216 protein-coding genes and 1 pseudogene (2 of these 217 running past the window's edge) are annotated in these 226,542 nt (G+C 69.7%); 76 read left to right on the plus strand and 141 right to left on the minus strand.

What is annotated here, in order from left to right:
- Positions 1–688, plus strand: partial view of a type I methionyl aminopeptidase gene (gene map, locus ABTW65_RS05905; protein ID WP_350659017.1) — the 3' portion only. 80 nt of this gene lie to the left of the window's left edge; only the last 688 of its 768 coding nucleotides appear in the window; its start codon lies off the left edge, out of view; it ends in the stop codon at positions 686–688.
- A gap of 73 nt (positions 689–761) precedes the next feature.
- Here the strand turns inward: map and ABTW65_RS05910 are convergent, their stop codons facing one another.
- The 3 genes from ABTW65_RS05910 to ABTW65_RS05920 form a co-directional block, all read right to left on the minus strand.
- On the minus strand, positions 762–3,098 hold the full coding sequence (locus ABTW65_RS05910; protein ID WP_350659018.1) for a M4 family metallopeptidase: 2,337 nt from the start codon (positions 3,096–3,098) through the stop codon (positions 762–764).
- Between the two features lie 373 nt (positions 3,099–3,471).
- Positions 3,472–3,756, minus strand: a complete 285-nt coding sequence (locus tag ABTW65_RS05915; RefSeq protein WP_350659019.1) for a DUF3263 domain-containing protein — start codon at positions 3,754–3,756, stop codon at positions 3,472–3,474.
- A gap of 205 nt (positions 3,757–3,961) precedes the next feature.
- Positions 3,962–5,056 carry a potassium channel family protein gene (locus ABTW65_RS05920; RefSeq protein ID WP_350659020.1) on the minus strand — a complete coding sequence of 365 codons (1,095 nt, stop codon included), beginning with the start codon at positions 5,054–5,056 and terminating at the stop codon, positions 3,962–3,964.
- A gap of 37 nt (positions 5,057–5,093) precedes the next feature.
- On the opposite strand from ABTW65_RS05920, the gene ABTW65_RS05925 reads away from it, so the two are divergent.
- Positions 5,094–6,743: an acyl-CoA dehydrogenase family protein gene (locus ABTW65_RS05925; protein WP_350659021.1), complete on the plus strand. Its 1,650-nt coding sequence runs from the start codon at positions 5,094–5,096 to the stop codon at positions 6,741–6,743.
- A 70-nt stretch (positions 6,744–6,813) separates the two neighbouring features.
- On the opposite strand, the gene ABTW65_RS05930 is transcribed toward ABTW65_RS05925, so the two are convergent.
- The 3 genes from ABTW65_RS05930 to ABTW65_RS05940 are packed head-to-tail and all read right to left on the minus strand — an operon-like array spanning position 6,814 to position 9,946.
- A complete protein-coding gene (locus ABTW65_RS05930; RefSeq protein WP_350659022.1) occupies positions 6,814–7,653 on the minus strand; it encodes a carbohydrate ABC transporter permease in 840 nt (279 codons plus the stop codon).
- Entirely contained in the window at positions 7,650–8,648 is a 999-nt protein-coding gene (locus ABTW65_RS05935; RefSeq protein ID WP_350659023.1) for a carbohydrate ABC transporter permease, read from the minus strand. Before ABTW65_RS05935 ends, ABTW65_RS05930 begins: the two co-directional genes overlap by 4 nt.
- Positions 8,645–9,946: an ABC transporter substrate-binding protein gene (locus tag ABTW65_RS05940; RefSeq protein WP_350659025.1), complete on the minus strand. Its 1,302-nt coding sequence runs from the start codon at positions 9,944–9,946 to the stop codon at positions 8,645–8,647. Before ABTW65_RS05940 ends, ABTW65_RS05935 begins: the two co-directional genes overlap by 4 nt.
- A 256-nt stretch (positions 9,947–10,202) precedes the next feature.
- Between ABTW65_RS05940 and ABTW65_RS05945 the strand changes: the two genes are divergently transcribed.
- Complete coding sequence (locus ABTW65_RS05945) at positions 10,203–10,550, plus strand: hypothetical protein (protein WP_350659026.1); 348 nt, start codon at positions 10,203–10,205, stop codon at positions 10,548–10,550.
- Between the two features lie 73 nt (positions 10,551–10,623).
- Here ABTW65_RS05945 and ABTW65_RS05950 read toward each other — a convergent pair whose 3' ends face one another.
- Positions 10,624–11,973 carry a cation:dicarboxylate symporter family transporter gene (locus tag ABTW65_RS05950; RefSeq protein WP_350659027.1) on the minus strand — a complete coding sequence of 450 codons (1,350 nt, stop codon included), beginning with the start codon at positions 11,971–11,973 and terminating at the stop codon, positions 10,624–10,626.
- 142 nt (positions 11,974–12,115) lie between these two features.
- Here ABTW65_RS05950 and ABTW65_RS05955 point away from each other — a divergent pair, with 142 nt between their 5' ends.
- The 3 genes from ABTW65_RS05955 to ABTW65_RS05965 all read left to right on the plus strand — a co-directional run bounded on the left by ABTW65_RS05955 (position 12,116) and on the right by ABTW65_RS05965 (position 15,306).
- Positions 12,116–13,720, plus strand: a complete 1,605-nt coding sequence (locus tag ABTW65_RS05955) for a sensor histidine kinase (RefSeq protein ID WP_350659028.1) — start codon at positions 12,116–12,118, stop codon at positions 13,718–13,720.
- A gap of 76 nt (positions 13,721–13,796) precedes the next feature.
- Complete coding sequence (locus ABTW65_RS05960; RefSeq protein WP_350659029.1) at positions 13,797–14,489, plus strand: response regulator; 693 nt, start codon at positions 13,797–13,799, stop codon at positions 14,487–14,489.
- 64 nt (positions 14,490–14,553) lie between these two features.
- Positions 14,554–15,306, plus strand: a complete 753-nt coding sequence (locus ABTW65_RS05965; RefSeq protein ID WP_350659030.1) for a class I SAM-dependent DNA methyltransferase — start codon at positions 14,554–14,556, stop codon at positions 15,304–15,306.
- Here ABTW65_RS05965 and ABTW65_RS05970 read toward each other — a convergent pair.
- A complete protein-coding gene (locus ABTW65_RS05970; RefSeq protein WP_350659031.1) occupies positions 15,297–16,013 on the minus strand; it encodes a hypothetical protein in 717 nt (238 codons plus the stop codon). The genes ABTW65_RS05965 and ABTW65_RS05970 overlap by 10 nt on opposite strands.
- A 198-nt stretch (positions 16,014–16,211) precedes the next feature.
- On the opposite strand from ABTW65_RS05970, the gene ABTW65_RS05975 reads away from it, so the two are divergent.
- A complete protein-coding gene (locus tag ABTW65_RS05975; RefSeq protein ID WP_350659032.1) occupies positions 16,212–18,269 on the plus strand; it encodes a sensor histidine kinase in 2,058 nt (685 codons plus the stop codon).
- On the plus strand, positions 18,266–18,934 hold the full coding sequence (locus ABTW65_RS05980) for a response regulator (protein WP_350659033.1): 669 nt from the start codon (positions 18,266–18,268) through the stop codon (positions 18,932–18,934). Before ABTW65_RS05975 ends, ABTW65_RS05980 begins: the two co-directional genes overlap by 4 nt.
- Before the next feature lie 12 nt (positions 18,935–18,946).
- Here ABTW65_RS05980 and ABTW65_RS05985 read toward each other — a convergent pair whose 3' ends face one another.
- From ABTW65_RS05985 to ABTW65_RS06005, 5 genes are read right to left on the minus strand one after another with little or no spacing between them, the layout of a single operon-like run.
- Positions 18,947–19,240 (minus strand): hypothetical protein, encoded by a 294-nt coding sequence (locus ABTW65_RS05985; RefSeq protein ID WP_350659034.1) that lies wholly within the window; start codon positions 19,238–19,240, stop codon positions 18,947–18,949.
- Positions 19,237–19,530 carry a hypothetical protein gene (locus ABTW65_RS05990; protein ID WP_350659035.1) on the minus strand — a complete coding sequence of 98 codons (294 nt, stop codon included), beginning with the start codon at positions 19,528–19,530 and terminating at the stop codon, positions 19,237–19,239. Before ABTW65_RS05990 ends, ABTW65_RS05985 begins: the two co-directional genes overlap by 4 nt.
- A gap of 9 nt (positions 19,531–19,539) precedes the next feature.
- Complete coding sequence (locus tag ABTW65_RS05995; protein ID WP_350659036.1) at positions 19,540–20,310, minus strand: nucleotidyltransferase domain-containing protein; 771 nt, start codon at positions 20,308–20,310, stop codon at positions 19,540–19,542.
- 5 nt (positions 20,311–20,315) lie between these two features.
- A complete protein-coding gene (locus ABTW65_RS06000) occupies positions 20,316–20,852 on the minus strand; it encodes a GNAT family N-acetyltransferase (RefSeq protein ID WP_350659037.1) in 537 nt (178 codons plus the stop codon).
- A 4-nt stretch (positions 20,853–20,856) separates the two neighbouring features.
- On the minus strand, positions 20,857–22,299 hold the full coding sequence (locus ABTW65_RS06005; protein ID WP_350659039.1) for a glycine hydroxymethyltransferase: 1,443 nt from the start codon (positions 22,297–22,299) through the stop codon (positions 20,857–20,859).
- 465 nt (positions 22,300–22,764) lie between these two features.
- On the opposite strand from ABTW65_RS06005, the gene ABTW65_RS06010 reads away from it, so the two are divergent.
- The 4 genes from ABTW65_RS06010 (at position 22,765) to ABTW65_RS06025 (ending at position 26,208) form a co-directional block, all read left to right on the plus strand.
- Positions 22,765–24,489 (plus strand): nitrite/sulfite reductase, encoded by a 1,725-nt coding sequence (locus tag ABTW65_RS06010; protein WP_350659040.1) that lies wholly within the window; start codon positions 22,765–22,767, stop codon positions 24,487–24,489.
- The gene (locus ABTW65_RS06015) at positions 24,486–24,656 is read left to right on the plus strand and encodes a hypothetical protein (protein WP_350659041.1); all 171 of its coding nucleotides are present in this window, start codon (positions 24,486–24,488) and stop codon (positions 24,654–24,656) included. Before ABTW65_RS06010 ends, ABTW65_RS06015 begins: the two co-directional genes overlap by 4 nt.
- Positions 24,653–25,396, plus strand: coding sequence for a phosphoadenylyl-sulfate reductase (locus ABTW65_RS06020; RefSeq protein ID WP_141792939.1), 744 nt, complete (start codon positions 24,653–24,655; stop codon positions 25,394–25,396). Before ABTW65_RS06015 ends, ABTW65_RS06020 begins: the two co-directional genes overlap by 4 nt.
- Before the next feature lie 68 nt (positions 25,397–25,464).
- Positions 25,465–26,208: a sirohydrochlorin chelatase gene (locus tag ABTW65_RS06025; RefSeq protein WP_350659042.1), complete on the plus strand. Its 744-nt coding sequence runs from the start codon at positions 25,465–25,467 to the stop codon at positions 26,206–26,208.
- An 87-nt stretch (positions 26,209–26,295) separates the two neighbouring features.
- On the opposite strand, the gene ABTW65_RS06030 is transcribed toward ABTW65_RS06025, so the two are convergent.
- The 8 genes from ABTW65_RS06030 to ABTW65_RS06065 all read right to left on the minus strand — a co-directional run bounded on the left by ABTW65_RS06030 (position 26,296) and on the right by ABTW65_RS06065 (position 32,409).
- Positions 26,296–26,706 (minus strand): DUF3037 domain-containing protein, encoded by a 411-nt coding sequence (locus tag ABTW65_RS06030; protein WP_350659043.1) that lies wholly within the window; start codon positions 26,704–26,706, stop codon positions 26,296–26,298.
- Positions 26,706–27,488, minus strand: coding sequence for a HipA family kinase (locus ABTW65_RS06035; RefSeq protein ID WP_350659044.1), 783 nt, complete (start codon positions 27,486–27,488; stop codon positions 26,706–26,708). The genes ABTW65_RS06030 and ABTW65_RS06035 overlap by 1 nt, the downstream gene beginning before the upstream one ends.
- A complete protein-coding gene (locus ABTW65_RS06040; RefSeq protein ID WP_350659045.1) occupies positions 27,485–28,327 on the minus strand; it encodes a PPK2 family polyphosphate kinase in 843 nt (280 codons plus the stop codon). The genes ABTW65_RS06035 and ABTW65_RS06040 overlap by 4 nt, the downstream gene beginning before the upstream one ends.
- 40 nt (positions 28,328–28,367) lie before the next feature.
- The gene (locus tag ABTW65_RS06045) at positions 28,368–29,063 is read right to left on the minus strand and encodes a GNAT family N-acetyltransferase (RefSeq protein WP_350659046.1); all 696 of its coding nucleotides are present in this window, start codon (positions 29,061–29,063) and stop codon (positions 28,368–28,370) included.
- A gap of 23 nt (positions 29,064–29,086) precedes the next feature.
- A complete protein-coding gene (locus ABTW65_RS06050; protein ID WP_350659047.1) occupies positions 29,087–29,587 on the minus strand; it encodes a phosphoribosyltransferase in 501 nt (166 codons plus the stop codon).
- The gene (locus tag ABTW65_RS06055; protein WP_350659048.1) at positions 29,584–30,306 is read right to left on the minus strand and encodes a regulatory protein RecX; all 723 of its coding nucleotides are present in this window, start codon (positions 30,304–30,306) and stop codon (positions 29,584–29,586) included. The genes ABTW65_RS06050 and ABTW65_RS06055 overlap by 4 nt, the downstream gene beginning before the upstream one ends.
- Positions 30,307–30,373: 67 nt before the next feature.
- Positions 30,374–31,432, minus strand: a complete 1,059-nt coding sequence (recA, locus tag ABTW65_RS06060; protein WP_350659050.1) for a recombinase RecA — start codon at positions 31,430–31,432, stop codon at positions 30,374–30,376.
- Between the two features lie 248 nt (positions 31,433–31,680).
- Complete coding sequence (locus tag ABTW65_RS06065; protein WP_350659051.1) at positions 31,681–32,409, minus strand: DUF4396 domain-containing protein; 729 nt, start codon at positions 32,407–32,409, stop codon at positions 31,681–31,683.
- A gap of 170 nt (positions 32,410–32,579) precedes the next feature.
- On the opposite strand from ABTW65_RS06065, the gene ABTW65_RS06070 reads away from it, so the two are divergent.
- Together ABTW65_RS06070 and ABTW65_RS06075 are read left to right on the plus strand one after the other, a co-directional pair.
- On the plus strand, positions 32,580–32,984 hold the full coding sequence (locus ABTW65_RS06070; protein ID WP_350659052.1) for a DUF6153 family protein: 405 nt from the start codon (positions 32,580–32,582) through the stop codon (positions 32,982–32,984).
- A 92-nt stretch (positions 32,985–33,076) separates the two neighbouring features.
- Entirely contained in the window at positions 33,077–33,718 is a 642-nt protein-coding gene (locus tag ABTW65_RS06075; protein ID WP_350659053.1) for a DUF305 domain-containing protein, read from the plus strand.
- Between the two features lie 40 nt (positions 33,719–33,758).
- Here the strand turns inward: ABTW65_RS06075 and ABTW65_RS06080 are convergent, their stop codons facing one another.
- The 7 genes from ABTW65_RS06080 to ABTW65_RS06110 form a co-directional block, all read right to left on the minus strand.
- Positions 33,759–35,009 carry an MFS transporter gene (locus ABTW65_RS06080; protein WP_350659054.1) on the minus strand — a complete coding sequence of 417 codons (1,251 nt, stop codon included), beginning with the start codon at positions 35,007–35,009 and terminating at the stop codon, positions 33,759–33,761.
- Positions 35,006–35,200 (minus strand): DUF3046 domain-containing protein, encoded by a 195-nt coding sequence (locus ABTW65_RS06085; RefSeq protein ID WP_350659055.1) that lies wholly within the window; start codon positions 35,198–35,200, stop codon positions 35,006–35,008. The genes ABTW65_RS06080 and ABTW65_RS06085 overlap by 4 nt, the downstream gene beginning before the upstream one ends.
- A 33-nt stretch (positions 35,201–35,233) precedes the next feature.
- Complete coding sequence (locus ABTW65_RS06090; RefSeq protein WP_350659056.1) at positions 35,234–36,376, minus strand: methyltransferase domain-containing protein; 1,143 nt, start codon at positions 36,374–36,376, stop codon at positions 35,234–35,236.
- 71 nt (positions 36,377–36,447) lie between these two features.
- Positions 36,448–37,260: an ABC transporter permease gene (locus tag ABTW65_RS06095; RefSeq protein WP_350659057.1), complete on the minus strand. Its 813-nt coding sequence runs from the start codon at positions 37,258–37,260 to the stop codon at positions 36,448–36,450.
- A 1-nt stretch (position 37,261) separates the two neighbouring features.
- Positions 37,262–38,092 carry an ABC transporter permease gene (locus tag ABTW65_RS06100; RefSeq protein WP_350659058.1) on the minus strand — a complete coding sequence of 277 codons (831 nt, stop codon included), beginning with the start codon at positions 38,090–38,092 and terminating at the stop codon, positions 37,262–37,264.
- Positions 38,092–39,021 carry an ABC transporter ATP-binding protein gene (locus ABTW65_RS06105; RefSeq protein WP_256328383.1) on the minus strand — a complete coding sequence of 310 codons (930 nt, stop codon included), beginning with the start codon at positions 39,019–39,021 and terminating at the stop codon, positions 38,092–38,094. Before ABTW65_RS06105 ends, ABTW65_RS06100 begins: the two co-directional genes overlap by 1 nt.
- A gap of 16 nt (positions 39,022–39,037) precedes the next feature.
- Positions 39,038–39,355 (minus strand): hypothetical protein, encoded by a 318-nt coding sequence (locus ABTW65_RS06110; RefSeq protein WP_350659059.1) that lies wholly within the window; start codon positions 39,353–39,355, stop codon positions 39,038–39,040.
- A 176-nt stretch (positions 39,356–39,531) separates the two neighbouring features.
- Here ABTW65_RS06110 and ABTW65_RS06115 point away from each other — a divergent pair, with 176 nt between their 5' ends.
- Both ABTW65_RS06115 and ABTW65_RS06120 read left to right on the plus strand, forming a co-directional pair.
- Positions 39,532–41,571 (plus strand): HelD family protein, encoded by a 2,040-nt coding sequence (locus ABTW65_RS06115; RefSeq protein ID WP_350659060.1) that lies wholly within the window; start codon positions 39,532–39,534, stop codon positions 41,569–41,571.
- Positions 41,568–42,152: a GNAT family N-acetyltransferase gene (locus tag ABTW65_RS06120; RefSeq protein ID WP_350659061.1), complete on the plus strand. Its 585-nt coding sequence runs from the start codon at positions 41,568–41,570 to the stop codon at positions 42,150–42,152. Before ABTW65_RS06115 ends, ABTW65_RS06120 begins: the two co-directional genes overlap by 4 nt.
- Here the strand turns inward: ABTW65_RS06120 and ABTW65_RS06125 are convergent.
- Both ABTW65_RS06125 and ABTW65_RS06130 read right to left on the minus strand, forming a co-directional pair.
- Positions 42,142–42,837 carry an aspartate/glutamate racemase family protein gene (locus ABTW65_RS06125; RefSeq protein ID WP_350659062.1) on the minus strand — a complete coding sequence of 232 codons (696 nt, stop codon included), beginning with the start codon at positions 42,835–42,837 and terminating at the stop codon, positions 42,142–42,144. The genes ABTW65_RS06120 and ABTW65_RS06125 overlap by 11 nt on opposite strands.
- Before the next feature lie 5 nt (positions 42,838–42,842).
- Entirely contained in the window at positions 42,843–43,175 is a 333-nt protein-coding gene (locus tag ABTW65_RS06130; protein WP_350659064.1) for a type II toxin-antitoxin system PemK/MazF family toxin, read from the minus strand.
- A gap of 91 nt (positions 43,176–43,266) precedes the next feature.
- Here ABTW65_RS06130 and ABTW65_RS06135 point away from each other — a divergent pair, with 91 nt between their 5' ends.
- Positions 43,267–43,686: a pyridoxamine 5'-phosphate oxidase family protein gene (locus tag ABTW65_RS06135; RefSeq protein ID WP_350659065.1), complete on the plus strand. Its 420-nt coding sequence runs from the start codon at positions 43,267–43,269 to the stop codon at positions 43,684–43,686.
- 7 nt (positions 43,687–43,693) lie between these two features.
- Here ABTW65_RS06135 and ABTW65_RS06140 read toward each other — a convergent pair whose 3' ends face one another.
- Positions 43,694–44,773, minus strand: coding sequence for an NAD(P)-binding domain-containing protein (locus ABTW65_RS06140; protein WP_350659066.1), 1,080 nt, complete (start codon positions 44,771–44,773; stop codon positions 43,694–43,696).
- A gap of 124 nt (positions 44,774–44,897) precedes the next feature.
- Here ABTW65_RS06140 and ABTW65_RS06145 point away from each other — a divergent pair, with 124 nt between their 5' ends.
- The 5 genes from ABTW65_RS06145 (at position 44,898) to ABTW65_RS06165 (ending at position 51,605) form a co-directional block, all read left to right on the plus strand.
- Complete coding sequence (locus ABTW65_RS06145) at positions 44,898–46,238, plus strand: cytochrome P450 (protein ID WP_350659067.1); 1,341 nt, start codon at positions 44,898–44,900, stop codon at positions 46,236–46,238.
- Between the two features lie 8 nt (positions 46,239–46,246).
- Entirely contained in the window at positions 46,247–47,836 is a 1,590-nt protein-coding gene (locus ABTW65_RS06150) for a succinic semialdehyde dehydrogenase (RefSeq protein ID WP_350659068.1), read from the plus strand.
- Positions 47,833–49,368: a class I adenylate-forming enzyme family protein gene (locus tag ABTW65_RS06155; RefSeq protein WP_350659069.1), complete on the plus strand. Its 1,536-nt coding sequence runs from the start codon at positions 47,833–47,835 to the stop codon at positions 49,366–49,368. The genes ABTW65_RS06150 and ABTW65_RS06155 overlap by 4 nt, the downstream gene beginning before the upstream one ends.
- On the plus strand, positions 49,365–50,195 hold the full coding sequence (locus ABTW65_RS06160; RefSeq protein ID WP_350659070.1) for an SDR family oxidoreductase: 831 nt from the start codon (positions 49,365–49,367) through the stop codon (positions 50,193–50,195). Before ABTW65_RS06155 ends, ABTW65_RS06160 begins: the two co-directional genes overlap by 4 nt.
- An 87-nt stretch (positions 50,196–50,282) precedes the next feature.
- Positions 50,283–51,605 (plus strand): APC family permease, encoded by a 1,323-nt coding sequence (locus ABTW65_RS06165; protein WP_350659071.1) that lies wholly within the window; start codon positions 50,283–50,285, stop codon positions 51,603–51,605.
- On the opposite strand, the gene pdxR is transcribed toward ABTW65_RS06165, so the two are convergent.
- Both pdxR and ABTW65_RS06175 read right to left on the minus strand, forming a co-directional pair.
- A complete protein-coding gene (gene pdxR, locus ABTW65_RS06170) occupies positions 51,528–52,919 on the minus strand; it encodes a MocR-like pyridoxine biosynthesis transcription factor PdxR (RefSeq protein WP_350659072.1) in 1,392 nt (463 codons plus the stop codon). The two genes, ABTW65_RS06165 and pdxR, sit on opposite strands and share 78 nt — an antisense overlap.
- A 61-nt stretch (positions 52,920–52,980) precedes the next feature.
- Positions 52,981–53,559 (minus strand): DEAD/DEAH box helicase family protein, encoded by a 579-nt coding sequence (locus ABTW65_RS06175; protein WP_350659073.1) that lies wholly within the window; start codon positions 53,557–53,559, stop codon positions 52,981–52,983.
- A 50-nt stretch (positions 53,560–53,609) separates the two neighbouring features.
- Between ABTW65_RS06175 and ABTW65_RS06180 the strand changes: the two genes are divergently transcribed.
- Positions 53,610–58,310 (plus strand): Lhr family helicase, encoded by a 4,701-nt coding sequence (locus tag ABTW65_RS06180; protein ID WP_350659074.1) that lies wholly within the window; start codon positions 53,610–53,612, stop codon positions 58,308–58,310.
- A gap of 4 nt (positions 58,311–58,314) precedes the next feature.
- Positions 58,315–59,067: a DNA-formamidopyrimidine glycosylase family protein gene (locus ABTW65_RS06185; RefSeq protein WP_350659075.1), complete on the plus strand. Its 753-nt coding sequence runs from the start codon at positions 58,315–58,317 to the stop codon at positions 59,065–59,067.
- Positions 59,068–59,070: 3 nt separating this feature from the next.
- Here the strand turns inward: ABTW65_RS06185 and ABTW65_RS06190 are convergent, their stop codons facing one another.
- From ABTW65_RS06190 to ABTW65_RS06235, 10 genes are all read right to left on the minus strand, one after another.
- Positions 59,071–59,307 carry a hypothetical protein gene (locus ABTW65_RS06190; protein ID WP_350659076.1) on the minus strand — a complete coding sequence of 79 codons (237 nt, stop codon included), beginning with the start codon at positions 59,305–59,307 and terminating at the stop codon, positions 59,071–59,073.
- Positions 59,308–59,426: 119 nt separating this feature from the next.
- Complete coding sequence (locus ABTW65_RS06195; protein ID WP_350659077.1) at positions 59,427–59,714, minus strand: helix-turn-helix domain-containing protein; 288 nt, start codon at positions 59,712–59,714, stop codon at positions 59,427–59,429.
- Positions 59,715–59,774: 60 nt separating this feature from the next.
- Positions 59,775–60,260: a CinA family protein gene (locus ABTW65_RS06200; RefSeq protein WP_350659078.1), complete on the minus strand. Its 486-nt coding sequence runs from the start codon at positions 60,258–60,260 to the stop codon at positions 59,775–59,777.
- 134 nt (positions 60,261–60,394) lie between these two features.
- Positions 60,395–62,368: an ExeM/NucH family extracellular endonuclease gene (locus ABTW65_RS06205; protein ID WP_350659079.1), complete on the minus strand. Its 1,974-nt coding sequence runs from the start codon at positions 62,366–62,368 to the stop codon at positions 60,395–60,397.
- Between the two features lie 154 nt (positions 62,369–62,522).
- Positions 62,523–63,161, minus strand: coding sequence for a CDP-diacylglycerol--glycerol-3-phosphate 3-phosphatidyltransferase (pgsA, locus tag ABTW65_RS06210; RefSeq protein WP_350659080.1), 639 nt, complete (start codon positions 63,159–63,161; stop codon positions 62,523–62,525).
- Between the two features lie 10 nt (positions 63,162–63,171).
- Entirely contained in the window at positions 63,172–64,575 is a 1,404-nt protein-coding gene (gene rimO / locus ABTW65_RS06215; RefSeq protein ID WP_350659273.1) for a 30S ribosomal protein S12 methylthiotransferase RimO, read from the minus strand.
- A 106-nt stretch (positions 64,576–64,681) separates the two neighbouring features.
- Positions 64,682–65,104, minus strand: a complete 423-nt coding sequence (locus tag ABTW65_RS06220; protein WP_350659081.1) for a universal stress protein — start codon at positions 65,102–65,104, stop codon at positions 64,682–64,684.
- A complete protein-coding gene (locus ABTW65_RS06225) occupies positions 65,104–66,627 on the minus strand; it encodes a tripartite tricarboxylate transporter permease (RefSeq protein ID WP_350659082.1) in 1,524 nt (507 codons plus the stop codon). The genes ABTW65_RS06220 and ABTW65_RS06225 overlap by 1 nt, the downstream gene beginning before the upstream one ends.
- 10 nt (positions 66,628–66,637) lie before the next feature.
- Complete coding sequence (locus ABTW65_RS06230; protein WP_350659083.1) at positions 66,638–67,168, minus strand: tripartite tricarboxylate transporter TctB family protein; 531 nt, start codon at positions 67,166–67,168, stop codon at positions 66,638–66,640.
- Positions 67,165–68,112, minus strand: coding sequence for a Bug family tripartite tricarboxylate transporter substrate binding protein (locus ABTW65_RS06235; protein ID WP_350659084.1), 948 nt, complete (start codon positions 68,110–68,112; stop codon positions 67,165–67,167). Before ABTW65_RS06235 ends, ABTW65_RS06230 begins: the two co-directional genes overlap by 4 nt.
- A 202-nt stretch (positions 68,113–68,314) precedes the next feature.
- On the opposite strand from ABTW65_RS06235, the gene ABTW65_RS06240 reads away from it, so the two are divergent.
- A complete protein-coding gene (locus ABTW65_RS06240) occupies positions 68,315–69,985 on the plus strand; it encodes a sensor histidine kinase (protein ID WP_350659085.1) in 1,671 nt (556 codons plus the stop codon).
- Entirely contained in the window at positions 69,982–70,707 is a 726-nt protein-coding gene (locus ABTW65_RS06245) for a response regulator (protein WP_350659086.1), read from the plus strand. The genes ABTW65_RS06240 and ABTW65_RS06245 overlap by 4 nt, the downstream gene beginning before the upstream one ends.
- 9 nt (positions 70,708–70,716) lie before the next feature.
- Here the strand turns inward: ABTW65_RS06245 and ABTW65_RS06250 are convergent, their stop codons facing one another.
- From ABTW65_RS06250 to ABTW65_RS06265, 4 genes are all read right to left on the minus strand, one after another.
- Positions 70,717–71,736, minus strand: coding sequence for a LacI family DNA-binding transcriptional regulator (locus ABTW65_RS06250; protein ID WP_350659087.1), 1,020 nt, complete (start codon positions 71,734–71,736; stop codon positions 70,717–70,719).
- 26 nt (positions 71,737–71,762) lie between these two features.
- Positions 71,763–73,133, minus strand: a complete 1,371-nt coding sequence (locus tag ABTW65_RS06255; protein ID WP_350659088.1) for a glycoside hydrolase family 16 protein — start codon at positions 73,131–73,133, stop codon at positions 71,763–71,765.
- Positions 73,134–73,403: 270 nt separating this feature from the next.
- Entirely contained in the window at positions 73,404–75,341 is a 1,938-nt protein-coding gene (locus ABTW65_RS06260) for a helix-turn-helix domain-containing protein (RefSeq protein WP_350659090.1), read from the minus strand.
- Entirely contained in the window at positions 75,338–78,010 is a 2,673-nt protein-coding gene (locus ABTW65_RS06265; protein ID WP_350659091.1) for an FtsK/SpoIIIE family DNA translocase, read from the minus strand. Before ABTW65_RS06265 ends, ABTW65_RS06260 begins: the two co-directional genes overlap by 4 nt.
- A gap of 77 nt (positions 78,011–78,087) precedes the next feature.
- Here ABTW65_RS06265 and ABTW65_RS06270 point away from each other — a divergent pair, with 77 nt between their 5' ends.
- On the plus strand, positions 78,088–78,753 hold the full coding sequence (locus ABTW65_RS06270) for a lysoplasmalogenase (RefSeq protein ID WP_350659092.1): 666 nt from the start codon (positions 78,088–78,090) through the stop codon (positions 78,751–78,753).
- Here ABTW65_RS06270 and ABTW65_RS06275 read toward each other — a convergent pair.
- From ABTW65_RS06275 to gcvT, 8 genes are read right to left on the minus strand one after another with little or no spacing between them, the layout of a single operon-like run.
- Positions 78,740–80,425: a ribonuclease J gene (locus ABTW65_RS06275; protein WP_350659093.1), complete on the minus strand. Its 1,686-nt coding sequence runs from the start codon at positions 80,423–80,425 to the stop codon at positions 78,740–78,742. The genes ABTW65_RS06270 and ABTW65_RS06275 overlap by 14 nt on opposite strands.
- An 11-nt stretch (positions 80,426–80,436) precedes the next feature.
- Complete coding sequence (gene dapA / locus ABTW65_RS06280; RefSeq protein WP_350659094.1) at positions 80,437–81,324, minus strand: 4-hydroxy-tetrahydrodipicolinate synthase; 888 nt, start codon at positions 81,322–81,324, stop codon at positions 80,437–80,439.
- Positions 81,325–81,340: 16 nt separating this feature from the next.
- Entirely contained in the window at positions 81,341–82,279 is a 939-nt protein-coding gene (locus ABTW65_RS06285) for an LLM class F420-dependent oxidoreductase (protein WP_350659095.1), read from the minus strand.
- A 38-nt stretch (positions 82,280–82,317) separates the two neighbouring features.
- The gene (locus ABTW65_RS06290; protein WP_350659096.1) at positions 82,318–82,809 is read right to left on the minus strand and encodes a dihydrofolate reductase; all 492 of its coding nucleotides are present in this window, start codon (positions 82,807–82,809) and stop codon (positions 82,318–82,320) included.
- Positions 82,799–83,593, minus strand: a complete 795-nt coding sequence (locus ABTW65_RS06295) for a thymidylate synthase (protein WP_350659097.1) — start codon at positions 83,591–83,593, stop codon at positions 82,799–82,801. Before ABTW65_RS06295 ends, ABTW65_RS06290 begins: the two co-directional genes overlap by 11 nt.
- 26 nt (positions 83,594–83,619) lie before the next feature.
- Positions 83,620–84,450: a PhzF family phenazine biosynthesis protein gene (locus tag ABTW65_RS06300; protein WP_350659098.1), complete on the minus strand. Its 831-nt coding sequence runs from the start codon at positions 84,448–84,450 to the stop codon at positions 83,620–83,622.
- A 33-nt stretch (positions 84,451–84,483) separates the two neighbouring features.
- Positions 84,484–84,741, minus strand: coding sequence for a hypothetical protein (locus ABTW65_RS06305; protein WP_350659099.1), 258 nt, complete (start codon positions 84,739–84,741; stop codon positions 84,484–84,486).
- Complete coding sequence (gene gcvT / locus ABTW65_RS06310; RefSeq protein WP_350659100.1) at positions 84,741–85,883, minus strand: glycine cleavage system aminomethyltransferase GcvT; 1,143 nt, start codon at positions 85,881–85,883, stop codon at positions 84,741–84,743. Before gcvT ends, ABTW65_RS06305 begins: the two co-directional genes overlap by 1 nt.
- Positions 85,884–85,960: 77 nt before the next feature.
- Between gcvT and ABTW65_RS06315 the strand changes: the two genes are divergently transcribed.
- The 5 genes from ABTW65_RS06315 (at position 85,961) to ABTW65_RS06335 (ending at position 92,279) form a co-directional block, all read left to right on the plus strand.
- Entirely contained in the window at positions 85,961–87,502 is a 1,542-nt protein-coding gene (locus tag ABTW65_RS06315) for a leucyl aminopeptidase (protein WP_350659101.1), read from the plus strand.
- A 216-nt stretch (positions 87,503–87,718) separates the two neighbouring features.
- Positions 87,719–89,533 carry a 2-oxoglutarate dehydrogenase, E2 component, dihydrolipoamide succinyltransferase gene (gene sucB / locus ABTW65_RS06320; RefSeq protein ID WP_350659102.1) on the plus strand — a complete coding sequence of 605 codons (1,815 nt, stop codon included), beginning with the start codon at positions 87,719–87,721 and terminating at the stop codon, positions 89,531–89,533.
- A gap of 241 nt (positions 89,534–89,774) precedes the next feature.
- The gene (gene lipB, locus ABTW65_RS06325) at positions 89,775–90,512 is read left to right on the plus strand and encodes a lipoyl(octanoyl) transferase LipB (protein ID WP_350659103.1); all 738 of its coding nucleotides are present in this window, start codon (positions 89,775–89,777) and stop codon (positions 90,510–90,512) included.
- A gap of 81 nt (positions 90,513–90,593) precedes the next feature.
- Positions 90,594–91,538, plus strand: coding sequence for a lipoyl synthase (gene lipA, locus ABTW65_RS06330; RefSeq protein WP_091040837.1), 945 nt, complete (start codon positions 90,594–90,596; stop codon positions 91,536–91,538).
- A gap of 30 nt (positions 91,539–91,568) precedes the next feature.
- On the plus strand, positions 91,569–92,279 hold the full coding sequence (locus ABTW65_RS06335) for a DUF4191 domain-containing protein (RefSeq protein ID WP_350659104.1): 711 nt from the start codon (positions 91,569–91,571) through the stop codon (positions 92,277–92,279).
- Between the two features lie 192 nt (positions 92,280–92,471).
- Here the strand turns inward: ABTW65_RS06335 and ABTW65_RS06340 are convergent, their stop codons facing one another.
- Together ABTW65_RS06340 and ABTW65_RS06345 are read right to left on the minus strand one after the other, a co-directional pair.
- Positions 92,472–93,254, minus strand: a complete 783-nt coding sequence (locus ABTW65_RS06340) for an SCO4651 family lipoprotein (protein ID WP_350659105.1) — start codon at positions 93,252–93,254, stop codon at positions 92,472–92,474.
- 64 nt (positions 93,255–93,318) lie between these two features.
- Positions 93,319–93,792, minus strand: coding sequence for an RDD family protein (locus tag ABTW65_RS06345; protein ID WP_350659106.1), 474 nt, complete (start codon positions 93,790–93,792; stop codon positions 93,319–93,321).
- A gap of 212 nt (positions 93,793–94,004) precedes the next feature.
- Here ABTW65_RS06345 and glnA (ABTW65_RS06350) point away from each other — a divergent pair, with 212 nt between their 5' ends.
- The 3 genes from glnA (ABTW65_RS06350) to ABTW65_RS06360 all read left to right on the plus strand — a co-directional run bounded on the left by glnA (ABTW65_RS06350) (position 94,005) and on the right by ABTW65_RS06360 (position 98,268).
- Positions 94,005–95,426: a type I glutamate--ammonia ligase gene (gene glnA / locus ABTW65_RS06350; protein WP_350659107.1), complete on the plus strand. Its 1,422-nt coding sequence runs from the start codon at positions 94,005–94,007 to the stop codon at positions 95,424–95,426.
- A gap of 220 nt (positions 95,427–95,646) precedes the next feature.
- Complete coding sequence (locus tag ABTW65_RS06355; RefSeq protein WP_350659109.1) at positions 95,647–96,249, plus strand: hypothetical protein; 603 nt, start codon at positions 95,647–95,649, stop codon at positions 96,247–96,249.
- Between the two features lie 180 nt (positions 96,250–96,429).
- Positions 96,430–98,268: a thiamine pyrophosphate-requiring protein gene (locus tag ABTW65_RS06360; RefSeq protein ID WP_350659110.1), complete on the plus strand. Its 1,839-nt coding sequence runs from the start codon at positions 96,430–96,432 to the stop codon at positions 98,266–98,268.
- A 19-nt stretch (positions 98,269–98,287) separates the two neighbouring features.
- On the opposite strand, the gene ABTW65_RS06365 is transcribed toward ABTW65_RS06360, so the two are convergent.
- From ABTW65_RS06365 to ABTW65_RS06380, 4 genes are all read right to left on the minus strand, one after another.
- Entirely contained in the window at positions 98,288–98,899 is a 612-nt protein-coding gene (locus ABTW65_RS06365; RefSeq protein ID WP_350659111.1) for a flavodoxin family protein, read from the minus strand.
- Positions 98,900–99,022: 123 nt separating this feature from the next.
- Positions 99,023–99,319, minus strand: coding sequence for a muconolactone Delta-isomerase family protein (locus tag ABTW65_RS06370; protein WP_350659112.1), 297 nt, complete (start codon positions 99,317–99,319; stop codon positions 99,023–99,025).
- A 15-nt stretch (positions 99,320–99,334) separates the two neighbouring features.
- The gene (gene wrbA, locus ABTW65_RS06375) at positions 99,335–99,952 is read right to left on the minus strand and encodes an NAD(P)H:quinone oxidoreductase (protein ID WP_350659113.1); all 618 of its coding nucleotides are present in this window, start codon (positions 99,950–99,952) and stop codon (positions 99,335–99,337) included.
- 154 nt (positions 99,953–100,106) lie between these two features.
- Positions 100,107–100,727, minus strand: coding sequence for a TetR/AcrR family transcriptional regulator (locus tag ABTW65_RS06380; protein ID WP_350659114.1), 621 nt, complete (start codon positions 100,725–100,727; stop codon positions 100,107–100,109).
- Positions 100,728–100,789: 62 nt separating this feature from the next.
- Between ABTW65_RS06380 and ABTW65_RS06385 the strand changes: the two genes are divergently transcribed.
- Both ABTW65_RS06385 and ABTW65_RS06390 read left to right on the plus strand, forming a co-directional pair.
- The gene (locus ABTW65_RS06385; protein WP_350659115.1) at positions 100,790–101,500 is read left to right on the plus strand and encodes an SDR family NAD(P)-dependent oxidoreductase; all 711 of its coding nucleotides are present in this window, start codon (positions 100,790–100,792) and stop codon (positions 101,498–101,500) included.
- A 31-nt stretch (positions 101,501–101,531) separates the two neighbouring features.
- Positions 101,532–101,909, plus strand: a complete 378-nt coding sequence (locus ABTW65_RS06390; protein WP_350659116.1) for a YybH family protein — start codon at positions 101,532–101,534, stop codon at positions 101,907–101,909.
- A gap of 10 nt (positions 101,910–101,919) precedes the next feature.
- Here ABTW65_RS06390 and ABTW65_RS06395 read toward each other — a convergent pair whose 3' ends face one another.
- Positions 101,920–102,402 carry a hypothetical protein gene (locus tag ABTW65_RS06395; RefSeq protein ID WP_350659118.1) on the minus strand — a complete coding sequence of 161 codons (483 nt, stop codon included), beginning with the start codon at positions 102,400–102,402 and terminating at the stop codon, positions 101,920–101,922.
- Between the two features lie 19 nt (positions 102,403–102,421).
- Positions 102,422–103,423 (minus strand): NAD-dependent epimerase/dehydratase family protein, encoded by a 1,002-nt coding sequence (locus tag ABTW65_RS06400; protein WP_350659119.1) that lies wholly within the window; start codon positions 103,421–103,423, stop codon positions 102,422–102,424.
- Positions 103,424–103,565: 142 nt separating this feature from the next.
- Between ABTW65_RS06400 and ABTW65_RS06405 the strand changes: the two genes are divergently transcribed.
- Positions 103,566–104,744: an alcohol dehydrogenase catalytic domain-containing protein gene (locus ABTW65_RS06405; protein ID WP_350659120.1), complete on the plus strand. Its 1,179-nt coding sequence runs from the start codon at positions 103,566–103,568 to the stop codon at positions 104,742–104,744.
- On the opposite strand, the gene ABTW65_RS06410 is transcribed toward ABTW65_RS06405, so the two are convergent.
- From ABTW65_RS06410 to ABTW65_RS06420, 3 genes are read right to left on the minus strand one after another with little or no spacing between them, the layout of a single operon-like run.
- Positions 104,734–106,068 carry an NAD(P)/FAD-dependent oxidoreductase gene (locus tag ABTW65_RS06410; protein ID WP_350659121.1) on the minus strand — a complete coding sequence of 445 codons (1,335 nt, stop codon included), beginning with the start codon at positions 106,066–106,068 and terminating at the stop codon, positions 104,734–104,736. The genes ABTW65_RS06405 and ABTW65_RS06410 overlap by 11 nt on opposite strands.
- On the minus strand, positions 106,065–106,757 hold the full coding sequence (locus ABTW65_RS06415) for a hypothetical protein (RefSeq protein ID WP_350659122.1): 693 nt from the start codon (positions 106,755–106,757) through the stop codon (positions 106,065–106,067). Before ABTW65_RS06415 ends, ABTW65_RS06410 begins: the two co-directional genes overlap by 4 nt.
- A 35-nt stretch (positions 106,758–106,792) precedes the next feature.
- Positions 106,793–108,262: an MFS transporter gene (locus ABTW65_RS06420; protein ID WP_350659123.1), complete on the minus strand. Its 1,470-nt coding sequence runs from the start codon at positions 108,260–108,262 to the stop codon at positions 106,793–106,795.
- A gap of 197 nt (positions 108,263–108,459) precedes the next feature.
- Here ABTW65_RS06420 and ABTW65_RS06425 point away from each other — a divergent pair, with 197 nt between their 5' ends.
- Positions 108,460–109,068, plus strand: coding sequence for a TetR/AcrR family transcriptional regulator (locus ABTW65_RS06425; protein ID WP_350659124.1), 609 nt, complete (start codon positions 108,460–108,462; stop codon positions 109,066–109,068).
- A 19-nt stretch (positions 109,069–109,087) separates the two neighbouring features.
- On the opposite strand, the gene ABTW65_RS06430 is transcribed toward ABTW65_RS06425, so the two are convergent.
- The 7 genes from ABTW65_RS06430 to ABTW65_RS06460 are packed head-to-tail and all read right to left on the minus strand — an operon-like array spanning position 109,088 to position 116,856.
- Complete coding sequence (locus ABTW65_RS06430) at positions 109,088–110,551, minus strand: aldehyde dehydrogenase family protein (protein ID WP_350659125.1); 1,464 nt, start codon at positions 110,549–110,551, stop codon at positions 109,088–109,090.
- Between the two features lie 26 nt (positions 110,552–110,577).
- Positions 110,578–111,675: a Zn-dependent alcohol dehydrogenase gene (locus ABTW65_RS06435; protein WP_350659126.1), complete on the minus strand. Its 1,098-nt coding sequence runs from the start codon at positions 111,673–111,675 to the stop codon at positions 110,578–110,580.
- Complete coding sequence (locus ABTW65_RS06440; RefSeq protein WP_350659127.1) at positions 111,672–112,445, minus strand: enoyl-CoA hydratase/isomerase family protein; 774 nt, start codon at positions 112,443–112,445, stop codon at positions 111,672–111,674. Before ABTW65_RS06440 ends, ABTW65_RS06435 begins: the two co-directional genes overlap by 4 nt.
- Positions 112,442–114,055: a class I adenylate-forming enzyme family protein gene (locus ABTW65_RS06445; RefSeq protein WP_350659128.1), complete on the minus strand. Its 1,614-nt coding sequence runs from the start codon at positions 114,053–114,055 to the stop codon at positions 112,442–112,444. The genes ABTW65_RS06440 and ABTW65_RS06445 overlap by 4 nt, the downstream gene beginning before the upstream one ends.
- The gene (locus ABTW65_RS06450) at positions 114,052–114,864 is read right to left on the minus strand and encodes a gamma-glutamyl-gamma-aminobutyrate hydrolase family protein (protein ID WP_350659129.1); all 813 of its coding nucleotides are present in this window, start codon (positions 114,862–114,864) and stop codon (positions 114,052–114,054) included. Before ABTW65_RS06450 ends, ABTW65_RS06445 begins: the two co-directional genes overlap by 4 nt.
- Entirely contained in the window at positions 114,861–116,204 is a 1,344-nt protein-coding gene (locus ABTW65_RS06455) for a glutamine synthetase family protein (protein ID WP_350659130.1), read from the minus strand. Before ABTW65_RS06455 ends, ABTW65_RS06450 begins: the two co-directional genes overlap by 4 nt.
- Positions 116,197–116,856, minus strand: a complete 660-nt coding sequence (locus tag ABTW65_RS06460) for a hypothetical protein (protein ID WP_350659131.1) — start codon at positions 116,854–116,856, stop codon at positions 116,197–116,199. The genes ABTW65_RS06455 and ABTW65_RS06460 overlap by 8 nt, the downstream gene beginning before the upstream one ends.
- Before the next feature lie 223 nt (positions 116,857–117,079).
- Between ABTW65_RS06460 and ABTW65_RS06465 the strand changes: the two genes are divergently transcribed.
- The 4 genes from ABTW65_RS06465 to ABTW65_RS06480 are packed head-to-tail and all read left to right on the plus strand — an operon-like array spanning position 117,080 to position 122,492.
- Entirely contained in the window at positions 117,080–118,522 is a 1,443-nt protein-coding gene (locus ABTW65_RS06465) for an APC family permease (RefSeq protein ID WP_350659132.1), read from the plus strand.
- Positions 118,523–118,537: 15 nt separating this feature from the next.
- Positions 118,538–120,058, plus strand: a complete 1,521-nt coding sequence (locus tag ABTW65_RS06470) for a flavin-containing monooxygenase (protein WP_350659133.1) — start codon at positions 118,538–118,540, stop codon at positions 120,056–120,058.
- Positions 120,055–121,122, plus strand: a complete 1,068-nt coding sequence (locus ABTW65_RS06475) for an alpha/beta hydrolase (protein WP_350659134.1) — start codon at positions 120,055–120,057, stop codon at positions 121,120–121,122. The genes ABTW65_RS06470 and ABTW65_RS06475 overlap by 4 nt, the downstream gene beginning before the upstream one ends.
- 5 nt (positions 121,123–121,127) lie before the next feature.
- Positions 121,128–122,492, plus strand: a complete 1,365-nt coding sequence (locus ABTW65_RS06480) for a flavin monoamine oxidase family protein (RefSeq protein ID WP_350659136.1) — start codon at positions 121,128–121,130, stop codon at positions 122,490–122,492.
- A gap of 30 nt (positions 122,493–122,522) precedes the next feature.
- Here ABTW65_RS06480 and ABTW65_RS06485 read toward each other — a convergent pair whose 3' ends face one another.
- The 3 genes from ABTW65_RS06485 to ABTW65_RS06495 form a co-directional block, all read right to left on the minus strand.
- Positions 122,523–123,515 (minus strand): TIGR03557 family F420-dependent LLM class oxidoreductase, encoded by a 993-nt coding sequence (locus ABTW65_RS06485; RefSeq protein WP_350659137.1) that lies wholly within the window; start codon positions 123,513–123,515, stop codon positions 122,523–122,525.
- A gap of 61 nt (positions 123,516–123,576) precedes the next feature.
- Positions 123,577–124,416, minus strand: coding sequence for an SDR family oxidoreductase (locus tag ABTW65_RS06490; protein ID WP_350659138.1), 840 nt, complete (start codon positions 124,414–124,416; stop codon positions 123,577–123,579).
- Positions 124,413–124,880, minus strand: a complete 468-nt coding sequence (locus tag ABTW65_RS06495; protein WP_350659139.1) for a peroxiredoxin — start codon at positions 124,878–124,880, stop codon at positions 124,413–124,415. Before ABTW65_RS06495 ends, ABTW65_RS06490 begins: the two co-directional genes overlap by 4 nt.
- Positions 124,881–125,001: 121 nt before the next feature.
- Here ABTW65_RS06495 and ABTW65_RS06500 point away from each other — a divergent pair, with 121 nt between their 5' ends.
- The 3 genes from ABTW65_RS06500 to ABTW65_RS06510 are packed head-to-tail and all read left to right on the plus strand — an operon-like array spanning position 125,002 to position 128,833.
- Positions 125,002–125,997, plus strand: coding sequence for a PGN_0703 family putative restriction endonuclease (locus ABTW65_RS06500; RefSeq protein ID WP_350659274.1), 996 nt, complete (start codon positions 125,002–125,004; stop codon positions 125,995–125,997).
- Between the two features lie 53 nt (positions 125,998–126,050).
- Positions 126,051–127,379: an MFS transporter gene (locus ABTW65_RS06505; RefSeq protein ID WP_350659140.1), complete on the plus strand. Its 1,329-nt coding sequence runs from the start codon at positions 126,051–126,053 to the stop codon at positions 127,377–127,379.
- Positions 127,376–128,833, plus strand: coding sequence for a pyridoxal phosphate-dependent decarboxylase family protein (locus tag ABTW65_RS06510; protein ID WP_350659141.1), 1,458 nt, complete (start codon positions 127,376–127,378; stop codon positions 128,831–128,833). The genes ABTW65_RS06505 and ABTW65_RS06510 overlap by 4 nt, the downstream gene beginning before the upstream one ends.
- Here the strand turns inward: ABTW65_RS06510 and ABTW65_RS06515 are convergent.
- The 5 genes from ABTW65_RS06515 to ABTW65_RS06535 all read right to left on the minus strand — a co-directional run bounded on the left by ABTW65_RS06515 (position 128,817) and on the right by ABTW65_RS06535 (position 131,426).
- Complete coding sequence (locus ABTW65_RS06515; protein ID WP_350659142.1) at positions 128,817–129,113, minus strand: DUF3618 domain-containing protein; 297 nt, start codon at positions 129,111–129,113, stop codon at positions 128,817–128,819. The genes ABTW65_RS06510 and ABTW65_RS06515 overlap by 17 nt on opposite strands.
- Positions 129,110–129,544, minus strand: a complete 435-nt coding sequence (locus ABTW65_RS06520; protein WP_350659143.1) for a phage holin family protein — start codon at positions 129,542–129,544, stop codon at positions 129,110–129,112. Before ABTW65_RS06520 ends, ABTW65_RS06515 begins: the two co-directional genes overlap by 4 nt.
- Positions 129,541–129,870, minus strand: coding sequence for a hypothetical protein (locus ABTW65_RS06525; RefSeq protein ID WP_350659144.1), 330 nt, complete (start codon positions 129,868–129,870; stop codon positions 129,541–129,543). The genes ABTW65_RS06520 and ABTW65_RS06525 overlap by 4 nt, the downstream gene beginning before the upstream one ends.
- 66 nt (positions 129,871–129,936) lie before the next feature.
- Positions 129,937–130,572 carry a TetR/AcrR family transcriptional regulator gene (locus ABTW65_RS06530; protein WP_350659145.1) on the minus strand — a complete coding sequence of 212 codons (636 nt, stop codon included), beginning with the start codon at positions 130,570–130,572 and terminating at the stop codon, positions 129,937–129,939.
- A complete protein-coding gene (locus ABTW65_RS06535) occupies positions 130,572–131,426 on the minus strand; it encodes an esterase/lipase family protein (RefSeq protein ID WP_350659146.1) in 855 nt (284 codons plus the stop codon). The genes ABTW65_RS06530 and ABTW65_RS06535 overlap by 1 nt, the downstream gene beginning before the upstream one ends.
- Before the next feature lie 107 nt (positions 131,427–131,533).
- On the opposite strand from ABTW65_RS06535, the gene ABTW65_RS06540 reads away from it, so the two are divergent.
- On the plus strand, positions 131,534–132,265 hold the full coding sequence (locus ABTW65_RS06540; RefSeq protein WP_350659148.1) for a succinate dehydrogenase cytochrome b subunit: 732 nt from the start codon (positions 131,534–131,536) through the stop codon (positions 132,263–132,265).
- Between the two features lie 26 nt (positions 132,266–132,291).
- Positions 132,292–133,074 carry an SDR family oxidoreductase gene (locus ABTW65_RS06545; protein ID WP_350659149.1) on the plus strand — a complete coding sequence of 261 codons (783 nt, stop codon included), beginning with the start codon at positions 132,292–132,294 and terminating at the stop codon, positions 133,072–133,074.
- On the opposite strand, the gene ABTW65_RS06550 is transcribed toward ABTW65_RS06545, so the two are convergent.
- The 5 genes from ABTW65_RS06550 to ABTW65_RS06570 form a co-directional block, all read right to left on the minus strand.
- A complete protein-coding gene (locus ABTW65_RS06550) occupies positions 133,049–133,957 on the minus strand; it encodes an RNA polymerase sigma-70 factor (RefSeq protein ID WP_350659150.1) in 909 nt (302 codons plus the stop codon). The genes ABTW65_RS06545 and ABTW65_RS06550 overlap by 26 nt on opposite strands.
- Positions 133,958–134,062: 105 nt before the next feature.
- Positions 134,063–135,553, minus strand: a complete 1,491-nt coding sequence (locus tag ABTW65_RS06555) for a sodium:solute symporter family protein (RefSeq protein ID WP_350659151.1) — start codon at positions 135,551–135,553, stop codon at positions 134,063–134,065.
- Between the two features lie 11 nt (positions 135,554–135,564).
- Positions 135,565–137,184, minus strand: coding sequence for a thiamine pyrophosphate-binding protein (locus ABTW65_RS06560; protein ID WP_350659152.1), 1,620 nt, complete (start codon positions 137,182–137,184; stop codon positions 135,565–135,567).
- A complete protein-coding gene (speB, locus tag ABTW65_RS06565; protein ID WP_350659153.1) occupies positions 137,184–138,131 on the minus strand; it encodes an agmatinase in 948 nt (315 codons plus the stop codon). Before speB (ABTW65_RS06565) ends, ABTW65_RS06560 begins: the two co-directional genes overlap by 1 nt.
- A gap of 56 nt (positions 138,132–138,187) precedes the next feature.
- The gene (locus ABTW65_RS06570) at positions 138,188–139,768 is read right to left on the minus strand and encodes a purine-cytosine permease family protein (protein WP_350659154.1); all 1,581 of its coding nucleotides are present in this window, start codon (positions 139,766–139,768) and stop codon (positions 138,188–138,190) included.
- A gap of 218 nt (positions 139,769–139,986) precedes the next feature.
- Here ABTW65_RS06570 and ABTW65_RS06575 point away from each other — a divergent pair, with 218 nt between their 5' ends.
- Positions 139,987–140,916: an Lrp/AsnC family transcriptional regulator gene (locus ABTW65_RS06575; RefSeq protein ID WP_350659155.1), complete on the plus strand. Its 930-nt coding sequence runs from the start codon at positions 139,987–139,989 to the stop codon at positions 140,914–140,916.
- 28 nt (positions 140,917–140,944) lie between these two features.
- On the opposite strand, the gene ABTW65_RS06580 is transcribed toward ABTW65_RS06575, so the two are convergent.
- Positions 140,945–141,304, minus strand: coding sequence for a YciI family protein (locus tag ABTW65_RS06580; RefSeq protein WP_350659156.1), 360 nt, complete (start codon positions 141,302–141,304; stop codon positions 140,945–140,947).
- A 202-nt stretch (positions 141,305–141,506) separates the two neighbouring features.
- Between ABTW65_RS06580 and ABTW65_RS06585 the strand changes: the two genes are divergently transcribed.
- Positions 141,507–143,219, plus strand: coding sequence for a glycoside hydrolase family 28 protein (locus ABTW65_RS06585; RefSeq protein ID WP_350659157.1), 1,713 nt, complete (start codon positions 141,507–141,509; stop codon positions 143,217–143,219).
- Between the two features lie 26 nt (positions 143,220–143,245).
- Here the strand turns inward: ABTW65_RS06585 and ABTW65_RS06590 are convergent, their stop codons facing one another.
- Positions 143,246–144,148: a sulfite exporter TauE/SafE family protein gene (locus ABTW65_RS06590; protein ID WP_350659159.1), complete on the minus strand. Its 903-nt coding sequence runs from the start codon at positions 144,146–144,148 to the stop codon at positions 143,246–143,248.
- Positions 144,149–144,502: 354 nt separating this feature from the next.
- Here ABTW65_RS06590 and ABTW65_RS06595 point away from each other — a divergent pair, with 354 nt between their 5' ends.
- Together ABTW65_RS06595 and ABTW65_RS06600 are read left to right on the plus strand one after the other, a co-directional pair.
- Positions 144,503–144,838 carry a DUF1048 domain-containing protein gene (locus ABTW65_RS06595; protein WP_350659160.1) on the plus strand — a complete coding sequence of 112 codons (336 nt, stop codon included), beginning with the start codon at positions 144,503–144,505 and terminating at the stop codon, positions 144,836–144,838.
- Between the two features lie 170 nt (positions 144,839–145,008).
- Complete coding sequence (locus ABTW65_RS06600) at positions 145,009–146,376, plus strand: hypothetical protein (RefSeq protein WP_350659161.1); 1,368 nt, start codon at positions 145,009–145,011, stop codon at positions 146,374–146,376.
- Between the two features lie 45 nt (positions 146,377–146,421).
- Here the strand turns inward: ABTW65_RS06600 and ABTW65_RS06605 are convergent, their stop codons facing one another.
- Positions 146,422–147,711, minus strand: a complete 1,290-nt coding sequence (locus tag ABTW65_RS06605) for a PucR family transcriptional regulator (protein ID WP_350659162.1) — start codon at positions 147,709–147,711, stop codon at positions 146,422–146,424.
- A gap of 147 nt (positions 147,712–147,858) precedes the next feature.
- Here ABTW65_RS06605 and ABTW65_RS06610 point away from each other — a divergent pair, with 147 nt between their 5' ends.
- Together ABTW65_RS06610 and ABTW65_RS06615 are read left to right on the plus strand one after the other, a co-directional pair.
- Positions 147,859–148,746, plus strand: a complete 888-nt coding sequence (locus tag ABTW65_RS06610) for a bile acid:sodium symporter family protein (RefSeq protein ID WP_350659163.1) — start codon at positions 147,859–147,861, stop codon at positions 148,744–148,746.
- Positions 148,747–148,767: 21 nt separating this feature from the next.
- Positions 148,768–149,628, plus strand: coding sequence for an SGNH/GDSL hydrolase family protein (locus ABTW65_RS06615; RefSeq protein ID WP_350659164.1), 861 nt, complete (start codon positions 148,768–148,770; stop codon positions 149,626–149,628).
- Here the strand turns inward: ABTW65_RS06615 and ABTW65_RS06620 are convergent.
- Complete coding sequence (locus tag ABTW65_RS06620; RefSeq protein WP_350659165.1) at positions 149,612–150,184, minus strand: TetR/AcrR family transcriptional regulator; 573 nt, start codon at positions 150,182–150,184, stop codon at positions 149,612–149,614. The two genes, ABTW65_RS06615 and ABTW65_RS06620, sit on opposite strands and share 17 nt — an antisense overlap.
- Positions 150,185–150,244: 60 nt before the next feature.
- Between ABTW65_RS06620 and ABTW65_RS06625 the strand changes: the two genes are divergently transcribed.
- Together ABTW65_RS06625 and ABTW65_RS06630 are read left to right on the plus strand one after the other, a co-directional pair.
- Positions 150,245–151,393 (plus strand): zinc-dependent alcohol dehydrogenase, encoded by a 1,149-nt coding sequence (locus ABTW65_RS06625; RefSeq protein WP_350659166.1) that lies wholly within the window; start codon positions 150,245–150,247, stop codon positions 151,391–151,393.
- A gap of 181 nt (positions 151,394–151,574) precedes the next feature.
- Positions 151,575–152,096, plus strand: a complete 522-nt coding sequence (locus tag ABTW65_RS06630) for a hypothetical protein (RefSeq protein ID WP_350659167.1) — start codon at positions 151,575–151,577, stop codon at positions 152,094–152,096.
- Here the strand turns inward: ABTW65_RS06630 and ABTW65_RS06635 are convergent.
- From ABTW65_RS06635 to gabT, 3 genes are all read right to left on the minus strand, one after another.
- Positions 152,093–155,545, minus strand: a complete 3,453-nt coding sequence (locus ABTW65_RS06635; protein ID WP_350659168.1) for an indolepyruvate ferredoxin oxidoreductase family protein — start codon at positions 155,543–155,545, stop codon at positions 152,093–152,095. The two genes, ABTW65_RS06630 and ABTW65_RS06635, sit on opposite strands and share 4 nt — an antisense overlap.
- Before the next feature lie 151 nt (positions 155,546–155,696).
- Complete coding sequence (locus tag ABTW65_RS06640) at positions 155,697–157,172, minus strand: NAD-dependent succinate-semialdehyde dehydrogenase (protein ID WP_350659169.1); 1,476 nt, start codon at positions 157,170–157,172, stop codon at positions 155,697–155,699.
- Positions 157,169–158,506 (minus strand): 4-aminobutyrate--2-oxoglutarate transaminase, encoded by a 1,338-nt coding sequence (gene gabT / locus ABTW65_RS06645; protein ID WP_350659170.1) that lies wholly within the window; start codon positions 158,504–158,506, stop codon positions 157,169–157,171. Before gabT ends, ABTW65_RS06640 begins: the two co-directional genes overlap by 4 nt.
- 71 nt (positions 158,507–158,577) lie before the next feature.
- On the opposite strand from gabT, the gene ABTW65_RS06650 reads away from it, so the two are divergent.
- Positions 158,578–159,468 (plus strand): LysR family transcriptional regulator, encoded by an 891-nt coding sequence (locus tag ABTW65_RS06650; protein WP_350659275.1) that lies wholly within the window; start codon positions 158,578–158,580, stop codon positions 159,466–159,468.
- Here ABTW65_RS06650 and ABTW65_RS06655 read toward each other — a convergent pair.
- The 4 genes from ABTW65_RS06655 to ABTW65_RS06670 all read right to left on the minus strand — a co-directional run bounded on the left by ABTW65_RS06655 (position 159,441) and on the right by ABTW65_RS06670 (position 163,989).
- Positions 159,441–160,037, minus strand: coding sequence for an adenylate kinase (locus ABTW65_RS06655; protein ID WP_350659171.1), 597 nt, complete (start codon positions 160,035–160,037; stop codon positions 159,441–159,443). The genes ABTW65_RS06650 and ABTW65_RS06655 overlap by 28 nt on opposite strands.
- A gap of 115 nt (positions 160,038–160,152) precedes the next feature.
- Positions 160,153–161,505, minus strand: a complete 1,353-nt coding sequence (locus tag ABTW65_RS06660; protein ID WP_350659172.1) for a flavin monoamine oxidase family protein — start codon at positions 161,503–161,505, stop codon at positions 160,153–160,155.
- Position 161,506: 1 nt separating this feature from the next.
- Positions 161,507–162,559, minus strand: a complete 1,053-nt coding sequence (gene speB / locus ABTW65_RS06665) for an agmatinase (protein WP_350659173.1) — start codon at positions 162,557–162,559, stop codon at positions 161,507–161,509.
- 41 nt (positions 162,560–162,600) lie between these two features.
- A complete protein-coding gene (locus ABTW65_RS06670; RefSeq protein ID WP_350659174.1) occupies positions 162,601–163,989 on the minus strand; it encodes an APC family permease in 1,389 nt (462 codons plus the stop codon).
- Positions 163,990–164,134: 145 nt separating this feature from the next.
- On the opposite strand from ABTW65_RS06670, the gene ABTW65_RS06675 reads away from it, so the two are divergent.
- Positions 164,135–164,731: a TetR/AcrR family transcriptional regulator gene (locus ABTW65_RS06675; protein WP_350659175.1), complete on the plus strand. Its 597-nt coding sequence runs from the start codon at positions 164,135–164,137 to the stop codon at positions 164,729–164,731.
- 6 nt (positions 164,732–164,737) lie between these two features.
- Positions 164,738–166,003, plus strand: coding sequence for an alpha-L-fucosidase (locus tag ABTW65_RS06680; protein WP_350659176.1), 1,266 nt, complete (start codon positions 164,738–164,740; stop codon positions 166,001–166,003).
- Positions 166,004–166,106: 103 nt separating this feature from the next.
- Here the strand turns inward: ABTW65_RS06680 and ABTW65_RS29400 are convergent.
- The 9 genes and pseudogenes from ABTW65_RS29400 to ABTW65_RS06720 form a co-directional block, all read right to left on the minus strand.
- Positions 166,107–166,315, minus strand: a pseudogene (locus tag ABTW65_RS29400) (Cmx/CmrA family chloramphenicol efflux MFS transporter); the annotation flags it as partial.
- 192 nt (positions 166,316–166,507) lie between these two features.
- The gene (locus ABTW65_RS06685) at positions 166,508–167,749 is read right to left on the minus strand and encodes an HNH endonuclease signature motif containing protein (protein WP_350659177.1); all 1,242 of its coding nucleotides are present in this window, start codon (positions 167,747–167,749) and stop codon (positions 166,508–166,510) included.
- A 419-nt stretch (positions 167,750–168,168) separates the two neighbouring features.
- Positions 168,169–168,909, minus strand: coding sequence for an AAA family ATPase (locus tag ABTW65_RS06690; protein WP_350659178.1), 741 nt, complete (start codon positions 168,907–168,909; stop codon positions 168,169–168,171).
- A 6-nt stretch (positions 168,910–168,915) separates the two neighbouring features.
- On the minus strand, positions 168,916–169,830 hold the full coding sequence (locus ABTW65_RS06695; protein ID WP_350659179.1) for an ABC transporter substrate-binding protein: 915 nt from the start codon (positions 169,828–169,830) through the stop codon (positions 168,916–168,918).
- A gap of 45 nt (positions 169,831–169,875) precedes the next feature.
- Positions 169,876–170,688, minus strand: a complete 813-nt coding sequence (locus tag ABTW65_RS06700; RefSeq protein WP_350659181.1) for an ABC transporter ATP-binding protein — start codon at positions 170,686–170,688, stop codon at positions 169,876–169,878.
- Positions 170,685–171,743 carry a FecCD family ABC transporter permease gene (locus tag ABTW65_RS06705; RefSeq protein ID WP_350659182.1) on the minus strand — a complete coding sequence of 353 codons (1,059 nt, stop codon included), beginning with the start codon at positions 171,741–171,743 and terminating at the stop codon, positions 170,685–170,687. Before ABTW65_RS06705 ends, ABTW65_RS06700 begins: the two co-directional genes overlap by 4 nt.
- A complete protein-coding gene (locus ABTW65_RS06710; protein WP_350659183.1) occupies positions 171,740–173,197 on the minus strand; it encodes a FecCD family ABC transporter permease in 1,458 nt (485 codons plus the stop codon). Before ABTW65_RS06710 ends, ABTW65_RS06705 begins: the two co-directional genes overlap by 4 nt.
- A gap of 10 nt (positions 173,198–173,207) precedes the next feature.
- Positions 173,208–174,191, minus strand: a complete 984-nt coding sequence (locus ABTW65_RS06715) for an ABC transporter substrate-binding protein (protein WP_350659184.1) — start codon at positions 174,189–174,191, stop codon at positions 173,208–173,210.
- Between the two features lie 58 nt (positions 174,192–174,249).
- Positions 174,250–174,741 carry a MarR family winged helix-turn-helix transcriptional regulator gene (locus tag ABTW65_RS06720; RefSeq protein ID WP_350659185.1) on the minus strand — a complete coding sequence of 164 codons (492 nt, stop codon included), beginning with the start codon at positions 174,739–174,741 and terminating at the stop codon, positions 174,250–174,252.
- A gap of 97 nt (positions 174,742–174,838) precedes the next feature.
- On the opposite strand from ABTW65_RS06720, the gene ABTW65_RS06725 reads away from it, so the two are divergent.
- Positions 174,839–175,750, plus strand: a complete 912-nt coding sequence (locus ABTW65_RS06725) for a dioxygenase family protein (protein ID WP_350659186.1) — start codon at positions 174,839–174,841, stop codon at positions 175,748–175,750.
- Here the strand turns inward: ABTW65_RS06725 and ABTW65_RS06730 are convergent.
- The 4 genes from ABTW65_RS06730 to ABTW65_RS06745 form a co-directional block, all read right to left on the minus strand.
- Positions 175,708–176,949, minus strand: coding sequence for an AGE family epimerase/isomerase (locus ABTW65_RS06730; protein WP_350659187.1), 1,242 nt, complete (start codon positions 176,947–176,949; stop codon positions 175,708–175,710). The two genes, ABTW65_RS06725 and ABTW65_RS06730, sit on opposite strands and share 43 nt — an antisense overlap.
- Positions 176,946–177,815 (minus strand): carbohydrate ABC transporter permease, encoded by an 870-nt coding sequence (locus ABTW65_RS06735; protein WP_350659189.1) that lies wholly within the window; start codon positions 177,813–177,815, stop codon positions 176,946–176,948. The genes ABTW65_RS06730 and ABTW65_RS06735 overlap by 4 nt, the downstream gene beginning before the upstream one ends.
- Entirely contained in the window at positions 177,812–178,750 is a 939-nt protein-coding gene (locus tag ABTW65_RS06740; protein ID WP_350659190.1) for a carbohydrate ABC transporter permease, read from the minus strand. Before ABTW65_RS06740 ends, ABTW65_RS06735 begins: the two co-directional genes overlap by 4 nt.
- Before the next feature lie 100 nt (positions 178,751–178,850).
- Positions 178,851–180,122 (minus strand): ABC transporter substrate-binding protein, encoded by a 1,272-nt coding sequence (locus ABTW65_RS06745; protein WP_350659191.1) that lies wholly within the window; start codon positions 180,120–180,122, stop codon positions 178,851–178,853.
- Between the two features lie 168 nt (positions 180,123–180,290).
- Between ABTW65_RS06745 and ABTW65_RS06750 the strand changes: the two genes are divergently transcribed.
- From ABTW65_RS06750 to ABTW65_RS06775, 6 genes are all read left to right on the plus strand, one after another.
- Positions 180,291–181,463: an ROK family transcriptional regulator gene (locus tag ABTW65_RS06750; RefSeq protein WP_350659192.1), complete on the plus strand. Its 1,173-nt coding sequence runs from the start codon at positions 180,291–180,293 to the stop codon at positions 181,461–181,463.
- 23 nt (positions 181,464–181,486) lie between these two features.
- Positions 181,487–182,578, plus strand: a complete 1,092-nt coding sequence (gene nemA, locus ABTW65_RS06755) for an N-ethylmaleimide reductase (RefSeq protein WP_350659193.1) — start codon at positions 181,487–181,489, stop codon at positions 182,576–182,578.
- A gap of 63 nt (positions 182,579–182,641) precedes the next feature.
- Complete coding sequence (locus ABTW65_RS06760; RefSeq protein ID WP_350659194.1) at positions 182,642–185,059, plus strand: GH92 family glycosyl hydrolase; 2,418 nt, start codon at positions 182,642–182,644, stop codon at positions 185,057–185,059.
- A gap of 43 nt (positions 185,060–185,102) precedes the next feature.
- Positions 185,103–185,351, plus strand: coding sequence for a FitA-like ribbon-helix-helix domain-containing protein (locus ABTW65_RS06765; protein WP_331907837.1), 249 nt, complete (start codon positions 185,103–185,105; stop codon positions 185,349–185,351).
- Positions 185,348–185,749 carry a type II toxin-antitoxin system VapC family toxin gene (locus ABTW65_RS06770; protein WP_350659195.1) on the plus strand — a complete coding sequence of 134 codons (402 nt, stop codon included), beginning with the start codon at positions 185,348–185,350 and terminating at the stop codon, positions 185,747–185,749. The genes ABTW65_RS06765 and ABTW65_RS06770 overlap by 4 nt, the downstream gene beginning before the upstream one ends.
- 11 nt (positions 185,750–185,760) lie before the next feature.
- On the plus strand, positions 185,761–185,928 hold the full coding sequence (locus ABTW65_RS06775) for a hypothetical protein (RefSeq protein WP_350659196.1): 168 nt from the start codon (positions 185,761–185,763) through the stop codon (positions 185,926–185,928).
- A gap of 172 nt (positions 185,929–186,100) precedes the next feature.
- On the opposite strand, the gene ABTW65_RS06780 is transcribed toward ABTW65_RS06775, so the two are convergent.
- Positions 186,101–187,303: a damage-control phosphatase ARMT1 family protein gene (locus ABTW65_RS06780; RefSeq protein ID WP_350659197.1), complete on the minus strand. Its 1,203-nt coding sequence runs from the start codon at positions 187,301–187,303 to the stop codon at positions 186,101–186,103.
- A gap of 75 nt (positions 187,304–187,378) precedes the next feature.
- Between ABTW65_RS06780 and ABTW65_RS06785 the strand changes: the two genes are divergently transcribed.
- Positions 187,379–188,848, plus strand: coding sequence for an NCS2 family permease (locus tag ABTW65_RS06785; RefSeq protein WP_350659276.1), 1,470 nt, complete (start codon positions 187,379–187,381; stop codon positions 188,846–188,848).
- Positions 188,849–188,884: 36 nt separating this feature from the next.
- Here the strand turns inward: ABTW65_RS06785 and ABTW65_RS06790 are convergent, their stop codons facing one another.
- The 13 genes from ABTW65_RS06790 to ABTW65_RS06850 all read right to left on the minus strand — a co-directional run bounded on the left by ABTW65_RS06790 (position 188,885) and on the right by ABTW65_RS06850 (position 199,596).
- A complete protein-coding gene (locus tag ABTW65_RS06790; protein WP_350659198.1) occupies positions 188,885–189,898 on the minus strand; it encodes an Atu2307/SP_0267 family LLM class monooxygenase in 1,014 nt (337 codons plus the stop codon).
- A 13-nt stretch (positions 189,899–189,911) separates the two neighbouring features.
- The gene (locus ABTW65_RS06795; protein ID WP_350659199.1) at positions 189,912–190,658 is read right to left on the minus strand and encodes an urease accessory protein UreD; all 747 of its coding nucleotides are present in this window, start codon (positions 190,656–190,658) and stop codon (positions 189,912–189,914) included.
- Positions 190,639–191,376, minus strand: coding sequence for an urease accessory protein UreG (gene ureG, locus ABTW65_RS06800; RefSeq protein ID WP_350659200.1), 738 nt, complete (start codon positions 191,374–191,376; stop codon positions 190,639–190,641). The genes ABTW65_RS06795 and ureG overlap by 20 nt, the downstream gene beginning before the upstream one ends.
- The gene (locus ABTW65_RS06805; RefSeq protein WP_350659202.1) at positions 191,369–192,031 is read right to left on the minus strand and encodes an urease accessory protein UreF; all 663 of its coding nucleotides are present in this window, start codon (positions 192,029–192,031) and stop codon (positions 191,369–191,371) included. Before ABTW65_RS06805 ends, ureG begins: the two co-directional genes overlap by 8 nt.
- A gap of 5 nt (positions 192,032–192,036) precedes the next feature.
- Positions 192,037–193,731 carry an urease subunit alpha gene (locus ABTW65_RS06810; protein WP_350659203.1) on the minus strand — a complete coding sequence of 565 codons (1,695 nt, stop codon included), beginning with the start codon at positions 193,729–193,731 and terminating at the stop codon, positions 192,037–192,039.
- On the minus strand, positions 193,731–194,045 hold the full coding sequence (ureB, locus tag ABTW65_RS06815) for an urease subunit beta (RefSeq protein ID WP_350659204.1): 315 nt from the start codon (positions 194,043–194,045) through the stop codon (positions 193,731–193,733). Before ureB ends, ABTW65_RS06810 begins: the two co-directional genes overlap by 1 nt.
- Before the next feature lie 13 nt (positions 194,046–194,058).
- Positions 194,059–194,361 (minus strand): urease subunit gamma, encoded by a 303-nt coding sequence (locus ABTW65_RS06820; protein WP_350659205.1) that lies wholly within the window; start codon positions 194,359–194,361, stop codon positions 194,059–194,061.
- Positions 194,362–194,386: 25 nt separating this feature from the next.
- Positions 194,387–195,064, minus strand: coding sequence for an ATP-binding cassette domain-containing protein (locus ABTW65_RS06825; protein ID WP_350659206.1), 678 nt, complete (start codon positions 195,062–195,064; stop codon positions 194,387–194,389).
- Entirely contained in the window at positions 195,064–195,822 is a 759-nt protein-coding gene (urtD, locus tag ABTW65_RS06830) for an urea ABC transporter ATP-binding protein UrtD (protein ID WP_350659208.1), read from the minus strand. The genes ABTW65_RS06825 and urtD overlap by 1 nt, the downstream gene beginning before the upstream one ends.
- On the minus strand, positions 195,819–196,955 hold the full coding sequence (gene urtC, locus ABTW65_RS06835; protein ID WP_350659209.1) for an urea ABC transporter permease subunit UrtC: 1,137 nt from the start codon (positions 196,953–196,955) through the stop codon (positions 195,819–195,821). Before urtC ends, urtD begins: the two co-directional genes overlap by 4 nt.
- Positions 196,952–197,836, minus strand: coding sequence for an urea ABC transporter permease subunit UrtB (urtB, locus tag ABTW65_RS06840; protein ID WP_350659210.1), 885 nt, complete (start codon positions 197,834–197,836; stop codon positions 196,952–196,954). The genes urtC and urtB overlap by 4 nt, the downstream gene beginning before the upstream one ends.
- Before the next feature lie 4 nt (positions 197,837–197,840).
- Complete coding sequence (gene urtA / locus ABTW65_RS06845) at positions 197,841–199,082, minus strand: urea ABC transporter substrate-binding protein (protein ID WP_350659211.1); 1,242 nt, start codon at positions 199,080–199,082, stop codon at positions 197,841–197,843.
- A 115-nt stretch (positions 199,083–199,197) separates the two neighbouring features.
- The gene (locus ABTW65_RS06850) at positions 199,198–199,596 is read right to left on the minus strand and encodes a MarR family winged helix-turn-helix transcriptional regulator (protein ID WP_350659212.1); all 399 of its coding nucleotides are present in this window, start codon (positions 199,594–199,596) and stop codon (positions 199,198–199,200) included.
- A 95-nt stretch (positions 199,597–199,691) separates the two neighbouring features.
- Here ABTW65_RS06850 and ABTW65_RS06855 point away from each other — a divergent pair, with 95 nt between their 5' ends.
- Entirely contained in the window at positions 199,692–200,810 is a 1,119-nt protein-coding gene (locus ABTW65_RS06855; RefSeq protein WP_350659213.1) for a substrate-binding domain-containing protein, read from the plus strand.
- A 54-nt stretch (positions 200,811–200,864) separates the two neighbouring features.
- Positions 200,865–201,287 (plus strand): carboxymuconolactone decarboxylase family protein, encoded by a 423-nt coding sequence (locus ABTW65_RS06860; RefSeq protein ID WP_350659214.1) that lies wholly within the window; start codon positions 200,865–200,867, stop codon positions 201,285–201,287.
- A gap of 12 nt (positions 201,288–201,299) precedes the next feature.
- On the opposite strand, the gene ABTW65_RS06865 is transcribed toward ABTW65_RS06860, so the two are convergent.
- Together ABTW65_RS06865 and ABTW65_RS06870 are read right to left on the minus strand one after the other, a co-directional pair.
- Positions 201,300–202,592 carry an HNH endonuclease gene (locus ABTW65_RS06865; protein ID WP_350659215.1) on the minus strand — a complete coding sequence of 431 codons (1,293 nt, stop codon included), beginning with the start codon at positions 202,590–202,592 and terminating at the stop codon, positions 201,300–201,302.
- 512 nt (positions 202,593–203,104) lie between these two features.
- Positions 203,105–204,997 carry an Asp23/Gls24 family envelope stress response protein gene (locus ABTW65_RS06870; RefSeq protein WP_350659216.1) on the minus strand — a complete coding sequence of 631 codons (1,893 nt, stop codon included), beginning with the start codon at positions 204,995–204,997 and terminating at the stop codon, positions 203,105–203,107.
- Positions 204,998–205,266: 269 nt separating this feature from the next.
- On the opposite strand from ABTW65_RS06870, the gene ABTW65_RS06875 reads away from it, so the two are divergent.
- A complete protein-coding gene (locus ABTW65_RS06875) occupies positions 205,267–205,971 on the plus strand; it encodes an SGNH/GDSL hydrolase family protein (protein ID WP_350659217.1) in 705 nt (234 codons plus the stop codon).
- On the opposite strand, the gene ABTW65_RS06880 is transcribed toward ABTW65_RS06875, so the two are convergent.
- Genes ABTW65_RS06880 through ABTW65_RS06895 form a run of 4 tightly spaced genes read right to left on the minus strand, consistent with a single transcriptional unit; the run spans position 205,968 to position 209,911 of the window.
- Positions 205,968–206,285: a DUF4387 domain-containing protein gene (locus ABTW65_RS06880; protein ID WP_350659218.1), complete on the minus strand. Its 318-nt coding sequence runs from the start codon at positions 206,283–206,285 to the stop codon at positions 205,968–205,970. The genes ABTW65_RS06875 and ABTW65_RS06880 overlap by 4 nt on opposite strands.
- A complete protein-coding gene (locus tag ABTW65_RS06885; RefSeq protein WP_350659219.1) occupies positions 206,278–207,672 on the minus strand; it encodes an acyclic terpene utilization AtuA family protein in 1,395 nt (464 codons plus the stop codon). Before ABTW65_RS06885 ends, ABTW65_RS06880 begins: the two co-directional genes overlap by 8 nt.
- On the minus strand, positions 207,669–208,631 hold the full coding sequence (locus ABTW65_RS06890; RefSeq protein ID WP_350659220.1) for a phosphoglycerate dehydrogenase: 963 nt from the start codon (positions 208,629–208,631) through the stop codon (positions 207,669–207,671). Before ABTW65_RS06890 ends, ABTW65_RS06885 begins: the two co-directional genes overlap by 4 nt.
- On the minus strand, positions 208,628–209,911 hold the full coding sequence (locus tag ABTW65_RS06895) for an MFS transporter (RefSeq protein ID WP_350659221.1): 1,284 nt from the start codon (positions 209,909–209,911) through the stop codon (positions 208,628–208,630). The genes ABTW65_RS06890 and ABTW65_RS06895 overlap by 4 nt, the downstream gene beginning before the upstream one ends.
- Before the next feature lie 132 nt (positions 209,912–210,043).
- Here ABTW65_RS06895 and ABTW65_RS06900 point away from each other — a divergent pair, with 132 nt between their 5' ends.
- The 4 genes from ABTW65_RS06900 to ABTW65_RS06915 all read left to right on the plus strand — a co-directional run bounded on the left by ABTW65_RS06900 (position 210,044) and on the right by ABTW65_RS06915 (position 213,270).
- Positions 210,044–210,757, plus strand: coding sequence for a GntR family transcriptional regulator (locus ABTW65_RS06900; RefSeq protein WP_350659222.1), 714 nt, complete (start codon positions 210,044–210,046; stop codon positions 210,755–210,757).
- Positions 210,758–210,760: 3 nt separating this feature from the next.
- Positions 210,761–211,681 (plus strand): AEC family transporter, encoded by a 921-nt coding sequence (locus ABTW65_RS06905; RefSeq protein ID WP_350659223.1) that lies wholly within the window; start codon positions 210,761–210,763, stop codon positions 211,679–211,681.
- A 131-nt stretch (positions 211,682–211,812) separates the two neighbouring features.
- Entirely contained in the window at positions 211,813–212,211 is a 399-nt protein-coding gene (locus ABTW65_RS06910; RefSeq protein WP_350659224.1) for a DUF1707 SHOCT-like domain-containing protein, read from the plus strand.
- Between the two features lie 81 nt (positions 212,212–212,292).
- Positions 212,293–213,270, plus strand: coding sequence for an ABC transporter substrate-binding protein (locus ABTW65_RS06915; protein ID WP_350659225.1), 978 nt, complete (start codon positions 212,293–212,295; stop codon positions 213,268–213,270).
- A 146-nt stretch (positions 213,271–213,416) separates the two neighbouring features.
- On the opposite strand, the gene ABTW65_RS06920 is transcribed toward ABTW65_RS06915, so the two are convergent.
- Complete coding sequence (locus tag ABTW65_RS06920) at positions 213,417–215,039, minus strand: glycoside hydrolase family 13 protein (protein ID WP_350659227.1); 1,623 nt, start codon at positions 215,037–215,039, stop codon at positions 213,417–213,419.
- A gap of 325 nt (positions 215,040–215,364) precedes the next feature.
- Here ABTW65_RS06920 and ABTW65_RS06925 point away from each other — a divergent pair, with 325 nt between their 5' ends.
- Positions 215,365–215,568, plus strand: coding sequence for a cold-shock protein (locus tag ABTW65_RS06925; RefSeq protein ID WP_091053181.1), 204 nt, complete (start codon positions 215,365–215,367; stop codon positions 215,566–215,568).
- Positions 215,569–215,651: 83 nt separating this feature from the next.
- On the opposite strand, the gene ABTW65_RS06930 is transcribed toward ABTW65_RS06925, so the two are convergent.
- Both ABTW65_RS06930 and ABTW65_RS06935 read right to left on the minus strand, forming a co-directional pair.
- On the minus strand, positions 215,652–216,128 hold the full coding sequence (locus ABTW65_RS06930; protein WP_350659228.1) for a YbaK/EbsC family protein: 477 nt from the start codon (positions 216,126–216,128) through the stop codon (positions 215,652–215,654).
- 10 nt (positions 216,129–216,138) lie between these two features.
- Entirely contained in the window at positions 216,139–216,837 is a 699-nt protein-coding gene (locus ABTW65_RS06935; RefSeq protein WP_350659229.1) for a spermidine synthase, read from the minus strand.
- Between the two features lie 191 nt (positions 216,838–217,028).
- Between ABTW65_RS06935 and ABTW65_RS06940 the strand changes: the two genes are divergently transcribed.
- Entirely contained in the window at positions 217,029–218,246 is a 1,218-nt protein-coding gene (locus ABTW65_RS06940) for an MHYT domain-containing protein (RefSeq protein ID WP_350659230.1), read from the plus strand.
- A gap of 3 nt (positions 218,247–218,249) precedes the next feature.
- Here ABTW65_RS06940 and ABTW65_RS06945 read toward each other — a convergent pair whose 3' ends face one another.
- The 8 genes from ABTW65_RS06945 to ABTW65_RS06980 all read right to left on the minus strand — a co-directional run.
- A complete protein-coding gene (locus ABTW65_RS06945; protein ID WP_350659231.1) occupies positions 218,250–221,222 on the minus strand; it encodes a bifunctional [glutamine synthetase] adenylyltransferase/[glutamine synthetase]-adenylyl-L-tyrosine phosphorylase in 2,973 nt (990 codons plus the stop codon).
- A 26-nt stretch (positions 221,223–221,248) separates the two neighbouring features.
- Positions 221,249–222,025, minus strand: coding sequence for a type 1 glutamine amidotransferase (locus ABTW65_RS06950; protein ID WP_350659232.1), 777 nt, complete (start codon positions 222,023–222,025; stop codon positions 221,249–221,251).
- Between the two features lie 109 nt (positions 222,026–222,134).
- Positions 222,135–223,472: a type I glutamate--ammonia ligase gene (gene glnA, locus ABTW65_RS06955; RefSeq protein WP_350659233.1), complete on the minus strand. Its 1,338-nt coding sequence runs from the start codon at positions 223,470–223,472 to the stop codon at positions 222,135–222,137.
- A gap of 49 nt (positions 223,473–223,521) precedes the next feature.
- Positions 223,522–223,713, minus strand: a complete 192-nt coding sequence (locus tag ABTW65_RS06960; RefSeq protein WP_183545993.1) for a hypothetical protein — start codon at positions 223,711–223,713, stop codon at positions 223,522–223,524.
- An 11-nt stretch (positions 223,714–223,724) separates the two neighbouring features.
- Positions 223,725–224,474, minus strand: coding sequence for a hypothetical protein (locus ABTW65_RS06965; protein ID WP_350659234.1), 750 nt, complete (start codon positions 224,472–224,474; stop codon positions 223,725–223,727).
- 79 nt (positions 224,475–224,553) lie between these two features.
- The gene (locus tag ABTW65_RS06970; protein WP_350659235.1) at positions 224,554–225,189 is read right to left on the minus strand and encodes a SatD family protein; all 636 of its coding nucleotides are present in this window, start codon (positions 225,187–225,189) and stop codon (positions 224,554–224,556) included.
- A 71-nt stretch (positions 225,190–225,260) separates the two neighbouring features.
- Complete coding sequence (locus ABTW65_RS06975) at positions 225,261–225,896, minus strand: maleylpyruvate isomerase family mycothiol-dependent enzyme (protein ID WP_350659236.1); 636 nt, start codon at positions 225,894–225,896, stop codon at positions 225,261–225,263.
- Between the two features lie 46 nt (positions 225,897–225,942).
- Positions 225,943–226,542 carry the 3' portion of an NAD(+) synthase gene (locus ABTW65_RS06980; protein ID WP_350659238.1) on the minus strand. The gene runs 1,425 nt beyond the window's last position, so only the last 600 of its 2,025 coding nucleotides appear in the window; the start codon falls outside the window, past its right edge; it ends in the stop codon at positions 225,943–225,945.

Genomic DNA, 226,542 nt, shown 5'->3' on the forward strand with positions numbered 1-226,542 from the left:
CCGCGAGCACGCTGCCGTGGGTGTGAACCTGCTCGAGCTCGACGAGCTGGCGCACAAGATGATCAAGGACCGCGGCGCGGAGTCCTGCTACATCGACTACCACCCGAGCTTCGGCGCGATGCCGTTCGGCAAGGTGCTCTGCACCTCGGTCAACGACGGCGTGCTGCACGGCTTGCCCTTCGACTACAAGCTCCAGGACGGCGACCTGCTCAGCGTCGACTTCGCCGCGAGCGTCGACGGCTGGGTCTCCGACTCGGCCCTCTCCGTCGTCGTCGGCACGCCCCGCCAGGAGGACCTCGACCTGATCGAGACCACCACGCAGGCGCTCGCCGCGGGCATCGACGCCGCGCGCGTCGGCAACAAGGTCGGCGACATCTCCCACGCGATCGCAGGCGTCGCCCGCGCGAAGGGCCTCAAGATCAACACCCAGTTCGGCGGCCATGGCGTCGGCCGCACCATGCACGGCGACCCGCACATCGCCAACGACGGCCGCCCCGGCCGCGGTTTCAAGCTGCAGCCCGGTCTCGTCATCGCGATCGAGCCGTGGTTCCTGCACACGACCGACGAGATCTTCACCGACCCCGACGGCTGGACCCTGCGCAGCGCCGACGGCTCCCGCGGCGCCCACATGGAGCACACCGTCGCGATCACCGAGGACGGCCCGCTCATCCTGACGGCGCGCGACTGACGTACGAACGTACGAAGAACGCGACGGCGCCCCGCTCCCGAGAGGGAGGCGGGGCGCCGCGCTTCTGTCTCTCCTACGACAGGTTCACTGCCGTGTCATCGATGAGGAAGCTCGTCCCGAGGGAGGAGTCCTCCGTACCGGTGAAGGTGAGGGTGACCGTCGAGCCCGCCTGCCCGTTGAGGCTGAGCGACTTCTGGACGTAGCCCGAACCCTTGTTGAGGTTCGAATAGGTCGCCAGGGTGGTGGACCCCGCCTTGACCGTCAGCTTGTCGTACGCCGAGCTCGTGGTCGTCTCATCGGAGTCGACGTACAGCCAGAAGGTGAGCGAGGCGGCACACCCGGCCGGGATCGTCACCGACTGCGACAGCGTGTCGGTGTGGGTGGAGCCGTAGCCGTTCATCCATGCCTTGTACGACCCGGAGTGCGCCGGCGCGCTGGTCGAGCCGTCGATCACACCCGAGGAGGCGGTCCAGCCGGTCGCGCCGGACTCGAAGCCCGGGTTGGTCAGCTTCTGGCCCGAGCAGGTGCCGCCACCCGTGCCGGAGACCGTGAACGTGAACTGCACGTTGCCGGTCACACCGGCGGCATCGGTCGCGGTGACCGTCGGCGTGTAGGTGCCGGCCGTGGTCGGCGTACCGGAGACCGTGCCCGAGGACGAGATCGAGACGCCCGCCGGCAGGCCGGTCGCGGTGTAGGTGTAGGGCGAGGTGCCGCCCGAGGCCGTGACCGTGAAGGACGAGATCGCGGTGCCGACGGTGCCGGTCTTCGAGCCCGGCGAGGCCACCGTGACGGGGCTGCTGCCGCCACCCGGGGTGCAGGTCGGGTCACCGGTCTGGGCCGGAACCGAGACGGCGTTCCAGGCGGCCTTGACCGCGTTGAACTCGGTGCAGGTGGTGGTGCCGTACAGGTTCTTGGCCGCGGTGAGCGTCCAGGTGCGGTACTTCAGGTACGACGACGAGGAGGTCTTCAGCAGCATCGCGTTGTACATGACCTTCATCGCCTTCTGGATCCCCACACCGGTGACGCTCGACCCGATGCAGGTCGGCGAGGTCGGCTGGCCGTTGGTCGGGTTGGACCCCTCGGCGAGCAGGTAGAACCAGTGGTTTCCCGGTCCGGCGGCGGCGTGAACCTCGTCGCCCGGCGTCGAGGACGAGTAGCAGTTGTCGTCGCCGACCAGCGACGGGTTGTACATGTTGCGGATCGGCCCGGCGCCGACCAGGTCGATCTCCTCACCCACGAGATAGTCCGGGGTGTCGTTGGCCGTCTGGTTGTCGTACCACTCGGTGGCCGCACCGAAGGTGTCCGCGACGAACTCCTGGGTGTTGCCACCCGAGATCCCGCCGGGGGTGTGGTCGTCGATGCCGTGGCCGAACTCGTGGGCGACGACGTCGAGCGAGCCGATCCAGCGCGAGCCGGACTGCGAGTGCCCGATCTGCACCTGCGTACCGTCGTAGTAGGCGTTCACGTCGGCCAGACCCACCCGGATCGGGAGCCAGCCGCCCGAGCCGTCCATGCCCGAGCGCCCCAGCCACGAGGTCAGCATGCCCTTCTCCTGCTGGGCGGCGTAGAACGCGTCGACGCAGCCGGTCTCCCGGTTGGTCGGGTCGCCGTTGCCCCAGGAGTCGTCGGTGCCGGTGTAGGTGACGTTGCCGCTCGAGTTCTGGCACTTGAGCGTCGTCGCGGACGGGTCGGTCATCGAGTACGTCGAGCCGGAGAGCTGCGTCGACATCGACACGGACCCGGAGTAGCCCGAGTTTCCGGTGCCCTCGACGACGTGCTCCTTGGTGGAGAGCACCTTGCCCGTGGCGGCGTCGACGAAGACGGAGAGCCGTGAGGGCTCGCCCGCGCGGGTGCCGGTCACGATCGTCTCGTACGCCAGGTCCGAGCCGGTCTCGCCCTGGACGATGACCAGCTCGCTGGACTCGACGACCGGCCTGGTCACCTTGCCCTTGGCGACCGTCCGTGCCTTCGCCTCGGTGATCGCGGGCTTCGTGGTGGAGACCTTGACCGGAGCGTCCTGGGCGACCGAGGTGCCCAGCAGGTTGCCCTCGGCGTCGGCGGCGACGACGAAGTCACCGCCGACGACGCGCAGGCCCTGGTGGGTGCGGTCGTAGGAGACGTACTGCAGCCCGGAGGACTGGTACGTCTTCAGCCTGACGGCCTCGTCCTTGGCGCCGAGGTTCAGCGCCGCGGGATCGGCGGCGACGAAGGCCGCAGCCGACCTCTCCGCCTCGGTCCTGGCCTCCTTGCCGGTGACGACGGCGCGGCCGTCGTCGGTCTCCTGGGATGCCACGGTGCCCTTGCCGGGCTTGGGGTCGGGGGCCGCCTGCACGCCTGTGGGCATGCTGATGGCGGCCACCGCCGAGATGAGGGCCATGGTCAGGCCCTGTGCTACGCGTCTGTTGTTCACGCAGACTCTCCTTGAGCCGGCCCCGCCGAGGCGGAGCAGCCGATACTGACCTGTGGACAGTGGCGATCGGCCGCGGAGCGGGTCAATGCGCGTCCAGCCTCACAATCGCGCACTGCACGGAGTCGCATTTACGCCAACATATGAATACCCACGGGCACATGTCGGATGCGTCAGTTTTCGCAAGAGTTGCCGGAGGCGCTCGCCTGCAACGGCAGCCCGGGAAGTGGGCCGAAATAGAAGTCAGCCGCTGGCGTCTCGGGTCACCAGCGGCTGACAAGAAGAACGTTAGCCGACGATCCTGAACACGTGCAAGCACCTGCAATGCAGAAGAGTGCAAATGATCCGACCGGGCTACTCGGACCACCCAAGAGGGCTATGAGCGGGGGTTCTTCGAGCGCTGCGTACGTCGCGCGTCGCGCTGCCGTCGCAGCCGGCGCACCAGGACTCCGTCGTAGGCGAGCGCCTCGGGCTTGTCGATCAGGTCGTTGACGGCGCGGTGGTAGTCGGCCGCGCTCATCCCCAGCTGCTCCCGGACCGCGTCGTCGCGACCGGTGCCGGCCGACCACCAGGAGCGCTCGAAGTCGAGCAGTCGCTTCTCGTTCTCGGAAAGACCCGGCTGCCCGTCGGCAGACCCGGGGCTGTGGGGCGCCTCGGTCATGCGTACATCATCCCAGGCGCGACGGACGCCTCCGAAACCGCCACGCGGCCACCGCCTCGAACTACCCGGCATAGCCCATCCGGGCCATCTTCATAAAAGTGCAGATCAACTCTTTGAAGGTCGCCGGAGGGTCGGCTAATCTCTTCCATGTCAGCCGCTGGTGACCCGAGACGCCAGCGGCTGACTTCTATTTCGGCGGGTGTTGCTACGCCTCTGCGGTGTCCTCGCCGTGCGTCCCCGGACGCGGCGCCCAGGGCAGCTCCCTCGCGGCCCGCACGACGACCAGCCGGTCCCCGCGCGACAGGGTGCCGACGACCGGGTCGAAGTAGCGGAAGACCTTCTCGTCGCGTACGACCGCGATCACCTGGTCGGCCAGCTGCTGCGGCTGCTTGCCGACCTCGTTGACCAGCAGGTCGCGCTCACCGACCTCCAGCCCGGTGCCGGAGTTGAGCAGGTCCTCCATGACCGAGCCCAGGGTCGGCGAGATCGTCGACAGACCCATCAGCCGGCCGACGGCGTCGGCGGAGGTGATCACCGAGTCGGCTCCGGACTGCTTCATCAACGGCGCGTTCTCGCGCTCTCGGGCCGCGGCGACGATCCACGCCTCGGGGTTGATCTGCCGCACCGTCAAGATCGTGAGCACGTTGGAGTCGTCACGGTTGGTGGTGATGATGACCTGCTGGGCGTCCTTGACGCCCGCCCGCATCAGCACCTCGCGTCGGGTCGCGTCCCCGGTGACCACCGCGATCCCGTCGGAGTGGGCATCGGAGCGCGCCACCGGGTCGGGGTCGACGACGACGAACTCCTCCGGATCCGCTCCGTTGGTGAGCAGCGTCTCCACGGCGCTGCGACCCTTGGTGCCGTACCCGACGACGACGATGTGCTGGGACATCCTTCTCCTCCAGCGAGCGACTCGGATGAGATCACGGCCCTGCTTGGTGAGGACCTCGAGAGTGGTGCCGATCAGCAGCACCAGGAAGGCGATGCGGGCCGGCGTGATGATGAACGCGTTGATCATCCGCGCATGCGCCTCGACCGGGGCGATGTCGCCGTAGCCGGTCGTGCTCAGCGTCACCGTCGTGTAGTAGATCGCGTCGATCAGGCTGATCTGGCCCGTGGGATCGTTGTTGTCGGCGTACGCGTCGCGGTCGAGGTAGACCAGCAGGACCGTCCCGACCAGGATCGCCAGCGCGGCCAGCAGTCGCCGTCCGAGCTGCCACCAGGGCGACCGCACCGTCTCGGGAAGAGCGACCTGCTCGACACCGGCCCACTTCGGGGCGTATGCAGATGTCTCGGACACATCACGACCCTATCCGCCGCGCTCTATCGTCTGTTGCATGAGTGCCTCCGACATCCGCCGTGTCACCAACCAGGCGCCGGAGCTCGCCGGTCACAACGTGGTCACCGGGGATGCCGCGCTGTCCGCGGCGGTCCTGCGCCATGCGGACGAGGAGACCCTCGACTCGCTCGTCTCCCTGGGCGCCCAGGCCGGCACCGCCGAGGCCCAGGAGCACGGCCGCCTCGCCAACCGCTTCCACCCCGAGCTGGTTCCCTACGACCGCTACGGCAACCGGATCGACGAGGTCGCCTTCCACCCGTCCTGGCACTGGCTGATGGAGAGGGCCGTCGGCCACGGCCTGGCCGCCGCGCCGTGGGCGCTGGCGGAGAAGGGCGACGAGCACGCCCACGTACGCCGCGCCGCCGGGTTCCTGGCCTGGTCCCAGACCGAGCCCGGCCACCTGTGCCCGATCTCCATGACGTACGCCGCAGTCCCCGCGCTGCGCGCCGACGAGTCCCTCGCCGCGGAGTGGGCGCCGAGGCTCGCCTCCACGACCTACGACTTCGGTCTCCGCGACCCCGCCGGAAAGCTCGGCACCCTGGCGGGCATGGGGATGACCGAGAAGCAGGGCGGCTCGGACGTACGCCAGAACATCACCGAGGCGCGTCCGGTCGGCGACGACGTCTACGAGCTGCACGGGCACAAGTGGTTCACCTCGGCCCCGATGAACGACGTCTTCCTGGTCCTGGCCCAAGCACCCGACGGCCTCACCTGCTTCCTCCTCCCCCGCGTCCTTCCCTCGGGAGAGCGGAACCGCCTTGACGTGGTGCGGCTCAAGGACAAGCTCGGCAACCGCTCCAACGCCAGCTCCGAGCTGGAGTTCCGCGGCACGATCGCCTACCGGCTGAGTGAGGAGGGGCGCGGCGTACGCACCATCATCGAGATGGTCGCCGCCACCCGCCTCGACTGCGTGCTGGGCTCGGCCGCCCTGATGCGCCGGGCGGTGGCCGAGGCGAGCTGGCACGTTGCCCACCGATCCGCGTTCGGCGGCGCGCTTTCCGACAAGCCGTTGATGCAGAACGTGGTCGCCGACCTGGTCGTCGAGTCCGAGGCGGCCACCATCCTGGCGATGCGGCTGGCCGCCGCCGTCGACCGGCCGGACGACGAACACGAGCGGGCCCTGCGCCGCATCGGCCTGCCGCTGGCGAAGTTCTGGGTCTGCAAGCGCACCCCGGCGATGGTCGCCGAGGCGCTGGAGTGCCTGGGCGGCAACGGCTACGTGGAGGAGTCGGTGATGCCGCTGCTCTTCCGCGAGTCCCCGCTCAACTCGGTCTGGGAGGGCTCCGGCAACGTCAACGCCCTCGACGTCCTACGCGCCATCCAGCGCGAACCCGGGGTTCTCGACGCGTGGATCACCGAGGTCGGCAGGGCCAAGGGCGCCGACAGACGCTACGACCGGGCCGTCGACGCCACCCTCTCCCTGCTAGGCGAGTCCATGACGAGTCCCGAGGAGCTGGAGCGCTCGGCCAGGCGACTGGCCGGCAGCATGGCCGCCCTCCTCCAGGGAAGTCTCCTGGTCCAGCACGGCCCGGACGAGGTGGCCGACATCTTCTGCGCCAGCCGCCTGGATGGTCACGGCGGGACGTACGGCATGCTCGCCGGCGGCGACCAGAGGGCCGTCATGCGGCGAGCGACGCCGACCCTGTAGCGGCCCGGGACGCGCAACGGGCGCCATGCCCCCGAAGGAGACATGACGCCCGCCGCTTGCGGACCGAACCTCAGCCCTTGACGGACCCGGCCGTGAGCCCACGGACGAAGTAACGCTGCAGCGAGAAGAACACCAGCAGCGGCACTGTCATCGTGATGAACGCACCAGCGGTGAGCAGGTGCCACTCCTGGCCACGGTCGCCGATCAGGTCGCGCAACGTGATCGTGACGACCTCGTTGTCACCTGCCCCGAGGAAGATGAGCGCGACGAGAAGGTCGTTCCAGACCCAGAGGAACTGGAAGATCGCGAACGCTGCCAGCGCGGGCACCGACATCGGCACGATCAGCCTCCAGAAGGTCTGGAAGTGGGAGGCCCCGTCGATCTCGGCCGACTCGATGATCTCTTGCGGCAGGGTCGCCATGTAGTTGCGCAGGATGAAGACCGCCAACGGCATCCCGAACGCGGTGTGGGCCAGCCACACCGCAAGGAAGGTGCCGTTGAGGTCATAGCTCCCGAACAGGTTGAGCAGCGGCACGAAGGCCACCTGCAGCGGGACCACCAGCAACCCGACGATCACCATGAACAGCACGTTGCGCCCCGGGAACCGCATGAACGTGAACGCGTACGCAGCGAATGCGGCGATCATGATCGGCAGCACCGTCGCGGGGACGGAGACGACGATCGAGTTCACGAAGGCGTTCGCCATCCCGCTCTCGAGGACCTGCGAGTAACTGTCGAGGGTCCACTGGGAGAACGGGTCGGTGATGACGGTCCACCAGCCCGACGACTTAACGTCGGCCTCGTTGCGGAACGACGAGATCAGCAGACCCAGCGTCGGGATGAACCAGAGCACGCACAGCAGGACGATGCCGACACGGACAGCGACGCTGCCGAGGGTGAAGCTCCTCATCGACCGGCCTCCTGCTTCTTGAACTGGCGCATCTGGTAGATCATCACCGGGATCACGGCGATCATCAGGACCACGACCACCGCGGCCGCGCGACCGGCGTCACCGAACTCGAAGAGCTCGAGGACGAAGGTGTTGGCCAGCACCGAGGTGCCGGACCGGCCACCGGTCATCACGTAGACGATGTCGAAGACCTTCATCACGAGGATGAGGATCGTCACGAAGACCACGATCACCGTCGGCCAGATCTGCGGCACGACGACCTTGAAGAAGATCTGGATCTCGGTGGCCCCGTCGATGCGCGCGGCCTCCACGGTGTCGTCGGGCACGCCCTTGATCGCCGAGGAGAGCAGCACCATCGCGAACCCCGCCTGCAACCAGATCATGATGACGATCAGGAGCAGGTCGTTGAGGTTGCCGGTCTGGATGCGAAGCCAGGCGACCGGCTCGAACCCGAGACTGGTCGAGATCGCCGAGAGGAGCCCGATCTGCTTGTCGCCCTGCGCGAACCTGGTCGCGTAGACGAAGCCCCAGATCGTGCTCGCCCCGACGAAGCTGATCGCCATCGGCATGAAGATGACCGACTTCGCGACCCGCTCCGGAAACGCCTTGAGCTGGTCGGCCAGCACCGCCACGAGCAGGCCGACGATGACACTGGCTGCCGGGACGATGAGGATCCAGAGCAGGTTGTTGACCAACGTGCCGATGAACTCGTCGTCGCGGAAGAGCGCCGTGTAGTTGTCGAACCCGACCCAGTTGATGCTGCTGTCATCGGCGAAGCTGTAGATCACCGTCATCAGGGCCGGGTAGACCAGGAAGACGGTGACCACCAAGATGGCCGGGCCGATGAAGACGTACGGCTTGATCCGCCTGTCCCACTTGCCGGGCAGGAGGCCTGAGAGGAAGTTGAGCACCCAGTAGAGAGCGGCGGTGCCGCCGACCCCCAGGACGATCGCGACCAGGCCGTTGAGGATCTTCAGGTACGGATCATCGCTCATCCTCGCCAGCTCTCCTCGATCGCGTCGGCAGCCTCCTGAGCGCTCTTCTCACCTCCGACGTAGGCGTTCATCTCGCTCCAGAACGTCCCGGCGCCCACCTGCGCGGGCATCAGGTCCGAACCGTCGAAGCGGAAGGTGTCGGCGTCCTGAAGCAGGGTCGCGATCTCGCCGAACATCGGGTCGGCGTACTGCGAGTTGTCGAACTCCGTGCTCGGGGAGAGCCAGCCACCGGACTTGGCCCACTCGGCACCGAAGTCGGGCGACGCGAAGAACTCCATCAGCTCGACCACGTCGGTGTCGTTGGTGAAGGCGGTCGCCATGTCACCGGCACCGAGCACCGGGTTGCCCTCGAAGCCACCCTCCATGCTGCCCGGCAGCGCGAAGACGCCGACGTTGCCGGCCAGGTCCTGCTGGACGTCCTTCGGGAAGAAGGTGGTGATGAAGTTGGCCTGGCGGTGCATCTGGCAGCCCGGCTTCGCGTCGAAGAGCGGGAGCGGGGAGTCGCCGAAGGGCTCGCTCAGGGTGCCGTCGGCCCCGCCGCGTACGTTCTTCGGCTTGTTGATGATGTCGCCCATGGTCTCGATCGCCTCGACGATCTTCGGGTCGTTGAAGGGGACCTCGTGGGAGACCCAGTCATCGTAGAACTCCGGGCCCTCCTGGCGCAGGACGATCTCCTCGACCCAGTCGGTGTAGACCCAGCCGGTGTCAGCACCGGCCTCGGCGCCGAGGCACCACGGGGTCTGGCCCTTGGAGATCATCTGGTCCTCGAGGCTCCTCAGCTCGTCCCAGGTCTCAGGCGCCTTGTAGCCGGACTGCTCGAAGTTCTTCGGGGTCCAGACCAGCGACTTCATCGAGACGCGGATCGGGACGCCGTAGGTCTTGTCGTCGATCTCGACGGAGTCCATCAGGCCCGGGATCATGGTGTCGTCGAGCGAGCCGACGTCGATGAGGTCGTCGAGCGGAAGCGTGTCACCCGACTCGGTCAGGTCGGCGACCAGACCGGGCTGCGGGAAGAGCGCGATGTCGGGCGCGTCGTTTCCGTTGACCTTGGTGCGGATCTCGGTGGTGAAGTCCGTGGAGGGGGTGTAGGTCACCTCGATCCCGGTCTCCTTGGTGAACGTGTCGAGGGCCGCGTTGAGCCCCACTGCCTCGCCCTCGGGGATCGCGCCGAGGATCTGGATGCTGCCGTCTCCGTCTTCGGTCTCGCCGGCATCGTTGCTGCCACCGCCGCCCGGCACCCCACACCCGGTCACGGCGAGCAGACCTGCGACTACTGCTCCGATTTGCCACTTTCGCACGTGCATCTGATTGCACCCTCCATCGTCGTTTGATCCACGGAGTCGTGCCACGCAGGCCGCGTCGGGTCCACGAGGCAGCGCCTCGTTATGTGATCTCCATAACATTAGTCGTTATGGTCCATCGATGTCCCGGGCAAATTGTCGAACACTCACCCGAGAACGCGCAGGAGGATACCTGTCACGCAGTCCGGGGCCATGAAGACCCGCCAGCCCGGTGTGGCTCCAGCGGCCGAGTTAGGCCAGAATCAGCGCCCAAATGAACTATCCGCATCCTCCCCATCAAGGGCCCGGTCAAGGGCCCCATCACCAGCCTCCTCGCGACCCGCTTGCCGTCGCCGGCCGGCTGGCGGCTGCCATCTGCTCGATCGTCTTCTGGCTGATCGGAGCGATCGCCGTGATCGCCGCCGTCATCGGCATCTTCCGTGCCTTCGGCGGCGACCTGGCCTGGCGCACTGTCGGGATCTGGGCCATCGCCGGGATCGGCTGCTTCGCGTTCTCGTGGATCGTCGCCGCGCTCGGCCGGATCGGGCTCGACGACGAGCCGATCGGGTCGTGGCGCGCCGCGCCGTTCGAGCTGGCCCGGATCCTCTACCGCAACAGATGACAGCTCGTGCACGAACGACATCAGGCCGTACGTCGCGCGTGTCGCGCGGCGTACGGCCTGGTGCCATGGGGGTCTAGACGAGAGCCTTGTCGGTCTCTGCCGCTGGCGGAGCGGCGTGGTCGTCGACCATGGTGGTCTCGTCGAACGGGTCCTGACCATCCAGGACACGGTCGAGCTGGCTGTGGTCGATCGTCTTGGTCCAGTGGCCGACCAGGACTGTGGCGACCGAGTTGCCGGCGAAGTTGGTCAGCGCACGGGCCTCGGACATGAACCGGTCGATGCCCACGATGAGCCCGACCCCGTCGACCATCTCCGGGCGGTGGGACTGGAGCCCGCCGGCCAGGGTCGCCAGGCCCGCACCAGTCACACCGGCGGCACCCTTGGAGGCGATCATCATGAACAGCAGCAGGCCGATCTGCTCACCGATGCTCAGCGGGTCACCCATGGCGTCCGCGATGAAGATCGAGGCCATCGTCAGGTAGATCGCGGTGCCGTCCAGGTTGAACGAGTAGCCCGTGGGGACCACGACACCGACGGTCGCCTTCTCGACACCGGCGTGCTCCATCTTCGCGATCAGGCGCGGGAGGGCCGACTCGGACGAGCTGGTGGAGAGGATGAGCAGGAACTCGCGGGCGAGGTACTTGAGCAGCTTGAAGAGGTTGACGCCGGTCGCCAGCTTGAGGAGCACGCCCAGGATGCCGAAGACGAAGATCGCGCAGGTGATGTAGAAGGCGATCATGATGACCGCGAGGCTCTTCAGCGCGTCGATGCCGGTCTCGCCCACGACACCGGCGATGGCACCGAAGGCGCCGACCGGGGCGGCCCACATGATCATCGCCAGCACGCGGAAGATCAGCCTCTGGAGCGAGGTGATCGCGTTGAGGATCGGCTTGCCCGACTCCCCCATCCGCTGCAGCGCGAAGCCGACCAGCAGGGCGACCAGCAGGGTCTGCAGCACCACACCGGAGGTCAGGGCCGAGAAGAGCGAGGTCGGGATGATGCTGAGGAGGAAGTCGGTCGTGCTCGCGTGACCTTCCGAGGCAGCCTCCTGGCCCGCGCTGGACGCGTCGGAGCTCAGCTGGAGGCCGTTGCCCGGGTCGATGATGTTGCCGACGATCATGCCGATCGCCAGGGCGACGGTGGACATCGCGATGAAGTAGACCAGCGCCAGGCCACCGACCTTGCCGACCTTGGCCGCGTTGGCGACCGAGCCGACGCCGATGACCAGGGTGCAGAAGATGATCGGCTGGATCATCATCTTGATCAGGTTCACGAACGCCGTGCCGATCGGCTTCAGCTCCACCGCGAACGATGGGGCGATCAACCCGACCAGGATGCCAAGTACCACCGCGGCGATCACCGCGATGTAGAGATAATGTGTCCGGTCCTTCTTGGGTCTTGTCTCAGTGGTGGTCGTACTCATCGTTCCTCCTGGTCCGGTGTGTCCTGCCCTCCGGGGCAACTCGGGCAACTCTCCGGGAGAACGTGACGACCGTCACTGTTGTGTTCGTTGTGTTCGTGGCCACGATCACATCCACGCAACGCAGGTGGTCCAGAATGAGGTGGTGCCCCGTGTCCACCCGTTCCGCCGCCGCGTTCTGCGCGATCGGCCGGTGGCCCAGCAGATCCTGCTCCTCCAGTTCGGCACGGTGCTGCTGCTCGTCGTCACCGGCATCCTGATGGCCTCCTACGACGCCCAGCGCGACTCCTACAGCCGCGCCACCCAGCGCGCGGTGGCGGTCGCCCAGACCGTCGCCGACTCCCCCACCGTCAGCACAGCACTGCGCGGCGAGGACCCGACGGCGACCCTCCAGCCCTGGACCGAGCAGGTACGCCGCGACACCGACACCGACTTCGTCGTCGTGATGGACCTGGACCGCACCCGCTACACCCATACCGATCCGCAGCAGATCGGCGGAAAGTTCGTCGGCGACCTCGGCAACGCGCCTGACGGCAAGGTCTTCACCCAGCAGTACACGGGCACGCTCGGCCCGTCGGTCCGCGCGGTGGTGCCGGTCGAGGAGGGCGACGAGGTCGTCGCGCTCGTGTCCGTCGGCATCACGGTCAGCGACATCAACCGCGGTCTCAAGCGCGACGTCACGATCGTGCTGCTGTGCGGCGTACTCGTGCTGGCCGCCGGGTTGACCGGTGCCTGGCTGCTGAGTCGTCGTCTGCACCGGCTGACCCACGGCATGGGTGAGCGCGAGCTGGCCCGGATGTACGAGTACTACTCCGCCGTCCTCCACTCGGTCCGCGAGGGTCTGCTCCTGCTCGACGGCGAGGGGCGCGTGCAGCTGGTCAACGACGAGGCGCGACGCCTGCTGGCGCTGCCGGACGACGTCATCGGCACCCGGATCGAGGACCTCGACCTGGCGCCCGGGCTGGTCGCCGCCGCCCGCGGCCGCACCGCCGAGTCCGACGATCTCTACCTCGCCGGCGAGCGGATCCTGGTGGTCTCCTCGGCCCCCGCGCTGTGGGACGGTCGCGAGGTCGGCGCCGTGGTGACGCTGCGCGACCACACCGAGCTGCGCTCGGTGACCGGCGAGCTCGAGGTCGTACGCCGCCTCACCGAGTCGCTCCGGTCGCAGAACCACGAGGCGGCCAACCGGCTCCACACAGTGGTGTCCCTCATCGAGATGGGCCGGGAGCAGGACGCGGTCGAGTTCGCCACCGAGGAGCTCCAGGTCGCCCAGCTCCTCACCGACCGGGTCGTGGGCGCGGTCGAGGACCCCGTCGTCGCCGCGCTGCTGCTCGGCAAGTCGGCCGAGGCGGCCGAGCAGGGCGTCGAGTTCCGCATCGTCGGCGAGGTGCCACCCGGAACGGGCATCCCACCCCGCGACCTGGTGACGGTGCTGGGCAACCTCGTCGACAACGCCTTCGACGCCGTCTCCGGCTTCGAGTCCCGCCAGGTCGAGGTCCACCTCACCGGTGACGACGACACCCTCACGGTCCGCGTGGGCGACAGCGGTCCCGGCCTGGACGACGCCGACTCGGCGCGCGTCCTCGACCGCGGCTGGACGACGAAGGCCGAGCCCGGCACGGGCCGCGGCCTGGGCCTGGCGCTGGTCGGCCAGATCGCCCGGCGCCATGGTGGCGAGGTCGTCATCGGCCGCTCCCACCTCGGCGGGGCCGAGTTCACGGTCACCCTCGGCACGGAGGTGGCGGAATGAGCGAGCGCCAGCGAGCGACCACAAGCCTCAGGCCGCCGCGTCCGTATTCTGGCGCTTGCGCTACGGAGGCGGCGGCGTGAGCGTCAAGGTGCTGGTCGTCGAGGATGAGGCGCTCGCCGCCGAGGCCCATGCGGCGTACGTCGGCCGGGTCTCGGGCTTCGCCCTGGCCGGGATCGCGCGTTCGGCGCGTGATGCGGTCCGCGCGCTCGACGCCGCCCGAGAGGCGGGCGCTCCGGTCGACCTGATCCTGCTCGACATGAACCTGCCCGACGGGCACGGGCTCGGCCTGCTCAGCAGGCTGCGCGCCGCCGGGCACTTGTGCGACGTGATCGCGGTGACGGCGGCGCGGGACACGAAGGTGGTGCGGCAGGCCGTCGTACAGGGGGTCGTGCTCTACCTGCTCAAGCCGTTCACCTTCGCGACCTTCCGAGACAAGCTCGAGCAGTACGCCGACTACCGCGCCCGGCTGGACGCGGCCCCCGAGGAGGTCGTCCAGGACGAGGTCGACCAGCTCCTGGGGTCGTTGCGGCCCACCGGGAGCACGCCGCTGCCCAAGGGCATGAGCCCGGAGACGCTGCGGGCCGTGACGGCCGCGCTGCGCGAGGCCGAGCGCGACCTGTCCGCAAGCGAGGTCGCTGCGGTGGTCGGCGCGTCACGGGTCACCGCTCGGCGCTACCTCGAGCACCTCGCCGACAAGGGCCTGGCCGCGCGCGGGGTCCGCTACGGGCCCAGCGGTGGGCGGCCCGAGGTCGGCTACTCCTGGCTCTGAGCCGACGAAGGCCCGCCTAAAATGGTTCGCGCCCGGGGTGCGCCGCCGGGCAGAGTCGATGCCCATGACCAGCAGCGACCTGTGGACCCGCGACGACGCCGAGCGCTACGACGACCCGGACGACTGGGTCAACTCACCCGAGGTGACCGGGCCGGTGGCCCGCTTCCTCGCCGAGGTCGCCGACGGCGGCCCCGCGCTCGAGCTCGCCATCGGGACGGGCCGGATCGGCGTACCGCTGCGGGAGCTGGGGGTGCCGGTCGCCGGCATCGAGCTGTCCCAGCCCATGGTCGAGGTCCTACGGCGCAAGGTCACCGAGGAGGAGATCCCGGTCGTCGTCGGCGACATGGCCTCCGCCGAGGCACCTGGGGTGGGGACGTACTCGTTGGTCTATCTGGTCTTCAACACGATCGGGAACCTGCGTACGCAGGAGGAGCAGGTCGCCTGCTTCGCCAATGCCGCTCGTCATCTGGCGCCGGGCGGGCGCTTCCTGGTCGAGGTCGGCGTGCCCGGCCTGCGGCGGCTTCCCCCGGGCAGCCCGGCGACCCCGTTCGACGTCTCCCCAGCGCACCTCGGGTTCGACACCTACGACCTGGTCACCCAGCAGGCGATCTCGCACCACTACACCCGCGAGGCCGACGGCCGCTTCCGGTACGGGCCACACAACTTCCGGTTCGTGTGGCCCTCCGAGCTCGACCTGATGGCGCGGTTGGCCGGGATGACGCTGGAGTCGAGGTACGCCGGCTGGGACCGCTCCGAGTTCACCAACGACTCCACGAGTCACGTGTCCGTCTGGCGCAAGCCGGACGATCACACCTGAGGTGGCAGGTCGAACTCGTCGTTGGTCATGCGCAGCAGGGCGACGCTGACACCGGCGCACCCGATCGCGGCGACGATGAGGCCGACGCCCTGACCGATGTTGTTCGGGATGAACGGGTGGGTGGCGGCTCCTACCATCACGGCGAGGCCGACCCAGACCGGCACGGCACGGCTGCGCATCAGCGCGCCGCCGAGCAGGCCGAGACCGAAGACGATGCCCACGATGAACAGGAGCGAGGCGATCCCGAGCAGCGGCTCCTGGTGGAGGGCGTCATCCAGGGCTGCCATCGACGTGGGGTCGAGGTCGTGCTGGACGGTGACCAGCGCCGGTGTCATCACACCGCCCATCAGGGGCATGCCGACGAGGAAGCCCGTCAGCGCGATGGCCCCGCCGGCCGTGGTCAGTCGTGGGGCGCCACGGCGGGCGACCCACGCCAGGGCGATGGTGGCGGGGATGAGCCCGACGACGAAGACCGCGTCCAGCCACTTCAGGGTCTCCAGCATGTCGGGATGGGCCTCGAGCGCTGTCACCGTTTCGGTGAAGGTGACGTCGCCTCCGGCCGGGCTCAGCATGTAGTGGATCCCCTTGGCGAGCATCGGCAGCGGCAGGATCACCGCGAGCAGGATGCGCCAGAAGGCGCGACGATCGCGTACTCGCTTCGTACGCCCCGTGCTGTCCGGGGGTGCGGGTTGGATGGTGGAGCTCATGCTGTCCTCCTGAGTTGATGTTCTCGGTAGGCGCCGGCGATGAGTGCAGACGCCACGGATCTGATCGTCTGCCCCGCCGATTCCCGCGGACAGAGGCGGGAATCACCGCGCCCTCCCGCGTTCTCGGGAGAACATCCCGATGGCCGGGAACGCCACCCCATTGCGCGCGCAGCGCCCCAGGGTCACTGTGGGGATATCGTGACGAGCACCGTGATCGCTGAGCGCTCCTGGTCACCCCGCACCCACCCGGTGCCGGCGGCCGGCGTACTGCTCGCTGTCGCCTTGGTCGGAGCCGGTGTCGCGCTGGCGGCCCTGATGACGCCGACAGATGCTCCTCGTGGGCAGGTCGCCGAATACGCGACGACGCTCGCGTACGTCGTGCCCTATGCGGTCGTCGGCGCCTTCCTCGTGGTCCGTCGCCCGGATCTCCCGTTCGGCTGGCTGCTGGCGGGCTGCGCCGCGGTCGTCGCCGTCGGGATCGCGATCGCCTCTCAGTCGTACGTCGCCCTCAGCGCGGGATCCGACAACGCTCTGCTGCGGTTCGGGTGCCTCCTCGCGACGGTGCAGTTCCTGCCGGTCGCGGTTCAGGGCCTGGTGAACGTCCGCTTCCCGAGCGGAAAGGTCACCTCGAGATTCGGGCGGGTGCTGAACCTGCTGCTCCTGATCGGCATCGCGCTCGGACTGATCGGCGGGCTCATCGGTGACTGGACCCTCGAGCTGGATCGAGCCGACGGGACGGTCGAGACACTCCGCAATCCCCTGACGAGCGGGACGCTCCTCGGAGAGGTCGGACTCGGACTCACGGCAGCCGTCCCGCTGGTGATCCTCCTGGGAATCATCGCCGGGCTCGAGGTCGTCCGGCGCGCATGGAAGGCCACCGGCATCGAGCGTGACCAGCTCAAGTGGCGGGCGTTCGGTGTCGTCCTCACGCTCGCGCTGTTCCCCTTCGCGATCACCGAATCGCTGCCGTTGGCGGTGTACGCGGCCGACGGACTGATCTTCACCAGCACCCTGGTGATCCCGATCGTCCGCTACCGGTTGTGGGCGATCGACACCATCATCCGGCGGTCCGCTGCGTACCTGATGGTGACCGTCCTGGTCGTGGGGGTCTTCGCGACGCTCACCTCGGTCGCCGCTGCGTTCCAGCGGGAGCGGGCCGGGCTGGTCACCGCGGCGGTGGTCGCCGCCCTGGTCCTCGGCCCGGCGCTGCGGCTCAGTCAGCACCTTGTCGACGAGCTGTTCTACGGCCATCGGGCGGATCCCTATCGTGCGCTGCGCGATCTCGGTCAACGTCTCGACGCCGCGGCCGCGCCAGGCGCGGCGTTGGAGGCAGTGGTCAGCACGGTCGCCGTCTCGCTCCGGCTGCCGTACGTCGCGATCGAGCGACCCGGTGACGGCAAGCTGCTGGCCAAGTACGGCGACCCACCGCCGACGGAGGCCGATCTCGGCCGCTGGCCGCTCGTGTCCCAGGGCATCCAGGTCGGAAGCCTCGTTGCCGCGCCGCGGCGAGGCGAGTCGGCGCTCGACACGCGGGATCAGGCGGTGCTCGCCGACCTGGCCCGACAAGCGAGTGCGGCCGTGCACGCCGAGGCGCTCACCACCGACCTCGCGATGTCGCGTCAGCGCATCGTCGAGGCGCGGGAGGAAGAACGGCGCCGACTGCGCCGCGATCTCCACGATGGCCTGGGCCCGCTGCTGACAAGTGTCGGACTCAACCTCGATGCCATGCGGAGCCGCCTGGCTGCCGGCAGCGGCGACCCACTCCCGCTCCTCGCCCGGGCGAAGGAGGCCTCGAGCCAGGCGATCGCGGATCTGCGTACCGTCGTCTACTCCCTCCGTCCGCCCGCCCTGGACGACCTCGGCGTCGTCGGGGCGATCACCGCCCAGGTGCGCCGGATGGGCGAGGTCGGCGGCCTCGACATCGCGGTCGAGGACGGTGACCTCCCGGCGTTGCCGGCTGCGGTCGAGGTCGCGCTGTACCGGATCAGCATCGAGGGTGTCACCAATGTGGTCCGGCATGCCGATGCCGGCAGTTGCCGAGTCCGCCTGGGCACGATCGACGGCAACGCCTTTCTCGAGATCGTGGACGACGGAGCATCCAGGCGAGTCTGGACGGCCGGAGTCGGCACCATCGGCATGCGTGAGCGCGTCTCCGAGCTCGGTGGAACCCTCGAGATCGGTCCGACGAGCGACGGCGGGCGCCTCCGGGCGTCGTTCCCGCTCGCGGATCCCGCAGCCGCCGAGGCACCGCGATGAGAGCCGACGGAGTCATCCGGGTGGTCATCGTCGACGACCACCAGCTCGTCCGGCAGGGGCTCGAGGCAGTGGTGGCTTCCGTCGACGACATCGCGGTTGTCGGTCAGGCCGCCGATGGTCGAAGCGCGGTCGAGGTCGTTGCCGAGACCGAGCCGGACGTCGTCCTGATGGACCTGCAGCTGCCAGGGCGCTCAGGTCTGGAGGCGACACACGAGATCCTCGAGGCTCGGCCCGACCTGGTCGTGCTGGTGTTGACGATGTTCGATGACGACGCCACCGTGCATGCGGCGATCGCCGCCGGCGCGGTCGGCTACCTGCTCAAGGGCGCCGACGGCGAGGACATCCTCGCCGCGGTGCGTTCGGCCGCGGCCGGCCAGGCCGTGTTCGGAGCCGCCCTCGCACATCGGATGCGTACGTTCTTCGCCGGCGGCCCCACCAGATCAGCCGAGTCGTTCCCGGAGCTCACCGATCGGGAGAGGGTGATCCTCGACAAGGTCGCAGCCGGCCTCTCCAACGTCGAGATCAGTCAGGCACTGTTCCTGTCCCCCAAGACGGTGGCCAACAACGTCTCGGTGATCCTGGCGAAGCTGAACCTGTCCGAGCGCGGCAAGGCGATCATCGTCGGCCGCGATGCCGGGCTAGGTCGAGGCGATCCGGGCCACTGACGCCGAGTCGGGTCACTCGCGGCGCTGGAACTCCCAAGCGAGGCGGATCGCCTCGCGGACGGCATCCGGAGCGGCGCGGTCGAGGTAGGCCTCGATCTTGTGGTGGGCCTCCATCCTGGGCGGGATGCCGAAGGCGTCCGGCCAGCGTTCGATCAGCGCCTCGCGGCGCTCGATCGGTACTCGGACGAGCAGGGTGTTCGCATCGACCTGCCTGGCGACCAGGCGGTCGTGGAGATACCAGCCGCGCGGTTTGTGGCGGCAGCCGTCCAGCGAGGAGACGAAGGCGTCGACCTCTTCCGGGGTCATGCCTCCGGAGCGTACGCCGTCCGCCACCGCTCGGCAGCCACCTGCGCGGCCTCGCCGATCAGCGCGCTCAGCTCGGGGCGGTCCGGGACCGGGAACGAGGTGTAGGCGCTGCGGCCGCCTTCGACCGGGCGGCCGTAGGCCTTGGCCGCGAGGCGCCCGTCGGGCAGGAGACGTACGTTGAGGGTGCTGAGCCGGAAGACCACGTCGCGGCGGGTGTCCGTCCACTGAAGTGATTCGGGAACGGCGACATTGATCGCCAGGGCGCTGACCTCGACCTCTTCACTTGTCACGGGCCGAGTCTAGGGCTGCCACAGCCCGATCTCCGCCGCGAAGCGGGCGACGATGGCCTCGACGACCCCGCCGGCGGCGAGCAGCGCCTCGGTCTCGTCGGCCGACGCGCCGCCGCCGTCGCACAGCGTCCGGAGCCTGGCCAGCTCGGGCGCCCGGGCCGGTTCGATCTCGCTCCAGCGGGCGACAGCGGCGAAGCGGTCGGTGGACCAGGTGCCGTCGTAGACGCTGACCAGGCCGGCCAGTGCAAGGAGGGACTTGCGCGCGATCCGGCGGGAGAGGTCGCTCGGGTCGTCGCGACCGAGGGCGGCGCGCCACCTGCGCAGGGCACGCTCGATGTCGCCGTTGAAGCCGCGGGCGGCACGAGCGTCCGCCGGGAACCCGGGCAGGGCTTCGCCCGGGTCGGGGCCGGCGAGATGGGCGCAGTAGTGGCGCAGGAAGACCCGGTTGCCGTACGCCTCGTCACCCTCGCCGAGATAGTCGTCCGCGGACGCCGCGGCGATCTCCACGCCACGGCAGAGCTCGGCGAAGGCAGCCGAAGCATCGGCTCCGAGCGCGGAGGCGTCCGCCGCCGGGAGTCCGATCGTCAGCAGGTCGACGTCGGAGGTGGGCACCGTGGCGGTGCCGTTGGCCACCGAGCCGTAGACCTGCACGGACACCTCCGGCGGGACCCGCCCGAGGACGTACGCAAGGACCGGCTCGTACGCCGACGGCACCCGGTCACGGCGCGCTCCCGTGACGATCAGACCGTCGGGGGTCACGCCCTCGCGTGGGTCGGCCATCGAGGTCAGGTGAGGCGGAGCGCCATCTTCGACTCGGTGCGCGGGTCACCCTCGGGGAAGGGCTGCGTCTCACCGGTGAGCTCGAAGCCGAGGCGTTCGTAGAGACGGCGCCCGGACTCGTTGCCATCGACGACCCACAGGGTCAGCACGGAGGCACCGTCACGACGAGCCCAGCCCGCGACTGCCAGGATGAGGCCCTCGGCGAGACCGTGACCACGCGCCTCGGGGGCGAGCCACATGTTGATCAGGTGGTGCTCACCGTCGTGGATGATCCCGGCAGCGAGCCCTGAGGGCTTCTCGCCGAGCCAGGCGATGTAGGCCGCACCGGACGCGGCCCACAGCCGCCAACGCTCGTCGGGCCAGGTGACGACCTCGTCGTAGGAGGCCCAGAACGCACGAGGAGTGTCCTGGAGAGCCGCGAGGCGCACCTTCTTGAGCGCCGGCCACTCGTCCTCGACGACGACACGCACCGCCGCCGTCGGGACCACCTTCTCAGGGGCCCCCACGCCGGGGATCGAGCTGGGTCGCTTCGGAGCAGGCACGGGATCAGGCGAGGTCGAGACCGGGGTACAGCGGGAACTTCGCGAGCAGCTCCGCCGCGGCGGCCTTCGTGTTGTCGGCGACGGAGTCCTCGATGGCGTAGGACGCCTTGGACGGGCCGCCGGCCTTGGTAGTGCCTGGCGTCGTCTTCGAGAGCACGTCGACGATGAGCTCGGCGACACGGTCGAACTCGTCGGCGCCGAAGCCGCGCGTGGTCAGCGCCGGGGTGCCGAGGCGGACGCCCGAGGTGTACCAGGCGCCGTTGGGGTCGGCCGGGACCGAGTTGCGGTTGGTGACCACGCCGGAGTCGAGCAGCGCCGACTCGGCCTGGCGACCGGTGAGGCCGAAGGAGGTCACGTCGAGGAGGACGAGGTGGTTGTCGGTGCCGCCGGTGACGAGCTTCGCGCCGCGCTTGAGGAAGCCCTCGGCGAGCGACTTGGCGTTGTCGGCGACCTCCTGGGCGTAGATCTGGAAGCTCTCCTGCTTCGCCTCGGCGAAGGCGACGGCCTTCGCGGCCATGACGTGGGAGAGCGGGCCGCCGAGGACCATCGGGCAGCCGCGGTCGACGCTCGGGGCGTACTCCTCGGTGGCCAGGATGAAGCCGCCGCGCGGGCCGCGGAGGGACTTGTGGGAGGTCGAGGTGACGACGTGGGCGTAGGGAACCGGGTTCTCCTCGCCCTGGAACACCTTGCCGGCGACGAGGCCGGCGAAGTGGGCCATGTCGACCATCAGGGTGGCGCCGACCTCGTCGGCGATCTCGCGCATCTTGGCGAAGTTCACCCGGCGCGGGTAGGCGGAGTAGCCGGCGACGATGATCAGCGGCTGGAACTCCTTGGCCTTGGCACGCAGCGAGTCGTAGTCGAGCAGCCCGGTCTCCGGGTCGGTGCCGTACTGGTTCTGGTGGAACATCTTGCCGGAGATGTTCGGGCGGAAACCGTGGGTGAGGTGGCCGCCGGCGTCCAGCGACATGCCCAGCAGGCGCTGGTTGCCGAGCTCGCCGCGCAGCGTCTCCCAGTCGGCCTCGGAGAGCTCGTTCATGTTCTTGACGGCCATCTTCTCCAGCCACGGGCCCTCGACCCGGTGGGCGAGGATGGCCCAGTACGCCGTCAGGTTGGCGTCGATGCCGGAGTGCGGCTGCACGTAGGCGTACTCAGCGCCGAAGAGCTCCTTGGCGTGCTCGGCGGCGATCTGCTCGACGGTGTCGACGTTCTGGCAGCCCGCGTAGAAGCGGTGACCGACGGTGCCCTCGGCGTACTTGTCGGAGAACCAGGTGCCCATCGTCATCAGCGTGGCGGGGCTCGCGTAGTTCTCGCTCGCGATCAGCTTGAGGCTGGCGCGCTGGTCAGCGAGCTCCTGCTTGGTCGCCTCGGCAATGCGGGGCTCCACGGAGGCGATGACCTCGAGGGCTTGGTTGTAGGCAGAACTCGTCAAGGCGGACAGATCGCTCATGGGTCACAGCGTAGTCAGCCGCGCGTACGAGAGCAGCATCGTGGTCCTCCGGTGCGTTGCGTACGTCCCCTATCACCGTCCGCGGGAATGACTGACGGCTCAGCCCGGTTGAGAGACCGTGACCAGATGGTGACCTCGGCCACACTGCCCGCGTGAACAAGCGGGAACGTCCCACATAACGGACCGATGTCTCATATATCGGGATTCCAGATTGCGTGAGACCCGTCCGCTACCTGAGACTCCTTGACATGGTCACTGCTGCAACACATGCGCACCTCGTGGTTCGACGCCACGTGGACTATTGCCGCATCCGCAGCTCGATCTGTTGGCGCCACTGACGCCCAGCGCTCCGCATTTCACCGCGTCGAGCCGCTGGCCCGCCGCCCGACAGACATCCCGGGCGCCCGCCGCGAGCACGTCCCTGCTCCGCCGTGCGTCCACGACCGACGCAAAGGTTTCTCTGACATGAGCGACAACCGGTTTCAGGCCAAGCGCGCCACCCGAACCGAGATCCCCCGGCCCAAGAAGGGCGAGGGTCAGTGGGCCCTCGGCTACACCGAGCCGCTGAACAAGAACGAGGAGTCGAAGAAGAACGACGACCCGCTCAACGTTCGCGACCGGATCCTCTACACCTACTCCAAGCGCGGGTTCGACTCGATCGATCCGGCCGACATGCGCGGCCGCTTCCGGTGGTTCGGTCTCTACACCCAGCGCAAGCCCGGGATCGACGGCGGCAAGACCGCCATCCTCGACGAGGAGGAGCTCGACGACCGCTACTTCATGATGCGCGTACGCTCCGACGGCAAGCTCCTCTCCCCCGCCGCGGTGCGCACCCTGGGTCAGATCGGCGTGGACTTCGGGCGGGACACCGCGGACATCACCGACCGCGAGAACATCCAGTACCACTGGATCGACATCGAGAACGTCCCGGAGATCTGGTCGCGCCTCGAGGAGGTCGGGCTGCACTCGACCGAGGCCTGCGGCGACTCGCCGCGTCCGTTCCTCGGCTCGCCGGTCGCCGGCGTCGCTGCCGACGAGATCATCGACGGCACCTCGGCGCTGCGCGAGATCGAGTCCCGCTACCTGGGTGACCCCGCCTTCTCGAACTTCCCGCGCAAGTTCAAGACCGCGCTGACCGGCCACCCTTCCCACGACGTGGCGCCTGAGATCAACGACATCGCCTTCGTCGGCACCGTCCACCCCGAGCACGGCCCTGGCTTCGACGTCTGGGTCGGCGGCGGGCTCTCCACCAACCCGCGCCTGGCCGAGAAGCTCGGTGTGTGGGTGCCGATCGATGAGGTCGCCGACGTGTGGGCCGGTGTCGCGGGCATCTTCCGCGACTACGGCTACCGCCGGCTCCGCTCGCGGGCCCGGCTGAAGTTCCTGGTCGCCGACTGGGGCAAGGAGAAGTTCCGCGAGGTCCTCGAGAACGAGTACCTCGACCGTCAGCTCGTCTCGAACCCCTCCCCCGAGTCGCCCCTGGGACACCGCGACCACGTCGGCATCCACGACCAGAAGGACGGCAAGAAGTACGTCGGCCTGGCACCGATCGCCGGCCGCATCTCCGGCACCCACCTGGTCGAGCTCGCCGGCGTCATGGAGAAGTTCGCCGTCGAGGGCGCCCGGCTCACGCCGTACCAGAAGATCGTGCTGATCGGTGTCGACCCCGCGGTCGTCGAGGACCTCGTCACCGCGCTGGACGCGATCGGCTTCTCGGCCCGGCCCTCCAACTGGCGCCAGAACACGATGGCCTGCACCGGGATCGAGTTCTGCAAGCTCGCGATCGTGGACACCAAGGACCGGGCCCGCGACCTGATCGCCTCGCTCGAGTCGCGGTTCCCGGAGCTGGACGCCTCGATCACCGTCAACGTCAACGGCTGCCCCAACGCCTGCGCGCGGACCCAGGTCGCCGACATCGGGCTCAAGGGCCAGCTGGTCCTCGACGACGAGGGCAACCAGGTCGAGGGCTTCCAGGTGCACCTCGGCGGCGCGACCGGGCTGACCGCCAACTTCGGGCGCAAGCTGCGCGCGCACAAGGTCACCTCCGCCGGGCTCGACGACTACATCTCCGCGCTGGTCGTCAACTACCTGGCCGACCGCGAGGAGGCCGAGACCTTCTCCGCCTGGACCGCGCGGGCCGACGAGGTACTGCTGCGCGGCGAGAAGACCTTGGACGAGGTGACCGCATGAGCGAGCGCGCAAGCACCCCGTTCCACTGCCCGTTCTGTGGCGAGACCGACCTGTGGCCGCACGAGGCCACGCACGGGTCCTGGGAATGCCGCGCCTGCCTGCGCGCCTTCCAGCTGAAGTCACTTGGACAGATCTCTCGGGCAACCACGAAGGAGGCGCACCGATGAGCGTCAGCACAGCAGCCGCAAGGGCCAACCGCGCGGTCGACACCGAGGGACGTACGCCCGAGGAGCTGCGCGAGATCGTCTCCCACTGGGGAGCCGAGCTCGAGCTCGCCCCGGCCGAGACGATCATCGAGTGGGCCGCCGCCACCTTCGGCGAGCGGTTCGCGATCACGTCCTCCATGGGTGACGCGGTCCTGGCTCATCTCGCCTCGAAGGTAGTGCCCGGGATCGACGTGGTCTTCCTCGACACCGGCTACCACTTCATCGAGACGATCGGCACCCGCGACGCCGTCGAGGCGACGATGCCGGTCAACCTCCTCACGATCACGCCCGTGCAGAGCGTGGCCGAGCAGGACGCCGAATACGGCAAGGACCTCTACCGGACCGACCCCGACCTGTGCTGCGCGCTGCGCAAGGTCAAGCCCCTGGCCGACTCGCTCGCCTCCTACGACGCCTGGGCCACCGGCCTGCGCCGCGCGGAGACGAAGAACCGGGTCATCGCCCCGGTCATCGGCTGGGACGCCAAGCGCCAGAAGGTCAAGGTCTCGCCGATGGCGCGATGGTCCGACGAGCAGGTCGAGCGATATATCGAGGACAACGGAGTACTCGTGAACCCGCTCGTCTATGACGGGTATCCCTCGATCGGCTGCGCGCCGTGCACCCGCCGGGTAGCCCCCGGCGAGGACCCGCGCAGCGGGCGATGGGCCGGCACCGGCAAGACCGAGTGCGGCATCCACGCCTGATCCCGGCCACAGCCCGCGCCCGGAGGGCGCAATACAACACAGACCTGCAACACCGAAGGATGAAGACAATGGCAGCTCCCGCTCTGGTAGCCCTGGCTCACGGCAGCCGCGACCCGCAGTCCGCCGCGACCATCAACGCCCTCATTGCCGAGGTGCGCGCCCTGCGCCCCGACCTCCGTATCGAAGCCGCCTTCCTCGACCACTCCCGGCCGCGTTTCCAGGCCGTCGTCGACAAGCTGGTCAAGGCCGGCCACGACGAGATCGTCGTCGTGCCTCTGCTCCTGACCGAGGCGTTCCACGCCCGCGTCGACGTACCCTCGGTCATCGCCGAGGCCACCGCGCGCCACTCCGGCCTGCGCATCCACACCAGCGAGATCCTCGGCCTCGAGAGCGTCTTCCTGCAGGTGCTCGACGAGCGCCTGCGGGCGTCGCTCAAGGACGCGCGGGTACGCGAGCTCGACGCGCTCGTCCTGGCCGCCGCCGGCTCCTCGGACTCGCTGGCCAACCAGTCGGTGGCCCGCCTGGCCCGCATCTGGGGTGCCCACCACAAGCTGCCGGTCGTGGCTGCGTACGCCTCGGCTGCTCCGCCGGCCACCGGCGAGGCCGTTCGTGCCTTCCGGGCCGAGGGTCGCCGCCACATCGCCGTCGGCATGCTCTTCCTGGCCCCCGGGCAGCTGCCCGACCGCGCCAAGGAGCTCGCCCTCGAGGCCGGCGCCGTCGCGGTCAGCGACCCGATGGGCGCCCACCCCGAGGTCGCCCGCACCATCCTGGCCCGCTACGCCGTCGGTGCCGTCGAGCTCGTCCCGGTCTGATCTGACCCGTCCCGCGCCGAGTCGGCGCATCCTGACAACAATCCCCGCCGAGTCGGCGCGTCATGACGCGCCGACTCGGCGGGGATTTCAGGTGATCTGGTGGGCGAAGACTCGGTCCAGCTCGGCGACGGCATCGGCCGTGACACCGCCGTGGACGGGGCCGGGCTGGAGGACCGTGCTCTTCGGGGCCTTGAGGAGGCCGAAGCGGGCGGACTCGTTGTCGGAGAGCGACCGGAGGCCGTACGCCGTGGCTCGGACGCCCGCGCCGAAGCCGGCGTGGGCGGCGCCGGCGCAGATCAGGTCCACCGACTCCAGGGCGGCCCGGACGAGGGAGAGGTCGAGGCCCGGGGCGAAGGCGGCGAGGCGCTGCTCGTCGAGCGTCCACCGGGCGGCGAGGAACTTCTGCTCGGGGCAGTGGAGGACGACGCCGACGTTGAGGAACTCCTCGCGCTCGGGTCGGGGTACGCAGCGGAGCACGACGTACTGGTAGGCGTCCATCACGCCTCCTGGGCGGGCTCGGCCGCGGGCAGCCACGGGCGCTCGCCGTCGAGGCGCGCCCGCAGGAACGCGACGTAGCGCTCGCGCAGCGACTCCGGGGTGTCGTAGCCGGGGACCGGCTCGAGCCACTCGTCGGGTACGTCGGCGAGCACCTTCTCCAGCACCGCGTCGTCGAGCCGCGCGGCGAGGTCGTCGTTCTGGGCGATCGCCTCGTCCGCGTAGGCCCGCAGGATGTGCTCGGAGGTGTCGTAGGGCTGCGCCGCGTAGCGCGCCGGGTCGCCGCCCCCGCCGGGCCAGACGTGGTGGAAGTAGAGCGAGGCGCCGTGGTCGATGACGTAGAGCGCGCCGTTCCACAGCAGCATGTTGGGGTTGCGCCAGGAGCGGTCGACGTTGGCGATCAGCGCATCCAGCCACAGGATCCGCCCGGCGAGCGACGGGTCCGGCGAGTAGGCGGCGTCGTAGCCGAACGCACCCGCCAGGAAGTCGATGCCGAGGTTGAGGCCGGCGCTCACGTTGAGGAGGTCCTGGACCTCCTCGTCGGCCTCGTAACGGGCGATCTCGGGGTCGAGGTCGAGCACGACCTGGTCGGGCGTGGGAATGTCGAGCGCCCGGCACAGGCCGGTGACGATCACCTCCGCGACCAGCACCCGCAGCCCCTGCCCGGCGCCACGGAACTTGCAGACATAGGTGCCGAGGTCATCGGCCTCCACGATCCCGGGCAGGCTGCCGCCCTCCCGGAGCGGGGTGACATACCGAGTCACCCGCACCGTCTCAAGACTCACGAGATGGTGTCCTCTTCCAATCGTCTCTTCTCCTCGGCGATGTCGAAGCGGGGCGCGGGCCAGTCCAGATCGAGCCGGTCCAGTGTCTCCAGGAGCAGCTCGCCGATGGCCAGGTTGCGGTACCACTTCTTGTCGCTCGGCACGAGGTACCACGGAGCGTACTCGGTGTTGGTGCGCTCCAGCGCAATCTCGTACGCCTCCCGGTAGCTGTCCCACAGCTGGCGCTCGTCGACGTCGCCGCGGTTGTACTTCCAGTGCTTCGTCGGGTCCTCGAGCCGGGCCATGAGCCGCTTCTTCTGCTCCTTGGGCGAGATGTGCAGCATGCACTTGAGGATGACGATGCGATCGTCGGCCAGCCTCTTCTCGAAGTCGTTGATCGCGCCGTAGCGCCGCTCGATCTCCTGGGGTGGGGCGAGCTCGCGGACGCGACCGATCAGCACGTCCTCGTACTGGGAGCGGTCGAAGACGCCGAGGTAGCCGGGCTCCGGCACCGCCTTCTCGATCCGCCACAGGAAGTCCTGGGCGCGCTCCTCGTCGGTCGGCGCCTTGAAGCTGGTGATCTTGACGCCGACAGGGTCGACCAGCCCGACGGTGTGCTTGAGCACACCGCCCTTGCCGGAGGTGTCCATCCCCTGCAGGACGAGCAGCACCCGCCGGGGGTCGTCGCTCTCCCTGGAGGCGAAGAGCTTGGTCTGCAGCTCGAGCAGCATCGGGCCGAGCTCGGCGAGCACCTGCTTGCCGGTCTCCTTGTCGACGCCGACGCCGGGCGCGGAGTTCGTGTCGTACTTCCGCAGGTCCACCGGTCCGGCCGGCAGCCGCAGCTCGTCAAGAAGGGTCATGGGTCGACGATAGGCCCGCGACCGGGGCCGCCGGGGCGGGTCAGCCGAGAACGCGTCGCAGATCCAGCGAGCAGCCGACCATCGTGGTCGTCGAGCCGTCGGGCTGGGGCTCGTCGAACCAGGTGCCCTGCTCGAAGCCGACCTTGGCGAGCATCCGCAGCGAGGCTGCGTTGCGGTGGTCGGGGGCCGCGAAGCAGGCCGTCGCTCCCGGATAGCGGCGCGGTATCGAGGTCAGCCAGACCCAGGCCATCCGCGGGCCGATCCCCCGGCCCACAAACGCCGGCTCCCCGATCGCATAGTCGAAGCCGATCGCCTCCGGGTCAGGGGTGAGCAACGCGTAGTCGGGCTGCTCGCTGATCCGGTAGTCCTGGCAGAAGCCGATCGACCGTCCGTTGACCTCGATCACCCAGAACGTCACCGGGGTCTTGCCGTCGATGTCCGGCCCGTAGTTCTCCTTCACCCAGTCGGGCGTCGGCTCACCGTCGACGGCATACCAGCGGTGCACGTGCTCCGCGTTGAGCCAGCGGATCAGGTGTGGCAGGTCGCCGCGGGTCATCGGCCGCAGCGCCACCACCGGCATCGGGTCGGAGGAGAACTCCTTCACCTCACCGGAGAGATCCACCGCGTACGCAGGCCGCCCGGCGATCCTCGCGGCCGCCGCTGCCCAGCTCTCCCCCGGGCGCGTCACGCCACCGAGACGGTGTGTCCCGGTGTGGACCGCAACCGGAGTGAACATGCACCCAGGTTAACCGTGTGGGGTCAGTGGGCCTGGCCGCCGCGGCGGTCGACGAGCGGCGGCTGGGAGGACCACGGGAAGTCGATCCAGCGGTCGGTCTTCTTGTAGACGTAGTCGGCGTTGATCACCGTCCACGGCTTCTCGAAGATCACCGCGGTGCGGGCCTCGGCCACGTGGCCCTCGCAGAAGTCGTGGACGATCTCCAGGGTCTTGCCGGTGTCGGCGACGTCGTCGGCGATGAGCACCTTCATCCCAGTCAGGTCGACGGCCGCGGGGGTCGGCGGGAGCATGATCGGGACGTCGAGACGCTCGTTGATGCCGGTGTAGAACTCCACGTTGATCGCGGACAGGTTCTTCACGTCGAGGGCGTAGCCCAGGCCCATCCCGAGGGCGAGACCGCCTCGGGCGATGGAGAGCACGATGTCGGGCTCGTAGCCGCTGTCGACGACCTTCTGGGCGATGTCGCGCACTGCGGTGCCGAAGAGGTCGTAGGTCAGGATCTCGCGCTCTTGCTGCTCACTCACAGGTCGGATTCTGACACGAGACCGTCGGCGCCATCGTCATCGGCCAGAGCGAGCTCCTCGCGAACGATGCTGAAGGCCACACCGGCGCCGTATCCCTTGCGGGCGAGCATCCCGACCAGACGCCGGGTCTTGGTCTGGTCGTCGAAGCGCTCCAGGGAGCGCAGCTTGCGCCGGACCATTCGCCGGCCGGCCTCGCGCTCGTCGTCGGGGTCGATCTCGTCGAGCGCGTCGCGGGCCACGTCGTCGTCGATGCCCTTGCGGCGCAGCTCCTGGGCCAGGGCTCGTCGCGCCAGGCCCTTTCCGGGCTGCCGGCTGGCGATCCATGCCTTGGCGAAGGCCTCGTCGTCGATCAGGCCGACCTCTTCGAAGCGGTCCAGCAGCCGTGTCGCCAGGGCTGCGGGGACCTCCTTCTTCTCCAACTTGTCGGCGAGCTCCTTGCGGCTGCGCGCCTGGCCGGTCAGGGCGTCGAGGAGGATCTTGCGGGCGATCGCCTCGTGGTCGGGCTCGGGGTCGTTCTTGGGATCCGCGGGGTCTGCGGGGCGAGGTTTGCTCCGACGGGAACGTGTTGGTTTCGACACGTCGTCGCTCCTTCGTCGCGACGACGGCTCAACCGACGGGAGCGACGGCTCGACCGACGGGGAGGACGGGTTCTTCCCGGCCCAGGCTTCTACGCCGAGGGAGACGTCGCCCAGCCAGTCGGGCGCGGGCCGTTCGTCCACCCAGGGATCCTGGGTGGACGAACGGTCAGGCCTTGACGAAGCCACGGGTCAGCCGGTGCCTTTGGACCTAGAAGTCCTCGACGCCGGCAGGCTCGGCAACGGGCGCCTCGCCGTCGGCCGGGGCGTCGACCGTCGGCACGACCCCGAGCTTCTCCAGGATCCGCTTCTCCAGCTCGTTGGCCAGGTCGGGGTTGTCCTTGAGGAAGTTGCGGGAGTTCTCTTTGCCCTGACCGAGCTGGTCGCCCTCGTAGGTGTACCAAGCACCGGCCTTGCGGACCAGGCCCGCCTCGACACCGACGTCGATCAGGCCGCCCTCGCGGGAGATGCCCTTCCCGTACATGATGTCGAACTCCGCCTGCTTGAACGGCGGGGCCACCTTGTTCTTCACGACCTTGACGCGGGTGCGGTTGCCGACCATGTCGGTGCCGTCCTTGAGCGTCTCGATCCGGCGCACGTCGAGTCGCACCGAGGAGTAGAACTTCAGCGCGCGACCACCGGTCGTGGTCTCGGGCGAACCGAACATCACGCCGATCTTCTCGCGCAGCTGGTTGATGAAGATCGCGGTCGTGCCCGAGTTGTTGAGCGCACCGGTCATCTTTCGCAGCGCCTGGCTCATCAGTCGAGCCTGCAGACCGACGTGGCTGTCGCCCATCTCGCCCTCGATCTCGGCCCGCGGCACCAGCGCCGCGACGGAGTCGATGACGATCAGGTCGAGCGCGCCCGAGCGGATCAGCATGTCGGCGATCTCCAGGGCCTGCTCACCCGAGTCGGGCTGGGAGACCAGCAGGGCGTCGGTGTCGACGCCGAGGTTCTTCGCGTATTCCGGGTCGAGCGCGTGCTCGGCGTCGATGAAGGCCACGATGCCGCCGGCGCGCTGCGCGCTGGCCACCGCGTGGAGGGCCACCGTCGTCTTACCCGAGGACTCCGGACCGTAGATCTCCACGACCCGCCCGCGGGGCAGACCGCCCAGACCCAGCGCCACGTCGAGCGCGATCGAGCCGGTCGGGATCACTTCCAGCGGAGCCCGGGTCTCATCGCCCAGCCGCATGACCGAGCCCTTGCCGAACTGCCTCTCGATGTTGGCGAGAGCGGCGTCCAATGCCTTCTCGCGATCACCTGCCGCCATGTTCTTTCCTTCCTGAGGGGCAGACTTCTTCCCCTTGCCTGCCGCTTGTCCACGTGTCTTCGTCGTCATCAAGGCAGACGCTAGACGGGACCACCGACAGTTTTGAACGGGACCCTCTGGCACGGTGTTTCACGACCCTGTTTTTGCCTGGCCGATAGCACGAACCACGCTCCACCTACTACCACACACTAGCCCGAACAAGCGTTCGATGTGAACACCTGTTCGGGCGTGTCGAGGTCGTCGAATTCTCAGTGGTTCTGCATCTCGACCTGCTCGGCGGGGGCCGGACCGCCGCCGATCTCGTCGGCGATGGCGACCGAGAGGCCACCGAGCATGAACGCGATGATCACCGCGGCCAGGGCGCCGCTGGAGAAGGACGGGATGAAGCGGCGTACGCCCTCCTGGACCGGCTCCGCACCGTGGTACTGGTGGGTGAGCGCATGCCCCTTGCCCCGCTGGAGCAGGTATCGGTTGACCGGGAAGGCCGCCACGAAGGCCACCGAGAGGGCGATCATCATCCCGATCCAGAACACGACGTTGACCAGCCCGGCCTCCATGGCTCCAGGGATGAGCGCCATGACCAGGTTGTCGACCAGCTCCATCGTCGCGATCGAGAGGGTGTCGGCGGCCAGCACGACGCTGAACGCCGCACCGACGGCCAGGCCCGACTTGAGCAGCGGCAGGGTCGAGAGGGCGTAGCCGAAGGCGAACGCCAGCGTGACGGCCAGGGCGATCGTCCACCCCGTGCTGAGCCCGATCGCGGTGCCGATCATCAGTCCGGCGATCTCGCCGATCGCGCATCCGGTGAGGCAGTGCAGCGTGGCGCTGGCCGCCATCGCGTTCACCCCGCCCCCACCGTGACCACCGTGCGCGTCGTGCCCGGAGTGGTCGCCGTGCCCCTCGTGGCCCTCGTGCATCGAGTGCTGATCTCCGGCGTGGTCGTGTCCGGCGTGCAGGTGCCCGTCATGCGACGTCATGTCGCTCCCTTGCTCGATCGTTCGTCGTGCTTACCCGACATTCATACCCCATGGGGGTATGCACATGCAAGCGGCATCCGGTTCGGGAGCCCACTTTGTCCAACCGCGAAGGACTCCTTAGGGTGTGCTGTGTGTGGACGGCAGCGCGACGACGGCAGCGGAGGACCCGCATGGTCGCGCGCGCCGGTCTGCTGGCAGCGGTCGTGGTCACGGTCGCCGGTCTGCTGGCCATGCATGCGCTGAGCCTCCACGGCACCGACACCGACGGTGAGCACGGCGCGCTGAGCCTGCCCGCCGCCCACGTCGAGCACACCCACGCTCTCGAGCACTCCGACCACGGAGCAGCCGACGACGCCGGACACCCGGGCGGCGAGGGGCACACGGCGATGATGCTCTGCGCGGCGTTCCTGCTCGCCGCCGGCGCGCTGCTGCTGAGCGGGCTGTGGCGGCGTACTCCTGCCTGGTGGTTCTCGCGGGCCCGCAACTGGTTCCGGACCGGCGGATCCGCGCCCCTGCTCACCTATCCCGCCACCGGCCCGCCGTCGGTCTGGGCCTACTCCGTCATCAGGTGCTGAGCGGCCTGACCACCCGCGACCCCGGCCACGCCCGAGGTCCGCAGGTGGTTCAGCGATGCCCGGAAACAGCACTTGACAAGGAGAAACAACAGATGCGTACGCAACGTCCCCTCTTCCGCGCGACCTGGGCGGCGGCCGGCCTGGCCGTGCTGCTCACCCTGTCTGCCTGCGGCGGCAGCGACGAGGCCGAGGCGCCTCAGAAGCTCTCGGAGACCGAGCACAACAAGGCCGATGTCACCTTCGCGACCGACATGATCCAGCACCACGCCCAGGCCCTGTCGATGGTCGACCTGACCATGGACCGCAAGCTCGAGCCCGAGGTCCAGGAGCTGGCGGACTCGATCCGGGCGGCCCAGAGCCCCGAGATCGAGACCATGTCCGGCTGGCTCCAGGAGTGGGGCGAGGAGGTGCCGTCGACGATGCGTGACCACGTCAACGGCGGCCACGAGGGCCACAGCGAGGAGGACAGCAGCATGTCCGACTCGATGGAGGGCATGGACGAGGACATGCCCGGGATGATGTCGGCCGAGGACATGGACTCCCTCGAGAACGCCTCCGACGCCGAGTTCAGCGACATGTGGCTGAAGATGATGATCGAGCACCACGAAGGCGCGATCGAGATGTCCGAGACCGAGCAGGACGAGGGCCAGTTCAAGCCCGCCGTCGACCTGGCCGGGACGATCATCGAGTCCCAGACGGCCGAGATCGACACCATGGAGAAGCTCATCGGCTGAGCACGCCGTCACGGGCAGGGCCGCCCAACGGCCCTGCCCGTCAGGCGGGCGCGTCGGCGGACCGACGAACCACGTACGCAGCTCCGAACAGCACCATGACCAGCAGGATCGTGGCGAGCGCGAGTGCCGGATATCCGGCCAGGTCGACGACGACGCCCGAGACCGCCCCGGCGGCGGCAGCGGAGACGCCCATGATCAGGTCGGCGGTGCCCTGGACGTCGGCGCGAACCTCGAGCGGGGTGTGGTCAGCGACCGAGGTGGCCGCCGCGATCGTGGCCAGCGACCAGCCGAGGCCGAGCAGGAAGAGCCCGACGAAGATCCGCCCCGAGCTGCCCTGCGGCGCCGCGGCACACAGGACCAGGGACACCAGGAGCACTCCGCCGCCGAGCGCCATCACGTCGGCCCGGCCGATGCGGTCGGCGAGCCAGCCGGCGATAGGCGCGAAGGCGAACATGCCCAGGACGTGCCCGCTGATCACCAGTCCGATGACCTCCAGGCCGGCGCCGCCGTGCTCCATGTGGAGCGGCGTCATCACCATCACCGCCACCATCGTGGCGTGGGCCGCCGCCTGCCCGACGACCGCCGCCGCCAGCGCGGGGCGCTCCCGGATCACCGCGATCGCCCGGCGCCAGCTCGTGCCCTTCGCCTTCTCCGTGACCGGAGCACCCTCCCGGGCGACCAGCAGCGGGTCAGGCCGCAGGAAGACCCCGACCACCAGCGCGGCGGCCAGCATCGCCATCGACCCGATCGCGAACGGCCCGGTCAGGACAGGGATCCCGACGGCTTCAGAGAAGATCTCGGCGACGCCGGTCAGGTTGGGGCCGATCACCGCACCGAACGTCGTCGCCCAGACCACGACCGACAGCGCTCGCGCACGGCTCCTGGCAGGGGCCAGGTCGGTGGCCGCGTAGCGCGCGCCGTTGTTCGCCGCGGTGGTCGCGCCCAGCAGCACCGCGCCGACCAGCAGCAGTGTCATCGAGCCGACCACGCCCGCCAGCACCGCCAGCAGCCCACCGGCCGCCCCGAGCAGGTAGCCGGCCAGCAGCCCGAATCGGCGCCCGCGCGCGTCCATGACCCGCCCCAGGACGTACGCAGCGACGGCGGCGCCGAGCACCTGGGTCGTCTGGGAGAGACCCGCCATCGACTCCGAGCCGGACAGGTCGCGTGCCAGCAGGGACGCGGTCGCGATGCCGATGGTGATGCCCATCGCCCCGACCGCCTGGGTGGCGACCAGGGTGAGGATGGTGCGCTTCTGGACCGCGGCCACCGAGCCCGGTGCGAGCACTGTCACCGCTCACGCGCCGGCAGCTCCAGGGCATTCCAGACCGCGGCCCAGACCTCTTTGGGCGGAACCCCGTCGTCGAGCGCCTCCTGGGCGGTGCGCCCGCCCAGCTCGCCCATGACGAACTGGCGGGCCCACGCTCGCGCGTAGCCCGCGCCGAGCGCCTCATCCATCCGGGACCAGAACTCCGTGTGTCTCATCGTCTCGAATGCTACTCAGGCCCAGTCTCTGGCTCAGGTGCGCCGGCGGGCGAGGACGTCGAGCCAGACCTCGCCGAGACGTCCGTCGGCGTGCCCCACCTCGAGCACCTCCCAGCCCGCCTCGTCCAGCGCCGCCCGGAGCGCGGGCTCGCGCCAGTAGACGAAGAGGCGGGGCGCCTCGACGCGACCGCGGTTGGTCCACTCCTCGCCGTCGCCCTCCTTCAGCGACACGTGCAGCGCACCGCCGGGGCGGGTCACCTCGGCAAGCCGGGCGAGCACCGTCCCGATGTCGTCACGCGCCACGTGCAGCAGCGTCGCCGAGGCCCAGACCGCGGCATAGGGAACGTCGGGGTGCACCGGGTCGCGGAGGTCGTCGGTCAGCGGGTCCAGGCAGGCAGCGGCGTACCCCTGCTTGCGCAGGTGCGCCACGAACCCCTCGCTGATGTCGGTGCGCCGGACCCGTACTCCCCCGGCCTCGAGGGCCTTCGCGTCGTGGCCGGGCCCGGTGCCGATCTCGAGCACGTGGTCGCCGGGCTCGAGCGCGGCCAGGAACCTGTCCAGGACCGAACGGTTCTCCTCGGAGAACGAGCTGCCCTGGACGTACGTCGCGACGCTGGCGTCGTAGGCGGCGACGGTCGCCTGCTTGGCGGCCGAGCGTACGTCCCACAGGTGGTGGACGACGTCGTGGAGGTGGTAGCGGCCCAGCGACTCGACGCTGAACACGTCGCCGTTGGACCGGGTCCCGCGACGACCCCACGCGTCCGGCGGCACCTTCTCGTAGATCGTGGCGATCTCGTCGGCGGCGTCCATCAACTGCTCGGCGACGACGACCGGGTCCTGGCTCGCATAGTCGCCCTCACTGGCGGCCACATCCTGGTCCCAGTTGGCGAATTGCGGCTCGTCCTCGGTCAGCATCTGCTGCAGCCGCTCGCCGAAGACGCGGTGGACGTCGCGTACGTGTGCTCCGTACTCCAGCACCGACCACACCCCCGGCTGAGGGCGGTCGCGGGCGTTGTCGGCGGCGAGGTAGATCTCCCAGTAGGTCGCGTTGTCCCGCACGATCTCGGGGAGCTGGTCCGCGGTCACGGCCCCGGCGACGAAGCCGCACTCCGGGCAGGGCCGGTCGAGGACCCAGGTCCAGTCCTTGGTGTCCGGCTGGATCGCGTCATAAGTCATGGATCAATCTTGACGGCCAGCCAGGGCCGCCACGAGGGAGATCCTGCCTTTGAGACGCGAGTTGCTGCCGCTCAGGTGAGGAGTAGGGAGTCGAGCCGGCGGCGCACGACGATGAGCCCGACCGCCCCGAAAGCGAGCAGGTAGACCACCGAGACCAGCGAGCCCCACGACGGCACCCCGAGCGTCAGCTCGCGACACAGCACGACGCCGCGGTAGAGCGGCGTGACCTCCACGATCCAGCGCAGCCACTCCGGATAGGCCGTCACCGGAAAGAACGTCGCGCTGAACAGGAACATCGGCATCATCGCGAGGGTGACCTTCTCGAAGTCCTGCCAGGAGGTCATGTACGTCGTCAGCGCCATGCCCACGGCCCCGAAGGCCGACCCGATGAGCAGCGCCGCCGGCACCACCAGCAGCGCCCACCAGGAGTGGACCAGGTCCATCGCGACCATGATCAGCAGGAACGCGGTCACGTAGATCCCGCTGCGAAGCTGGTTCCAGAGGATCTCGCCGACCGCGATGTCGGCCGTACGCAGCGGGGTGGCCAGCATCTGGTCGTAGAGCTTGTTGTACTTCAGCTTGAAGAAGAAGTTGAACGTCGCATCCAGCAGCGACCCGTTCATCGCCGAGGCCGCGATCATCCCGGGCGCGACGAACTCGCGGTAGTCGACCGGCTTGCCGGCGTACTCGAAGCCGACCACCATCGCGCCCACGCCGATGCCGATCGAGAACAGGTAGAAGACGGGCTCCAGGAAGCCGGTGATGAAGACCAGCCAGGCGCGCCGGTAGACCAGGATGTTGCGCCACAGCAGCAGCCGGGCGGCCTCGCCGCCCCGCAGCGGCCGGGCGACGGTGGCGCCCACGGCGGCAGTGAAGAGTGCCATGTCAGGAGACCAGCCTCTCGCCCAGCTTGCGCACCGCGAGCCACCAGCAGACGCCCGCGAGCAGCCCGAGATAGCCGACGTGGACGGCGGCCAGCGCCCAGTCGATCTCGCCCAGCGCGAGCATCCGGGTCAGGTTGACGCCCTGCCACAGCGGCGAGGCCATCGCGACCTTCTCCAGCACCGGCCCGAGGTTGGCGACCGGGAAGAACGTGCCGGAGAAGAGCGTCAGCGGGATCATCCCCAGCCGGAAGATCAGCGCGAAGGACTCCTCGCCCTTGATCGAGAGCGAGAACAGCAGCACCGGCGTCGCGAAGGCCAGCACGACCAGCCCCTGCACGAGCCACGCCGCCAGCACGCCCCACCACGTCTCGAAGACCCCGAAAGGGGCCAGGACCAGCAGGAAGACGCCGCAGGCGAACAACGTACGCAGCATCAGGAAGCCCAGCTGGGCCAGCACGATGTGGGAGGCGGTCAGCGGCGAGGCGATCATCGAGAAGTAGATCCGCTGCCACTTGACCATCCCGTAGACCGGGTAGGTCATCTCGGAGAAGGCGATCGTCATCGCGTGGGCCGCGACCATCCCCGGTGCGACGAACGCCAGATAGGAGTCGGCGCCCTCCAGGGTGGCCGGATCCGCCTTCACGAAGCCGCCGAGCAGCACGCCCAGCGCCAGCACGTAGAAGAACGGCGTCACGAAGGTCGTGATCACCCCGCCCTTCCAGGTGCGCGCCAGGACGGTGAGCCAGTAGTCGCCCATCCGCAGCGCCCCGGAGACCAGCCCCGCGGGCGCGGTCGGCGGGGTCGCCGGCCCCGAGTCGGCGTAGTCGGTCATCAGTCCACCAGGGTCCGGCCGGTCAGGTGCAGGAAGACGTCCTCGAGCGAGGAGCGCCGCACCAGGGTGGCCACCGGCGACAGGTCGCGGCTGTGGACGGCCTCGATGACCGCCTCGCCGTCGTCGCTGTAGAGCAGCAGCCGGTCGGGCAGCACCTCGACCCGCTCGGCGAGGTCCTCGACCTTGGCAGCCAGCGCCTCGTGCTCACCGACGCCGAAGCGCAGCTCGGCGACCTCACGGGTGGAGTGCTGCTGGATGAGTCCCAGCGGAGTCCCGTGGGCCACGATCCGGCCCTGGTCCATCACGACGAGCTCGTCGCACAGCTGCTCGGCTTCGTCCATGTAATGGGTGGTCAGCAGCAGCGTCACGCCCGCCTGCTTGAGCCGGAAGAGCCGGTCCCAGATGACGTGACGGGCCTGCGGGTCCAGGCCGGTGGTCGGCTCGTCGAGGACCAGGATCTCGGGTCGGTTGATCAGGCTCCGGGCGATCGTCAGTCGTCGTTTCATGCCGCCGGAGAGGTCGTCGACCTTCGCCTTGGCCTTGTCGGTGAGCTGGACGAAGTCGAGCAGCTCCTCGATCCGTCCCTTCACCTCGGCCCGCGGCAGCCCGAAGTAGCGGCCGTAGACGAAGAGGTTGTCGTAGACGTTGAGCTCGACGTCGAGGGTGTCCTCCTGCGGGCACACCCCGAGCCGCGCCTTGATCTTCGGCCCGTCCTTGGCCGGATCCATCCCGAAGACCCGCAGCTCTCCCCCGCTCGGCGGCGAGACGCAGCAGATCATCCGCATCGTCGAGGACTTGCCGGCGCCGTTGGGCCCCAGGAAACCGAAGGCCACACCGGGGCGTACCGACACGTCGATCCCGCGCACCGCCTCGAAGTCGCCGAAGGACTTGCGCAAGCCGCGCGCCGAGATCATCAGGTCCTCACCCACGTCGGCAAAGACTAGATCACGCCTGTCGGCGCTGGCGCCGGTTGTAGTCGCGCATCCGCTGCGGTACGCCGACCACGGCAGCGTCGTAGGACGGGACCTGGTGCTTGTTGGCGAACTTGTGCGCCCACTGCGCCGACGGCACCCGCCGCCGGGTCCACTCGCCGTCATGCGCGACCAGAAGCAGGGTCACCTCGCTGACGACCGTACGCGGCTCGACGAACCCCTCGACACCACGTCGGGTCTTCACGAACTGCTCGAGATGCTGTTGGTCGGTGGAGTCCGCGGCGCGCACCCTTGTGGATCCGGTGTAGCTCTCGCCTGTCGGACGGCTCATGCGCGTCCCGCGGCGTCGGAAACGATCGAACAGGCTCACGGAGCAATTGTGCATCCCAGTGCCCAACGCACGCCCCGATAAACCTGTTGGGCGCCCACTCCGTGGTCGCCTATGTTGGAGCCTTTGACCCCACGCCCCGTCGAACCCTGCCGCCACGGAGAAGCGATGAACCAGCCATGCCCATAGACGACCTCGACGCCGAGCGCGAGCATCTGGCCGCCTCCCGGCAGGATCTGGCTCGGATGCGGCGGAAGGTGGAGTCGCTGGACTCCTCGACGGCCGGCAACTGGGTCAGCGCCGAGATCCTCGACGCCACGCTCGCGCGCCGGCTGGAGCAGCTCGCCGACGATCCGGAGGTGCCGCTCTTCTTCGGGCGCATCGACCGGATCGCTGATGCTGGAGCGGAATCGTTCCACATCGGACGGCGCCACATCTCCGACGGCGCGGGCGACCCGATGGTGGTCGACTGGCGGGCTCCGGTCAGCGTCCCGTTCTACCGGGCGTCGCGGACCGAGCCGATGGGGCTGGCGCGGAGACGGCGCTACGGGTTCTCCCACGGGGAACTGACGGCGTTCGAGGACGAGTCGCTGACCGACGCCGGGCCCGGGCAGGAGCACTCGGCGATCCTGGAGGCCGAGATCGAGCGGCCGCGCGTGGGACCGATGCGCGACATCGTCGCGACCATCCAGCCCGAGCAGGACGTCCTGGTCCGCGCCGACCTGTCGCAGACGATCGTCGTGCAGGGTGCGCCAGGGACGGGGAAGACGGCCGTGGGGCTGCACCGGGCGGCGTACCTCCTCTACGCGCACCGCGACCAGCTGACCCGGCGCGGGGTTCTGATCATCGGCCCCAACGCCTCGTTCCTGCGTTACATCCGCGACGTGCTCCCCGCGTTGGGCGAGATCGAGGCCAAGCAGGCGACGATCGCGGAGCTGGTCGCCATCCATGGCGCCGTCCGCGCGGAGGAGGCCGCGCCGGTGGCGACGCTGAAGGGCGACGTACGCATGGCCGAGGTGCTCCGTCGGGCGGTCTGGTCCCACGTCGGCGAGCCGGAGGATGCCCTGGTCGTCCCGCGCGGCTCGCGACGCTGGCGGGTGCCGACCTACGAGGCGCGGGAGGCGCTGGAGGGGCTGCGCGCCAACGATCTCAGGTACGCCGCGGGCCGGGCGCTGCTCCCGCGCGCCCTGGCCCACCGGGTGCTGGTGCAGATGGAGCGCTCGGGCGACTCGCCCGACGACCGGGTGCACGACGCGGTCGCGCGGGCCAAGCCGGTCAAGGACTACGCCGCCGCGCTCTGGCCCGATCTCAAGCCCACCCGGGTCCTGTTTCGGCTGTTCACCGACGCGGCATGGCTCGCAGAGGTCGCTGACGGGCTGGTCTCGGAGACGGAGCAGGCGAGCCTGCTCTGGGAGAAACCGCCGCGCTCGGCCGGGGCGGCGCGCTGGTCGCTGGCCGACCTGGTGCTCCTAGACGAGATCGCCGACCTCCTCGACCGCACTCCGTCGGTGGCCCACATCGTCGCCGACGAGGCCCAGGACCTCTCCGCGATGATGCTGCGCGCGCTCGGCCGTCGCTCGACCACGGGGTCGCTGACGATCCTCGGTGACCTCGCCCAGGCGACCACGCCGTGGGCCTCCTCGTCCTGGGCCGATGCGCTGGCACACCTCGGCAAGCCCGACGGCCATGTCGAGCAGCTGACGCGTGGGTTCCGGGTCCCGGCCGACGTGATCGCCTACGCGGCCCGCCTCCTCCCCCACATCGCCCCCGACCTCGAGCCGCCGGTCGCGGTGCGCCGCACTCGCGGTGACCTCGCCTTCACCACCTCGTCGGTCATCGAGGCGCTCGAGGCTGCGCTGGAGCGCCCCGGGTCGGTGGGGCTGATCGTGCCCGACGCCTCGCTGGCGACGGTGCGCACCGAGCTGACCGAGGCCGGGCTCTCCTTCGCCGAGATCGGGGTGACGGCCGATGAGGAGACCGAGTTCGACGCCCATCTCGACCTCGTTCCCGCCTCGCTGGCGAAGGGACTCGAGTTCGACCACGTGGTCGTCTCCGACCCCACGGGGATCGTCGCCGGCGAGCCCGACCGCGACACCGGCCTCCGGCGTCTCTACGTCTGCCTCACCCGTGCGGTCACCTCCCTGGTCGTGCGCCACGAAGGTCTGCCCGAAGAACTCGGTGGCGTCCCGGAACGGGTGGATGCGAAAGTAGGCGCATGATCGACGCCCGACCTGATCCGCTGGAGAAGGCCGACTGGCCGCTACGCACCGAGCGTCTGGTGATCCGCCGGATGACGCCCGCCGACATCGAGCCGACCTGGGCATTCCGAGGGCTTCCCGAGGTGGCCGAGTGGGTGACGACCGCGTTCGCGGACCTCGAGGCCTACCGCAAGGTCTTCGAGAACCCCGACGTCATCGGGCCCGGTCTGGTGATCGAGCGCGACGGTGTCATCGTCGGCGACCTCATGCTGCGGATCACCGACCCCTGGTCGCAGACCGAGGTGCGCGAGCATGCCAACGGCACCCAGGCCGAGCTCGGCTGGACGATCGACCCCGCCCACCAGGGCAACGGCTACGCCACCGAGGCCGTACGCGCCGTGCTCGACGTCTGCTTCGGCCCCCTGGGTCTGCGCCGGGTCGTCGCGGAGTGTTTCGCCGACAACGAGGCCTCCTGGCGGCTCATGGAGCGCCTCGGCATGCGACGCGAGTCGCACACCGTCAAGGACTCCCTGCACCGCACCCGCGGCTGGCTCGACGGCCTCTCCTACGCGATCCTCGCCGAGGAGTGGTCTACGCCCTGAGGGCAGCCTCGATCGCCGCCTCGCAGTGCAGCCGGGTCGTCGGGAACAGCGGCACACCCGCGTACGTCTCGATCGGCAGCAGGAGCTCGATCTCGGTGCACCCGAGGATCACGCCCTCGCAGCCGGCGCCGACGAGACGGTCGATGACCTCGAGGTACGCCTGCCGGGAGCTGTCCAGGAACGTCCCCAGACACAGCTCGTCGTAGATGATCCGGTGGACGGTCTCCTGGTCCGGCTCGGTGGGGACGACGACCTCGAGGCCGTGACCGCGGAGCCGGTCGGCGTAGAACGGCTGCGACATCGTGAACCCGGTGCCGAGGAGCCCCACCCGACCGACACCTGCGGCCCCGACCGCGGCCGCCGTCGTGTCGCCGAGGTGCAGGAACCGATCCCCGTACGTCTCCTCCAACGCCCCGGCCACCTTGTGCATCGTGTTGGTGGCCAGCACGATCACCTCGGCTCCGGCGTCGCTGAGCGTCGCCGCCTCCTCGGCAAGGCGCTCCCCCGCGCGCTCCCACTCGCCGGCGGCCTGCATCTCCTCGATCTCCGCGAAGTCGACCGACCGTACGAGCAGGTCCGCCGAGTGCAGTCCGCCGAGCCGCTTCGCGGTGATCTCGTTGAGCAGGCGGTAGTACTCCGCCGTCGACTCCCAGCTCATCCCACCCAGTACGCCGATCCGTCGCATGCCACTCAGTCTCCCTGGGCGAGACGGAGGGCATCTTCGATCTCGCTGAGCTTCGCGGAGGACAGGGCTCCTGCTCGCTCGATCAGGTCGTCGCGGGACAGGGTGGTCAGCCACGTGCACGGGGTGAAGCCCGGGCGCGGCAACGCGAACCGAAGCACGCCTTCCAAGGGCAGTCCGTCCATGGCGCCTACTGCGACTTCGACGCCCAGACCGGCGAGGTCGACACCCGCTGGAGCGACGACCTGCATCACCTGGATCCCGGACGCCTCGTCTCCCGACAGCAGCACGACCAGCCGCCGCTCGTCGAACTCCACCCACCAGACTTCGCCACGCTGCACATGTCCTCCTGACACGGGACGCCAGGCCACAGCGTAGAGGCCCTCGAAAAACAATCGGCGGCCACATTGACCAACAAGTACGGTCGAAAGCATGGGTATTCCACTCACAGACCGCCAAGAGCTTCTGACCCAGCCCCTGATCGCAGCGCTCTCAGTAGCCCGAGAAGACGGAAGAGCGCCCCTGACCGTCCCGATCTGGTACGACTACACCCCCGGCGGAGACGCATGGTTCGTCACCGGCAAGGACTCCCTGAAGACGAGACTGATCCGCGCCGCGGGACGGTGCACGCTGATGGTCGAGCGGCTCGAGCCGACGGTCCGGTACGTCTCGATCGAGGGTCCGGTGCAGATCGCGGATGCCGCCGAGGGCGAATCAGAGGCGATGGCGCGGCGCTACCTGCCTCCCGAGGCAGCCGACGCCTACCTGGCGCAGGCGGCGAACTTTCCGCCCGAGGTGACGATCCGGCTCACCCCGGAGCACTGGATCTCCGCCGACCTCGGCGCGCTGTGATCGAGGCTCACGGAGCCACGAGCTGACCCTTCTCGGCCAGCTGTCGCCGGACCGCGAGGGCCGCGGCCCGGCCGGCGCGGCTGGCCCCGATGGTGCTCGCGGAGGGACCGTAGCCGACGAGCTGGACACGCGGGTCGTACGCAGCGGTGACGGCGGTCTGGACGTCGGCGGAGTCGCGCAGCAGCGGAATCCCGCCATGCGAACTGCGCAGATGAAGCGGGGCGAGGTGGGTGACGGCGGGGCGGAACCCGGTGGCCCACAGGATCGCGTCGACCGGCTCGAACGCCCCCGAGTCCCATCGCAGCCCGTCCGGCTCGATGCGGGAGAACATAGGCAGCCGGCGTCCATAGACCCCGAGCCGCGCGGCCTCCTGCTCCTGCGGACGTAGCGAGAGACCGGTGACGCTGACGACGCTCGCGGGCGGCAGGCCGGCCTCGACCCGCTCGGCCACCATCGCCACCGCCTCGCGCCCACGCTCGGCGTCGAAGTCGGTGCGCCAGACCGGCTCGCGCCGGGTCACCCAGAGGACGTCGGTCACCGGCGCGAGCTCGCCGAGGAACTGCACCGCCGAGGCTCCCCCGCCGACCACCGCGACCCGCTTCCCCCGGAAGTGCGCAGAACCGGGATAGTCGTGGGTGTGCACCTGCTCCCCGAGGAAGGTCGAGGCCCCCGGGTAGTGCGGGACGAACGGTCGCGTCCAGGTTCCGGTCGCGTTGATCAGCGTCCGGGTGAACCAGGTCCGCCCGTCGGCCGAGTTCACGGCGAGCAGGTCGCCGACCGAGGTCACCGAGGCGACCTTCACCGGGCGCTCCACGGGCAGGTCGTGCAAGGACTCATAGGTCCCGAACCATCCCGGCACGGCGACGTTCGCACGCTCCCCGGACTCCCCCGGTGCCCGCCCGTCGGGCAGGTCGGCCACGCCGTGTACGTCGTGCATGGTCAGCGAGTCCCAGCGGTGCTGCCAGGCGCCACCGGGGCGCCGCTCGGCATCGAGCACGACGTGGCGTACGCCCAGCCGGCTGAGGTGGTAGGACGCCGACAAACCGGCCTGACCGGCACCGATCACCACTGATTCGTAGCTCTCCACGCACACCTCAACAACGCGCCGGCCACATCCATGCCCCGTGAAACACTGCGGGAACACGTTCTACTTGACTAACCTCAGCAGAGTCACTCGGGACCGGGAGGTCGGACACGATGGATCAGGCACCATGACAGCGACCGAGGCGCTACGCGAGGTCCCACGACTCGCGCCCGGCGACCGCGGCCTCCCCTGGATCGGCCGGCTGCTGGCCTACTCACGCGACCCGGTCGGCTTCTACCGGCACCAGTGGGAGACGTACGGTCCGGTCTCGCCGTTCTTCCGCGCCGGCGAGGCCGGGGTGGTCGTGCTCGGACCGGACGCCTGCGAGGCGGTGCTGCGCAACAAGGAGAAGGCGTACGCCAACGGGCCGGCCTGGGGGCAGATCGTCGGCCCCTTCTTCGACCACGGCCTGATGCTGCTCGACTTCGAGGAGCACCACGCCCATCGCCGCATCATGCAGGAGGCCTTCACCCGGGACCGGCTCGCCACCTACACCACCGCGATGCACCCGGCGATCGCGCAGGGCATGCGCGGCTGGGCCAACGCGCTGGCGTTCCAGGCCTATCCGCGGCTCAAGCAGCTCACCCTCGACATCGCCGCCGACATCTTCATGGGTGGTGCTGCCGAGACCAGCCGGGCCGAGATGGACCGGGTCAACAAGGCGTTCATCGCCTGCGTGCAGGCGGCCGCCGGTGTCGTACGCGGCGATGTGCCGTTGACCCGCTGGGGCCGGGCGTTCCGCGGGCGGAAGGTGCTGGAGGGCTTCCTGCGCCACTACCTCCCCGCCAAACGAGCCACCGCGAGCGACGACATCTTCTCGGTGCTGTGCCACATCGAGACCGACGACGGCGAGCGGTTCAGCGACGAGGACGTCGTCAATCACATGATCTTCCTGATGATGGCCGCGCACGACACCTCGACCATCACCGCCTCGACGATGCTCCAGTACCTCGGCCAGCATCCGCAGTGGCAGCAGCGCTGCCGCGAGGAGTCCCTGGCGCTCGGCGAGGCGCCGACGATGCAAGAGATCGAGAGCCTCACCAGCCTGGACCTGGTGATGCGGGAGGCGCTGAGGCTGCGTGCCCCGGTGCCCGCGCTGATGCGGCGTACCGTCAAGGAGACCAGCCTCCTCGGGGTCCGGATCCCAGCCGACACCGGCGTGATGGTCGGGGTCCAGTACAGCCACATGATGGAGGACTACTGGACCAACCCGGGCGTCTTCGACCCCGAGCGCTTCGCGCCGCACCGGCGCGAGGACAAGAGCCACCGGATGGCGTGGGAGCCGTTCGGCGGCGGGGTGCACAAGTGCATCGGACTCTACTTCGCCGGCCTCGAGGTCAAGTCGATCCTGCACCGGGTCCTGCGCGACTACCGGTGGAGCGTCTCCCCCGGCTACCGCGCGCCCCTGGACAACAGCTCGCTGCCGTTCCCGAAGGACGGCAACCCCATCCATCTGACCCGGATCTGAGGAGATCGATGACCACGAAGACAACGGAGGCCGCGAGCGTACGTCCCGGCTGGATCGACGACGCACGGCTCGCCTCATGGACCCGATGGGTGGCCTGCGCGGTCTCCGGAGGTGACGGCACGCTGACCGCGACCGCGCCGTACGACGCCCGGCCGACCGCCCCGGTGCCGTCGGTCACCACTGCGGACGTCGCCGAGGCCGCGGCCGCGGCGCGGGCGGCCCAGCCAGACTGGGCCACTCTGGCCTTCCAGGACCGCGCCGAGGTCATGCTCCGCTTCCACGACCTGCTGGTCGAGCGCCAGGACGAGGTGCTCGACCTGATCCAGTGGGAGATGGGCAAGGCCCGCTTCCACGCCTGGCAGGAGATCCTCCAGGTCGGCACCATCGCCCGCCACTACGCCCGGCGCGGCCCGGCGTACCTGGCCGACAAGCGGGTTCGCGGGGCCATCCCCGGCATCACCTCCGTGAAGGAGGTGCGGGTGCCGAAGAAGGTCGTCGGGATCATCTCGCCGTGGAACTACCCGCTCTATCTCGGGGTCGGCGACGCCATCCCGGGCCTGCTCGCCGGGGCGGCGGTGATCAGCAAGGCCGACCCGCAGGCGCCGTTGACGCTGCTGTGGGCCCGGGCGCTGATGGCCGAGGCAGGACTGCCCGAGCACGTCTGGCAGGTCGTCACCGGACCGGGCGCGGCCACCGGTGAGGCGGTCATCGACAACGTCGACTACATCGCCTTCACCGGCTCGACAGCCACCGGGCGGATCGTGGCCCAGCGCGCCGCGGGCCGGCTGATCGGCGCCTCGCTCGAGCTCGGCGGGAAGAACCCGCTCATCGTCCGCCGCGACGCCGACCTCGCCCAGGCCGCTCGCGGCACGGTGATGGCGGCCTTCGCCAACACCGGCCAGATGTGCGTCCACATCGAGCGCGTGGTGGTGCACGAGGACGTCTACGACGCCTTCCGCCAGGCGCTGGTCGCCGAGACGGAGGGCCAGGTCGTCAGGCAGACCTTCGACTACTCGGCCGACGTCGGGTCGCTGGCCTCGCAGGCACAGCTCGACAAGGTCACCGCCCACGTCGCCGACGCGGTCGCGAAGGGCGCGACCGTTCTGGCCGGTGGTGAGCCGCTCGCCGAGGTCGGTCCGTACGCCTTCGCCCCGACCGTCCTGGAGGGCGTGACCGACGAGATGGACCTATGCCTGGGCGAGACCTTCGGCCCGGTCCTCGCGCTCTACCGCGCAGACAGCGACGAGGACGCGGTCCGGATCGCCAACCAGGGCGAGGCCGGGCTGTCGGCGAGCGTGTTCAGCAAGAACGTACGCGAGGCCGACATGATCGCTCGCCGCATCCGCGCGGGCGCGGTGAACATCAACGACGGCGCCGCCCTGGCGGCCGGGAGCATCGAGGCGGGGATGGGTGGCATGGGTTCGAGCGGGCTCGGGCGCCGCCACGGCGCGGACGGGATCCGAAAGTTCACCGACGCCCAGACCCTCGCGGCCTCCCGGATGGGGCCGATCGGGCCGTTCAAGGGGCAGACGGTCGAGAAGTTCGTGCAGCTCGGCAACGGGCAGCTCAAGGCGCTGCGGAAGCTGGGTGCCCGGTGAGCGCGCCGGGCGAGCACAATCTCGCGGTGCTGGCCGAGGAGTCCTACGCCCGTCACGGCGATTACCCGATGGTCTTCTTCGAGGGCGCCTGGCACACCTCCAAGGAGATCGCCGAGCGGTCCGCACGGGTCGCCGGCGGCCTGCGCGGGCTTGGGATCGAGCCCGGCGACCGGGTCGTGGTGCTCACCATGAACACCCCCGAGGTCTTCGTCAGCTATCGCGCCCTGTGGCGCCTCGGCGCGGTGGTGACCCCGGTGATCTTCCTGCAGACCCCGCCCGAACTACGTCACATCCTGGAGGACTCCGGGGCCAGCGCGGCGATCGTCACGCCCGAACTGCTGCCGCTGGTGCAGGCGGCCGCCGAGGGCCTCGAGCTCACCGTCATCGTGGCCGGAGACGTCCCTGAGGGAACCGATGCGGTGACGTACGAGAGCCTGGAGAGCGCCGAGCCGATCGATATCGCGCCTCGCGGTGACGACGACCTCGCGGCCCTGCTCTACACCGGCGGCACCACCGGGCGGGCCAAGGGCGTGATGCTCAGCCACCGCGGGCTGTGGGAGTCCGGCCACGCCCTCCACCGGGTCGGGGAGAGCCAGGGCACGACACGGTGGCTGCTGCCGCTGCCGCTCTCCCATGCGTACGGCCTGATCGTGGTCATCAGCGGGATGCACTCCTCGCGTCCGCAGAGCTCGGTGCTGCAGCGCTGGTTCGACGCCAAGGGGTGGCTCGAGCTCGCCCAGGAGCATCGGATCGAGTCGAGCACGGTGGTCCCCTCGATGCTGCAGATGCTGCTCGACCAGCCCTACCAGGACTACGACCTGAGCTCGCTGCGCTCCTTCGGCAGCGGCGGCGCGCCGCTGCTGCCGGCGCTGCGGGAGAAGGCGGAGGAGGCCTTCGGCGTGACCATCCTGGAGGGCTACGGCTGCACCGAGTCGAGCGCGGTCATCGCCGCCTCGACCGTCGAGGAGTCGCGGCCCGGCAGCGTCGGCAAGCCGCTCTCCCACGCCGAGGTGATCATCGCCGGCCCCGACGGTTCCCCCGTCCCGACGGGCGAGGAGGGCGAGATCTGGGTGCGTGGTCCCGGAGTGATGCAGGGCTACTGGAACGACCCGGCCCAGACCGCCGCCACCGTCGTCGACGGCTGGCTGCACACCGGCGACATCGGCCACTTCGACGCCGACGGCTACCTCTACGTCGACGACCGGATCAAGGACCTGATCATCCGGGGCGGGTTCAACGTCTTCCCCCGCGACGTCGAGGACGCGCTCCTCGCCCACGAGGCGGTCACCGCTGCCGCGGTGGTCGGGCGCCCCGACGCTCAGCGAGGCGAGGAAGTGGTCGCGGCGGTCGCCCTCCATCCCGGCGCCCGGACCACCCCCGAGGAGCTGATCGCCTTCGTCAAGACACGGCTCGCGCCGCACAAGTACCCCCGCGAGGTGCTCATCCTCGACGCCGTCCCCGTCACCAGCGTGGGCAAGACCGACAGAAAAGCCGTACGCAGCCTGGTCCGCACCACCGAAGGAGAGTCATGACACGCCAGATCGAGGGAACCTCCATCATCGTCACCGGAGGCGCCCGTGGCATCGGCCGCGCCACGGTCGAGCGGCTGGCCCGCGCCGGGGCGACGGTCGCCGTCGGCGACCTGGACCCGGATCTGCTCGAGGATCTGACCACCGAGCTCGGGCCGCGGGTCGTGGCCGCACATCTCGACGTCACCGACCCCGCCTCCTGGCGCACGTTCCTCGAGTCGGTCGCCGACCTGGGCCCGTGGGACGTGCTGGTCAACAACGCCGGGATCATGCCGCTCGGGTCGGTCCTGAAGGAGGAGGACGCGCTCACCCGGGCGATCTTCGAGGTCAACGTGCACGGCCCGATCAACGGGATCAAGGCGGTCGCGCCGGCGATGGTCGACCGAGGTCAGGGTCACATCGTCAACGTCGCCTCGGCGGTCGGGCGGGTGCCGGTGCCGGACGCGGCGACCTACTCGGCATCGAAGTTCGCCGTGGTCGGCTTCTCGGAGGCGCTGCGGATGGAGCTGGCACCGTCCGGGGTCGACGTCTCGCTCATCCTGCCGGCGGTGGTGCAGACCGAGCTGGCCGACGGGGTGCCACAGGCGAAGGGGATGAAGCCGGTCACTCCCGAGGACGTCGCGGCCGCGATCGAGTCGGTCATCCGCGAACCGCGGCCCGAGGTCTGGGTGCCCAACTGGGCCCAGGCCCTGACCAAGATCACCCAGGCGATGCCGCGCCGGTTCCAGGACTTCGTCGACCGTGCCACCAACGCCTCGCAACTGCTCGCGGGCGTCGACCCGGCGGCGCGCGCGGCGTACGAGAAGCGGGTGCGGCGCAACGTACGTTAGGGCGCCGATTGGCCCAGTGATTGGCCCAGGAGACGGGGGCCTGATTGGCCGGGCGGGGAGGGCTCTGCGCTCACTAGCGTCACGCTTGTGAACAACGACGGACTCTCCGTGCCCCAGGGCGCGGCCCTCACCCTCGGTGCGGTGCTCGGCACCGGTGTCATCTCCCTGCCCGCGCTGGCGGCGAGCGAGGCCGGACCGGCCTCGCTCGTGGCCTGGCTGGCGCTGATCGTGCTCTCGGTGCCGCTGGCGGCGACCTTCGCAGCGCTGGGGGCGCGGCATCCTGACGGCGGCGGGGTGGCGACGTACGCACGGCTCGCCTTCAACCAGCACGTCGCGACGATGGTGGGCTGGGCGTTCTACCTGACGATCGGCGTGGGGGCGCCGGTCGCGGCGGGGTTCGGTGGGGCGTACGTCGCGGACGCCTTCGGCGGCGGACAGAGCATGTCGCTGGCGGCGACGGCGGCGATCATCGTGCTGGTCACCGCGATGAACTGGTTCGGGATCAAGGTGTCCGGGGGCGTACAGCTGGCGATCGCCGGCGCCATCGCGGTGCTGCTCGCGGTGGCGGTCGTGGTGGCACTGCCGCACGCCGAGCTGGAGCGGCTGACGCCGTTCGCGCCGCACGGGTGGGGCTCGGTCGGCACCGCGGCGGCGATGCTGGTGTGGGCGTTCGCGGGGTGGGAGATCCTCTCCTCGCTGTCGGCCGACTACCGCGACCCGGCGCGCGACATCCGCCGGGCGACCGTCATCGCGCTGGTGGTCGTCACGGTGCTCTACCTCGGGATCGCGTTCGCGACGGTCGCGGCGCTCGAGTCCACCTCCGGTGCCGCACCCCTGGCGGACCTGCTCGTGCTCGGCTTCGGCGAGCCCGCGCGGCCGGTCACAGCCGTGGTCGCGGTGCTGCTGACCGTCGGGGCGATCAACGCCTACTTCGCCGGCGGCTCGCGGCTCGGGGCGTCGCTGGCCCGTGAGGGCGGGCTGCCTCGGGTCCTCGCCGCCCCGGCCTCCGAGATCCCCCGTCGCTCGCTGCTCGCGATCTGTGCCGTCGCGCTCGGCACCCTCGCGGTGACCTGGGTGGCGGGTTCCTCGACGGACGCGGCGCTGCTGATGGCTTCGGGTACGTTCTCGCTGCTCTACGTGGTGGGCGCGGCGGCCGCGCTGCGGCTGCTGCCGCGGGGAGGGCGGTCGTGGTGGGCCGCCGTCTGCTCGCTGGTCGCGGCGCTGATCCTGCTGGGTCTCACCGGTGCGCACCTGCTCGGCCCGCTGGTCTGTGGCGGCGCCGGTCTGGCCTGGTCGCTGGCCACGTCACGTCGGGCCCGGTCGCGGCGGGTTTCACGCCCAGCCCGCGAGGTCGGCCAGGAGCTCGAGCCCGCGCGGGAGGCTCTCTGTGCGGACGGCTCCGTAGCCTAGGAAGAGACCGTCGCGGCCAGGAAGCAGCCGATGAGCGGCGATCGTGTCCAGCGCCAGTCCCTCGGCCGCGGCACGTTCGGGCAGGTCGGCGGGGAGCTCCGCGTAGGCCGACAGGTGCAGTCCTGCAGCCGACGGGAGCACCTCGACCGGCCACGTGGAGAGGGCCTCGAGGAGGAGCGAGCGGCGCTCGGCGTACGTCCTGGACGCCTTGCGCACATGACGGGCGAGAAGGCCCTCCTCCAGGAAGCGGGCCAGGGCGGCCTGGGGCTGGACGGGGCCGAAGCCGTCGCCGAGCTGTTTGGCGGCCAGGAGGCTGTCGACCAGCGATCCCGGGGCGACGAGATAGCCGGTACGCAGGCTCGGCAGCAGCGACTTGGAGAAGGTGCCGACATAGATCACCCGGCCCTGATCGTCCATGGCGTGCAGCGGTTCCAGGGGCCGCTCGGTGAACCGGAACTCGCTGTCGTAGTCGTCCTCCACGATCCCTGCGTCGTGCGTGTTCGCGAAGGCGAGCAGGGCTCGGCGGCGTGGGAGGGAGAGGCGTACGCCGAGCGGGAACTGGTGGCTCGGGGTCGTGTAGACGAGCCGGGCCTGCTCCGGGATCTCCTCGACGACCAGCCCTTCCTCGTCGACCGGGACCGGCACCACCCGGGCGCCGTGCGAGGCGAAGAGGTCGATCGCGGACGGGTAACCAGGGTCCTCGACGGCGACGACGTCGCCCGGCTCCAGGAGCACCCGGGCGACGAGATCGAGCGCCTGCTGGGTGCCGCTGGTGACCACGATCTGCCCCGGGTCTGCCCGCACCCCACGGTGGTAGGCCACCGTGTGCGCCAGCGCCTCGCGCAGCCTCGGCAGCCCGGCCGGCGAGGCGTACGTGCCCGGGTTGTGGCCGCGCAGCCGCGACTCGGCCGCGAGGATCCGCCGCCAGGTCTCGAACGGGAAGAGCTCGGCGTCGGGGATGCCCACCCGCAGGTCGTACGCCGGGACCGCCGCCTCCGCGCTCGTCGGCCGCGGCGCCCAGCGCCAGCCCGGGCGCGGGGTCAGTGAGCCGGGAGCGTGGTCTCGTCGCTGCCGCGTGGTCTCGGCGACGTACGTCCCCGCGCCCACGTGCGACTCCAGGAACCCCTCCGCGACCAGCCGCTCATAGACCGTGGCGACCGTGTTCCGGGAGATGCCGAGGTCCTTGGCCAGCGCCCGGCTCGCGGGCAGCCGGTCGCCCGCCTTGAGCCTGCCGTCGGCGAGCGCGTCGCGCAGCGCCTGGTAGAGCGACGCGGATCGTACTGCGCGGTCGGTCAGGTCAAGCGCGAGGTCCACAGCGGGATTGGACCACACCTGCGCGCCGAGCGCGCGTGGGTTTCAGGACAGCCGGCACACATCAGGGATTGGTCGGCAGTCCGAGGCGGGTGATGATCTCCTCGGCGGTCTCAGCCGCGGACAGGCGGGTGTTGTCGACCACGGTGTGCGGGAAGTCCAGCGGGAACGGCATCTCCGGGCCGGTCGAGAGCACATGGCGCTCGTTCCAGTCCACGGCGTTGGCCCTCGCCCACTCGGTGTCGCGCTTGGACGGCTTCGCGGCCAGCCGCTCAGGGGTGCCCTCGCGGCTCAGACGGGTCGACATGTCGGCGTACAGCTCGACGCAGTCGACCTTCCCTCCCGCCTCGACCACAGGAGCGACCAGACTGGTGACGGCCTGCGCGTCCTCGGGGAGCTCGAGCGCCCAGACATAGGTGAAGATGAGGCCCGGGAGCTCGGAGGCCACCGCCTCCTCGATCACCCGTCGCCGGAACTCGGCCTTGAGCACGCCGAACGACGGCATCTCCCAGTCGAAGACCTCCAGCAGCGGCTCGATCGTGGCGTGGTTGTGAAAGAGGCGGTACGGCGTACGTGCCGCGATCTCCCGCCCCACGCTCATCTTGCCGACCGCCGGTGGGCCGAAGAGGTTGATGAGATGCATGGGGTAAGTGTGGCCGCTGAGTGTCGGTGGTCGCGACTAGGTTTGTTCCCATGAGCGACACGTCCCAGGCGTTGGCGCAGTTCAGCGACCCGACCCGTACGTGGTTCGCGGCTGCCTTCGCGGCTCCGACCGCGGCTCAGGCCGGCGCCTGGGAGGCCATCGGGGCGGGGCGCAACGCGCTGGTAGTGGCGCCCACCGGGTCGGGCAAGACGCTGAGCGCGTTCCTGTGGTCGATCGACAAGCTGCTGAGCGAGCCGGTGCCGGAGAAGAAGCAGCGGTGCCGGGTGCTCTACATCTCCCCGCTCAAGGCGCTCGGCGTCGACGTCGAGCGCAACCTGCGCAGCCCGCTGGTCGGGATCCGGCAGACCGCCGAGCGGCTGGGCGTGGACGCGCCCGAGGTGCGGGTCGGGGTGCGGTCCGGAGACACGACCGCGGCCGACCGGCGCAAGCTGACCACCGCTCCCCCGGACATCCTGATCACCACGCCCGAGTCGCTCTTCCTGATGCTCACCAGCCAGGCCCGCGAGACGCTGCGCAGCGTCGAGACGGTGATCGTCGACGAGGTCCACGCGGTCGCGGCGACCAAGCGCGGCTCCCACCTCGCACTGACCCTGGAGCGCCTCGACGCGCTCCTGGACAAGCCGGCCCAGCGGATCGGACTCTCGGCGACCGTACGCCCGCTGGAGGAGGTCGCGCGCTACCTCGGCGGCGCCCAGCCCGTCGAGATCGTCGCGCCGCCGGCGGAGAAGCGGTGGGACCTGAGCGTCGTCGTACCGGTCGAGGACATGACCGCGCCGAGCGCCTACGGCGAGGAGGAGGACGAGGACCCGCAGCGGGCCTCCTCGATCTGGCCCCACGTCGAGGAGCACGTCGCCGATCTCGTCACCGCCCACCGCTCCACCATCGTCTTCGCCAACTCCCGCCGGATCGCGGAGCGGCTGACCGCGCGACTCAACGAGATCGCCTCCGACCGGGTCTTCCAGTCCGGTCCGCCACCCGCCCAGGTGATGGCCCAGTCGGGGCAGTCGCACGGCGCGGCCCAGGTGATCGCCAAGGCCCACCACGGCAGCGTGTCCAAGGAGCAGCGCGCCCTGATCGAGGACGACCTCAAGTCCGGCCGGCTGCCGGCGGTGGTCGCGACCTCCAGCCTCGAGCTCGGCATCGACATGGGCGCGGTCGACCTCGTCGTCCAGATCGAGTCTCCGCCCAGCGTCGCCTCCGCTCTCCAGCGCGTCGGGCGCGCCGGTCACCAGGTCGGCGAGGTGTCCCGCGGCGTGCTCTTCCCGAAGCACCGCGGCGATCTGGCCCAGACCGCGGTCAGCGTGCAGCGGATGCGGCAGGGCCTGATCGAGTCGATGAGCCTGCCCGCCAACCCGCTCGACGTACTCGCCCAACAAGTCGTCGCCGCCACCGCGCTGGACACCTGGGACGTCGACGAGCTGTTCACGATGGTCAGGAGAACGGCGTCGTACGCCACCCTCCCCCGCTCCGCCTACGACGCCACCCTCGACCTGCTCGCCGGGCGCTATCCGAGCGAGGAGTTCGCCGAGCTGCGGCCGCGCATCGTGTGGGACCGGGTCGCCGGGACCGTGACCGGACGGCCGGGAGCGCAGAGGCTGGCCGTCACCAGCGGCGGCACCATCCCCGACCGCGGCCTCTTCGGGGTCTATCTGGTCGGCGAAGGCACCGGAAGGCGCGTCGGCGAGCTCGACGAGGAGATGGTCTACGAGTCCCGGGTCGGTGACGTCTTCGCCCTCGGCGCGACGAGCTGGCGGATCGAGGACATCACCCACGACCGGGTGCTGGTGACCCCGGCTCCCGGCATCCCGGGACGCCTGCCGTTTTGGAAGGGCGACTCGCTCGGCCGGCCCGCCGAGCTCGGCGAGGCCGTCGGCGCCTACACCCGCGAGCTCGCCGCGCTGCCCGCGAAGAAGGCGGAGGCGCGAGCCCAGGAGGACGGCCTGGACGCCTACGCGGCCGCCAACCTGGTCACCTACCTGCACGAGCAGGCCGAGGCCACCAACGTCCTCCCCTCCGACAGCAACATCGTCGTCGAGCGCTTCCGCGACGAGCTGGGCGACTGGCGGCTGGTGGTCCACTCCCCCTACGGCCGCCCGGTCCACGCCCCGTGGGCGCTGGCGATCAACGCGCGGATCCGGGAGCGCTACGGCGTCGACGGGCAGGCGATCGACAGCGACGACGGCATCGTGATCCGCCTCCCTGACACCGATGCCGAGGCGCCGACCGGCGAGATCATCGCCTTCGAGCCCGACGAGATCGAGGACCTGGTCACCACCGAGGTCGGCGGGTCGGCGCTGTTCGCCAGTCGCTTCCGCGAGTGCGCGGCGCGAGCCCTGCTCCTCCCCCGCCGCGACCCCGGCCGCCGGTCGCCGCTGTGGCAGCAGCGTCAGCGCTCCGCCGCCCTGCTCGAAGTCGCCTCGCAATACCCGAGCTTCCCGATCATCCTCGAGGCCGTACGCGAGTGCCTCCGCGATGTCTACGACCTCCCCTCCCTCGTCGGTCTCCTGCGGCGCATCGAGCGCCGCGAGATCTCGATCGTCGACGTCGCCACCCCGAGCCCCTCGCCCTACGCCCAGTCGCTCCTCTTCGGCTACGTCGCCCAGTTCCTCTACGAGGGCGACTCGCCCCTCGCCGAGCGCCGAGCCGCCGCCCTCACCCTCGACCAGGGCCTCCTCGCCGAGCTGCTCGGCCGTGCCGAGCTCCGCGAGCTCCTCGACCCCGAGGTCCTCGCCGAGGTCGAGTCCGAGCTCCAGCGCCTCGCCCCCGGCCGGAGAGCCCGAGGCGCCGAAGGCATCACCGACCTCATCCGCACCATCGGCCCGCTGACCCTCGATGAGATCACCTCCCGCACCACCCCAACCGAGGCGTCACGTACGTCGGCCGAGGCGTCAGGCGCGTCGGCCGAAGCGTCAGGCGCGTCGGCCGAAGCGTCACGTACGTCGGTCGAAGCGTCACCGGCTGACGTCTCGGCCAGCGCGAGTGACGTCTCGGCCAGCGCGAGTGACGTCTCGGCCGACCGGGGTGACGTCTCGGCGATGCTGGATGACCTTGCCACCGCTCGACGGGTCGTCGAGGTGCGGGTTGCCGGGGAGGCTCGGTGGGCGGTGGTCGAGGATGTGGCCAGGCTCAGGGACGGGCTGGGGGTGGCGGTCCCTCCGGGCGTACCGTCGGCGTTCACCGAGCCCGTCGAGGACCCGGTCGGCGACCTGGTCTCGCGGTACGCGCGCTCGCACGGTCCGTTCACGGTCGCCGACGTGGCGTCGCGGCTGGGGCTGGGCGAGGCGGTCGTACGGCACGCCCTGGCGCGGCTCTCGGCGCGCGGGCGGGTGCTCGACGGGGAGTTCCGGCCCGGCGGGAGCGGGCTGGAGTGGTGTGACGCCGACGTGCTCCGGATGCTGCGCCGACGCTCGCTGGCGCGCCTGCGCAAGGAGGTCGAGCCCGTCGACCCCGCGGCACTGGGCAGGTTCCTCCCGGCGTGGCAGAAGGCGTCCGTAAGCAAGGGCGCGCTGCGCGGGGTCGACGGCGTGCTGAGCGTGGTCGACCAGCTGGCCGGCTGCCCGGTCCCGGCCAGCGCGCTGGAGAGCCTGATCCTTCCCGCCCGGGTAGTGGACTACGAGCCGGCGTTCCTCGACGAGCTGACCTCCGGCGGCGAGGTGCTCTGGGCCGGCCACGGCACCCTGCCCGGCACGGACGGCTGGGTCTCGCTACACCCGGCCGACACCGCGGAGCTGACCCTGCCGCCGCCCGCTGAGACGTCGCCTGGACCGCTCGCCGAGCGGCTCCTCGAGGCCCTGGAGCCCGGCGGAGCCTGGTTCTTCCACCAGCTCGCCCGGACCCTGGCGGCCGACAGCGAGGAGACCACGAGCGACGCCGACCTGAGCGCGGCGCTGTGGGAGCTGGTCTGGTCCGGGCGGGTCAGCAACGACACCCTGCTGCCGTTGCGGGCGCTGACCCGTTCCGGCACGCCGTCGCACCGCTCCCGGCGGCCACCGCCGCGCGCCCGCGGCGGGCGCTACACGGGCAATGCGCGGATGCCCGCCCGGGCCGGTCTCCCGGAGACGGCCGGGCGCTGGACGATCCTGCCCGCGCCCGATCCCGATCCGACCAAGCGCGCCCACGCAGCGGCCGAACGACTCCTGGACCGTCACGGTGTGGTCACCCGCGGCGCGGTCCAGTCCGAGCGCACCCCCGGAGGGTTCGCCGCCGTCTACAAGGTGCTCAGCGCGTTCGAGGAGTCCGGCCGCGCCCGCCGGGGCTACTTCGTCGAGGGCCTGGGCGCGGCCCAGTTCGGCACCGCGGGCTCGGTCGATCGGCTGCGTACGTTCTCCCGGGTCGAGTCCAGCGACAAGCCGGTCGCCCTAGCGCTCGCCGCGACCGACCCGGCCAACCCCTACGGCGCGGCACTCCCCTGGCCGGCCTCGGAGGAGGGCCACCGGCCGGGTCGCAAGGCGGGCGCGATCGTGGTGATGGTCGACGGCGAGCTGGCGATGTACGTCGAGCGCGGCGGCCGCACCCTGCTGACCTGGTCCGATGACCCCAACCTCCTCGAGCCCGGTGCCGAGGCGCTCGCCGACGCCGTCCGACGCGGGGCGCTGGGACGGCTCACGGTCGAGAAGGCCGACGGCGCCCCGCTGCTCGGGTCCGGCGACACCCCGCTGCGCCAGGCGCTCCAGTACGCCGGCTTCATCGCCACCCCGCGCGGCCTGCGCCTGACCTCACCAGGCAGGTGAGACCGTGCCCGAAGGCGACGCGGTGCTCCGGACCGCCCGCAGGCTCGACAAGGGGCTGGCGGGGCAGGTGCTGACGCGTACGGACTTCCGGGTGCCGCAGCTGGCAACGGCGGACCTGTCCGGCGGCACCGTCCGCGAGACGGTGGCCTGCGGCAAGCATCTGCTGACCCGGATCGACCATCGCACCGGCGAGTGGACGCTGCACACCCATCTGAAGATGGACGGCTCCTGGCGCGTCTTCGAGGCGGGCCGGCGCTGGCCGAAGCCCGCCTTCCAGGCGCGGGTGGTTCTCCGCACCGAGAAGACCGAGGCGGTCGGCTTCCTCCTCGGCATCGTCGAGCTCGTCCCCCGCGACCAGGAGGAGCGACTGGTCGCCCACCTCGGCCCGGACATCCTCGCCGACGATTGGGACCCCGACACGGCCATCGAACGCCTCGCACGGCAACCCGAGCGGCCGCTCTTCGACGCGCTGCGCGACCAGACCAACCTGGCCGGGATCGGCACGATCTACGCCGCAGAGACCTGCTTCATCGCCGGGATCAACCCGCTGCGTACGGTCGCGGAGGCCGGCGACCGACTCCCGCGCATCCTCCAGCGCACCCGCGACCTGATGCAGGCCGACTGGTCGCGATCCCGGCAGATGTGGGTGTACGGCCGCCGGGCGTGCCGGCGCTGCGGCGGCACCGTGACCGTCGCCAAGGTCGGCCCGCCGGGCAAGGAGCGCCCGGCCTACTACTGCGCGAACTGCCAGGCCTAGCGCCTAGCAGCCGTGCAGCAGCCGCAGCCGGATCTGGGCGATCCGGACCCGCGTGTCACGCATGTGGCGGGCGACGTGGGTCCGCTCGCCGGGTGCGACCGAGGTGAACTCGTCGCGAAGGATGTTCAGGGTCTCCTCCAGCCCGAAGAGCTCGGCCTCGAGCAGGTCGGGAGAATGCGCGTCGCCCTCGACACACGGCGAGGGCACCGTCAGGTCTGGAAGCTCGTTATCGACTGCCATGCTCATCGCACCATCTCCCCATGAATGCGCGAGCCCGTGGTGGGCTCACATCGGCAAGGAGACGGAACGGTCCGCGTTGAGACACGGGTGACGAAAACTCCCCCAGATTGGGGAGAGAATCAAGCAGCGGCGGCGTCGGCCGCGGCGCGAACCGGCATCCGGAGGATGGTGGCCTCTTCGACGGCGACCGCGTTGGAGACGTCGCGAAGGACGTCGGAGAGAGCGACGTCGAGGGCGCTGCAGAGCGAGGCGAGGAGCTCGGAGGAGGCTTCCTTCTGGCCACGCTCGACCTCGGAGATGTAGCCGAGGCTGACTCGCGCCTGCGCGGAGACCTCGCGCAGGGTCATCCCACGCTCCAGCCGCTGGGCACGAAGCACCTCGCCGAGAAGTCGACGGAAGAGCACCATTGCGGTCAGCCTCCTACAGTTCACAAGTCACCGACATCTGGGTGACGTCTTGCTCCAACGCTACCTGACCCCTCGATGTTCCCGCCGAAGTAGTCCGAGTAGTTCATCAACAGCGAACAAACAGGTATCACGCTGGATCTCCATGCGCGAGCCCGACAGTCCGAGAAGCGTCGTTGTTTCACCGTGCGGACCGGAAAGGCCCACATAGACCGTCCCGACGGGCTTTCCCTCCTGCTCCTCGGGCCCAGCCACGCCCGTCGTCGCGAGTCCGTACGTCGCCCCCGAGCGCTCGCGCGCACCCGCGGCCATCGCCGCCGCGCACTCCGCGGAGACCACTCCGACGGTCTCGATCACCGAGACGGGAACACCCAGGAGGGTGTGCTTCAGCTCCGTCGCGTACGTCACGAAACCCCCGCGAAACGTCTTCGAGGCACCCGGAGGGTCGGTGAGCAGCGCGGCCAGGCGGCCGGCGGTCAGGGACTCGGCGGTCGCCACGGTGGCGCCGGCGTCGCGCAGAGCGGCATGGAGATCATCGACTGCTGCCATGCGGAAACTTTAGCGGCTGTGTTGGTCTCGACACGCCTTCGCCTAGCGGCTCCGGCGGCTCGACCAGCGGTCCGCTGGTCGAGCCCGGCGAGCGCCAGCGAGCCGGTGTCGAGACCAACACAGTCAGCGAGCGCCTAGCCCGCGTTGCGCTCCAGCCCGACGACGACGGGGTCGTGGTCGGAGGAGCGGTACGGCGAGTCGGTGTGCAGGTCGACACCGGTGTAGTTGTAGCGGCTGTACTCCATCAGCAGGGACTCACCCGAGTTGATCCCCCAGATGTCGGAGCCGGTGAAGCGGCGCTGGGCGTGGCGGTTGAGGAGCACATGGTCGAGCGATCCGGCCAGGCCCGAGAAGGAGTAGCTGTACTCCTCGTTGCCGCTGAGCGTCTCGGAGTCGGCGTAGCCGGCCTCGTAGAGGACCTGCATCGGGTCCTCCTGGGTGTAGGAGTTGAAGTCACCGGCGAGCGCGACGTCGGTGACCCCGGTCTGGGAACGGATCGAGGAGACCCACGAGACCAGCGCGGTGGCCTGGCGGACCCGCGACTCGTTGGAGGCACCTTGGCCGTCGCCGGTGTCGCCGTCGCCCGGCCACGGGCCCGGCGAGCCCTTCGACTTGAAGTGGTTGACCACGAAGAAGAACGGCGCGCCGCCGTCGGCGGGCTTGAAGATCTGGCCGATGGGCTCACGGGCGTTGCCGAAGGCCTGGTCGTCGCCGCTCTGGTCGCCCAGCGCGCGGGCCTCATCGATGCGGCGTACGGCCGATCGCTTGTAGATGATCGCGTTGGTGATCACGTCGGCGCCGGAGGCGTCGGGCAGCTCGGCCGAGGACGGGTTGGCCGTCCAGACCTTGCGCCCGGCGGCCGCGTTGAGCGCGGCGACCAGCGAGTTGGTCGCCTCGTCCGGGGTCTCGCCCAGGCGGGCGGAGTTCTCGATCTCCATCAGCCCGACGACGTCGGCGTCGAGCGCGTTGATCGCGGAGACGATCTTCGACTGCTGGCGGCCGAAGTCGGCCGGGTCCCAGGCACCGCGCTGGTCGCAGCCGCCGCTGACGTTGTTGCCGTCGCCGGCGCGGTCCTTGAAGGCGGTGCAGCCACCGTCACCGACGTTGTCGTCGTTGGCGTCACCGAGCGTGGTGAAGTAGTTGAGCACGTTGAACGAGGCGATCTTCACGTCGGCGTGGCGGCCGATCTTGCGCTCGTCGGGAGCGTCGGTGCGTACGTCCTCGAAGTCCGCCGGCCACGACGCCGGGTCGGCGGTGGCGACCTGGGTCGGCTGGAGGCGGTAGGTCGGCGCCGAGGGCGAGCCGCCCTGGGAGAGGATCACCGGGCCGCGGAAGTCGACGGAGGCGCCGACCACGACGGGCGCGGTGTTGGAGACGTAGGGGATCGTCCGGCTCGTCGGCGGGCGCAGCGTGGTCGAGGAGCCGTCGTCGAGCACGATCCCGCGAGCGGCGTTGTCGGCCTCGACGGCCTCGGCCTCGGGCGACCCGGGACGGGCCACCTCGGTCGGCTGGAGCAAGGGGCGGTCACCCTGGGCGAGACCGAGCTCGCCGAAGTTCTCGACCCCGTAGGTGTTGCTCACCGTGACGTCGCCCTGGGGCGCGAAGAGCATGCCCTCCAGCGACTCCTTCTGCGCGGCGGTCGCCGGCCACTGGGACACGACCGGGTCGATCGACCCGGTGCCCTCGGCGACGATGTCGGCGGCCGTGGGCACCGAGACCTCGGTCAGCCCGGCGTACTCGGTGACCTCACCGGTCACAGTCACGGCGTCGCCGGGCCTGACGGTGACGGCGCCCGCCGAGCGGGGCTGGTAGACGAAGATCGCGTCGGAGGCATCGTGGGACCCGAGGTCGAGCGACCCGCCCGTGCCAGGGGTCTGGAGGTAGAAGCCGAAGAAGCCGCCCGAGGGGTAGGCCGCGGTGACGATGCCGCTGGTCGTGACGGTCTGTCCGACGAGCGGGCTGGCGGTGCCGGTGCCTTGGATGTCGGCGATGGCGACGGCCTCGGGCGTCGTGGCGGCGCGCGCGGTCGGGATGGCGACCGCTCCGATGCCGGCGACGGCGGCCGTCAGGCCGACCACCGAACCGAGCACCTGACGTGCTGAGAACATGGATGACTCCCCGCATGGAAGTAGAAGGCGATGGGCGGTCTGCCCGATTCAGCACCGACCGAAACCACGCGACCATAACGCGGCGTACGCCCCCGCGGCGGGGATCTTGGATGAACGTCCGGTAACGGAGTTACAACTACCCGAAATTGGAGAACTACGAGGAGCGGAGGGCGGCGCGCTGCTTCCATACGCCGTGGAAGAACTGCGCCCCCGACCACATCGTCAGCGCGACCGCGACCGCGAGGCAGATCTGGAAGGCGTAGAAGAGCAGCTCCCAGACCAGGGCGTCACCGAAGGCGCCACCGTGGGCCGAACCATGCGGGAGCGGCAGCAGCAGGCCGCCGAGGGCGACCGCCTGCACCGTGGTCTTGATCTTGCCGAGCTGGTCGGCGGCGATCACGATCTTCTTGAGCACCGAGAGGCGCAGCAAGGTGACGCTCCACTCGCGCAGCAGCACGATGATGGTCACCCACCACCAGATGTCGCCGACGATCGAGAGGCCGATGAGGGCCATCCCGGTGACTGCCTTGTCGGCGATCGGGTCGGCGATCTTGCCGAAGTCGGTGATCAGGTTGTGCTTGCGGGCCAGGTCGCCGTCGATCTTGTCGGTGATCATCGCCAGCGCGAAGATGACGAAGGAGACCCAGCGCAGGGTCGGGTTGTCGCCGCCGTCGGCCAGCAGCGCCCACGCGAAGAACGGCACCGCGAGGATCCGCAGCGTGGTCAGCGCGTTGGGTACGTTCCAGTTGCTCGTCTTCACGGCGGCGGTGTCATCGTTCGGCTGGGCGTTCACGGGCTGCACCTTAACCGTTCACCGACGCGACCAGGTCAACGCCTTCGGAGGCGATGACGGTCGCGTTCACGAGATCACCGGGACGTACGCCCTCGATGTCTCCTTCGAGGGAGGTCATCCCGTCGACCTCAGGCCCCTGGTGGGCGGCCCGGCCCAGCACTTCACCGTCGGAGATCTCCTCGACGAGCACGACGACCTGCTCCCCGATCCGCTCCTCGGCGCGCTGGGCGGTGAGCTCCTCGACGAGCTCGTTGACGTGCTCGACGCGGGCGCGGATCTCGTCGGCGTCCAGCTTGAGCGACTCGTCGAAGCCGGCGGCCTCGGTGCCCTCCTCGTCGGAGTAGCCGAAGACGCCGGTGACGTCCATGCGCGCGGCGACCAGGAAGTCGGTGAGGATCTCGAGGTCCTCCTCGGTCTCACCGGGGAAGCCGACGATGACGTTGGACCGCACCCCGGCCTCGGGCGCGTAGCCACGGATCTGCTCGAGCAGGCCCAGGAAGCTCTCCGGGTCGCCGAACCGCTTCATCCGCCGCAGGACGGCGTTGGAGGCGTGCTGGAAGCTCAGGTCGAAGTAGGGCGTCACGCCCGGCGTGGTGCCGATGACCTTCAGCAGGTCGGGCCGGGTCTCGGCGGGCTGCAGGTAGGAGACGCGTACGCGCTCGATGCCGTCGATGGCGGCCAGCTCCGGCAGGAGCGTCTCGAGGAGCCGGATGTCGCCGAGGTCCTTGCCGTAGGAGGTGGAGTTCTCCGAGACCAGGAAGAGCTCCTTGACGCCCTGCTGGGCCAGCCACTGGCCCTCGTGGAGCACGTCGGAGGGGCGCCGCGACACGAACGAGCCGCGGAACTGCGGGATCGCGCAGAAGGTGCAGCGCCGGTCGCAGCCGCTGGCGAGCTTCAGCGGCGCCCACGGGGCGTCGTCGAGCCGCGTACGTCCCGCGAAACCGGGCACCTGGTCGACCGCGGCCATGCCGGGGACCGAGATGGCCGAGGCGTCGCGCTCGACCGGGGAGATCGGGAGCAGCAGACGCCGGTCCTGAGGCGTGTGCGGGTGGTGGGTCTCACCGCTGAGGATGGAGCGCAGCTTGGCGGCGATGTCGGGGTAGTCGTCGAACCCGAGCACGGCGTCGGCCTCGGGGAGCTCGGCAGCCAGGTCCTTGCCGTAGCGCTCGGCCATGCAGCCGACCGCGACGACGGCCTGCGCCTTGCCCGTCTCCTTGAGATCGGCGGCCTCGAGCAGCGTGTCGACCGAGTCCTTCTTCGCCTGCTCGACGAACCCGCAGGTGTTGACGACCACGGTGTCGGCCTCGTCCGGATCGGCGACCAGCCGGAAGCCTCCGGCCGTCAGCCGGCCGGCGAGCTCCTCGGAGTCCACCTCGTTGCGGGTGCACCCGAGGGTCACCATGGCGACCGACAGGAGTGGCTGGGCGGTCTCGGCGGAGGGTTCGGTGGCTGTGCTCATCACCGTGAAGTATGACGGGCACACGCCCCGGACACCGAACCCTCGCGCCGTGGAGCGGCGATCAGTCGGGCACGGAGCCCGGCTTGACGGAGAGGACCGGGCAGGATGCGCCGAGCAGGATCCGCTGCGCGACGCTGCCCATCAGCAGCTTGCCGACCGGCGTACGCCGCCGCAGACCGACCACGACCAGCTTGGCGTCGAGCTGCTCGGCGGCGTCGAGGACAGCGCCGGCGACGTCCGGGTCGATGGACTGCCGGATCTCGTGGAGCCGGCCGGACTCGGTGAGCCGGCGTTCGAGCTCGCCGAGCTGCTCATCGAGGGCGTAGCGGTCATCGACCAGGGCGTCGCCGCGCGATGCGTTGACGACCACGACGCCACGGTCGCGACGCTCGGCGTCGGCGAGCGCCCAGTCCAGCGCGACCGAGCCGTAGACATCAGGCGCCCACGCCACGACCACCCAGCCACCTGCGGGAGTCTCACTCATCAGTTCACCAGCTCCTTCTCGTCCTCGACGTCGGCCGACTGCTCGGCCCGTGCCCGGACCCGGGCGATGAACGGCCGGCCCAGGATGAACAGCGCGATCAGGATGTAGACGACCACCGCGAGCGGCTCGCTCAGCAACACACCGTAGTCACCACCCGAGATCGTCAGCGCCTCACGCAGCTTGGTCTCCATCAGCGGCCCCAGGATGACACCCAGGATCAACGGCAGCACAGGCAGGCCGAAGCGGCGCATGATCAGCCCGAGCAGACCGAAGGCGAGCAGCAGCCCGATGTCGAACGGATCCAGGTTGGTGGCGTACGCACCCAGGCAGGCGAAGAACAGGATGCCGGCATAGAGCTGCGGCCTCGGGATCCGCAGCAGCCGGGCCCACAGAGGCGCCAGCGGCAGGTTGAGCACCAGCAGCAGGGTGTTGCCGATCAGGAGGCTGGCCAGCAGCGTCCACACCAGGTCGGCGTGGTCCGTCATCAGCTGCGGGCCCGGGGTGATGCCGTAGCCCTGGAGCGCCGAGAGCATCACCGCGGCCGTGGCCGTCACCGGCAGGCCGAGAGCCAGCATCGGCACGAACATCCCGGCGGCCGAGGCGTTGTTGGCAGCCTCCGGCCCGGCGACACCCTCGATAGCCCCGCGGCCGAAGTCACCGCGCTTGGAGAGCTTCCGCTCGGTCAGGTACGAGAGGAACGTCGGGATCTCGGCGCCGCCGGCCGGCAGCGCGCCGAACGGGAACCCGAAGGCGGTGCCGCGCAGCCACGGCTTCCAGGAGCGGCCCCAGTCGTCACGCGACAGCCACGGACGGCCGACCGGGATCACGTGCGCCGGCTTCCGACGCAGGTGGGCGGCCACCCACAGGGCCTCACCGAGGGCGAAGATGCCGACCGCGACGACCACAATGTCGAGCCGGTCGACGAGCTGGGTCACACCGAAGGTGAGCCGCGGCTGGCCGGTGTTGAGGTCGAGACCGACCAGGCCGATCGTCAGGCCGAGGAACAGCGCCGCGAAGCCGCGCAGGGCCGAGGTGCCCAGGACCGTGGTGGTCATGACCAGGGCCAGGACCATCAGCGCGAAGTACGAGGGCGCACCCAGGTTGACGGCCACGTCGGCCAGGGCCGGCGAGAAGAAGGCCACCAGGATGGTGCCGATGGTGCCGGCGACGAACGAGCCGACCGCGGCGGTGGCCAGCGCCTGCGCGCCACGCCCCGCTCTGGCCATCCGGTTGCCCTCCAGCGCCGTCATCACCGAGGCGGACTCCCCCGGTGTGTTCAGCAGGATCGAGGTGGTGGAGCCGCCGTACATGCCGCCGTAGTAGAGGCCGGCGAACATGATGAACGCGCTGGTCGGCTCGAGCCGGTACGTCACGGGCAGCAGCAGCGCGATGGCCATCGCCGGCCCGATGCCGGGCAGCACGCCGACGAAGGTGCCCAGCAGCACGCCGATGGCGGCGTAGAGCAGGTTCATCGGGGTCAGGGCGGACTCGAGCCCACCCATGAGAAGTTCGAAGTTCTCCATCAGTCAGTCCTCACAGGATCCCGTCGAGTACGCCAGGGGTGAGCGGGATGCCCAGACCGACGTAGAAGGCGTACCAGCTGGCGACCGCCAGGACGAGCCCGACGATCACGTCCCGCACGAGCGTGCGGGAGCCGAGGGACCAGGCGGCGCCGGCGAAGAGCACCGCGCCCGAGATCGCCCAGCCGAGCAGGTTCACGGTCGCGACCGTGAACAGCAGGACCGCGACCAGCTTGAGGACCGTCAGCCAGTCGGCCGACTGGCTCAGGTCGACGTCCTCGCCCTCCTCGGGCTCCGGCTGGGAGCCGCGGGCGGTGGCGACCGCCAGCAGCACACCGACCACGACGAGGCCGGCGCCGATGACGTACGGGAAGACGCGGGGACCGACCGGGTCGGCGAAGCCGACCTCCAGGCCGGTGGCGTCGATGACGGTGTAGATCCCGACGACGACCAGGAACAGGGCCAGGCCGTACTGGGCGACGTCGACCCGGCGCGCGGGGCTCTTGGGCTCGGGGGGTTGGGTTTCGGTTTCGTGGACGCTCACAGCAGGTCCAGCTCCTTCAGGGTGGAGGCGACGCGCTGGTCCTGCTCGACCAGCAGATCGTCGAAGTCGTCGCCGGTGACGAAGGCGTCGGTCCAGCCGTTGTCCTTCAGCGCCTGCTGCCACTGCTTCGAGTCGTGCATCCGGGTGAGCAGGTCGATCAGCTCCTGCCGGCGCTTTTCGCTGATGCCCGGCGGGGCGAGTACGCCGCGCCAGTTGAGGAAGACCAGGTCGATGCCGCTCTCGGTCAGCGTGGGCGCGTCGGCGAAGACGCCGGTGCCGCGCTCGTCGCCCGAGACGGCCAGCACCCGCAGCTCACCGGCCTCCACCTGGCCCTCGAACTCGGCGAGACCGGAGAAGCCGACGTCGATCTTCTGACCCAGCAGCGCGCTGGTGAGCGGGCCACCGCCGTCGTACGGGACGTACTTGACCTTCTTCGGGTCGATGCCGGTGGCCTCGGCCAGCTGCATCGGGAAGAGGTGGTCGGGGCCACCGGGCGAGGAGCCGCCGCCGACCACGATGGACTCGGGGTCCTCGGCCCAGGCCTTCACCAGGTCGTCGATGGTCTTGAACGGCGAGTCGGCCGGAACCAGCACGCCCTCCTGCTCCTCGATGAGCTGGGCGATCGGGGTCGCGTCCTGGGGACGAGCGTCCACGCCGAAGGAGTAGGTGGAGCCCACGACGCCCAGACCGATGGTCATGAGCAGGTTGCCGTTGCCCTCCTCGCTCATCAGGCGGGACATCGCGACGGAGCCGCCGGCGCCCAGGATGTTGGTCACCTGGATGTCGCCGCCGGTCATGTTGTCGCGGTCGAGGACCCCCACGGCCGCCCGACCGGTCTGGTCATAGCCGCCACCGGGGCTGTTCGGGATCCACATGTCGAGGTCGCGGGACTCCGCGCCCCCGGTCACGCCGCAGGCCGATGCCGCGGCAAGCAGGCAGGTCACGAGCACAACGGCGAGGGCGCGGGTACGGCGTATGCTCGCTGCCCGGCCCTGCTGCGTCGACAGCGGCGGTCGGGGCGGGGACTGCGATGTCGGCGTCGACAACGGCTGGCCTCCAGACTCAAGGGATGAAACGGTCAGTGGCGATGCTCACAGGCCGGGGTGACCGTCGTCACCATTCGGCAACCAAAGGAGGTTGTGTAACTTGTGGTCACGCGGACCGCGCCGCCATCTGACGCTGGCCGGGCAGGTGCTGCTGCTGCAGCTCTCGGTGCTGCTGCTCGTCGTCGTGGCGACCAGCATCGTCTCCCTGCGACAGAGCGACGCCGACTTCCGTGACTCCCGTGAGGACCGGCTGCGCGCCGCCGCGGAGAGCCTGGCCGGGATCGCGGCGATCCAGGACGGGCTGCTGACCAGCACTCCCGACCGGCAGGCGCTGGGCTTCTACCTGCAGACCCGGGCCGCGGACGCGGGCGCCGACACCGCCTACCTCACCGGGCTCGACGGCACCGTTCTGGTCGCCACCGACCCCACCCGGGTCGGCGAGACGCTTGACCTGGGCCGACGCGAGACGACCCGGGCCTGGTCCGGCGACATCGATGATGCCGGCCGCCGCGCGATCGCCGCCCAGGTCCCGGTCTATGGCGGTGGTTCGACCGGTGCGGACGCCGAGGCGCCGCGTCCGGTCGGCGTGGTCGTGGTGACCGAGGACTACCCGCCGCTGACCGAGCGCCTCGCCCGCACCTGGGCCGACGCCCTCACCGTGCTGTTGGCCGGTCTCGCGCTCGGGGTGCTCGGGTCGTGGCTGCTGGCGCGGCTGATCAAGCGGCGTACGCGTGGGCTCGAGCCCCGCGACATCGCCGCCCTCGCCGACCACCGCGAGGGCCTGCTGCGCTCGATCCGCGAGGGGGTGCTGGCCGTCGGCGCCGATGGGCGGGTCAGCCTGATGAGCGACAGCGCCCGGGAGCTGCTCGGGCTGACCTCGGACCCGACCGGGCGCCGGCTAAACGAGCTCGACCTGCCCGCCGAGACGCTCGCCCTGCTCAGCGGGCTCGAGGAGGTGCACGATGCGCCGCTGGTCACCGGCGAGCGGGTGCTCGTGCTCAACCGCAACCGGGTCCACCACGACGGCCGCCCCGCCGGCACCGTCACCACGCTGCGCGACCGCACCGAGCTGGTGGCGCTGCAGAGCGAGCTCAACGCCCGCGAGAGCGTCACCGAGACCCTGCGGGCGCAGACCCACGAGTTCAGCAACCAGCTGCACACCATCACCGGGCTCCTCCAGCTGGAGGAGTACGCCGAGGTTGGCCAGTTCGTCACCGGGCTGACCGCGCGCCGGGCCGCGCTGAGCGACCACATCACCTCCCGGATCGACGACCCCGCGGTGGCCGCCCTACTCATCGCCAAGGCCAGCCTGGCCGCCGAGCGGCGGGTGAGCATCGACTTGGAGACGTCGAGCGCCCTGCCGCGGCTCACCCCCGACGGGTCCGCCGACGTGGTCACCGTCCTCGGCAACCTGGTCGACAACGCCGTCGACGCGGCCGCGCTGGTCGGGCCGATCGACGGGCGGGTCGGCGTACGCCTGACGGCCGAGGGCGAGACCGTGACCGTCCGCGTCTCCGACACCGGCGGTGGCGTGCCGGCCGAGCGGCTGCCCGAGATCTTCCGGCGCGGCTTCAGCACGAAACCGCGCGACGACAGCGGCCGCGGCGTCGGGCTCGCACTGGTCCAGCTGGTGTGCCGTGCACGCGGCGGCGAGGTCGAGGTGGAGAATAGCGGGTTGGCGGAGCGCCCCGGAGCGGTCTTCATCGCGACGCTGCCGGGCGCCGCGCCGCTCGCCCCACCCACCACCACTGCCCCCGAGGAGGCCCGATGACGTCCGCACCGGAGCTCACCGTGCTCGTGGTCGAGGACGACTTCATGGTGGCCTCGATCCACACCCGCTTCGTCGAGCGCGTCGAGGGGTTCCGGGTCGTCGGCGTGGCCGCGACCGGCTCCCAGGCGCTCGAGGAGACAGCGCGCCTCTCCCCCGACGTGCTGCTGCTCGACGTGCACCTTCCCGACTTCAGCGGCATCGAGCTGCTGCGCCGGCTGCGCGGACGAGGCGACGACACCGACGTCATCGTCATCACCGCCGCCCGCGAGGCCGACACGGTGCGGGCCGCCGCTGCCGGCGGCGCCGCCCACTACGTGGTCAAGCCGTTCCCGTTCGAGGACCTGGCCGCCCGGCTCGATGACGTACGCCGCTCCCGCGAGGCGCTCGCCCGGATCGGGCAACGGGCCGAGGGAGCCGGGGGTGCCGAGCACCGCGACGAGGTCCAGGCCGGCATCGACGAGGTCTTCAGCCACCAGGGCGCACGGGAGGCGCGCGAGCGGCTGCCGAAGGGACTCAGCGCCGAGACCGCCCAGGCTGTGCTGGCCGCGCTGCAGACCGCCGGCGAGCTCAGCGCCACCGAGTGCGCCGACGCGATCGGAGTCTCCCGGGTGAGCGCGCGCCGCTATCTCGAGCACTTCGCGAGCACGGGCCGGATCGGCGTACGTCTCAACTACGGCACCGCCGGCCGACCCGAGCGGCGCTACCGCGCGGGTGACGCCTGAGGCTCTGCCTCAGGCGGACTCGCGGACCACGAGCCTCGTCGGGAGCACGACGGAGGCCTCGACCTCCTCCTCCCCCGCCACCAGGCGGAGGATCTGCTCGGCGAGGCGGGTGCCGATCTCGTGGATCGGCTGGTGCACGGTCGTCAGGGGCGGGTCGGTGAACCGCGCGGCCTCGACGTCGTCGAACCCGATCACCGCCACGTCGGCGGGCACCCTGCGCCCGAGCCGGCGCAGCGTACGCAGGGCACCGTCGGCCATCAGGTCGGAGGCCGCGAAGACGGCGTCGATGCCGGGATCGCGCCGCAGCAACCGCTCCATCGCGTCGATGCCGGACTGGCGCATGAAGTCGCCCTCCTCGACCAGCGGCACCGCCCCCGGCAGCGCTTCGAGACCGGCGAGGTAGCCGGCGAGACGCTCGCGCCCGGCGACCATGTCCTGCGGCCCGGAGATGGTCGCGATCCGGCGGCGGCCGAGACCGATGAGGTGGTCCATCGCCGCCTTCACGCCGCTGGCGTGCTCGACGTCGATGTACGGCACGGTCGCCTCGCCCAGCGGCCTCCCGCTGGTGACGACCGGGACGCCCGCCGCCCGCAGCTCTTCGGGCAGCGTGTCGGCGCCGTGCATCGAGGCGAGCACGACACCGTCGACGGTGCGGCCGTGCACGTAGCGCAGGATCCGGTCGTGGCTCGACTGCGTCGAGGCGAGCAGCAGCACCAGCTGCTTGTCCGCCTTCTCCAGCGCCTCCCCCACACCCCGGATCACGCCAGGGAAGAAGGCATCATCGGAGAAGACCCGGGTCGCGGACTCCGGCAGGATCAGGGCGATGGAGTCCGTACGCTGCGTCACCAGGCTCCGCGCCGCCGGGTTCGGCACGTAGCCGAGGTCGGCGATCGCCTGGCGGATGCTCTCGGCGACGTCGGGGCGCACGGTCGTGGAGCCGTTGACGACGCGCGAGACCGTCGCTCGCGAGGCCCCGGCCGCCCGCGCCACCGTCTCCAGCGTCGGCCGGCCGGCCGGGGTCTCGTTCATGAGTGGAACCTATCTTCTCCTACCGCTCACCGGGAGAACGTGAACCAGTTCAGGTTGACGAAGTCGGCCGGCTGACCGCTGGTGAACCGCAGGAAGACCGTGTGCGTGCCGGTCACCCCGGTGATGCTGCCCGGGACCGTACGCCAGCTCTGCCAGCCTCCGGTGTTGGCCACCGAGAAGCTGCCGATCGGGGCGTTGTTCACGTTGTCGAGGCGTACCTCGACCAGGCCGCTGACCCCGGCCGGCGCGCCGGAGGCGACCCGTGCGGAGAACGTACGGGCAGCGCTCGAGCCGAAGTTCACGCCGTCGTAGCGGAGCCAGTCGCCATTCGCGAGGTAGCCGACGTCCTGCCCGCCGCCGGTGTCGGTGGTCGTCTCGGTCTGGGTGCCGCTCTGGGCGTTGTAGGACTCGGCCTGGATGGTCGAGTAGGCGTCCCGGCTGCCCGGGGCGGGCGGGTCGGTCGGCTCGGTGGTGCCGCCGCCCTTGGAGTAGACGGCAACGTAGTCGACCAGCATCGGTACGCCGGAGGCGGTCGCCGACGTCGGGTTGCCCGGCCAGCCGCCGCCGATCGCGACGTTGAGAATGATGAAGAAGCCGTGGTTGGTCGCGTTGTTCCAGGTCGTCGCGTCGACCTGGTCCGAGCGGACCGTGTGGTAGAGCGTGTTGTCGACGTAGAACCGGATCTGCTGCGGGCTGGTGCTGCGGTCCCACTCCATCGCGTAGGTGTGGAACGACGACTGGCAGGTCGAGCCCGGGCAGCCCTGGAGGGTCCCGCCGAGGCCGGTGGTCTCGTTGCACGGGCCGCCGGGCGAGGTGCCGCAGTGCAGCGTGCCCCAGACCTGGTTGGCGCCGTTGACGTTCTCCATGATGTCGATCTCACCGATGCCAGGCCAGTTCCAGTAGTTGCCGCGGAACGGCTCTCCCAGCATCCAGAACGCCGGCCAGATGCCCTGGGCCGCCGCGCCAGTGACGTTCGGCATCTGGATGCGGCCCTCGACGCGGAGCACGCCGCCGGAGGGCGGCTGGAAGTCGGTCCGGGTGGTCTCGATCCGGCCGGAGGTCCAGTTGCCGGCGCTGTCGCGGATCGGCTTGATGACGAGGTTGCCGCTGCCGTCCTGGTAGACGTTCTGGGTGCTGTCGGTGTGGTAGGCGATCTCCCCGGTGCCCCAGTTGGCCGCGCCGCCGGGATAGGAGTGGCCGATGTCGTAGATCCAGTTGTTCGTGTTGATCCGCGACCCGGCCGCGCCGGTGAAGTCGTCGCTCCACACCTTGGTCCAGCCTGCTGGGGTGCCCGGCTCCGACGCCTCCGACGCCTGCCCGATCGATGTCAGCGGGATCGCCACCGCGACCACACCGGCCGCGACGACCGCGGCTCCCAATGCCTTGAGACTTCTCATGATGACTCGCTTTCCGATGCCCGAGCGATGAGTCCTGGCGACTCGTGAGAGCGCTCTCTCGGATGATGGCCCCAAAGCTGATGTGACCGGCGTCACCAAACTCCGAACTCTTTAACAACCCCGCCGAGTCGGCGCGTCTGTCCCAGAATTTCTGCCAACTCGGCGTGACTGTCCCGCCCACAACTGTCGAGTCGGCGCAACCGTCCCGTAGCTGGGACAGTTGCGCCGACTCGACCAAACCAGGCGAGACAGACGCGCCGAGTCGTCGGGCTAGTTGGCGGTGTAGGTGCGCTGAGCGGCCTCGCCGGTCTTGCCGAGGGCCTTGGCCTTGCCATCGCCGACGGCGACCTTGAGGGAGCCATCGGAGGTCTGTACGCGCAGGGGCGGGGTGACCTGCAGCTCCTTCGATTCACCGAAGGCGAGGTCGCCGCTGAAGACCACCTTGCCGCGCGAGTCGCGGACGACCACGTGGGCACCGCCACCGGCGGCGGAGATGGTCACCGGAACGGGCGAGGTCTTGCCGTAGGGGCTGTCGGTGCCGGCGGAGCCGTCGAGCTGGATCGCTCCGGCCTGGGGCTCGTGCTGGGTGCCGTCGATGACCAGGCGGGCGACCGACCAGACCAGGATGACCGCCATCACGGCGGCGACCAGGACCGACCAGGACGGTCCGCCGCGCATCCGCCGCACGGGGCGGATCGCCGCGCTGTGGGCGAGCTCGGCCTCGAAGACAGCGCGCGGGCTGACCGGGCCGGAGGCGTACTTCTCGTCATAGGTGCGCAGGAGCGGCGCGACCTCGATGCCGAGGACACGCGCCAGCGTGCGCAGGTGGCCTCGGGCGTAGAAGTCGCCGCCGCAGGGGCCGAAGTCGTCGACCTCGATCGCCTCGATGACGTGCGGACGGATCCGCGTCCACTCGGCCAGGCCGTCCATGTCCAGAGCGAGCCGGCGGCGGGCCGCGGCGATCTCGGCACCGATCTCGGGGACCTTGGTCGGCACCACCTCGGTGGGCTCGTCGTCGACACCGTCGATAGCCAGCGCCTTGACGCCCTCGTCGGGCACCGCGATCGGACGTACGCCCTCGGGCTCGGAGTCCTCGACGTCCGACTCGATCCTGAATGCCTCGGTCTCGTCGTCGACATCCGCGTCCTCGATGTCCACGTCGGCGAACGCGGCCTCGGCCAAGTCCAGCTGGAGCGCGTTGGCGCCGTGGACGGCGATGGTCTCCTGCGGCTCCTCGGGCACGTAGCGTACGTCCACCCGGACCGCCGTCGAAGGCTCGCGCAGCGGCGCGACGGGCTCCGCCTTGACCTCCGCCTTCACCTCGGGCTCGGGGTCGGTCTTCGGCGTCGTCTCGTCCTGGTCAGTGTCCCGGTCCACCTGGTCCTGCTCCGCCTCGTCCACCACGTCTGCGGCATTGATATCAGGCACGTCCAAGACCCGGAGCATCCGGGGGTTGGTGTCTCCGGCCTGCTTCGAAAGGGGCGGGCGGATCGCGGTGTCACCGTCGTCCGAGGCGGCGTCGGCAGCGTTGACTTCGGTGTTGTCTTCGGTGTGGTCTTCGGTGCTCTCGTCGGTATCCGTCTCCGGTTCCTCGACGTCGAGCGCAGGGTCGATCTCGACGACCTCGACACCGTCGGCGGCGACGATCGCGATGGCCTCGGTGACGTCGTCACCGGCACCCAGGACGCGGGTGGAGAGGCCGAGCGGGAGCGAGAACGGGAGGCCGTAGAGGCGCTCGGTGAGCATCGCCTGGCGCCGGGCGGTCGGCGAGAGCTCGTCGAGCACCTCGTCCTCGTCGTGCAGCAGCACGCCGATGCGGCCGTCCTTCCAGAACCTCTCGATCCCGTCCGGGCGCGGGGTGTGCTCGACGGACTCGATCTTCGACCACGGGATGCCCTGCCAGGTCTGGCCGAAGCGGAGGCGTACGCCCTGCTCGTCCACGAGCAGCAGCGGCATCCGGGAGTCCCAGGCCGTCCAGCCCTGCACCGCCGCGACGGCGAGCAGGATCAGGCCGACCAGATAGCCCTCGATGCCGCCACGCAGCACGAAGGCGATGCCGACGAGCAGCGACGCGAGCGCCACGACCAGCGCGAGGCGGCCGTTGCGGCGTACCTCGACGACGTCGACGTCATGGGCCTCGACGGTCTCGACGGCCTCGACGTTCTCGGCAGGGTCGACGGTCTCGACCGCCGGTGAATTCTCGCTCACATCTCCCCCTGGATTGTTGCGATGACGCCGTCGATCTCGTCCGGCTTGACGAGTACGTCGCGTGCCTTGGAGCCCTCGGAGGGACCGACCACGCCGCGCGACTCGAGGATATCCATCAGTCGGCCGGCTTTGGCGAACCCGACGCGGAGCTTGCGCTGCAGCATCGAGGTCGACCCGAACTGGGTCGAGACGATCAGCTCGATCGCCTGGATGACCAGGTCCATGTCGTCGCCGATGTCGTCGTCCAGCACCCGCTTGGACTCCGCCGGGGCGGTCACGTCCTCGCGGTAGGACGGCTCCAACTGGCCCTTGACGCTCTTGACGACCGCGTTGACCTCCGACTCGGAGACCCAGGAGCCCTGCACACGGATCGGCTTGGAGGAGCCCATCGGCAGGAAGAGCCCGTCACCCTGGCCGACCAGCTTCTCGGCACCGGGCTGGTCGAGGATGACGCGCGAGTCGGCCAGCGACGAGGTCGCGAAGGCGAGCCGCGAGGGAACGTTGGCCTTGATCAGACCGGTGACCACGTCGACCGAGGGCCGCTGCGTGGCCAGCACCAGGTGGATGCCGGCGGCACGGGCGAGCTGGGTGATGCGTACGACCGCGTCCTCGACGTCGCGCGGGGCGACCATCATCAGGTCGGCGAGCTCGTCGACGATGACCAGCAGGTAGGGGTAGGGCGACAGGACCCGCTCCGAGTCGGGCGGGAGCTGCACCTTCCCGGCGCGTACGGCCTTGTTGAAGTCGTCGACGTGACGGAAGCCGAAGTTGGCCAGGTCGTCGTAGCGCATGTCCATCTCGCGTACGACCCAGGCCAACGCCTCGGCGGCCTTCTTCGGGTTGGTGATGATCGGCGTGATCAGGTGCGGCACGCCCTCGTAGGAGTTGAGCTCGACCCGCTTGGGGTCGACCATGATCATCCGGACCTCGTCGGGCGTGGCCCGCATCAGCACCGAGGTGATCATCGAGTTGATGAAGGACGACTTACCCGAACCGGTCGCACCGGCGACCAGCAGGTGGGGCATCTTGGCGAGGTTGGCGACCACGAAGCCGCCCTCGACGTCCTTGCCCACACCGGTGATCATCGGGTGGTGGTCGCCGCGCGCGGCGTTGGAGCGGAGCACGTCGCCGAGGGTGACGATCTCCTTGTCGCTGTTCGGGATCTCCACACCGACGGCGGACTTGCCGGGGATCGGCGAGAGGATGCGTACGTCGGCGGAGGCCACCGCGTAGGCGATGTTCTTCTGGATCCCGGTGATCTTCTCGACCTTCACGCCGGCGCCGAGCTCGACGATGTAGCGGGTGACCGTCGGGCCGCGGGTGTAGCCGGTGACCGCGGCGTCGATGTTGAACTCCTCGAGCACCGCTTGGAGCCGGCTGACGATCTCGTCGGAGGCCTTCGAGCGCGCCTTGTGCGGCGAGCCGGGCTTGAGCAGATCGCTGCCCGGGAGCGTGTAAGCCACGTCGCCGGCGAGCATCAGCTGCTCGACGCGCTGCGGCAGCTCGGCGTGCGGCGGCGGCTCGAGGTCGCGCCTCTTGCCGGGCTTCGGCCCAGTGTCCGCGACTGCGGGCATGAGGCCCGCCGCGTCGCTGGGTACGGCCTCGTTGGGCTGGGTGTCGGCGTCCGAGTCCTCGTCGAGGGCGAGCGCGATGTCGAGCCCGTCCTTCTTGCGCTTCTTCTTCGGCTTCTCCTCCTCGAGGAGCGGCGTCTCGTAGGGCTCGAAGCCCTCCGGGTCGAAGGTGTCGTCGTCGGCGAAGAGCTTGTTGCCCCGCCGCACCCGCCGGATGTTGGTGCCGCTCTCGCTCAGCTCCTCGGGCGGGGTCAAGCCGAGTGCCCGGTCGCGCAGCTCCACCAGGCGACTCGGCACCTGGTAGAGCGGGGTCCCGGTGATCACCAGGATCCCGAAGACGACGAGAAGAGACAGGAGTACGACGACCACGGCCGTCGAGCGCAGCACGTCCAGCAGCAGGCTGGCCACGACGTAGCCGATCGCGCCGCCGGCCCACTGCAGCTCGCTGCTGTCGCCGGAGGTGGGCTGCGGGTTGCCGTTGGCGATCTGGATGATGCCGAGCGTGGCCATCAGGAACGCGGCCCAGCCGATCGCGAGCCGGCCGACCGGGGCGGCGTTGACCGGGTCGCGCATCAGCCGGGCACCGGCGACGACGAGCCCGACCGGCACCAGCCAGCCGACCTTGCCGACGACGCCGGCCACGGCGATGCGTACGACGTCGAAGAACTGTCCGCCGAGCTGGAACCAGACACCGGCGGCGACGAGGACGGAGAGGCCGATCAGGAACAGGCCGGCACCGTCGCGCCGGTGCTCCGGCTCGAGGTCACTGGCGGCCTGGCCACCGACGCGGAAGATGGCTGCCACTCCCCCGGCGATCGCCAGCCACAGGCTGGCGATGGTCGAGAAGATGGCGTCGAAGAGGACCGCGATCGGGCTGGGCCCGTTGCGAACGGCACGAGGTGGCGTACGGTTCGTCGTCTTCCGGTTAGTCGACTTTGCGGCGGGACGGCGCTTGTTCTGGCCCTTGTTCGGCGCTGCCTTTGAGCGGGCCCGGCTCGTGGCCGTTGCTCGCTTTGTCGTGGTCGTACTCCGGGGACGGGTGCTCTTATTGGTGGTCGAGCTCCGCGAACCCGGCGGGGAAGACGTACGGGTCGCCATACAAGCAGGGTATTCGACCAGGCAGCCTGGGCCCGGGACCCCCATGGGGGTGTGTTGCAGCGGTGTAGTTTGCCGCCATGCAGAGCCTGGCAGTCCTCGTCGCCCTCCTCACCGCCGCCGATGCCGTGGCGGACTGGACCTGCGTGTGGTCCGGCTGGCGCCGGATCCACTACTTCACCAAACCTTTGGTGATGGTGGGGCTGATGGTGTTGGTGGGGCTGGTCAGCGACGGCGAGCCGGCAGCATGGTGGCTGGTCGTCGCGCTCTTCTTCGGGATGCTCGGCGACATCTCGATGATCGGCTCGTCGGCCCGGCGGTTCCTCGGCGGCGTGGGGCTCTTCTTCGTCGGCCACCTGGCGTACGCCGTGACCTTCCTCGCCCTCGGTCTGGAGACACCGACGTGGTCCTGGGCCGGCTTCGCGGTCGCGATCGTGCTGGCGATCCCGATGGGCCGGGTGCTCCGGGGCGCCCGGGAGATGGGCGGTGTGCCGATGGCGGCCGCCCTGGCTGCGTACTCCCTGGTGATCGCCACCATGCTCGTGCTGGGCTGGCTGACCGGGAGCGCGTGGATCGCCGCGGGTGCGACGATCTTCGTCGTCAGCGACACCCTGATCGGGCTCAACCTCGCTGAGCACGGCAACGAGCCGCCGCGCCTGACCAACGTGCAGATCATGGTGACCTATCACGTCGGCCAGGCGCTGATCACGGCTGGCGTGCTGCTGGCGCTCGCTACGCCTCGATGACGACCGGGACGATCATCGGCCGGCGGCGGTGGGTGCTGGAGACCCAGCGCCCGAACGTACGCCGGATGGCCTGCTGCAGCTGGTAGGTGTCGGTCGCACCCTCGGAGATGGCGCGGTTGACCGCCTTGACGATCGGCTGCTTGATCGGCTCGAAGGCGTTGTCCGGCCACACATGGCCGCGGGCGTGGATCTCGGGGCCGCTGGCGACGACCCCCTTGACCGAGTCGACCACGACGACGATCGAGACGAAGCCTTCCTCGGACAGGATCCGGCGGTCCTTGAGCTCGGACTCGGTGACGTCTCCGACGGTGGTGCCGTCGACGAAGACGTAGCCGCACTCGACCTTGCCCGCGATCTCGGCCTTGCCGTCGATGAGGTCGACGACGACGCCGTCCTCGGCGTAGACGACGCTCTCGACGCCGGTCTGGCGGGCCAGGTCACCGTTGGCGAGCAGGTGACGCACCTCGCCGTGGACAGGCATCACGTTGCGCGGGCGGACGATGTTGTAGCAGTAGAGCAGCTCGCCCGCGCTCGCGTGGCCCGAGACGTGCACCAGGGCGTTGCCCTTGTGGACCACGTTGGCGCCCAGACGGGCGAGGCCGTTGATCACCCGGTAGATCGAGTTCTCGTTGCCCGGGATCAGGCTGCTGGCCAGCAGGACGGTGTCGCCCGGCTCGATGTGCACGAAGTTGTGGGTGCCGTTGGCGATGCGGGACAACGCCGACATCGGCTCGCCTTGCGAGCCGGTCGAGACCATGACGACCTTCTCCGGCGGCAGGTCGGCGAGCTCCTTGGCGTCCACGATGACGTCCTCGGGCACGTGCAGGTAGCCCAGGTCGGAGGCGATCTGCATGTTGCGGACCATCGAACGGCCGACGTACGCCACCTTGCGGCCGTGTGCCACCGCGCTGTCGAGCACCTGCTGGACGCGGTGCACGTGGGAGGCGAAGCAGGCCACGATGATGCGCTGGTCGGACTCGCGGAAGACCTGCTCGATCGCGGGCGCGATCTTCTTCTCCGCGGTCGTGAAGCCGGGGACCTCGGCGTTGGTGGAGTCGGTGAGGAACAGGTCCACACCCTCCTCACCGAGCCGGGCGAACGCGCGCAGGTCGGTGATCCGGCCGTCCAGCGGCAGCTGGTCCATCTTGAAGTCGCCGGTGTGCAGCACGAGGCCGGCGCCGGTGCGGATCGCGACCGCGAGCGCGTCCGGGATGGAGTGGTTGACGGCGACGAACTCGAGCTCGAACGGCCCGAAGGAGATCGTGTCGCCCTCGCGTACCTTGTGCTGGACGGTCTCGCGCAGGCGGTGCTCGCGCAGCTTGGAGCCGAGCAGGGCCAGGGTCAGCTCGGAGCCGACCAGCGGGATGTTCTGGCGCTCGCGGAGCAGGTAGGGCGTTGCGCCGATGTGGTCCTCGTGACCGTGGGTCAGGACCAGCGCCTCGATGTCGCCGAGCCGGTCACGGATCGGGCCGAAGTCGGGCAGGATCAGGTCGACACCGGGCTGCTGCTCCTCGGGGAAGAGCACGCCGCAGTCGACGATCAGCAGCCGGCCGTCGTACTCGAAGACGGTCATGTTGCGGCCGACCTCGCCGAGGCCGCCGAGAGGGGTGACCCGCAGGCCGCCCTTGGGGAGCTTGCCGGGTTCGGTCAGCTCCGGGTGTGGGTGAGACAAAGGCATTCCTTCTAAAGAAGGCCAGAGGCCTCCAGCCCGGCTCGCAGCGCTTCGACCTCGTCGTCGTCGAGCGCCACCAGGGGCCCTCGTACGTTGCGGTTGTCGATCACGCCGGTCAGCTCGAGAGCGGCCTTGGCAGTGGTGGCTCCGTAGTTCGGGACGCCCATGATGGCGTCGATCGCGGGGAGCATCCGCGCATAAGTCTTGCGGGCGGTCTCGATGTCGCTCGCCGCGAAGGCGTCGATCATCGTCCGCGTCTGGTCACCGAGCACGTGGGCGGCGACGCTGATCACGCCGACGGCGCCGTGCGCCAGCCAGGCGAGGGTGAGCGCGTCGTCACCGGAGTAGATCGTGTAGCCGAGGTCGAGCAGCCTGGTGCCGCGCGGGAAGTCGCCGGCGGCCTCCTTGACCGCGACGACGGTGTCCCAGGTGATCGCCTCGCGGTAGGTGTCGAGGGTGATCGGGGAGCCGGTGCGGCCGGGGACGTCGTAGAGGATGACGGGGGTGTCGGTCGCGGAGACCACGGTGCGGAAGTGCTCGCGGATGCCGCGCTCGCCCGGCTTGTTGTAGTAGGGCGTCACCAGGAGCAGGCCGTCGGCGCCGATCGACGCCGCCTGCTTGGCGAGCTCGACGGTGTTGCGGGTGTCGTTGGTGCCGATGCCGGCCACGATCTTGGCGCGGTCGCCGACGGCGTCCTTGACCGCGGCCAGGATCTCGCCGTCCTCGGCCGGAGTGGTGGTCGGCGACTCGCCGGTGGTGCCGGAGACGACGATGCCGTCGTGGCCGTGATCGACCAGGTGCTTGGCGACTTTCTGGGTCTGCTCCAGGTCGACCGAGCCATCGTCGTTGAACATCGTGACGAGTGCGGAGAGCACGGTGCCGAAGGGAGCATCAGTCATGGCGTACAGACTATCGTCAGACGCGCGGCATGACCTCGTCGGCTACGAGTGCGAGATGGTCGAGATCGCTCAGGTCTAGCACCTGGAGGTAGATGCGGCTCGCGCCGACGTCCTCGAACCGCTTGATCTTGGCGACGACCTCGTCCGGGGTGCCCGCCAGGCCGTTCTCGCGCAGCTCGGCCGGCTCGCGGCCGATCGCCTGCGCACGGCGGGCGATCTCGTCCTCGTCGCGGCCGACACAGAGCACCTGGGCGGCGGAGTAGATGATCGAGTCGTCCCGGCCGGCGGCCTCGACGAAGCGCCCGACGTTCTCGAACAGTGCCAGCGAGTCCTCGACGGAGACGAAGGCGGCGTTGAACTCGTCGGCGAAGGTGGCGGCAAGCGTCGGCGTACGCTTCTTGCCGCCGCCGCCCACGATCACCGGGATCGAGCCCGCGTGGCCACGTGTCTGGACCGGCTTCGGCAGGCCCGGGCTGTCCTTGATCGTGTAGTGCTTCCCGTTGAAGTCGAAGGTCTCCCCCGGCTCGGTCGCCCACAGCCCGGTGATGATCTCGAGCTGCTCCTCCAGCCGGTCGAACCGCTCGCCCAGGGCCGGGAACGGGATCCCGTACGCCTCGTGCTCCTCCTCGAACCAACCCGCTCCCAGGCCGAGCTCGACCCGGCCCTCGGACATGTCGTCCACGTTGGCGGCCTGGATGGCCAGCACACCCGGGAGACGGAAGGTCGCCGAGGTGACCAGGGTGCCGAGCCGGATCGTGCTCGTGTCGCGGGCCAGGCCGGCGAGCGTCGTCCACGCGTCGCTCGGTCCGGGCAGTCCGTCGACCGAGCCCATCTTCAGGTAGTGGTCGGAGCGGAAGAACGCCCCGAACCCCAGCTCCTCGGCCTTCTGTGCGACAGCGAGGATGTCGGCGTAGGACGCCCCCTGCTGGGGCTCGGTGAAGATGCGCAGCTCCATGCCGTTTACCTTAGAGGGGCGAGACACCTACTCGCGCGTTAGGGAGAGCGAACGAGGAAGACGCGGTCGTACGCCTCGTGGGGCTCGCGCTTCGTCTCGACCCACTCCGCCTGGTCGAAGGGCGGGTAGAGGACGTCGCCCTCGGGAGTCAGGTGGACGCGGGTGATGACCTGCTCGGTGGCGTACGGCAGAGCTGCTTCGTAGACCTGCGCGCCCCCGGCGATGATCGTGTCGCCCTGCTCCTCCGCGGCCAGGGCGAGAGCGGAGTCGATGTCGTGCGCGACCAGCACGCCGTCGTACGACCAGGTCTTGTCACCGGTCAGCACCACGGTCGTGCGGCCGGGGAGGGGGCGGCCGATGGACTCGAAGGTGGTGCGACCCATGACGAGCGTGTGGCCCATCGTGATCGCCTTGAACTCGGCCTGCTCGCCGGGGATCTTCCAGGGGATGTCGGGACCGTTGCCGATGACACCGTTGTCGGCGACGGCCGCGACCATCACGACGCGCCCCGAACCGGCCTCAGACGGCAACGGGGGCCTTGATGCCGGGGGCAGGGTCGTAGCCCTCCACCGTGATGTCCTCGAGCTCGAACGCGTCGATGTCCTTCACATCCGGGTTGAGCCGCAGGGTCGGCAGCGTCCCCGGCTCACGGGTGAGCTGGAGGCGGGCCTGCTCGAGGTGGTTGCTGTAGAGGTGGGCGTCGCCGAGCGTGTGCACGAAGTCACCGACCTCGAGCCCGGTCACGTGGGCGACCATGTGGGTCAGCAGGGCGTAGGACGCGATGTTGAACGGGACACCCAGGAAGACGTCCGCGGAGCGCTGGTAGAGCTGCAGGCTCAGCTTGCCGTCGGCTACATAGAACTGGCACAGCGTGTGGCACGGCGGCAGCGCCATGTCGTCGATATCGGCCGGGTTCCAGGCGCTGATGACGTGGCGGCGGCTGTCGGGGTCGGTGCGGATCTGGTCGATGATCTTGGAGATCTGGTCGACGTGGCGCCCGTCAGGAGTCGGCCAGGAACGCCACTGGTAGCCGTAGACCGGACCCAGGTCGCCGTTCTCGTCGGCCCACTCGTCCCAGATCGTGATGCCGCGCTCCTGGAGCCAGCGCACGTTGGTGTCGCCGCGCAGGAACCAGAGCAGCTCACCGAAGACCGAGCGGGTGTGGACCTTCTTCGTCGTCAGCAGCGGGAAACCCTCGCTGAGGTCGTAGCGGGTCTGGTGACCGAAGACGCTGATCGTGCCCGTCCCGGTGCGGTCGGACTTCTCCACACCCTCGTCGAGGATGCGGGTCAACAGATCGAGGTAGGACTGCACGGCCCCAGCCTAGGTCAGAGCTCAGCTCAGAGCTCGACCGTCCCTCGGATGGTGGTCAGCGTGTCTCCGCCGACCCACACCTGGTCCTCGATCCGCTCGACGTACACGCGTCCCTTCCGCTTCATGACGGTGCCCTGAGAAGCGACGTACGCCTCCGGTAGCTCCGACCCCGCGAGCCACTGCCCCAGCGCGGCGTTGAGCGACCCCGTGACCGGGTCCTCGAAGGCGACGCCGTCGGCCGGGAAGTACGCCCGGACCTCGACCGCGCACTCGCTGCCCTCGGGGTAGCGCCCGACTAGACCGACTTTGTGATTCCCCAGAGCGGCATGGTCGGGCGTGACAGCGAGCACGGCCTCCGCGTCGGCGAGCATCACCCCGACCCAGCCCGGGCCGTTGTCGCACCACCGCGCGCCCTGGATCTCGCCGCGCTCGATCTGCAGCCCCTTCGCGATGGCTCCCAGCGTCTCCTCGTCGACCTCGCCGCCGCGCCGCAGCTCCGGCGCAGCGAAGGCGATCCTCTCCTCACGGCGCAGCTCGACCAGCCCAACGCCGCACTCCTGCACCAGGCCGGCGCCCTTCGGCTTCCCACCGGCCTCCAGCCACGCGTGTGCCGACCCGAGCGTCGGGTGGCCGGCGAACGGCAGCTCGCCGCTGACCGTGAAGATCCGCAGCCGGTAGTCGGCGGCCGGGTCCGTCGGGGCCAGCAGGAAGGTGGTCTCGGAGAGGTTGGTCCACCGCGCGAAGGCGGCCATCTGCTCGTCGGTGAGACCGTCGGCCCCGTGTACGACGGCGACCGGGTTGCCCAGCAGCGGCTCGTTGGTGAAGACGTCGACCTGGCGGAACTCGTAGGCAGTCACGCGCGAGAGCCTAGCCATCGCCGGAGAGAAGCCTCAGGCGGTCAGCTTCATCGGGCCGTAGACCTGCCGGTCGTGCTCGAAGAGCACCACCGCGGCCACGCCCGCGTCCAAGAGGTCCTGCCAGACCTCGCCCACCCACGACTCGGCGTCGCTCTGGTTGGCGAAGCGCTGGCCGGCGAGATCGCCGTCGACCGGCACATCGGCACCCGCGGCGTCGACGAGCTGCCACCACCACGGCCGGTCGGCGGCCGTCGGCTGCTTGAACACCGAGGGAACGTCAGGGATGCTCATCAGCCCTCCCGCACGTGCGACGGGACGAAGGGCGGCTTGGTGAGCTGGAAGATCTCGCGTCGGCCGCGTACGTCGATGCCGATCTCGGCCTCCGGGTTGACCGTGGTCGAGACGAGCACCAGGCCGACGCCCTTCTTCAGCGTGGGCGAGAAGGTGCCGGAGGTGACCTCGCCGACCGGCACGTCAGCGGTCAGCGACGCGGTCATGTGTGGACGTGGGATGCCTCGGCCGACGGCGACGATGCCGCGCAGGGCGCGCTTCGGGCCGGCCTCCTTCTCGGCGACGAGCTTGTCGCGGCCCCAGAAGGCGTCCTTCTTCCAGCCGACGGCCCAGCCGAGGCCAGCCTCGTTGGGAGTGACGTCGAGGGCGATGTCCTGGCCGTGGAGCGGGTAGCCCATCTCCGTACGCAGCGTGTCGCGGGCACCGAGGCCGCACGGCACCGCGCCCATCGCCTCGCCCCGGGACAGCAGCGCGTCCCAGAGCGCGCCGGCGGCCTCGTTGGCGACGATCAGCTCGTAGCCGCGCTCGCCCGAGTAGCCGGAGCGGCACACGACGACGCCGATCTCGTCACCGAGCACATCGGGAGCGGCCGCCTCAACGAAGGACATGTATTCGTGACCGGCCGGCAGCCCGACCGCCTCGAGCAGCTCGTCCGACTTCGGTCCCTGGACGGCGAGCACCGCGTAGTCGCGGTGGTGGTCGGCGAGGGTGATTCCCTCGGGCGCGGCCTCCTGGAGCCGGCGTACGACCTCAGGGGTGTTGGCGGCGTTGGGGACGATCAGGACGTGCTCGTCGTCGCGGTAGTAGGCGATCAGGTCGTCGACGATGCCGCCGGTCTCCTCGTCGCAGCACAGCGTGTACTGCGCCTTGCCGGGCTTGATCCGGCCGAGGTCGTTGGTGAAGGACGCGTTGACGAACTCGGCCGCACCCGACCCGCTGATCATGACCTTGCCCAGGTGGCTGACGTCGAAGACCCCGACCGCCTCACGGACCGCGGTGTGCTCCTTGACGACGCCGGAGTACTCCAGCGGCATCGACCAGCCGCCGAACTCACCGAACTTCGCGCCGAGTCCGACGTGGTTTTCGTGCAGAGGGGACTGGAGCAGCTCCGACCCGCCCCCCGTGGAGGTCTCTTCAGCCATACCGCGAACTTATCGCACCAGGGCGACACTCCCCGGTCGGCGCCCCCTCCGGGCGTGCCACACCTAGACTGCACGGCGTGACCCTGCCTGACATCACCTACACGCTGCGTACCGCCTCCCCCGCCAAGACCCGTGCCGAGGCGGTCGTCGTCGGCATCGGCCAGGGCGCGAAGGCTGTCGAGGTGACCGCTGGCGCGGAGGACGTCCAGGCCGCCTACGGACGCCGGTGGCGCGGGATGCTCGCCACGCTCGGCGTCAGCGGCAAGGCCGGCGAGGTCACCCGCCTGCCCGCAGGGAACGAGATCGGCGCCCAGCTCCTCGTTCTGGTCGGGCTCGGCAAGCCCGGTGCGGACGGGACCTACTCGGCCGATTCCGTACGCCGCGCCGCCGGCGCCGCCGCCCGCTCGGTCCCCAACGCGACCTCCGTCGCCGTGTCTCTTCCGGCAGACACCCCCGACCTGGTGCGCGCCGTCACCGAGGGCTACCTCCTCGGCGGCTACACCTTCACCCCCTATAAATCGAGCTCAGCCAAGTCGGGCACGGGCAAGTCGGGCGGGGACAGCAACGGCCCGAGCGATGTCGCGATCCTGAGCGCGATCGCGCGGCGTACGGACGCGGTCACCGCCTTCGAGGAGGCGCAGATCCTCGCCCAGGCGATCGCCGGCACCCGCGAATGGGTCAACGTCCCGCCCGCCGACCTGACTCCCCCGGCGTTCGCCGACGCCATCGCGCACGTGGCCGAGCTGGTCGAGGGCGTCGAGACGACCGTGTACGACGAGAAGCAGCTCGCCGAGCTCGGCTGCGGCGGCATCCTCGCCGTGGGCATGGGCTCGGCGGCCAAGCCGCGCCTGGTCGAGCTCACCTACTCCCCCGACGACAGTCGCGCGCACATCGCGCTGGTCGGCAAGGGCATCACCTTCGACTCCGGCGGCCTCACGATCAAGCCGGGCAGCTCGATGTCCACGATGAAGTCGGACATGGCCGGTGCGGCCGCGGTGGCCCAGGCGACCTTCGCGATCGCCCGACTCGGGCTGCCGGTGAAGGTCTCCGCGTTCGTGCCGATGGCGGAGAACATGGTCTCCGGCTCGTCCTACCGTCCCGGCGACGTGGTCACCCACTACGGCGGTACGACCGTCGAGGTCTCCAACATGGACGCCGAGGGACGGATGGTCCTCGCCGACGCTCTCGTACGGGCGACCGAGGTCTCGCCGGACCTCATCATCGACGTTGCCACGCTCACCGGCCACATGGTGATGGCGCTGGGCGACAGGGTCAGCGGCGTACTCGGTTCCGAGGACGTCGTCGACCGCGTACTCGCCGCCGCCGACGCCGCCGGCGAGCAGATGTGGCCGATGCCCATCCCGGAATGGATGGACGAGCGAATCCGTTCCTCCAAGGTGGCCGACCTCAACCAGCACGACTGGATCCGCTGGGGCGGTGGGCTGTACGCCGCCGCCTTCCTGCGCGAGTTCACCGGCGGTCTCCCCTGGGCCCATCTCGACATCGCCGGACCCTCCTTCAACAGTGGGGGCGCTTCGGGCCATCTCACTCCCGGAGGCACGGGTGTGGCGGTGGCAACACTGGTGGACTACGTACGCGAGATGGCTACCGATCAGTAGTGGTCCGGTTGACACAGCGCTGCGGGGGTAGTGACAAGATGGGCTCCGTGATCGACGCCCTTGGCCGCACATCTGGCGGCATCATGAGTGCGTCGGGCAGGTGTCGGCCCAGACCGATGCGACTCTCTCCTCGCCGGGCCCTCGTGCTCGGTCGTGGTGACGCGCGTGTCCGGACATACAAGTAGAGCAACGAACAGACGTAGAACGAAGGAATCCATGGCCACCGAAGTAACTCTCCCGGCACTCGGCGAGTCCGTCACCGAGGGCACCGTCACCCGCTGGCTCAAGCAGGTCGGCGACACGGTTGCGGTCGATGAGGCCCTGCTGGAGGTCTCCACCGACAAGGTCGACACCGAGATCCCCTCGCCGGTCGCCGGCACCCTGCTCGAGATCAAGGCGTCCGAGGACGACACCGTCGAGGTCGGTGGCCTGCTCGCCGTCATCGGCGCTGCCGACGAGGCCGGCGCCGACTCCGCTCCGGCGGAGCCCGCCACGCCCGCGGCCGAGCCCGAGGCCGCCGCTCCCGCCCCGGCCGCCGAGCCCGAGGCTCCGGCTGCTCCGGCCGAGCCCGAGGCTCCGGCCGAGCCCGCTGCGCCTGCCGCTCCGGCGCCTGCCGCCGGTGGCAACGCCACCGAGGTCGCCCTCCCCGCGCTGGGTGAGTCGGTCACCGAGGGCACCGTCACCCGCTGGCTCAAGCAGGTCGGCGACACGGTCGCCGTCGACGACGCGCTGCTCGAGGTCTCGACCGACAAGGTCGACACCGAGATCCCCTCGCCGGTCGCCGGCACCCTGCTCGAGATCAAGGTCGCCGAGGACGAGACCGTCGAGGTCGGCGCCGTGCTCGCGCTCGTCGGTGACGCCGGCGCCGCTCCGGCTGCCGAGCCCGCACCTGCCGCCCCGGCCCCGGAGCCCACTCCCGAGCCCGAGCCGACTCCTGCCCCGGAGCCCGAACCCGTTCCGGCCGCCGCCGCACCCGCTCCGGCTCCTGCCGCTCCGGCCCCGGCCGCGCCCGCTGCTCCGGCTCCCGCTGCTCCGGCTCCGGCTCCTGCCGCCCCGGCTCACGCCGCGCCGTCCACCGACGGCTCCCCGGCGATCCAGCCCGGCGGCTACGTGACCCCGCTCGTACGCAAGCTCGCGGCCCAGCACAACGTCGACCTCGAGACCGTCCCAGGCTCGGGCGTCGGTGGCCGCATCCGCAAGGAGGACATCCTCCAGGCGGCCGCCGCCAAGTCGGCTCCGGCCGCTGCCCCGGCAGCCGCAGCTCCGGCGGCCTCGGCCGCTCCGGCCGCTTCCTCCGCCGCTCCCGCGGCCCCGTCGCCGCTGCGTGGCACCACCGAGAAGATCTCGCGTCTGCGCAAGGTGATCGCCGAGCGGATGACCGAGTCGCTGCACACCGCGGCGCAGCTGACCCAGGTCATGGAGGTCGATGTCACCAACATCGCCCGCCTCCGTGAAGCCAACAAGGCCGGGTTCCTGCAGCGCGAGGGCGTCAAGCTGACCTACCTGCCGTTCTTCGCCAAGGCCGCGATCGACGCGCTCAAGGTGCACCCGAAGCTCAACGCCGGGATCGACATCGAGGCCGGCACGGTCACCTACTACGACCGCGAGAACATCGCCTTCGCCGTCGACACCCCGAAGGGTCTGCTGACCCCCGTCGTCAAGGACGCGGGCGACCTCTCGATCGCCGGCATCGCGAAGAAGATCGCCGACGTCGCGGACCGTACGCGCAACAACAAGATCACCCCGGACGAGCTCTCCGGCGGCACCTTCACGATCACCAACCTGGGTTCGTTCGGTGCGCTCTTCGACACCCCGATCATCAACCAGCCGCAGGTCGCCATCCTCGGCCCGGGTGCGGTCGTGAAGCGCCCGGTCGTCATCGACGACCCGGACCTCGGCGAGACGATCGCGGTGCGCTACATGGTCAACGTCGCGCTGACCTACGACCACCGCCTGGTCGACGGCGCCGACGCCGGCCGCTTCCTCCAGGACGTCAAGAAGCGCCTCGAGGCAGCTCAGTTCGAGCTCTGAGCCGGTAAGCAACGAGCGGCGCGGTCCCCACGGGGCCGCGCCGCTCGTCATCTCACCGGGTGCCTTTCAAGGCTGATCCGAAGACCGATCGCTCCCGAGCGTGGCCGGTCGAAACAGCCGCATTCTGCACACGGGCTCTTTACCCCCGCCGGGATATCGCCAAACCGTTATCCGGCCGAGCCGGCGTTTCACCGTTCCGGTCACTGCTCGGCTCGCTCGGCCCGGGGCGTACGATCTCGGTGTGACTGAGCTGCGCTTCGTTGAGGTCGGGACGATCGACTACCTGGACGCCTGGGAGCTGCAGAAGCAGGTCCACCAGCGCGTCGTGGACCGCGAAGAGCCCGACACGGTGCTGCTGCTCGAGCACCCGCCGACCTACACCGCCGGGAAGCGTACGAAGCCGGAGGACCGGCCCGCGGATCCCGGCGGCGCCCCGGTAATCGACGTCGACCGCGGCGGTGAGGTGACCTTCCACGGCCCCGGTCAGATCGTCGCCTACCCGATCGTGCGGCTGCCGGAGAAGGTCAAGGTCGTCGACTTCGTACGCCGCCTGGAGCAGGCGATGATCCGCACCTGCGCCGAGTTCGGCGTCACCGCCTACCGCGTCCCCGGCCGCAGCGGCGTGTGGCTGCCCGCGGGCGAGACCCCGGACGGCGTACGCCGCCTGGAGCGCAAGGTCGGGGCGATCGGGCTGCGGGTCAGCCAGCACGTGACAATGCACGGCATCGCGCTCAACTGCGACGTCGACCTGGGCTGGTACGAGCGCTTCGTGCCGTGCGGGATCTCCGACGCCGGGGTCACCACCCTCTCGATCGAGACCGGGCGGCAGATCAGCAACGCCGAGGCGATGCCGGTGCTCCACGAGCAGGTAGCCGAGATGCTCTCCTGGCGCGACTACGAGCCGGGCCCGAGCCTCGACGCCAAGCCGGACCCCGCGAAGACTCCCCGGGTCCCGCTGCTCTCCCCCAGCCTGGGCTGAGCGAGCCGACGGCGGGCGGTGTGACCGACCAGTAGCCGCCTGCCTTCGAGGTTCCACCACCACGCGGCGTACCCTTGTGGGGTGACTCAAGCTCCTGCCCCAGAAGGTCGCAAGCTCCTCCGTCTCGAGGTCCGCAACGCGCAGACTCCGATCGAACGCAAACCGGAGTGGATCAAGACCAAAGCGAAGATGGGGCCGGAATACAAGGAGCTCACCGCGCTGGTGAAGTCCGAGGGCCTGCACACGGTGTGCCAGGAGGCCGGCTGCCCCAACATCTTCGAGTGCTGGGAGGACCGCGAGGCCACCTTCCTCATCGGCGGCGACCAGTGCACCCGGCGCTGCGACTTCTGCCAGATCGACACCGGCAAGCCGACGGACCTCGACCGTGACGAGCCGCGCCGCGTGGCCGAGTCCGTGCAGACCATGGGCCTGAAGTACGCCACCATCACCGGCGTCGCCCGCGACGACCTCGCCGACGGCGGTGCCTGGCTCTACGCCGAGACGGTCAAGCAGATCCACGAGCTCAACCCCGAGACCGGCGTCGAGAACCTCATCCCCGACTTCAACGGCATCCCGGAGCTGCTCCAGGAGGTCTTCGAGTCCCGTCCCGAGGTGCTCGCGCACAACGTCGAGACCGTCCCGCGGATCTTCAAGCGGATCCGTCCGGCGTTCCGCTACGAGCGTTCGCTCGACGTGATCACCCAGGCTCGCGACTTCGGCCTGGTCACGAAGTCCAACCTGATCCTCGGCATGGGCGAGACCCGCGAAGAGGTCTCCGAGGCGCTGCGCGACCTGCACGCGGCTGGCTGCGAGCTGATCACGATCACGCAGTACCTGCGCCCGAGCGTGCGCCACCACCCCGTCGAGCGGTGGGTCAAGCCCGAAGAGTTCATCGAGCTCCAGGCCGAGGCCGAGGAGATCGGCTTCTCCGGCGTCATGTCCGGTCCGCTCGTTCGTTCGTCCTACCGCGCCGGTCGGCTGTACCGTCAGGCGATCGAGGCGCGCGACGCCTCCTCCGTGGCCTGAGTCCCTGCGTACGAGAACTGAAAGAGGAAGATGTCCCAGACCGACCCGAGCAGCATGAGTCGCCGCCAGCAGATGGTGGAGACCTACAAGCTCACCAAGCAGTCAGACCCCAGGATCGGCCTCCTCCTCGGCGCGATCTTCGTGGTCGTCGCCGCGGTCGCCGGCGTGATCTTCTGGTTCCTGCCCGGTGAGGGCATCTTCTCCTGGATCTTTACGATCGTCGGCGCCCTGCTGGCCGGCCTTCTCGCCGCGATGGTGGTCTTCTCGCGGCGCGCGCAGAAGGTGATGTACTCCCGGCTCGAGGGCCAGATCGGTGGCGGGTACGCCGCCCTGACCATGCTCCGCCGGGGCTGGACCGTCACCCAGGCCGTCGGCGTCGAGCCGCGCAGCCAGACGCTGGTCCACCGCGTGGTCGGCCCTCCGGGAGTCGTCCTCGTCGGCGAGGGCAACAGCCCGAGCAAGGTCCGCTCGCTGCTGGCCAGCACCAAGCGCACGCACGCCCGCGTCCTCTCCGACGTGCCGATCACGACCGTCGTCGCCGGCAACGGTGAGGACGAGGTGCCGCTGCCGCAGCTGACCAAGCACGTCACCAAGCTGGGCCGCAACGTCGCCGGCCCCGAGATCACCGACATCCTCAACCGCCTCAAGGCCGTCGACGCCACCCGCGGCGCCATGCCGATCCCGAAGGGCCCCGTCCCGACCTCGATGAAGGGCATGCGCGGCAACCTCCGCGGCCGCTGACCGTTCTTGCATGGATAGTCCGGGACGTTTCGGTCCATTACTCACGGGTAGATGGGCCGGAACGTCCCGGACTACATTTCAAGTCGGATTCCAATTGGCAGATGCACGACCTCGGTCGTGCCGACACGGTGCCACGAATGGAACAGGTCCGGTCCCCGACGGGGACCGGACCTGCTGCGTACGAACTGGCTGTCAGCCGGCCATGCTCGGCATGTCGGTGACCTGGTCCGCCGGCGGCGCCTCGATGGTCACGTCCTCACCGTGCTTGGACAGGAGCATCTCGACGGTGCCCATGTCGCCCATGCCGACCTCTGCCTTGCGGAGCAGGCCGTCGCCATCGACCCAGATGTCCTGGTCGATCGTCTTGGGCATGCCCTTGGTGCTGTCGGCACCGAGGCTCTCCGCGAGGCCCGCGGAGTCGACCTTGAAGCTGTAGTGCTTGGTGTCGGTGCCGTCGACCTTCTCCTCACCCTCGAACTTGGAGGACTTGATCGACTCCTCCATTCCGTCGAAGAAGGCGAGCGGGTTGCTCATCGACTCCAGGCTGGTCCCGCCCATCTTGGCGAGATCGTCGGCGCTCGCGGTCATCCACGAGTCGCCCATCATGCCCTTGATGTAGATCTTCTCGTCGACAAGGATCGTCTCCAGATCCATGTTCATCGAGCCACCGCTCATCTTCATGGTGGAGTGCTGTGCCGGCGGCTCCTTCTGGATGTCGCCCTCGCCGGTCATCGACACCGACTGGCCCGAGGCCTTCGCGTCCATCTTCGTGGTGAAGTGGGCGGTGTCGATGTCCGTCGCCTTCTTCATAACCTCGGTCATTTCCTCGGCCGAGACCGAGTCACCCTCGCTGGCGCCGCCGGCCCCACCACCGCCACCGCAGGCCACCAGGCCCGAGAGCGATACGGCCAGCACGCCCGCGACGGCAGCGCGGCGCCAGAGGCCACGTGGCCCGAGAGTACGGTTGAGCGTCATTGAGCTTCCCTTCGTGTTTGCCGCTGCTTGCGGCTGACCGGTCAAACCTACCCTCGGATGCCTGTTAACCAACCCGGCGAAACACGTGTCGATAGGTCTGAAGCGTGACGGTCGCGGTACCTGCCGCCAGATCGTGGAGCCCGCGCCGGTCAGGACGGAAGACCAGCGGCGGTACGACGAGGACGACCAGGATCTGACGGGCGATGCTCCGCAGCGGATCGAGCGGGCGCACGTCCGGCTCGCCGGCCGTCACCCGCACCGTACGCAGCCGGGTGACGAGCTTGCCGAAGGAGCCGCCGCCGAGCGTGGTGAAGACCGCCGTCTGCACGATGAAGACGACCAGGATCCACAGGTTGTCGGTCGGCCGCGGGTCGACACCGGCGATCAATGACCCGAACGGCAGCGCCCGTACGCCGAGGAAGACCGACGCCACCAGCGACGACGCGAGCCAGTCGATGAAGAGTGCCAGGACGCGCCTGCCCCAGCTCGCGGTGTCATAAGGCAGAGTGGGCGTCGCAGGAGTGGCGGAACTGGTCACGTCGTAAGGGTAGGCGGCAACGTCTTGAAGGGTGAGATCCGGGATGGTTGCCGATCAAATCACACAACCTGTTACACGCCCGAAACATTTGCGACACTCCTGCGCAACCGTCCCTTCGTAATTTGCGTGGCACGGTCGGATCCATGAGGGTCCGGCCTCGATCGCGAGAGACCTATCTGGCTCGTCCCACCCGGGTGAGCCAAGGAGGATTGATGTTCAGCACTGACGACGAACTCATGAAGTTCATCTCTGACGAGGGAGTCGAGTTCGTCGACATCCGTTTCGTCGACCTGCCCGGCGTACAGCAGCACTTCACGGTGCCGGTGTCGTCTTTCAACCTGGAGCCGATGGCCTTCGACGGCTCGTCGATCCGTGGTTTCCAGACGATCAACGAGTCCGACATGGCGCTCTACCCGGACGTCACGACTGCGTACATCGACCCGTTCCGCGCCGCCAAGACCCTCGCGCTGATGTATTTCGTGCACGACCCGATCACCGGCGAGGCCTACTCTCGCGACCCGCGCAACATCGCGCGCAAGGCCCTGGCGTACCTCGCCTCGACCGGCATCGGTGACACCGCCTTCTTCGCCCCCGAGGCGGAGTTCTTCATCTTCGACAAGGTGGCCTACAACACCTCCGAGGGCGAGTCGTTCTACAAGATCGACTCCGTCGAGGCCTGGTGGAACTCGGGCGCCGACACGAACCCCGACGGCTCGAACAACCTGGGCTACAAGACGCGTTACAAGGGCGGCTACTTCCCGGTCTCCCCCACCGACCACTTCGCCGACCTGCGCGACACGATGGTCAAGAACCTCGAGGCTTCCGGCCTGCTCGTCGAGCGCGCCCACCACGAGGTCGGCACCGCCGGCCAGGCCGAGATCAACTACAAGTTCGACACGCTGCTCAAGGCTGCCGACGATGTCATGAAGTTCAAGTACATCGTCAAGAACACCGCATGGGAGGCCGGCAAGACGGTCACCTTCATGCCGAAGCCCGTCTTCGGTGACAACGGCTCGGGCATGCACGTCCACCAGTCGATCTGGAACGCCGGCGAGCCGCTGTTCTACGACGAGACCGGCTACGGCGGCCTCTCCGACATGGCCCGCTGGTACATCGGCGGCATCCTGAAGCACGCCCCGTCGGTGCTGGCGTTCACCAACCCGACCGTGAACTCCTTCCACCGCCTGGTGCCGGGCTTCGAGGCTCCGATCTCGCTGGTCTACTCCTCGCGTAACCGCTCCGCCGCGGTCCGCATCCCGATCACCGGCACCAACCCGAAGGCCAAGCGCGTCGAGACCCGGTTCCCGGACCCGTCCTCGAACCCGTACCTCGCCTTCTCGGCCCTGCTCCTCGCCGGCATCGACGGTATCCAGAACAAGATCGAGCCGCCCGCTCCGATCGACAAGGACATCTACGAGCTTCCGCCGGACGAGATGGCCGAGATCAACCAGGTGCCGACCTCCCTCGGCGCCGTCCTGTCGGCCCTGGAGAACGACCACGACTTCCTCACCGTGGGCGACGTCTTCACCCCCGACCTGATCGAGACCTGGATCGACTACAAGACCAACGACGAGATCCTCCCGATCCAGCTCCGCCCGCACCCGCACGAGTTCGAGCTCTACTACGACATCTAGGCCACAGAGCGCTGACCGACTGAGCCCCTCCCCCGTTTCATCGGGAGAGGGGCTCAGTCGCGTTGTTCGTCGAGCTTCTCCTCGCCCGCCGCGTATGCGCCGCGGCGGGAGCGCGGCGGGAAGTACGAATCGGCTATCTGGAACATGGGCGAGCCAGTGCAACACATGTTCTCGTTGGCGCGTCATGAAGACACACATCGCCCGAACTCGGAGGGTTCACATGAAGCAGCTCGTCGTCTTCTTTCTCATTGGCGCGCTCGCACCCGTGTTGGGGCCGGTCCTCAGCGCCCAGGCGCTGCCGCCCGACCTCGTCTGCGACGGCAGCTACCACCACCGGACGTTCCGCCACGTAGTCGTCCCTGACGGCGTCCGCTGCGTCATCACCAGTTCCAGGATCACCGGCAATGTCCGCACCACCGGTGCGCCGAGGGTGGTCAGCATCACCGACACGCACGTCGGCCTGAACATCCACATCCGCAACGTCGTGGAGCGCGTCACCATCGGGGCCGCCGGGTGTCGCGTGGACCCGGTCGCCGGACGAAATCTGATGGTCCGCAACTCCCGCAACGTGGCGATCTGCGAGATGTCGATCGCCAACAATCTGGTGGTACGCGACAACCGGGGAACCTTGATGGTCCGGGACAACAAGGCGTGCAACAACCTCCGCGTCGTCCGCAATCACGTGCGGTCCATGCGAGTGGTCAGAAACTCCTACGCCGGCAACTTCTCGGTTGCCCGCAACAGCTGGGTCGACCGCAGGATCGTGGGGGACAACGTGAAGCTGCATCAGAACCCCGCGGCGTGCCGTCGTCGGGCTGGATGAGTGATTCCACGCCACCTTCACGACCTCCACGAACGCGATCCGGGGGCCCTGTCAGCGACCACCCCGCCACCGGCCGCGCGGTCGCGACAGCCGAGCGGAAGCGGATCCGGACCACACACGTATGCGCTCCGCGCGACGGGGGTACCCCGCCGGAGTGCGTTTCCAGGTCCAGGAGGAATCATGAGCCAGACCGTCGGCGACTATGTCCTGCAACGACTGCGCGAGCACGGGGTGGAGCACGTCTTCGGCTACGCCGGTGACGGCATCAACGGCCTGCTCTCGGCATGGGAGCGGGCGGAGAACCAACCCACGTTCGTCCAAGCCAGGCACGAGGAGATGGCCGCGTTCGAGGCCGTCGGCTACGCGAAGTTCACCGGCCGCACCGGCGTGTGCACCGCCACCAGCGGGCCTGGCGCCATCCATCTCCTCAACGGCCTGTACGACGCGAAGCTCGATCATGTCCCTGTGGTGGCGATCGTAGGCCAGACCGCCCGCACCGCGATGGGAGGCAGCTACCAGCAGGAGGTCGACCTCCCGGCCCTGTTCAAGGATGTCGCGAACGAGTATTGCGAGACCGTCATGGTCTCCGAGCAGTTGCCCAACGTCCTCGATCGCGCGATGCGCGTGGCCTCGAGCCGGCGTACCGTAACCGCGGTCATCATCCCGGCGGACGTCCAGGAGCTCGAGTACGCCGCGCCCAGCCACGCGTTCAAGATGGTCCCCTCGAGCCTGGACATGAGCTGGTCGGCACCGGTGCCGCCCGAGGCTGAGCTCCAGCGCGCGGCCGATGTCCTCAACTCCGGTGAGAAGGTTGCGATGCTGATCGGCCAGGGCGCCCGTGGCGCGGCCGCCGAGGTGACGCAGGTCGCCGACGTCCTCGGGGCCGGTGTCGCCAAGGCGCTGCTGGGTAAGGACGTCCTCTCCGACGAGCTGCCGTGGGTCACCGGCTCCATCGGACTGCTCGGGACCCGGCCCTCCTACGAGCTCATGCGTGACTGCGACAGGCTACTGGTCGTCGGCTCGAACTTCCCGTACTCCCAGTTCCTTCCCGACTTCGGGAAGGCTCGCGCCGTGCAGGTCGACATCGACCCGACCATGGTGGGGCTTCGCTACCCGTTCGAGGTCAACCTGGTGGGCGACGCCGCTCAGACGCTGCGCCGGCTGCTCCCGCTGCTCGAGCCGCGCAGCCATCATGGATGGCGCGAGAAGGTCGAGAACGATGTCGCGCGCTGGTGGGAGGTCATGCAGCGCCGCGCCTACACCGCCGCCGACCCGATCAACCCCGAGCTCGTCTTCCACGAGCTGTCGCCGAGGCTGCCGGACGACGCGATCATCGCCGCGGACTCTGGGTCGGCGGCAAACTGGTACGCCCGGCACATCAGAATTCGCGGCCGCATGCAAGGCTCACTGTCCGGCACGCTCGCCACGATGGGGCCGGGTGTTCCGTACGTCATCGGCGCCAAGACGGGCCACCCCGACCGGCCGTGCTTCGCGCTCGTCGGCGACGGGGCCATGCAGATGAACGGGATCAACGAGCTGATCACCATCGCGAAGTACTGGCGGGACTGGGCCGACCCGCGGCTGGTGGTAGCCGTCCTGCACAACAATGATCTCAACCAGGTCACGTGGGAGCTGCGGGCGATGGGCGGGTCACCGCAGTTCCTGCCGTCCCAGCAGCTCCCGGACTTCCCGTACGCCGCCTACGCCCGCAGTCTCGGCCTGCACGGTGTCCTCGCCGAAAAGCCCGAGGACGTCGTCCCGGCCTGGGAGGAGGCGCTCGCCGCCGACCGACCGTGCGTCGTCGAGTTCGTCACCGATCCCGCCGTCCCGCCGATCCCGCCGCACGCGACCTGGGACCAGATCGAGAAGGCGGCCGAGTCGATCGTCCGTGGCGACAGCGACCGGATCGGCATGATCGTCGAGGGCTTCCGGTCGAAGGTCCAGGAGATGCTGCCCGGCACCAAGGACCACCCTGACCAGGTGACCGGCGATCGGCCCGGGACCAGCCGCCAGCCATGACCAGGAGCAGGGCCGGGTTTCACTCCCCGGACGGGTAGGGCGAGGTGGCCAGCAGGCCGGCGAGGTGGGCGAGGTTGCGGGCCATGGTCTTGGTCGTGCCCGCGGTCTTCTCCGGCGTCGGCTGCTTATCCTTGTAGTCCACGGCCTGCATGGCCTCGCCAACCCAGTAGGTCGAGCCGTTGGCGGGGATGGTGAAGCCGACGTCGTTGAGCGCCTGGCAGAGCTCGGCGGTGACGTGGTGGGCCCCGTCCTCGTTGCCGACGACGCCGATCCCGGCGACCTTGTCGTACGTCAGCATCCGGCCGTCCTCGTCGGTCTCGCTGAGCTCGGCGTCGAGGCGCTCGAGCACCATCTTGCACACCGAGGACGGCTGGCCCAGCCAGATCGGGGTGACCAGCACGAGCACGTCCGCGGCGAGCATCCGCTCGCGGAGCAGCGGCCACGCGTCGCCGTCACCTTCGTCGGTGGAGACTCCGAAGCGTACGTCGTGGTCGACGACCCGGACCATCTCCCCCTTCACCCCGTGGTCCGTGAGTTCCGTGAGGATCTGGGACCCGAGCAGCGCGGAACTGGACTCGTCGGGTGAGCGTTTGAGGGTGCAGTTCAGGATCAGACAAGTCGGTGATGTCATACCACCTGGTAACCGGCGAGCTCTGCTGTCATGCGCCGATCACGAGTGCGCCGCCGCCGCGGCTGACCTCGTCGTCGCCTGAGGGTCCGACGAGGTGCAGCGCGGTTGGCGGGGGCGTGTCGTTCAGCGGTTGCGAGCGGCCGGGTCGTTCGGATGCGATGCCACCGCGGTGACGTCGAAGGTCATCCACGGGGACAGCGGCAAGGTTTCCAAGACGTCGGCCCGCAGGGCCGCCTCGTCGGCGGCGACCCACAGGCCGATGCTCCGCATCTCGCCGATCGGCCGCCAGAGACGAACGAGGGTGCCACTCGCCGTCAGTTCCGCAGCCCGGGCCGCCTCTGCGGCCCGACGTCGATCGACCTCCGCCTGCGGGGTCCCGTCGGGGACCACGGTCGTGATCTCAACGATGAATTCGGCCATCGGTCCACTCCTCTCTCAGGCTGCCTGTCCGGCCTTGAGGCGCCGGGCGATCTCGACCACACGCTGGGCCTGGTGCTTGGCCGAGGCCCGGGTGACGTCGCCGACGGGGTTGGTCCCCTGGGCGTCGACGTGCGACGTCCCGTACGGGTTGCCGTCGTCGTACTTGACCGGGTCGGTGAAGCCGGGTGCGACGAGGATCCCGCCGAAGTGGTGCACTGAGGTGTAGAGCGACTGCAGCGTCGTCTCCTGGCCACCGTGGAGGCTGGAGGACGAGACGAAGCCGCTGTAGATCTTGTCGACCAGTTTGCCCTCAGCCCACAGACCACCGAGCGTGTCGATGAACTGCTTGAGCTGGGCCGAGACGTTGCCGAACCGGGTCGGTGTGCCGAAGAGGACGACATCGGCCCAGGCGACGTCTTCCGGCGACGCCTCCGGTACGTCGGAAGTGGTGGCGTGGTTCGCAGCCCACGCTGCGTTCGACTCGATGGCCGAGAGCGGCGCGAGCTCCGGGGCCTTGGTGAGGCGCACCTCGGCGCCGGCGGCCAGCACTCCCTTCTCGAGCTCGCGGGCGACCTCTGCCGTGGTACCGGTCGAGGAGTAGTAGACGATCGTGACCTTCACGTTTTCGGACATGGGGTGAGTCCCTTCTCTTGAGGCCGTTCATAGTTGACCGACCATCTACTAAACAACGACGGCATGAACCTATTCCGCACTGCCGATTTCCGTACGAGCCGCCCCATCAAACTCCCGAGCGGCGGCCGGACCACACGCTAGAGAGATCCGACCCTCACCGGGAAGCCGACTCCTCGGCGGTCAGGGTGATGCCGATCAGTCGCAGACTGTTGCCCCAAAGGCCGTCCAGCTCGCCAGGGTCGTTGAACAGCTTGGCGAAGAGCACGAGCCCCTCGAGTTGGGCCACGATCGACTTCGCGGCCATCCGAGCGTCCGCGATCTCGATCTCGCCGGCATCCACCGCAACGGTCAGATGCTCGGCGATCATCTGGACCTGCTCGTCGAAGATCTCCTGAAGCCTCTTCTGTATCGACGGGTTGTTCGCGCTGACTTCGAGGGCGAGGTTGCCGAACAGGCAGCCGGTGACCGCTCCAGTGCCGCGTAGCGCCGACGTCTGCATCTGTGCGGTCACGTCGAAGATCCCCCGAAGGCGCTCCAACGCCGTACCCGGCCCCGCCAGGATCGCCGACCACTCTCCACGCTGCCACTCCCAGTGAGCGTCGACAACGGCCAGCGCCAAGGCCTCCTTCGACGGGAAGAAGTAGTAGAAGGATCCCTTCTGCACGCCAGCGCGGGTGGCGATCTCCGCCACACCGACCGAGCTGTAGGCCCGCTCACTGAACAGCTCGGTGCCTGCAGCGACGAGCCGCTCGCGCGCATCAGAAGTTCGTCCCACGCTCCGATTGTAGACCGACCGCCTAGTGGAATAGTTGACCGACCGTCTATGTTCCCATCACCATGAGCACACGAAAGGTCGCCGTCATCACCGGCGCTTCTCAGGGAATCGGAGCCGCCCTCGTCGCGGCCTATCAAGACCTCGGCTACGCCGTCGTCGCCAACTCTCGATCCATCGAGTCGGCCTCGACCGACACCTTGCAGACCGTCGCGGGTGACATCGGCAACGCCGCGATCGCACGACGCGTGATCGCGACGGCAGTCGAGCGGTTCGGTCGGGTCGACACACTGGTCAACAATGCGGGCATCTTCGTCGCCAAGCCGTTCACCGACTACACCATCGAGGACTACGAGGCGATCAAGAGCACCAACCTGGACGGCTTCTTCCACGTCACGCAGGCGGCGCTCGCCCAACTCCTCCACCAGGGAGACGGCGGGCACGTGGTCAGCGTGACCACGACCCTGGTCGAGAACGCATCCGCTGCGGTGCCCTCGGTCCTGGCGTCCCTCAGCAAGGGTGGGGTCGCGGCCGCGACCAAGTCGCTAGCCATCGAGTACGCCAGCCGCGGCATCCGGGTGAACGCGGTCTCACCCGGCATCATCAAGACACCCATGCACGCACCCGAGACCCATGACTTCCTCACTGCGCTCCACCCCATGGGGACCCTGGGCGAGATCGACGACGTGACCCGTGGCGTGCTCTACCTGGAGCAGTCGCCCTTCGTCACGGGCGAGTTCCTTCACATCGACGGCGGTCAGAGTGCCGGCCACTGAGTCGTCCCACCTCACCCGAAGGAGAACTTCCATGACCAGCCAGACCATCAGCGCGGAGCACGAGCTGCGCACCCTGCTCGACCAGTGGGCCACGGCCATCGCCGAGCGCCGACCAGCCGATGTCGCCGCCCTCTTCACCGAGGACGCACTCTTCCAGGGTTTCGACCCCGCGCCCGGGGTCGGTCGCGACTTCATCAGCCGCTACTACGCCAAGCAGCCGGTCGGCCTACGGGCGGAGTACGAGCTCCTCTCCACACGCGAGATCGCCCAGGAGGCCCTAGCTGGATATGCCCGTGTGCTGTTCACGCGGCCCGACGGAAACGTGACGGTCTACCTCACCGTGATCGCACAACGTGGACACGCCGGATGGGCATTGAGCCACTACCACGTCTCCAAACTTCCAGACTGATCCCAAGCCATCATGCGCCGATGACAGTGCGGCCCACCCGCAGGTGCAGGTCCTCGAGCCGGGCGAGCTGGTCGCCGGCGCGGCGGATGAGCTCGTCCAGCTGCAGCGGGTCGACACGTACGTCGTCCTCGGTGGCGGCACGCAGCAGCTGCCACCCGGCCCGCTTGGCGGATACCGCGTCACGCAGCGCCTCCAGCTCGAACAGGTCCGAGAGCGGCGAGCGGCGCACCAGCCGGCCGTTCGGCTTGAACCGGCCGGCGAACTCCACGGCCCGCCCTGTCGTGGCGGCGATGCGCGAGGGGGTGGCTCCCGTCGCCTCGATGATCTGACGCAACTGATCCCGGTCCTCCTTCACCTCGGTCGCGAGCTGTCGTACGCGGGCGGCCACGTCGGTGTCGGAGTGGGAGCGACCGACTCGCTCGAACATCGCGGCTCCGGCGCTGGCCCCTGCCCAGTGGTGCTGCAGGTAGGCGTGCAACAGGTCGTCGTTCATGGCTGCTCCTCCTCATGGGTCAGGGACGTAAGGGCGGGAGCTCGCTGCCCGCCTTCTGCGGGATCCCGGAGAGGACGGCCTCGAGCGCGTCCATGGCCGAGTGGCGCGGTTGCCAGGCGAGCTCCAGCTCGGCACGGGTGGTCGACATCAGCGGCAGCTGCATGACCGCGTCCAGCAGGCTTCCGGGGACCGGCGCCAGGCGTGCGTGCCAAGCGCCATCCAGGCCATGACGCGCGAGAGGCGGCGGGACCTCGATCGTTCGAGCGCCCATCAGGTCGCCGAGCTCGTCACGGGCGATCACGCCGTCACCGGCCAGGTTGAACGCACCCGTCACATCGGTGGTCGCCGCGGTGGCGAGGGCGCGGCCGACGTCGCCGGCGTGCACGGCCTGGAACCGCAGGCCCGCGGGCACCGGCACCACCGGGATGCGCTGCCGGTCCAGGAACGCGGGCCGGGCCAGGGCGCCGCCGAAGATGCGCCGTTGCTCGCTGGCCGCCGAGCGCTGGAAGACGAACGCAGGCCGCACCCTGACGAGACGGACCTCGGGGTGGTTGCAGGCGAAGGCGTCCAGGGCCCGTTCGACGTACGCCTTCTCCCGGCAGTACGCGGCCGAGGACGCACCGTCGGTCTCCCAGGTCTCGTCGACCGGGTCGTCGTGGGCGACCGGCGAGTAGGCCGCCACCGATGAGGCGCACACGAGCGCCTTGACACCTGCTCGGGCGACGGCGTCGAGGACCCTGCGCGTGCCGACGGCGTTGGTGGCCCAGGTCTCCTCGGGACGGTGCGTGGGCTGGAACTTCCAGGCGAGGTGCACGACCGCGTCGGCACCCTCGACCACCGGCTCCAGGTTGGCCGTCGAGACATCGGCCATCCGCCATTCGACGGAGGCATGGGCGCTGGACCGAGGGCCGTCCGGAGCTCGGCGCGCGACGGCGATGACCTCGGCGGCCCCGTCTGCGGTGAGTGCCCGGATGGTGGCGCTGCCGAGGTTCCCCGACGCACCGATGACGACCACCTTCATGTTGTCCACACCCTCCCTGCGGCCGGTCTGCTGTAAATCTCACCGGTACCCATCACGACCAGGTTCAGCACAGCCGCTCGCCAGGCTTGAATCCACGGATCCGGGTACCGCAGAGGTGACTCGATCCCAAGGAGGCACATCCATGAAGGCAGTCACCTGGCAAGGAAGGCGCGACATCCGCGTGGACGACGTCCCTGATCCGCGCATCATCGAGGGCGACGACATCATCGTCGAGATCACCTCGACGGGACTGTGTGGTTCCGACCTGCACCTCTACGAGGTGCTCACCGGGTTCATGACACCGGGCGACGTGGTCGGGCACGAGCCGATGGGGGTGGTGACCGAGGTGGGTCCCGCGGTTCGCGAGGTGAGCGTCGGCGACCGCGTCGTGGTGCCGTTCAACGTCAGCTGCGGCACCTGCTGGATGTGCCGGCACCACCTGCACTCACAGTGCGAGACCACCCAGAACCACGACCAGGGCACCGGCGCCAGCCTCTTCGGCTACAGCAAGCTCTACGGCCAGGTGCCGGGCGGACAGGCCGAGTACCTGCGCGTCCCCTTCGGCAACGAGCTTCCGATCAAGGTCCCGCACGGTCCGACCGACGACCGGTTCCTCTTCCTCTCCGACGTACTGCCGACCGCCTGGCAGGCACTGCAGTACGCCGACCCCGACCCGGAGAGCACCGTGCTGGTCCTCGGCGCCGGCCCCATCGGCGACATGGCGAGCCGCTTCGCGCTCGACGCCGGCCACCGGGTCATCAGCGTTGATCGCGAACCCGAGCGTCTCGACCGGGTGCGGCAGCGTGGGGCCGAGACGATCGACCTCGAGTCCGGCAAGGTCGCCGAGCAGGTACGCGACCTGACCGACGGACGCGGAGCCGATGCCGTGATCGATGCCGTGGGGATGGAGGCCCATGGCTCGCCCATCGTGGAGGGGATGACCAAGCTGCTGGCCATGACGCCGGGCGCCGTGAACCGGCCGGTGATGCAGGCCGCCGGCGTGGACCGGATGGCCGCGCTCCACACCGCTTTCGACGCCGTACGCCGCGGGGGAACCGTCTCGATCGCCGGGGTCTACGGCGGCGCGATGGACCCGTTCCCGATGATGCAGCTCTTCGACAAGCAGGTCAGCATCCGCATGGGTCAGGCCAACGTACGCGCCTGGACCGACGACCTGATGCCGTTCCTCGAGAACGACGAGGACCCGCTCGGCGTGGACTCGTTCGCCACCCACCACCTCCCGCTGAGCGAGGCTCCGGAGGCCTACAAGTCCTTCCAGGAGAAGTCCGACGGGATGGTGAAGGTCGTCTTCAAACCCTGAGCCGAGAACGGCGCCGGCTGGCGTTGACCAGGTCGTTGAAGCGGTCCACGGCCCAGATCGCTCTGAGTCCGGCGCGGCTCATCATCATCGGGCGCGGGAAGCTGGGCTTCTCCTGCCACACCGTCTGCAGGTCCTCGTGCCGCTCGCCGTCGACGATCGCGTCGGCGATGAGCGTCCCGATGTACGGCGCCTGGGCCAGGCCGTGACCGTTGCAGGCGATCGAGTAGTAGACGGTGTCGCCAACCTGGCCGGCAAGAGGAAGCCAGGACGAGGTGATCGCGATCCAGCCACCCCAGGCGCGGTCGATCGCCACGTCCGACAGCGAGGGAAAGCGCGTCGCGAAGGCGCCGGCGAGCTCCTCGACCAGCCCGGGGTCAGGCACCTTCTCCGCGAGCGGATAGCTCGTGCCCCGCTCGAGGCGGCGTACGCCGAACACGATGGTGTTGCGCGGCGTCAGGCGGTAGTTCTCCATGATCGCGTGCTGGGTGACCAGGCCCATGCGGCTGGTCCAGCCCAGCGCGGCCAGACGATCGGGTGCGATCGGCTCGGTCTCCACCTCGATGACGTAGATCGGCACGGAGAGGTGCTTCGGAGTGATGTCCCACTCCCCCGCGTACGCGTTCGTGGCCAGCACGACCTTGCCCGCCCGGACCCGGCCGTGCGGAGTGGTCAGCACGACCTGGCCGCCGTCGCACCTGACGTCGGTGACCTTCGTCTGCTCGAAGACCCGCGCGGAAGAGTCGAGCAGGACCCGGCGCATGCCGAGGCTGAACTTGCCAGGGTTCATCCTCCCGCCGACGACCTCCCGCATCCCGCCCACGAGCCCGCGCGGGATCCCGAGCTCCGCAGCTGTGCCGACCTCCACGTGGCCGCCGGCGCGGGTCACGATCTTGGCTACGCGGCGTACGCGCCCCATCTGGCCGCGCGAGACGGCGGCGAACGCGTTGCCGGTCGCCTCGTAGTCGCAATCGATGTCGTGCTTCGCGATGAAGTCCTCGACATGGTGGGCGGCGTGCTCGGCCAGCCGCATCATGCCCGGCATCTTCTTCCGGGACAGCAGGTTCAGCAGCTGAAGGTCACCGCCGGGTGCGCCGGCCAGCTGCCCCGCGTTGCGCGAGCTGGCGCCGTACCCGCAGAACTCTGCCTCCAGCAGCACGACGTCCTGACCACGCTCGACGAGCCGCAGCGCGGTCGACATCCCGTTGATGCCTCCGCCGATGACGACGACCTCGCAGTCGAGGTCTCCGTCGAGGGCTCCCCGGACGTCGGCCGGTGGGTCGACCCACCCGGTGAAGGCGGTGTAGGTGACGTGGTCAGTGTTCATGCGCGGACCACCCTTCGGTCATCGCCGGCCGGTTCGAGGCCCGTGGCGACGTTGTGGTCGTGCAATGCGCCGTAGGCGCGGTAGTAGACGAACATCTGCACTCCCCAGGTGGTCAGCGCCAGCACGTAGAACACCGTGCGGTGCGCGTCGTCGGGGAACGGGAAGAAGTCGTACATGAGGGCGATCGCCGTCGCCGCGGCGCTCGCCATCCCGGCGGCGACCGCGTGGCCCCTGGCTCCGATGGTCCACAGACGCCACGAGAAGTAGGCGAGGAACGCGGTGGTGAGCAGGTTGACCACGAGGTAGTACGACGCAGGTCCCACGTGCAGCTCGTGGCCGCGGAACTGCTGCAGGTAGAGACCGGCGGCGATCGCGAGCCCGAAGACGCCGACCTCGACCGTCACGCTGGGCTTGTAGCGGTGCGTCACGCGCATCAGGCCGAGGACGAGGATGAGGGTGATGCCCACCGACCGCGAGAACGCGTCGAAGAAGTAGGCGATGTCGTACAGGACGTGGCCCTCGTCGCCGCTGATGAGCGACCAGAGCAGGAAGTTCGAGCCCGACGTCGCGACGACCATCCACTCCAGGCCGAGCAGGTAGTTGTCGTAGCGCCGGATGAACTTCCATCCGTAGGTGAAGCCGACGACGATCATCCACAGATCGGCCAGCAGGAAGAGCAGCTCTTTCATGTCAGATTTCCTTCAGGTGAGATGGAGGGAGCGGATCAGGCGGCGAGCCGGCTGGTACGCCGGCGCGCGCGGGCACGGGAGACCAGCACGGTCACCACGACGAGCAGCGCAAGAACTCCGGAGATCCAGTAGCCGGTGCCGTAGAGACCCTCTGCGGCCACCTCGAGCGTCGTGCCGGGCACCGGGACCAGCGAGGCGCTGAGGTCGGCGCTGACGAGCGCGGTGCCGAAGGCGAAGCCGACGGCCATGAAGGTGCCGGCGACGCCGGCCGCCATCCCGGCCTTCTCCTCGGGCACGGCTGCCTGCACCAGAGTGAAGCCGGCGGCGTACCCGATGCTGCAGCCCAGGCCCATGACGCCGGCGCCGACCAGGTAGTGCCACTGCTGGTCGTGGAACATCGCCAGCCAGGCCAGGCCGGCCGCGCTGATGAGGGCGCCCACGACGAACACGGGTACGCCGCGTCCGTTGGCGACGGGACGGTCGACCACCGCGCCGCCGACCAGGAACGTCACCGCGAAGGGCACCATCAGCCAGCCGGTCTCCAGAGCAGTGAGTCCGAGGCCGTAAGCGTCGACCGGGCGAAGCGCCTCGGGAATGACCTGCGCGTAGGTGCTGAGCAGGAGCAGGAAGGCCGAGTTCACCGCCGCGAACAGGGCGATCGACAGGCATGAGGTGGTGACCAGCGGCGTACGCATCAGGGCCACGTCGAAGACGGCCGCCGACGACCGGCGCTGGGCGCGCATCCAGGCGACGCCGCCGACGATGCCGATCACCAGCGGGATGAGGGCCGCGTTGCCCCAGACGAGACCCTGCGTCAGGGTCAGCAGGATCGCCGCGACCCAGCCGATCATCCAGACCGTGCCGACCACGCCGATCCGGCCGGCGCGCTCGGCCGGCGGGGCGTGCGGGACCAGGACGTACGTCGCGAGGGTGGTCGCCGCGCAGGCGGCGGTGAGGATGACGAAGAAGCTACGCAGCGACAGGGTCTCGACGATCAGGCCGCCGCCGATCATGCCGGCGACGATGCCGGCGCCCGTGGCGATCACCAGGACGGCGACGCCGATGGTGATGCCGGACTCGCCGAGGTTGCGTCGCAGGAATCCCAGCGGCAGCAGCTGCGCAGCGCAGCCGAAGCCCATCAGGGCGCACCCGGCGAGGAGCGTCGGGTAGGAGTCGCCGATCGCCGGGATCGCCGCGCCGACGGCGAGGAAGGCGGACGCGGCGACGGATGCGTTCCGGTCGCCGTACAGGTCGGCGAGGCGCGGCAGCAGGATGAATCCCGCTCCCCCGCCGAGCGTCAGGGCGGTGTAGAGCCACGTCGTCTCGGCGACCGTGGCGAGCCCGTACTGCGCCTGGATCACCGGCAGCAGCGGCGGAAGGATGAAGATCACGGCGTTGGTCAGCACGACCATCAGCGCGCCGATGCCGATGAGCCGACCCTTGTCAGGCCTGTGTCCTGCCGTCGCCCGGCGGCGTGCTGCCGCTTCCTGGTTGATCTGCGCCATGGGGTGTCTCCGATCCGGGGAAGGTGTGATCCGGCTCATACGCTACGACTTAGTTAGTCATGTGATCAAGATCTATGACTAAGATGTTTGACTAAGTTTTCCTTGGCGGGAATCCATGAGGCCGCGCTGATATAGTCGTCTTGACTAAATCAAGCGCCCAACTTCGTCGGGCGCACGAACACCCTCCGGAGGACCTGATGGCACGCATCCCGGTCGCGCAGCGACGTCGCGACTTCATCGAGGCCGCCGTCGAGGTCATCGCCGCCCATGGGATCGACGGCGCGACGACGCGCCGGATCGCCGAGCAGGCCAAGGCCAACGTGGCGATGCTGCACTACTGCTACGACTCGAAGGAGGACCTCTTCGCGGACGTCTACACCTTCGTGGCCGGCAAGTACCGCGAGGTCATCGAAGGGAGCGACCCGCACACCACGCTGCCCGACGCCGCCCGGCAGATCCTGCGCGGCGTGATGGAGTGCTACCTCGACTCCCCCAGCTTCACCGCCGCGACCTTCGAGCTTGTCAACTGGGCTCGGCGTCAGCACGGCGACCGCGGCATCGCCGTCTACGACCAGGCCTTCGACACGGTACGCAAGGCCCTCCAGGAGGCTTCCGCCGGTGACCCGGTCGCACCGGAGGTCATCGACGAGGTCACCTACGTCCTGGCCACCCTCGCCGACGGATTCGGCGTCAACTGGCTGACGTACGGCGACGTCTCTGTCGCCAGGGCCCAGATGGACATCAACTGCTCCGTGCTCGAAACCTGGCTCACGACCCGGCTCGCGGCGGTGCCGGCCAAGGCCTGAGGCACCGCCGCGCCCGCTCTCACAGCGGCAGGTCCGGGGAGTCCACGCCGACGACCCGGTCGCCACAGAAAACGCGTACGGACTCGGCCGGCCCGTGGCCACCGATTCCGGCAGGGCCCCAGAAGCTCTGGGCCGAGTCGTCGCCGAGGTCGGCGACCTTCGCACCGTTGACCCGCACCTCACCGGCCACGATGCGCGAGCCGACCTCGATGGCACGGTCGGTGTCAGTGCCGAACACGTAGGCGTCGAGGCCCGAGGGATGGGCGTTCGCGATCCGCAGCGCCTCCTCGTCGGAGTCCACGGGGTGCAGCGAGGCGAGCGGACCGAACAGCTCGGCCGTCGCCCGGCCCGGATCGGCACCGGAGGCGACGGTGGGCGAGAGGAAGTAGCCGCCGAGCTCGGGAAGCGCCGCGGGCTGGTGGATCGTCGCCCCGAGCTCGCGCAATCCGCCGATCCGGCTCTGGAGGGTCTGGAAGTGCGGTCCGTTGGAGATGGGGCCGACCTGCGTGTCCTCGTCCAGGGAGTGGCCGACGGTGAGCTTGGCGATCCGCTCCGTCAGCGCGTCCAGCAGGGGCTCGACCAGGCTGCGGTGGGCGAGGATCTTGCCGGGCCCCTCGCACCACTGACCGTTGAGCTTGGTCATGCCGTCGAGGATGCCGGCGGCGGTGACGTCGAGGTCGGCGTCATCGAGCACCAGCACCGGGTTGTTGCCGCCGAGCTCCAGCTGCAGCACCTTGAAGTCCTCCGCGCCCGCGCGGGCGATGGCACGTCCGGCCGCGGGTCCGCCGGTGAACGAGACGACCTTGACCCGAGGATCGGCGGTCAGTCGCGCGCCGACCTGACCCGTGCCATGGACCAGTTGCAGCGCCCCGGGCGGGAGGCCGGCCTCCACGAAGCACTCGACGACGATCTGGGCGCTGCCGGGCGCGTGCTCCGAGGGCTTGAGGATCACCGGACATCCGGCCGCGACGGCGCTGACGACCTTAGCGGCCGGAATGAAGCTGGGGCCGTTCCACGGGGTGAGGATCGCCGCCGGCCCCCACGGAACCTTGTAGAGGCGTACGTCGCGGCCACCGGCCGCCAGGGCGGTGACCCGCGGGATCTCCCGCAGGTCAGCGGCCGTGGCCCGGATGCGGTAGGGCAGGAAGGACGCCACCGTGCGCGTGGCGCTGATCGGCGTGCCGCTGGTGAGCGCATCCGTGCGCGCGATGTCCTCGGTCCTGCTCTCCAGAAGCGTGGCGACGCGATCGAGCATCTCGGCCCGCTCGTGCCGGGCCTCCTCGTCCCAGCGGCCGACGCCGTACGTCCGTTCGGCATGTCGCAGGGCGCGCTCGACATCGTTTAGCGGAGTGGTGACGGTCCGGTGAACCGGCTCGAGCGTGTTGGGGTCGACGTTCCACGCGTCGTCGATCGTGGTGCACTCGCTCCACTCGTCGGCGATGTAGTTGACCGGCTGGGCGATCGTGGTCTCGTTGCTGGACATCAGGCTTCCTCTGCGGATCTCGGGGGTCAGGACTGGAGGTCGACGACGATGCGCGTGACGTCACCGGACTTCATCGCCTCGAAGCCCTCGTTGATCTCGGCGAAGGGGACGACCCGGGTCACCATCTCGTCGAGGAGGAGGCGCCCCTGCTGGTAGAGCCGGGCGAACTGGGCGATGTCCTCGCGCGCCTGGCCCGATCCCATGTAGGAACCGATGAGCTTCTTCTCCTCGAAGAAGAAGTCCAGGGCCGGCACGCTGATCTCGGTGCCGGCCGGCGCGATGCCGACGAGGCACGCGGTGCCCGTCGGCCGCAGAAGGGCCAGCGCGGTCTGCGCGGTCCGGGCGGAGCCGACCGCCTCGAACGAGTAGTCGACGCCGTCGCCGAGATGGCGGCGGAGCTCCGCGACCGTGTCGCCTTCGCCGCCGTTGATGACGTGGGTGGCGCCGTACGTCCGGGCGGCCTTGAGCCGGTCCTCGTCCAGGTCGATCGCGACGATCGCCGAGGCGCCGGCCAACCGCGCACCCTGGATGATCGCCGACCCGACGCCACCGCAGCCGACGACCGCGACGGTGCTGCCCGGGCGTACCTGAGCACCGCGGAAGACGGCGCCGACGCCGGTAACGATGCAGCAGGACAGCAGGCACCCGACGTGCAGCGGGACGTCGTCCGGCAGCCGTACGAGCGCTCTCTCCCGCAGCAGGATGTGCTGCGAGAACGCTCCGATAGCGGCGAGCCGCTCGATCGGCTGGCCGTCGAGGGTCTCGAACGCGGGCCGTTGCCGGCGGCGTACCTCGTCGAGCCGCAGGCACTGGGTGGAGCGTCCGGCGTCGCAGTTCACGCACCCGCCGCAGGAGGGGGTCAGTGCGCCGGTGACCCGGTCGCCGGGACGCAACGAGGTCACGGCCGAGCCGACCGACTCGACCACGCCGGCCACCTCGTGTCCGACGACGACCGGCACGTCCGCCGGCACGGTCCCCGTCATGTAATGGAGGTCGCTGTGGCACAGCCCCGCGTGACTGACCGCGACCCGCACCTCATGCGGCTCGGGGTCGTCGACGCGGATGTCGGTGAGCTCCAGCGGTGCACCGATCTCGTTCAGTACGGCGGCTCGGGTGGTGATCATGCGGTGGTCTCCCTCGTGTTCCAGAAGCCGGCGACGCCGGCGGTGAGCAGTCCGCTCGCCCAGGCCTCGTGGGCGGCGTGGTCCTCGCGCTCGAAGGCGGCCTCGACCTCCGCGACCAGGGGCCGCAGCAGCGCGAGATGGAGCGCCGTGGTGTTTCCCTCAGGAGTCCACGCGTGGACGGTGTCGACGGCGTGCTCGACGAGCCTGTCGGGCTCGACCACCTCGTCGAGCAGACCGATCCTCAGCGCCTCCGCCGACGGGACCCGCGGAGACCCGAGGACCATGCGCATCGCGTGGTTGCCGACCAGGCGCCGGAGCAGCAGGCTGGTCGCGTTGGAGATGGTGAGGCCGCGAGCGTTCTCCGGCTGGAAGTACTCGGTCGCCGGCGTGCCGATCCGGGCGTCGCAGCACAGCGTGATCTCCGAGGCGCCACCGACGGCGATCCCGTTGACCGCCGCGACCACAGGGACCCGGGTCTGCAGGATCGCGCGGGTGACGTCGTGGAAGCTCTCGAAGGCCTCGTGGACCTCGGCCTCGTTGGTCGGCGCCTGCTTCAGGTCCTCTCCGGCGGAGAAGGCGCGGCCACGTCCGGTGAGGACGATGCCGCGGACGGACTCGCCCGTGCCGAGCTCCCGCACCCGGGCGGCCAGCCGCAGCCGCATGTCGACGGTGAGCGCGTTGAGCTTGTCGGGGCGGTCGAGAGTGAGCACCGCGACGTCGCGCACGATGTCGAGGTCGATGTGGTCCTCACCGGTAGCAGGGGTGGTCATGGTCGGCTCCTCAGTCGGGCGAAGTCGTGGGTGGTGCCGGGTTCGGCGGCGGCCCGGGCTTTGAGCGCGGGCTTCGATACCCGCTCGGAGGGGGTGCGCGGGAAGTCGGGGACGAACTCGACGTAGCGGGGCACCTTGAACCGAGCGAGCTGGTCGCCCGCGCGCTGGAGGAGCTCCTGCGCGGTGGCCCGGTCGCCCAGCACCCCTTCCTTGAGCTGGATGAAGGCCTTGACCTCCTCGCCCAGAACTTCGTCGGGTACGGCGACGACGGCCGCCGCGACGATCCGCTCGTCCCTCTCGAGGGCGGCCTCGACCTCGGCACAGGCGACGTTCTCGCCACCGCGGCGCACCATGTCCTTGAGCCGTCCGACCAGCTGGATGCCGCCGTCGGGACGGCGGACGACGAGGTCGCCGGTGTGCAGCCAGCCATCACGCAGCACGTTGGCAGTGGCGTCGGGGCGGTTCCAGTAGCCGTCCATCATCGGCAATCCCGAGATGACGAGCTCGCCCGGCTCACCGGGCGGGACCTCCTCCCCCGGCTCGACCGGATCCTCGACGCGCACCTGCTTGGTCGGCACCGGCCGACCCAGGCTGCCGCTGCCGACGGCAGCGGCGTCACCGAACGAGCTGACCAGGTCGATCCCCGACTCGGTCATCCCGTAGACCTCACGCCACGGCGCACCCCACCGTTCCTCGAGCTGGGCGTGGAGCGCGACCGGGATGCCCGAGCAGAGCACCATCCGTAGGTGGTTCTCCCGGTCCTCGGCCGTAGGCGGCTGCTTGAACAGCAGGGTGGGCATCGAGCCGAGGACGTAGAAGAAGGTCGCCCGGTGGCGGCGTACGTCGTCCATGAACGTCGACGCGGAGAACCGCGGCAGCACGACCAGCGGGGCGCCGAGCGTCAGGGCGAGCGCGGTGTTCCACTGCGGGTCCATGTAGGAGAACGGCTGCGAGGTGATGAGTACGTCCTCGGCCCCGAGACCGGTGGCCGCTGCGCAGACCCACCCCAGCCGGACCCAGTAGTCGTGGCTGAGCATGCACGCCTTCGGGAAGCCGGTCGTGCCCGAGGTGTACTGCAGGTTCGCGAGCGTCTCGGCGGCGATCGGCACCTCGGGCGCCGTGGCTGGGAAGCGCTCGGACCCGTCGTCGGGGACCTCGACGACACGAACTCCGGCCAGCTCGGGCTCCTCGGTCAGCACCTCGACGACCAGGCCGGAGCGCTCGGCATCGGTGAAGACGACCCGGGCACCCGAGTCCTTCAGGACAAAGGCGAGGTCGGAGCGCTGGTAGGAGCAGTTGACCGGAACCGCGACCGCGCCGGCCTTCAGCAGGGCCAGCCACGCCACCGGCCAGTGCACGACGTTCGGGAGCATGATCGCGACCCGGTCGCCTGGGCGTACGTCGTCGACTTCGATCAGCCGGTGGGCCAACCTGGAGGTCCAGGCGTCGATCTCCGCAAAGCTCCACGACCACTCGCCGAAACGCAGGAACTCCCGGTCTCCCGAGTCTTGGGAGCGCTGTGCCAGCAACTGGCTCAGCGTCGGAACGGCGGGGTCGTCCTTCATCCGGCCGGCCTCGACGACCGGTCCGGTCGTGACGTACGTGTTCATTGGGGGCTCCTCTGCTCTCGCCCGGCGGGGCCGTGGTCGGCGAGCCGCTGCACCGCCTGCTCGACGACCCAGGTCAGCGTCGGGTCGTTGCTCTTCATCCACTCCGGGTGCCACTGGACGCCGAGGATCGGCCGTCCCGGCACCTCGATCGACTCGACGACGCCGTCATCAGCCCGACCGGTCACGATGAGCCCGGCGCCGCAGCTGTCGACGGCCTGGTGGTGCCAGGAGTTGGTGATCGTGTCCTTGCCGAACAGGTCGGCGGCGATCGAGCCCTGGGTGAAGGTGACGACGTGGTCGACGGTGCCGTCCGTGGGCGCGATCTCGGCCGAGAGGTGGCTCACCGGACCGTCCGGAAGATGGGGCACGAGGGTGCCGCCGAGGGCGACGTTGAGCACCTGCAGGCCCCGGCAGACGCCGAGCACCGGGATCCTCCGCTCGATCGCCGCCCGGACGAGCGCCACCTCATAACGGTCTCGCTCGAGGTCGTGCACCAGCGGGTTCGTCCGGGGGTCGATGTCGCGCACCACGGAGGTGTCTCCATCCCAGCAGGCGGGGTGTACGTCCTGGCCTCCGGTGATCACGACGCCGGAGAGCCAGTCGCAGACCGCCGTCGCATCGGTGTCGTAGGACAGGTGCACGGGCAGTCCACCGGCTTCGGCGATCCGGGTCGCGAAGTCCGACATGGAGGTGTCGATGCAGCGGTCGCCGTAGCGCGGGTCGGCGCCGTTGAGCACGGACAGCTGGAACCGGCGTCCGGTGATGCCGATCAGCGGGCGCATCACCGCGGCCTCCTCGCGCGCGCTCACGGGAACTCGAAGTAACGCTGGGACTCCCACGCGGAGAGCTCGGCGAACGGATCGCCGCCCTTGGTGTGGAACTCCATCCACTCCCAGCGGCGGGAGGCGACCCAGAAGTCCACGAACTCGTCGCCGAGGTACTCGCGCAGCAGCGGATCGGCGTCCAGCGCCGCACCGGCCTTCGACATCGTGTCGGGGATCCGCCTCACTCCCGCGGTCTCGGGCAGGCACCAGGCCATGTCCGTGACCTGCTCGGGCGGCTCGATGTTGCGCTCGATCCCGGCCAGCACGCCGGCCAGGACGCCGGCCAGCGCGAGGTAGGGATTCACGTCGGCGCCGGGGAGGCGGTACTCGAGGCGGGAGTACTTGGGGTGGCCGGTGATTGCCCGGACCGCGGCCGTCTTGTTGTTGACGCCCCAGCTGACCGTCGTCGGCGGCCCGGTCAGGTCGACCAGCCGCCGGTACGAGGTGATCTGCGGCAGAGCGATCGAGGTGTTCCCCTCCATCGTCGCGAGCAACCCGCCGACCGCATGCCGCATGAGTTCCGATGGCCCGTCCTCGGCGAAGAACCGGTTCACACCGTCGCTCTGGAGCGAGAGGTTGATGTGCGCCCCCTGGCCGAAGCCGGCGGTCGGCTTGGCCATGAACGAGACCGTGTGGCCTCGCTCGAAGGCGACCTCGCGCATCACCTGGCGAGTACGCGCCCAGCTGTCGGCCAGCCGGACCGGGTCGGTCGGGGCGAGATTGAGCTCGGTCTGGCCTGGTGCGGCCTCGTCGGTCCAGGCCTCCCACGCGATGCCGACGCTGTCGAGCCGCTCGACGACCGCCTCCATGTAGTCGACCCAGTCCTTGGACCGGGCGAGGTGGTACGTCGCCCCGGTGCTGCCGCCCAGTGGCGTGAGGTCGCGATAGCCGCGTGCCCTGGCCTCCTGGACGGACTCCTCGAACAGCGTCGCCTCGATCTCGACGGCGACGGTGGCGGCGTACCCGTTGTTCGCGAGCCCAGCGACCAGCTTCCGCACGAGGTTGCGCGGACAGATCGGGACCGGTGTCCCGTCCTTGAGCCAGTAGTCACCGATCACCGAGTCGAGACCGGGCTTCCACTCCACCAGGGTCGACATGTCCGGGATCATCTGGATGTCGTAGAGGTTGCCCCGCCACTCCGGGAAGGCGTCGCCGAGGACGATCTCGTTGTTGAGGTCGATGGCGAACAGGATGTCGGCGAAGGCGAAGCCGGCGTCCTTGCCCGCGTCAAACTTCTGCGGCGAGACGTTCTTGCCCAAGAGGCTGCCCTCGTGGTTCGTGGCCTCGAGGCGTACGGCCCCTCGGGCCTGTGCGAGCTCAGACATCGAAGCGGACCTTCCAGGAAGCCGCCGTCATGACGGACAGCTGGGACAAGGTGCCCTGGACCCGCAGACCTGCGGCCAGGGAGGCGAGGAAGTCGTCGGCGCCGCTGAGGACGCCGGCGAGGAGATCAGCGGGACCGGCGACCAGGTACGTCGACGTCCCCTCCCCGAACCGACCCCGCTCAGGCCCGTCCGGGCCAGTAGCCTCCACGATCAGGACGTCGGGGATGCCTGCGATGTCGCGGGTCGTCTCCCAGAACCGCACGGCCGCCTCGCGCCAGTGCGGCAGCGGCGGGCGCAGGGCGCGCAGGACCTGCGCCGCCAGGTCGGCGTCACCGGCCGGCTCCTGGGTCGGTGCGAACCGGGCGTGGAGGTCGACCACGAGCGTCACGTCAGGCTCGACGAATACTCCGCTCGTCACCTCCACGACACCGGCGCCGAAGGCGACCGTCGCCGCCTGCGGGGTGTCATGGGATCGGATCGCCACAGTGCCGACGAGGCCGGCAGTCAGATCCCCGGCCGGAACCCCCCGGTCTGAGGCCACGGTCAGAGTGCGCCCGATCAGGCGGACCAGTGGGGTCGCGTCGTCCTCGATCGCGACGCGTGTCGCGTCGAGGCGCACATCTGGCGCTTCGATCGTCGTGCTCTCGGTCATCTCTCGGCCTCCTGGAAGATCTACCGACGTCTTTCTTAGTCATTCGACTCAGTCGATTGGCTAAGATGGTGACCCTCGAGAACTCCCTTGTCAACCGTCTGCGCGAGATTCATCGATCGGCGAGCAACGCCATCCGACCCCTTGACGCGACGTGATCCCTGACACACACTTAGTCATCCGACCCAATCAAATGACTAACTTCTCTCGTCAGGAGGGACTCGCGATGACGCGCAGCAACGCATCCGCCGAGGAGCCGGTCGCACCGGCGGACGCTCCTCCGGTCGACGGCCTCGACCGGGAGCACCTGAGCCGCAACCAGCTCGTCGGGCTGGCCCTGGCGTCGTACGTCCCACCCGTCGGGTTGGCCTCCGTCCCGGCCCTCGTGCTCGTCACCGCCGGCAACGGCAGCTGGCTGGGCGCCCTGATCGCTGCCGTCGCCACGAGCCTCGTCGGGCTCTCGGTCATCGCCTTCGCCCGACGCTACGTAGTCACCGGATCGATCTACTCCTACCTGCCGCACGTCTTCAGCCCGTGGGCTCGGATCCTGGCGGGCGCCGCGCTCTTCCTCGGCTACGTCGCGCAGATCGGCGCGATCGCCTTCCTGGTCGGCCTCTTCTCCGGCAGCTTCCTGCTCTCCCTCGGTTTCGAGGCGAGCTTCGATGTCGGCGTACAGATGCTGATCTACAGCGCAGCCGTGCTGATCGCCGGAACGATCGCCTACCGGGGTCTGGACACCTCGGTGCGCACCGCGGTCACGCTGGCCGTCGTCTCCGTGCCACTGATGCTGGTCATCACCGTGGCAGCCGCCGCGAGCGCAGGTCTCGACCTCGGCGCCCAGCTGTCCTTGGAGGGAGCCACGCCGAGCGGCATCTTCCAGGGGGTCGCCGCCGGTGCTGTGTTCCTCGTCGGCTTCGAGAGCAGCACGGCGCTCGCCGCCGAGACCCGCGACGCCCGACGCTCAGTACCGCTCGCCGTCATGTGCGTGCCTGTCGGCCTGGGCGCCCTGTACGTCGTGGCGACCCTGCTTCAAGTGCCCGCCCTCGTCGCCGCGAGCGACGCACTGGCAGCAGGCACCTCCCCCGCCGCCGCCCTCGCCGTCGAAGGCGGGCTCGGCAGCGGGGTGGCGAGCGCGACCGACCTGGTGCTCGCGATCGCGACCTTCGCTGCCCTCATCGGATTCGTCAACTACGGCTCGCGCTTCGTCGCCACCCTGGCGGCCGACGGCCTGCTGCCCGCCCGCGCCGGCCGGATCCACCCGCGCCACCACAGCCCCGCCGTCGCCGTCGTGACGATCTGCGTCCTCGGGTTGGGAGCCATCCTGATCATGGTCGCCCTCAACCCCGACAACATCGTCGGCGTCTACAACTCGGTCGCGACGCTCATCGTCTACTTCTGGGTCGTCCCCTACCTGCTCATCTGCGCGGGCGCACTTCGGCTGCTCGGGCGAGAGGGACGGCTCGGACCGCTCGCCGTCATCGGCGCGGCCCTCGGCGCCGCCGCGATGGCATGGATGTACCTCAACGGCATCCTCAACCCGCCCGCCCCACCGCTCGACGCGATGTCGTACGTCGCGGTCGTGGCCGTAGCCGTGGTGTTCGTGGCGTTCCTCGCCGTCGACCGCCTCGGTCGCCCCCGTCGCACCGCCAGTCACCAGACCCACCACTGAAAAGGAAGTGCAGCAATGAACCAGACCATCGCGACGGAGTACGCCGACATCGTCGTCATCGGCGCCGGGCTCTCCGGCATCGGCGTGGCCAAGCACCTGACGGAGGCGTTCCCCGACAAGGAGTTCCTCCTGCTCGAGGCCCGCGCGTCGGTCGGTGGCACCTGGGACCTGTTCCGATACCCGGGCATCCGCTCCGACGACTCGGTGCACACCTACGGCTACGACTTCAAGCCATGGCTGCACAAGGAGGCGATCGCCGGCGGCGACCTGATCCGCGGATACATCCAGGACACCGTCACCGAGTTCGGGTTGGACAAGAGCCTTCGCGTGGGCCACAAGGTCACCGCGGCCGACTGGTCCAGCGAGGACGCGGAATGGACCCTGCACATCACCGTGACCGACGAGGCGGGCAACGAGTCCGAGAAGGTCGTCCGGGCGAGGTTCGTCTTCAGCGGCACCGGCTACTACGACTACGACAAGGGCTTCGAGCCGCGGTTCGAGGGCCGCGAGGACTTCCAGGGCGACATCCTCCATCCGCAGCACTGGCCCGAGGACTACGACTACAGCGGCAAGCGCGTGGTCATCGTCGGCAGCGGTGCGACCGCCGTGACGATGCTGCCCGCGATGCTGACGGGCGAGGGCGCGGCAGCACACGTGACCATGCTCCAGCGCACCCCGAGCTATGTCGCGTCGATGCCCCAGGTGGACAAGATCGCCCAGTCCCTGCTGAAGATCTTCGGCAAGAAGCTCGGGTACCGGCTCACGAGGTTCAAGAACATCTGGCGCGACCACTTCCTCGTGACGGTGCTGGTGAAGTTCCCGAACTTCGGGCGCAAGCTGCTGCGCAGCATGACCGCCAAGGAGCTCCCGAAGGGGTTCGACGTCGACACCCACTTCGCGCCGCCGTACAACCCGTGGGAGCAGCGCCTCTGTGCGACCCCCGACGGCGACTTCTTCGAGGCGATCCGTAACGGCAGCGCCGATGTCGTGACCGACCAGATCGACCGGTTCGTCCCCGAGGGCGTCCAGCTGTCGTCCGGCAAGACGCTCGAGGCCGACATCATCGTCACGGCGACCGGCCTCGTCATGCAGATGCTGGGCGGCATCCAGCCGACCGTGGACGGCGCCCCGGTCAAGGTCGCGGACCAGGTGCTGTACCGCGGCGCGCTGATCTCGGGCGTGCCCAACTGGGCGATGATGCTCGGCTTCACCAAGGCGACCTGGACCCTCCGTATCCGCAACGTCGCCCGCCTCGCCATCGAGGTGATCCGCGAGATGGACGCGAAGGGCTACGACATCGCCCTGCCCGTCGCGCCGGCGGGCATGCCCACGCAGGACATCTTCGACCTCTCGGCCGGCTACATGCAGCGGGCCCGGGCGGAACTGCCGCGCCAGGGCACCGGCCTGCCCTGGCAGATGCACACGACGTACGTGAAGGACAACCGGCTGTTCCGGGGCCGGCTGATCCACGAGGACATCCACTTCGCCAAGAAGACTGTGGCGCCGCACCTGGTCAGCGTCGAGGCGGCGTCATGAGCGCGCAGCGCTTCACCCTGAGCCAGCGCCTCCAGCGAGCCCTCCTCGTCTTCCTGAGCCGCCTGCCCGCGAGCCTTCAGCGGATGCTGGCACAGCCCGCGACCAACACGGCCGGCGACATCATGGCGCCCGACGTCGCGCTGCTGATGAAGCTCGGAGAGTCCGGACCGGACTACAGCGACCTGCCGACTGCCGACGCCCGGGCTACGACCGAGCGCGACCTGGCCCTCTTCGCCGCGCGGCTTCCCGCGTGCGGGATCGAGGAGGAGATCGAGATCGGGGACGGCCTGCTCGCCACGCGCTACAGCACTGGCACCCCCGACCGCGGCCTGATCCTCTTCTTCCACGGTGGTGGGTTCGTCATCGGCAGCCGCACGAGCTACACCGCCCCGGTCCGGATGCTGGCGCACGGAACAGGTGCCGACGTCGTCTCCGTCGAGTACCGCCTCGCGCCCGAGCATCCGTTCCCCGCCGCACAGGAGGATGCCGCCGCCGCCTGGAGGTACGTCGTCGATCACGCCCCTGCCTGGGGAATCGACCCGCGCCGAATCGTCGTCGCCGGCGAGAGCGCCGGAGGCAACATCGCGGCCGTCCTGTGCCAGCAGGTGCGCGAGGACGACGTCCAGCCGATGCTCCAGGTGCTGATCCAGCCGGTGACGGACCTCGTCGAGCACCGCCCCTCGCAGGACGAGTTCGCAGGGTCGCCCGCGCTGTCGGCCAAGCAGGTCGCCTGGTTCGTCGAGAACTACCTGCCGGCAGGAGCCGATCCCGCCGACCCGCTCATCTCGCCCTACCGTGCGGCGTCGCTGGCCGGCCTGCCGCCGGCGATCGTCAACCTGGCCGGGTTCGACCCGCTCCACGACGACGGCCTCGCGTACGCGACAGCACTTCGAGACGCTGGCGTCACAGTGCAGGTCGACCGCGAGGGCGGCCTGGTCCACGGCTACCTGTCCTACACCGCGGTCAGCCCGAGCTGCATGCGCGCCACCGAACGGCTCGTCTCCTCCATCTTCGAGGCGCTGCGCCGTACCGATCACACCACCCACGCCACGAAGGCGAGCTGAGAACCATGACCACATCACCCAAGGTCCGCGCGGAGTCCCACGAGGTCGTCGTCATCGGCGCAGGCATCGCCGGCCTGATGGCCGCGACCACCCTGGCCGACCGCGACGTCGTCGTCCTCGAGGCGTCCGACCGTGCCGGCGGACGCGTCGACACCGTCCGCCAGGGCGACTACTGGATCAACGTCGGCACCCAGTTCACCGAAGGCACCGGTCCCCTGATCGAGGCGCTCCACCGCCACCGTGTCCCGCTCGGAACCCTGGAGGGCAAGTCCGTCGCCCTGCACCTGGGCGGCAAGCAGGTCGACACCTCGAACCCGTTCGCCCTGATGTTCCGGTCGAAGATGACCTGGCGCGATCGATTCGGCCTGGCCATGGTCGGCACTCGCATCCTGGCGAACGTGCCGTTCCTCGAGATGAGCGAGAAGAACCGGTGGGCCAACCGCGTCCGCGCCAAGCTCGACCGCCGTCGGGCGGACTTCGTCCTGCAGGGCGTCTCGTCCGACCTCACGCGCGAGATGGTGCGGTCGTGGTCCGGGCAGTGGATGGGCTGCGAGCCCGAGGAGACCGCCGCACGGCAGTTCGTCTTCTCGATGGGAATCCTGCTCACTGATCCGGAGAAGGTGCCGAACCTGACGCTGCCGCAGGGCGGCAACCAGACGCTGACCGACATCCTCACCGAGGACCTCGGCGACAGGGTCCGGCTCAGCTCACCGGTGAGCTCCGTGGAGTGGACCGCCGACGGCGTGACCGTCGACTACCAGAACGCTGACGGACCCGCCCGGCTGAAGGCGCGTCAGGCGATCGTGGCGGTGCCCGCGGACGTCGCGGTCAAGATCATGCCCGGGCTGCCGGCGGCCTACCGAACGGCCTTCGAATCGATCCACTACGGCCGCTACGTGGTGGTGGGCTTCTTCACCCACGAGGAAGGCAAGCCCCAGCGTTGGGACGACTTCCTCGCGGTGTCGACCCCGGGCCGATCGTTCCAGGCGATCTTCAACCACGCGGCCGCCGTACGCCGCGGGAACGTCCGCAAGCCCGGCGGCGCGCTGGCCTGCTTCGCAGGAGGCGCCGAGGCCGACAAGCTCTTCGAGCTCACCGACGAGGAGATCGTCGCACGGTTCACCGCGGACCTTCTCGAGGTCTACCCCGAACTCGAGGGCAAGGTCGACGCGGGCATCCTCCGTCGGCACCCGCGGGTCGTGCCGTTCTGGGGACCCGGCGGCCGGGCATCGCTCGAGACGCTCAAGCAGAATCTCGGGCCCGTCCACCTCGCGGGCGACTATGCCCTCGACATGCCGTCGCTGGCCGACGCCGCCGCGTCGGGCGAGCAAGCCGCGCACAAGGTGCTGGCGAGCCTGTCCTGGAGGTGACGTCGACCCCGGAGCCGGCGAGGCTGAGGTTCAGTCCGACACCGAGCGCAGCGCGTCGAGCAGAGGCCCGGCCGCCTCGGCCAGGAACTGGTCATTCGTCGACCCGTCGACCTGGACGAGGGCGACATCGGTGAACCCGGCCTTCCAGAAGGGCCGGACTCCCTCGGTGATCGCACCGAGGTCGGGACCGCACGGGATCGACGAGGCGACATCCTCGTGGCGTACGAACTGCGAGGCCGCGGCGAAGCTCGCCGTGGTCGGAAGCTCGCTGTTGACGGCCCAACCACCGCCGAACCAGCGGAACTGGTGGTGCGCGCGTCGTACCGCCGCGTCGGCGTCATCGGGATCCCAGCTGATCGGGATCTGGCCGATGGCCCGGGTGCCCCCGGAACCGACTCTCGGCGCTTCCGGCACACCGTTCCACGCCTCCAGCAGAGCCGCGTCGGGCTCGACGGCGATCAGGTGGTCGGCCAGGGCAGCGCAACGCTGGGACACCTCGGGACCACCGACCGCCAGCCCGACGGGCACCCGGGTGCTGGGCAGGTCCCAGAGCCGGGCAGCATCGACCTCGAAGTGCTCACCTCGGTAGTCGACGAGCTCGCCGTCGAAGAGGGCGGAGATGATCTCCATCGCCTCGGCGAGCATCTCGTGCCTGGTCTGCACGGCCGGCCAGCCGGCGCCCACGACGTGCTCGTTGAGATTCTCTCCGCTGCCGAGGCCGAGGGTGAACCGACCGTCCGAGAGCGCCTGCACGGTGGCGGCCTTCTGGGCGACGACAGCGGGGTGGTAGCGCATCGTCGGGCAGGTCACGTACGTCATCAACGGGATCCGCTGCGTCGCCTGCGCGACTGCGCCCAGCACGCTCCAAGCGTACGGAGCGTGCCCCTGCTCGGTCAACCATGGCGAGTAGTGGTCACTCATCACCAGGAAGTCGAAGCCTGCCTCCTCGGCAGCGACGGCGTGGCGTACGAGGTCCCTCGGGCCCGCCTGTTCGGTCATCAGGGTGTATCCGAATGCAACCATGCCGAAGTCGGTACCCGGCATGGCGACGAGCAGTCCCCAGCAAACTCCTTGGTGCCCGGACCTATTCGCCGGCGAGGTAGTCGCGAAGGCTCAGGGGCTCGCGCCCGGTGAGGGTGGCTACGGCGGTGCTGACTCCGTCGAGCTCGCCTGCGGCGATGGCGGTGTAGGTGGAGACCCAGGCGTCGTACTGCCAGTCGGGTGCCTCCCATCGGCGACGCGAGGTGTAGGCCTCCTCGATCGTCTCGTCGTGATAGCGCACCTCACGCCCACGGTGCTCGGTGAGGATGTCCGCGACCTCGCTCATCGTGAGCGCCTCGGGGCCGGTGAGGTCGTACGTGCGTCCTCGGTGATCCTGCGGGGCCGTGAGCGTCGCGACGGCGGAGCGCGCCACGTCGGCACGTGCGACCGCCGCGAAGCGCCCGTTGCCGGCCGGGCCCCGGATGACGCCGTCCTCGCCGACCAGGGAGGGGAGGAAGTCGAGGTAGAAGTTGTCGCGGAGCAGGGTGTACCCCATCCCGCTCGCCTTGATCCGCTCCTCGGTGGCGAAGTGGTCGCGCGCGAGCGTGAAGGCGGCATCCGGCGCGGCACCGAAGAAGGAGGTGTAGACGATGTGCTCGACCCCGGCCGTCGCGGCGGCGTCGACGAAGGTGAGGTGCTGTTCCAGGCGGTCCGCCGACTCGGCGGCCGAGACCATGAGCACGGTCTGTACGCCGTCGAGAGCCGTCACCGCGGCTTCTCTGCCGCCGTAGGTGACCGCGTACGTGTCGGCTCCGGGGATCTCGGGAGCCCTGGCGGTGTCACGTACGAGAAGACGGAGAGCGGCGTCAGAGCCGCCCAGCGCACGGGCGACGGCACCGCCGACGAAGCCGGTGGCGCCGGTGACGGCGATGGTGGTTGTCATTCCACGTCGTCCCTGAGCGCGGCGAGGGCCTCGTCGGCGTGGATCTCGGCCTTGAGCATGCCCTCGACGACGGCCTTGATCCGACCGTCGGTGCCGATCGCGAAGGTCGTACGCTGCAGCGGTCCGAGCTTGCCGAGTAGGCTGGGCTTCACGCCGTAGAGCTCGGCCACCGACCCCGCGGGATCGGAGAGGACGGGATAGTCGAGGTCGTGGTTGGCGGCGAACCCGGCCTGCTTCTCCACGCTGTCCTTGCTGATCCCGAGCCGGTGGGCGCCGATCGCCTCGAACTCGACGGCGAGGTCACGGAAGTGGCACGCCTCCTTGGTGCACACCGGCGTCTCGGCGGCCGGGTAGAAGAAGAGCACCACGGGACCCTTCTCGATCAGCGACGAGAGGGTGACGGACGTACCGTCCTGGGCGGGGAGCGTGAAGTCGGGCGCGACGGCACCGGTCTCGAGCGGCATGGCGTCAACGTACCCCCGGATACCCAACGCGAGGTATGAGCGGTTTCGTGCGGCCGCGCGTGGAGGATCCGGGCCTCGATGATCACGGCATCCCCGAGGAAGGACGATCACGGTGACATCGATGATGCCGTCGCAGGATGACTTGAAGGACGCCGGCTGCTGGTTCGACACCGACAAGGCGGGAGGGCAGCTGATGACGGCGTTCAAGCGAGAGGCGCGGTGGCGGCAGCATCGCTGGGCGGTCGACGAGCTCGGCGTCGTCTCCTTCGGCACTCACGCAGGGAGACGGAGCTTCGACGAGACCCCGGTCGAGGACATCCCCAACGGCACCAAGCTCGGCGACGGGGACGCGGAGGCGGGCGCGAACTTCCTCACCCCGGAGATCCACCGGGTCGCCCGAGCGCGGGTCGAGGAGAAGCAGGACCGCCAGACCCTCGACGCGAAGCGCCTGTATCGCGATCTGCTCTCGTCGATGCCGATGGCGTTCAACCTCTTCGGCGAGGCGTCCTTGCCCGAGAATCATGCCTCCCGGCGCCAATTGGCGGAGCTGTTCGGCGTGCCGGACGCCGAGATGCCGGCGATCCTCTTCGAGTGGTCTCCGGGACGAGGCAGCGACCGCTACACCCGAGACCGCACCGCCTTCGACGTCGCGCTGGTGCTCGGACGACCGAACGCGCCGCTGACCGTGCTCGGCGTCGAGACGAAGTACCACGAGCACTCCGCCAAGGACTCCAAGCCGCGGGCCGACGGCCCGGACGCGATCGCCCGCCACGCGGACCAGACCGACTTCCTGATCGCTCTCGCGGAGGCGTCCGGCGTGTTCAAGCCGGGGTGGCAGGACAAGGTGCTCGACACGGGGCTTCGCCAGATCTGGCGCGACCACCTCCTCGCGCTCTCGATGCGGAACCACCCCGACCAGTGGACGCCCCAGACCCGCCACGTCCTGCTCCACCCTGCCCGGAACGTGAGCTTCGCGCAGGCGGCTGCGGCGTACGCGGATCTTCTCGTCGACGGCGACACCTCGTTCTCGGCGCTCACTCTCGAGGAGACCGTGGACGCCGCGTTCGCCCATGGCGGTCCGGTCAAGGAGGCTTTCGTACGCCGCTACCTGTGGTGAGGATGAAGCGAAACCCCTGACGCCGTGGGCTCGGCCACGGCACTATGTCGGGCATGCCCGCCCCGACCCTCCCGCCCGGCGTACGGATCGGCTATGGCTCCGGGTCCGTGGCGACCGGCACGTTCGGCACGATCCCTGGCCTGATGCTGCTCCCCTACCTGACCGACAGCCTCGGCATCGCGGCCTTGGCGGCGGGGTTCATCGTGTTCGCGCCGAAGGCGTGGGATGTCGTGCTGAACCCGATCGCGGGCCGGATCAGCGACCGGACCGTGGACCCGCGAGGGCCGCGGCGGCCGTGGCTGCGTCGGGCCGGGATCGCGCTGGCGGTGGCGTTCGCGCTGCTGTTCGCGGCGCCGTCGATGGCGACCGGGCTCGAGGCGCTGTGGGTGCTGATCCTCTTCCTGGCCTGCGCGACTGCGTACGCGTTCTTCCAGGTGCCCTATGTCGCCATGCCCGCCGAGCTGACCGACTCCTATGACGAACGCACGCGGCTGATGACGTGGCGGGTCGCGATCCTGGCGCTCACCATTCTGCTCGCCGGCGCGACCGCGCCGATGATCCGCGACGCCGTCGGTGGCCGCGACGGCTATCGCGTGATGGGCGTGGTGATGGCGGTGCTCATCCTGGTCGGAGTGTTCAGCGCGTACGTCGGCACCCGCCGGGCGCCGGTCCACACCGTCCAGCCGGGGCCGGGCAGTCTGCGTGACCAATTGCGGATCGTCGCGGCCGCGCCCGACTTCCGCCGGCTGCTCATCACGTTCGTGATCCAGGCCGTCGCGTTCGGGGCGATGCTGGCCGGTGTCGACTACCTGGCCGGCGACGTGATCGGCCGCGACGGCGCGGCGACGGTCCTGTTCGTCTGCTTCGTCGGCCCCGCGCTGCTGCTCACTCCCGCCTGGGCGGCGCTCGGCGCCAGGATCGGCAAGAAGAACGGGTACGTCGCCGCCTCGGTCGTCCTCGCCGTCGGCGCGCTGCTCGCCGCGACCGCCCAGACCGCGCCGGTCGCCCTGGTCTATGCCGCGGTGGTGCTCGTCGGGACCGGGTACGCCGGGTGCCAGGTGTTCCCGATGGCGATGCTTCCCGACGCGGCCGCCGTCGACGCCCGGCGCAGCGGGTCGAGCCGGATCGGCGTCTACACCGGCGTCTGGACCGCCGGCGAGACCCTGGGGCTCGCGCTCGGGCCCGGTGTGTACGCCGCGGTGCTCGCGCTCGGCGGCTACCGCTCCTCGACCGGGAGCGACGTCGCCCAACCGGACTCGGCGCTGACCGCGATCACACTCGGATTCTCCGTGCTGCCGGCCTGCCTGGCTCTCCTCAGCCTGTTCTGGCTGCGGCGCTACTCGCTCACCGCCGACGACGTTGATGGGACCGTGACCGTATGACCGACGCCCTGACCCAGCTCCGCACGATGCAGGCCGCCGACCTGCCGGTGCACGGTGGCCGCACCCTCGCCTACGTCTACGACTCAGGTCTGCCCGACATCGACCGGATCGGCTGCGAGGCGGTGGCCGCCTACGCCGGTTCGAACGGCCTGGACCCGACCGCGTTCCCGAGTCTGCTCCGGATGGAGACCGAGGTGGTCGGCATGGCCGCCGACCTCCTCGACGCACCCGAGTCCGTGGTCGGCACGGTCACCTCCGGGGGCACCGAGTCGGTGCTGCTCGCGGTGCAGGCCGCACGCGACGCGCACCCCGCGATCGAGCGGCCGCGGATGGTGCTCCCGTCGACCGCGCACGCCGCGTTCCACAAGGCCGCGCACTACTTCGGGGTCGAGCCGGTGCTGGTGCCGGTCGGGCCGGACTTCCGGGCGGATCCCGCCGCGATGGCCGCGGCGATGGACGAGCGCGCGGTGCTGGTCGTCGCCTCGGCGCCGTCCTACGCGCACGGGGTCATCGATCCGGTCACCGAGATCGCGGCAGCCGCGGCCGAGCGCGGGATCCGCTGCCACGTCGACGCGTGCATCGGTGGCTGGGTGCTGCCCTACGCGACGCGGCTGGGACGGGACGTACCGGCCTGGACGTTCGCGGTCGAGGGCGTCACCTCGATCTCCGTCGACCTGCACAAGTACGCCTACGCCCCCAAGGGCACCTCGGTGCTGCTGCACCGCACCCCGGAGCTGCGGCGGCCGCAGTTCTTCGCCTCGGCCGCGTGGCCGGGCTACACCATGCTCAACTCCACGATGCAGTCGACGAAGTCCGGCGGACCGCTGGCCGGCGCCTGGGCAGTGATGCGCTCGCTTGGCGATGAGGGATACGAGCGACTCACCCGCGACGTCTTCGAGGCGGTGGACCGGATCCGCGCCGGCGTCGAGGAGATGCCCGAGCTCGCCGTGGTCAGCACTCCCGACTCGACGCTCCTCGCGCTCGCCACCGACGGCAGCTGTGATCCGTTCACGGTCTGCGACGAGATGGCGGTGCGCGGCTGGTACGTCCAACCGCAGATGTCCTTCGGCGGCTCCCCCGCCACCATCCACCTGTCGGTGAGCGCGGCCACGCTCCCCCACGCACCGGAGCTCCTCGCCGCTCTCGCCGAGGCGGTCGCGGCCGCGGTGGCCACCGGCCCGGTCACCGTCGATCCGGCCGTCGCGGCGTTCATCGGCGACCTCGACCCGTTCTCCCTGTCCGAGGAGGACTTCGACGGCCTGCTGCTCGCCGCCGGGCTCGTCGGCGCCGCCGGCGCAGAGGGCGACCCTTCGACAAGCTCAGGACACCGCCTCGCGCTGCCGCAGCGGATGGCCGAGGTCAACGCGATGCTCGACCTGGCCTCCGCCGCGATGCGCGAGGCGCTGCTCGTGGCCTTTCTCGACCGGCTGACCCGGCCTACTCGTCGTCGCTGACCCGGCGACGCTTCCTCCTGGCCAGCATCAGGATCAGGGTAAGCATGATCGCGGCGATGATGCCGCTCCGAATCTGTACGTCTCGGGACCTGGCGGCCACCTGCGTACGCTGCTTCAGCTCATGAGCCTTCTCCTGCCCGCGCGTCTTCACGTCCAGCCGCGCAGCGAGCTCGTCGAGGGTGTCGGCCATCTCGTGTCGGGTCGTGTCCAGATCGGCCTCGACCGCGGCGATGCTGTCGTCGCCGGTCTCGACGGGTCGGCTGACGTGGTCGTTCGTCATGGCGTACTCCTCGGGGTGTGGTCCTCGGCGTGGCGGTGCTTGACGGTCTCCACGTCCCGCCTGAGGTTCTCGGTGGCGCGTTCGGGCTTCATCGGAGTCCCCTCGGAGACCTGCTTCTTCCCGAACAGGGCGATGCAGCCGGCGATGATCAGGAGCACGACTCCGACCAGCAGCGCGGCGAGCCAGGCGTCCATGACCAGCGCCAGGGCGAGGATCGCCGTGGCGATCAGGACCCCGACGCCGTACAGAGCCACCAGGCCGGCGGCGCCGAACGCTCCGGCCCCCTTGCCGGTGTGCTTGGCCTTCTCGGTCAGCTCGAGCCGGGCGAGCTCGAGCTCGCCACGCATGAGGGTGGACATCTCCGTGGAGAGCCGCGAGACCAGCTCACCCATCGACGCGTCGGTCTGGCGATCGGAATGATGAAGTGTCACGACTCCCACCCCCGCGGCATGTCGGTCACCGGGTCCCCGGCCGTGCCCGGACGCGTGGCGCTCGGCGCCGCGTGAGGGGTCGGGGTCGGGGTCGGCGTCTCGGACGGCGTGGTGCCGCCGGGCATCTTGTGCTGAACGGTGTCACGGGCCGTGGCCGCCTTCTCCTTGGCGACGAACCCGGCGTGGTGCGCCTTCTCCTGCACCCGAGGGTCGTGCCACAGGTCCTGTGCCTTGGTGACCATGGCTTCGTACCGCTCACGTCCAGCGCGAGCGCCGAGGACATAGCCGATCCCGAAGGCAGCCAGCATTCCTGGTTTCTTGAACATTGCGTTCCTCCTCATCGCTGTACACCTGGCCGGTACCCAGGTGGCGAGGAGATACACGGGCGACTGCTAGCCGGGCGGGTCGGAGGTCAGCAGGACGAGCGCGAGATCGGCCAGCTGGGCCTCGAGCGCCTCGCGGCTGGAGCGCGGCTGATGGAGCGCCCAGTCGTAGACGATGGCGGTCACCGCACCCACGAGAGCCAGCGCGGCGAAGCGCCAGTCACGATCGAGGATCTCGCCCCGGCCCACGGAGGCGGAGCACTCGGTGCCCACGATCTCGACCAGGGTCTCGCGATAGTCGAGCCGGAGCTTCTCGATGCGCGGGCTCGCGCCCATGATCTCCACGAACGCGATCCGAGCGACGCGAGGATCCTTGAGCATCGGATCGAGATAGGCCAGCACCGCTGCGGGCACTCGCTCGAAGATCGGCTTCCCGGCGGTCGCCTCCAAGGAGGTCGCCACTCGCGCGTAGGAGTCGGCGGTGATCCGGTCGTAGAGGTCGACGAAGAGATCCTCCTTGCCCGGATAGATCTCGTAGAAGTGCCGCGTCGACACCTTCGAGGCGGCACACACACCCGGGATCGTGGTCGCCGCGTAGCCCTTCGTGCCGATGATCTCCTTGGCGGTCTCCAGCAGCCGCCGACGCCGCTCGGCGTCACGCTCCTCGGGGGTCCGCCCGCCGTACGACCGGCCCTCCTGCGCCATCAGCCGGGCGACCCGACCGAGCAGACGAAGGGCGCGGCGTTGGCCGGGTCGAGCGCGTTCTTGACCATGTGCCACACGTTGGTGTCGTAGGCCTCGCCGATGTGGCCGACCGGGTCGTGCGGGCAGACGTCCTGGACGTAGGTGTTGGTGACGCCCGGCTCGCGCACGAACGCGGTCTCGGTGGGCGTGACGAGCTCGTCGTACCTCGACTGGATGATCGTGTACGTCACGCCGGGCTGCGCGATCGGGCCGTTCGTCAGGGTGCGTACGGCACTGCCGTCGGTGACCAGTTGGGAGCAGGCGATGCAGCCGAAGGTGGTCAGCACCTGTCCGGCCAGCTCGTCGGCGCCCAGGGCCATGCCGAGCCGGTAGAGGCCGGCGAACGTGGTGCCGTGGGTCGGCGGCGCGATGGCGACGACCTTGTCGATCCGGTCGGAGATGCCCTGCGTCTTGGTGACGTAGAGCGTCTGGAAGCCACCCTCGGAGTGGCCGACCAGGTCGGCCTTCGCGGCGCCGGTCTGCGCGAGCACGTTCTGGACGAAGGCTTTGATCTGCGCCGCCGACCTGGCGATGTCCCCCACCCCGCCGACGAACGGACCGTACGCACCGGTGCCGTAGGTCAGGCTGTAGGTGCAGTAGCCCTGCGCCGCGACGTCGGCCTGGAGGAAGTTGAGGTCCTCGTCCTTGTTGGCTCCGAGGCCGTGCAGGAAGACGACCGGGTTGGGATGGTCGGCCGACGGCCGGCACGCGGCGTCGTTGACGCCTCCCGCCGCCTGCGCCGGTGGGGCGATCAGCAGGCTCGAGGCCGCGAGCAGCCCGACGACGACACGGATGACAGCAGAACGCTTGACCATGACAGACCACTCTCCAGGCGAATCTCTCCAGGCGAACCGGACACAGTGACCCTAAGCCGCGCCCGAGAATTTGACAATGCTCATTTTCAGATGACTTGGCGGGTCAGGTGTCACACCTCGCGACCCTGCTCGGTCAACTGGGTATGCACACCTCGCTAGCGCGACGCCGGGCATGGTCGTCGACCATCACGCTGAAGCTCGTCATGGCCATCAGCGGCCTGTTGTTCATCGCCTTCGTGCTCGGTCACGTCTACGGCAACCTGAAGGCGTTCAGCGGCCACGATGCGTACAACGAGTACGCCGAGCACCTGCGCACCCTGGGCGAGCCGATCCTCCCCCGCTCCGGGCTGCTCTGGATCATGCGCGTCGGGCTGATCGCCGCTCTGGTGGCGCATGTCTCCAGCGCGATCGTCCTCGCCCGACGCGCCCGCCGCGCGGGGGGCCGCTACGCCGCCCGGCCGCCGCGGCGCGCCTCGTCGTTCGCCTCGCGCACGATGCTCACCGGCGGCCTGGCGATCTTCCTCTTCCTCGGGTGGCACCTGGTCAACTTCACGATCGGCAAGGTCAACGTACGCGGCGGCCCGACGAACGACCCGTTCAACCTGGTCGTCGACACGTTCAGCGTCTGGTGGTCGACCGCCATCTACCTCGCCGCGATGCTCGTCCTCGGGATGCACCTGTGGCACGGCACCTGGAGCTCCCTGCAGACCCTCGGCTGGACGCTGACCGCCAAGCGGCGTCAGGCAGCGAAGGCGGCCGCGATGGCCGTCGCCGTCCTCGTCGCCGGCGGCTTCTCGCTCTCCCCCATCGCCATCCAGCTCGGCCTCATCGGGTCGTGAATTTCCCACCACGAAGGAGAACCACCATGCGTATCGCCATCGCCGGAGTCAGCGGCCTCGTCGGATCGGCACTCGCCAGAGCCGCCCAGGCGGCCGGCCACGACGTCGTCGGGCTGTCCAAGGAGTCCGGCACGAACGTGCTCCAGCCGACAGGGCTCGCCGATGCACTGTCCGGCGCCGAGGCGCTTGTCGACGTCGTCCAGAGCCCGTCGCTCGACGAGGAGGGCGCCACCGCGTTCTTCACCGCTGCCGCCACCAACCTCGGCACGGCCGCCCACGAGGCAGGAGTACGCCGCACCGTTGTCCTCTCGATCATCGGGGTGGACGAGATCGCCGCGTCCGAGACCGAGGCGGGCACCGGCTTCGACGGCTACTACCGCGCGAAGTACGCCCAGGAGATGGCCTGCGTCGCGCACGCGCCCGGCCCGCACGTGGTCCGGTCCGCGCAGTTCCACGACATCGCCTGCCAGGCGATCGGCTGGGGCCGTGACGGCGACCGCACCACCGTGCCGGACCTGGTGACCCAGCCCGTCGCCGTCGACGCGATGGTCGAGGTGCTTCTCGCCGTGGCCACCGGCGAGATCGAGGGTGACCTCGTCGAGGTGGCCGGTCCCCAGCGGGAGAACCTGGCCCGGTTGTCGGCCGCCTACGCCGAGCGGGCCGGTGACCCGGTGCAGGTCACCGGCGCACCAGTCGGCGAGCTGGTGCGCGACGGTGTGCTGCTGCCGGGCGAGGGCGGGCACCTGGTCGGGCCGAGCTTCGACCAGTGGCTCGACGCCACGGTCACCGTCCCGACTCGTCGCCCCTGAGGCGTACGAGCTTGTCGGGGACCATCACCCACATGAGCTGCTCGATGCCGGCAGCGGACGCGGCGATGCTCAGCAGTGCGACCGGCTCGCCGTTGCGATGGACGAGCAGCGACGGCCGCCCGTTGGTCTCCATCCAGCTGGTGGTGGCTCCGTCCCACCACCAGCTGGAGAAGGCCCGCACGAACTTGGCGACGGGCGTCCGTCCGACGACAGGGCGGCGGGCGGCGTTGCCGACGATGCCGGCGCCGTCGGACAGGCTGACGACGTCGGCGGCCAGGACGCGTTCGAGCTGGGCGAGGTCTCCGTTCTGCGCGGCGGCGACGAACGCGGAGAGCAGCTCGCGGTGCTTCGCCGGGTCCACCGGGTCACGGCGCTCGGAGAGGACGCCGCGCTTGGCCCTGCTGACGACCTGGCGGGCGTTGACGCTGGAGATCTCGAGGATCTCCGCGATCTCGTCGTAGGAGTAGCCGAACGCCTCCCGCAGGACGTACGCCGCACGCTGGTCCGGCCGCAGCCGCTCGAGCAGCAGCAGCGTCGCGCTCTCCAAGGCTTCGGCCCGCTCCGCACCCAGGGTCGGATCTGCCTCGGTGTCCACCGGCTCCGGCAGCCACGGACCGACGTACGTCTCCCTGCGCGAGCGTGCCGACTCGGCCACGTTGATCGCCAGACGCGTCGCCACGGTCGTCAGGAATGCCGCCGGGTTGCGTACGGCGCTCCGGTCGGTCTGCTGCCAGCGCAGCCAGGCCTCCTGGACGATGTCCTCCGCCTCGGCCACGCTTCCCAGGATCCGGTAGGCGATCCCGAACAATCGATGCCTCGACTGGTCGAACACCTCGACCGCCGCCTCGAGGGTGTCCTCGCCTGAGCTGTCCTGGTCGAGCATGCTGAGCCCCATCCCCTCGTCTGCGCCGGTGGCGCAGATCGTCCTTCTACCCGCATCGACAATGAGACCGGACAGCGGCGCGATTCGTGACAAGTTCGGCAGAAGTCACACGCCTTCGGCGGCCGGAGCGTCCACCACGCCGGATCCGTCCGAGGTCTCTCGACCTGCGAGCCGCTTGGTCCACTCCCGCATCACCGCGGGGTCGGTCGGACGCGTGAGCAGACTGACCACGACGTACGCCACGGCGCTGACCGCGAGGCCCGCGTAGACCGGCTCGTTGGCGAGGACGTCGCCGACGATCGCCATCGTCGCCAGGGTCGCGGCGGTGCCGGCGGCCATCGCCACCACGGCCGCCGCGCCGGTCGCGCGGCGCCAGAGGAAGCCGCCCAGGATCGGCACCAGCAGACCGCCGACGAGGATGTCGTAGGCGATCGTCAGCGCCGAGACGACGTCGTCGAGCAGCGAGGCGATCACGACGACGACGGCACCGATCGCGACGACGTAGATCCGGTTGGCCAGCACGTCGTGCTCGGGGTTCTCGGCCTCGTCCTGGACCCGCGCGGGGGTGCGTCCGATCAACCGGGCGAGGAGCGGCTGCACGTCGGTTCGGGCCACCGTCGCGGTCGCGATCAGGGCGCCCGAGGCGGTCGACATCATCGCTGCCACGGCGGCGGCAAGCACCAGTCCGGTGACGCCGACTGGGAGGATCGACTCGGCGATCGTGGCGTACACGTCGTTGCGGTCCTCGACGGTGACGAAGGTAGAGGCAGCGGCACCGATCAGCGCGCCGGCCACGCCGTAGAGCAGGCAGTAGACACCGGCCGCTGTGCCGCCCCAGCGCGCCACCTGCGGCGAACGGGCGGTGAAGACACGCTGCCAGATGTCCTGCCCGATCAGCATCCCGAAGGTGTAGACGACGACGTAGGTGATGATCGTCCCGGTGCCGATCGCGCCGAGCTCGAAGACGGAGTCCGCAGCCCTGGCCCTGATCCCGTCCAGGCCGCCGGCGTGGTTCCAGGTGAAGGGCAGCAGCAGGACGAAGATGCCGACGGTCTGCAGCACGAACTGCACCATGTCGGTCAGGGTGATCGACCACATCCCGCCGAGGGTGGAGTAGATCACCACGATGACGCCGCCGATCAGCACGGAGACGACCCGGTCGGTCCCGAACAGGACGTTGAACACGGTCGCGTACGCCATCGTGGAGGTGACCGCCAGCATCAGCGTGTAGGCCACCATGACCACGCCCGAGGCTGCGGTCGCCCCGACCCCGTAGCGCAGCGCCAGCATCTGAGCCACAGTGAAGATCCGCAGCCGCTGGATCTTCCCGGCGAAGAACAGGCTGAGCGCCAGGACGCCGAGGGCGATCGCCGCCACCAGCCATGCTCCGGAGAGGCCGAACTCGTAGCCGAGCGCGACGCCGCCGACGGTGGAGGCGCCGCCGAGGACGAGCGCGGACAGGGTGCCGGTGTAGAGCACCGGGCCGAGCCGGCGGCCGGCGACGAGGAAGTCGGAGCTGTCCTTGGTCCGGGACTTGCCCCACCAGCCGAAGGCGACCATGGCGGCGAGGTAGATGACGATGATGGCGAGATCCATGAGGTGTCCGATCAGGTGGGGGCGAACATGCGGAGGACGGTCGGAAGAACCACCACAGCAGGGCCGCTGGTGGTGAAGGTGCCGGCGACGATCTCGCCGACGGTGTCCGGGGTCGCGGCGTGGACGGGGATGCCGAACGCCTCGGCCAGTCGGACGAAGTCGGGTCGGGCCAGCTCGGTGGCGGTGGCGGCGCCGAAGGCCCCGGTCATGTACTCGCGCAGAATCCCGTAGCCGCCGTCGTCGATCACCAGCCAGGTGACCTCGGCGTCGTGCTGGCGGGCGGTGGCGAGCTCGGCGATCGAGTACATCGCGCCGCCGTCGCCGGTGACCGCGAACGTACGCCGTCCGGTCCCGACGGCTGCGCCGATCGCCGAGGGAAAGGCCGGCCCGAGACCGCCGGACGCCTGCGCGGTGTGGAAGCCGCCGGAGCGTGGATCCCAGGCCGACCAGGCCCAGTACGCCGCGATGGTCATGTCCCAGAAGGTGTCGGTGTCGTCGGGCACCGCCGCACGCAGGTCGGCGAGCAGCCGCTGCTCGGCGGCGAGGTCCTGGGCGTCGAGCCGAGCCTGGACCCGGGTACGCAGATCCTGAGCGACTCGCGTGCCGGACCGCCTCGGGCCCGGCTCACCGGCGCCGGGAAGCGCCGCGGCCAGGTCGGTGAGAGCCGCGGCGGCGTCGGCATGGATGCCGAGCACGTCGTGGTTGGAGCCGAGCACGCGGGCTTCGGCGTCCACCTGGATCACCCGGCCGCGCGGTGCGAACGTGCCGTAGTTGCTGGTCACCTCGCCGAAGGAGGTGCCGACCGCGAGCAGGACATCCGCATCGTCGAGCAGGTCGGTGGTGTACCGGTCCTCGATCCACGCGCCTGCGCTCAGCGGGTGCGCGAGCGGGATCGAGCCGTTGCCGCCTGAGGTGGAGATCACCGGCGCGTCCAGGGCCGCGGCGAGGGCGACCAGCGCCTGCGGAGCGCCCGCGGAGCGGCGTACGCCTCCCCCGGCGAGGATCACCGGGCGCTGGGCCGCGGCCAGCAGCCGGGCGGCCTCGGCGGCGACCTCCGGCCGAGGCCGGCGCGGCACGGGAACCGCTGCGGTCAGGCCGGCCACCGGTGGCACCGTGACGTCCTCGAGGAGCACGTCCTGCGGGATCTCGACCCACACCGGCCCCGCCGGCGCCTCCTGGGCGGCGGCCCACGCATCGGCGAGCACGCCGGGGATGGCGGCCGCGTCCCGGACGACGGCCGTGGTCTTGGTGACGTTGCGGGCGCTGGCCTGCTGGTCGTCGAGCTGGTGCAGGTAGCCCTTGCGGGCACCGCCGAGCCCGTCGCGCGGGATCTGGCTGGTGATCATCAGGATCGGGACGCACGCGGCGTACGCCTCCTGGAGCGCGCCCAGCGCCGTGAGCGCCCCCGGCCCGGTGGAGCAGAACACCACGCCGACCTCGCCGGTCGTACGGGCGTATCCGTCGGCTGCGAAGACCGAGTTGTTCTCGACCCGGGAGGAGACGAAGGACAGGTCGCTGCGGCGGATGGCGTCGAAGAGACCCAGCGCGTGCTGGCCCGGGATGCCGAACACGTGGGTCGCGCCGAGAGCGGTCAGGCTCTCGACGGTGACATCGCCGCCGTTGCGTCCCATCACACTCCACCCAGGTGGCGCATCGCGAGCAGCGAGACCAGGTCGTAGGCCACGTGCGAGGCCGCGACGCCGGTCAGCTCGGCATGGTCGTACGCCGGGGCGACCTCGACCACATCGGCGCCGATCAGGTTCAGGCCGACGAAGCCGCGCAGGATCTCCAGCAGCTCACGGGAGGTGAGCCCGCCGGCCTCGGGGGTGCCGGTGCCGGGGGCGTGCGCCGGGTCGAGGACGTCGATGTCGACCGAGACATAGACCGGACGGTTGCCGACCCGCTGCTTGATCTTCTCGACGACCTCGTCGACGCCCTGACGGAAGACGTCTGCGGAGGTGACGATCCCGAAGCCGAAGCGGCGGTCGTCCTCGAGGTCCTTCTTGCCGTAGAGGGGTCCGCGGGTGCCGACGTGACATAGCGCCTCGGTGTCGAGGATGCCCTCCTCCACCGCCCGCCTGAACGGGGTGCCGTGGGTGTACTCGGCACCGAAGTAGGTGTCCCAGGTGTCCAGGTGGGCATCGAAGTGCACCAGCGCGACCGGACCGTGCCGCTCGGCGGCGGCCCGCAGCAGCGGCAGGGCGATGGTGTGGTCGCCGCCGATCGTCACCAGCCGGGTGCCACCGGCGGTGAGGTCGAGCGCCGATGCCTGCACCGTATCGAGCGCCTCCTCGATGTGGAACGGGTTGGCCGCGATGTCGCCCGCGTCGACCACCTGGGCCGAGGCGAACGGCGAGACGTCCAGAGCCGGGTTGTAGGGACGCAGCAGCCGCGACGACTCACGTACGTGCGCCGGGCCGAAGCGGGCACCCGGACGGTAGGAGACGCCGGTGTCGAACGGCACTCCGACGACCGCGATGTCGGCGTGCTCCACCTGATCGAGGCGGGGCAGCCGCGCGAACGTCGCGAAGCCGGCGTAGCGGGGGTTCTTGGAGGCGTCGACGGGCCCGATGGGCATGGGTGGTTCTCCTTGCGTGGTGCGGTGTGGCGGGGTGGTGCGGTGTGGCGGTCGAGTCAGCCGACGACGGTGGCGGCAGGCGCCGCCGCGTCGTCGACCGAGATGACCGGGGTGTTCGCGGGCGGTCCGGTCGGCACCAGCCGGGGTCCCTCGGGACCGTAGGCGTCCCGCGGCTCGGGGAAGGCGAAGAGCAGACCGAGGTAGAGCAGCGCGCCGAGTCCCATCCCGAGTGGGATGGAGATGTCGACCCCGCCGGGGATCAGCGGCGCGGCCGGACCGACGAACTGGCCGGGCACGTTCACGAAGGTGAGCGCGACGGCGGCCGCGATCAGCCAGGCGGCCAGGCCGCGCCAGTTCCAGCCGTGGGCGAACCAGTAGCGGCCCCCGCGCTGGCGGCGGTTGAAGACCTGCAGCGAGTCGGAGTCGTACCAGCCGCGCCGGACGTACCAGCCGATCATCATCACCATCATCCAGGGGACGGTGCAGCTGACGATGAGGACGGCGAAGGCGGAGATGCTGGAGACCACGTCGAAGACGAACCTTCCGATGAAGATGACGCCGATCGCGAAGACCCCGATCAAGACGGTGGACTGGACGCGGTTGAAGCGCGGGAAGACGCTGGAGAAGTCCAGCCCGGTGCCGTAGAGCGCGGTGGTGCCGGTCGACATGCCACCGATCAGGGCGATCAGCGCGACGGGCACGAAGTACCAGCCCGGAGCGATCGCAAGCAGGCCGGAGGCGTACGCACCGGAGGCGAAGATCTCGGGCTCGCGGGTGGCGATGATCGTCATGGTGACCAACCCGAAGCAGAACGGTACGAGGGTGGCGATCTGTGCCAGGAACGCGGCAGCCATCGAGGAGCGTCCGGGGGTGTCGCGTGGGATGTAGCGGGCCCAGTCGCCCAGGAAGGCGCCGAAGCTGACCGGGTTGGACATCACGATCAGCGCCGAGCCGACGAACGCCGCCCAGAAGCCGGGCTCGCCGAACGCCTCCGAGCCGGAGCCGAACGCGCCGGCGTAGCCGGGGTCGAAGTCGCCGGCGAAGGCGACGATGCCGAGCAGGAAGAGCAGGGTCGCGGCAATCACGGCGACCTTGTTGACCAGCAGCATGAACCGGAAGCCGTAGATGCACACGACCAGGACGAGCACGGCGAAGAGGCCGTACGCCAACCCCAGGGTCAGGTCGTTCTCCGGCAGCCCGACCGCGCGGTTGGCACCGCCGACGAGCACATCGCCCGAGCTCCACACCGAGATCGAGAAGAACGCGAGCGCGGTGAGCAGGGAGAGGAACGAGCCGACGATCCGGCCGTGCACGCCGAGGTGGGCCGAGGAGCTGACCGAGTTGCTGGTGCCGTTGCGCGGGCCGAAGAGCGCCATCGGGGCGAGGACGACGGCACCGAGCAGCAGCCCGAGGATCGTGGCCATCAGGCCGTGCGCGAAGGAGAGCCCGAAGAGGATCGGGAAGCTGCCGAGCACCACGGTGGCGATCGTGTTGGCGCCACCGAAGGTGAGCCGGAACAGGTCGAGCGGCCGGGCGCTGCGCTCGGGGTCGGGGATCGGCTCGACGCCGTGCTGCTCGACCTCGGTGACCCTCGGCGGCGGCTGGTGCTGCGTGCTGGTGATCGGGTCCGTGGGCACCGGGCCTCCTGAGGATGCGGTCTGTGGGTGGGATGCGGTCTGTGGGTGGGCTGAGATCTGCGTCACTGTAAGAGCACCCGGAACGCCGCCGCAATCGTTTCGTTCTTAACCTGGCTGTAATAGCTGTCGATATGCCGGTCGCGGTCGGAGAATCCGTCATAATGGCATCAGATCCCCTCCCCTGAGGATCGATCCGACCCCGGAGACGCTCCGAAAAAATGTCGAACGAAATCACGCCCGGAGTCCTCGACAGCACCGATGAGGCGATCCTCGTCCTGCTCGAGGAGGACGGTCGCCTCACCCACCGCGAGATCGCCGCCCAGGTCGGCCTCTCCCGATCGGCCGCGGCCACTCGGGTCCAGCGGCTGCTGACCGAGGGGCACATCGACGTCCGGGGCGTCGTCCACCCTGCCGTTCTCGGGCATGACGTACTCGCCCACGTCTCGGTCACCGTGGACGGCTCCGCAACCCAGGTCGCACAGGCCGCCGCGGCGCGCGAGGACACCACGCTGGTCTCGATGACCAGCGGCCAGCACGCCCTGGTCCTGGAGCTGCGGGCGACGGACATCGGCCGCATCGACGACGCCCTCGCCGAGGTGCGCGCGATCGACGGCATCGTCACCACCGAGACCCTGCTCTACACCGAGGTCATCCGCGACGTGGCCGCCCCGGTCGGCCCCGCACCCGCCGCCGGGTCGCTCGATGCGACCGACTACGCCCTGCTGCGCGCGCTGCAGACCAACGGCCGCGCGTCCTACGTCGAGCTGGCCGCGAGCGTCGGCCTCTCCCCCGCTGGCACCCGCCGGCGTGTGGTCCGGCTGCTCGACGGCAACGTCGTCCGGGTCGGCGCCGTCTTCCGTCACTCTGGCCAGGAGCGGCGTACGGCCACCGGGATCGGTCTCCGTCTCGACGGCGCCGCCCACCGCCCGATCGCCGAGCAGCTCGCCCGGCTCCCCGCAGCCACCTTCGTAGCCCGCACCCTGGGTCGCTACGACGCCCTGCTCACCGTCAACACCGCCACCTCGGGCGACTTGGTCGGGGTCCTCGACCACATCCGCGAGCTCGACGGCGTCCGCGAGGCCCAGACCTGGAGCCACCTCCGCTTCGTCAAGGAGACGTACGCCTCCCTGCACCTCGGCGGCGTCTGAGCCACCGCCGAGGTATCTCTCGCAGGCGTCAGTCGGCCTCGGAGATCTGGCGCAGGGTGGCGACGACCTTGCACTCCGGCCAGTGCGTCGCGTGCAGCTGCGCGAACTCCTGCTGCCCGGCGATCGCCTCCTCGAGGGTGTCGTAACGCGTCAGCGCCCAGCCGCCGACGACCTCCTTGGCCTCGGCGTACGGGCCGTCGACCCGGGTGACCTCACCCTTGTCCACGATGAAGTTCACCGCGTCCTCGCTGCCGAAGAGGCCGCCGCCGTCAAGGAAGTGGCCAGCAGCTGCCTGCTCGCCGATGTAGTCGTCCATCGCCTTGAACAGGGCCTCCGGCGCCGGGCCGATCCCCTCTTCCATCCTCACGAAACCCATGAAACGCGGCATGATGTGCTCCTCAGTTCGGGGCCAACCGCTTCTCGGTGGCCGACACCTGTGCGTCGAACCTCATCGTGCTCCTTCGACATCGACATCGGAAGAACTTTTCGCCAGCCTCCGAACGATCCCCGGAAAGCGCTTCCCGGAAGGTATCGCGCCAGTCCGGATCGGCATTGGACGGCCCTCGACGGCTGACGCGAGCATGACCTTCATGACTCGGAATGAGACGTACGTCACACATCTCGCATCTTCGACGCGGTGGCCCGCTCGCATCCTCGGCGTGGTGATCGGCCTGCTCTGCGCCCTGACCCTCACCGCTCCGTCTGCCGTCGCAGGCCAGGCACCCCCGCCTCCACCGGGCGACCCGACGGACACATCCAAAGCGTGGGCTCAGGCAGACGAGATCCGTGCCCGGATCAAGCCGCCGACGTTCCCCGAGCGCGAGGTCAGCGTCGTCGACTTCGGCGCCGACCCGACCGGCCAGACCAAGAGCACCGACGCCTTCAAGGACGCGATCGCGTCGGTGAACGAGGCCGGCGGCGGTCGGGTCGAGGTGCCTGCGGGCGTCTTCCTCACCGGGGCGATCCACCTGAAGAGCAACGTGAACCTCCACCTCGCCGACGAGGCGACCATCCGGTTCAGCCGCGACAAGGCGGACTTCCTGCCGGTGGTGAAGACGCGCTACGAGGGCGTCGAGCTCTACAACTACTCCCCCTTCATCTACGCCCATCGGGTGGAGAACGTCGCCGTGACCGGGAGCGGGACCCTGGACGGCAACGCCGACGCCGACAACTGGTGGGACTGGAAGGCGGACAGCCCGCGCCCCGAGACACCGGACCGCAACGAGCTCTTCCGGATGGGCGAGGAGGGTGTGCCCGTCGAGGAGCGGGTCTTCGGCGCCGGCCACTACATCCGGCCGAACTTCGTCGAGTTCTACGAGAGCCGCAACATCCTGGTCCAGGGCGTCACCCTCAACAACTCGCCGATGTGGCTGCTGCACCCGACGCTGTCCGAGAACGTGACCATCGACGGCGTACATCTGGAGAGCCTCGGCCCCAACAACGACGGCGTGAACCCCGAGTCGAGCCGCGACGTGCTCATCACGAACACCTTCTTCAACACCGGCGACGACAACATCGCGATCAAGTCCGGCCGCAACGCCGAGGGCCGTCGCATCGGCGTACCTGCCGAGAACATCCTCATCGAGGGCAACTACATGCAGGCGGGCCACGGCGCGGTCGTCGCCGGCAGCGAGATGTCGGGCGGCGTACGCAACGTCTTCGCGCAGGACAACGTCATGGACAGCCCCGATCTCGACCGCGTCGTCCGGATCAAGACCAACTCCGTACGCGGCGGTGTGGTCGAGGACATCTACGTGCGCGACAACGCGGTGCCGCAGCAAGGCGGCCAGGCGGTGTGGGTCGACTTCCGGTACGAGGAGGGCGACGCGGGTGACTTCACCCCCACGGTGCGCGACATCTACATCGAGGACCTGCACAGCGTCGGCGGCACGCACGCGATCTTCCTGCGTGGCTACGCCCGCTCGCCGGTCACCAACATCAACATCCTCAACTCGTCCTTCTCCGGTGTCCGCACGCCGATGCTCGCCGAGCACGTCCAAGGCCTACGCCTGGTCAACACCACGATCAACGCCCAGCCTGCTGACGCGGTCGTCTGCCAGGGCACGGTGTGGCTGGGAGTCCCCGAAGAGCTGGCCAACTCCGGCGTCGAGGACCGGGCCGTGGATGGTCGATGGTGTCTGTCCGAGCAGTTCGCCGAGGAGCACGCGTGGTCATCGCCCGGAGAGTTCCGCGCCTTCGTCGCGGAGCGAACCGCTGCCCTGCTGAAGGCGGGCACGATCACCGAGACGGAGAAGGAGGCGCTGCAGGAGGCCGCGGCCACAACCGACATCGGGCGAAGCTGACGTCCGTCCGAGGCCGCCTGCTAGCGTCAGGCGTTGGCGGCCTCGGACTCGGGTGCCGGGTCCTGCGCCGGGGCGCCGCCGAGCTTGCCGCCGGCCTTCCGCACCGCGATCACGACGATCACGGCCGCGACAGCGAAGAGCAAGCCGTAAGCAGCCACCGACTCGGCCTCGAAGTTGCGCAGCAGCGTACGTCCGTTGGTGACCAGGATGATGCTGCCGACCAGGCCGCCGAGGACGGGCAGCGAGAGGTGCTTGACCAGGTAGGCGGCGAACGGGGCCGCGATCACGCCGCCGATGAGGAGGCCGGCGATGACGCGCCAGTCGAGCGCCTCCCCGGCAAGTCCGACGAGGAATCCGACGCTCGCCGAGAGGGTCGTGACGAACTCTGCGGTGGAGACCGAGCCGATCACCTTGCGCGGGTGCAGGGTGCCGCTCGAGATCAGGGTGGGCGTGGTCACCGGCCCCCAGCCGCCACCACCGGTGGCGTCGATGAAGCCGCCGAAGAGTCCCAGCGGCGCGAGCAGACCGAGCCCCGGGCGACGGCCCGGGATGAAGACCGGGGGCTTGCCGAAGACGAAGCGGGCGATGATGTAGATGCCCAGGACGAGCAGGAGGCCGGCCACCCAAGGCGTGGCGCTCTCGGTGGAGATGCTGGAGAGGACGGTCGCGCCGGCGAAGGCGCCGATGCCGCCCGGAATCGCGATCTTCGCCACGACCTTCCAGTCAACGTTGCCGAGCCGCCAGTGCGAGACGCCCGAGACGAACGTCGTGCCGACCTCAGCCAGGTGCACCGACGCCGAGGCGACCGCAGGCGCGACACCGGTCGCGACCAGCAGAGTGCTCGAGGTGACGCCGTACGCCATGCCCAGCGACCCGTCGACAGCCTGGGCCGCGAGACCGACAAGAGCAAAAATGATCAGCCGCTCCATGGGGGCCTCCTATGTGCAATCGAAAATGGCGAGGTAGTAATGTAACGCGATTTACTACACATAGTCGGATCGGGGCCCTGGGTCGTCTCGATGGGCGAACAGGTCGGCCCGCCGATCCGACCACCAGAGGGAGCCGTCTGCCCTCGCTGGTCGAGCCGCCGGAGCCGCTAGGCGGGGGCGTGTCGAGACCAACACGGTCACTTCCGCGGGAAACCTCGCCTCGCCCAGGGCTCTCGAGAACTTTCTTCAGATCGGTGCTTGACCTTGACGCTACGTCAGGGCTGCACGCTTCTTTCACGGCCCCAAACAAGGAGCCGGGAAACACACACCAACCGATCACAAGGGAGCATCACCATGAACAACCTCCTCAGCCGCCTCGTAGGTGACAAGAAGGACTGGAAGCGCATGGAAGCCCGCGCCGCCGAGCTTCCCGCGGACTACCGCACCGTCTACTCGGAGATGAAGAGCTACATGTGGCGCTTCACCGCCGGCGACGGGATGGACATCGTCGAGACCCTCCGCGAGATCCTCGATCTGTTCGAGACCGAGGCCGCTGCTGGTCGTTCGGTCATCGAGGTCACCGGGACCGACCTGGCCGCCTTCTGCGACGCACGGCTGCCCGAGCAGCACGACGCCTACCGCGCCAAGCTCCGCGCCAACCTCAACGAGGTCGCCTCGAAGCTCGCATGAGCCCGTCGAATCTCGACGGCACTCGACTGAAATTGCATCCGGAGGCCTCAGCGGCAATCAATCCTTCGGATCCCTGGCTCCGACACATGTGACGCAATTTCGACGAATTAGCGATGCTCTTCATTCGTTTGACGGGCATTGGGCTTCAGGGCGGCGTAGCGTCGTGACCTATGTCCGAGGAAACCTGGCATGAAGCACGATTGATCCCAACCTCAGGAATCAGTGGCGCGGAGGAACAAGAAAGGCGTGCCACCTCAGCGGTTCTGGCAGTGATGAGCGTTGTCAAGGAGTTCGGAAAGGCTCTCTTAGGGCATCTCGGCGCTCCAGCCGGACAGATCGAGACGTACATCGAAGTCCCATTCATGCTGAGCGAAAGACGTTGCTACCCAGACGGTCTCATTCGTGTGAGCCGTGGCACGAAGTCATGGACTGCCCTCGTCGAAGTGAAGACAGGAAAGAACGAGCTTCAAACAGAGCAGCTGGAGAACTATCTCGACATCGCACGGGACGAGGGGTTCGACGCATTAATCACGATCAGCAACGAGATCCCGGGCATTGCCGGGCAGCATCCGACGAAGGTGGACAAGCGCAAACTGAAGAAGGTCGCACTCCATCACTGGTCATGGTCGTACGTTCTGTCGACAGCCGTGATGCAGAAGGAACACCGGGGCGTCTCCGATCCTGAGCAGGCTTGGATTCTCGGCGAGCTGATCCGCTATCTCGAGCACCCTCGCTCCGGCGCGATGGAACTCGAGGACATGGGGGCGAACTGGGTCGCGGTTCGGGATGCGGTGATCGCCGGCACCCTTCGCGCATCCGACAGGAGCGCTCCTGAAGTCGCTGCACGGTTCGACGCTCTGCTTCAGTACGTCAGCCTTCGGCTCGGCCAGAAGCTAGGCACCGACGTACTCCCGATCCTGACGAGGAAGGAGCAGGCAGATCCATCGCTCCGCGCACAATCTGTCCTCACGAGAATGGTCAACGACGCCGAACTTGCCGGATCCATTCGCATTCCGAACGCAGTCGGTCCGATCAACATACTCGCCGACCTGAGGGCAGGCCGTGTCACCTGCTACATCGACCTGGACGCACCCCGCGAAGGTCGCCCAACGACGCGAATCAACTGGATAGTCCGACAACTCAAGCATGCACCCGACTCGACGCGAGTCGAGTCCTTCGTCGCCAACTCGCGAGGCACAGGAGCCGCCGAGCTACTCGGAAAGGTCCGCGAGGAACCGACGTGTCTCATCACGGACCCGAAGAAGGAAATTAGGACCTTCCGCGTCGCATTGTCAGCTCCGATGGGCGCAAAGCGTGGCCGCGGACGCGGAGCGTTCATCGACTCAGTGATCGACCTCTTGGATACGTTCTACGGCGACGTCGTTCAGCACCTGAAGGCGTGGTCGCCGGCAGCACCGAAACTTCGCGAGCCTGCCCCGGTGCCCGACGAGCGTCCCGCCCTGACGTCGACCGCGATCTCCTCGCAAGATGGGCCCGAGGAAGTCACGTCATCCGGGTCACCGGTGCATTCGCCCTAACCGGCGCATCCCCACACCCACGTCACTGACTGACCCGCTTCGACCTCAGCGGTGTCCGCCGTCGGTTGCACGTGCGGCGATCGCAGCCTGCAGACGCGTCATGTCCTCCTGGCGGAACGGGTCGAGACCGGTGAGTGCGGCGATGCGGCGCAGTCGGTTGTCGATGGTGTTGGGGTGGACCTGGAGGCGGCGGGCGCTTCGCGAGCGGTGCCGGTTCTCGGCGACGAAGATCTCGAGGGTGGAGAGGAGAACCGGCTCGCTGCCCAGCGGCTCGACCAGGTCGGCGAGCGCCTGCTGCGCCGGCCCTGGACGGGACATCTGATATTCGAGGGCGACGTCGACGATCCCGTAGCAGCCGGGACGACGGCCGAGGCGATCGGCGAGATCGCGGACCTCGATCGCCGTACGTGCAGCCTGCGCGACTCCCGCGGCCTCGGTGCGACCGTGGGCGAGACCGCCGAAGACCGAGATGCCCGATCCAGCCAGCAGGCTGGTGATGGCGGCCGGATCCAGCTCACCCTCATCGGCCTCGCCTCGAACCGGTACCAGCACCAGGCCGTCGCGATAGTGCGGCAGCCACAACACGTCCGGACCCAGGTGCTGCAGCAAGTGTTGACGCGTTCGGCGCAAGGCGCGGGCATGAACGACGTCCGTCCGGGACCCCGTCAGTCCGGGCGTCCAGCGCGCCCCGTCGTCGGCGCCCGGTTCGAAGTGGGGGACGACGCGGACCGCGATGACCGCGTAACCGCTCGCCAGCTGGAGGCCCGCCAGCGATGCCGCTTCCAGCAACGTCGGCACGTCGCCGCCGTCCACGAGCGCCTTGCCGAGCTGGAGCCGGGCGGAGAGCTCCTCGCCGAGGGTGAGCTGGCGCTCGCGGTGGTAGCCGTCCGCGACGGCCGCCGTCACGGCCTGGAGGTAGTCGATGAGTCGCGCGGTCAGCTCCGCCACGACCGCACCTGACTGGTCGCGATGCCGCGCATGGACGACCTGCAGCATGTGCTGTGCGCCCAGGAAGTAGGCGCGTACGACATCGCCCATCTCGACACCCTCCTCGGCGCGCTGGGCGGCGGAGGCCGCGACCGCCGAGAGCACCTCGGGCGGCATCGGCGACCCGGTCGGCCGACCGAGGTGCTCGACGAAGGCGGTGATGCTGCGCGTGGTGATGTCCCGTACGTCGCCGTCGAGCTGTTCGGCCGGCAGCCCGGCATAGGCCGCCAGCTCGGCGGGCAGCATGCGTACGACCCGAGCAGCAAGAGTCGCGGCCTCGCTGCGCATGTCGTCCGCGATGCGTCGCAGCACGGCCAGATCCTCAGCATCGAGCTCCGCGCCAGACATGTGAGACCTCACACTCCTACCTCGGGGCCGATGGGACCTTGGGCCAAATTGTCGGTATAGGACTGTGGAGCATCCCATCCGCATGGTCCACTGTGACGCACGTCTCTTGGCCGCATGTCGCGGTCCCGCATGTTGGAGGAACACACAGTGAACGACTCGGCCCTGCTCTCGGTCGGCCTCCCCATCGCCTTGGCCATCATCATGTTCGGCCTGGGCCTGAGCCTGACCCCGGCAGACTTCCGCCGGGTCGTACGCACCCCGCGAGCCGTCTTCGTCGCGCTCACGCTCCAGATCCTGGTTCTGCCGCTGATCGCGTTCGGACTCGTCGTGGCCGCGGACGTGGATCCGCTGATCGCCGTCGGGGTCATGCTGCTGGCTGCCTCGCCCGGGGGGACGACGGCGAACCTCTTCAGCCATCTGTTCCGTGGCGACGTCGCGCTCAACGTGACGCTCACGGCGGTCAACTCGGTGCTCGCGGCGGTCTCGATCCCTTTGATCACCAACGCGGCGATCACCTACTTCGACGCCGGCGACACCCTGGGCCTGCAGTTCGGCAAGGTCGTCCAGGTCATCGCCATCGTGCTGGTTCCAGTCGGCATCGGGATGCTGGTGCGGAGCCGGTCAGCGACGTTCGCCGCACGGGCGGATCGCCCCGTACGGATCTTCTCGATCGTCGTGCTGGTCCTGGTCTCGGCCGGTGCGATCCTCGGGGAGCGGGAGAACATCGCCGACTACCTCCGCGAGATCGGCGTGGTCGTCACGCTGTTCTGCTGCGCGAGCCTCTGCCTGGGCTACCTCGGCGCTCGGGTGTTCAAGCTCGGCCAGGCGCAGGCGATCGCCACCTCGATGGAGGTCGGGATCCACAACACCACCGTGGCCCTCACCATCGCGCTCAGCGTGCTCGACAACACGACCGTGGCCATCCCCGCGGCGGTCTACAGCATCGTGATGTACGTCCTCGCCACCGCCTTCGGCTTCCTCATCACCCGGTCTCGTACGGCCCGGCCCGCCACGCCGCACGACGCGGCCATCTGAGCCACTCACAAGGAGCACTCTGTGCGCATCCAGTCCGCTCTTCCTCTCCTGACCGTCGCGACCCTGCTGATCACCGGCACACCGGCGTACGCCGCCTCCGGGATCACCACGGGGCAGGCGCACCAGGTCGAGAAGTACGTCTCCCTCGGCGACTCCGCGGCCGCCGGGCCGATCATCGTCCCGCAGCAGGCCGGGCAGCCGCTCCCCTGCCTGCGCACCGAGCGCAACTTCCCCACCCTCGTCGCAGACGCGGTCGACGCCTCCGCCCACGTCGACGTGACATGCTCCAGCGCCGAGATCGACCACCTGCGGGAGGCGCAGTACGACGCCCCGCCGCAGCTCGACGCGCTGACCGCCGACACGACGCTGGTCACGCTCGGACCGATCGGCGCCAACGACGCCGGCCTCGTCACCTCCGTGCTCGGCTGCCTGGTTCCCGGGTGCGCGACCCGGGACGGCAGCAAGGTCCATGACGCGATCGAGGCCACCCGTCCGGAGCTGCAGGCGGCCCTGAAGGAGATCAAGCGCCGCGCGCCGCGCGCCGAGCTGGTGGTCGTCGGCTATGGCGAGTACCTGCCGAAGGGAGGATGCCCCCTCGTCCAGCCGCTCACCCGGCAGGACGCCGACTATGTGCGCGGGCTGACTCACCACATGAGCAACGTCCTGCGCGAGGTCGCAGACGAGGCCGGCGCCGCGTTCACGGATCTTCGGACGATCCCGGGCGCCGCCGACCACACGGCCTGCGCTCCTGCCGGACAACGGTGGCTCGAGGGTCTGATCCCGGTCAGTCTCGACGGCGCCGTCCCCTTCCACCCCACCGCGCTCGGCATGGACGCCTTCGCCGACGCGGTCGGTGAAACTGTCCTCAGCCGCGCTCGGTGAGCAGCGGGGCGACGCGGTCGACGACGACATCGATCGGAGCCGTCGACCGCGTGACCCGAGCCACCATGATCGCCCCCTCGAGGGAGCTGATAGCCAGCACCGCGAGGTCGTCGGCCTCGGGCTGAGCACGCCCAGACCCGACGAGCAGATCGGCGAGCGCGGTCTGCCAGTCGGAGACGATGCCGTTGACGACGGGCCCCAGATCGGCGTCGTGATGGGCCTCCTGCATGGCCGCCCCGATGGGACAGCCGGCCGCGAAGTCGGTGTCGACGAGCTGCGCCCGGTAGTGCTGGCAGATGGCGACGAAGACCACCGATGGGTCGACGCCGGCATCTGCCGCCTCACGCAGACTGCCGGTGACATTCTCCCCCGCCCAGATGAGCGCATCGGTGATCAGCTCGCGGCGTCCTCCAGGGAAATGGAATCCCACCGAGCCGCGAGGGCCGTTGCTGTGCGCCAAGACCTTGGCCACCGACGTACCGGCGATGCCGTGTTCGCGCAGCAGGAGCGCCGCACTGGCGACCATGCGCTGCCTGGTGTCGGTCCGCAACCCCATGTATCCATTCCTCCGACTCGCCACTATGCTGTGTTGCATAGCATAGCAAAAGGAGAAGGCATGCGTGAGCTCAACCTGATCAAGCCCGGCCACCTCGGCTGGGTGGAGAAGCCCGACCCGGTGCTGGCCGATCCCGGCGATGCGCTGGTGCGGCCGTTCGTCGCGAGCCGCTGCGACGGCGACGCGCTCCCGCTGCACCTCCACGGGCTCAAGCACCGGGCGATGCAGGCCGCGATGAGGTCTGGAGCGATCGACCCGTCAGTCGCCGACATCATCGGCAAGGAGCCGTTCGCGGGCCCGTTCGGCATCGGCCACGAGGCCATCGCGCAGGTCACCGCGGTCGGTGAGGCGGTGACCGACATGCGGGTGGGCGACATCGTGGTCGTCCCCTGGGCCGTGTCGTGCGGCACCTGCTACGAGTGCCGGCTCGGCCTGACCGCGAAGTGCTCGACCTTCGTGCCCACCAGCCCGGGCAAAACACTGTCGTGCTTCGGGTTCGGGCCCATGTCCGGGGCCTGGGGCGGCGTCATCTTCGACACCCTCCGCATCCCGTTCGCCGACCACATGCTGGTGCGGGTCCCCGACGGGGTCGACCCGCTGCGGGTCGCCTCGGCCGGCGACAACCTCACCGACGCCTGGCGCGGCGTCGCCCCGACCCTCGCGCAGCGACCGGGCGGTCGCGTCCTCGTCATCGGCGGCGGCGCGCAGAGCATCGGCCTCTACTCCGCCGGTCTCGCCGTGCTGCTCGGCGCCGAGCGCGTCGACTACTTCGACGACCGCGACAGTCGCCTGGAGATCGCCGAGAGCTTCGGCGCGACCGTCCACCGGATCGACAGATCACGCCGCAAGTCAGTGGTGCCACGGATCGCGGAGCGCTACGACGTCGCCGTCGAAGCCTCCTCGACCGGACAGGGCCTGCGCGACGCCCTGCGCGCCCTGCGTCCTGGCGGCATCTGCACCGGCAACGGCTACTACCTGGGCGCCAACACCCTGCTTCCGGTGATGGACATGTACGCCACCAGCGCAACCCTCCAGGTCGGCGTCTCCCACGTCCGCCCGCACCTGCCGGAGATGCTCGACTTCATCGCCCGCACGGGGTTCGAGGCCGAACGCGTCACCAGCCTGCTCGCCGACTGGGACGACGCCATCGAGGCCTACCCGGCCCACACCACCAAGGTCGTTCTCCACCGCGACCCGCTCGACCTCTAGGCCGGGCGGCGGTTAGTCGAGCATGTCCTTCGGCAGCCCGCCCTGTCGGCAGCTGATGGGCGGAACTGACCCGCTCATGAGGCCCGGGGCGCGAACAGCGCCTCGGGCCGGAGTGGCCTCGCGACGACCGGTCTCGGCGTCGGCTAGATTGCCGTGACCGCAAGCCCGAGAAGGAGCTCAGATGACCACCCCACTGGCACGTACGGCACAGATGATGGCGCTCGCATTCATGACCATGGTCGTGGGGCTGGGGGTCATCGTCGCGCTCAGCATCCCCGACGCCGACCTGCAGCTGCCCTCGGCGTACGTCATCGGCGGGCAGGTCGCGGCCGGCGTGGTCATGGCTCTGCTGTGCTCGGCGATCGGCTTCCGCGCCGTTCCGGTCACGCCCGGGACCCCGCCCGAGAAGGCGACCAGCGAGGGCCTGCAGAAGCACCAGACGTCGATGATCCTGCGGCTCGTCCTCAGCGAGGTCGTCGCGCTCGTCTCCCTCGCACTGGCCTTCGTCCTCACCGAGGGACAGCTGATGACGTACGTCATCGGCGGGGCCATCTCGCTGGCTCTGATGGCCTACTTCGCGTACCCGTCGGCGCGCAACGTCCGCAAGGTGGAGGCCAGCCTCGACAGCGCTGGTGCGCCGTCGAGGCTGGCAGAGGCGTTCGGCGTGGGTGACGGTCCGGCCAGCACCCACAAGGTGCTCTAGACCGCCAGGTCGATCCCCTCGGCGGCGAGCGCCTCGCGGTAGGCCTCGACGTTGCGCATCTTCACGCTCTCGTAGCCACGCACCATGTCCGGGAGCTCCGCGAGGCGGACGGCCCGGGCGTACGACTCCTCAGTGAGGTCAGCGGCGAGACCGGTGACCAGCGCCGAGTAGTGCGCGAGCAGGGCCCGCTCGGTGCGGCGTACGTGGAAGCGACCGAAGGGGTCGAGGACCGTGCCGCGGAGGAACTTCAGCGTCGCCAGCAGGCGCAGGATGAAGTGGGAGCGCGGGCCGAAGGACATCTTGCCGCCCTTCAGGAACGCACCGAAGATCGGCGGGGAGAGCTTGAAGCTGATCTTGCCCTGCACCTCGGCACGGACACCGTCCAAGGCGGCCGGGGCGGTGAGGAGCCGGGCGACCTCGTACTCGTCCTTGTAGGCGGTGAGCTTGAACAGGTAGCGGGCGACCGCCTCGGAGAAACGGGTGTCCGTGGTCACCGCGCGCTCGGCGTTCCAGATCCGGTCGACGGTCTCGACGTAGTCGCGGGCGGTCGCCTGGTTCTGGAAGGCGACGAGCTTCGGCGCGCGGACCTCGGCGAGGCGGCGCACCTCGCCGTCGAACGACGCTCCGTCCAGAGCCGGCACGGCGACCTGCTCGACCGGCGCGGTCGAGGTGCCGGTGACCTTGGCGAACTCCTCCGGCGCGGCGACCGAGGCGCGGCCCCAGCGGAAGGCGGCGACGTTGGCGCTGACCGCGACCCCGTTGATGCCGATGGCCTCCTCGATCGCCTCGGCGGGGATCGGAAGCGCGCCGGCCTGGTAGGCGGCGCCGACCAGGAGGAAGTTGGCCGCGGCGGTGTTGCCAAAGAGGGTCTCCGCCGCCGCGAGCGCGTCGAAGGCGCGCAGCGACGACGTCGCGCCGTTCACCCGGGTGAGCAGCTCGTCGTCGGCCGGGTAGGCGATGTCCTTGTCGTAGACCATCGGCCCGGTCGGCGTCTTGCTGGTCGACACGACCGCACGGGTCAGCGCCGGGTTGCCGTAAGCGAGGTTCTTGCCCTCGGCCAGGGTGAGCAGGTCGAAGCCGAGCAGCGCGTCGGCCGAACCCGGAGTGACCCGGTTCGAGGGATCGATCGCGCCCGGGCCGAACCGCAGGTGAGCCGTCACCGGGCCCGCCTTCTGGCTCATCCCGACCTGGTCGAGCGACTCCACGCCGAAGCCGGCGCGCAGCGCGGCGGTCGCGAGCACCTGGTTGACGGTGACGATGCCGGTGCCACCGATGCCGGCCATGAAGACGCCGTACGTCCGCTCCAGCTCGCCGTAGCCCGGGTCGGCCACCGTCGGCGGCTCGGGGGTCGACTTCTTCGCCTTCTTGACGGTCGGGTCGGTCTCGACGGCCATGAAGGAGGGGCACTCCCCCTCGACGCAGGTGTAGTCGGTGTTGCACGAGGTCTGGTCGATGCGGGTCTTGCGGCCCAGCTCGGTCTCGACCGGCTGGACCGAGAGGCAGTTGGACTTCACGCCGCAGTCGCCGCAGCCCTCGCACACGGCCTCGTTGATCACGATCTTGGTGTTGCGGGCCTCGATCGTGCCCCGCTTGCGCTGACGGCGGGCGTCGGCGGCGCAGTGCTGGTCGTAGATCAGGACGGTCACGCCCTCGACCTCACGCAGCTCCCGCTGGGCGTCGTCGAGGCGGTCGCGGTGCCAGAGACGTACGCCTGCGGGGAAGTGAGCGCGGCGATAGCGCTTCGGCTCGTCGGCGACGACGATGATCGCCTTGACGCCCTCGTTCATCAGCTTGTGGGTCAGCTGCGCCATCGCGACCTCGCCCTGCCGCTTCTGGGCACCAGTCATCGCGACGACGTCGTTGTGGAGCAGCTTGTAGGTGATGTTGACCCCGGCCGCGACGCACGCCTGGATCGCCAGCTGCGCGGAGTGGAAGAAGGTGCCGTCACCGACGTTCTGGAAGGTGTGGCCGGCGTGGCTGTAGGGCGCCTGCCCGATCCACTGCGAGCCCTCGCCGCCCATCTGGGTGATGCCGACGACCGCGCTGTCCTCACGCTGCGAGGCGGTCACCAGGGTGTGGCAGCCGATGCCGCCGCCACCGAGCGAGCCGTCCGGCAGCGCGGTGGAGCGGTTGTGCGGGCAGCCGCTGCAGAAGTAGGGGGTGCGCGAGGTGGAGAGCAGCGGCAGGTCGATCCGGGCGGGCCCGGCGGACTTCAGCTGGGCGTGGCCCTTCAGCGCACGGCGCAGCGGCGCGAGCAGGCGGCCGGCGGTCAGCTCACCGTCGAGCGGGACCAGCGGTACGCCGTTGCGGTCCTTCTTGCCGATGATGACGGGAGCGGCGGGCTCGCCGTAGAGGATCTCGCGGATGCCCTGCTCGATGAAGGAGGTCTTGTCCTCGACGACGATGATCTCCTCGAGGCCCTCCGCGAACTCCGAGACGATGGTCGGCTCGACCGGCCACATCATGCCCAGGCGCAGCACCCGGACACCGGCGGCCATCAGCCCGTCGTGGTCCAGGCCGAGGTCCTTGAGTCCCTGGCGCATCGAGTCGTAGCACGAGCCGGAGGCGACGATGCCGACCTTGGCGTTCGGCGCCTTGACCTCGATCCGGTTGAGCCGGTTCTCGGCGGCGTACGCCTTCACGACGTTCATCCGGGGGCCGTAGAGCTTGGCCTCGGCGCCGACGATCCGGTCCGGGAAGAGCTCGATCTTGGTCGGCTCGTAGGTGTAGGGGACGCCCTCCCACTGGGTCTTGGGCGTGACCGGGTCGAGGACGCCGATCTCCGGGTTGACCACCCAGGCGCCGTCGGCGACATCCGCGACGATCTTGAGCGCGACGACGCAGCCGGAGGCGCGGGAGAGGGCGATGCCCTCCATGCCGTACTCGACGATCTCGGCGGCGTTGCGCGGGAACAGCACCGGGATGCCGAGCGAGGCCAGGGTGCGCTCGCTGACCGCGGGCACGGTGGACGACTTGGCGGCCGGGTCGTCGCCGACCAGCATCAGCATGCCGCCGGTGGGGTGGGCGCCGTACATGTTGGCGTGACGCATCGCGTCGAGCGCGCGGTCGACGCCGGGACCCTTGCCGTACCAGACCCCGGTCACGCCGTCGTAGCGCTCGGTGTCGAGGGTGACCGCCGACTGGCTGCCCCAGACAGCGGTCGCGGCGAGCTCCTCGTTGAGGCCGGGAACCACGGTGATGTCGGCGTCGGCCATCTCCTTCGGCAGACCCAGCAGCAGCTGGTCGAGACCGCCGAGCGGGCTGCCCGGGTAGCCGGAGATGAAGGTGCCGGTCCGCAGGCCGCGGCGCTGGTCCAGCGCGCGCTGCTCGACGAGCATCCGCGCGATCGCCTGGATCCCGGTGAGCAACACCGGGCCGGCTCCGACTCGATAGCGGTCTGCCAGGTCATAGGCCTCGAACGAGGTCCCGGGCTCGAACACTGCGGTCATATGGGTGACTCCTCAATCTGCCGGGCGGCGCTGGTGGTCCGTCTGGAGCGTTGTGCCGGGACTGCCGGGTGAGGCTGTCCCGAGGAACCACCCGCAGGGTGTGCGGGTGGTCTGAGTCACATCATCGTTGATCGAGCCCGAGTGATGCCAATCACCAAGCGACGCTGAGGTACTGCGTCTCCAGGTACTCCTCCAGCCCGGCTCGCGCACCCTCGCGCCCGATGCCGCTCTGCTTCACCCCACCGAACGGCGCCGACGGGTCGGAGACCAGGCCGCGGTTGACGCCCACCATCCCGGCGTCGATCCGCTCGGCCACGTGCAGCGCCTCGCCCATCTCGCCGAAGACGTACGCCGCCAGGCCGAACTCGGTGTCGTTGACGGAGGCCAGCAGCTCCTCGGTGTCGTTCCAGACGACGATCGGGGCCACCGGCCCGAAGATCTCCTCGCGCAGCAGCGGCGAGTCGGCCGGTACGTCGGTCAGGACCGTGGGCGCGTAGAAGTAGCCCTCCGAGGCGGGGACCTCGGCGCGGTGGGCGATCACGGCTCCAGCGGCCACGGCGGCGTCGACGAGGCCGGTGACGGTGGCGTACGCCTTCGCGGAGATGAGCGGGCCGATGTCGCTGCCCTGCTCGGCGGGGCCGACCCGGAGCGCCTCCACGGCCGCACCGAGGCGGGCGGTGAACTCCTCGGCGACGTCGGCGTGGACGTAGAGCCGGTTGGCCGCGGTGCAGGCCTGTCCCCCGTTGCGGAACTTGGCGACCATCGCGCCCTCGACCGCGGCGGCCACGTCGGCGCTCGAGGTCACCACGAACGGCGCGTTGCCGCCGAGCTCCATCGAGGTGTTCACGACCCGGTCGGCGGCCTGGCGGAGCAGGACGCGGCCGACGCCGGTCGAGCCGGTGAAGGAGATCTTGCGGACCCGTACGTCGGCGAGCCAGGTGCTGACGATGGCAGGAGCGTCCAGGCCGGGCACCACGTTGACGACGCCGTCGGGCACGCCGGCCTCGGCGATCAGCCGGGCGACCGCGAGGGCCGTCAGGGGCGTCTCGGCGGCGGGCTTGAGCACGACCGTGCAGCCGGCCGCGAGCGCCGGGGCGATCTTGCGGGTGGCCATCGCGGCCGGGAAGTTCCACGGGGTCACGAGGGCGGCCACGCCCACCGGCTTGTGGGTCACGATGGTGCGGGTGCCGCCGGCCGGCGAGGCACCGAAGTCGCCGTGCGGACGCACGGCCTCCTCGGCGTACCAGCGGAAGAACTCGGCGGCGTAGACGACCTCGCCGCGGGCGTCGGCGAGGGACTTGCCGTTCTCGAGGGCGATCAGGGCGGCGAGCTCGTCGGCGTCGCGCAGCATCAGGTCACGAACCTTGCTGAGCAGGTCGCTGCGGGTGCGCGGCGGCAGCGCCGACCACGCGGGGAGCGCCGCGGCGGCCGCATCGACGGCCGCGGTCGCGTCGTCGGTGCTGCCGTCGGCGACGTCGGCGACGCGCTCACGGGTGGCGGGGTTCTCGACCGCGAAGACGCCGGCGCCGCCCGGACGCCACCGGCCGCCGACGAGGACGCCGCTGCCGGGCTCGAGGGCGTCGAGGTAGCTGGGCTCGGTGTTCATCGGCTGGGTGCTCGTGGTCACTTGGTCTCCTCCAGTGCGGTCGTGAGTACGTCGAGGGCCTCGTCGAGCAGCTCGTCGGAGATGCTCAGCGGGGGCAGGAAGCGGATGACGTTGCCCCAGGTGCCACAGGTCAGTGTGATGACGCCCTGGCTGTGAGCGTAGGCCGCGACGGCCTTGGCCACCGCGCCGTCGGGGTTGCCGGTGGCCGGGTCGACGAACTCGGCGGCGATCATCGCGCCCCGACCGCGTACGTCACCGATGCGCGGGTCGCTCGCCTGCAGGTCACGGAGCCGGCCGAGGAGACGCTCCTCGATGGCGCGGGCCCGGGTGAGCAGGTCCTCGGCCTCGATGGTCTCGATCACGGCCAGCGCGGCGGCACAGGCGAGCGGGTTGCCGCCGTAGGTGCCGCCCAGACCGCCCGGGTGGACGGCGTCCATGACATCGGCGCGGCCGGTCACCGCGGAGAGCGGCAGGCCACCGGCGATGCCCTTGGCGCTGACCACCAGGTCCGGGACGACGTCGTCGTGCTCGACGGCGAACCAGGTGCCGGTGCGGCCGAAGCCGGACTGCACCTCGTCGGCCACGAAGATCACGTCGTTGGCGCGGCACCACTCCGCCAGCGCGGAGAGGAAGCCCGGCGCCGGGACGATGAAGCCGCCCTCGCCCTGCACCGGCTCGATCACGACGGCGGCGAGGTTCTCGGCACCGACCTGGGTCTCGATGAGGGAGGTCGCACGGGCCGCGGCCAGCTTGCCGTCGATCTCGGGGGCGTCGCGGAACGGGTAGGACATCGGTGCCCGGTAGACCTCACCGGCGAAGGGCCCGAAGCCGTGCTTGTAGGGCATGTTCTTCGCGGTCATCGCCATGGTGAGGTTGGTGCGCCCGTGGTAGGCGTGGTCGAAGACCACGACCGCGTCCTTGCCGGTGAACGAGCGGGCGATCTTGACCGCGTTCTCGACGGCCTCGGAGCCGGAGTTGAACAGCGCGGTGCGCTTCTCGTGGTCGCCGGGGGTGAGCCGGGCGAGCTGCTCGGCGACGGCCACGTAGCCCTCGTAGGGCGTGACCATGAAGCAGGTGTGGGTGAAGGCTGCCACCTGGTCGGCGACCGCCTCGACGACCTTGGCGGCGCTGGAGCCGACGGTGGTCACCGCGATGCCGGAGCCGAGGTCGATGAAGCGGTTGCCGTCGACGTCCTCAACGACTCCGCCGGCCGCGCGCGCGGCGAAGACGGGCATGGTCGTGGCCACGCCCTGGCTCACGGCCGCGACCTTGCGGCGCATGAGCTCCTGGGAGCGCGGGCCGGGAAGCGGCGTACGCAGGAGACGGGACTGTTCGAGGGTCGAGGACTCGGTCATGGGTTCAGCATCGTCCCCCGCGACACATGCCGTCCAAGACCTTTTGACTACTACAATCATGTCTCGTGAGCATGGATCTGCGGCTGCTGCGCTACTTCGTCGCCACTGCCGACGCGGGCTCGGCGACCCGGGCCGCCGAGGTGCTGCACGTGACCCAGCCGGTGCTGTCGCGGCAGCTACGCCAGCTCGAGACGAACCTGGGCGTGCCGCTCTTCGCGCGGGAGGGACGGCGGCTGCGCTTGACCCGGACTGCCGAGGACCTCCTCCCCCGCGCCCGCGACCTGCTCGCGCACGCCGACGACCTCGAACGCGCCGTCGAGGTCCTCGCCTCCGGCCGGCTCGACGAGCTCCATCTCGCCGTGCCCTCCACGACACTGACCGACGTGCTCGCGCCGTTCCTGGCGACGCTCGGGCCCGACGACCCGGTCGCGATGGTCCGCGAGCTCGATCCGCGCGGCGCGGTCGCAGCCGTCCGAGCCGGCGCAGACCTGGCGATCGTCACCCGGCCGCCGGCCCGGTCCCTGGCCTCGCGCGCGCTCGCCGTGCTGCCGGTGTGGGCCTATGTCCGGCCCGACGACCCGTGGGCGGGGCGGGAGTCCGTGGACGTACGCGATCTGGTGGCGCGGCCGCTCGTGCTGCTCACCGAAGATCTGCGGCCGCGGCCGCTCCTGGACGCAGCGGTCGAGGACGCCGCCGTGGGCTACGGCGATGTCCTCGAGGTGTCCAACGCCCAGGTCGCGCAGGCGCTCGCGGCCTCGGGCCGCGGGATCGCGGTCGTCTCCGACGACCCGCGCTTTGGCCTGGTGCCCCTGCACATCGAGGCACCGGCCGGGCGGGTCCGAATCAGGCTGTACGCCGCCTGGGACCCGCAGCACCACGCCGCCGAGGCGCTCGCGGCCCTGGCCGAGCGGCTCTCCGCGTTCTGCGTCGAGCGCTACGGCGCCGAGGTCGCGGTCCGCTGAGCGGAGGCCGACGTCAGGGCGGTCAGGATCCGCTCGGTGACCTCGTCGACCGGGCCGAGGCCGTCGACGGTCGCGAGCAGGTCGCGCTCGGCGTACTCGTCGGCGAGCGGGCCGGTCTCGGCGGCGTACACCTCCAGCCGCCGGCGGATGACCGACTCGTTGTCGTCGGCGCGGCCCTGCTCCTCGGACCGGGCCAGGAGCCGGCTCACCAGCTCGTCGGGGTCCGCCTCGAGCAGCACCACCGCGTCGAGCCCGACGCTGGAGAGCTCGAGGATCGAGTCGAGCTCGGCGACCTGTTGCGGGGTGCGCGGGTAGCCGTCGAGGAGGAACCCGTCGGCGCAGTCACGCTCGGCGAGGCGGTCGGCGACCATGGCGTTGGTGATCTCGTCCGGGACGTACTCGCCCGCGTCCATGTACGTCTGTGCCGCCACGCCCAATGCGGTCTGCTGGGCGACGTTCGCCCGGAAGATGTCGCCGGTCGAGATCGCCGGCACAGCGAAACGCTCGGCGATGACGGCGGCCTGGGTGCCCTTGCCGGCACCGGGTGGTCCCATGATGAGGAGGCGCATACGAAGGGTGGACCTTTCTCGAGGGTGGCGCGCTCACCCCCACGATGAGCGCGCCCGGTCGGAGGCTAGGCGTCGCTTCGCTGCGATCACGTTGCAGACCTCTGGCAGACCTCTCTCAGCGGCCGCCGATCCGGCGGGCGATCTCGTCGCCCACGCGAACGGCGCCGTCGACGTGCTGGAAGCCGTGGCCGGCGACGTCGCTGCTGCCGAACTCGATCGGCCCGAGCGGCTCGCGCAGCACCGCACCCCAGCGGGTCAGCCCGCCCAGGTCGAAGCTCGTCCCGTACGCACCGCCGGTGAGCTCCTGGTGCTGCCAGTCGCTCTCGACGAAGGTGAGCGGCTCGAGCGCCGCATCCCCGAAGTACGCCGCCAGCGACTCGAGCACCTGACGGCGGCGCTCGGCGTCGGAGAGCCGGCCCACCGCGTCCGCGCGCTCGTCGGAGACGAAGCCGACCAGCGTCCCGCGCTGCTCGCCCTCGGGGGTGTTGTCGTAGACCTCGTGGACAAGCTGCCACGGCGCGAAGCCGGTGCCGCTGAGGCCGTCGGCACGCCAGAACGGCGTCTCGTACTGCGCCTGCACCTTGATGACCAGCCCGAACGACTGGTGCTCGCGGGCGATCCGGTGCTCGGCCGGAAGCTCGGGGCTGAACCGGATCCGCTTGACCAGGGTCGGCGGCACGGCGAGGACCAGCCGGTGCGCGGCATGGATCTCGGCGCCGACATGGACGACGACGCCGTCCTCGTCCCACTCCACCAGGGTGACGTCCTGCTCGAGGCGTACCCGGTCCCCCAGCCGCTCGGCCAGCGTCAGCGGCACCCGCTGCAGGCCGCCGACGACCCGGCGGTCGAGGATCACGTCGGCATCGACGAGGTTGCTGAACGACCCCGCGCTGGCGGCCATCTGCACCGCCTGGAGCGCGGAGAACGAGTGGGCGGGCTTCGTCAGCATCGCCGGCCCGATATAGAGGGCGATGTTGTCGACCGCGACCGGGTCGTCGCACTGCTGCTCGAGCCAGGCACGGAACGAGACGCTGTCGAGGTGGTCGGCGTCGTCGAGCTCCCACGGCCGGGCCGGGTCCATGGCGGCGGCCAGCCCGTCGAGCGTCTTGGTCAGCTGCGCGATGGCGGCCGTGGTGGCCTCTCCGACCGGCAGGTCGTCGGCGAAGCGGTGCGCCACACCGGCCTTGTCGACGTAGAGCGACTCGCCCTCGCGGAAGCGCGGGTAGGTCGGCAGGCCGAGCTCGTCGAGGATCCCGATCAGGGCGTCCTGGTCCGGCGAGACCCACTGGCCGCCGATCTCGAAGTCGGCCTCTGCCCCGGGCGCACCGTGCGCCTCGGTACGCAGCCGGCCGCCGACGCGGTCGCGCGCCTCCAGGACGAGCACGTCCTGGCCCGCCTGGGCCAGTCGCCAGGCCGCGGTCAAGCCGGTCACGCCGGCGCCGACCACGATCACGTCATGGGTGGTCATGTCAGTTCTCCTGTTTGTCAGTGTCGGTGGGCCGCCGGTCAGGGCGCTGGGCGAGCAGCGGGAGGCTCGGGTCCCAGCGGGTCCCGTCGGCCTCGTCGCGCTTGCGGCGGGCGATGCCCGAGAGCGCCTCGAGGACGACCCGGTTGGCGAGGAACGAGGTGATGTCGGCGTGGTCGTAGGGCGGGGAGACCTCGACGACGTCGATGCCGACCACCGGCAGCTCGTAGGCGATCCGGCGGACCGAGTCGAGCAGCTGGCGGGCGGTCAGACCGCCCGGCTCCGGGGTGCCGGTGCCGGGCGCGTGGCCGGGGTCGCAGACGTCGATGTCGACCGAGAGGAAGACTCCGTCGCACTCGTCGGTGGCGATGGTGAAGGCCTCGGTGAGGCACTCCTCCAGGCCGCGGTGGACGATCTCGGTCATCTCGTAGGACCGCATGCCCTGCTCGGCCATCCAGTCCAGCGTCTCGGGCTCGGGCCAGTAGCCGCGCAGCCCCATCTGCAGGAACCGGTCGCCGCGCAGCGCGCCGGACTCGATGAGCCGGCGCATCGGCTGGCCGTGCCCGATCAGCGAGCCGAACTCGATGTCGCCGGTGTCGGCGTGGGCGTCGAAGTGGATCATCGAGACGCGTCCCTGGCCGAGGTGCTGGGCGACGCCGGCGGCGTCGGGCCAGGCGATCGTGTGGTCGCCGCCCAGCACCAGCGGGATCGCGCCGTTGCTCGTCACGGCGTGCACGGCCTCCTGGAGATCGCGCACCGACCGCTCGGCGTCGCCGGAGAACATCTCCACGTCACCCGCGTCCAGCACCTTCAGGTCCCGCAGCGCGTCGACCCGCATCGCGAGCGAGGGCCGCGACCCGTCGTGAGGCAGGTAGCACGTCTGCCGGATGAACTGCGGGCCGAACCGGGTGCCCGACCGGTGCGACGTACCTCCGTCGAAGGGGGCACCGAGGATGACCACATCGGCACCCTCGTACGTCGCGGGGTCGGCCCAGTCACACCGGTCGACACCCAGGAAGGTGATGTCGGGGCCGAACTGGGTTCCGTAGCGAGCCATGGCGTTCTTCTCTCTCGTTCGATTCTCGTGAATGGATGTGCTCAATCCTCGGTCGGGTCGACGACGAGGAACCGCTCGCCGGGACGGCGGGCGAGGTAGAGGTAGTAGTAGGCGAGGGCGGCGACCACGACACCGGCCGTGATCAGGATGTCCATCCGCGCGGAGCCGGCCAGCGCGTAGCCGATCGCACCGATGACGACCAGCGGCGGCAACGGCCACAGCGGCATCCGCCAGCCCTCGACAGCCGGACCCCGGCGACGGGCACGGAGCGCGGCGATCGCCACGACGACGTACATCGTGGAGATGACCACCGAGGTGACGCCGAGCAGCGCCTCGATCTCGACCGCGCCGGCGAGGATCGCGCCGGGGATGCCGATGACGAGGGTGGCCAGCCACGGGGTGGCGTAGCGGGGGTGCAGCTTGGTGAGGACGCCGTTGATCGGTGTCGGCCAGGAGCGGTCACGCGCCGAGGCGTAGACGACCCGGGCGTTCTGCAGCACCATCACGATGACGGCGTTGAGGATCGCGATGGCGATGGCGACGTTCACGCCGACCGCGACGCGCTCGCCGCCCCAGGCGGCGACCCACTGGGAGAAGTTGCCGGAGGCGAGGTCGCTGAGGTCGTCGACGGCGAGGACCGTGGTCACGGTCGGGATGAGGATGACCAGGCCACCCAGGCCGAGGGTCCAGAAGATGACGCGGGCGACGTTGCGACGCGGGTCGACGATCTCCTCGGAGAGGTAGACCGTGGTGCCGAAGCCGCTGACCAGGAACGTGCTCACGGCGAGACCGGAGATGAGGATCGCCAAGGTGAAGGGCTCCAGGCCGGTCTCACCGATGACGTGCGGCGAGACCAGCTCGCCGGGGCCGCGCTGGATGTGGCCGAGCCCGAGGACGGTGACGACGACCGCCGCGATCATCTCAAGGGCGAGGAAGGTGCCGGTGACGACGGCGTTGGCCTTGATGTTGAGGATCGCCGTGGCGGTCGAGAGGAGCATGACGATTGCGCCGGTCGCGGCCCGAGGCAGCTCCACCAGGTCGGCCAGGTAGTCGGCGGTGCCGAGGGCGAAGATCGGCGGGATCAGCCAGAGCAGCACGCCTGCCAGGGAGAACGTCAGCCAGCCCATCGACTTGCCGAGGGTCTGGGTGACCATCGCGTACTCGCCACCGGAGCTGGCGGTGCGGGTGCCGAGCTCGGCGTAGCACGCGGCGATCGCGATCGAGACCGCGAATCCGGCCACGACGGCCAGCACCGCGCCGCTCCCCTGCGTCGCGAACAGCTCCGGGACGATGATGAACAGACTCGAGGCGGGCGTGATGCACGACAGCACGAGCAGGACCGCGGCGCCGGGTCCGAGCACCCGCGCGAGCCGCCGCCGTGCCTGCTCCGGCTTCACCCCGTCGGGGCTCACCTGCATGGATTCGATCATCGCGGGTCTCCTTGTGATGAGGGTACAGCGTGTTTTGAACGCTGTACAAAACTTTGAACGGCATTCAAAGTGACCCAGATCACCGCTAGAGTCAAGGGGTGGGACCGAAGATTTCACCCCGCGAGCACAAGGAGACACTGTCGAGGTGACGCGTACACGCTCCAACAGACGCCTGGAACGACCGCGCGAGCAGGTGCTCGCGGCCACCCTGGAGATGGTTGCCGAGGAGGGGCTCGCCAAGGTGACGATGGCCTCCCTCGCCGCCCGGCTCGGCACCAGCGGCGGCCACCTCCTCTACTACTTCGGCACCCGCAACGGGCTGCTCCTCGAGACCCTGCGATGGAGCGAGAACGCCTACGCAGCACAGCGGGCGCCCATCCTGGAGAAGGTCGAGAAGGACGGCTCCGGAGGCGTCGACGCGCTGCTGTCCTTCACCGACGTCTACCTCGCCCTCGACGAGCGGGACCCGCGCTGGCTCCTCTGGCTCGAGCTGTGGGCACGAGCGCCGTACGACACCGAGCTCGCCGCCGCGCAGCGCGCGATGGACGACGAGTGGCATGCCGACCTGGTCCGGCTCTTCGCCGCGGCGCTCCCCGAGGTGCCCGAGCGGGAGGCCGTCTCCGAGCGGCTGCGAGCGATGTGGGACGGCTTCAGCATCGGAATCGTCACCGGCGGTGGCACCACCCTGCGCGAGCACGCCCTCGCGCACACCCGCGCCGCCGTCTCCGGACACGACGGGTAGCCGGGCATGCCGATCGCCTCCTGGTTCCCCGAAGCCCAGCTGGGCATCTTCGTCCACTGGGGCATCTACAGCGTCGACGGCGTCGCCGAGTCCTGGTCGTTCTACGACGGCCGGGTCCCCTACGCCGATTACATGGCCCAGCTCGACGGCTTCACCGCCTCCAGGTTCGACGCCGACGCGTGGGCCGAGCTCTTCGAGCGGTCCGGCGCGACGTACGCCGTGCTCACCGCCAAGCACCACGACGGGGTCGCGCTCTACGACACCGACGCCAACGATCTCTCCGTGGTCACCAGGACCCCGGCAGGCCGCGACCTCGTCGCCGAGTTCGTCGAGGCCGTACGCCGCCGGGGGCTGAAGGTCGGCATCTACTTCTCCCACCTCGACTGGTCCCACCCCGACTACGCGACGGTGCGGCCGGCCGTCCAGCATCCCGTGGTCCAGGACAATCCGTACGCCGTCCCGCGCCCGGGCGCCGAGGAGCCCGAGCGCTGGGAGCGCTATCTGGAGTTCCACCGCGCCCAGATCCGGGAGGTCGTGACCCGCTACCGGCCGGACCTGCTCTGGTTCGACGGCGAGTGGGAGCGCGACGAGCGGCAGTGGCGGATGCGGGAGCTGCGGGCTGAGCTGCGCGAGCTCGCACCCGAGATGGTCGTCAACGGCCGGATGCACGGCCACGGCGACTACGTGACCCCGGAACAGGGCGTTCCGATCGTGCCGCCGGACGGCCCATGGGAGCTCTGCCTGACCATCAACGACTCCTGGGGCTGGCAGCCGCAGGACGACAACCACAAGTCACCGCGCCAGCTCGTACGAACCTTCGTCGAGACCATCGGCGGTGGCGGCAACCTGCTGCTCGACGTCGGCCCGCGCGAGGACGGCACCATCACGCCCGAGCAGACCGAGCGCCTCGAGGCGCTCGGCGACTGGGTATCCCGCCACTCCCCCGCAGTCCACGGCATCCGCCGCGGCCTTCCCCACGGCCATTTCTACGGCCCGACGGCCGTCTCGGCCGACCGCCGGACCCTGTTCCTCTACGTCTTCGACCGCCCCAACGATTACGTCGTGGTCCGCGGCCTGCGTAACGAGGTCCTCAAGGCGTACGTCCTCGGGACCGGCACCGAGCTCGACCATCAGCGCATCGGCGGGCTCCACGACGTCCCCGGCTGGGAGTACGTCTTCACCACCGACGACGACCTCGACCCGCTGTGCACCGTGATCGTCCTCGAGCTCGACGGCGAGGCCTCGGTCCACCGGGAGCACGACGCCCATTAGCCGTGATGCCCGGGGACCCGCCTTCGTCAGCGCTCCCCTGACAGGAGCATGACTACAAGAGCCAGTGCCATCACCCGGCCGCGGTGCCGAGCGGGCCCCGCCGGAACGCGGGAGTGATCACCCCGATGACATGACCCCCCGCGAAGCACGAGCAGGCAGTTGCAGCGCGAGCCGCGGCGGCCGGCACCGGGCGAAAGCAGCAAGACAGGAGCCGCCGACGATCCAGACGGCGAACGCGGAGATCAGCAGGCCTGCCGTACCAACCGAAACGTCACGGTCGACAGCGATCGCGGGGACAAGCCCCGCGAGCATGAGTCCAGAGCAGAGGTCGCAGGGACACTTGTGGTCACCAGGACCGGCGGCCCAGAGAGCCCCATGCTCACCCGCGCAAAGGCGGACAAGTGCTCAGCGGTTCAGGGGGCTGGCGGTGTGACCGGCGTCCCCTGACCTGCCCGACTCGGGACCCGACTTCCCCGGGCCCGAAGGCATCGGCACGACTTCGACTCATGTGCGTCGAGTGAAGCGGATGTCGCCGTTGGGTAGGCGTTCGTGGAGGTAGGCGGCGTCGTGGGCGCGGTGGTGGTGATGGGAGCAGAGCAGGGCGGCGTTGTCGAGATCAGTGGTGCCGCCTTGGGCCCATTCGATCCAGTGGTGGGCCTCGGCCCAGGTGCCGGGGATGTCGCAACCCTCGGCCTCACAGGTCGCCGACCTGAGCAGCAGCGCACGGCGTTGGGCTGCGGTGAAGAAGCGTTCCTTGCGGCCGAAGTCGAGCACCTCCGAGGCACCCCCGAGAACGGCCGGGATGATGTTGGCGGTGCAGGCCAGGCGCCTGGCCTCGGCTGCGGTGATCGGACTACCGCCGACCAGGTTGGCGATGCCGGCTTCCTTGCGGAGCTGGTCGATGTCGATGGTCACGATCACCGTGGTCGCGTCGCCGCCGTGGATGGGGAGCCGGGTCGGGTCGAGGGTCTCGAGGAGCTGGCAGAACGCCCGGCCCAAGCGCCGGTCGTAGGGCAGGTAGTCGCCGGTCTCGGTGCGGGTGCCGTCGTCGCGACGGGGTGAGGCAAAGGCCTCCAGGTTGGTGGCCAGCCGGTCCGCGGCCGCATCCGGGAGGACCGCGGAGATCCGGGTGGTGCCATCCCCAAGCCGGCGCATCGCCAGGCGGGTCTTCTTCCTCGCGTGGGCCTCCTCCGCGACGAGGCGTCGGGCTTCTTCGGCCTCGGCGATCTCGGGGGCGATCAGATCCAGGATCCGGCGCCCGAGGCGGCGCAGTTGGGTGGGGTCGAACTGGGTCGCATACGCAACCAGGGTCTCTTCGGCCTTGACCCGGATCTCGGGGTCGAGATCGGCAGGGAGGTCGTCGAGGGCCGCGACGATAACTGTGGCTTGGGCCGGGTTGCAGGCGCCGGCCCGCATCGCGGCCGCGACCTGGTGGTAGGTCCGGTCCAGGGCATCGGCCAGCCGCAGATCGGCACGCAGGGTCTCGGGGCGCTGGTGGGTGTGGTGATGCAACCAGGCCGCCACATCCCGAGCCGCGCTCTCGGCCGCGACATCATCGGCCGCAGCGAGCACCCGCAGCTCGAGCTCAGCCAACTGGGCCTTGACCCGGGCGATCTCGAGCAAGGTGGCGGCCTTCTGGTCGGTGGCCATGAACACCGGGTTCGCCTCCGCGACCCCGCCAAGCGATGCGGTGACTGCGACCACGGCCGAGAGCACAGGGTGTTGTGGCTGTTGCAGCGTGGTCATCGAAACGGTCACCTCCCGACGTACGAACTCTTTCCACACCCACTGATGCGGGTGTGTTCTGGTTCGCTGGTCTCGGAGGCCCGGAGTACGGGCTATTACTTACCCTCGCAGCTCAGCGTTCACGCCCCTGGTTCCCCTGGATTACCCCCACCCGTTGTGTCTCGGGCAGATAGGGCACGCCTCTTTCGAGGTGGTCGGCCTTCACGTTTACGCCTGTGCCGAGCCTACCACACAGCGCAAAACCAATGAACCCGAACCCAGTCAGGGACAGGTATCCCAAACCCAAGCCAGACCGCTGCTGGAAGCCCGCAAGACAGCCAAATGGCACCCAACCCGGACACCCTGCTTCTAAATCTCCCAACCCAAACAACGTATTGGCCCCACCCACGCTGGAACCCAGGCACAAGGCATTAGCACCATTAGTCCTCCAGGACGTACCGCAGATATCTCGCCGGGTCAGCGAGGAACCGACGGGTCAGGTTGACCGGTTCGGCATCGTCGTAGGAGACCTGCCCGATCCGCCCGTCCTCGTCGAACTGCAGGATCCTCGCGCCGGGCACCGAGAGCAGGACCGGGGAATGGGTGGCGATGATGAACTGGGATCTCTCGTCGGCGAGCTCGATGATGCGCGCGACCAGCGCCAGGCAGCCCTTCACCGAGAGCGCGGCCTCCGGCTCGTCGAGGATGTAGAGCCCGCCGGGCCCGAACCGGTGCATCACCAGGTCGAGGAACGACTCGCCGTGGGAGCGCTCGTGGAGCGAGACCCCGCCGTAGGCGTCGGAGGTGTCCAGGTCGAGGCGCTCGATCTCGGTGGCGACGTTGTAGAACGACTCCGCGCGCAGGAAGTAGCCGGTGCGCGGCCGCTTGAGCCCGCGCTGGATCGTGATGTAGTCGGCGAGGGACGACTCGGTCGCGCGGGTGGCGAACCGGAACGACGTGGAGCCGCCCTCGGCGTTGAACCCCGACGCGACCGCGATCGCCTCGATGATCGTGGACTTTCCGGTGCCGTTGTCGCCGACCAGGAACGTGACCCGTTCGTCGAAGTCGATCCCCTCCCCGCCGGCCAGCTCGCGGACGACCGGCAGGGTGAACGGATATCGGCCGGTGTCATGGCGCGGGTCGAGCGTGACCCGGGCGATATAGCGTTCATCGAATCGCATGGTCGCTCAGCCGATCTCCTTCTCGAACTGGGCGAGGATCTGCTGGGCGGCCTGGATGCCGATGCCGCTGAGCAGGTCGTCGTTGATGTCGTGGACCTGACCAGACTCGACCGCGGGGATCCGCTGCCAGAGCGGCCCGCCGAGCACCTTGGCCTTGTCGGTGTCGCCCTCCGGCCCGTAGGTGCTGACGTAGAGGTGGTCCGCCTGGGCGGTGGTGACCTGCTCGGGCGAGATCTCGAGGTAGGTGTCCTCGCCCACCGCCTGCTCCGGGACGGTCAGGCCCATGTCGTCGAGGATGACGCCCGAGAAGGACTTGTCGGAGTAGAGCCGGATCTGGCCGGGGAGGAACCGGACGATCGACAGGGTCTTGCCGGTGCCGACGGTCTCGCCGAGCGCGGCGGCGTCGCTCTCGAAGTCGGCGAGCATCTTCTTCGCCTCGTCGGTCTTGTTGAGCGCGTCGGCGTACAGCAGGAAGTTGTCCTTCCAGGTGTCGCCGAGGTCGGGGGCGAGCACGGTCGGGGCGATCGCGTTCAGCTGCTCGTAGATGGCCTCGTGACGGACCGTGCTGGACAGGATGAGGTCCGGGTTGAGGGCCGCGATCTTCTCGAGGTTGGGCTCGGAGATGGTGCCGACCTCCTCGATCCCCTCGGTCTGGTCGCCGAGGTAGCTGAGGAAGTCGGTGGCCACGTCGACGCGTACGGCACCGACGGGCTTCACGCCGAGCGCCAGGGCGTCGTCGAGCTCGCCGGTGTCCAGGACCACGACCCGCTTGGGGGCCACGGGCACCTCGGCCACGCCCTTGGCGTGCTTGACCTCGCGGGTCTCGGCGGCGGCCTCCTCTCCCGAGGAGCTGCCGCCACAGGCGGTGAGGACGAGGGCGGCGGCGAGCATGGCAGCGGCGCCGGTGAGGTGCTTGCGCACGTGGTTTCCTTTCATCATGGCGTTCCCAGGTCTTCCGGGGAACGTTCAGTGCTGGACGGTGGGCGCGGAGCGGCGTACGCCGATCGGGACGATCATCGGGCGGCCCGAGACCGGGTCGACGAGCACCTGGCTGTCGAGGCCGAAGACGTCGCGGAGCAGCTCTGCGGTGATGAGCTCGTCGGGCGGGCCGGAGGTGACGATGCGCCCCTCACGCATGACGATCAGGTGATCGCTGTAGCGGACGGCCAGGTTGAGATCGTGGAGCACCATGACGACGGTGCGCTCCAGGTCGGCGTGGAGCTTGTCCACGAGGTCGAGCACCTCGACCTGATGAGCGAGATCGAGATACGTGGTCGGCTCGTCGAGCAGCAGGATGTCCGTCTCCTGCGCCAGCGCCATCGAGATCCACGCCCGCTGGCGCTGCCCGCCGGAGAGCTCGTCCACGGGGCGGGCGGCGAGCTCCTGCATCCCCGTGAGCCGAAGCGCCGCCTCGACCTCGGTCTCGTCGTCGCTGGACCACTGGCGCAGCCACGACTGGTGCGGGTGACGGCCCTTGGCCACCAGGTCCGCGACGGTGAGGCCCTCGGGGGCGGTGGGCGACTGCGGCAGCATGCCGAGCACCTTCGCGACCTCGCGGGTGCGCATCGAGGTGATCGCCTTGCCGTCGAGCAGCACCTGCCCCGAGCGGGGCTTGAGCAGACGCGCGACAGCCCGCAGGAAGGTCGACTTGCCGCAGCCGTTGGGGCCGATGATCGTGGTGACCTTGCCGGCCGGGATCTCGGTGGTGAGACCGTCGGCGACGACCCGGTCGCCGTAGGCGAGCACCAGGTCCTCGGCCGTGATCTGGTGGTTGCTCATCGCGACAGCCTCCGGTTGGTGCGGATGATCAGATACATCAGGAAGGGGCCTCCGATGGCGGTGGTGACGATCCCGACCGGGAGCTCGACGGGCAGGAGCACGCGCGCGACGTAGTCGCTGCCGATGACCAGGGCGGCGCCGGTGAGCGCCGAGGCGAGCAGCGGCGGCCCGGCGGTGCGGGCGATGCGGAGCGCGACCTGGGGCGCGACGAAGGCGATGAACCCGACCGGGCCGGCCGCGGTGACGCACATGGCGGCCAGCAGGACGGAGGCGATCAGCAGGACCGACTGGCTGAGCTGCACCCGTACACCGAGCGCGCGGGCGGTGTCGTCGCCCAGCTTGAGCGCGGAGAGCTGGAAGGTCGAGGCCAGCGCGACCGTGCCGATGGCACCGAGGGCGATGGCGGCGGGCACGGCGTCGCTCCAACCGCGCCCGTTGAGCGACCCGTTGAGCCAGACGGTCGCCTCCTGCGCGTCCCAGATCTCGCCGATGACGAGCATCCAGTTGGTCAGCGCGAGCAGGATGCCGTTGACGGCCACCCCGATCAGGACCAGCCGGAAGCCCTCGATCCCCCGGCGCCAGGCGAGGAGGTAGATCACGACCCCGGTCAGCAGACCGCCCGCCATGGCTGCAGCCGGCACGCCGATCGTGGTGCCCAGGACGGCGGTGCCGCCGAAGACGATCACCGCGACCGCACCGGCGCTGGCGCCGGCGGTGATGCCGAGCAGGTCCGGGCTGGCCAGCGGGTTGCGGGTGATCGACTGCCAGATCGCCCCTGACATGGCAAACCCAGCGCCCACGAGGAGGCCGACCACGGACCGCGGCAAACGCAGTTCCCAGACGATGAAGTGCTCGGCGTCGTTGCCGCCGCCGAGGATCACCTTGGCCGTGTCGGGCACGCTGATCGGGTAGTCGCCCTGGCCGACGTTGAGGCACACCAGCAGGAAGACCAGCACGAGGAGGCCGACGTTGACCGCGACCAGGCGAGGGCGCCAGACCATCGACACCGGCCCCCACCCGAAGCGCGGACGACCGGGCACGAGCGTCGTCGTCACAGGGTCACCAGCTTCCGGCGGCGTACGAGAGCGATGAAGAACGGCGAGCCCACCAGGGCGAGCACGATGCCGACCTGGAGCTCGCCGGGCCGCGCGGCGACCCGGCCGAGGATGTCGCAGGTGATGAGCATGACGGCGCCGATCAGAGCGGAGCACGGGAGCAGCCACCGGTAGTCCGGCCCGGTGAACGCCCGCGCGATGTGGGGTACGGCGAGGCCGATGAAGGCGATCGGCCCGCAGGCCGCGGTGGCCGCGCCGGCGAGCAAGGTGATCGCGGTGATCCCGAGGGTGCGGTTCAGCGCGACGTTGGTGCCGAGCGAGCGGGCGACCTCCTCGCCGAGGCTGAGGACGTTGAGCCCAGGTGCGTTGACCATGGCGAGCACGAAGCCGAGGGCGAAGAAGGGCAGCAGCGGCACCAGGATCTCGAGCCCTCTCCCGGCGACCGAGCCGACGATCCAGAAGCGGTAGGCGTCGAGGGTGGTCTGGTCGAGCAGCACCACGGCCGAGGTGATGGCGGAGAGGAACGCCGCCACCGCGGCGCCGCCGAGGACGAGGGAGACCGGTGAGGGGCTGCCGCTCCCGACCGAGGAGAGCCCGAAGACGGCGAGGCTGGTGATCAGTGCGCCCGCGAGCGCGAACCAGATGTAGCCGACCGGGCTCGTCACCCCCAGGAACGTGATCGCCAGGACCACCGCGCAGGCGGCCCCGGCGCTGACGCCGAGGATGCCGGGGTCGGCGAGCGGGTTGCGGGTGTGTCCCTGGATGAGCCCGCCGGCGAGGCCGAGCGCGATGCCGGTGACGAGGCCGAGGAGGGTACGAGGCGTACGCAGGTCGCGGACGATCAGGTCGGCCTCGGTCGGGGTCGTGTCGTAGGGCGGGAGGAGACCGTGCCAGATCTCGCCGAAGCTCAGCGGCCGGGAACCGACGGCGACGCTCGCCAGGAGCAGCACCGCCAGGATCACCAGCAGTGCGAGCAGGCCGGTGATTCGGCGCAGTCGCAGCTTCGCCGGGGTGAGGTCGACCTCGATCTCGGCGAAGCCCTCGTCCATGGCCGTGATCCGGCGCACGACCTGCCGCGGCGCGAACAGCAGGCTGCGGCGTACGCCGAGCGGGCGGCCGTCGTGGCCTCGGGCGATCAGCCCGAGCCAGGTCTTGCCGGTCGACGCGCCCCGCCGGCCCTGGGCGAATCCACGGTTCCACACGAGGACGGCGGCCGCGACGGCGAGCGCGAAGCCGCCGAAGACCACCCGGTCCACGGTGCCACCGCCGTTCGCATCACGCAGCGAGTGCACCACCAGCGCTCCGACGACCAGCGGCAGGGCCACTAGGGCGAGGTCCACGATCGCCGCGGTCGCCCGGAGGGCGATGGGCGCGGGTCCACGCGGGACCTGCACCCTGGTGTGGTCCGCGCGCGCCGTGACGGCCTCGCCCGAGGCGAGGTCACTGAGACGCACGTTGTGCCCGTCAGCTCTGCTCGAGGACCTGGGCGGCCTCGAGCTGGTCGGCGTAGCCGCTGAAGACCTCGGCGTAGGCCTGGTAGCTGTAGGGCGCGGCGGGGTACCAGAGGTCCTGCTGGCCACCGGCGACGGCGGGCAGCCGCTTGAAGATGTCCTTCTTCTTCAGCTCCTCGAGACCGCCCGGGTCCCGAGCGTCGATCAGGAGCACGTCGGCGTGGTACTTGCTGATGTTCTCCAGGCTGACCGGCTCGAAGATGCCCTGCTCGTCGGGGGCCACCTTCGGGAACTTCACGCCGAGCTCGGCGAGGTAGGCGAGGTCGGGGTGCTCGGGCGCGTTGGCGAAGTAGATCTCCTCGCCGTAGGTCGACGCCGCGACCACAGTGACGTCGGGGTTCTTCTTCACCGCTGCCTTGATCCGCTCGACGGCCTCCTCGAACTCGGCCTTGGCCTCGTCGATCTCCGGATCGGCGCCGAGGTCCTCGGCCAGCGCCTGGAACGCCTCGATCTGCTCGGTCACCGAGAGGCCGGTCAGCGGCATGGCGAGCGTGGGAGCGAGCTTGTCGACCTGCTTCTCGACCTCGCCGGCGTACCAGAGGGTCTTTCCGTCGAAGGTCATGTCGATCAGCAGGTCGGGGTTCATCGCCGCGTACTCCTCGACGTTGAACTCACCCCAGGCCTTGCCGAGGACCTTCGTCTTCGAGACGTCGAGGTTGCCGGTCAGGTAGTTCGGCGGCTCGGGCAGGTCGCCGTAGACACCGGCGACCTCGTAGCCGTTGTCCCACAGCGCCGCCGCGGCACTCGCCTGGGCGACGACGGTCTTCGGGGTGCCGTCGATCTCGACCGTCTTGCCGCGGGCGTCCTCGTGGGTGAAGCCGGAGCCGGTCCCGCCCTCCCCCTCGGAGGCGTCGGTGGAGGCACCGCAAGCGGTGAGGACGAGGGCGGCGGAGGCTGCGGCGGCCGCGAGTGGGGCCATGCGGAGACGACGATTCACGAAGGTTAGGGTAACCTAAACCGATGCGGCGCACGGACGCCATCCCCTCCGCGGATCCTCAGCCCGCCTCGGGGTCGATGGGCGGCCTTCTCGCGCCGGTCGGATCGAGCCGGTCGAGGATGGTCCCGGCGATCTCGGCGAGCTGGTCGACCTGCTTGGGACTCAGCGAGTCGAAGACGTACTCGCGCACCGCGTCCACGTGACCGGGAGCGGAGGCGACCATCTTCTCGTGGCCGGCCTCGGTGAGACGTACGTTGGTCGCGCGGCGGTCACCCGGGCAGGTGTGGCGCTCGATGAGGCCGCGGTCGACCAGGCGCTTGACCACGTTGGAGAGCCGCGGCAGCGTCGAGTTGGTGTAGCCGGCCAGCTCGGTCATCCGCAGGGTCCGGTCGGGCACCTCGGAGAGCATCGCCAGCACGCCGTAGTCGAAATGGGTCAGGCCGGCATCGCGGCGCAGCTGCGAGTCGAGAGCGCCCGGGAGCAGCTCGAGCACGGCGATGAGGCGAACCCATGCCGCCCGCTCCGCCGGCGACAGCCAGTTGCCCTCCACGCCAGGGAGTGTGCCGCAGAAAGTTGCCCGGAACAAACAACGGTCACCTAGAGTTAGTTCAAGCAACAACTATTGGGCCGAACCGCAGGAGACCGCCATGACCACCGCATCCGAGAGCACGACCGCCGCGGCGGACGCCCGCCTCCCGCAGACGCATCCGTTCGCCCAGCACCTTCGGGCGGTCCACGAGCGAGAGGCGGCCGATCCGCATCGAGTCTGGACGCCGGCCGACGGGCCGCTGCCGAGCCTCTATCTGTCCCACGGCGGTGGCCCGCTGCCGCTGCAGAGCCCCGAGTGGCTCGACCCGCTGCACACCTGGGCACGGTCGCTCCCCCGGCCGAAGGCCATCCTGGTCATCTCCGCCCACTGGGAGTCGGCGCCGCTCTCGATCAGCGCGACCCGCCCCGACGAGCTGGTCTACGACTTCGGCGGCTTCGACCCGATCTACCACTCGGTGCGCTACGACACCCCGGATGCGAGCGAGCTCGCCCGCACCACCGCGGCACTGATGCCCGACGCCGAGACCGCCCACCAGCACACCCGCCGCGGCCTCGACCACGGCGCCTGGGTGCCGCTGAAGATCATGTACCCGGCCGCCGACATCCCGGTCGTGCAGCTCTCGCTGCCCACCGAGGACCCCGACAAGCTGCTCGCTCTCGGCGAGCGCCTGCGGCCGCTGCGCGAGGAGGGTGTGCTCGTGGTCGGCTCGGGTCACATGACCCACGGGCTGCCCTTCATCACCCGCGAGATGATGACCGAGAACAAGCCCGCCGGATGGTCCTCCGACTTCGACTCCTGGGCCGCTGACGCCCTGGACCGCGGCGACGTCGCCGAGCTGGCCAGGTTCCGCACCGCCGCCCCCGGCATGCCGTACGCCCACCCGACCGTCGAACACTTCACCCCGCTCTTCGTCACCCTGGGCGCAGCCACGGACCCGGCGGCTCCGGTCACCACGACCCTGGACGGCTACGGCCTCGGGCTCTCCCGGCGCTCGTTCCAGGCGGCCTGACCCTCGCCGAGCCGAGCCAGCTGCACCGACAGCACCGGCGCCAGCGGCATCCGGGCGAGCAGCAGGGCTTGGTAGGCGTGGTAGACGTCGGGCTTGCCGTGCCAGATCACATGCGAGGGACGGTTGTGCTCGTCCAGCTCGTGGTGCCAGCTGCCGAGCTCGCGGTCGATGAGATGCGTCTCGATGTACGCCTCGAACCGCTCACGCCACTCGTCATAGACCGCCTCGCCGGTGCGGGTGTGCAGGGCGCCGGCGGCGGCGAGCGCCTCCGCGGCCACCCAGTGCAGCCGTAGCCGGGTGACCGGCGTGCCGTCCCACGAGGTCGTGTAGACGAAGCCGGGACCGGCGTCGCCGGAGTCGACCCAGCCGACCTCGACCGCGCGCTCGAAGAGCGCCCGCGCGTCCTCGACCAGCCACGACGGCGCGTCCGGCAGGCTCGCGTCCAGGTGCAGGAGCAGCCGCGACCACTCCAGCAGATGTCCGGGCGTACAGCCGTAGGGGCGGAACGGGTCACCGGGACGGTCGGCGTTGTAGTCCAGCAGCGGCGACCAGGAGAGGTCGAAGTGCTCGGGAAGGTCATAGCCGTGGGAGCGCGCGACGCCGTGGATCAGGTGCTCGGCGATCGCCAGCGCCCGTTGGTGCCAGGCGGCGTCGCCGGTGACGTCGCCCGCGGCCAGGAACGCCTCCACGGTGTGCATGCTGGAGTTGGCGCCCCGGTAGGCCTCCCCCGTACGAAGGTCGCGCTCGAGGCTGTCGACCACCCGGCCGGAGTCGTCGAGGAAGTGCTGCTGCATCACGCCCAGCGCCTCGTCGAGCAGCGCGTCCGCACCGGGCACACCGGCCGCGACGCCGCTGCTCGCGGCCAGGATCACGAAGGCGTGGGCGTACGCCTCCTTGAGCGTGCCGACCGGCTCGCCCTCGGCCGAGACCGAGGCGTACCAGCCACCGAACTCGTCGTCGCGCAGCGCACCCGATAGCGCCCGGATGCCGTGAGCGGCGAGGTCAGCGGCGTCGTCGACGTCCCCGCGCAGGTGCGCGAGGGCGAAGACGTGCGTCATCCGGGCGGTGATCCAGGTGTGCACCGGCTCGGCCGGGTCCGGGCGACCCGACTCGTCGAGCCACCAGAACCCGGCGGGCGAGGCCGCCGACGGCCGGGCGAACCCAGCCAGCCGGCGGCACTCGGTGTCCGGATCGATCATCCCTTGACCGAGCCTGCCATAAGCCCGCCCACGAAGTAGCGGCCGAGCAGGATGTAGATGATCAGGGTCGGGACGGACGCGATCAGCGCGCCCGCCATGCTGGCGGAGTAGTCCTGCATCTGACCGCTCGCCAGGAAGTTGAGCGCGATCGTCACCGGCCCGTTGCGCGAGGTGGAGAAGAAGAGCGCGAACAGGTAGTCGTTCCAGGCCGAGGTGAACTGCCACATCAGCACGACCACGAACGCCGGCGCGGAGATCGGCAGGATGATCGAGGCGTACGTCCGGAGCATACCGGCGCCGTCGACCCGAGCGGCCTCGACGAGCTCGACCGGGACCGCCGCGTAGTAGTTGCGGAAGATCAGCGTGGTGATCGGCAGGCCGTAGACCACGTGCAGCACGATCAGGCTCGGCACTCCCGAGGGGACGCCGAGGTTGCTCATCAGCTGGACCAGCGGAACCATCACGGCCTGGTAGGGGATGAACATCCCGAACAGGATCAGCGTGAACACCACGTCGGCGCCGGGGAAACGCCACTTCGAGAGCACGAACCCGTTCATCGAGCCGAGCACCGAGGAGATGATCGAGGCCGGGATGACCATGGCGAAGGTACGTCCCAGGGCCGGCCCGAGCTGCTCCCAGGCACGCGCCCAGCCGGCCGTCTCCCAGGACTCGGGAAGCTTCCAGGCGTTGGCGGGGGTCGCGTCGCCGACCCCCTTGAAGCTGGTGACCAGCAGGACGTACGCCGGGATCAGGACGATCAGCGCGAAGATGATCAGCAGGGCGTACTTGATCGTGCGCCAGACCCCGCGCGAGCGTACGCCCGGGATCTTGGTCGCGACGGCTGCCGGGATGGCATCAGTAGTCATCGGCGGCGCTCCTGACGGTAGGTGGAGACGAGGTAGGGAACGATCAGGATGGCCACGATCACGAGCAGGATCGTGCCGATGGCGGCCGACTTGGCGTAGTCGCCGCGGGTGAACTCGACCCACATCTGGGTGGCCGGCACCTGCGTCGTGTAGTTGGTCTGGCCCGCGATGGCCATGATCAGGTCGAAGACCTTCAGCGACATGTGGCCGATGATGATGATCGCCGAGAGGGCGACCGGGCTCAGCTGCGGGAAGATGACGTGGCGGTAGAGCTGCCACTCAGAGGCGCCGTCCATCCGGGCCGCCTCGCGCAGCTCCTCGGGGATCCCGCGGAAGCCGGCCAGGAAGAGCGCCATCACGTAACCGCTGAGCTGCCAGATCGCGGGGACCGCGATCGCGAGGATGCCCCACCGCTCGTCGGTCCACCACGGGTTCTGCAGGAAGTCGAGGTGGAGCGTGTCGAAGAGCCGGTTCAGGCCGGAGGCACGGTCACCCTCGGCGTTGTTGAGCAACCAGCGCCAGACCACACCGGAGGCGACGAACGAGACCGCCATCGGGAACAGGTAGATGGCGCGGAAGAGCGACTCGCCGCGGGCCTTGCGCTCCAGCAGCCACGCCCACAGGAACCCCAGGCACAGGGTGCCGACGAGGAAGGCGGCGGTGTAGAGCAGCAGGTTGCGCAGCGAGTAGATGAAGTCGTCGTCGGTGAACAGGTCCCGGTAATTGTCCAGGCCGGCGAAACCCTGGGACGGCCCGATGTTGTGGCGGTCCTGCAGGGACGTGTTGATGTTGGACCCGATCAGGCCGTAGACGAAGACACCGATGACGATGACGGTCGGCAGGATCAGGAGTACGGGTGCGACCCACCCGTGGCCGCCGATGCGGCCCTTGGGCCGTCGTGGCCGCTTGACGGCGCTGGGCACCGTGGAGGACATGTGTCCGTCCTTTCACAAGGGGCGGTCGAGGGGCCACGGCGGATGGTGCGGCCGCAGCCCCTCGACCAGATGAATCTCGTCAGGCTCGAATGAGCCCCGGTCACTCGGGCTTGTTGTCCTCGGCGGCCTCGACGAGGCCCTCCTGGAGCTCGGCGACATCGTTGTTGCTGCCGAACTTCGCGACGGCGGAGGTGACGTCGGTCAGCCAGTTGACCGAGGTCGCGGCGCCGTGGGCGAGCGAGGAGACGATCTCGTCCTCGCCCCACGACTTGATCGCGGTCTGCTGGTACTCACCGAAGTCGGCGGTGTCGGCGGTGGTGCTGGCCGGGATCGAGCCCTTGGCCTTGTTGAAGGCCACCTGGCCCTCGTCGCTGGCGATGGTGTCGAGCCAGGCCTCGGTGCCCTCGGGGTTCGGGCCGTCCACCGGCATGGTGAACGAGTCGGCCAGGAAGTCGAAGACGCCCTCGGTGCCCGGAACCGGGACCGCGGTGTAGTCGGTGCCGAGCGTCTTCTTCTGCTCCTGGAAGGCGGCCTCGGCCCAGTCGCCCATGACGTTGAACGCGGCCTCGCCGTCGATGACCAGCTGGGTCGCGTCCGGCCAGTCGAGACCCTGGCGGTCGGTGTTGGTCAGCGAGAGGAGCGTGTTGTAGTCCGCCAGCGCGTCCTTGACCTCGCTGCCGCCCCAGTCGGTGGTCCCGTCCCACAGACCGTTGTACGCCTCGACGCCCAGATCGGCGAGGAGCACGGTCTCGAGCAGGTGGACCTGGGTCCAGTCGGTCGCGATCGAGAGCGGGATGATGCCCTTGGCCTTGATCTTCTTCAGGTCCGCGATCCAGGCGTCGAGCGAGTCGTAGGTCTTGTTGGCCTCGATGCCGGCCTTCTCCAGGACGGCCGGGTTGGCCCACAGGACGTTGGCGCGGTGGATGTTCGAGGGGACGGAGTAGATGCCACCGTCCTGGGTCAGCCGCTCGAGGAGACCCTCGGGGAACTGCTCGTTCCAGCCCTTCTCCTCGTAGAGGTCGGTGAGGTCCTCGATCTGGCCGGCGTTGATGTAGTCGGTCAGCTCGGCACCCGCGTGCGCCTGGAAGGTGGCCGGCGGCTCACCGTTCTGCAGGCGGGACTGGAGCACGTTCTTCGCGTCGCTGCCTGCGCCACCGGCGACGGCGCCGTTGACGAACTTCAGGTCGGGGTTCTGCTCATCGAACACCTTGACCAGGGCGTCGAGCCCGGCCTTCTCACTGCCCTCGGCCCACCAGGTGAAGACTTCCACCTCATCGGTGCTGCCGCTCTCGTTGTCGCTGCCGCAGGCGGAGACCGCCAGCAGGCTCAGGGCGGCCAGGCCGGCGGCCAGGGCCTTACGCGTTGCGTTCATCTTTGATCCTCCGGTTGCGCGACCGCCACGTCGGTGTGTGATCTGGGTTACTCGCGGTCGCGTGCCGGGCAAACGTACGCCTCTCGGTTCTGTGCAGTCAACGCATAACGCAGGACGTTTTCAACCTGAGATCTGTCGTAAATCGACATAATCCCCTACAGTCACGCCATGACCACTCCGGAGTCGCGGCTGCGCGTCGCCAACCGTTCGCAGGTTCTCGACCTGCTGGGACGGTCGGCGCCGGTCAGCCGCGCCGAGCTCGCCCAGCGCACCGGGCTGTCCCGCAGCACGGTGTCGAGCATCGTCCAGGAGCTGCTCGCCTCCGAGCAGATCGTCGAGACCACCGGCGCCGCGCTGGCCCGTGGCGGCGGGCGACCGCCGTCACTGCTCACCATCAGTGGCTCTCCCGGCACGCTCATCGGCGTCGACATCGGCCATCGCCACGTCCGGGTCGCGGTCGCCGACCTCGCCGCGAAGCCGCTCATCGACCACGAGATCCGGCTCGACGTCGACAACTCCGCGGTCGAGACCATCGACCGGGCCGCGGCCCTCGTGCGCGAATGTCTGGCCGAGGTGGGCATCGACCCGAGGACCGACCGTGTCCTCGGCGTCGGCATGGGGATCCCCGGCCCCGTCGACCCGCACAGCGGCATCGTCGTCTCCCCCATCCTCGGGAACTGGATGGACCTGGCCCCGGGCGAGGAGCTCGCCCGCCGCATCGGCCTGCCCGTCCAGATCGAGAACGACGCCAACCTCGGCGCGCTCGCCGAGGTCGAGTACGGCGCCGCGCGCGACGTCGACGACGTCATCTACGTCAAGGCGTCCAGCGGCATCGGCGCCGGCCTGGTCCTCGCCGGCAAGCTCTACCGCGGGATCACCGGGATCGCGGGCGAGATCGGCCACGTACGTTTCGAGGACAACGGCCCGATTTGCCGCTGCGGCAACCGAGGCTGCCTGGAGAAGGCCTTCGGCGGCTCCCGGCTGGTCGAGCTGCTGCAGCCCGCCTACGACGAGACGCTCACCGTCGAGCGCCTGCTCGAGCTCGCCCAAGAGGGCGACATCCGGGTCAACCGGATCCTCGACGACGCCGGCCGCGCGGTCGGCCGGGTGCTGGCCGACCTCTGCAACCACCTCAACCCGGCGCTGATCGTGGTGGGCGACACGATGCGCCAGTCGGAGTCCTTCGTGATGGGGATCAAGGACTCGATCGACCGCTTCACCCAGCCCGACACCGCCGCGGCGCTCGACGTCGTCCCCAGCGAGCTCGGCGACAACGCGGGCGTCATGGGGGCGCTGGTCATCGCCGGCTCGGCCGCTCCGGCTTCGCCGGGAACAATATGAGCGGTTGCTCAGTTAGGCGCGATGTGACTTCACTCTTCTCGCAGCTGAGCCTGGGTTCGACGACCCTCCCCAACCGCGTCCTGATGGCGCCACTGACCCGGATGCGTGCCAGCCGGCCAGGCGACGTACCCAACCCGTTGATGGCCGACTACTACCGGCAGCGCGCCTCGGCCGGGCTGATCATCTCCGAGGGCACCCAGATCTCGCCGCAGGGCAAGGGCTACATGGACACCCCGGGCATCTACTCGCCCGAGCAGGTCGAGGGCTGGCGCCACGTCAACGACATCGTCCACGAGGCCGGCGGCCGGATCGCGGCGCAGCTGTGGCACACGGGCCGGGTCTCCCACGAGTCCTTCCACGACGGCGACCTGCCGGTCAGCGCCTCGGCGCTCCCCTACCGCAACCGCACGACCGTACGCGGCGAGGACGGCACCCCGATCCGGGTCAACTGCCCCACGCCTCGCGCCCTGGAGACCTCCGAGATCGCCGACCTGATCGAGGACTACCGCCGTGCCACCCGCAACGCCCGCGAGGCCGGCTTCGACCTCGTCGAGATCCACGCCGCCCACGGCTACCTGCTGCACCAGTTCTCCAGCGCGAGCAGCAACGAGCGCACCGACTCATATGGCGGCTCGCTGGCCAACCGCGCCCGGCTCACCCTCGAGGTGCTCGACGCGGTCATCGCCGAGTGGGACGCCGAGCACGTCGCCATCCGGATCTCCCCGATCGGCTCGTTCAACGGCCTCGAGGACCCCGAGGGTGCCGAGATGGGGCTCTACCTGGCCGCCGAGATCGGCAAGCGCGGCATCGCGTTCCTGCACCTCTCCGAGCCCGACTGGGCCGGCGGTCCGGAGCTGACCGACGACTACCGCAAGCAGCTGCGCGCCGCCCACCTCGGCCCGATCGTGGCCGCCGGCTCCTACACCTCGGAGAAGGCCTCCCGCCTGCTCGAGGCCGACCTGATCGATGCCGCCGCGTTCGGGCGTACGTTCATCGCGAACCCGGACCTGCCCCGGCGCCTGGCGGAGAGCCTTCCGCTCAACGAGCCCGACCTGTCGACCTTCTACGGCGGCGGCGAGGCCGGCTACACCGACTACCCCGAGTGGACCGCCTGAGTTCACCGTGTCCTCGCCTGAACCCGCACGGCGGAGGATGTTCCTCTGGAATCGTTCTCCGCCATGCGGGTTCTTGCGACGTGTGCCTTGTCCCTCGCGCTGCTGGGCGGCGCGTTCACTCCGTTCTCGCCGGCCCGGGCCGCTGCGCCGCCCGCCGGTGATCCGGTGGCGCTCGTCGACCCGCTGATCGGGTCGTCGAACGGCGGCAACACCTACCCCGGAGCCGTACGCCCCTTCGGGATGCTCTCCTTCAGCCCGACCTCCACGGCGGGCGACCAGACCAACACCGCTGCGTCGAACGGCTACTCCTACGACACCACGCGGCTGCGCGGCTTCTCGCTGACCCATGTCAACGGCGCGGGCTGCCACCCCGGCGCCGCCGGGGACGTGCCGATCTTCCCGCACACCGACGAGATGACCGGCTCGCCGACCGCGGACGTGACCGATGCGACGTACGCCTCGAACTTCAGCCACGCTGACGAGCTGGCCGAGCCGGGGCGCTATCGGCTGGGCCTGGCCAACGGCGCCGAGGTCGACACCGCGGTGACCATCCGGGCGTCGGTCAGCGACCTGACCTTCCCGGCCGACAAGCCGGCCAACCTGCTCTTCCGCACCTCCAACTCGCTCAACGGCAGCGAGACCGCGGTGACGCGGATCGACGAGGCGAAGCGGACCGTCAGCGGCTCGGTCCTCACCGGCGCCTTCTGCGGCCGGCGTGGCAACGGCGGCGGGAGCAACAAGCGCTCCTACTACCGGCTCTACTTCACCGCGCAGTTCGACCGCGGCTTCTCGGCCCACGGAACCTGGGTCAACGGCGAGCTCCAGCCGGGCAGCACCGAGGCGCGCGGCGGCGAGGGCTACGAGACCGGCGCGGCCCGCCAGGGGCAGGGCTCGGGCGGCTACGTCTCCTTCGACCCGAGCAACGACCAGAGCGTGCGGATGCGGATCGGGATCTCCTACACCAGCCAGTCGGCTGCCGAGGCCAACCTGGCGGCCGAGATCGGGCGGCGCGACACCGTCTCGACCATCGCCTCGGAGGCCAAGGCCGAATGGCGCAAGGCGCTCTCCTCGATCGAGGTGGCCGGTGGCACCGATGAGGAGCAGACCGCCTTCTACACCGGCCTCTACCACTCCTACCTGCAGCCCAACGTGATCTCCGACGTGGCCGGCACCTACTGGGGCAGTGACCAGGAGGTTCACCGGATCGAGCGCGGTCAGCAGGCGCAGTACGGCAACTTCTCCGGCTGGGACCAGTACCGGGCCCACACCCAGCTGCTCGCGCTCCTGGAGCCGCGCGTGGCCGGCGACTTCGCCCGCTCCCTGCACGCCTACTCGCGCCAGCACGGCGGCGTCTGGGACCGTTGGGTCCACCTGAGCGGCTGGACCCACGTGATGACCGGCGATCCCAGCGCGCCCACGCTGGCCGGCTTCTACGCGCTCGGCGTACGCAACTTCGACGCTCGGGGCGCCTACGACTCGCTGGTCCGCCAGGCCACGGTGCCGCACCCCGACGGGCTGTCCAGCTACGGCTGCCCCGGGCAGTGCATCGGCCAGCGGCCGAACCTGGCCGAGTATCTCGCCAAGGGCTACGCACCTCAGGACACCTGCCGCTGCTGGGGCGGCGCCGCGGAGACCCTCGAGGACGCCGTCGCCGACTACTCCCTCGCCGACTGGGGCCGCCGCCTCGACGCCGATCGGGCGCAGACCGACTCGCTGATGGAGCGAGCCGGCTGGTGGCAGCACACCTTCAACCCGGCGGCGACGGCGACGGACGGCTACCAGCAGGCCCGCAACGCCGACGGGAGCTGGGTCTCCGGCTTCACCCCGGCGACGCAGACCGGCTTCGCGCAGGGCAGCAGCGCGACGTACACCTGGATGGTTCCGCACGACGTCGCCCGGCTGGCCGAGGCCGTCGGCGGACGGGAGCGGGCGATCCAGCGGCTGGACGCCTTCTTCCACAAGGCCGACGGCTCCTGGCAGTACACCGGGGGCGACGCGCTGCGCTACGACCCGACCAACGAGCCCGGCATCCACGTCCCGTGGATGTACAACGCGCTCGGCGCGCCCTGGAAGACCCAGGAGACGGTGCGGGCGATGGCCGACCTCGCCTACGGCACCGGCCCACGTGGCCTACCCGGCAACGACGACCTCGGCACCATGTCGGCGTGGTACGTCTTCTCCGTGATGGGCATCTACCCGCAGGACCCCGCCCGCGCCGAGATGCTGCTCTCCAGCCCGGTCTTCGAGCGGGTGGTCATCCACCGCGGGAACGGCGTCGACATCACGATCGAGTCCCCCGGCGCCGGCGCCGAGAACATCTACGTCCAGTCGGTCACCCTCGACGGCACGCCGCGTACCCAATCGTGGCTGCCGGAGTCGGTGATGAACCGCGGCGGCACCGTCCGGATCGACGTCGGCGCCGAGCCGAACCGCTCCTGGGGCACCGCCGAGGCGGACCTGCCGATCTACCACACCGACTGACCGTGCACTTGATGCGAGGTCATAATGCACTCATAATGAGTGCATGGCCTATCTGCAGATCCGCGACATCCCCGATGACGTACGCGACGTCCTCGCCCAGCGCGCGAAGGACCGTGGGCAGTCGCTGAACTCCTACCTTCGGGACGTCGTCCTCCGGGAGGCGTCGTTCGCCAACAACCAGGCCCTGATCGACCGCGTGATTGCCAGCAGGGGCGATTCGAAGTTCACCACCGAGGACGTGCTCGCCGCACGGGACACGGCTCGCGGCGAGCGCTCCCAGGGCGCCGCGTGATCGTCCCAGACGCTTCCGCGGTCACTCTCCTCTTCGCAGACCCCGACACCGACTTCCGGGTCAACGCGGCGACCCAGATCCTCGCCGCCGACCCCGAATGGGTCGTCCCGGAGGTCTGGCGCACCGAGGTACTCAGTGTCTTCCGGGGACTCCTTTTGGGCGGCAAGCTCACCGACCTGGACGCCGAACAGGCGTTGCACTGGCTCCAGGCGATCACGGTGATCACCGCACCGACCGGCCCTTGCCTCACCCGAATGTGGGAACTGCGCAGCAACCTGTCGACCTACGACGCCAGTTATGTCGCAGTCGCCGAGTCACATGACCTCACCCTCGTCACCGCCGACGTACGCATCTCCAAAGCCGGCGTCGCGCGCTGCCCGGTGAGAACGATCAATTGACGGGTCTCAGTTTGCGGTCGCCGACTCACCACGCCGTGATGGGCCATGGGCTGCCGTTGGAGGACGTAGACGAGGCTGCCGAGAACCGGATGCTCCGCAAGCAGCTCTTGGGAACCGGCGAGCGGAAGTTCGCCTTCCTCGTGGAGCCTCAGCGCTGGACAACAACACCGGCGGCGTAGACGTTATGAACCGCCAACTTGACTACCCCCTTGATCGGCCACGTCATCGAGCCCGGGACATCACACTCGTGACAGGCCTTCGGTCGTGATGAGAGTCAGCTGACCATCGGTCGTCTGACGAGGCTAGTTCTGGCCTCGATAACTGGAGCGCAAGCACATGCCCTCGGCGCTTTTACGAGAGACGTGCCTGGATCACCGCATGGGTCCCGTCGGTGCGCCAGCCAGGTTCGTGCGCTTCCAGGAGCGCGAGGCGATCCTCCGGGATACCGACGGCCAGGTCGGACTTCAGTGTCCGCAGCGCCACCAGCGGCGCCGGGAAATGCTGGACGAGGTCGGAGAAGCTCGAGGTGGGCGCCCACTGCCGGTCGCCGACGAGGCGACGATAGTTGAGGTCTCCCTTGATGATCACGAGCTCGGACTCCCTGATCTCATCGGTGAGGTCGCCGGGGATGTCGTGGAAGGTCAACGGACTGCACCAGAAGGCATGGGTCCGGACCTCGATCCTTCCGTCGGTGATCGCCGCCCCGAGCCGGGCTGCCATGTCGGCCGTTGCCCCGGTGTGGCTGCTGAGGTGAGCAAGGATCGTGAAGAGGTCATGACCGGTGGCGTCGGATACGAAGTAGGGCCGGGGCTTCAGGTGCATGACCACGCGTCCTGCCCGGCCTGTGCTCAGAAGGCGGTCGATGAGAAGGAGGTCAGAGACGAGTTCGCGGCCGGCGTTGTCGGCGATCAGGTCCACCCTTGCCGGCTCGCGCTCACCCAGATGAGCCCAGACCTGGTTCGAGTCATCGGCGATGAGGTCATCGACCTGAACGGCATCGGCAGCATGCGGCTTCGAGAGGCGGAACCCGAGGTCGGCTCGGTTGCCCCACAACGACGCGAGCAGTGCACTGTGCAGCCCTTCATCCTCCGGAGCGGAGAGGACGCTCGCAAGCTGGTCCAGGTCACGAACGAGGTCGGCCGATCCGAGCTCGGCGTCCTTCTGTGGTTTGAACGGGTCGACCCCAGCCCAAGGAACATCGCGGAAGTAGTCGGTGGCCTGCAGCAGAAGCCGATAGAAGTACGACTCCGCCCACAGGAACGGAACCTCGAGCCAGGTGCGACCCACGTACGGAGCTGCCCATGACTCCCACTCGGCTCGGTCCGCCGAGGGCTCGGTGAAGGGTGGTACGACGCCCTGGATCACCTCATCAAGGCGGTCGAGGTTGCGCTGGACCGATGGTGGATACGGGATGCCCGATCTCACCTTCGCGATCAACTCCGGGTGTCGACGGGTCAGCACGCCATGGGCGAAGGATCCGGGCTCCTCGGAGTCGATCTCCTCAGCGGTCGCACTCTGGCCGATCCCCGCCATCAGGCTTCTTCCCTTCTGCAACGGGAGGTCATCTGGCCGATCTCGTCAGGGACGTCGCGGATCCGAAGGTCGGCCATGCACTCAGTATCTGCGAAGATGCGGGGCGTGAGCACCTCGACGCCATCACGCACCAACGCTCTTGACCGGTTCTTCCAGATCAGCGCCCGTGGCTCCACGGTCGGGCGCGAGGTCCGCGGCGGCGTGGTCACGTTCTTCACGATGGCCTACATCGTCGCGCTGAACCCGCTGATCCTCGGGTTCGCGGAGGACGTGAACGGCGACCTCCTCGGCGGCACCAGCGGCGACAACCTGGCCGCGATCGCAGCCGGAACCGCGCTGGTGGCAGGCGTGATGACGATCCTGATGGGCGTCGTCGCCAACTATCCGATGGCGCTGGCCACCGGCCTCGGGCTCAACGCGTTCGTGGCGTTCTCGATCGCCGGCCAGATGACCTGGGCCGACGCGATGGGCCTGGTGGTGATCGAGGGTCTGGTGATCCTCGTACTGGTCTTGACCGGGTTCCGGGAGGCCGTCTTCCACGCCGTTCCGCGCGAGCTCAAGACCGCGATCTCGGTCGGGATCGGCATGTTCATCGCGGTGATCGCCTTCGTCGACGCCGGGTTCGTACGCCGCATTCCCGACGCCGCGAACACCACCGTCCCGGTGCAGCTCGGCCCGACCGGGCAGCTCGCGGGCTGGCCGGTGCTGGTCTTCGTCATCGGCCTGGCCCTGGTGATCACCCTGTGGGTGCGCAAGGTGCGCGGCGCGATCCTGATCTCGATCGCGGCGACCACGGTGCTGGCCATCATCGTCGAGGCCATCGCGGACCTCGGCGCGAGCAGCGCCGAGAACCCGACCGGCTGGTCGCTCAACGTCCCGGCCATGCCGGACAAGATCGTCGACTGGCCCTCCTTCTCGACGCTGGGCGAGTTCAACCTGCTCGGATCCTTCGAGAGCGTCGGCATCGTGACCGCGGTACTGCTGATCTTCACGCTCATGCTCGCCGACTTCTTCGACACCATGGGCACCATGACCGCGATCGGCTCCGAGGCCGGGTTGCTGCGCAAGGACGGCACCCCGCCGCGTACGCGCTCGATCCTGGTCGTCGACTCGCTGGCCGCCGCGGCCGGCGGCGCGGGCGGCGTCTCCTCCAACACCTCCTACGTCGAGTCGGCCTCCGGTGTCGGCGAGGGCGCCCGCACCGGTCTGGCGGCGGTCGTCACCGGCGTGCTCTTCCTGCTCACCACCTTCCTGGCTCCGCTGGTCACGGTGATCCCGTCGGAGGCGGCGGTGCCTGCCCTGGTGCTGGTCGGCTTCCTGATGATGCAGCAGGTCAAGGACATCAACTGGGCCAACCCGGACATCGCCATCCCGGCATTCCTGACGATCGCGCTGATGCCGTTCACCTACTCGATCTCGGTCGGCATCGGCGCCGGCTTCCTGGCGTACGTGCTCATCCAGGTGGTCCGCGGCAACGCCAAGAAGGTGCACCCGCTGATGTGGCTGGTCGCGGCCATGTTCGCCGTCTACTTCGCGATCCACCCGATCTCGAGCTGGCTGGGCTGACCTCCTGGGGCTCACCCGGGGCGTGCTGGGGCCGCGTCAGCCCAGCATGTCCTTGACGAGCGGCACGACCTGGGTGCCGTAGAGCTCGATCGAGCCCATCAGGTCCTCGTGGCGCACCTGGCCCTGGTCGTACTTCAGGTCGAACCGGTCGACGCCGAGCACCTTGATGGTGCCGGCGAGCTTCCGGGCGACCGTCTCCGGCGAGCCGACGTAGAGGGACCCGCCTTCGATCTCGCGCTCGAAGTCACCGGGCGAGGGCGGCGGCCAGCCACGCTCGCGACCGATCTGAGTCCGCATGGCCAGCCAGCCCTCGTATACCGTCTCGCGGGCCTGCTCATCGGTCTCCGCGACGAACCCGGGCGAGTGGACGGCGACGCGCTGGCGCGGCACCCCGAACTCGTCCTGGGCGCGCTCGAAGAGGTCGATGTAGGGCGCGAACCGGTCGGCCGGACCGCCGATGATCGCCAGGAAGAGGCCGAAGCCGTGGCGGGCGGTGCGTACGACCGACTCCGGGCTCCCGCCGACGCCGACCCATGCGGTCAGGCCGTTCTCGGTGCGCGGGAAGACCTCCTGGTCGGTGAGCGCCGCGCGGGTGCGGCCCTCCCAGGTCACCTTCTCCTCCTTGAGCAGGGCGGCGAGCAGCTCGAGCCGCTCCTCGTAGTCGGCGAGGTCGAAGCCGAACAGCGGGAACGACTCGGTGAACGACCCACGCCCGGCGACGATCTCCGCGCGACCCTGGGAGACGGCGTCGAGGGTTGCGAACCGCTCGAAGACCCGCACCGGGTCGTCGGAGCTGAGCACGGTCACCGCGGAGCCGAGCCGCAGTCGCTCGGTGCGGGAGGCGACCGCGGCGAGCACCATCTCCGGGCTGGAGACAGCGAAGTCGCGGCGGTGATGCTCCCCCACCCCGAAGAAGTCGAGCCCGACCTGATCGGCGACCACGCCCTCCTCGACGATGTTCCGGATCACCTGCGCGTGGTGCTGCGGCTTGCCCTCGGCGTCGCGGGTGACCCCGCCGAAGGTGTCCAGGCCGAACTCGATGTCAGTCACGCCTGTTGAAACCTCAACCAGTCGTGGCGCATTCCCAGGGCCCTGCTGGGACCTCGTGGGTCTCGCCGGTCAGGTGGCGCCACAGAGTGCCGCCGCACTCGAGGTCGAGCCTGCCGTCCGGGCAGACGTCGGGCGGTACGTCTCGCCCGAGCGCGGTGACCGACGCGAGCACGCGGTGTTGGCCGAGGATTCCGGGGGCCAGCGAGCTCGCGTCCAGGTCGAGGGACTCGATCAGGAGCGGTCGCCCGTCGGCCTGATGAGCCGACCAGGTGGTCGCCACCCGGCCGGGGCGCTCACGGTGGCGGCCGAGGACGAGGGTCTCGCGCAGGGCAAGCCTTGCGCTCGGCGCGATGGTGACCCGGGTGTCGCGGGTGACGTCGGCACCGGCGGAGACCACGAAGGGCTCGCCGGCCCAGACCAGGGTGGCATCCGCAGCGAGGGTGATCGCGACCGACCAGGACGCATGCCCGCCGTCCATGTCGTAGGCGACCGTCCCGGCCGGCTCGACCAGGGTCAGGCTCGCGCCCTCCCCTACCTCGACCTCGACCGTGACCTGGTCGCCGGCCAGGAGCATCGCGCCGTCAGGGACGAGCGAGATCCGCGCCGAGCGGGCGTCGCTGGAGAGCAGCATCGGTCGCAGGGCCGGCGCGGTCGAGGGTCCGGTGACGTCGGTCTCCACGCGCACCCGGCCACCGTCGACCGCCCCGATCCGCACCTGGGTCAGTGAGCCGCTGGCCAGCTCAGGCGTGCTGGTGGTCATGTTCGTGCGTGTGGCTCGTGCCGTCAGCGTGGAAGTGCGGCGCCATCGGACCCGGGTCAGCCGGGACCAGCGCACCGCCGCGGTGCCGGGTCAGCTCGGACCTCACCCACTCCACCAGCGCCTCGACGGAGGCCGGATCGGTGCGGGAGAGCGCGATGACCGGACGACCCTCGCGGACCGACCCCGCGTCGGAGACCATCGCGATCGGGTCGACACCGACGTACGGAGCCAGGTCGGTCTTGTTGACCACGAGCAGGTCGGCGCGCTCGATGCCGGGGCCGCCCTTGCGGGCGACGTCGCCACCGCCGGCCACGTCGATCAGGAAGATCTGGGTGTCGACCAGCGCCGGCGAGAAGGTGGCGGTGAGGTTGTCGCCGCCGGACTCGACCAGGACCACGTCGAGTGGCGCGAACTCCTCCTCGAGCTCCTCGACGGCGATCAGGTTGGCGGTGACGTCGTCGCGAATGGCGGTGTGGGGGCAGGCGCCGGTCTCGACGGCCCGGATGCGGGCCGGGTCGAGCACGCCGGCCGATCGGAGGAAGCGGGCGTCCTCGTCGGTGTAGATGTCGTTGGTGACCACACCGATCTCCAGGTCGGCGGAGAGCTCGCGGCACAGCAGCGCGATGAGCGAGCTCTTGCCGGTGCCGACCGGACCGCACACCCCGATGCGCAGTCCCCTGCCGTCCTTCGTTCCGTCCTTTGTCGCGTTCTCAAGCACTGAACAACCTCCTGGTCGTGTGGGCGTGGGTCTGGGCCCACAGGTCTAGCTGAGGCGCGCTGGGCGCCGGGATGTGAAGGGGCTCGGTGAGCGGGGCGACCTCGGCGGCGAGCCGCTCGGCCTCCGGGAGGAGGTCGTACACCCACGAGGTGGAGTCGAGCGGGTCGAGGGGCAGCAGCTTGAGGGCTGCCGAGGCGACCGTCTGCAGATCGTCATACGCCACCAGCCGGCCCAGCGAGGCCGGCGCGACGCCACCGGTGGCGGCCGCCGCGGCCAGGACGATCGGGCGGCAGGGCCGCTCGAGGCCGGCCACCGCCGCGAGGTGCGGCGAGTCCGGGAACAGTCGCCCGACCAGCCGCAACAGCGCGCGACCAAGCGTGCGCGAGGTGTCCCGCATCGGGGCCGCGGGGGTGCGGGCCGCCCAGGCATCGAAGACCGGCTCCAGCGGCAGACCGGCGCGCAGCCGGTGCAGCGCCACCACCGCCGTGCCCGCCTCGACCCGCACGACGCTGGCCAGTCGCGACCGCATGAAGACCGGCACCTGCTCGGCGGTGAGGCCGGAGCGTACGGCTGCCTCCAGCTGGCCCGACTGGGTGTGGCCGGCGACCGGGAGGCGGGCGTCGGCGAGCAGCATCATGAGCAGGTCGTCTGACATCGGGCTCAGAACATCGAGTAGAGCTGCGTCAGCGGCAGCTCGGTTGCGGGGGCGGGCTCGATCAGCTCGCCGTCGACGTGGATGCGGAACGTCTCGGGCTCGACCCGGATCTCGGGGGTCGCGGAGTTGTTGATCATGTCGGCCTTGCCGATCTCGCGCGTGGGTGCGATCCCGACGAGGCGGCGGCGCAGGCCGAGGCGATCGGCCAGTCCGGCCTCCAACGCGGCCGGCGCGACGAACGAGACCGCGTGGTCCGCGCCCGGCCCCACCAGCGTCGGGCGCATGAGCACCGGCTGCGGGGTCGGGATGGAGGCGTTCGGGTCGCCGAGGGCGCCCCAGATCAGGGCGCCGGACTTCATCACGACCTCGGGCCGGATGCCGAAGAACCGCGGGTCCCACAGGACCAGGTCGGCCATCTTGCCGGGCTCCACGGAGCCGACCTCGGCGGCGATCCCGTGTGCGATGGCGGGGTTGATCGTGTATTTCGCGACGTACCTCTTGGCTCTGATGTTGTCCGCCTTCCCTCCCAGCGAGCCGAGCCGGGCCTTCATGGCGTGGGCGACCTGCCAGGTGCGGCAGATGACCTCGCCGATGCGGCCCATCGCCTGTGCGTCGGAGGAGGTGATCGAGAGGGCGCCGAGGTCGTGGAGTACGTCCTCGGCGGCGATCGTGGTCGCCCGGATCCGGGACTCGGCGAAGGCCAGGTCCTCGGGCACCCGCGGGTTGAGGTGGTGGCAGACCATCAGCATGTCGAGGTGCTCGGCGACGGTGTTGACGGTGTGCGGCAGCGTCGGGTTGGTGGAGCCGGGGATGATGTGAGACAGCGAGGCGACCGACAGGATGTCGGGCGCGTGCCCTCCCCCGGCCCCCTCGGCGTGGAAGGCATGGATGGAACGGCCCGCGATCGCGGAGACCGTCGACTCCAGGTAGCCGGCCTCGTTGAGCGAGTCCGAGTGCAGCGCGACCTGCAGGCCGTGCTCGTCGGCGGCCTTGAGTGCGGCATCGATCGCTGCCGGGGTCGAGCCCCAGTCCTCGTGGACCTTGTAGGCGGCGGCGCCGGCCAGCGCCTGCTCGGCGAGCCCGGCCGCGGAGACGGTGTTGCCCTTGCCCATCAGCAGCAGGTTGACCGGCATGTCGTCGAGCGCGCGGTGGATGGTCTCCAGGTGCCACGGTCCGGGGGTGACCGTGGTGGCCTTGGAGCCCTCCGACGGTCCGGTGCCGCCGCCGCCCACGGTGGTGATCCCGGTCGAGATCGCCTCGACGATCTGTGACCTGGACAGGAGGTGCACGTGGACGTCGATCGCCCCGGCGGTGAGGATCTTCCCCTCGCCGCTGACCACGTCGGTGCCGGGTCCGATGACCAGGTCGGGGTGGACGCCGTCGGCGATGTCGGGGTTGCCGGAGCGACCCAGGGCGACGATCCTTCCGCCGCGGATCCCCACGTCGGCCCGGACGATGCCCCAGTGGTCGAGCACGAGGGCGTTGGTGATCACGGTGTCGAGAGCCCCCTCGGCCCGCGGCACCGTCGACTGGTTCATCGACTCGCGGATCGACTTGCCGCCACCGAAGACCGACTCCTCGCCACCGGCGGTCAGATCGTCCTCGACCTCGATCCACAGGTCGGTGTCACCGAGCCGCACCTGGTCGCCGGTCGTGGGGCCGTAGAGCGCGGCGTACTCGGTCCTGCTGATCTCCACCATCACGCCTCCTTGATCTGGATGCCGGGGACCCGACGAGATCCCTTGAGCGCGACGATCGCGACCTCACGCGACGCGCCGGGCTCGAACCGGCGCGAGGTGCCGGCGGGGATGTCGAGCCGGAACCCCTCGGCCGCGTCGCGGTCGAAGTCGAGAGCGGAGTTCACCTCGGCGAGGTGAATGTGGGAGCCGATCTGGACCGGCCGGTCGCCGGTGTTGAGGACCACCAACGTACGCCGCTCCGACTCGCTCCGGTCGGTGTTGACCTGGATGGTGCCGTCGGCGACGCGTACGGCTCCGGGACCGCTGGACTGCATGGACATCTCCGCTTCAGGCGATCGGCTGGTGGATGGTGACGAGCTTGCGGCCGTCGGGGAAGGTCGCCTCGACCTGCACCTCGACGAGCATGTCGACCACGTCGGGCATGACCTGCTCGCGGGTCAGCACGGTGCGGCCCCGCGTCATCAGGTCGGAGACCGAGGCACCCTCGCGCGCCCGCTCGATCACCCAGGTGGAGATCAGGGCGACGGACTCGGGGTAGTTGAGGAGCACCCCACGGGCGAGCCGGTCGCGAGCGACCATCCCGGCCACGGACAGCAGCAGCTTCTCGGTGTCGGACGGGGTCAGATGCATCTCGCCAACTCTCTGGACGGCCGGCCTAGACGGCCAGCTGGGATCGGACGTGATCGTGCGCCTCGGAGCCGCCGTCACCGCGCGCGGTGATCCGGCCGGACTCGAGGATGTAGTAGGCAGAGGCCGTACGCAGGGCGAACCCGACGTGCTGCTCGACCAGCAGCACGGTGAGGTCGCCGCGACCGGTGAGCTCGGCGATCACCCGCTCGATCTCGGCGACGACGTTGGGCTGGATGCCCTCGGTCGGCTCGTCGAGGATGAGCAGCCGCGGCCTGGTCAGCAGCGTACGCGCGATCGAGAGCTGCTGGCGCTGGCCGCCGGAGAGCAGCCCGGCGCGCCTGCCGAGCAGGTCCTTCAGGGCGGGGAACAGGTCGAGCATCTCGCTGATCCCGGGTCGGTCGCCGACCAGCTGGAGGTTCTCCAGCGCGGTCATGTCGCCGAAGCTCTGCTGGCCCTGCGGGACGTAACCGAGGCCTCGCTTGACGCGTGCGCTCGGGCGCAGCGCGGTGACGTCCTCGCCGTCGAGCAGCACCCGACCGCTCTTGGCCCGGACCAGCCCGACCGCCGCTTTGAGCAGGGTCGTCTTGCCGGCGCCGTTGTGTCCCATCAGCGCCACCGCGGCGCCGGCCGGGACCTCGAGGCTGACCTCGTGGAGCACCGTGGTGCGGCCGTAGCCGCCGGTGACCGACTCGATCCTCAGCATCAGGAGTCCTCCCCTGTCGTTTCGGTGACCGCGGCGACGGTGTCGCCCAGATAGACGCGCTGCACCTCGGCGTCCTCCCTGATATCGGCGGCAGTGCCCTCAGCGATCACCTTCCCCGCGTGCAGCACGGTCACGATGTCAGCGAAGCGCCGCACGAAGTCCATGTCGTGCTCGATGACCACGACGGTCCGCTCCGGGCTGATCCGGCGCAGCAGCTCTCCGGTCGCCTCCCGCTCCTCGGCCGACATCCCGGCGACGGGCTCGTCGAGCAGCATCACCGAGGAGTCCTGCACCAGCAGCATGCCGATCTCGAGCCACTGCTTCTGCCCGTGCGAGAGCACGCCCGCGGGCCGGTCCGCCAGCTCCGTGAGCCCCACGGTCTCCAGCACCTCGGCGACCTGTTCGGACATCCCCCGCCGCGGCAGCATCAGCCGCCACCGCGCCCGATGCACGCCGGCGGCGATGTCGAGGTTCTGCAGCACGCTGAGCTCCTCGAAGACCGTGGCCGTCTGGAACGTACGTCCCACCCCGAGGCGGGTGATCCGGTGCGATGCCAGGGCGAGCAGATCGCGTGTGCGATAGCGCGCTTCTCCACTCCCCTTGGCCAGACCGGTCAGGGCGTCCACGAGCGTCGTCTTCCCGGCGCCGTTGGGGCCGATCAGGAAGTGCAGCCGGCCCGGCTCCAGGGTCAGGGACACTCCGTCGATCGCCACGAACCCGTCGAACTCGACCCGCAGGTCGCTCACCATCAGCGTCATCTCGCTGCCGCCTCCTCGGATGCCGACCGAGTTACCTCGGTCTCGCCCTGCTCTCCTCGTGGAACTCCACGAAGTAAGTGATCGCCCACCGAGTTACCTCGGCGAACATTCAGCCGGCCGACCAGCCCCAGCAGCTGCGCCAGCCCGCCCGGCAACAGCAGGATGACCAGCACGAACAGTGCGCCCTGGAAGTAGGACCACGAGCCCGGGAAGGCCTCGGAGAGCGAGGTCTCGGCGTAGCCGATCAGGAGCGCGCCGACGGCCGGGCCGAGCAACGAGGCCCGCCCGCCCAGCGCGACCCCGGCGAGCAGCCCGATGGAGGCGACCACGCCGACGTCGTCGGGCGAGACGATCCCGGCGATCGGCACGAAGAGGGCACCGCCGATCGAGGCCAGGACGGCCGCGATGACGTACGCCGTCAGCTTGACGTTGGCCGGGTCGGTGCCGAGGAACCGCACCCGCTCCTCGCCGTCGCGGACGGCGACCAGCAGCTCACCGAAGCGGGTGCTGTAGAGCCAGGCCATCACCAGGATCGAGACCAGCAGGATCCCGGCGGCGATGAAGTAGAGCAACCGCTTGTTGGCCGGGTCGAACAGGGCGTACCCGAAGAAGCCCTGGAAGTTGTTGAGGCCGTTGGCGCCGCCGGTTGTCTTCACCTGGCCGACGAGCAGGATCGCGAAGGCGGCGGCGAGCGCTTGGCTCAGGATGGCGAAGTACGCCCCCTTGATCCGCCGCTTGAACACCGCGAGCCCCAGCAGGCCCGCCACGAGTGCCGGCAGGACGAGGATGACGACGAGCGCGAGCCCGCCGTTGCGCAGCGGCTCCCACCAGCCCGGCACCGTGGCGTCGCCGTAGAGCGCCATGAAGTCCGGCACCCCACCGGGACCGGCGTCGGCGAGCTTGAGGTGCATCGCCATCGCGTAGGCGCCGATGCCGAAGTAGAGCCCCTGGCCGAGCACCAGCATCCCGCCACGGCCCCAGGCGAGGCCGATGCCGACCGCCGCGATGGCGTAGCAGCAGTACTTCGCGAGCAGGCCGAGGCGGAAGTCGGACAGGACGGCCGGGGCGAGGACGAGCAGGGCGACCGCGAGCAGCAGCCAGCCGGCGTACGGATAGACCTTCTTCATGCTCATGCCAGGCTCCTGGTCCGGACCGAGAGGATGCCCTGCGGGCGCAGCTGCAGGAACGCGACGATCGCCAGGAAGACGATCACCTGGGCGACCGAGCCGGTCAGGGCGTGAGCAAGGAACGCCTGCAGCAGGCCGATCCCGAGAGCCGCGACGATCGTGCCCTTGAGGTGCCCGATGCCGCCGACCACGACCACGAGGAACGCCTGGACGATGTAGGACGTGCCGAGGTTGGGGCCTGTCGACCCGAGCAGCGTGAGCGCCACCCCGGCCACACCGGCGAGGCCGGACCCGATGAAGAAGGTCGCCCGGTCGGTGCGGCGGGTCGAGATGCCGATGGTCTCGGCGAGATCGCGGTTGCCGACGGTGGCCCGGATCTGCCGGCCGAGGGCGGTGAAGCGGAGCACCGCCAGCAGCGCGGCCACGCACGCCGCCGCCAGGACGATGATGAAGAGCCGGGTCAGCGGGAAGTCGTAGCCGAGGATCGGGATCGAACCGTCGAGCCAGCTCGGCGCGGGCACCTCCTTGGCCGGAGCCCCGAAGATGTCGCGCGCGACCTGCTGCAGGATGAGACCGACGCCGTAGGTGACCAGCAGCGTGTCCAGCGGGCGGGCATACATCCACCGCAGCACGCTCGCCTCGAGCGCCAGCCCGAGCAGGCCACCGATCACGAACCCCACGGGGAGCGCGATCAGCAGACTCAGCTCGGTGCTGGCGACGATGGTCGAGACGACATAGGCGGTGTACGCGCCGGCCATGATGAACTCGCCGTGGGCCATGTTGATGACGCCCATCTGACCGAAGGTCAGGGTGAGCCCGAGGGCGATGAGGAGTAGGACCGCACCGGCGGAGATGCCGGTGAAGACCTGGGCGAGCAGCGCGTCCAACGGGCTAGTTCTTCCACCAGTCGTAGGACTTCAGGTACGGGTCCGGCTCGATCGGCTTGTCGCTCGACCAGACCGTGTCGATCAGGCCCTCGGAGTTCACCTGGCCGATGAGGGCGGTCTTGGCGATGTGGTGGTTCTCGCCGTCGACCTCGACCGTGCCCTCGGGCGCGTCGTAGGTGACACCGCCGGAGGCGTCGATGACGTCCTCGACCGCGAAGGAGTCGGCCTTCTCGACCATGCCCTTCCACAGGTGCAGCGAGGTGTAGGCCGCCTCCATCGGGTCGGACGTGACCGCCTTGGCGCCGTTGGCGGCCTTGAAGTCGGTCACGAACTTCTGGTTCGCCGGGCTGTCGATGGTCTGGTAGTAGTTCCAGGCCGTGTACTGCCCCTCGAGGTTGCCCACGCCGACGCCCGGGACCTCCTCCTCGGCGATCGAGACCGAGAGCACCGGCATCGCCGAGGCGGTCAGACCCTTGCCCTTGTACTCCTTGAAGAAGGCCACGTTGGAGTCGCCGTTGAGGGTGTTGAAGACCGCGTCCGCGCCAGCGGCCTTGACCTTGTCGACGACAGTGCCGAAGTCGGTCGAGCCCAGGGGCTGGTACTCCTCACCGAGCACCTCGATGCCGTTGGCAGCTGCGTACTGCTTGATGATCTTGTTGGCCGTGCGCGGGAAGACGTAGTCGGAGCCGACCAGGAAGATCGACTCGATCTTCTTCTCCTGCTTGAGGAAGTCGAGGGCAGGGATGATCTGCTGGTTCGTGGTCGCGCCGGTGTAGAAGATGTTGTGCGAGGACTCCAGGCCCTCGTACTGCACCGGGTAGAAGAGCAGCGCGTCGTTGCCCTCGAAGACCGGCAGCATCGCCTTGCGCGAGCTGGAGGTCCAGCCGCCGAAGACGGCCGCGACGCAGTCGTCCTGGATCAGCTTCGTCGCCTTCTCGGCGAAGACGGTCGGCTCGGACTGGCCGTCCTCGCTGACGATCTCGAGCTTCTTGCCGAGCACGCCGCCATCGGCGTTGATCTCCTCGGCAGCCATCGACAGGGACTTGAAGACGGTCGTCTCGCTGATCGCCATCGTCCCGGACAGGGAGTTGAGGAAGCCGATCTTGATGGTGTCGCCGCTGGTGTCGACGCAGCTCTCGCTGGTCGCGGTGTCACCGGTCTTGGCGCCGCCGCAGGCGGTCGCGGTCATGCCCAGGGCGAGCACCGAGCTGGCCGCGAGGAGGCGGCTCGAGAATTTCGTACGCACGGGATGGGGGTCCTTCCATCGGACAATTGCTCTCGAATGGAAGGAATCTAGGGACGGGTTGTTTCGCCGATGTATCGGACTCTGTGAGGATTTGTTTCCAGACGGAAACGCCTTCTCAGGGGAGGGTGTCGAGGACCGTCCGCAGGTCGCGGGCGACCCTGGCAACGGCCTCATTCTGCTGCCGGGCGCGGATCTCCCGGGCCGCCGAGGCGCCCACCGGCGAGAGCGCGACCACCGCGCGGCGCTTGTCCTCGGCATGGACCTTGCGCAGCACCAGCCCGCGCTCGACCAGCCGGTCGACGTGCCGGGTCAGGGTGCCGGCCGGGAGCGCGGCGCCGTCGGCGAGACGCGTCATCGTCTGGCCCGGATCGTCGAGCAGCACACTGAGGATGCGCCACTGCTCCGCGGTGAGGTCGAATTCGGCGTACGCCTCGGCGAGCGCACGCTCGATCCGGCGCTGCGCCCGGGCGAGTAGCACGGCCAGATCCGCGCCGACCGTCTCGGCAACCTCCATGAGTCCTCCCCACGATCGCTGTCTGCCGTACCCTAACCACCCAACGGCTCAATGGTGAGTCATCAGGGCAACATTCCGTTCAGGAGCAGGTGTCGATGACCCCACCGTCGTTCACCCCGTCCTCCCATGCCCTGCTGGGCCTCGCACCCCGTCCGCCGGGCGCCCTCTCGATCGCTTTCGTGGTGCCGATGCAGGGCCCGACCGGCATCTACGGCCCCGGCTGCCTGGCCTGCGGTGAGCTGGCTGCTGAGGAGCTCAACGCCGGCGGCGGCATAGCCGGGAAGCCGGTCGAGCTGGTCGCGATCGATGCCGGGCGCGCTCCCCACGAGGTCGCCGCCGAGGTCGCTCGGCTCGTCGACCTCGGCCGGGTCGATGCGATCGCCGGCTGGCACATCTCCGCCGTACGCCAGGCGATCACCGCCCGTGTCGGCGGCCGGGCCCTGTACGCCTTCGCCGCCATGCACGAGGGCGGCGACGACACTCCTGGGGTCTTCATGATCGGGGAGCGCCCGGTCAACCAGCTGCTCCCCGCCACCGCCTGGATGCGGGCCAACCACGGCGTCTCCCGCTGGGCGGTGGTCGGCAACGACTATGTCTTCCCGCGCGTCACGGGGTCGACGGCCCGAGCGGCGCTGCAAGGGTCGCGCTCGGAGGTCGTGAGCGAGACGTACGTCCCGTTGGGGACCCGAGACTTCGCCGGCGTCCTTCGTGGCCTCGAAGGTGGCGAGCAGGACGGGGTGATCATGCTGCTGATGGGGCAGGACGCGGTGCACTTCAACCGCCAGTTCGCCGCCGCCGGGCTCAGTTCGTCGCTGACCCGGCTGAGCCCCGCCGTCGAGGAAAACACCCTGCTCGCCGGCGGCGCCGGCGCCAACGCCAACGTCTTCGCGGCCGCCGCCTACTTCGACGGCCTCACCACCCCCGAGTCGGCCGACCTGGCCGAGCGCTACTACCGCCGCTTCGGTGAGTACGCGCCCTCCCTCAACGCCGTAGGCGAGTCCTGCTACGAGTCGCTGATGTTCCTGCGCCAGATCGGCGATGCGTGCGGTTCTCTCGAGGTCGAGCCCGCGCTGCGCCTCACGGACCACCACACCTACTCCAGCCCCCGCGGCCTGATGCGGATGCACGGCAACCTCGTCGACCAGGACGTCTACATCGCCGCCGCCGACGGCCTCCGCTTCGAGATCCAGGAGCAGATCGCGTACGCCTCCTAGCGCCTGCTCCGATCCGTTGACTTCGAGTGCGCTCCAACTCCTAGCGTGCGCGACATGACGTACGAGAACCCGACCCAGGACCCCACCGCCCGCGCCGCCCGCCACGACCACGGCCGCCAGATCCTCGACGCCGTCGACGGCGAGGCCGGCGCCCGCGTGATCGACTCCCTCGCCGACATCGCCCCAGAGCTCGGCCACCAGGTGGTCGCCTGGGGCTTCGGCGAGATCTATGCCCGCCCCGGCCTCGAGCCCCGGGACCGACAGCTCGTCACCCTCGGCATGCTCACCGCCCTGGGTGGCTGCGAGCCCCAGCTCGAGGTCCACATCAACGCCGCCCTCAACGTAGGCCTCACTCCCGAACAGATCATCGAGGCATTCCTCCACTCCGCGGTCTACTGCGGCTTCCCCCGCGCCCTCAACGCCACCTTCATCGCCAAGAAGGTGTTCGCCGAACGCGACCTCCTCCCCCTCGCCTGACCGTGGCATGGGTCAGGCGGCGAGGGTGTATTCGAGGAGTACGTCGCGCAGCCCGAACTCAGCCCGGGACAGTGGCGGTGGATCCGGTTTCCAGGTGTCCGGTGGCGGGCTGACATAGGTGTGCCCGGTGGGCGTGATGGTGATGATGCTGCCGTTGGGTCCGGGTCTGGCCCGCCAGCCGAGGGCTTCCTTGGCTTGATTGCATCGCTCGCACAGCCCTTGAAGGTTCTCGGCTTTGGTTTCACCGCCATCCGCGTGGCGCTCGACGTGGTCGATGTTGCGGATCGGGGCATCGCAGCCGTTGGTGCGGCAGATTCCTCCGTCGCGGGTGGTGATGAACTCCGCGAGCCCGTCGGGTGCCTTGCGTGAACGTGATTCCATCGCGACCAACTGCCCGGCCGGGTCGGTGAACAGCCGCCGGACGAACACCTCCGCGTCGTTGAGCGCCTCGCGAGCCCAACCCGCCGGGACAGGCCCGTAGCCCTCGACCGCGGCCGGCTGATCTGCGTCGCCAGTGAGGGAGTCTGCGGTCATCACGATCTTGACCTCGATCCGAGGCTTGCTACCAGCCTCACGTCCGGCGACTCGGTCGACGAGGGTGTCGGCCATGACCTGGCCGCGAGTGCCCTCGTCGCCTGCGGCCGCAGCGGTCTTCGCGGCCTGATCCAGTGCCGCAAAGACGGCGACCCCGTCCTTGACCGGCAATAGTGCGCCGAGCCAGGTCATCGTGTCGGGTGCCGGGCGGAGGCTGACGCGGAGGTCCTTCTCGGCGTTGGCCGCTCGGGCCACGACGGATGCTAGGTCGAGGGTGATGGCGAGCTTCTTGGCGGCGTTCTCGAGCTGCCGCAGCCCCATCGACACCGCCTTCGCCAGCTCACCGCCCGGCCCAGTGGCACAGAGTTCGAAGTCGATGACCCGACGGTCCTCCACCGACAAGCACGCAGTTTCACGGGCCAGGACGGTGGCCTGCCACTGCGAGAACAGGCCCGCCTTCATCAGAGCGAAGGTGTGCGGCATCTCCGCGATCAAGACCTTCGCCAACCCGAGGAGCTTCGCACCCTTCTCGGGTGAGACCCGCCGCGCCAATGCGACCTGCGAGGCCACGCCTTCGCCAAGCTTGCGGGCCGGAACCCCGGCCTCAGTCTGGCGTGCCCGGACGGCTTCCTCGAGGCGCACCGCTGCTTCGGCTTGGACAGCCTCAGCAGTGCACTTGACCTCTTCGAGGCGCGCGATCCAGTCGACCAACTCACCCTCGGACACACCGGGAGGCGGCCCAGCAAGGAGGCGATCGATGGTCTCGTACATGAGCCTTATTATATGCGACAGAGCACCATGAAGCGACCCATTTAAGCAGGTCAGGTCCAATTTACGCGGTCAGTGAACAAGACACCTGAGCACCGCGCCACACTCTCGCCGCCGCCCCGATACAGGCGAGATCTTTCTCGATCGGGTGCCGAGTCAAGGACCGCGAAGCGGCCGGCGAAGCCGGCGGGCGAAGCCCGTCCTTGACGCGGCGCGCGATCGAGAAACACTCAAATCAAGGGTCGGCGGCGAACCTAGAAACGAAGAACAGTCGCCAAGCGAGCTTTCCCGGAGAAGCGGATCGTGTTGGTCTCGACACGCCTCCGCCGCCCTCGCTTCGCTCGGGTGCTCCCTCGCTCGGCGCGCCCGGACGAGCAAGCTCGCCGGGCGGCCTCACTCGGTCGCATAGCGGCTCCGGCGGCTCGACCAGCGGAGCAAGGCGGCTCGACCAGCGGAGATGGGCGAGAGCCCCGGAGCGCGACGCGCTCCGAGGCTCTCATGCCATCCGGCGAAGATCAGGCGATGTAGAAGTCGCTCACGTTGACGTCGACGGCCTCGACGTCGATGTCGAAGTAGTCCTCGACGGCCTCGATGACCTGGGTGCGGATGGTGACGGCGTTGGCCTTGACCGGGGTGCCGTACGCGATCACGTAGGACACGGTGATGTTGGCGACGTCGTCGGCGATGTCGACGGTGGTGCCCTCCTCGTCGATGGCGTGTACGCCGTCGACCTTGGCCACGATGTGGTGGACCAGGCGCTCGACGAGGCCCTCGCTCACCGTCGACTTCCCGCGCTCCTCGCGGGCGGCACGGGCGGCGCGCAGCACGCCGGTCAGGGTCGAGTCGGCGGTCGGCTCCGGCTCGATGACCGGCTCAGGGGCGAAGCCGGGCGCGGGGGTCTCGGACACGATCTCCTCGACGGCGGCCGGCTCCTCGACCGACTCGGCCTCCTCGGTGACGGTGCCGACAGCGTCGGCGACCTCATCGGCGGGCGCCTCGACGGCTTCCTCGGTCACCGCGTCGTCGACGATCGCCTCGGCGGCCTCGACCTCGGTCTCGGTCTCCACGGGCGCCTCCTCGACAACGTCGGTCGGCTCGACGGCCGCCTCGACCTCCTCGACCTCCTCGATCTCCTCGATCTCCTCGATCTCCTCGGCAGGCTCGTCAACAGCCTCGACGGTCACGTCGGTGTCCTCAGCGTCGACCTCGACCTCGGTCGCGTCGTCGGCCTCGGGAGCCAGGACGACGTCCTCGGTTTCCCCGGACGCGTCCTCGACAGCGATCTCCTCGGCCGGCGCCTCGTCCTCGACGACGTCGACGATCTCCGCGTCGCCCTCGACCGACTCGGTCACGTCAGCAGCCTCCTCGACAGCCTCGTCGGCCGGCTCGGCGTCGACCTCCTCCGACTCAGCCAGGTCGGCCGACTCGAACGTCTCCTCGGTCACCTCGGCGTCCGACTCGACGACCTCGACCTCGGACACCTCACCCTCGTCAGCGGTCACTACGGCGTCTTCGACCTCGGTCGGCTCCACGACAGCGACCTCCTCGGCGAGCGCCTCACCCTCCGGCTCGACGACGGTCTCCTCGGCCTCGGCCGGCACCTCCTCGACGCCACCCTCGACGACATCGGTCACCTCGACGTCGGCCTCGGCGGACTCGATCGTGTCAGCGGGCACGAAGGTGTCCTCGGCGTCGGCCTCGACCTCGGTCACCTCACCGGTCTCGGTGGCCTCGACGACGTCCTCGGTCGCACCTTCGACGGCAACGTCCTCAACCGCGTCCTCGACACCCTCCTCGGCGACGACCTCGTCCGCAGCGTCCGTCACCTCGGCGTCGGTGGCGTCGACAACGGCCTCGGTCTCGACCGGCGCCTCGTCGACCGGCGCCTCCTCGACAGCGGGCTCCTCGGCAACGGTCTCCTCGACCTCCTCGGTGGTCTCGGCGAGGGGGGCTTCGGCGTCGACGCCCTCGAGCGGCGCCTCGTACGTGCCCTCGGTCTCGACCGCCTCGGCCGGAACCTCGTCAACAGGAGCCTCGACGGGCTCGGTCACGGCGACCTCGCCGACGACATCGCTGCCCACCTCGCCACTGATCTCGACGGTCTCGACGGCGAGCTCGGCCACCTCGGCGGCCGGGGCCTCCTCGGTGTCGGTGACGACGTGCTCGGGGTCGGAGAGCGGGTCGACCGCGGGGACCTCGGCGATGGGCTCGATGACGGGCTCGGTGACGGTCTCAGCAATCGGATCGGCGACCGGCGAAGCGGGGGGCTCGGTGACGTACACGCTGGCCTCGGTGGTGGCCAGGTTCTCGCCGTAGCCGGGGGCGGAGACGTCGGTCGACTCGCCCTCCCCGGCCTTTGGCTGCTCGTTCTTGTTTCGGTTGAAGATGCCGCTGATGAAGTCGGACATGGCTTCGCATTCCTTCGAGTGAGGGGAGGGTTGTTGGTCGAGCGCTCACAACTGGGCGTGATGCTAGGGCTGGCACGCAGTGAGTCGGGTCACGTGTCTTTGATTCCCTTGTCTTGTACCCCAACGGTGACCGGGATGAGGAGTGCCTGTGTCAAACCTTCCGGGGACATTCGCCCACCGTTCAGCCAACGTCGGAGACCCACCGGAGCACGCGCTGTAGAACGACAGAAGAGCACGTACGTCACGACAAGGACGCTCGGGGAGAGACGATGAATCCACTGCTGCTCCCACTGGTCGCCGCACAGGCCGCGTACGTCCACCGGACCATCGGAAAGGAGCCGCGTCCGGAGGGTCCGACGAAGGGTTTCGTGCCGGCGCCGACGGCCGAGGAAGCACCCAGCCCGCTGCGACTGATGGTCATCGGCGACTCGTCCGCGTCCGGGCGCGGCGCGCCCACGCACGACCTCGCCTTCGCCGGGTGGATGGCGCGCGCGATCGCGAAGCGGACCGAGCGTCCGGTCGAGTGGCGGGCGCTCGGGAAGTACGGCGCGACCAGCGAGCGGATCCGGCACGGCATCCTCACCAAGGTCACCGGCGAGTGGGACCTCGCGGTGCTCCTGGTGGGCGTCAACGACATCCTCGCGCGTCGCTCGGTCGAGGCCTGGACACGCGATCTGACCGCGATCGTCGAGACCCTCCAGGAGCACGCCGCGCACACGGTGCTTCCGGGGATCCCGGAGTTCGGCGCGTTCCCGTCACTCCCCCGCACCCTGCGGCGCTACCTCGCCGAGCGCGGTAAGGCGCTCGACGTGGCAGCGCGGCTGGTGTGCGCGGGACGTACGTCGGTGCAGTGGGTCAGCTCTGCCGACCTCGGTCCCGCGGAGCCGTCCTTCTTCGCCGCCGACGGGTTCCACGCCTCGCCGGCGGGCTATGAACGCTGGGCGCGGGCGATCTGCGACCACCTCGATCTCTAGTTGGGAACAACCAGCTGCGCGAGCGGTACGTGGTGCTGGCCGGCGTGGGTGTCGCGGTCTCGCAGCGAGCCCTGCGAGACCGGGCGCGGGTAGGAGATCTTGACGACGTTGAGCGACGGGATCCGGAAGATCTGGACCGACCCGGGATCGACCCGGTAGAGACCGGCGACGACGTCCTCGTCGAGGAACGTCTCGTCGGCCGCGATCCGGTAGCCCTCGGCGTCACGCATGAACAGCTCCATCGTGATCCAGAACGGCCCGGCGTTCTTGGAGCGGACCTCGGTCGCGAGGTCCCCCAGGGTGGTCTCAGGCATCGTGCATCTCTCCCATCTCGGTGCTGAACTCGGTGCGGAACATGGCGGTCGGCGTGAGGCTGTCGACGGCGTGGTTGAGCACGAACTCGTACGCAGCGCCTCGCTCGACCTCGGCCGGCGACCCGGGGAACGCCAGACTGGGCAGGTAGTCCATGTCCTGGGCCGGCAGGTGCAGCATCAAGGGGTTGGCGACCTTGGCGACCGCGGTGGCCAGGGCCTGGTCGGCAGCCCGGACGAGCAGCATCACACCGACCTCGCGCGGCGGCTCGGTGGACGGGTCGAGGTCGCCGAGGACCGCGTTGTAGCCGTAGAGACGCAGGTCGTAGTCGTAATCGTCCTTGGTCAGGCCGAGGGTCTGCTCGACCCGCTGGGTGAACACGACATGCATCAGCGAGGCCCAGCCCTCGATGTCCTTGAGGATCAGCGGGTCCCGGATCGCGGAGAACGACATGGTCTCGTAGCCGGTGATCCGGGCGCCCTCGAGCTTGATCGTGTGCTGCTCCGCGTGATGGAACCGCGAGCCCTCAACACGCACCCGACGCTCGTCGAGCGCGGTGTAAACCGCGTCACGTACGTCCAGCGTGCCGTCCGGCTCCCGCATCTCGAACGGGTTCGCCGTCTCGTACAGCATGTGGGCGGCCACCGAGATCGGCGTGCAGGCGGCGCTCTCGTCGAGCGGCTCGATGGTGAACCCGGTGCGGTCGATGGTCGCGAAGACGCCGCCCATCCGCGGGTTGGTCGTGCACTGGCCACCGCACTCGACGATCTTGGCCGCGTGCCAGGTCGGCCCAGCGGGCATCCCCTTCAGCAAGGCGTACGCAGCGGCGTTGGCCGTGTCGGTCGCCCGCCCGGCCAGGACCACCTGAGCGCCGGCCACGAGAGCCTCGGCGATCGGCTCGTGGCCCATCATGGCGACGATGTGGGTGCAGTCCTCGAGGGTCGCGACGTCGAGGTCGCCCAGCGGCGGCAGCGGGTGGATCCGGCCGGCCTCGAGCGGCTCCTTCAGATCGGCGGCGCGCTGCTCGCTGTAGATGCGGGCGACCTTCATCGACAGGCCCTCCTCGGCGAGCAGCCTGGCGACGATCCCGGCGACCCAGTCGACGCCGTCGTCGGTGCCGCTGGTGCCGCAGGAGCCGACGATGAGCGGGATCCCAGCCTCGGCCGCGGCGCGGAGCAGGAGCCGCAGGTCGCGGGCGACCGCGGCGGCAGTGGTCTTCGGCTTCGAGGCACCCAGGTAGTAGGGGCCGGAGTCGGTGGAGCCGCCGTCGACGGCGATCACGTCCGCCCCCAGCGCGATCCCACGGGTGATCGTCTCCTCCGGGAACCCGGCGCCGAGCATTCCGCTGGGCACCAAGATGCTGACGGAGTCAGCGTTGTCGCTGGTCATCTGTTGTCTCTCTCCTCGATCAGGTGGGCATTGACGGCATGTTTGGGGCGGCCCGCGAGGGCGTCGAGGAGCTCCCGGGCTCCCTCGACTCCGGCCGCCCGGCGGGCCTGGGCGGTCTGCCCGGCCAGATGGGAGTGGACGACGATGCCGGGCACCCCGCGCAGCGGGCTCGCGGCCGGCAGCGGCTCCTCGGCGACCACGTCGAGCGCGGCGGCGGCGATCCGGCCCTCGCGTACGGCAGCGACGAGCGCGTCCTCGTCGACGATCGCGCCGCGGGCGGTGTTCACCAGCACCGCCCCCGGCTTCATCAGCGCGAAAGCGGCGGCGTCGAGCATCCCCCGCGTGCGCGGGGTGAGCGCGGTGTGGACCGAGACGTAGTCGGCGGATGCCAGCAGCTCGGGCAGCTCGACGAACCGGACCTCCGGGTCGGTCCGCTCGGCCTCGGCGACCGCGGTGGTGCACAGCACGCTCATCCCGAAAGCCCGGGCCAGCGGCACGACCGCACGGGCAGCGGCGCCGTAGCCGATCAGGCCGAGGGTGGACCCGCGCAGCTCGCGGCCGTCCTCGCGTGGCCAGCCGCCGGATGCGACGCCGGTCGCGCTCTCGACCAGCCGGCGGGAGGAGGCGAGGAGAAGTCCCATCGTGTACTCGGCCACCGCGTTGGCGTTGATCCCGGGCAGGTTGCTGACCGTGATCCCGGCACGCGCGGCCGCTTCGACATCGATCGCGTCGTAGCCGACCCCGGTGCGTACGACCGCTCTCAGGCGGTCTGCGGACGCGAGGACCTCGGCGGTGAGCGGGTCGTGACCGACCAGCGCTCCCTCCACTCCGGCGAGGTCCGCGACCAGATCCCCGGACCGGTGGCGGGTCTCATGGCCCCGGGAGCGGAGGAGGTCGTCGACCTCGTCGCCGGGCCGCAGGTAGTCGGTGGTGATCAGGATCCGGGCCAACGCGCTCACACCGCCCTCTCGACGTCGCCGCGCCGCTGGAGTCGGTCGATCCGCACCACGATCACGACCGCGACCGCCGCGACGACCGCGATGTCGAGCAGCATCGTGCGCCAGCCCAGGATGTCGACGGCTCCGCCGATCAGGGCCGGCCCGAGGAAGGCACCGCTCTGCCACCCCACCGCATAGAGCGCTGCGTACGTCCCGAAGACCCGCGCCGACGGCGCCAGGTTCCACAGCACGACGACGGCGTTGACCAGGAAGGCCGAGGCGCCGGCGGCGCCGATGCAGAACGCCACGACGGTGCCGGTCGGGGTCTGCACCAGGGTGCCGAGGAGCATGGCGGATGCGAAGATCGCCATGCCCGCGATCATCGTGCGCAGCCGGCCGAAGCGCTCGGCGAACAGCGCGGTCGGATACGCCGCGAGCAGGAACGCGACCCCGCTCGGCAGGGTGATCCCGCCGGCGTCGCCTCGCGAGAGCCCGAGGGTCTCCATGCCGTAGGGCGTGACCAGCGCGCGCGAGCCGGCCCAGGCGCTGCCGAAGACCAGGATCGCCACGATCAGCAGCAGCCGGCTGCGGTCGGTGTCGCGCACGATCTCCCAGATCGTGTCGCGGATGCGTGCCTGTCCGACCGCGGTCGACTCCTCCGCGGCGTCCTCGGCCACCGCCGCCTGATAGCCGGGCGACGAGCTGTCGCGGATCGAGAGGCACAGCACAGTGACCGATACGAGCGTGATCAGCGCGATCACCGCGAAGGCGAGGGCCGGGTGGTCGTCGACCAGCACGATGCTGACCACGGCCGCCACGATGACAGTGAGGCTGGAGGCGATCTTGACCGCGGCGTTGGCACGGCTGCGGCGCTCGGGGGCGATGAAGTCGGGCACCAGCGCCTCGCCGATCGGCTTGAACGAGTTCGAGACCAGCGCGAACGCGACGATGACGACGATCAGCAGCGGCAGCGAGTCCGCGGTATGCGGCAGGGTGACGAACAGCAGCGCCGCGAGCGGCATCCCGACGGCGAGGTAGGGCATCCGCCGGCCCCAGCGCGTGCGGGTCCGGTCGGACCGGTTGGCCATCCACGGCTGGATGAAGATGCCGAGCAGGTTGTCCATGCCCATGATGAAGCCGACGAGGGCGGCGCTGGCCAGGTGGTCGCGCAGCAGCGGCGGCACCTGGCTGTCGTAGAAGTTCCACATCGACTCCTGGGCGAAGACCGCCAGTGCGACGAGGAGGGTGATCCGGCGAGGCCCGAGCTGCCGTGGTGGTGCGGTGGGGATGGTGGTGCTCACGAGACGGACCTCCGTGATCTCTGCATGGTCCCGGCATGGACCCTGCGAACTGTGGCGGCGCTCACAGTAGTTTTGCTACAGCAAAACAGTCAAGAGGTGGCACTGTTGGAAAAGTGGCCTAGGATCAGGACCATGTCGATCTCCTCTCCCGAGACGACGCCGGAGACCACGACGGTGGCCGAGCGCGTCTATCAGGCCCTACGCAGCCAGATCGGCTCCGGCGAGCTCGCGCCCGGCGCCAAGGTGACCGAGCGAGGCATGGCCGAACGCCTCGGCGTCAGCCCGACCCCGGTCCGCGAGGCGATCCGGCGGCTCGAGCTCGACGGACTCGTGGAGCGGGTGGGGCCGCGTACGACCCTGGTGGCTCGCATCGAGGAGGACGCCAGCCACGACCTGGCCGAGGTGGAGGTCGCGCTGCGCGGCCTGGCCGCCCGGTTCGCCGCGCGGCATGCGACCGACGGCGAGCTCGACGAGCTCGACCGACTGCTCGACGAGGCCGACGACCTGGTCATCCTGATCCGGGCACGCCATCGCGACGCCAAGCCGGTCGAGAAGCACGCCGACCGCTTCCTCGACGTCCTCGGCCGCTTCAACGAGCAGGTCAACGCCGCTGCCCACAACCCGGTTCTCGTACGCCTCCTCGAGCAGTCCCGCTCGCTGAGCCGGTCACGGCAGCGGGAGATCTCCCGGGCGCACCTGCTCGCCGGCGACGAGTTCGGCGCCGACCGCTACGCCGAGCACCGCGCCCTCGTGATCGCCCTGCGCGCCCGCGACGCCGCCGAGTCCGAGCGCATCGTCACCGAGCACGCCGCCCGCGGACTCCTCGACCTGCGGCGCGAGATCTAGTCCGTGGCAGGGGTCTTCACCGGCTTCGCCACGATCACCGTCCTCATCGCCCTCGGTGCCCTGCTCGCCCAGCTCCGGATCCTCGACGAGCGCGGACAGCGGACGCTCTCGACGGTCGCGTTCTACGTCGCCAGCCCGGCGCTGCTGATCACGGTCATGGACGACAGCGACCTCGGCTTCGTGCTCTCGGGCAACCTGGTCGCGGTCGCCGGCGGCGTACTCGTCGCCGCCACGCTCGTGGCCACCGTCGAGACGTTGCGCCGCCGCGGCCTGGGCGACACGGTGGTCGCCGTCCTGTGCGGCTCCTACGCCAACGCCGGCAACCTCGGCCTGCCGATCGCGGCGTACGTCCTGGGCGACCCGGTCCTGGTCGCGCCGACGCTGCTGCTGCAGATGCTGGTCCTCCAGCCGCTGGCGCTGGTCCTGCTCGACGCCGACGCGAGCACGACGAAGCTGTCGTTCTGGGACGTGATCCGCCGCCCGCTGACCAACCCGATCACCGTCGCCTCCTTGATCGGGGTGGCGCTCTCCGTCACCGATCTCGACCTGCCCACACCGGTCTCGGATCCGCTGGAGCTCGTGGCCGGGATGGCGGTCCCGTCGATGCTGATCGCCTATGGCGTCGCGCTCCGGCTCGGGCCGCTGCCCGGGCGTGGCGTACCGGCGCTCGACCTGGCGGCCGTGGTCGCGACCAAGCAGATCGTGCAGCCGGTGGCGGCGTACGTCATCGGGCGGTTCGTGCTCGGCCTCGACGCCGAGGCGCTGCTGGCCGTGACCGTGCTCTCCGCGCTGCCGACCGCCCAGAACGTGTTCGTCGTCGCGCAGCGCTACAACCGGTCCACCCTGCTGGCCCGCGACGTCATCTTCGTCAGCACGCTGGCCACGGTGCCGGCGATCCTGCTGGTCGTACTGCTGCTCACCTAGCCCCAGAACCAGCGCAAGGGCCAGCCCCGAGCCGACCAAAGTCCCTTGCGACGGCATCTCTTCAGGCGTACCCTCGCGATATATCGGGACACTACGCCGACAGTCGATGCAGCCTTCACAAGGGAGATGACATGAGCAACCTCGACAACCTGCGGGTGAGCGAGGCCGATCGGGAGGAGGCGTCGGCGAGGCTCGCCGAGCACTACTCGACCGGCCGGCTCACCGACGACGACTACTACGAGCGCCTGGACGCGGTCTGGTCCGCGAAGGTCCGTGCCGACGTGGAGATGCTCTTCACCGACTTGCCGAAGAGCGCGCCGCAGCCGCCACAGGTCGCTCGCCGGCCGCGCCGGGGCCGCCCGCGGGCCTTCCCGCTGGTCGCCTGCTTCCTGCTCGTGGCGATCGGGCTGGTCGTGATGGGCGTGCCGTGGTGGGTCTTCGCCGCGATCGCGGTCGGGGCGCTCGTCTTCCGCAAGAAGCACCACCACTCCCACTCCAACCGCCAGCACTGCCATCGTTCCGTGCACTGAACTCCGGATTCGATGGCCTCCCCGGGGTCGCACCACTAGGTTGTGCCGCGGTCGCTACCCCACAGCCCCGAGGAGTCCCCCATGAACCGCTCTCCTGCCCGCACCGCGCCTCGCGGTCTGGCAACCGCGCTCGTCCTCGCCCTGCCGCTCGCGCTCAGCGCGTGTGGTGGCGGGTCCGCGGATGAGGGTGCCGGCGGCGCCACCGAGATCACCGTCGGCGTGATCCCGATCGTCGATGTCGCCCCCATCTATCTCGGCGTGGAGAAGGGCTTCTTCACGGAGCAGGGCCTCGACGTCAGCCTCGAGCTCGACCAGGGCGGTGCGGCGATCGTCCCCGCGGTGGCCAGCGGTCAGTACCACTTCGGCTTCTCCAACACGACCTCCCTGCTCCTGGCCCAGACCGAGGACGTCCCGATCGAGGTCGTCACCGCCGGCGTCAACGCCACCGACGACCCGGAGGCCGACATGGCCGGCGTCCTGGTCAAGGCCGGCAGCGACATCGCCTCCCCCAAGGACCTGGAGGGCAGGAAGGTCGCGGTCAACACGCTCAAGAACATCAACACGACGACCACCAACGAGCTCGTCCGTCAGGACGGTGGCGACCCGACCAAGATCGAGTACGTCGAGCTGGCCTTCCCCGAGATCGGCCCGGCCATCGAGAAGGGCGACGTCGACGCGGGCCAGGTCGTCGAGCCGTTCCTCACCATCGGCACCCAGGGCGGCATGACCGACCTCGGCTCCAACTTCGTCGCCGCCGACCCGGGCCTCGCGGTCGCCGAGTACTTCACCTCGACCAACTACGCCGAGTCCGACGCCGACACCGTCGAGGCCTTCACCGCCGCGATGAACGAGTCGCTCGACTACGCCCAGCAGCACCCGGACGAGGTCAAGAAGATCCTCCCGACCTACACCGACATCGACGACAAGGTGCTCGCGGAGCTCAACATGCCGCAGTGGACCTCCGAGATCGACACCGAGTCGATCCAGAAGCTGGCGGACCTCTCGAAGGCCGACAGTCTGTTCGCCAAGGACCCGGACGTCGACGCCCTGCTTCCATGACCCTCGCCGGCCGCGGCCGGGACGCCGCCCTGGGCGTACTCCAACCGGCCGACGGTGATCCTTCGCGGAGCTGCGCGCACACGTCTACGAGCTGATCCAGAGGGCCAAGCAGGGAGAGCGCCCGGCCCAGGATCACCAGCCCGGGATCACTCGACCGAGGGCGCGATGATCCAGACCGCCGCATCGGTGGGCAGGTCGCCCACGACCGGGTCGCCGCTGTACATCACGATCTCGCCCTCAGGGAGCGGCGTCGGCTCCATGCCGCAGTTGAGGACGACGATCAGGTCGGTCCTGGTGTCCGGCGACCCACCGACCCCGCCGCGACGGAACGAGACCACGCCCTCGGGCGCGTCCAGGATCTCCACGTCCTCGTCGGCACCGAGCGCGAAGGCCCGGCGCGCCGACAGCGCCGCCCGGTAGAACTCCAGCGTGGAGTCCCGGACACCGTTCTGGGCAGCCACGGTGAGGTCCACCCACTCGGCCGGCTGCGGCAGCCACGGCTGGGTGGGCAGGTCCTCGTCGGGCACCTGGCTGAACCCGAAGGGCGGTTCGAAACCGCTCCACGGCAACGGCACCCGGCAGCCGTCACGACCACCCTCACCGGTCTCCGACCACGGATCCTCCTGATACTCAGGCGGTAGATAGACCTGTGGCAGGCCTAGCTCCTCTCCCTGGTAGAGGTACGCAGACCCCGGAAGCGCCAGCATCGTCAGTGTCGCCGCGCGCGCCCGGTGGAGCGCCTGCAGTCCGTCGCCGTAGCGCGAGCGGTGGCGTACGACATCGTGGTTGGACAGGACCCAGGTCGGCGCCGCGCGCGAAGGACCGAGCGCCTTCAGCGTCGAGCCGATGACCTCCTTGAACGCCTCGGCCGACCAGGGCGCCTGCAGCCAGGAGAAGTTGAACGCCTGGTTGAACTCGTCGGCACGTACGTAGCGCCGCAGCTCCGCCGGGCCGGGTGTCCAGGCCTCGGCGACCATCATCCGGTCACCGTCGAAGGAGTCGATCAGCTTGCGCCAGGCGCGGTAGATCTCGTGGACGCCCAGGTTGTCCCACATCGGCGCGTCGGTGACGCCGCGCTCGTACATCACCGCGGCGTCCGAGGTCAGCGCGAGCCCCTCGGGGACGACCTGGTCGCGCAGCTCCTTGAAGAGCCCGTGGGCGATGTCGACCCGGAAGCCGTCCACGCCCCGGTCGAGCCAGAAGGTCAGGATCTTGGTGAACTCCTCGACCACCTCGGGGTTGTGCCAGTTGAGATCGGGCTGGTCGTCGTCGAAGAGGTGCAGATACCACTGCCCGTCCTCGATCCGCGTCCACGCCGGACCGCCGAAGACCGAGCGCCAGTTGGTGGGCGGCTCCTCGCCGTTCTCGCCGCGGCCGTCGCGGAAGATGTAGCGGTCCCTCGCCGGCGACCCAGGTTCGGCCGCGCGCGCCTCCACGAACCACGGGTGTGCCGAGGAGGTGTGGTTGGGGACCAGGTCGACGATCACCTTCAGGGCGAGCTCGTGAGCACGCGCGATCAGGTGGTCGGCGTCGGCCAGCGTGCCGAAGATCGGGTCGACGTCGCAGTAGTCGGCGACGTCGTAACCGTGATCGTTCTGCGGGGAGGTGTAGAACGGGCAGATCCAGATCGCGTCGACGCCCAGCGCGGCGAGGTAGTCCAGGTGGTCGGTGATCCCCTGCAGGTCACCGAGCCCGTCGCCGTTCGAGTCCGCGAACGAACGCGGGTAGATCTGATATGCGACGGCTTCACGCCACCATGGCTGGTCCACGTGGACCCCTATTCTCGTCGGTTGGCCACCAGTACCCCGATCTTGTCGATGTGATGCTCGGGGTTGTCAAAACCGGGCAGCCCGCAGCGGTCCGTTTTTCGATCGGATCCGGCTCCTGAAACGCCGAAAAACAGGGGTTGCCCGAAGTCGGCTTGTGGGATGTAGGCTTGTCCGCGTTGAAGGAGGCGTCCCCACGCGCTTCGCGGTTGCTCTCGGTGACCGTTCGTGTAGCACTTGGTCTTCCGCAGAAGCAGAAATCAGGACTCGTGGATTCAACGCCCAAAGGGCGGCACGGAGTCGCCCTGTGTACACAAGGATTAGATTCATGACTCAGGGAACCGTGAAGTGGTTCAACGGCGACAAGGGCTTCGGCTTCATCGCCCAGGACAACGGGGGCGACGACGTCTTCGTGCACTTCTCCGCGATCCAGACCAACGGCTACAAGACGTTGGACGAGAACCAGCGCGTCGAGTTCGACGTCACCCAGGGCCCCAAGGGCCCGCAGGCCGAGAACGTCCGCCCGGTCTGACCAAAGACCTAGCTGACCTTTCAGCAAGGCAGCCCCGTTCCTGCTTCGGCAGGGCGGGGCTGTCCCCCTTTTGGTGTCGGTGCCTACTCGGGAAGCCTGGTGACGTCGACCCAGCCCCGGGCCTCGCTGATCGTCTCCAGGTCGCCGAGAGTGAGCGCGATGGTCGTGTTGGCGCTGCCCGCGGCCGGGTAGACCATGTCGAAGCGCTTCAGCGAGGCGTCGAGCCAGACCTCGGCCGACGCCGGGTTGCCGAACGGGCAGACGCCGCCGATCGCGTGGCCCGTCATCGGCTCGACGTCCTCGGCGGCGAGCATCCGCGCCTTGGTGCCGAAGTGGGCCTTGAATTTGGCGTTGGCGATCTTGGCGTCCCCTGCCGCGACGATGAGGATCGCGGCGGTCCGGTCCTCGGTGTAGAGGCTGATCGTCTTGGCGATCTCCGCCGGCGAGACGCCGAGCGCGGCCGCGGCGAGCTCGACGGTCGCCTTCGACTCCACCGACTCGATGATGTCCCCACCGCGTCCGAATCGGTCCAGGTGGGTGCGGGCCAGCTCGATCGACATGCCCGCCAGCCTAGCGGCGCGTCCCGCCCCCGAAGGAGTCGGCGACGGCGCGGTCGGTGAAGATCCGGTACTCCATCGGGGAGGGCGACCCGAACGGCGACTCCGGCACCGTGCCGCAGACGATCACCAGGTTGCCGGCCCGGCGGCCCTTCATCGTCGCCGGCTCGACGCCGACGACCATGTCGCCGAGGTCCCGGGCCGCTGCGACGAAGTCACGCGCCTGAGGGAACGGCGCCCGGTCGACGAGGTTGGCGACGAAGACCCCGGAGGGGGCGAGGACGCGGCGTACGTCCTCGATGAAGGCGGCGGAGGTGAGCTCGTCCGGGGTGCGGCCGCCGTCGAAGGCGTCAAGGATCACCATGTCGGCGAAGCCGTCGCGTACGCCGCTGATGCCGCTCTTCCCGTCGACCGGGCGCACCTTGATGCCGCTGCGTGGCGGGAGCGGTGCCTCGCTGCGTACGCGCTCGATGATCTCGATCGACGGCTCGAGGACGATCTGGGAAGAGCGCGGCCGGGTCGCGTGGACATAGCGCGGCAACGTCATCGCAGCGCCACCGATATGTAGAACTCGCACTGGCCCTGGAGGCAGTCGGTCGATAACATCCCCGATACGCCTCATGTAGTCGAACACGAGGCGGGTCGGGTCCCCCAGATCGACAGCCGATTGCTGCATATCGTCCAGCTCGAGCACATATACATCGTCGGCCATAGCGGAGATACCCTACCCCCCACGTGGAAATGGGGGACCTGTTCCTCTATTGTGACCTGCGCAACGACGGAACGATTGCCCGCTATGGATGCATCTCGGATACCCCTTGGGGCATCCACGCATGTCTCCAGATCTACCTCGCCGATCCCCCACACCCCGTCCGGCGAGGAACGAGAGGAAGTCAAAGCAGCGTGACAAGCATCGAAGAAGTCACGATCGGGGCGTTCAGCCAACCCCTGGTCGGGATGTCGTTCATCATCTCCGTACTCGGTTCATGGGTCGGTCTGACCTGTGCGACCCGCGCTCGCCGTCGTGGCGCAGGCGCCGGCGCCTGGCTCTGGCTCTTCGGCGCGGCCGCTTCGATCGGCGGCGGCGCGATCTGGTCGATGCACTTCATCGGCATGCTCGCCTTCGACAGCCATGTGGCGTACGCCCTCGACGTCGGCACCACGCTCATCTCGCTCGCAGTCGCCATCAGCGCGGCGATGGTCGGCATGCTCATCGCGACCGCCATGCGCGGCAACGCGGGCTACATCGTCGGTGGCCTGGTCACCGGTGCCGGCGTGTGCGCGATGCACTACACCGGCATGTACGCGATGGACATGAGCGCCGACATGGTCTGGAAGCCGGCGGTGGTCGTGGCCTCCGTCGTCATCGCGCTGGTCGCCTCGGCGCTCGCGCTCTTCTTCGCCTTCAACGTCACCACGCCGCTGATGCGCGTGGGTGCCGCCATCATCATGGGCATCGGCGTGTGCGTCATGCACTACACCGGCATGCTCGCTCTCGAGATCCACAGCTCCCCCGACGACAAGCTCGGTCACGTCAGCGGTGCCGACCCGGTCTACCTGGCGATGCCGATCTTCGCGATCTCGGCAGGCATGCTGATCGTGATCGGCTTCGCGACCATGTTCGCGGGCATCAACGACGATCTCGACGACCCGTGGACCCCGGACCAGCGGCCGGGCACCTCCGACTCCGGTGCCCACCCGATGATGCCGCAGCGGCTGGCCCTGGGGCAGTCCTTCTCCGGTCACGAGCCCGACATGCTCCAGCAGCCGCGGCAGCCTCTGCAGCCGCTCCCGACGCGTCAGCCGGCCGCCTCCGGCAGCCCGCAGGCGAACCAGCCCGCCGGCGGAGGCATCAGCAGCATGTTCTCCCAGCGACCGCAGAGCCCGGGCGAGCGCCCCCAGCGTCCGGCCCAGCTGCGGCCGCAGAACGGACGCTGGACGCCCCGGCCCTACGCCCAGCAGCCCTCCAACGGCTTCCCGGAGCGACGGACGGACATGTTCAACCCGCAGGGTGGACAGCCCGACGACGAGGAGAACAACCAGCCGCCGGCCCAGCCGCAGCAGCCTCGGCCGCCGCGTACCCCGGGCTGGCTGCCGCCGCGCAACGACAACAACCTCTAGGGCTTATTCCCAGAAGACGCGCTCGACCACACCGTGGGCGAGGCGGGTCATCCTCAGGTAGTCGTTGACCAGCTCATCGGTCGCGCCTGCCGGATAGCCGAGGATGGCCGCGACGGCGTGCTGCTCGACCGGCCCGGCGGGCAATGAGTCCGCCGGGCGGCCGCGCGCGAGCGTGACCGCGTTGCGGACCCGGCTGACCATCCGCCAGGCCTCGATGAGGGTCTCGGCGTCGTCGGCCTCGATCAGCGAGGCGTCGCGGGCGGCCTCCAGCGCCTCGACCGTGCGTGGCGTGCGCAGCCCCGGGACGGCGTACGCATGCCGCATCTGCAACAGCTGGGCGGTCCACTCGATGTCGGCGAGCCCGCCGCGGCCGAGCTTGAGGTGGGTGTTGGGGTCGGCGCCACGCGGCAGCCGCTCGTGGTCGACACGACCCTTGATGCGGCGCACCTCGATGATGTCGTCCTCGCTGAGCCCGCCCTCGGGGTAGCGCAGCGGGTCGATCATCTCGGTGAACGCTTCGCGTAGCTGCAGGTCGCCGACGACGGCGTCGGCCCGCAGCAGCGCCTGCGACTCCCAGATGCCCGACCACTTCGCGTAGTAGGAGGCGTAGGCCGGCAGCGTCCGCACCAGCGTGCCCTGCCGCCCCTCGGGGCGCAGGTCGGCGTCGATCTCCAGTGGCGGGTCGGCGCCGGGGAGGGCGAGCAGCCGGCGCAGATCGGCGATGACCTTGAGCGCGAACTGGGTCGCCTCTCCCGGGTCGGCGCCCTCGACCGGTCGGTGGACGAAGAGGACGTCGGCATCGGAGGCGTAGGACAGCTCGAACCCGCCATAGCGGCCCATCGCGATGATGGCGATCCGCGTCGGAGGCCCGTCGATCCCACGGCGGGCGACCTCCTCTGCCACGACCGTGCGCAGCGATGCCTCGAGGGTGGCGTCGGTCAGCCGGGACAGGGCGGCGCCGATCGTGTCGATCCCGGCCTCGCCGAGGAGCTCGGCGGCCGAGATCCGGAACAGCTCTCGGCGGCGGATCGCCCGGATGTGGCGTACGGCCTCCTCGGCGGAGGTGGTGGTGCGACGGCGGGCGGCGCGGGCGACCATCTCGTCGGTCAGCGCCTCGGCCGAGAGTGGCGCGAGGTCGTGACCCAGGAGGCGCAGCGCTTCGGGCTCCCGCTCGAGCAGTGCGGTGGTGTAGCGCGAGGTGGACAGGATCGTGGCGAAGTGTTGTGCGACCAGGCCCTCGTCGCGCAGGGAGCGCAGATACCAGGGCGTGGCGCCGAGGGCATCCGAGATCCGGCGGAACCCGAAGAGCCCGGCGTCGGGGTCGGAGCCCTCGGAGAGCCATTGCAGCATCACCGGCAGCAGCGCCCGCTGCAGCGCGGCGCGCCGGGAGACGCCCGTGGTGAGCGCCTCCAGGTGTCGCAGCGCGGCCTTCGGATCGGCGTAGCCCAGTGCGTTCAGCCGCTCCTCGGCAGCCTTCGAGGAGAGGTGGGCCTGGCCGGACGGGATCCGGGCGACCGAGTCGAGGAGCGGTCGGTAGAAGAGCTTCTCGTGGAGGCGGCGTACCTCGATCCGCTGGTGCCCCCACTCCTTCTTCAGCCGCACGACCGGGTCACGCAGGTAGCCGAGCGAGCGTGCCAGCCAGCGCAGCGACTCCTCGTCGTCGGGGACGACGTGGGTGCGCCGCAGCCGGTAGAGCTGGAGCCGGTGCTCCATCCGCCGTAGGAACGCGTAGGCCTCGTGCATGGCCTCGCCGTCCTCGCGCCCGACGTAGCCGGAGCGGGTCAGCGCCGCCAGCGCGGAGAGCGTGGTGGGCTGGCGGATCCCGGTGTCGGTGCGACCGTGGACCAGCTGCAGCAGCTGCACGGCGAACTCCACGTCGCGCAGACCGCCGGCGCCGAGCTTGAGCTCGCGGTCGGCCTCCCGCGACGGGATGTGGGCGATGACCCGGCGCCGCATCTTCTGGGTGTCGGAGACGAAGCCGTCGCGCTCGGCGGCCTTCCACACGAACGGGTTGACGGCATCGACGTAGGCCCGGCCCAGCGCGAGGTCGCCCGCGGCAGGGCGGGCCTTGAGCAGCGCCTGGAACTCCCAGGTGCTCGCCCAGCGCTCGTAGTAGCCGACGTGGCCGGGGATCGTGCGCGAGAGTGCGCCCGCCTTGCCCTCCGGGCGCAGCGCGGCGTCGACCGGCCAGATGGTGCCTTCGCCGGTGTGGGCCGAGCAGACGTGGATGAGGTTGCTGGCGAGCTGGGTGGCCACCCGCAGCGAGACGTCGTCGCCGACCCCGTCGGCGGCCTCGTGGGCGAAGATCACGTCGACGTCGGAGACGTAGTTGAGCTCGTGGCCGCCGCACTTGCCCATCGCGACGACGGCCAGCCGGACGGCGTCGGCCTCCTCCCCCACCCGCGCGCGGGCGACCGCGAGCGCGGCGTCGAGGGTCGCGCAGGCCAGGTCGGAGAGCTCGGCGGCGACGTCGTCGACCGGGAGCTGGTGGGCCAGGTCGCGGGCGGCCAGCCGGAGCAGCCAGCGGCGGTACTCCACCCGCAGCGCGTCGACCGCCTCCGCGTCCGGGATCGTGGCCACCGGGCACTCGGCACCCGGCTTCGCGCCGACCGCCTCGAGCAGCGAGGCCCGGAAGACGTACGCAGCGGGCCTGGTCGTGCCGAGAGTCGGGTCGGCCAGCTCGCGCCAGTGACCGGGATGGCGGGCCAGGTGGTCGGTCAGCGCGGGCGAGGCGCCGAGCACCGAGACCAGCCGCATCGCGGTGCCCTCATCTCCGGCGAGCTCCTCGACGAAGCCGCCGCCCTGGGACTCGGCGAGCATGACCAGTCCGGCCAGCGCCGCGTCGGGGTCGGCCGCTTGACCCAGGATCGCCAGCAGTTCATGCGTGCCTGCGCCGAGACCTGCCAGATCCGCCAGGGCCGTGTCCGGATCGTTGAAGCCGAGCCGGAGCAGCTCGCCCTTGCCTGGCAACGTCATGGCCCCGATTCTGTCACTGGCCGGTTTCAGGCGCTCCAGGGCCTAAGGGTCGAGATGACTCCTCCGCGGGTGCCGCCAGGGGCGACGGCGGCGCTGCGCTCACGGACCAGGCGAGCGAACCCGAAGGCCAGCGGCTGCCAGGTCTTGATCAGCTCCTTCTCGGCGAAGGTGGCCGTCGCGACCACGTCGTCGACGCTGCGTCCGATCTGCTCGAGCTCCTCGACGGACTCCTCGGCCCAGACCGCAACCGCAGCCGCGTCGACCTCTGGGTGGAACTGCACACCCCACACGGTCGGAGCGAACCGAGCCGCCTGGACGTGCCCGTCGATCGAGGTGGCCAGCTCGACGGTGCCCTCGGGCAGCTGCCCGACGACGTCGCGGTGCCAGTGCAGGGCTCGGTCGTCGCCTGCCAACAGGCGCATCAGCGGGTCGAAGAGCACCTCGGGCTCCCAGGTCACCTGGCGTACGCCCACGGTCAGCCCGAACGGGCTGCGCTCCACGGTGCCACCGAGGGCCATCGCGGCCAGCTGGTGGCCCAGGCAGATCCCGAGCGTCGGGATACCGGCCTCAGCAGCCTGCGCGATCCGCTCGCGGGTGACCTGCAGCCAGGGGTGCTCGGCGTCGGAGTCGGCGTCCATCGAGCCGCCCATGACGAGCAGCCCCGAGTAGGAGGCGTCCAGCGACGAAAGAGGCGGAATCGGTTCGGCGTATGCCCGGCAGACGTCGACACACATGCCCGCCTCAGCCAGCCAATGGCCGAACAACGCCGGCGGAACTGTCTCCTCGTGCTGGATCACAAGCACTCGGGGAAGACTCAACGACATCACCACTCTCCCGTCCGATCCAGTGTGGCAGCACCGGATCGGAAGTGAGGAATCGGGCTTGAGTTTCCCTGTCAACCAGTTTGCTGGCTCAGATGACCGGCAGCATCCGGGAGCGCTCGTAGGCGGTCACCTGCTCGCGGTAGGCGGCCCACTCGGCGCGCTTGTTGCGCAGGAAGAAGTCGAAGACGTGCTCGCCGAGGGTCTCGGCGAGGAGCTCGGAGTCCTCGGCCATCCCGATCGCCTCGTCGAGATTCTCCGGCAGCGGGTCGATGCCGAGGCTCTTGCGCTCGCGCTCGGTCAGCGCCCACACATCGTCCTCGGCCTCACGCGGCAGCTCATAGCCCTCCTCGATGCCCTTCATGCCCGCCGCCAGGATCACGGCGAAGGCGAGGTAGGGGTTGCAGGCGGCGTCGAGGGTCCTGACCTCGATGCGGGTCGACTGGCCCTTGAGCGGCTTGTACATCGGCACCCGGACCAGCGCCGAGCGGTTGTTGTGGCCCCAGGCGACGTGAGCCGGCGCCTCTCCCCCGCCGATCAGGCGCTTGTAGGAGTTGACCCACTGGTTGGTCACCGCGGTGATCTCGCCGGCGTGGCGGAGCACGCCGCCGATGAAGCTGCGACCCGTCTTGGAGAGCTGGTATTCGGCGCCCGGCTCGTAGAACGCGTTGGCGTCGCCCTCGAACAGGCTGACGTGGGTGTGCATGCCCGAGCCCGGGTGCTCGGTGAACGGCTTGGGCATGAAGCTCGCCCAGATGCCCTGACTCAGTGCCACCTCGCGGATCACCGTACGGAAGGTCATGATGTTGTCGGCGGTGCTCAGCGCGTCGGCGTAGCGCAGGTCGATCTCGTTCTGACCCGGCCCGCCCTCGTGGTGGCTGTACTCCACCGAGATCCCCATCGCCTCCAGCATCGTGATCGCCTCACGCCGGAAGTCGGCGCCCATCGACTGGGCGGTGTGGTCGAAGTAGCCGCTGGAGTCGACCGGGGTCGGCTCGCTGCCGTCCCTCGGGTTGTCCTTGAAGAGGTAGAACTCGATCTCGGGGTGCGTGTAGAAGGTGAAACCCTTCTCCGCGGCGTTGGAGAGGGTGCGCTTGAGCACGTAGCGCGGGTCCGCGTACGACGGCGAGCCGTCCGGCATCACGATGTCGCAGAACATCCGGCCCGTGGACGGGCCATCGGTACGCCACGGCAGGATCTGGAACGTGCTCGGGTCCGGCAGGGCCAGCATGTCGGCCTCGGTCACCCGAGCGAACCCCTCGATCGCACTGCCGTCGAAGCCGATGCCCTCCGCAAAGGCGCTCTCGAGCTCGGCCGGCGCCACCGCGACCGACTTCAGATAGCCGAGCACGTCGGTGAACCACAGCCGCACGAAACGTACGTCCCGCTCTTCGAGTGCCCGGAGCACGAAGTCCTGTTGCTTGCCCATGCGTGAACACTAACGGTCCGACGTTACAGCCGGGACCACCGCGCCACGGTCAGCGGCCGGGACCTCTGAAGATCGAGATCACCAGCGCCACCCCGAACCCCGCCAGGGCCGCTCCGAGGACCGACCAGGCGGTGCTCGTGCCGCCTCCGCCGAGATAGCCCATGCCGGTCAGCGCCAGCGCTCCCCCGGCCAGGAGAAGCACGGCCGCCACCAGGAGCCCAAGAGCCTTACCCACAGTCATGACACCGCAATCTAGGTGATGACCAGGGCGAGGGTCACCAGCGAGGTCATCCAGGAGACGAAGCTGCCGACCAGGAAGTATTCGGTCACGTCGTTGATGCTCGGCCCCTCGTGCTCACCGCGGAACGACTGCAGCTCCGGCCAGCGGATCAAGCCCTTGGCCGCGACCACCAGCCCGGCGGCGGCGAGGTTGCCGGTCAGGCCGAGCCCGAAGATCGTCAGCCGCTCGAGCGGTCCCAGGAGCCGGCCACCCTTGAGATTGTTGCCGGCGACACCGTCGAGCGGGTTGGACACCTTGGCGACGTCGAGGACGAGCTGCACCACGACGTTGCCGGTCGAGACCTGGACCAGCAGGCCGCCGAAGACGAGCAGCACGGCCTCGGGGCGCGCCGCCTCGACCCAGACCCAGGGCGCCTGCTCCGCCCACGCGGCGACCGGTCCGCCGACCTCGCCGGCCACCGGGGCCAGCAGGATCCCGACGAAGATCGCCCCGCCGAGCAGAGCCAGCGGGATCCCCGGACGTGGGTTCTTGTCCGAGCCCTCGGGCGGATGGGCCAGGAACCCCCACAGCACGGTGATTCCGGCGATCACGATCACGGCCGCCAGGTCACCTCCGAAGAGGGCCGAGAGCAGACCAAAAGCGATCACCGCGGCTGCCCCGATCGCCTCGGGGACCCAGCGGATCCGCTTGAACGGATCGATGATCGAGTGGGCGAAGTCGACCGTGCCGACCCCGATCAGCAGCAGCGCTATCCAACTCATGCCGCCGCCCCCGTAGCGCAAGCGCCAGGATACGGACGCGGCGGCATGATGACCTGATTGCTCGCTCGCTTGCGCTCGCTCATCTGACCTCTCCCAACAGCTCGTCGGCGCGCATGATCGCGGCGATCCCGTCGCGGCGGACGCGCTGGGAGACCGCGGAGGGAGTGATGTCGAGCTCGGCGGCGATGGCCTTCTGAGGCATGGCGGAGAGCATGCCAGAAAGCACCGACACCGAGGACCGGTCCAGGCGAGAAAACAGCTCGTCGCGCGAGATCAGAGCGGCGTTGACGGCGGCCGGGTCCGGCCCGCCCGCCTCCTCCGCCGGCTGATACCAGGTCCGTACGCTGCGGGAGGCCGCCTTGTTCTCGGCATCCTCCGCGGTCTCGATCGCCGCCCGCGCGGCCCACCACCCCGGTCCGTCCTCGACCCGGGGCTCGTCGCTCAGCACCCGGGTGGCGCCCCAGCTGATGCCGTGGCGTACGCCGACCACGGGGTCGAGCGCGATCCGCAGCCGGAACGTGGCCTGGATCGCGGCGCCGACAGTCTCGAAGGCTCCCTGGTACTCGTCGCCGACCGTGATCCGCAGCGGGGTGACCGGCTGCCAGGTCTCGTTGATCTCCTCGACGGCCCCGGCAAACGCCTCGTGGACCTTCGCGCGGTCGGACTTCGTGCGCGAGCCCACGAGGTCGCCGATCACAGTCGCTACAGACACCATGTGAAGATCATACCTTCATTGTGATGAGATGAAGGTATTTGCTTTATTCGACCTAGATGAAGATATCGCCTTCACCGCGAAGCCGTGGGCATCACGGCCGCCCCAGGTCCAGTGAGCTCGCCGGACGCCACCGGACGGCCGGACAGCGCGAGCACGAGTGCGATCGCGGTGCCGCGGACCTCGGGACCGGTCCCGATCACCGTGTCGGCGTCGGTGGCCACGAGACGTACGCGCTCGGCTCGCTCCTTGCCCCCGCCCCACTTCTGCGAGGTCTTGGCCAGGTAGCCCAGCGCCGTGGCGACGTGCTCGACCGGGTAGTCGCGCTGGAGGCCCAGCGGCCGCCGGATGTCCTCGCCGTGGGCGAACTCCTCGACCAGCCGAGTGGCGAGCGGAGCCGGTGGGGTCGCCGTCCGCCCGGCGACCCGGCGGAAGGCCGCCAAGGTCTCGGCCGGATCCTCGGCACGCTCCCGGTCGACGCCGGCCTGGTTGTCGAGGTCGAAGTCTCCGCGAGCGGCGATCATGCGGCGTACGAACCCCATCCGTGTCGTCGTCGCGACGTCGATCATGTGGGCGAGCACGTCGTGCACGCTCCAGCCGACGCACAGCGATGGCGTCTCCCACTGGCCCGGGGTGAGCGTGCCGAGGTCACGGATCAACGCCTCCCGCTCGGCGTGCACGACGGGCCAGACCTTGCTGCCGGATGCCATGGGCGTGACGCTACGACCGGCCCGGGCGACCCGTCCATCGCAATCCCTACTCCACAGGAACCCGGGCCTCGATCTCGGCGAGCCAAGCGGCAGGGGAGGCGTCCGAGGGCATCCGCCAGTCGCCGCGGGGCGACATGGTGCCGCCGTTGGAGACCTTGGGACCGTTGGGCAGCGCCGAGCGCTTGAACTGGTTGGCGAAGAAGCGCTTCACGAAGACCTCGAGCCAGGCCCGGATCTCCTTCATCTCGTACGCCGTCCGCTTCCCCTCGGGGAACCCCGGGGGCCATTCGCCGGCCTCGACGTCGTGCCAGGCGTTCCACGCCAGGAAGGCGATCTTCGAGGGCGTGAAGCCGTTGCGCACGGTGTGGAAGAGGGTGAAGTCCTGCAGGGCGTACGGGCCGATCTTCTGCTCCGTCGACTGCAGCTCCTCCCCCGGCACGAGCTCGGGCGAGATCTCCTGGTCGAGGATCTCCTGGAGGACCTGGTCGGCGGTGCCGTCGAACTGCTCGGTCGTGATGACCCAGCGGATCAGGTGCTGGATCAGGGTCTTCGGCACGCCGGCGTTGACGTTGTAGTGCGACATCTGGTCGCCGACACCGTACGTCGCCCAGCCGAGCGCCAGCTCGGAGAGGTCTCCGGTGCCGAG

This window comes from Nocardioides sp. NPDC127503, assembly GCF_040302165.1.
Lineage (GTDB): Bacteria > Actinomycetota > Actinomycetes > Propionibacteriales > Nocardioidaceae > Nocardioides.

Coding starts and splice junctions, on each gene's coding strand:
- ABTW65_RS05915 (WP_350659019.1), bottom strand. CDS start 3,756: ATGACCGAGGCGCCCCACAGCCCCGGGTCTGCCGACGGGCAGCCGGGT.
- ABTW65_RS05925 (WP_350659021.1), top strand. CDS start 5,094: ATGAGTGCCTCCGACATCCGCCGTGTCACCAACCAGGCGCCGGAGCTC.
- ABTW65_RS05930 (WP_350659022.1), bottom strand. CDS start 7,653: ATGAGGAGCTTCACCCTCGGCAGCGTCGCTGTCCGTGTCGGCATCGTC.
- ABTW65_RS05935 (WP_350659023.1), bottom strand. CDS start 8,648: ATGAGCGATGATCCGTACCTGAAGATCCTCAACGGCCTGGTCGCGATC.
- ABTW65_RS05945 (WP_350659026.1), top strand. CDS start 10,203: ATGAACTATCCGCATCCTCCCCATCAAGGGCCCGGTCAAGGGCCCCAT.
- ABTW65_RS05950 (WP_350659027.1), bottom strand. CDS start 11,973: ATGAGTACGACCACCACTGAGACAAGACCCAAGAAGGACCGGACACAT.
- ABTW65_RS05965 (WP_350659030.1), top strand. CDS start 14,554: ATGACCAGCAGCGACCTGTGGACCCGCGACGACGCCGAGCGCTACGAC.
- ABTW65_RS05970 (WP_350659031.1), bottom strand. CDS start 16,013: ATGAGCTCCACCATCCAACCCGCACCCCCGGACAGCACGGGGCGTACG.
- ABTW65_RS05980 (WP_350659033.1), top strand. CDS start 18,266: ATGAGAGCCGACGGAGTCATCCGGGTGGTCATCGTCGACGACCACCAG.
- ABTW65_RS05985 (WP_350659034.1), bottom strand. CDS start 19,240: ATGACCCCGGAAGAGGTCGACGCCTTCGTCTCCTCGCTGGACGGCTGC.
- ABTW65_RS05995 (WP_350659036.1), bottom strand. CDS start 20,310: ATGGCCGACCCACGCGAGGGCGTGACCCCCGACGGTCTGATCGTCACG.
- ABTW65_RS06005 (WP_350659039.1), bottom strand. CDS start 22,299: ATGAGCGATCTGTCCGCCTTGACGAGTTCTGCCTACAACCAAGCCCTC.
- ABTW65_RS06010 (WP_350659040.1), top strand. CDS start 22,765: ATGAGCGACAACCGGTTTCAGGCCAAGCGCGCCACCCGAACCGAGATC.
- ABTW65_RS06015 (WP_350659041.1), top strand. CDS start 24,486: ATGAGCGAGCGCGCAAGCACCCCGTTCCACTGCCCGTTCTGTGGCGAG.
- ABTW65_RS06020 (WP_141792939.1), top strand. CDS start 24,653: ATGAGCGTCAGCACAGCAGCCGCAAGGGCCAACCGCGCGGTCGACACC.
- ABTW65_RS06025 (WP_350659042.1), top strand. CDS start 25,465: ATGGCAGCTCCCGCTCTGGTAGCCCTGGCTCACGGCAGCCGCGACCCG.
- ABTW65_RS06030 (WP_350659043.1), bottom strand. CDS start 26,706: ATGGACGCCTACCAGTACGTCGTGCTCCGCTGCGTACCCCGACCCGAG.
- ABTW65_RS06040 (WP_350659045.1), bottom strand. CDS start 28,327: ATGACCCTTCTTGACGAGCTGCGGCTGCCGGCCGGACCGGTGGACCTG.
- ABTW65_RS06045 (WP_350659046.1), bottom strand. CDS start 29,063: ATGTTCACTCCGGTTGCGGTCCACACCGGGACACACCGTCTCGGTGGC.
- recA (WP_350659050.1), bottom strand. CDS start 31,432: ATGGCGGCAGGTGATCGCGAGAAGGCATTGGACGCCGCTCTCGCCAAC.
- ABTW65_RS06065 (WP_350659051.1), bottom strand. CDS start 32,409: ATGACGTCGCATGACGGGCACCTGCACGCCGGACACGACCACGCCGGA.
- ABTW65_RS06070 (WP_350659052.1), top strand. CDS start 32,580: ATGGTCGCGCGCGCCGGTCTGCTGGCAGCGGTCGTGGTCACGGTCGCC.
- ABTW65_RS06075 (WP_350659053.1), top strand. CDS start 33,077: ATGCGTACGCAACGTCCCCTCTTCCGCGCGACCTGGGCGGCGGCCGGC.
- ABTW65_RS06085 (WP_350659055.1), bottom strand. CDS start 35,200: ATGAGACACACGGAGTTCTGGTCCCGGATGGATGAGGCGCTCGGCGCG.
- ABTW65_RS06090 (WP_350659056.1), bottom strand. CDS start 36,376: ATGACTTATGACGCGATCCAGCCGGACACCAAGGACTGGACCTGGGTC.
- ABTW65_RS06095 (WP_350659057.1), bottom strand. CDS start 37,260: ATGGCACTCTTCACTGCCGCCGTGGGCGCCACCGTCGCCCGGCCGCTG.
- ABTW65_RS06100 (WP_350659058.1), bottom strand. CDS start 38,092: ATGACCGACTACGCCGACTCGGGGCCGGCGACCCCGCCGACCGCGCCC.
- ABTW65_RS06110 (WP_350659059.1), bottom strand. CDS start 39,355: ATGAGCCGTCCGACAGGCGAGAGCTACACCGGATCCACAAGGGTGCGC.
- ABTW65_RS06115 (WP_350659060.1), top strand. CDS start 39,532: ATGCCCATAGACGACCTCGACGCCGAGCGCGAGCATCTGGCCGCCTCC.
- ABTW65_RS06120 (WP_350659061.1), top strand. CDS start 41,568: ATGATCGACGCCCGACCTGATCCGCTGGAGAAGGCCGACTGGCCGCTA.
- ABTW65_RS06125 (WP_350659062.1), bottom strand. CDS start 42,837: ATGCGACGGATCGGCGTACTGGGTGGGATGAGCTGGGAGTCGACGGCG.
- ABTW65_RS06135 (WP_350659065.1), top strand. CDS start 43,267: ATGGGTATTCCACTCACAGACCGCCAAGAGCTTCTGACCCAGCCCCTG.
- ABTW65_RS06145 (WP_350659067.1), top strand. CDS start 44,898: ATGACAGCGACCGAGGCGCTACGCGAGGTCCCACGACTCGCGCCCGGC.
- ABTW65_RS06150 (WP_350659068.1), top strand. CDS start 46,247: ATGACCACGAAGACAACGGAGGCCGCGAGCGTACGTCCCGGCTGGATC.
- ABTW65_RS06160 (WP_350659070.1), top strand. CDS start 49,365: ATGACACGCCAGATCGAGGGAACCTCCATCATCGTCACCGGAGGCGCC.
- ABTW65_RS06175 (WP_350659073.1), bottom strand. CDS start 53,559: ATGCATCTCATCAACCTCTTCGGCCCACCGGCGGTCGGCAAGATGAGC.
- ABTW65_RS06180 (WP_350659074.1), top strand. CDS start 53,610: ATGAGCGACACGTCCCAGGCGTTGGCGCAGTTCAGCGACCCGACCCGT.
- ABTW65_RS06190 (WP_350659076.1), bottom strand. CDS start 59,307: ATGGCAGTCGATAACGAGCTTCCAGACCTGACGGTGCCCTCGCCGTGT.
- ABTW65_RS06195 (WP_350659077.1), bottom strand. CDS start 59,714: ATGGTGCTCTTCCGTCGACTTCTCGGCGAGGTGCTTCGTGCCCAGCGG.
- ABTW65_RS06200 (WP_350659078.1), bottom strand. CDS start 60,260: ATGGCAGCAGTCGATGATCTCCATGCCGCTCTGCGCGACGCCGGCGCC.
- ABTW65_RS06205 (WP_350659079.1), bottom strand. CDS start 62,368: ATGTTCTCAGCACGTCAGGTGCTCGGTTCGGTGGTCGGCCTGACGGCC.
- ABTW65_RS06220 (WP_350659081.1), bottom strand. CDS start 65,104: ATGAGTGAGACTCCCGCAGGTGGCTGGGTGGTCGTGGCGTGGGCGCCT.
- ABTW65_RS06225 (WP_350659082.1), bottom strand. CDS start 66,627: ATGGAGAACTTCGAACTTCTCATGGGTGGGCTCGAGTCCGCCCTGACC.
- ABTW65_RS06245 (WP_350659086.1), top strand. CDS start 69,982: ATGACGTCCGCACCGGAGCTCACCGTGCTCGTGGTCGAGGACGACTTC.
- ABTW65_RS06250 (WP_350659087.1), bottom strand. CDS start 71,736: ATGAACGAGACCCCGGCCGGCCGGCCGACGCTGGAGACGGTGGCGCGG.
- ABTW65_RS06255 (WP_350659088.1), bottom strand. CDS start 73,133: ATGAGAAGTCTCAAGGCATTGGGAGCCGCGGTCGTCGCGGCCGGTGTG.
- ABTW65_RS06265 (WP_350659091.1), bottom strand. CDS start 78,010: ATGGCGACCCGTACGTCTTCCCCGCCGGGTTCGCGGAGCTCGACCACC.
- ABTW65_RS06270 (WP_350659092.1), top strand. CDS start 78,088: ATGCAGAGCCTGGCAGTCCTCGTCGCCCTCCTCACCGCCGCCGATGCC.
- dapA (WP_350659094.1), bottom strand. CDS start 81,324: ATGACTGATGCTCCCTTCGGCACCGTGCTCTCCGCACTCGTCACGATG.
- ABTW65_RS06285 (WP_350659095.1), bottom strand. CDS start 82,279: ATGGAGCTGCGCATCTTCACCGAGCCCCAGCAGGGGGCGTCCTACGCC.
- ABTW65_RS06305 (WP_350659099.1), bottom strand. CDS start 84,741: ATGAGCATCCCTGACGTTCCCTCGGTGTTCAAGCAGCCGACGGCCGCC.
- gcvT (WP_350659100.1), bottom strand. CDS start 85,883: ATGGCTGAAGAGACCTCCACGGGGGGCGGGTCGGAGCTGCTCCAGTCC.
- sucB (WP_350659102.1), top strand. CDS start 87,719: ATGGCCACCGAAGTAACTCTCCCGGCACTCGGCGAGTCCGTCACCGAG.
- ABTW65_RS06335 (WP_350659104.1), top strand. CDS start 91,569: ATGTCCCAGACCGACCCGAGCAGCATGAGTCGCCGCCAGCAGATGGTG.
- ABTW65_RS06340 (WP_350659105.1), bottom strand. CDS start 93,254: ATGACGCTCAACCGTACTCTCGGGCCACGTGGCCTCTGGCGCCGCGCT.
- glnA (WP_350659107.1), top strand. CDS start 94,005: ATGTTCAGCACTGACGACGAACTCATGAAGTTCATCTCTGACGAGGGA.
- ABTW65_RS06355 (WP_350659109.1), top strand. CDS start 95,647: ATGAAGCAGCTCGTCGTCTTCTTTCTCATTGGCGCGCTCGCACCCGTG.
- ABTW65_RS06360 (WP_350659110.1), top strand. CDS start 96,430: ATGAGCCAGACCGTCGGCGACTATGTCCTGCAACGACTGCGCGAGCAC.
- ABTW65_RS06365 (WP_350659111.1), bottom strand. CDS start 98,899: ATGACATCACCGACTTGTCTGATCCTGAACTGCACCCTCAAACGCTCA.
- ABTW65_RS06370 (WP_350659112.1), bottom strand. CDS start 99,319: ATGGCCGAATTCATCGTTGAGATCACGACCGTGGTCCCCGACGGGACC.
- wrbA (WP_350659113.1), bottom strand. CDS start 99,952: ATGTCCGAAAACGTGAAGGTCACGATCGTCTACTACTCCTCGACCGGT.
- ABTW65_RS06385 (WP_350659115.1), top strand. CDS start 100,790: ATGAGCACACGAAAGGTCGCCGTCATCACCGGCGCTTCTCAGGGAATC.
- ABTW65_RS06390 (WP_350659116.1), top strand. CDS start 101,532: ATGACCAGCCAGACCATCAGCGCGGAGCACGAGCTGCGCACCCTGCTC.
- ABTW65_RS06395 (WP_350659118.1), bottom strand. CDS start 102,402: ATGAACGACGACCTGTTGCACGCCTACCTGCAGCACCACTGGGCAGGG.
- ABTW65_RS06400 (WP_350659119.1), bottom strand. CDS start 103,423: ATGAAGGTGGTCGTCATCGGTGCGTCGGGGAACCTCGGCAGCGCCACC.
- ABTW65_RS06405 (WP_350659120.1), top strand. CDS start 103,566: ATGAAGGCAGTCACCTGGCAAGGAAGGCGCGACATCCGCGTGGACGAC.
- ABTW65_RS06410 (WP_350659121.1), bottom strand. CDS start 106,068: ATGAACACTGACCACGTCACCTACACCGCCTTCACCGGGTGGGTCGAC.
- ABTW65_RS06415 (WP_350659122.1), bottom strand. CDS start 106,757: ATGAAAGAGCTGCTCTTCCTGCTGGCCGATCTGTGGATGATCGTCGTC.
- ABTW65_RS06420 (WP_350659123.1), bottom strand. CDS start 108,262: ATGGCGCAGATCAACCAGGAAGCGGCAGCACGCCGCCGGGCGACGGCA.
- ABTW65_RS06425 (WP_350659124.1), top strand. CDS start 108,460: ATGGCACGCATCCCGGTCGCGCAGCGACGTCGCGACTTCATCGAGGCC.
- ABTW65_RS06430 (WP_350659125.1), bottom strand. CDS start 110,551: ATGTCCAGCAACGAGACCACGATCGCCCAGCCGGTCAACTACATCGCC.
- ABTW65_RS06435 (WP_350659126.1), bottom strand. CDS start 111,675: ATGATCACCACCCGAGCCGCCGTACTGAACGAGATCGGTGCACCGCTG.
- ABTW65_RS06440 (WP_350659127.1), bottom strand. CDS start 112,445: ATGACCACCCCTGCTACCGGTGAGGACCACATCGACCTCGACATCGTG.
- ABTW65_RS06445 (WP_350659128.1), bottom strand. CDS start 114,055: ATGAACACGTACGTCACGACCGGACCGGTCGTCGAGGCCGGCCGGATG.
- ABTW65_RS06455 (WP_350659130.1), bottom strand. CDS start 116,204: ATGTCTGAGCTCGCACAGGCCCGAGGGGCCGTACGCCTCGAGGCCACG.
- ABTW65_RS06460 (WP_350659131.1), bottom strand. CDS start 116,856: ATGACCGAGAGCACGACGATCGAAGCGCCAGATGTGCGCCTCGACGCG.
- ABTW65_RS06465 (WP_350659132.1), top strand. CDS start 117,080: ATGACGCGCAGCAACGCATCCGCCGAGGAGCCGGTCGCACCGGCGGAC.
- ABTW65_RS06470 (WP_350659133.1), top strand. CDS start 118,538: ATGAACCAGACCATCGCGACGGAGTACGCCGACATCGTCGTCATCGGC.
- ABTW65_RS06475 (WP_350659134.1), top strand. CDS start 120,055: ATGAGCGCGCAGCGCTTCACCCTGAGCCAGCGCCTCCAGCGAGCCCTC.
- ABTW65_RS06480 (WP_350659136.1), top strand. CDS start 121,128: ATGACCACATCACCCAAGGTCCGCGCGGAGTCCCACGAGGTCGTCGTC.
- ABTW65_RS06485 (WP_350659137.1), bottom strand. CDS start 123,515: ATGGTTGCATTCGGATACACCCTGATGACCGAACAGGCGGGCCCGAGG.
- ABTW65_RS06490 (WP_350659138.1), bottom strand. CDS start 124,416: ATGACAACCACCATCGCCGTCACCGGCGCCACCGGCTTCGTCGGCGGT.
- ABTW65_RS06495 (WP_350659139.1), bottom strand. CDS start 124,880: ATGCCGCTCGAGACCGGTGCCGTCGCGCCCGACTTCACGCTCCCCGCC.
- ABTW65_RS06500 (WP_350659274.1), top strand. CDS start 125,002: ATGATGCCGTCGCAGGATGACTTGAAGGACGCCGGCTGCTGGTTCGAC.
- ABTW65_RS06505 (WP_350659140.1), top strand. CDS start 126,051: ATGCCCGCCCCGACCCTCCCGCCCGGCGTACGGATCGGCTATGGCTCC.
- ABTW65_RS06510 (WP_350659141.1), top strand. CDS start 127,376: ATGACCGACGCCCTGACCCAGCTCCGCACGATGCAGGCCGCCGACCTG.
- ABTW65_RS06515 (WP_350659142.1), bottom strand. CDS start 129,113: ATGACGAACGACCACGTCAGCCGACCCGTCGAGACCGGCGACGACAGC.
- ABTW65_RS06525 (WP_350659144.1), bottom strand. CDS start 129,870: ATGTTCAAGAAACCAGGAATGCTGGCTGCCTTCGGGATCGGCTATGTC.
- ABTW65_RS06530 (WP_350659145.1), bottom strand. CDS start 130,572: ATGGCGCAGGAGGGCCGGTCGTACGGCGGGCGGACCCCCGAGGAGCGT.
- ABTW65_RS06535 (WP_350659146.1), bottom strand. CDS start 131,426: ATGGTCAAGCGTTCTGCTGTCATCCGTGTCGTCGTCGGGCTGCTCGCG.
- ABTW65_RS06545 (WP_350659149.1), top strand. CDS start 132,292: ATGCGTATCGCCATCGCCGGAGTCAGCGGCCTCGTCGGATCGGCACTC.
- ABTW65_RS06550 (WP_350659150.1), bottom strand. CDS start 133,957: ATGCTCGACCAGGACAGCTCAGGCGAGGACACCCTCGAGGCGGCGGTC.
- ABTW65_RS06555 (WP_350659151.1), bottom strand. CDS start 135,553: ATGGATCTCGCCATCATCGTCATCTACCTCGCCGCCATGGTCGCCTTC.
- ABTW65_RS06560 (WP_350659152.1), bottom strand. CDS start 137,184: ATGGGACGCAACGGCGGCGATGTCACCGTCGAGAGCCTGACCGCTCTC.
- speB (WP_350659153.1), bottom strand. CDS start 138,131: ATGCCCATCGGGCCCGTCGACGCCTCCAAGAACCCCCGCTACGCCGGC.
- ABTW65_RS06575 (WP_350659155.1), top strand. CDS start 139,987: ATGTCGAACGAAATCACGCCCGGAGTCCTCGACAGCACCGATGAGGCG.
- ABTW65_RS06580 (WP_350659156.1), bottom strand. CDS start 141,304: ATGCCGCGTTTCATGGGTTTCGTGAGGATGGAAGAGGGGATCGGCCCG.
- ABTW65_RS06585 (WP_350659157.1), top strand. CDS start 141,507: ATGACTCGGAATGAGACGTACGTCACACATCTCGCATCTTCGACGCGG.
- ABTW65_RS06590 (WP_350659159.1), bottom strand. CDS start 144,148: ATGGAGCGGCTGATCATTTTTGCTCTTGTCGGTCTCGCGGCCCAGGCT.
- ABTW65_RS06595 (WP_350659160.1), top strand. CDS start 144,503: ATGAACAACCTCCTCAGCCGCCTCGTAGGTGACAAGAAGGACTGGAAG.
- ABTW65_RS06600 (WP_350659161.1), top strand. CDS start 145,009: ATGTCCGAGGAAACCTGGCATGAAGCACGATTGATCCCAACCTCAGGA.
- ABTW65_RS06605 (WP_350659162.1), bottom strand. CDS start 147,711: ATGTCTGGCGCGGAGCTCGATGCTGAGGATCTGGCCGTGCTGCGACGC.
- ABTW65_RS06620 (WP_350659165.1), bottom strand. CDS start 150,184: ATGGGGTTGCGGACCGACACCAGGCAGCGCATGGTCGCCAGTGCGGCG.
- ABTW65_RS06625 (WP_350659166.1), top strand. CDS start 150,245: ATGCGTGAGCTCAACCTGATCAAGCCCGGCCACCTCGGCTGGGTGGAG.
- ABTW65_RS06630 (WP_350659167.1), top strand. CDS start 151,575: ATGACCACCCCACTGGCACGTACGGCACAGATGATGGCGCTCGCATTC.
- ABTW65_RS06635 (WP_350659168.1), bottom strand. CDS start 155,545: ATGACCGCAGTGTTCGAGCCCGGGACCTCGTTCGAGGCCTATGACCTG.
- gabT (WP_350659170.1), bottom strand. CDS start 158,506: ATGACCGAGTCCTCGACCCTCGAACAGTCCCGTCTCCTGCGTACGCCG.
- ABTW65_RS06650 (WP_350659275.1), top strand. CDS start 158,578: ATGGATCTGCGGCTGCTGCGCTACTTCGTCGCCACTGCCGACGCGGGC.
- ABTW65_RS06655 (WP_350659171.1), bottom strand. CDS start 160,037: ATGCGCCTCCTCATCATGGGACCACCCGGTGCCGGCAAGGGCACCCAG.
- ABTW65_RS06660 (WP_350659172.1), bottom strand. CDS start 161,505: ATGACCACCCATGACGTGATCGTGGTCGGCGCCGGCGTGACCGGCTTG.
- speB (WP_350659173.1), bottom strand. CDS start 162,559: ATGGCTCGCTACGGAACCCAGTTCGGCCCCGACATCACCTTCCTGGGT.
- ABTW65_RS06670 (WP_350659174.1), bottom strand. CDS start 163,989: ATGATCGAATCCATGCAGGTGAGCCCCGACGGGGTGAAGCCGGAGCAG.
- ABTW65_RS06680 (WP_350659176.1), top strand. CDS start 164,738: ATGCCGATCGCCTCCTGGTTCCCCGAAGCCCAGCTGGGCATCTTCGTC.
- ABTW65_RS06685 (WP_350659177.1), bottom strand. CDS start 167,749: ATGACCACGCTGCAACAGCCACAACACCCTGTGCTCTCGGCCGTGGTC.
- ABTW65_RS06690 (WP_350659178.1), bottom strand. CDS start 168,909: ATGCGATTCGATGAACGCTATATCGCCCGGGTCACGCTCGACCCGCGC.
- ABTW65_RS06700 (WP_350659181.1), bottom strand. CDS start 170,688: ATGAGCAACCACCAGATCACGGCCGAGGACCTGGTGCTCGCCTACGGC.
- ABTW65_RS06725 (WP_350659186.1), top strand. CDS start 174,839: ATGACCACCGCATCCGAGAGCACGACCGCCGCGGCGGACGCCCGCCTC.
- ABTW65_RS06730 (WP_350659187.1), bottom strand. CDS start 176,949: ATGATCGATCCGGACACCGAGTGCCGCCGGCTGGCTGGGTTCGCCCGG.
- ABTW65_RS06735 (WP_350659189.1), bottom strand. CDS start 177,815: ATGACTACTGATGCCATCCCGGCAGCCGTCGCGACCAAGATCCCGGGC.
- ABTW65_RS06740 (WP_350659190.1), bottom strand. CDS start 178,750: ATGTCCTCCACGGTGCCCAGCGCCGTCAAGCGGCCACGACGGCCCAAG.
- ABTW65_RS06745 (WP_350659191.1), bottom strand. CDS start 180,122: ATGAACGCAACGCGTAAGGCCCTGGCCGCCGGCCTGGCCGCCCTGAGC.
- ABTW65_RS06750 (WP_350659192.1), top strand. CDS start 180,291: ATGACCACTCCGGAGTCGCGGCTGCGCGTCGCCAACCGTTCGCAGGTT.
- ABTW65_RS06760 (WP_350659194.1), top strand. CDS start 182,642: ATGCGGGTTCTTGCGACGTGTGCCTTGTCCCTCGCGCTGCTGGGCGGC.
- ABTW65_RS06765 (WP_331907837.1), top strand. CDS start 185,103: ATGGCCTATCTGCAGATCCGCGACATCCCCGATGACGTACGCGACGTC.
- ABTW65_RS06785 (WP_350659276.1), top strand. CDS start 187,379: ATGCGGGGCGTGAGCACCTCGACGCCATCACGCACCAACGCTCTTGAC.
- ABTW65_RS06795 (WP_350659199.1), bottom strand. CDS start 190,658: ATGACCACCAGCACGCCTGAGCTGGCCAGCGGCTCACTGACCCAGGTG.
- ABTW65_RS06805 (WP_350659202.1), bottom strand. CDS start 192,031: ATGTCAGACGACCTGCTCATGATGCTGCTCGCCGACGCCCGCCTCCCG.
- ABTW65_RS06810 (WP_350659203.1), bottom strand. CDS start 193,731: ATGGTGGAGATCAGCAGGACCGAGTACGCCGCGCTCTACGGCCCCACG.
- ureB (WP_350659204.1), bottom strand. CDS start 194,045: ATGCAGTCCAGCGGTCCCGGAGCCGTACGCGTCGCCGACGGCACCATC.
- ABTW65_RS06820 (WP_350659205.1), bottom strand. CDS start 194,361: ATGCATCTGACCCCGTCCGACACCGAGAAGCTGCTGCTGTCCGTGGCC.
- ABTW65_RS06825 (WP_350659206.1), bottom strand. CDS start 195,064: ATGCTGAGGATCGAGTCGGTCACCGGCGGCTACGGCCGCACCACGGTG.
- urtD (WP_350659208.1), bottom strand. CDS start 195,822: ATGACGCTGATGGTGAGCGACCTGCGGGTCGAGTTCGACGGGTTCGTG.
- urtC (WP_350659209.1), bottom strand. CDS start 196,955: ATGAGCATGAAGAAGGTCTATCCGTACGCCGGCTGGCTGCTGCTCGCG.
- ABTW65_RS06850 (WP_350659212.1), bottom strand. CDS start 199,596: ATGGAGGTTGCCGAGACGGTCGGCGCGGATCTGGCCGTGCTACTCGCC.
- ABTW65_RS06855 (WP_350659213.1), top strand. CDS start 199,692: ATGACCCCACCGTCGTTCACCCCGTCCTCCCATGCCCTGCTGGGCCTC.
- ABTW65_RS06860 (WP_350659214.1), top strand. CDS start 200,865: ATGACGTACGAGAACCCGACCCAGGACCCCACCGCCCGCGCCGCCCGC.
- ABTW65_RS06865 (WP_350659215.1), bottom strand. CDS start 202,592: ATGTACGAGACCATCGATCGCCTCCTTGCTGGGCCGCCTCCCGGTGTG.
- ABTW65_RS06870 (WP_350659216.1), bottom strand. CDS start 204,997: ATGTCCGACTTCATCAGCGGCATCTTCAACCGAAACAAGAACGAGCAG.
- ABTW65_RS06875 (WP_350659217.1), top strand. CDS start 205,267: ATGAATCCACTGCTGCTCCCACTGGTCGCCGCACAGGCCGCGTACGTC.
- ABTW65_RS06880 (WP_350659218.1), bottom strand. CDS start 206,285: ATGCCTGAGACCACCCTGGGGGACCTCGCGACCGAGGTCCGCTCCAAG.
- ABTW65_RS06885 (WP_350659219.1), bottom strand. CDS start 207,672: ATGACCAGCGACAACGCTGACTCCGTCAGCATCTTGGTGCCCAGCGGA.
- ABTW65_RS06900 (WP_350659222.1), top strand. CDS start 210,044: ATGTCGATCTCCTCTCCCGAGACGACGCCGGAGACCACGACGGTGGCC.
- ABTW65_RS06910 (WP_350659224.1), top strand. CDS start 211,813: ATGAGCAACCTCGACAACCTGCGGGTGAGCGAGGCCGATCGGGAGGAG.
- ABTW65_RS06915 (WP_350659225.1), top strand. CDS start 212,293: ATGAACCGCTCTCCTGCCCGCACCGCGCCTCGCGGTCTGGCAACCGCG.
- ABTW65_RS06925 (WP_091053181.1), top strand. CDS start 215,365: ATGACTCAGGGAACCGTGAAGTGGTTCAACGGCGACAAGGGCTTCGGC.
- ABTW65_RS06930 (WP_350659228.1), bottom strand. CDS start 216,128: ATGTCGATCGAGCTGGCCCGCACCCACCTGGACCGATTCGGACGCGGT.
- ABTW65_RS06935 (WP_350659229.1), bottom strand. CDS start 216,837: ATGGCCGACGATGTATATGTGCTCGAGCTGGACGATATGCAGCAATCG.
- ABTW65_RS06945 (WP_350659231.1), bottom strand. CDS start 221,222: ATGACGTTGCCAGGCAAGGGCGAGCTGCTCCGGCTCGGCTTCAACGAT.
- glnA (WP_350659233.1), bottom strand. CDS start 223,472: ATGGGCAAGCAACAGGACTTCGTGCTCCGGGCACTCGAAGAGCGGGAC.
- ABTW65_RS06960 (WP_183545993.1), bottom strand. CDS start 223,713: ATGACTGTGGGTAAGGCTCTTGGGCTCCTGGTGGCGGCCGTGCTTCTC.
- ABTW65_RS06965 (WP_350659234.1), bottom strand. CDS start 224,474: ATGAGTTGGATAGCGCTGCTGCTGATCGGGGTCGGCACGGTCGACTTC.
- ABTW65_RS06970 (WP_350659235.1), bottom strand. CDS start 225,189: ATGGTGTCTGTAGCGACTGTGATCGGCGACCTCGTGGGCTCGCGCACG.
- ABTW65_RS06975 (WP_350659236.1), bottom strand. CDS start 225,896: ATGGCATCCGGCAGCAAGGTCTGGCCCGTCGTGCACGCCGAGCGGGAG.